Source organism: Shimazuella sp. NTD248 (assembly GCF_059510395.1).
Map to the genome: position 1 here is coordinate 115,344 of NZ_JCAJZT010000001.1, position 230,686 is coordinate 346,029.

Annotated in this window: 231 protein-coding genes, 7 pseudogenes and 1 other annotated feature (1 of these 239 running past the window's edge); of the genes and pseudogenes, 91 read left to right on the forward strand and 147 right to left on the reverse strand. The window is 39.1% G+C overall.

What is annotated here, in order from left to right; genetic code table 11:
• The 5 genes from glpK to AC5WOE_RS00650 all read left to right on the forward strand — a co-directional run.
• Nucleotides 1–1,215: the 3' portion of a glycerol kinase GlpK gene (glpK, locus tag AC5WOE_RS00630; protein ID WP_496051635.1), read on the forward strand. 279 nt of this gene lie to the left of the window's left edge; the window shows 1,215 of its 1,494 coding nt (coding positions 280–1,494); its start codon lies off the left edge, out of view; the stop codon is at nucleotides 1,213–1,215.
• 103 nt (nucleotides 1,216–1,318) lie between these two features.
• A complete protein-coding gene (locus AC5WOE_RS00635) occupies nucleotides 1,319–2,941 on the forward strand; it encodes a glycerol-3-phosphate dehydrogenase/oxidase (protein ID WP_496051636.1) in 1,623 nt (540 codons plus the stop codon).
• 70 nt (nucleotides 2,942–3,011) lie between these two features.
• Entirely contained in the window at nucleotides 3,012–3,938 is a 927-nt protein-coding gene (locus AC5WOE_RS00640) for an SMP-30/gluconolactonase/LRE family protein (RefSeq protein ID WP_496051637.1), read from the forward strand.
• Nucleotides 3,939–4,046: 108 nt separating this feature from the next.
• Nucleotides 4,047–4,277 carry a type II toxin-antitoxin system Phd/YefM family antitoxin gene (locus AC5WOE_RS00645; protein ID WP_496048079.1) on the forward strand — a complete coding sequence of 77 codons (231 nt, stop codon included), beginning with the start codon at nucleotides 4,047–4,049 and terminating at the stop codon, nucleotides 4,275–4,277.
• Entirely contained in the window at nucleotides 4,261–4,677 is a 417-nt protein-coding gene (locus AC5WOE_RS00650; RefSeq protein WP_496048080.1) for a PIN domain-containing protein, read from the forward strand. Before AC5WOE_RS00645 ends, AC5WOE_RS00650 begins: the two co-directional genes overlap by 17 nt.
• Nucleotides 4,678–4,711: 34 nt before the next feature.
• Here the strand turns inward: AC5WOE_RS00650 and leuS are convergent, their stop codons facing one another.
• Nucleotides 4,712–7,168 carry a leucine--tRNA ligase gene (gene leuS / locus AC5WOE_RS00655; RefSeq protein WP_496051638.1) on the reverse strand — a complete coding sequence of 819 codons (2,457 nt, stop codon included), beginning with the start codon at nucleotides 7,166–7,168 and terminating at the stop codon, nucleotides 4,712–4,714.
• A 55-nt stretch (nucleotides 7,169–7,223) separates the two neighbouring features.
• Nucleotides 7,224–7,443, reverse strand: a binding site (T-box leader).
• A 445-nt stretch (nucleotides 7,444–7,888) separates the two neighbouring features.
• On the opposite strand from leuS, the gene AC5WOE_RS00660 reads away from it, so the two are divergent.
• The 4 genes from AC5WOE_RS00660 to AC5WOE_RS00675 all read left to right on the forward strand — a co-directional run bounded on the left by AC5WOE_RS00660 (nucleotide 7,889) and on the right by AC5WOE_RS00675 (nucleotide 13,226).
• Nucleotides 7,889–8,719: a PRD domain-containing protein gene (locus tag AC5WOE_RS00660; protein WP_496048082.1), complete on the forward strand. Its 831-nt coding sequence runs from the start codon at nucleotides 7,889–7,891 to the stop codon at nucleotides 8,717–8,719.
• Between the two features lie 107 nt (nucleotides 8,720–8,826).
• On the forward strand, nucleotides 8,827–10,683 hold the full coding sequence (locus tag AC5WOE_RS00665) for a beta-glucoside-specific PTS transporter subunit IIABC (protein WP_496051639.1): 1,857 nt from the start codon (nucleotides 8,827–8,829) through the stop codon (nucleotides 10,681–10,683).
• A 19-nt stretch (nucleotides 10,684–10,702) separates the two neighbouring features.
• Nucleotides 10,703–12,157, forward strand: coding sequence for a glycoside hydrolase family 1 protein (locus AC5WOE_RS00670; RefSeq protein WP_496048807.1), 1,455 nt, complete (start codon nucleotides 10,703–10,705; stop codon nucleotides 12,155–12,157).
• A gap of 133 nt (nucleotides 12,158–12,290) precedes the next feature.
• Entirely contained in the window at nucleotides 12,291–13,226 is a 936-nt protein-coding gene (locus AC5WOE_RS00675) for a 2-keto-3-deoxygluconate permease (RefSeq protein ID WP_496051640.1), read from the forward strand.
• A 67-nt stretch (nucleotides 13,227–13,293) separates the two neighbouring features.
• Here the strand turns inward: AC5WOE_RS00675 and AC5WOE_RS00680 are convergent, their stop codons facing one another.
• The 10 genes from AC5WOE_RS00680 to AC5WOE_RS00725 all read right to left on the reverse strand — a co-directional run bounded on the left by AC5WOE_RS00680 (nucleotide 13,294) and on the right by AC5WOE_RS00725 (nucleotide 23,569).
• The gene (locus tag AC5WOE_RS00680; protein WP_496051641.1) at nucleotides 13,294–14,241 is read right to left on the reverse strand and encodes an aminopeptidase; all 948 of its coding nucleotides are present in this window, start codon (nucleotides 14,239–14,241) and stop codon (nucleotides 13,294–13,296) included.
• Between the two features lie 19 nt (nucleotides 14,242–14,260).
• Nucleotides 14,261–14,935, reverse strand: coding sequence for an AroM family protein (locus tag AC5WOE_RS00685; RefSeq protein ID WP_496051642.1), 675 nt, complete (start codon nucleotides 14,933–14,935; stop codon nucleotides 14,261–14,263).
• Between the two features lie 12 nt (nucleotides 14,936–14,947).
• Nucleotides 14,948–15,895 (reverse strand): DUF1177 domain-containing protein, encoded by a 948-nt coding sequence (locus AC5WOE_RS00690; RefSeq protein WP_496051643.1) that lies wholly within the window; start codon nucleotides 15,893–15,895, stop codon nucleotides 14,948–14,950.
• Nucleotides 15,896–15,919: 24 nt separating this feature from the next.
• On the reverse strand, nucleotides 15,920–16,885 hold the full coding sequence (locus tag AC5WOE_RS00695) for an ABC transporter ATP-binding protein (protein ID WP_496051644.1): 966 nt from the start codon (nucleotides 16,883–16,885) through the stop codon (nucleotides 15,920–15,922).
• A complete protein-coding gene (locus AC5WOE_RS00700; RefSeq protein WP_496051645.1) occupies nucleotides 16,882–17,865 on the reverse strand; it encodes an ABC transporter ATP-binding protein in 984 nt (327 codons plus the stop codon). Before AC5WOE_RS00700 ends, AC5WOE_RS00695 begins: the two co-directional genes overlap by 4 nt.
• Before the next feature lie 14 nt (nucleotides 17,866–17,879).
• Nucleotides 17,880–19,136, reverse strand: a complete 1,257-nt coding sequence (locus AC5WOE_RS00705; RefSeq protein ID WP_496052033.1) for a M20 family metallopeptidase — start codon at nucleotides 19,134–19,136, stop codon at nucleotides 17,880–17,882.
• A 54-nt stretch (nucleotides 19,137–19,190) separates the two neighbouring features.
• Nucleotides 19,191–20,759 carry an ABC transporter substrate-binding protein gene (locus AC5WOE_RS00710; protein ID WP_496051646.1) on the reverse strand — a complete coding sequence of 523 codons (1,569 nt, stop codon included), beginning with the start codon at nucleotides 20,757–20,759 and terminating at the stop codon, nucleotides 19,191–19,193.
• A 39-nt stretch (nucleotides 20,760–20,798) separates the two neighbouring features.
• A complete protein-coding gene (locus AC5WOE_RS00715; RefSeq protein ID WP_496051647.1) occupies nucleotides 20,799–21,692 on the reverse strand; it encodes an ABC transporter permease in 894 nt (297 codons plus the stop codon).
• Between the two features lie 18 nt (nucleotides 21,693–21,710).
• Complete coding sequence (locus AC5WOE_RS00720) at nucleotides 21,711–22,721, reverse strand: ABC transporter permease (RefSeq protein ID WP_496048092.1); 1,011 nt, start codon at nucleotides 22,719–22,721, stop codon at nucleotides 21,711–21,713.
• Between the two features lie 83 nt (nucleotides 22,722–22,804).
• Nucleotides 22,805–23,569, reverse strand: coding sequence for an IclR family transcriptional regulator (locus AC5WOE_RS00725; RefSeq protein ID WP_496051648.1), 765 nt, complete (start codon nucleotides 23,567–23,569; stop codon nucleotides 22,805–22,807).
• Between the two features lie 371 nt (nucleotides 23,570–23,940).
• Here AC5WOE_RS00725 and AC5WOE_RS00730 point away from each other — a divergent pair, with 371 nt between their 5' ends.
• The 5 genes from AC5WOE_RS00730 to AC5WOE_RS00750 all read left to right on the forward strand — a co-directional run bounded on the left by AC5WOE_RS00730 (nucleotide 23,941) and on the right by AC5WOE_RS00750 (nucleotide 27,500).
• Nucleotides 23,941–24,213: a hypothetical protein gene (locus AC5WOE_RS00730; RefSeq protein ID WP_496051649.1), complete on the forward strand. Its 273-nt coding sequence runs from the start codon at nucleotides 23,941–23,943 to the stop codon at nucleotides 24,211–24,213.
• A gap of 36 nt (nucleotides 24,214–24,249) precedes the next feature.
• Nucleotides 24,250–25,092: a polyamine aminopropyltransferase gene (gene speE, locus AC5WOE_RS00735; protein WP_496051650.1), complete on the forward strand. Its 843-nt coding sequence runs from the start codon at nucleotides 24,250–24,252 to the stop codon at nucleotides 25,090–25,092.
• A gap of 279 nt (nucleotides 25,093–25,371) precedes the next feature.
• On the forward strand, nucleotides 25,372–26,130 hold the full coding sequence (locus AC5WOE_RS00740; RefSeq protein WP_496051651.1) for an HAD family hydrolase: 759 nt from the start codon (nucleotides 25,372–25,374) through the stop codon (nucleotides 26,128–26,130).
• Between the two features lie 279 nt (nucleotides 26,131–26,409).
• Nucleotides 26,410–26,577, forward strand: a complete 168-nt coding sequence (locus AC5WOE_RS00745; protein WP_496051652.1) for a hypothetical protein — start codon at nucleotides 26,410–26,412, stop codon at nucleotides 26,575–26,577.
• Between the two features lie 152 nt (nucleotides 26,578–26,729).
• Entirely contained in the window at nucleotides 26,730–27,500 is a 771-nt protein-coding gene (locus AC5WOE_RS00750) for an NUDIX hydrolase (RefSeq protein WP_496051653.1), read from the forward strand.
• A gap of 352 nt (nucleotides 27,501–27,852) precedes the next feature.
• On the opposite strand, the gene AC5WOE_RS00755 is transcribed toward AC5WOE_RS00750, so the two are convergent.
• From AC5WOE_RS00755 to AC5WOE_RS00770, 4 genes are all read right to left on the reverse strand, one after another.
• Nucleotides 27,853–28,314 (reverse strand): DUF2690 domain-containing protein, encoded by a 462-nt coding sequence (locus AC5WOE_RS00755; protein WP_496048098.1) that lies wholly within the window; start codon nucleotides 28,312–28,314, stop codon nucleotides 27,853–27,855.
• A gap of 324 nt (nucleotides 28,315–28,638) precedes the next feature.
• Complete coding sequence (locus AC5WOE_RS00760) at nucleotides 28,639–28,791, reverse strand: hypothetical protein (RefSeq protein ID WP_496048099.1); 153 nt, start codon at nucleotides 28,789–28,791, stop codon at nucleotides 28,639–28,641.
• 67 nt (nucleotides 28,792–28,858) lie between these two features.
• The gene (locus tag AC5WOE_RS00765; RefSeq protein WP_496051654.1) at nucleotides 28,859–29,209 is read right to left on the reverse strand and encodes a hypothetical protein; all 351 of its coding nucleotides are present in this window, start codon (nucleotides 29,207–29,209) and stop codon (nucleotides 28,859–28,861) included.
• A 13-nt stretch (nucleotides 29,210–29,222) separates the two neighbouring features.
• Nucleotides 29,223–29,606, reverse strand: a complete 384-nt coding sequence (locus AC5WOE_RS00770) for a hypothetical protein (protein ID WP_496051655.1) — start codon at nucleotides 29,604–29,606, stop codon at nucleotides 29,223–29,225.
• Between the two features lie 285 nt (nucleotides 29,607–29,891).
• Here AC5WOE_RS00770 and AC5WOE_RS00775 point away from each other — a divergent pair, with 285 nt between their 5' ends.
• The 4 genes from AC5WOE_RS00775 (at nucleotide 29,892) to AC5WOE_RS00790 (ending at nucleotide 32,685) form a co-directional block, all read left to right on the forward strand.
• Nucleotides 29,892–31,232 carry a tetratricopeptide repeat protein gene (locus tag AC5WOE_RS00775; protein ID WP_496051656.1) on the forward strand — a complete coding sequence of 447 codons (1,341 nt, stop codon included), beginning with the start codon at nucleotides 29,892–29,894 and terminating at the stop codon, nucleotides 31,230–31,232.
• A gap of 208 nt (nucleotides 31,233–31,440) precedes the next feature.
• Nucleotides 31,441–31,728, forward strand: coding sequence for a nucleotidyltransferase family protein (locus AC5WOE_RS00780; RefSeq protein ID WP_496048103.1), 288 nt, complete (start codon nucleotides 31,441–31,443; stop codon nucleotides 31,726–31,728).
• The gene (locus tag AC5WOE_RS00785; protein ID WP_496048104.1) at nucleotides 31,725–32,054 is read left to right on the forward strand and encodes a HepT-like ribonuclease domain-containing protein; all 330 of its coding nucleotides are present in this window, start codon (nucleotides 31,725–31,727) and stop codon (nucleotides 32,052–32,054) included. Before AC5WOE_RS00780 ends, AC5WOE_RS00785 begins: the two co-directional genes overlap by 4 nt.
• Before the next feature lie 442 nt (nucleotides 32,055–32,496).
• Entirely contained in the window at nucleotides 32,497–32,685 is a 189-nt protein-coding gene (locus AC5WOE_RS00790; protein ID WP_496048105.1) for a hypothetical protein, read from the forward strand.
• Between the two features lie 114 nt (nucleotides 32,686–32,799).
• Here the strand turns inward: AC5WOE_RS00790 and AC5WOE_RS00795 are convergent, their stop codons facing one another.
• Entirely contained in the window at nucleotides 32,800–34,011 is a 1,212-nt protein-coding gene (locus AC5WOE_RS00795) for an MFS transporter (RefSeq protein WP_496051657.1), read from the reverse strand.
• 86 nt (nucleotides 34,012–34,097) lie between these two features.
• Nucleotides 34,098–34,676, reverse strand: coding sequence for a TetR/AcrR family transcriptional regulator (locus AC5WOE_RS00800; RefSeq protein ID WP_496048107.1), 579 nt, complete (start codon nucleotides 34,674–34,676; stop codon nucleotides 34,098–34,100).
• 250 nt (nucleotides 34,677–34,926) lie between these two features.
• On the opposite strand from AC5WOE_RS00800, the gene AC5WOE_RS00805 reads away from it, so the two are divergent.
• On the forward strand, nucleotides 34,927–36,690 hold the full coding sequence (locus tag AC5WOE_RS00805; protein ID WP_496051658.1) for an MFS transporter: 1,764 nt from the start codon (nucleotides 34,927–34,929) through the stop codon (nucleotides 36,688–36,690).
• A gap of 183 nt (nucleotides 36,691–36,873) precedes the next feature.
• On the opposite strand, the gene AC5WOE_RS00810 is transcribed toward AC5WOE_RS00805, so the two are convergent.
• On the reverse strand, nucleotides 36,874–37,380 hold the full coding sequence (locus AC5WOE_RS00810) for a GNAT family N-acetyltransferase (RefSeq protein WP_496051659.1): 507 nt from the start codon (nucleotides 37,378–37,380) through the stop codon (nucleotides 36,874–36,876).
• 325 nt (nucleotides 37,381–37,705) lie between these two features.
• On the opposite strand from AC5WOE_RS00810, the gene AC5WOE_RS00815 reads away from it, so the two are divergent.
• From AC5WOE_RS00815 to AC5WOE_RS00830, 4 genes are all read left to right on the forward strand, one after another.
• A complete protein-coding gene (locus AC5WOE_RS00815) occupies nucleotides 37,706–37,975 on the forward strand; it encodes a hypothetical protein (protein ID WP_496051660.1) in 270 nt (89 codons plus the stop codon).
• Between the two features lie 452 nt (nucleotides 37,976–38,427).
• Nucleotides 38,428–39,222 carry a hypothetical protein gene (locus AC5WOE_RS00820; protein WP_496051661.1) on the forward strand — a complete coding sequence of 265 codons (795 nt, stop codon included), beginning with the start codon at nucleotides 38,428–38,430 and terminating at the stop codon, nucleotides 39,220–39,222.
• Nucleotides 39,223–39,585: 363 nt separating this feature from the next.
• On the forward strand, nucleotides 39,586–41,346 hold the full coding sequence (locus tag AC5WOE_RS00825) for an MFS transporter (protein ID WP_496051662.1): 1,761 nt from the start codon (nucleotides 39,586–39,588) through the stop codon (nucleotides 41,344–41,346).
• 174 nt (nucleotides 41,347–41,520) lie between these two features.
• Nucleotides 41,521–42,000 (forward strand): hypothetical protein, encoded by a 480-nt coding sequence (locus AC5WOE_RS00830; protein ID WP_496051663.1) that lies wholly within the window; start codon nucleotides 41,521–41,523, stop codon nucleotides 41,998–42,000.
• Between the two features lie 128 nt (nucleotides 42,001–42,128).
• Here AC5WOE_RS00830 and AC5WOE_RS00835 read toward each other — a convergent pair.
• Nucleotides 42,129–42,206 (reverse strand): annotated as a pseudogene (locus AC5WOE_RS00835) (short-chain dehydrogenase); the annotation flags it as partial.
• A 268-nt stretch (nucleotides 42,207–42,474) separates the two neighbouring features.
• On the opposite strand from AC5WOE_RS00835, the gene AC5WOE_RS00840 reads away from it, so the two are divergent.
• From AC5WOE_RS00840 to AC5WOE_RS00850, 3 genes are all read left to right on the forward strand, one after another.
• Nucleotides 42,475–42,852 (forward strand): hypothetical protein, encoded by a 378-nt coding sequence (locus tag AC5WOE_RS00840; RefSeq protein ID WP_496051664.1) that lies wholly within the window; start codon nucleotides 42,475–42,477, stop codon nucleotides 42,850–42,852.
• A 188-nt stretch (nucleotides 42,853–43,040) separates the two neighbouring features.
• Nucleotides 43,041–44,837, forward strand: coding sequence for an MFS transporter (locus AC5WOE_RS00845; RefSeq protein WP_496051665.1), 1,797 nt, complete (start codon nucleotides 43,041–43,043; stop codon nucleotides 44,835–44,837).
• 190 nt (nucleotides 44,838–45,027) lie between these two features.
• Nucleotides 45,028–46,734, forward strand: a complete 1,707-nt coding sequence (locus tag AC5WOE_RS00850) for an MFS transporter (protein ID WP_496051666.1) — start codon at nucleotides 45,028–45,030, stop codon at nucleotides 46,732–46,734.
• A 199-nt stretch (nucleotides 46,735–46,933) separates the two neighbouring features.
• Here AC5WOE_RS00850 and rsfS read toward each other — a convergent pair whose 3' ends face one another.
• Genes rsfS through AC5WOE_RS00880 form a run of 6 tightly spaced genes read right to left on the reverse strand, consistent with a single transcriptional unit; the run spans nucleotide 46,934 to nucleotide 50,908 of the window.
• Nucleotides 46,934–47,308: a ribosome silencing factor gene (gene rsfS / locus AC5WOE_RS00855; RefSeq protein ID WP_496048117.1), complete on the reverse strand. Its 375-nt coding sequence runs from the start codon at nucleotides 47,306–47,308 to the stop codon at nucleotides 46,934–46,936.
• Entirely contained in the window at nucleotides 47,292–47,861 is a 570-nt protein-coding gene (yqeK, locus tag AC5WOE_RS00860) for a bis(5'-nucleosyl)-tetraphosphatase (symmetrical) YqeK (RefSeq protein WP_496051667.1), read from the reverse strand. Before yqeK ends, rsfS begins: the two co-directional genes overlap by 17 nt.
• Nucleotides 47,839–48,435, reverse strand: a complete 597-nt coding sequence (locus AC5WOE_RS00865) for a nicotinate-nucleotide adenylyltransferase (RefSeq protein WP_496051668.1) — start codon at nucleotides 48,433–48,435, stop codon at nucleotides 47,839–47,841. The genes yqeK and AC5WOE_RS00865 overlap by 23 nt, the downstream gene beginning before the upstream one ends.
• Before the next feature lies 1 nt (nucleotide 48,436).
• Nucleotides 48,437–49,279, reverse strand: coding sequence for a shikimate dehydrogenase (locus AC5WOE_RS00870; RefSeq protein ID WP_496051669.1), 843 nt, complete (start codon nucleotides 49,277–49,279; stop codon nucleotides 48,437–48,439).
• Nucleotides 49,280–49,307: 28 nt separating this feature from the next.
• Nucleotides 49,308–50,381 carry a ribosome biogenesis GTPase YqeH gene (gene yqeH, locus AC5WOE_RS00875; protein WP_496052034.1) on the reverse strand — a complete coding sequence of 358 codons (1,074 nt, stop codon included), beginning with the start codon at nucleotides 50,379–50,381 and terminating at the stop codon, nucleotides 49,308–49,310.
• A gap of 5 nt (nucleotides 50,382–50,386) precedes the next feature.
• Nucleotides 50,387–50,908, reverse strand: a complete 522-nt coding sequence (locus AC5WOE_RS00880; RefSeq protein WP_496051670.1) for a YqeG family HAD IIIA-type phosphatase — start codon at nucleotides 50,906–50,908, stop codon at nucleotides 50,387–50,389.
• Nucleotides 50,909–50,993: 85 nt separating this feature from the next.
• Between AC5WOE_RS00880 and AC5WOE_RS00885 the strand changes: the two genes are divergently transcribed.
• The gene (locus AC5WOE_RS00885; protein WP_496051671.1) at nucleotides 50,994–51,515 is read left to right on the forward strand and encodes a DUF4352 domain-containing protein; all 522 of its coding nucleotides are present in this window, start codon (nucleotides 50,994–50,996) and stop codon (nucleotides 51,513–51,515) included.
• Nucleotides 51,516–51,533: 18 nt separating this feature from the next.
• On the opposite strand, the gene AC5WOE_RS00890 is transcribed toward AC5WOE_RS00885, so the two are convergent.
• The 3 genes from AC5WOE_RS00890 to AC5WOE_RS00900 are packed head-to-tail and all read right to left on the reverse strand — an operon-like array spanning nucleotide 51,534 to nucleotide 54,228.
• Nucleotides 51,534–52,139, reverse strand: coding sequence for a DedA family protein (locus AC5WOE_RS00890; RefSeq protein WP_496048124.1), 606 nt, complete (start codon nucleotides 52,137–52,139; stop codon nucleotides 51,534–51,536).
• 36 nt (nucleotides 52,140–52,175) lie between these two features.
• Nucleotides 52,176–53,099 (reverse strand): DMT family transporter, encoded by a 924-nt coding sequence (locus AC5WOE_RS00895; RefSeq protein WP_496048125.1) that lies wholly within the window; start codon nucleotides 53,097–53,099, stop codon nucleotides 52,176–52,178.
• A 22-nt stretch (nucleotides 53,100–53,121) separates the two neighbouring features.
• The gene (locus AC5WOE_RS00900) at nucleotides 53,122–54,228 is read right to left on the reverse strand and encodes a M24 family metallopeptidase (protein ID WP_496051672.1); all 1,107 of its coding nucleotides are present in this window, start codon (nucleotides 54,226–54,228) and stop codon (nucleotides 53,122–53,124) included.
• 85 nt (nucleotides 54,229–54,313) lie between these two features.
• Here AC5WOE_RS00900 and AC5WOE_RS00905 point away from each other — a divergent pair, with 85 nt between their 5' ends.
• Both AC5WOE_RS00905 and AC5WOE_RS00910 read left to right on the forward strand, forming a co-directional pair.
• Complete coding sequence (locus AC5WOE_RS00905) at nucleotides 54,314–54,625, forward strand: hypothetical protein (protein WP_496048127.1); 312 nt, start codon at nucleotides 54,314–54,316, stop codon at nucleotides 54,623–54,625.
• A gap of 134 nt (nucleotides 54,626–54,759) precedes the next feature.
• Entirely contained in the window at nucleotides 54,760–55,563 is an 804-nt protein-coding gene (locus AC5WOE_RS00910; RefSeq protein WP_496051673.1) for a hypothetical protein, read from the forward strand.
• Between the two features lie 117 nt (nucleotides 55,564–55,680).
• Here the strand turns inward: AC5WOE_RS00910 and AC5WOE_RS00915 are convergent, their stop codons facing one another.
• From AC5WOE_RS00915 to AC5WOE_RS00925, 3 genes are all read right to left on the reverse strand, one after another.
• Complete coding sequence (locus AC5WOE_RS00915) at nucleotides 55,681–56,373, reverse strand: AarF/UbiB family protein (RefSeq protein WP_496051674.1); 693 nt, start codon at nucleotides 56,371–56,373, stop codon at nucleotides 55,681–55,683.
• A gap of 219 nt (nucleotides 56,374–56,592) precedes the next feature.
• Nucleotides 56,593–57,192 (reverse strand): nitroreductase family protein, encoded by a 600-nt coding sequence (locus tag AC5WOE_RS00920; protein ID WP_496051675.1) that lies wholly within the window; start codon nucleotides 57,190–57,192, stop codon nucleotides 56,593–56,595.
• Between the two features lie 180 nt (nucleotides 57,193–57,372).
• A complete protein-coding gene (locus AC5WOE_RS00925) occupies nucleotides 57,373–58,731 on the reverse strand; it encodes an Nramp family divalent metal transporter (protein ID WP_496048131.1) in 1,359 nt (452 codons plus the stop codon).
• A 207-nt stretch (nucleotides 58,732–58,938) separates the two neighbouring features.
• Between AC5WOE_RS00925 and AC5WOE_RS00930 the strand changes: the two genes are divergently transcribed.
• The 3 genes from AC5WOE_RS00930 (at nucleotide 58,939) to AC5WOE_RS00940 (ending at nucleotide 61,239) form a co-directional block, all read left to right on the forward strand.
• Complete coding sequence (locus AC5WOE_RS00930) at nucleotides 58,939–59,523, forward strand: VanZ family protein (protein WP_496048132.1); 585 nt, start codon at nucleotides 58,939–58,941, stop codon at nucleotides 59,521–59,523.
• A gap of 107 nt (nucleotides 59,524–59,630) precedes the next feature.
• Nucleotides 59,631–60,251, forward strand: a complete 621-nt coding sequence (locus tag AC5WOE_RS00935) for a DUF47 domain-containing protein (protein WP_496048133.1) — start codon at nucleotides 59,631–59,633, stop codon at nucleotides 60,249–60,251.
• Nucleotides 60,244–61,239 carry an inorganic phosphate transporter gene (locus AC5WOE_RS00940; RefSeq protein WP_496051676.1) on the forward strand — a complete coding sequence of 332 codons (996 nt, stop codon included), beginning with the start codon at nucleotides 60,244–60,246 and terminating at the stop codon, nucleotides 61,237–61,239. Before AC5WOE_RS00935 ends, AC5WOE_RS00940 begins: the two co-directional genes overlap by 8 nt.
• A 56-nt stretch (nucleotides 61,240–61,295) precedes the next feature.
• On the opposite strand, the gene AC5WOE_RS00945 is transcribed toward AC5WOE_RS00940, so the two are convergent.
• The 4 genes from AC5WOE_RS00945 to AC5WOE_RS00960 form a co-directional block, all read right to left on the reverse strand.
• Entirely contained in the window at nucleotides 61,296–63,563 is a 2,268-nt protein-coding gene (locus tag AC5WOE_RS00945) for a putative type IV secretion/conjugal transfer ATPase (RefSeq protein WP_496048135.1), read from the reverse strand.
• Nucleotides 63,564–63,590: 27 nt separating this feature from the next.
• The gene (locus tag AC5WOE_RS00950; protein WP_496051677.1) at nucleotides 63,591–65,963 is read right to left on the reverse strand and encodes a helicase HerA domain-containing protein; all 2,373 of its coding nucleotides are present in this window, start codon (nucleotides 65,961–65,963) and stop codon (nucleotides 63,591–63,593) included.
• A gap of 217 nt (nucleotides 65,964–66,180) precedes the next feature.
• Nucleotides 66,181–67,659 (reverse strand): flotillin lipid rafts scaffold protein FloT, encoded by a 1,479-nt coding sequence (gene floT, locus AC5WOE_RS00955; RefSeq protein WP_496051678.1) that lies wholly within the window; start codon nucleotides 67,657–67,659, stop codon nucleotides 66,181–66,183.
• Between the two features lie 6 nt (nucleotides 67,660–67,665).
• Nucleotides 67,666–68,241, reverse strand: coding sequence for an NfeD family protein (locus AC5WOE_RS00960; RefSeq protein ID WP_496048809.1), 576 nt, complete (start codon nucleotides 68,239–68,241; stop codon nucleotides 67,666–67,668).
• Between the two features lie 256 nt (nucleotides 68,242–68,497).
• Here AC5WOE_RS00960 and AC5WOE_RS00965 point away from each other — a divergent pair, with 256 nt between their 5' ends.
• From AC5WOE_RS00965 to AC5WOE_RS00980, 4 genes are read left to right on the forward strand one after another with little or no spacing between them, the layout of a single operon-like run.
• Nucleotides 68,498–69,634 carry an ABC transporter ATP-binding protein gene (locus AC5WOE_RS00965; protein WP_496048138.1) on the forward strand — a complete coding sequence of 379 codons (1,137 nt, stop codon included), beginning with the start codon at nucleotides 68,498–68,500 and terminating at the stop codon, nucleotides 69,632–69,634.
• Nucleotides 69,635–70,288, forward strand: a complete 654-nt coding sequence (locus AC5WOE_RS00970; protein WP_496051679.1) for an ABC transporter permease — start codon at nucleotides 69,635–69,637, stop codon at nucleotides 70,286–70,288.
• Nucleotides 70,289–70,336: 48 nt separating this feature from the next.
• A complete protein-coding gene (locus AC5WOE_RS00975) occupies nucleotides 70,337–71,227 on the forward strand; it encodes a glycine betaine ABC transporter substrate-binding protein (protein WP_496051680.1) in 891 nt (296 codons plus the stop codon).
• A gap of 10 nt (nucleotides 71,228–71,237) precedes the next feature.
• Nucleotides 71,238–71,864, forward strand: coding sequence for an ABC transporter permease (locus tag AC5WOE_RS00980; RefSeq protein ID WP_496048141.1), 627 nt, complete (start codon nucleotides 71,238–71,240; stop codon nucleotides 71,862–71,864).
• A 553-nt stretch (nucleotides 71,865–72,417) separates the two neighbouring features.
• Here AC5WOE_RS00980 and AC5WOE_RS00985 read toward each other — a convergent pair.
• From AC5WOE_RS00985 to AC5WOE_RS00995, 3 genes are all read right to left on the reverse strand, one after another.
• A complete protein-coding gene (locus AC5WOE_RS00985; protein ID WP_496048143.1) occupies nucleotides 72,418–73,947 on the reverse strand; it encodes a solute symporter family protein in 1,530 nt (509 codons plus the stop codon).
• Entirely contained in the window at nucleotides 73,944–74,261 is a 318-nt protein-coding gene (locus AC5WOE_RS00990; RefSeq protein WP_496048144.1) for a DUF485 domain-containing protein, read from the reverse strand. Before AC5WOE_RS00990 ends, AC5WOE_RS00985 begins: the two co-directional genes overlap by 4 nt.
• 215 nt (nucleotides 74,262–74,476) lie before the next feature.
• Nucleotides 74,477–75,373: a mechanosensitive ion channel family protein gene (locus tag AC5WOE_RS00995; protein WP_496051681.1), complete on the reverse strand. Its 897-nt coding sequence runs from the start codon at nucleotides 75,371–75,373 to the stop codon at nucleotides 74,477–74,479.
• Between the two features lie 324 nt (nucleotides 75,374–75,697).
• On the opposite strand from AC5WOE_RS00995, the gene AC5WOE_RS01000 reads away from it, so the two are divergent.
• From AC5WOE_RS01000 to AC5WOE_RS01035, 8 genes are all read left to right on the forward strand, one after another.
• Complete coding sequence (locus AC5WOE_RS01000) at nucleotides 75,698–76,204, forward strand: PadR family transcriptional regulator (RefSeq protein ID WP_496048146.1); 507 nt, start codon at nucleotides 75,698–75,700, stop codon at nucleotides 76,202–76,204.
• A 185-nt stretch (nucleotides 76,205–76,389) separates the two neighbouring features.
• Nucleotides 76,390–77,487, forward strand: a complete 1,098-nt coding sequence (locus AC5WOE_RS01005; RefSeq protein ID WP_496051682.1) for a GerAB/ArcD/ProY family transporter — start codon at nucleotides 76,390–76,392, stop codon at nucleotides 77,485–77,487.
• Between the two features lie 355 nt (nucleotides 77,488–77,842).
• The gene (locus AC5WOE_RS01010) at nucleotides 77,843–78,049 is read left to right on the forward strand and encodes a DUF1657 domain-containing protein (RefSeq protein ID WP_496048148.1); all 207 of its coding nucleotides are present in this window, start codon (nucleotides 77,843–77,845) and stop codon (nucleotides 78,047–78,049) included.
• A gap of 19 nt (nucleotides 78,050–78,068) precedes the next feature.
• Nucleotides 78,069–78,923, forward strand: a complete 855-nt coding sequence (locus AC5WOE_RS01015) for a DUF421 domain-containing protein (RefSeq protein WP_496048149.1) — start codon at nucleotides 78,069–78,071, stop codon at nucleotides 78,921–78,923.
• Nucleotides 78,924–78,943: 20 nt separating this feature from the next.
• Nucleotides 78,944–79,426 carry a stage V sporulation protein AC gene (gene spoVAC / locus AC5WOE_RS01020; protein ID WP_496051683.1) on the forward strand — a complete coding sequence of 161 codons (483 nt, stop codon included), beginning with the start codon at nucleotides 78,944–78,946 and terminating at the stop codon, nucleotides 79,424–79,426.
• Nucleotides 79,427–80,446, forward strand: a complete 1,020-nt coding sequence (gene spoVAD, locus AC5WOE_RS01025) for a stage V sporulation protein AD (RefSeq protein WP_496051684.1) — start codon at nucleotides 79,427–79,429, stop codon at nucleotides 80,444–80,446.
• Nucleotides 80,443–80,793, forward strand: a complete 351-nt coding sequence (gene spoVAE, locus AC5WOE_RS01030; RefSeq protein WP_496048152.1) for a stage V sporulation protein AE — start codon at nucleotides 80,443–80,445, stop codon at nucleotides 80,791–80,793. The genes spoVAD and spoVAE overlap by 4 nt, the downstream gene beginning before the upstream one ends.
• An 8-nt stretch (nucleotides 80,794–80,801) precedes the next feature.
• Nucleotides 80,802–81,506 carry a DUF421 domain-containing protein gene (locus AC5WOE_RS01035; RefSeq protein WP_496051685.1) on the forward strand — a complete coding sequence of 235 codons (705 nt, stop codon included), beginning with the start codon at nucleotides 80,802–80,804 and terminating at the stop codon, nucleotides 81,504–81,506.
• Nucleotides 81,507–81,702: 196 nt separating this feature from the next.
• Here the strand turns inward: AC5WOE_RS01035 and AC5WOE_RS01040 are convergent, their stop codons facing one another.
• Both AC5WOE_RS01040 and AC5WOE_RS01045 read right to left on the reverse strand, forming a co-directional pair.
• Nucleotides 81,703–81,906: a DUF1657 domain-containing protein gene (locus AC5WOE_RS01040; protein WP_496048154.1), complete on the reverse strand. Its 204-nt coding sequence runs from the start codon at nucleotides 81,904–81,906 to the stop codon at nucleotides 81,703–81,705.
• Nucleotides 81,907–81,988: 82 nt separating this feature from the next.
• Nucleotides 81,989–82,684 carry a DUF421 domain-containing protein gene (locus tag AC5WOE_RS01045; RefSeq protein WP_496051686.1) on the reverse strand — a complete coding sequence of 232 codons (696 nt, stop codon included), beginning with the start codon at nucleotides 82,682–82,684 and terminating at the stop codon, nucleotides 81,989–81,991.
• A gap of 331 nt (nucleotides 82,685–83,015) precedes the next feature.
• Here AC5WOE_RS01045 and AC5WOE_RS01050 point away from each other — a divergent pair, with 331 nt between their 5' ends.
• The 5 genes from AC5WOE_RS01050 (at nucleotide 83,016) to argH (ending at nucleotide 87,771) form a co-directional block, all read left to right on the forward strand.
• On the forward strand, nucleotides 83,016–83,966 hold the full coding sequence (locus tag AC5WOE_RS01050) for a dimethylarginine dimethylaminohydrolase family protein (protein WP_496051687.1): 951 nt from the start codon (nucleotides 83,016–83,018) through the stop codon (nucleotides 83,964–83,966).
• 27 nt (nucleotides 83,967–83,993) lie between these two features.
• Nucleotides 83,994–84,815, forward strand: coding sequence for a transporter substrate-binding domain-containing protein (locus AC5WOE_RS01055; protein ID WP_496051688.1), 822 nt, complete (start codon nucleotides 83,994–83,996; stop codon nucleotides 84,813–84,815).
• A gap of 90 nt (nucleotides 84,816–84,905) precedes the next feature.
• Nucleotides 84,906–85,565, forward strand: a complete 660-nt coding sequence (locus tag AC5WOE_RS01060) for an amino acid ABC transporter permease (protein ID WP_496048158.1) — start codon at nucleotides 84,906–84,908, stop codon at nucleotides 85,563–85,565.
• A 14-nt stretch (nucleotides 85,566–85,579) separates the two neighbouring features.
• Nucleotides 85,580–86,308, forward strand: a complete 729-nt coding sequence (locus AC5WOE_RS01065; RefSeq protein ID WP_496051689.1) for an amino acid ABC transporter ATP-binding protein — start codon at nucleotides 85,580–85,582, stop codon at nucleotides 86,306–86,308.
• 17 nt (nucleotides 86,309–86,325) lie between these two features.
• Nucleotides 86,326–87,771, forward strand: a complete 1,446-nt coding sequence (gene argH / locus AC5WOE_RS01070) for an argininosuccinate lyase (protein WP_496051690.1) — start codon at nucleotides 86,326–86,328, stop codon at nucleotides 87,769–87,771.
• 29 nt (nucleotides 87,772–87,800) lie between these two features.
• Here argH and AC5WOE_RS01075 read toward each other — a convergent pair.
• Nucleotides 87,801–88,091: pseudogene (locus AC5WOE_RS01075) on the reverse strand (sigma-70 family RNA polymerase sigma factor); the annotation flags it as partial.
• Nucleotides 88,092–88,298: 207 nt separating this feature from the next.
• On the opposite strand from AC5WOE_RS01075, the gene AC5WOE_RS01080 reads away from it, so the two are divergent.
• The gene (locus AC5WOE_RS01080; RefSeq protein ID WP_496051691.1) at nucleotides 88,299–89,186 is read left to right on the forward strand and encodes a hypothetical protein; all 888 of its coding nucleotides are present in this window, start codon (nucleotides 88,299–88,301) and stop codon (nucleotides 89,184–89,186) included.
• Between the two features lie 231 nt (nucleotides 89,187–89,417).
• Here AC5WOE_RS01080 and AC5WOE_RS01085 read toward each other — a convergent pair whose 3' ends face one another.
• The 12 genes from AC5WOE_RS01085 to AC5WOE_RS01140 all read right to left on the reverse strand — a co-directional run bounded on the left by AC5WOE_RS01085 (nucleotide 89,418) and on the right by AC5WOE_RS01140 (nucleotide 99,173).
• Nucleotides 89,418–90,209 (reverse strand): SDR family oxidoreductase, encoded by a 792-nt coding sequence (locus AC5WOE_RS01085; RefSeq protein WP_496051692.1) that lies wholly within the window; start codon nucleotides 90,207–90,209, stop codon nucleotides 89,418–89,420.
• Between the two features lie 42 nt (nucleotides 90,210–90,251).
• Nucleotides 90,252–91,091 (reverse strand): carbon-nitrogen hydrolase family protein, encoded by an 840-nt coding sequence (locus AC5WOE_RS01090; protein WP_496051693.1) that lies wholly within the window; start codon nucleotides 91,089–91,091, stop codon nucleotides 90,252–90,254.
• A gap of 8 nt (nucleotides 91,092–91,099) precedes the next feature.
• A complete protein-coding gene (locus AC5WOE_RS01095) occupies nucleotides 91,100–92,158 on the reverse strand; it encodes a 2,5-dihydroxypyridine 5,6-dioxygenase NicX family protein (RefSeq protein ID WP_496051694.1) in 1,059 nt (352 codons plus the stop codon).
• Between the two features lie 47 nt (nucleotides 92,159–92,205).
• Nucleotides 92,206–93,009, reverse strand: a complete 804-nt coding sequence (locus AC5WOE_RS01100) for an SDR family NAD(P)-dependent oxidoreductase (RefSeq protein ID WP_496051695.1) — start codon at nucleotides 93,007–93,009, stop codon at nucleotides 92,206–92,208.
• Nucleotide 93,010: 1 nt separating this feature from the next.
• The gene (locus AC5WOE_RS01105) at nucleotides 93,011–93,913 is read right to left on the reverse strand and encodes a VOC family protein (RefSeq protein WP_496051696.1); all 903 of its coding nucleotides are present in this window, start codon (nucleotides 93,911–93,913) and stop codon (nucleotides 93,011–93,013) included.
• Between the two features lie 7 nt (nucleotides 93,914–93,920).
• Entirely contained in the window at nucleotides 93,921–94,172 is a 252-nt protein-coding gene (locus tag AC5WOE_RS01110; protein WP_496051697.1) for a dihydrodiol dehydrogenase, read from the reverse strand.
• A 54-nt stretch (nucleotides 94,173–94,226) separates the two neighbouring features.
• The gene (locus tag AC5WOE_RS01115) at nucleotides 94,227–94,733 is read right to left on the reverse strand and encodes an aromatic-ring-hydroxylating dioxygenase subunit beta (RefSeq protein ID WP_496051698.1); all 507 of its coding nucleotides are present in this window, start codon (nucleotides 94,731–94,733) and stop codon (nucleotides 94,227–94,229) included.
• Between the two features lie 38 nt (nucleotides 94,734–94,771).
• Nucleotides 94,772–96,124 carry an aromatic ring-hydroxylating oxygenase subunit alpha gene (locus tag AC5WOE_RS01120; protein WP_496051699.1) on the reverse strand — a complete coding sequence of 451 codons (1,353 nt, stop codon included), beginning with the start codon at nucleotides 96,122–96,124 and terminating at the stop codon, nucleotides 94,772–94,774.
• Nucleotides 96,125–96,155: 31 nt separating this feature from the next.
• On the reverse strand, nucleotides 96,156–96,899 hold the full coding sequence (locus tag AC5WOE_RS01125) for a maleate cis-trans isomerase family protein (protein WP_496051700.1): 744 nt from the start codon (nucleotides 96,897–96,899) through the stop codon (nucleotides 96,156–96,158).
• A 5-nt stretch (nucleotides 96,900–96,904) separates the two neighbouring features.
• Nucleotides 96,905–97,630 (reverse strand): isochorismatase family protein, encoded by a 726-nt coding sequence (locus AC5WOE_RS01130; RefSeq protein WP_496051701.1) that lies wholly within the window; start codon nucleotides 97,628–97,630, stop codon nucleotides 96,905–96,907.
• Nucleotides 97,631–97,643: 13 nt separating this feature from the next.
• The gene (locus tag AC5WOE_RS01135; RefSeq protein ID WP_496051702.1) at nucleotides 97,644–98,303 is read right to left on the reverse strand and encodes a GntR family transcriptional regulator; all 660 of its coding nucleotides are present in this window, start codon (nucleotides 98,301–98,303) and stop codon (nucleotides 97,644–97,646) included.
• Between the two features lie 708 nt (nucleotides 98,304–99,011).
• Nucleotides 99,012–99,173 (reverse strand): hypothetical protein, encoded by a 162-nt coding sequence (locus tag AC5WOE_RS01140; RefSeq protein ID WP_496051703.1) that lies wholly within the window; start codon nucleotides 99,171–99,173, stop codon nucleotides 99,012–99,014.
• Nucleotides 99,174–99,603: 430 nt separating this feature from the next.
• On the opposite strand from AC5WOE_RS01140, the gene AC5WOE_RS01145 reads away from it, so the two are divergent.
• Nucleotides 99,604–101,145 carry a recombinase family protein gene (locus AC5WOE_RS01145; RefSeq protein WP_496051704.1) on the forward strand — a complete coding sequence of 514 codons (1,542 nt, stop codon included), beginning with the start codon at nucleotides 99,604–99,606 and terminating at the stop codon, nucleotides 101,143–101,145.
• Between the two features lie 105 nt (nucleotides 101,146–101,250).
• Here AC5WOE_RS01145 and AC5WOE_RS01150 read toward each other — a convergent pair.
• A pseudogene (locus AC5WOE_RS01150) lies at nucleotides 101,251–101,379 on the reverse strand (flagellar biosynthesis protein FliA); the annotation flags it as partial.
• Nucleotides 101,380–101,705: 326 nt separating this feature from the next.
• On the opposite strand from AC5WOE_RS01150, the gene AC5WOE_RS01155 reads away from it, so the two are divergent.
• Nucleotides 101,706–102,875, forward strand: coding sequence for a glycosyl hydrolase family 18 protein (locus AC5WOE_RS01155; RefSeq protein WP_496051705.1), 1,170 nt, complete (start codon nucleotides 101,706–101,708; stop codon nucleotides 102,873–102,875).
• A gap of 55 nt (nucleotides 102,876–102,930) precedes the next feature.
• Here the strand turns inward: AC5WOE_RS01155 and AC5WOE_RS01160 are convergent, their stop codons facing one another.
• From AC5WOE_RS01160 to AC5WOE_RS01170, 3 genes are all read right to left on the reverse strand, one after another.
• Nucleotides 102,931–104,454, reverse strand: coding sequence for a recombinase family protein (locus AC5WOE_RS01160; RefSeq protein WP_496051706.1), 1,524 nt, complete (start codon nucleotides 104,452–104,454; stop codon nucleotides 102,931–102,933).
• Nucleotides 104,455–106,037: 1,583 nt separating this feature from the next.
• Nucleotides 106,038–106,238: a hypothetical protein gene (locus AC5WOE_RS01165; RefSeq protein WP_496048163.1), complete on the reverse strand. Its 201-nt coding sequence runs from the start codon at nucleotides 106,236–106,238 to the stop codon at nucleotides 106,038–106,040.
• 177 nt (nucleotides 106,239–106,415) lie between these two features.
• Nucleotides 106,416–106,676 (reverse strand): phage holin, encoded by a 261-nt coding sequence (locus AC5WOE_RS01170; RefSeq protein ID WP_496051707.1) that lies wholly within the window; start codon nucleotides 106,674–106,676, stop codon nucleotides 106,416–106,418.
• A gap of 854 nt (nucleotides 106,677–107,530) precedes the next feature.
• Between AC5WOE_RS01170 and AC5WOE_RS01175 the strand changes: the two genes are divergently transcribed.
• Nucleotides 107,531–107,842 (forward strand): hypothetical protein, encoded by a 312-nt coding sequence (locus AC5WOE_RS01175; RefSeq protein WP_496048165.1) that lies wholly within the window; start codon nucleotides 107,531–107,533, stop codon nucleotides 107,840–107,842.
• Between the two features lie 60 nt (nucleotides 107,843–107,902).
• Here AC5WOE_RS01175 and AC5WOE_RS01180 read toward each other — a convergent pair.
• Nucleotides 107,903–108,004: pseudogene (locus AC5WOE_RS01180) on the reverse strand (IS3 family transposase); the annotation flags it as partial.
• A gap of 520 nt (nucleotides 108,005–108,524) precedes the next feature.
• On the opposite strand from AC5WOE_RS01180, the gene AC5WOE_RS01185 reads away from it, so the two are divergent.
• A complete protein-coding gene (locus AC5WOE_RS01185) occupies nucleotides 108,525–109,055 on the forward strand; it encodes a hypothetical protein (RefSeq protein WP_496048166.1) in 531 nt (176 codons plus the stop codon).
• Nucleotides 109,056–109,085: 30 nt separating this feature from the next.
• Nucleotides 109,086–109,718, forward strand: a complete 633-nt coding sequence (locus tag AC5WOE_RS01190; protein WP_496051708.1) for a hypothetical protein — start codon at nucleotides 109,086–109,088, stop codon at nucleotides 109,716–109,718.
• A 708-nt stretch (nucleotides 109,719–110,426) separates the two neighbouring features.
• Here AC5WOE_RS01190 and AC5WOE_RS01195 read toward each other — a convergent pair.
• The gene (locus tag AC5WOE_RS01195; RefSeq protein WP_496051709.1) at nucleotides 110,427–110,618 is read right to left on the reverse strand and encodes a hypothetical protein; all 192 of its coding nucleotides are present in this window, start codon (nucleotides 110,616–110,618) and stop codon (nucleotides 110,427–110,429) included.
• Nucleotides 110,619–110,752: 134 nt separating this feature from the next.
• On the opposite strand from AC5WOE_RS01195, the gene AC5WOE_RS01200 reads away from it, so the two are divergent.
• Nucleotides 110,753–111,265 (forward strand): acyl-CoA thioesterase, encoded by a 513-nt coding sequence (locus AC5WOE_RS01200; RefSeq protein ID WP_496048169.1) that lies wholly within the window; start codon nucleotides 110,753–110,755, stop codon nucleotides 111,263–111,265.
• 122 nt (nucleotides 111,266–111,387) lie between these two features.
• Here AC5WOE_RS01200 and AC5WOE_RS01205 read toward each other — a convergent pair.
• The 3 genes and pseudogenes from AC5WOE_RS01205 to AC5WOE_RS01215 all read right to left on the reverse strand — a co-directional run.
• Nucleotides 111,388–111,567 (reverse strand): annotated as a pseudogene (locus tag AC5WOE_RS01205) (sigma factor); the annotation flags it as partial.
• A complete protein-coding gene (locus AC5WOE_RS01210) occupies nucleotides 111,554–113,173 on the reverse strand; it encodes a recombinase family protein (protein WP_496051710.1) in 1,620 nt (539 codons plus the stop codon). The pseudogene AC5WOE_RS01205 and the gene AC5WOE_RS01210, both read right to left, overlap by 14 nt.
• A gap of 31 nt (nucleotides 113,174–113,204) precedes the next feature.
• The gene (locus AC5WOE_RS01215) at nucleotides 113,205–113,372 is read right to left on the reverse strand and encodes a hypothetical protein (protein WP_496048171.1); all 168 of its coding nucleotides are present in this window, start codon (nucleotides 113,370–113,372) and stop codon (nucleotides 113,205–113,207) included.
• A 735-nt stretch (nucleotides 113,373–114,107) separates the two neighbouring features.
• Between AC5WOE_RS01215 and AC5WOE_RS01220 the strand changes: the two genes are divergently transcribed.
• Both AC5WOE_RS01220 and AC5WOE_RS01225 read left to right on the forward strand, forming a co-directional pair.
• Complete coding sequence (locus AC5WOE_RS01220) at nucleotides 114,108–114,326, forward strand: hypothetical protein (RefSeq protein ID WP_496048172.1); 219 nt, start codon at nucleotides 114,108–114,110, stop codon at nucleotides 114,324–114,326.
• A gap of 69 nt (nucleotides 114,327–114,395) precedes the next feature.
• Nucleotides 114,396–114,833: a beta/gamma crystallin family protein gene (locus tag AC5WOE_RS01225; protein ID WP_496048173.1), complete on the forward strand. Its 438-nt coding sequence runs from the start codon at nucleotides 114,396–114,398 to the stop codon at nucleotides 114,831–114,833.
• Nucleotides 114,834–115,031: 198 nt separating this feature from the next.
• On the opposite strand, the gene AC5WOE_RS01230 is transcribed toward AC5WOE_RS01225, so the two are convergent.
• The 6 genes from AC5WOE_RS01230 to AC5WOE_RS01255 all read right to left on the reverse strand — a co-directional run bounded on the left by AC5WOE_RS01230 (nucleotide 115,032) and on the right by AC5WOE_RS01255 (nucleotide 118,591).
• The gene (locus tag AC5WOE_RS01230) at nucleotides 115,032–115,754 is read right to left on the reverse strand and encodes a methyltransferase domain-containing protein (RefSeq protein ID WP_496051711.1); all 723 of its coding nucleotides are present in this window, start codon (nucleotides 115,752–115,754) and stop codon (nucleotides 115,032–115,034) included.
• Between the two features lie 278 nt (nucleotides 115,755–116,032).
• Nucleotides 116,033–116,320 (reverse strand): hypothetical protein, encoded by a 288-nt coding sequence (locus tag AC5WOE_RS01235; protein ID WP_496051712.1) that lies wholly within the window; start codon nucleotides 116,318–116,320, stop codon nucleotides 116,033–116,035.
• 993 nt (nucleotides 116,321–117,313) lie between these two features.
• Entirely contained in the window at nucleotides 117,314–117,523 is a 210-nt protein-coding gene (locus AC5WOE_RS01240) for a hypothetical protein (protein WP_496048176.1), read from the reverse strand.
• A gap of 41 nt (nucleotides 117,524–117,564) precedes the next feature.
• Nucleotides 117,565–117,717, reverse strand: a complete 153-nt coding sequence (locus AC5WOE_RS01245; RefSeq protein ID WP_496048177.1) for a hypothetical protein — start codon at nucleotides 117,715–117,717, stop codon at nucleotides 117,565–117,567.
• Between the two features lie 138 nt (nucleotides 117,718–117,855).
• Complete coding sequence (locus AC5WOE_RS01250; RefSeq protein ID WP_496051713.1) at nucleotides 117,856–118,131, reverse strand: hypothetical protein; 276 nt, start codon at nucleotides 118,129–118,131, stop codon at nucleotides 117,856–117,858.
• A gap of 223 nt (nucleotides 118,132–118,354) precedes the next feature.
• On the reverse strand, nucleotides 118,355–118,591 hold the full coding sequence (locus tag AC5WOE_RS01255) for a topoisomerase DNA-binding C4 zinc finger domain-containing protein (protein ID WP_496051714.1): 237 nt from the start codon (nucleotides 118,589–118,591) through the stop codon (nucleotides 118,355–118,357).
• A 490-nt stretch (nucleotides 118,592–119,081) separates the two neighbouring features.
• On the opposite strand from AC5WOE_RS01255, the gene AC5WOE_RS01260 reads away from it, so the two are divergent.
• Together AC5WOE_RS01260 and AC5WOE_RS01265 are read left to right on the forward strand one after the other, a co-directional pair.
• Entirely contained in the window at nucleotides 119,082–119,444 is a 363-nt protein-coding gene (locus tag AC5WOE_RS01260) for a hypothetical protein (protein ID WP_496051715.1), read from the forward strand.
• A 150-nt stretch (nucleotides 119,445–119,594) separates the two neighbouring features.
• Complete coding sequence (locus tag AC5WOE_RS01265) at nucleotides 119,595–120,125, forward strand: DUF4352 domain-containing protein (protein ID WP_496051716.1); 531 nt, start codon at nucleotides 119,595–119,597, stop codon at nucleotides 120,123–120,125.
• Between the two features lie 484 nt (nucleotides 120,126–120,609).
• Here the strand turns inward: AC5WOE_RS01265 and AC5WOE_RS01270 are convergent, their stop codons facing one another.
• The 7 genes and pseudogenes from AC5WOE_RS01270 to AC5WOE_RS01300 form a co-directional block, all read right to left on the reverse strand.
• Nucleotides 120,610–120,798, reverse strand: coding sequence for a hypothetical protein (locus tag AC5WOE_RS01270; protein ID WP_496048182.1), 189 nt, complete (start codon nucleotides 120,796–120,798; stop codon nucleotides 120,610–120,612).
• A gap of 300 nt (nucleotides 120,799–121,098) precedes the next feature.
• Entirely contained in the window at nucleotides 121,099–121,422 is a 324-nt protein-coding gene (locus tag AC5WOE_RS01275) for a GNAT family N-acetyltransferase (protein ID WP_496051717.1), read from the reverse strand.
• Between the two features lie 420 nt (nucleotides 121,423–121,842).
• The gene (locus tag AC5WOE_RS01280; RefSeq protein WP_496048184.1) at nucleotides 121,843–122,022 is read right to left on the reverse strand and encodes a hypothetical protein; all 180 of its coding nucleotides are present in this window, start codon (nucleotides 122,020–122,022) and stop codon (nucleotides 121,843–121,845) included.
• A gap of 199 nt (nucleotides 122,023–122,221) precedes the next feature.
• The gene (locus tag AC5WOE_RS01285) at nucleotides 122,222–122,758 is read right to left on the reverse strand and encodes an AAA family ATPase (RefSeq protein ID WP_496048185.1); all 537 of its coding nucleotides are present in this window, start codon (nucleotides 122,756–122,758) and stop codon (nucleotides 122,222–122,224) included.
• Nucleotides 122,759–122,818: 60 nt separating this feature from the next.
• Nucleotides 122,819–123,430 (reverse strand): AAA family ATPase, encoded by a 612-nt coding sequence (locus AC5WOE_RS01290; RefSeq protein WP_496048186.1) that lies wholly within the window; start codon nucleotides 123,428–123,430, stop codon nucleotides 122,819–122,821.
• A 280-nt stretch (nucleotides 123,431–123,710) separates the two neighbouring features.
• A complete protein-coding gene (locus AC5WOE_RS01295; protein WP_496051718.1) occupies nucleotides 123,711–124,010 on the reverse strand; it encodes a hypothetical protein in 300 nt (99 codons plus the stop codon).
• A 235-nt stretch (nucleotides 124,011–124,245) separates the two neighbouring features.
• A pseudogene (locus AC5WOE_RS01300) lies at nucleotides 124,246–124,449 on the reverse strand (RNA polymerase subunit sigma-70); the annotation flags it as partial.
• Nucleotides 124,450–124,891: 442 nt separating this feature from the next.
• Here AC5WOE_RS01300 and AC5WOE_RS01305 point away from each other — a divergent pair.
• From AC5WOE_RS01305 to AC5WOE_RS01315, 3 genes are all read left to right on the forward strand, one after another.
• Complete coding sequence (locus tag AC5WOE_RS01305) at nucleotides 124,892–125,488, forward strand: class I SAM-dependent methyltransferase (RefSeq protein WP_496048188.1); 597 nt, start codon at nucleotides 124,892–124,894, stop codon at nucleotides 125,486–125,488.
• Between the two features lie 541 nt (nucleotides 125,489–126,029).
• Complete coding sequence (locus AC5WOE_RS01310) at nucleotides 126,030–126,566, forward strand: hypothetical protein (protein ID WP_496048189.1); 537 nt, start codon at nucleotides 126,030–126,032, stop codon at nucleotides 126,564–126,566.
• A 292-nt stretch (nucleotides 126,567–126,858) separates the two neighbouring features.
• Nucleotides 126,859–127,179 (forward strand): YnfA family protein, encoded by a 321-nt coding sequence (locus AC5WOE_RS01315; RefSeq protein WP_496048190.1) that lies wholly within the window; start codon nucleotides 126,859–126,861, stop codon nucleotides 127,177–127,179.
• Between the two features lie 276 nt (nucleotides 127,180–127,455).
• Here AC5WOE_RS01315 and AC5WOE_RS01320 read toward each other — a convergent pair whose 3' ends face one another.
• Both AC5WOE_RS01320 and AC5WOE_RS01325 read right to left on the reverse strand, forming a co-directional pair.
• Nucleotides 127,456–128,184, reverse strand: a complete 729-nt coding sequence (locus tag AC5WOE_RS01320; protein ID WP_496048191.1) for a type 1 glutamine amidotransferase — start codon at nucleotides 128,182–128,184, stop codon at nucleotides 127,456–127,458.
• Between the two features lie 90 nt (nucleotides 128,185–128,274).
• Nucleotides 128,275–129,237: a helix-turn-helix transcriptional regulator gene (locus AC5WOE_RS01325; RefSeq protein ID WP_496048192.1), complete on the reverse strand. Its 963-nt coding sequence runs from the start codon at nucleotides 129,235–129,237 to the stop codon at nucleotides 128,275–128,277.
• Nucleotides 129,238–129,332: 95 nt separating this feature from the next.
• On the opposite strand from AC5WOE_RS01325, the gene AC5WOE_RS01330 reads away from it, so the two are divergent.
• Both AC5WOE_RS01330 and AC5WOE_RS01335 read left to right on the forward strand, forming a co-directional pair.
• On the forward strand, nucleotides 129,333–129,812 hold the full coding sequence (locus tag AC5WOE_RS01330) for a GyrI-like domain-containing protein (protein WP_496048193.1): 480 nt from the start codon (nucleotides 129,333–129,335) through the stop codon (nucleotides 129,810–129,812).
• A gap of 20 nt (nucleotides 129,813–129,832) precedes the next feature.
• Nucleotides 129,833–130,297, forward strand: a complete 465-nt coding sequence (locus AC5WOE_RS01335) for a DUF8821 family protein (protein WP_496048194.1) — start codon at nucleotides 129,833–129,835, stop codon at nucleotides 130,295–130,297.
• Between the two features lie 274 nt (nucleotides 130,298–130,571).
• Here AC5WOE_RS01335 and AC5WOE_RS01340 read toward each other — a convergent pair whose 3' ends face one another.
• The gene (locus AC5WOE_RS01340; RefSeq protein ID WP_496051719.1) at nucleotides 130,572–131,981 is read right to left on the reverse strand and encodes a CsxC family protein; all 1,410 of its coding nucleotides are present in this window, start codon (nucleotides 131,979–131,981) and stop codon (nucleotides 130,572–130,574) included.
• Nucleotides 131,982–132,250: 269 nt separating this feature from the next.
• Here AC5WOE_RS01340 and AC5WOE_RS01345 point away from each other — a divergent pair, with 269 nt between their 5' ends.
• Entirely contained in the window at nucleotides 132,251–133,120 is an 870-nt protein-coding gene (locus tag AC5WOE_RS01345) for a DUF6612 family protein (RefSeq protein WP_496051720.1), read from the forward strand.
• 60 nt (nucleotides 133,121–133,180) lie between these two features.
• Here the strand turns inward: AC5WOE_RS01345 and AC5WOE_RS01350 are convergent, their stop codons facing one another.
• Together AC5WOE_RS01350 and AC5WOE_RS01355 are read right to left on the reverse strand one after the other, a co-directional pair.
• Nucleotides 133,181–133,597: a YndA family protein gene (locus AC5WOE_RS01350; protein WP_496048197.1), complete on the reverse strand. Its 417-nt coding sequence runs from the start codon at nucleotides 133,595–133,597 to the stop codon at nucleotides 133,181–133,183.
• A gap of 211 nt (nucleotides 133,598–133,808) precedes the next feature.
• Nucleotides 133,809–134,219, reverse strand: a complete 411-nt coding sequence (locus AC5WOE_RS01355; RefSeq protein WP_496051721.1) for a YndA family protein — start codon at nucleotides 134,217–134,219, stop codon at nucleotides 133,809–133,811.
• Nucleotides 134,220–134,926: 707 nt separating this feature from the next.
• Between AC5WOE_RS01355 and AC5WOE_RS01360 the strand changes: the two genes are divergently transcribed.
• Nucleotides 134,927–135,331: a YndA family protein gene (locus tag AC5WOE_RS01360; protein WP_496051722.1), complete on the forward strand. Its 405-nt coding sequence runs from the start codon at nucleotides 134,927–134,929 to the stop codon at nucleotides 135,329–135,331.
• Between the two features lie 109 nt (nucleotides 135,332–135,440).
• Here the strand turns inward: AC5WOE_RS01360 and AC5WOE_RS01365 are convergent.
• A pseudogene (locus AC5WOE_RS01365) lies at nucleotides 135,441–135,745 on the reverse strand (IS3 family transposase); the annotation flags it as partial.
• 72 nt (nucleotides 135,746–135,817) lie between these two features.
• Nucleotides 135,818–136,159, reverse strand: a complete 342-nt coding sequence (locus tag AC5WOE_RS01370) for an EthD domain-containing protein (RefSeq protein ID WP_496051723.1) — start codon at nucleotides 136,157–136,159, stop codon at nucleotides 135,818–135,820.
• Between the two features lie 790 nt (nucleotides 136,160–136,949).
• Between AC5WOE_RS01370 and AC5WOE_RS01375 the strand changes: the two genes are divergently transcribed.
• Together AC5WOE_RS01375 and AC5WOE_RS01380 are read left to right on the forward strand one after the other, a co-directional pair.
• Nucleotides 136,950–137,288, forward strand: coding sequence for a hypothetical protein (locus tag AC5WOE_RS01375; RefSeq protein WP_496051724.1), 339 nt, complete (start codon nucleotides 136,950–136,952; stop codon nucleotides 137,286–137,288).
• 281 nt (nucleotides 137,289–137,569) lie between these two features.
• Nucleotides 137,570–138,703: a cation:proton antiporter gene (locus AC5WOE_RS01380; RefSeq protein WP_496051725.1), complete on the forward strand. Its 1,134-nt coding sequence runs from the start codon at nucleotides 137,570–137,572 to the stop codon at nucleotides 138,701–138,703.
• Nucleotides 138,704–138,741: 38 nt separating this feature from the next.
• Here AC5WOE_RS01380 and AC5WOE_RS01385 read toward each other — a convergent pair whose 3' ends face one another.
• From AC5WOE_RS01385 to AC5WOE_RS01425, 9 genes are all read right to left on the reverse strand, one after another.
• Nucleotides 138,742–139,941, reverse strand: a complete 1,200-nt coding sequence (locus AC5WOE_RS01385; RefSeq protein ID WP_496051726.1) for an MFS transporter — start codon at nucleotides 139,939–139,941, stop codon at nucleotides 138,742–138,744.
• 173 nt (nucleotides 139,942–140,114) lie between these two features.
• A complete protein-coding gene (locus AC5WOE_RS01390; protein ID WP_496051727.1) occupies nucleotides 140,115–141,128 on the reverse strand; it encodes a FecCD family ABC transporter permease in 1,014 nt (337 codons plus the stop codon).
• Nucleotides 141,125–142,159: a FecCD family ABC transporter permease gene (locus AC5WOE_RS01395; RefSeq protein ID WP_496051728.1), complete on the reverse strand. Its 1,035-nt coding sequence runs from the start codon at nucleotides 142,157–142,159 to the stop codon at nucleotides 141,125–141,127. The genes AC5WOE_RS01390 and AC5WOE_RS01395 overlap by 4 nt, the downstream gene beginning before the upstream one ends.
• A 30-nt stretch (nucleotides 142,160–142,189) precedes the next feature.
• The gene (locus tag AC5WOE_RS01400; RefSeq protein WP_496051729.1) at nucleotides 142,190–143,119 is read right to left on the reverse strand and encodes an iron-hydroxamate ABC transporter substrate-binding protein; all 930 of its coding nucleotides are present in this window, start codon (nucleotides 143,117–143,119) and stop codon (nucleotides 142,190–142,192) included.
• 77 nt (nucleotides 143,120–143,196) lie between these two features.
• On the reverse strand, nucleotides 143,197–144,018 hold the full coding sequence (locus AC5WOE_RS01405; RefSeq protein WP_496051730.1) for an ABC transporter ATP-binding protein: 822 nt from the start codon (nucleotides 144,016–144,018) through the stop codon (nucleotides 143,197–143,199).
• A gap of 394 nt (nucleotides 144,019–144,412) precedes the next feature.
• Nucleotides 144,413–145,777 (reverse strand): glycosyltransferase, encoded by a 1,365-nt coding sequence (locus AC5WOE_RS01410; RefSeq protein ID WP_496051731.1) that lies wholly within the window; start codon nucleotides 145,775–145,777, stop codon nucleotides 144,413–144,415.
• 300 nt (nucleotides 145,778–146,077) lie between these two features.
• A complete protein-coding gene (locus AC5WOE_RS01415; protein WP_496051732.1) occupies nucleotides 146,078–147,445 on the reverse strand; it encodes a glycosyltransferase in 1,368 nt (455 codons plus the stop codon).
• A 305-nt stretch (nucleotides 147,446–147,750) separates the two neighbouring features.
• On the reverse strand, nucleotides 147,751–149,121 hold the full coding sequence (locus AC5WOE_RS01420; protein WP_496051733.1) for a glycosyltransferase: 1,371 nt from the start codon (nucleotides 149,119–149,121) through the stop codon (nucleotides 147,751–147,753).
• Nucleotides 149,122–149,431: 310 nt separating this feature from the next.
• Nucleotides 149,432–150,799, reverse strand: a complete 1,368-nt coding sequence (locus tag AC5WOE_RS01425) for a glycosyltransferase (RefSeq protein ID WP_496051734.1) — start codon at nucleotides 150,797–150,799, stop codon at nucleotides 149,432–149,434.
• A 194-nt stretch (nucleotides 150,800–150,993) separates the two neighbouring features.
• On the opposite strand from AC5WOE_RS01425, the gene AC5WOE_RS01430 reads away from it, so the two are divergent.
• Both AC5WOE_RS01430 and AC5WOE_RS01435 read left to right on the forward strand, forming a co-directional pair.
• The gene (locus tag AC5WOE_RS01430; RefSeq protein ID WP_496051735.1) at nucleotides 150,994–151,374 is read left to right on the forward strand and encodes a hypothetical protein; all 381 of its coding nucleotides are present in this window, start codon (nucleotides 150,994–150,996) and stop codon (nucleotides 151,372–151,374) included.
• Between the two features lie 66 nt (nucleotides 151,375–151,440).
• Nucleotides 151,441–152,034: an HD domain-containing protein gene (locus AC5WOE_RS01435; protein WP_496051736.1), complete on the forward strand. Its 594-nt coding sequence runs from the start codon at nucleotides 151,441–151,443 to the stop codon at nucleotides 152,032–152,034.
• A 30-nt stretch (nucleotides 152,035–152,064) separates the two neighbouring features.
• On the opposite strand, the gene AC5WOE_RS01440 is transcribed toward AC5WOE_RS01435, so the two are convergent.
• Nucleotides 152,065–152,784, reverse strand: coding sequence for a lysophospholipid acyltransferase family protein (locus tag AC5WOE_RS01440; protein WP_496048214.1), 720 nt, complete (start codon nucleotides 152,782–152,784; stop codon nucleotides 152,065–152,067).
• Between the two features lie 160 nt (nucleotides 152,785–152,944).
• On the opposite strand from AC5WOE_RS01440, the gene ade reads away from it, so the two are divergent.
• Together ade and AC5WOE_RS01450 are read left to right on the forward strand one after the other, a co-directional pair.
• The gene (gene ade, locus AC5WOE_RS01445; RefSeq protein WP_496051737.1) at nucleotides 152,945–154,684 is read left to right on the forward strand and encodes an adenine deaminase; all 1,740 of its coding nucleotides are present in this window, start codon (nucleotides 152,945–152,947) and stop codon (nucleotides 154,682–154,684) included.
• Nucleotides 154,685–154,814: 130 nt separating this feature from the next.
• On the forward strand, nucleotides 154,815–156,935 hold the full coding sequence (locus AC5WOE_RS01450; RefSeq protein WP_496048216.1) for an NHL repeat-containing protein: 2,121 nt from the start codon (nucleotides 154,815–154,817) through the stop codon (nucleotides 156,933–156,935).
• Between the two features lie 49 nt (nucleotides 156,936–156,984).
• Here AC5WOE_RS01450 and AC5WOE_RS01455 read toward each other — a convergent pair whose 3' ends face one another.
• The 4 genes from AC5WOE_RS01455 to AC5WOE_RS01470 are packed head-to-tail and all read right to left on the reverse strand — an operon-like array spanning nucleotide 156,985 to nucleotide 160,407.
• A complete protein-coding gene (locus AC5WOE_RS01455; protein WP_496048217.1) occupies nucleotides 156,985–157,485 on the reverse strand; it encodes an NUDIX domain-containing protein in 501 nt (166 codons plus the stop codon).
• A gap of 56 nt (nucleotides 157,486–157,541) precedes the next feature.
• Nucleotides 157,542–158,444, reverse strand: coding sequence for an aldo/keto reductase (locus AC5WOE_RS01460; protein ID WP_496051738.1), 903 nt, complete (start codon nucleotides 158,442–158,444; stop codon nucleotides 157,542–157,544).
• A gap of 51 nt (nucleotides 158,445–158,495) precedes the next feature.
• Nucleotides 158,496–159,443, reverse strand: coding sequence for a mannose-6-phosphate isomerase, class I (gene manA, locus AC5WOE_RS01465; protein WP_496048219.1), 948 nt, complete (start codon nucleotides 159,441–159,443; stop codon nucleotides 158,496–158,498).
• Between the two features lie 34 nt (nucleotides 159,444–159,477).
• Nucleotides 159,478–160,407, reverse strand: a complete 930-nt coding sequence (locus tag AC5WOE_RS01470) for an ROK family protein (RefSeq protein WP_496051739.1) — start codon at nucleotides 160,405–160,407, stop codon at nucleotides 159,478–159,480.
• 164 nt (nucleotides 160,408–160,571) lie between these two features.
• Between AC5WOE_RS01470 and AC5WOE_RS01475 the strand changes: the two genes are divergently transcribed.
• From AC5WOE_RS01475 to AC5WOE_RS01495, 5 genes are read left to right on the forward strand one after another with little or no spacing between them, the layout of a single operon-like run.
• Nucleotides 160,572–160,880, forward strand: a complete 309-nt coding sequence (locus tag AC5WOE_RS01475; RefSeq protein ID WP_496048221.1) for a PTS sugar transporter subunit IIB — start codon at nucleotides 160,572–160,574, stop codon at nucleotides 160,878–160,880.
• A 3-nt stretch (nucleotides 160,881–160,883) separates the two neighbouring features.
• Nucleotides 160,884–161,207, forward strand: coding sequence for a PTS sugar transporter subunit IIA (locus tag AC5WOE_RS01480; protein ID WP_496048222.1), 324 nt, complete (start codon nucleotides 160,884–160,886; stop codon nucleotides 161,205–161,207).
• 12 nt (nucleotides 161,208–161,219) lie between these two features.
• Nucleotides 161,220–162,542 (forward strand): PTS cellobiose transporter subunit IIC, encoded by a 1,323-nt coding sequence (celB, locus tag AC5WOE_RS01485; RefSeq protein WP_496048223.1) that lies wholly within the window; start codon nucleotides 161,220–161,222, stop codon nucleotides 162,540–162,542.
• Nucleotides 162,543–162,599: 57 nt separating this feature from the next.
• Nucleotides 162,600–163,991, forward strand: a complete 1,392-nt coding sequence (locus AC5WOE_RS01490; protein WP_496048224.1) for a glycoside hydrolase family 1 protein — start codon at nucleotides 162,600–162,602, stop codon at nucleotides 163,989–163,991.
• A gap of 52 nt (nucleotides 163,992–164,043) precedes the next feature.
• Nucleotides 164,044–164,757, forward strand: coding sequence for a GntR family transcriptional regulator (locus tag AC5WOE_RS01495; RefSeq protein WP_496048225.1), 714 nt, complete (start codon nucleotides 164,044–164,046; stop codon nucleotides 164,755–164,757).
• 162 nt (nucleotides 164,758–164,919) lie between these two features.
• On the opposite strand, the gene thrB is transcribed toward AC5WOE_RS01495, so the two are convergent.
• From thrB to AC5WOE_RS01510, 3 genes are read right to left on the reverse strand one after another with little or no spacing between them, the layout of a single operon-like run.
• Complete coding sequence (gene thrB / locus AC5WOE_RS01500) at nucleotides 164,920–165,834, reverse strand: homoserine kinase (RefSeq protein ID WP_496051740.1); 915 nt, start codon at nucleotides 165,832–165,834, stop codon at nucleotides 164,920–164,922.
• A gap of 15 nt (nucleotides 165,835–165,849) precedes the next feature.
• Nucleotides 165,850–166,923: a threonine synthase gene (gene thrC, locus AC5WOE_RS01505; protein ID WP_496051741.1), complete on the reverse strand. Its 1,074-nt coding sequence runs from the start codon at nucleotides 166,921–166,923 to the stop codon at nucleotides 165,850–165,852.
• Nucleotides 166,920–168,221, reverse strand: a complete 1,302-nt coding sequence (locus tag AC5WOE_RS01510; protein ID WP_496048228.1) for a homoserine dehydrogenase — start codon at nucleotides 168,219–168,221, stop codon at nucleotides 166,920–166,922. Before AC5WOE_RS01510 ends, thrC begins: the two co-directional genes overlap by 4 nt.
• A 769-nt stretch (nucleotides 168,222–168,990) precedes the next feature.
• Between AC5WOE_RS01510 and AC5WOE_RS01515 the strand changes: the two genes are divergently transcribed.
• Nucleotides 168,991–169,659, forward strand: a complete 669-nt coding sequence (locus tag AC5WOE_RS01515; RefSeq protein WP_496051742.1) for a hypothetical protein — start codon at nucleotides 168,991–168,993, stop codon at nucleotides 169,657–169,659.
• A 426-nt stretch (nucleotides 169,660–170,085) separates the two neighbouring features.
• Here the strand turns inward: AC5WOE_RS01515 and qoxD are convergent, their stop codons facing one another.
• From qoxD to AC5WOE_RS01550, 7 genes are all read right to left on the reverse strand, one after another.
• Nucleotides 170,086–170,382: a cytochrome aa3 quinol oxidase subunit IV gene (qoxD, locus tag AC5WOE_RS01520; protein WP_496048230.1), complete on the reverse strand. Its 297-nt coding sequence runs from the start codon at nucleotides 170,380–170,382 to the stop codon at nucleotides 170,086–170,088.
• A complete protein-coding gene (gene qoxC / locus AC5WOE_RS01525) occupies nucleotides 170,383–170,991 on the reverse strand; it encodes a cytochrome aa3 quinol oxidase subunit III (RefSeq protein ID WP_496048231.1) in 609 nt (202 codons plus the stop codon).
• 1 nt (nucleotide 170,992) lies between these two features.
• Nucleotides 170,993–172,942, reverse strand: a complete 1,950-nt coding sequence (gene qoxB / locus AC5WOE_RS01530) for a cytochrome aa3 quinol oxidase subunit I (RefSeq protein WP_496048811.1) — start codon at nucleotides 172,940–172,942, stop codon at nucleotides 170,993–170,995.
• A 43-nt stretch (nucleotides 172,943–172,985) separates the two neighbouring features.
• Complete coding sequence (gene qoxA, locus AC5WOE_RS01535) at nucleotides 172,986–173,930, reverse strand: cytochrome aa3 quinol oxidase subunit II (protein ID WP_496051743.1); 945 nt, start codon at nucleotides 173,928–173,930, stop codon at nucleotides 172,986–172,988.
• A gap of 489 nt (nucleotides 173,931–174,419) precedes the next feature.
• Nucleotides 174,420–175,076, reverse strand: a complete 657-nt coding sequence (locus AC5WOE_RS01540) for a hypothetical protein (protein WP_496051744.1) — start codon at nucleotides 175,074–175,076, stop codon at nucleotides 174,420–174,422.
• Nucleotides 175,077–175,137: 61 nt separating this feature from the next.
• On the reverse strand, nucleotides 175,138–175,626 hold the full coding sequence (locus AC5WOE_RS01545) for a hypothetical protein (protein WP_496051745.1): 489 nt from the start codon (nucleotides 175,624–175,626) through the stop codon (nucleotides 175,138–175,140).
• A 293-nt stretch (nucleotides 175,627–175,919) separates the two neighbouring features.
• Nucleotides 175,920–176,210, reverse strand: coding sequence for a hypothetical protein (locus AC5WOE_RS01550; protein WP_496048236.1), 291 nt, complete (start codon nucleotides 176,208–176,210; stop codon nucleotides 175,920–175,922).
• A gap of 551 nt (nucleotides 176,211–176,761) precedes the next feature.
• Here AC5WOE_RS01550 and AC5WOE_RS01555 point away from each other — a divergent pair.
• Nucleotides 176,762–177,991 carry a helix-turn-helix domain-containing protein gene (locus tag AC5WOE_RS01555; protein ID WP_496051746.1) on the forward strand — a complete coding sequence of 410 codons (1,230 nt, stop codon included), beginning with the start codon at nucleotides 176,762–176,764 and terminating at the stop codon, nucleotides 177,989–177,991.
• Nucleotides 177,992–178,395: 404 nt separating this feature from the next.
• Here the strand turns inward: AC5WOE_RS01555 and AC5WOE_RS01560 are convergent, their stop codons facing one another.
• Complete coding sequence (locus tag AC5WOE_RS01560) at nucleotides 178,396–179,097, reverse strand: DUF6155 family protein (RefSeq protein ID WP_496051747.1); 702 nt, start codon at nucleotides 179,095–179,097, stop codon at nucleotides 178,396–178,398.
• Nucleotides 179,098–179,159: 62 nt separating this feature from the next.
• Nucleotides 179,160–179,444 carry a DUF4183 domain-containing protein gene (locus AC5WOE_RS01565; protein WP_496048239.1) on the reverse strand — a complete coding sequence of 95 codons (285 nt, stop codon included), beginning with the start codon at nucleotides 179,442–179,444 and terminating at the stop codon, nucleotides 179,160–179,162.
• Nucleotides 179,445–179,711: 267 nt separating this feature from the next.
• Here AC5WOE_RS01565 and AC5WOE_RS01570 point away from each other — a divergent pair, with 267 nt between their 5' ends.
• Nucleotides 179,712–180,524, forward strand: coding sequence for a DUF4183 domain-containing protein (locus tag AC5WOE_RS01570; RefSeq protein ID WP_496051748.1), 813 nt, complete (start codon nucleotides 179,712–179,714; stop codon nucleotides 180,522–180,524).
• A 107-nt stretch (nucleotides 180,525–180,631) separates the two neighbouring features.
• Entirely contained in the window at nucleotides 180,632–181,144 is a 513-nt protein-coding gene (locus tag AC5WOE_RS01575; RefSeq protein WP_496048241.1) for a DUF3189 family protein, read from the forward strand.
• A 37-nt stretch (nucleotides 181,145–181,181) separates the two neighbouring features.
• Here the strand turns inward: AC5WOE_RS01575 and AC5WOE_RS01580 are convergent, their stop codons facing one another.
• The 4 genes from AC5WOE_RS01580 to AC5WOE_RS01595 all read right to left on the reverse strand — a co-directional run bounded on the left by AC5WOE_RS01580 (nucleotide 181,182) and on the right by AC5WOE_RS01595 (nucleotide 185,668).
• Complete coding sequence (locus AC5WOE_RS01580; protein WP_496048242.1) at nucleotides 181,182–182,297, reverse strand: Ger(x)C family spore germination protein; 1,116 nt, start codon at nucleotides 182,295–182,297, stop codon at nucleotides 181,182–181,184.
• On the reverse strand, nucleotides 182,294–183,388 hold the full coding sequence (locus tag AC5WOE_RS01585; protein WP_496048243.1) for a GerAB/ArcD/ProY family transporter: 1,095 nt from the start codon (nucleotides 183,386–183,388) through the stop codon (nucleotides 182,294–182,296). The genes AC5WOE_RS01580 and AC5WOE_RS01585 overlap by 4 nt, the downstream gene beginning before the upstream one ends.
• Nucleotides 183,369–184,886 (reverse strand): spore germination protein, encoded by a 1,518-nt coding sequence (locus tag AC5WOE_RS01590; RefSeq protein WP_496048244.1) that lies wholly within the window; start codon nucleotides 184,884–184,886, stop codon nucleotides 183,369–183,371. Before AC5WOE_RS01590 ends, AC5WOE_RS01585 begins: the two co-directional genes overlap by 20 nt.
• Before the next feature lie 599 nt (nucleotides 184,887–185,485).
• Nucleotides 185,486–185,668 (reverse strand): hypothetical protein, encoded by a 183-nt coding sequence (locus AC5WOE_RS01595; protein ID WP_496048245.1) that lies wholly within the window; start codon nucleotides 185,666–185,668, stop codon nucleotides 185,486–185,488.
• A 217-nt stretch (nucleotides 185,669–185,885) separates the two neighbouring features.
• Here AC5WOE_RS01595 and AC5WOE_RS01600 point away from each other — a divergent pair, with 217 nt between their 5' ends.
• Nucleotides 185,886–186,371, forward strand: coding sequence for a DUF2690 domain-containing protein (locus tag AC5WOE_RS01600; RefSeq protein ID WP_496048246.1), 486 nt, complete (start codon nucleotides 185,886–185,888; stop codon nucleotides 186,369–186,371).
• Nucleotides 186,372–186,829: 458 nt separating this feature from the next.
• On the opposite strand, the gene AC5WOE_RS01605 is transcribed toward AC5WOE_RS01600, so the two are convergent.
• The 17 genes from AC5WOE_RS01605 to AC5WOE_RS01685 form a co-directional block, all read right to left on the reverse strand.
• On the reverse strand, nucleotides 186,830–187,744 hold the full coding sequence (locus AC5WOE_RS01605; protein WP_496051749.1) for an ADP-ribosylglycohydrolase family protein: 915 nt from the start codon (nucleotides 187,742–187,744) through the stop codon (nucleotides 186,830–186,832).
• A 687-nt stretch (nucleotides 187,745–188,431) separates the two neighbouring features.
• On the reverse strand, nucleotides 188,432–190,063 hold the full coding sequence (locus AC5WOE_RS01610) for an MptA/MptB family glycosyltransferase (RefSeq protein WP_496048248.1): 1,632 nt from the start codon (nucleotides 190,061–190,063) through the stop codon (nucleotides 188,432–188,434).
• Between the two features lie 20 nt (nucleotides 190,064–190,083).
• Nucleotides 190,084–191,805, reverse strand: a complete 1,722-nt coding sequence (locus tag AC5WOE_RS01615; RefSeq protein WP_496051750.1) for a phospho-sugar mutase — start codon at nucleotides 191,803–191,805, stop codon at nucleotides 190,084–190,086.
• Between the two features lie 14 nt (nucleotides 191,806–191,819).
• Nucleotides 191,820–192,827 carry a UDP-glucose 4-epimerase GalE gene (gene galE / locus AC5WOE_RS01620; RefSeq protein ID WP_496048250.1) on the reverse strand — a complete coding sequence of 336 codons (1,008 nt, stop codon included), beginning with the start codon at nucleotides 192,825–192,827 and terminating at the stop codon, nucleotides 191,820–191,822.
• Nucleotides 192,827–193,714 carry a UTP--glucose-1-phosphate uridylyltransferase GalU gene (galU, locus tag AC5WOE_RS01625; RefSeq protein WP_496048251.1) on the reverse strand — a complete coding sequence of 296 codons (888 nt, stop codon included), beginning with the start codon at nucleotides 193,712–193,714 and terminating at the stop codon, nucleotides 192,827–192,829. The genes galE and galU overlap by 1 nt, the downstream gene beginning before the upstream one ends.
• Nucleotides 193,614–194,126, reverse strand: coding sequence for a GtrA family protein (locus AC5WOE_RS01630; protein WP_496048252.1), 513 nt, complete (start codon nucleotides 194,124–194,126; stop codon nucleotides 193,614–193,616). Before AC5WOE_RS01630 ends, galU begins: the two co-directional genes overlap by 101 nt.
• Nucleotides 194,113–195,090, reverse strand: a complete 978-nt coding sequence (locus AC5WOE_RS01635) for a glycosyltransferase family 2 protein (protein WP_496051751.1) — start codon at nucleotides 195,088–195,090, stop codon at nucleotides 194,113–194,115. Before AC5WOE_RS01635 ends, AC5WOE_RS01630 begins: the two co-directional genes overlap by 14 nt.
• Nucleotides 195,091–195,107: 17 nt before the next feature.
• Entirely contained in the window at nucleotides 195,108–197,372 is a 2,265-nt protein-coding gene (locus tag AC5WOE_RS01640; RefSeq protein ID WP_496051752.1) for an ArnT family glycosyltransferase, read from the reverse strand.
• A 305-nt stretch (nucleotides 197,373–197,677) separates the two neighbouring features.
• A complete protein-coding gene (locus AC5WOE_RS01645; RefSeq protein ID WP_496051753.1) occupies nucleotides 197,678–199,888 on the reverse strand; it encodes an ArnT family glycosyltransferase in 2,211 nt (736 codons plus the stop codon).
• A 206-nt stretch (nucleotides 199,889–200,094) separates the two neighbouring features.
• Nucleotides 200,095–201,552 (reverse strand): sensor histidine kinase, encoded by a 1,458-nt coding sequence (locus AC5WOE_RS01650; RefSeq protein WP_496048256.1) that lies wholly within the window; start codon nucleotides 201,550–201,552, stop codon nucleotides 200,095–200,097.
• On the reverse strand, nucleotides 201,549–202,232 hold the full coding sequence (locus AC5WOE_RS01655) for a response regulator transcription factor (RefSeq protein WP_496048257.1): 684 nt from the start codon (nucleotides 202,230–202,232) through the stop codon (nucleotides 201,549–201,551). Before AC5WOE_RS01655 ends, AC5WOE_RS01650 begins: the two co-directional genes overlap by 4 nt.
• Nucleotides 202,233–202,300: 68 nt before the next feature.
• The gene (locus AC5WOE_RS01660) at nucleotides 202,301–202,861 is read right to left on the reverse strand and encodes a PepSY-associated TM helix domain-containing protein (protein ID WP_496051754.1); all 561 of its coding nucleotides are present in this window, start codon (nucleotides 202,859–202,861) and stop codon (nucleotides 202,301–202,303) included.
• Between the two features lie 96 nt (nucleotides 202,862–202,957).
• Nucleotides 202,958–204,226 (reverse strand): sensor histidine kinase, encoded by a 1,269-nt coding sequence (locus AC5WOE_RS01665; protein WP_496048259.1) that lies wholly within the window; start codon nucleotides 204,224–204,226, stop codon nucleotides 202,958–202,960.
• 1 nt (nucleotide 204,227) lies between these two features.
• Nucleotides 204,228–204,902, reverse strand: a complete 675-nt coding sequence (locus AC5WOE_RS01670; protein WP_496048260.1) for a response regulator transcription factor — start codon at nucleotides 204,900–204,902, stop codon at nucleotides 204,228–204,230.
• 163 nt (nucleotides 204,903–205,065) lie between these two features.
• Nucleotides 205,066–205,584 carry a PepSY domain-containing protein gene (locus tag AC5WOE_RS01675; RefSeq protein ID WP_496051755.1) on the reverse strand — a complete coding sequence of 173 codons (519 nt, stop codon included), beginning with the start codon at nucleotides 205,582–205,584 and terminating at the stop codon, nucleotides 205,066–205,068.
• Between the two features lie 282 nt (nucleotides 205,585–205,866).
• Nucleotides 205,867–206,304 carry a PepSY domain-containing protein gene (locus AC5WOE_RS01680; protein ID WP_496048262.1) on the reverse strand — a complete coding sequence of 146 codons (438 nt, stop codon included), beginning with the start codon at nucleotides 206,302–206,304 and terminating at the stop codon, nucleotides 205,867–205,869.
• Nucleotides 206,305–206,488: 184 nt separating this feature from the next.
• Entirely contained in the window at nucleotides 206,489–208,108 is a 1,620-nt protein-coding gene (locus tag AC5WOE_RS01685; protein ID WP_496048263.1) for a glutamate synthase-related protein, read from the reverse strand.
• A gap of 235 nt (nucleotides 208,109–208,343) precedes the next feature.
• Between AC5WOE_RS01685 and AC5WOE_RS01690 the strand changes: the two genes are divergently transcribed.
• The gene (locus AC5WOE_RS01690; RefSeq protein ID WP_496048264.1) at nucleotides 208,344–208,685 is read left to right on the forward strand and encodes a hypothetical protein; all 342 of its coding nucleotides are present in this window, start codon (nucleotides 208,344–208,346) and stop codon (nucleotides 208,683–208,685) included.
• Nucleotides 208,686–208,731: 46 nt separating this feature from the next.
• On the opposite strand, the gene AC5WOE_RS01695 is transcribed toward AC5WOE_RS01690, so the two are convergent.
• The 4 genes from AC5WOE_RS01695 to AC5WOE_RS01710 form a co-directional block, all read right to left on the reverse strand.
• On the reverse strand, nucleotides 208,732–209,064 hold the full coding sequence (locus AC5WOE_RS01695) for a hypothetical protein (protein WP_496048265.1): 333 nt from the start codon (nucleotides 209,062–209,064) through the stop codon (nucleotides 208,732–208,734).
• A 108-nt stretch (nucleotides 209,065–209,172) separates the two neighbouring features.
• The gene (locus tag AC5WOE_RS01700; RefSeq protein ID WP_496048266.1) at nucleotides 209,173–210,045 is read right to left on the reverse strand and encodes a diacylglycerol/lipid kinase family protein; all 873 of its coding nucleotides are present in this window, start codon (nucleotides 210,043–210,045) and stop codon (nucleotides 209,173–209,175) included.
• A 28-nt stretch (nucleotides 210,046–210,073) separates the two neighbouring features.
• Nucleotides 210,074–210,625 carry a class IV adenylate cyclase gene (locus AC5WOE_RS01705; protein WP_496051756.1) on the reverse strand — a complete coding sequence of 184 codons (552 nt, stop codon included), beginning with the start codon at nucleotides 210,623–210,625 and terminating at the stop codon, nucleotides 210,074–210,076.
• 260 nt (nucleotides 210,626–210,885) lie between these two features.
• A complete protein-coding gene (locus AC5WOE_RS01710) occupies nucleotides 210,886–211,311 on the reverse strand; it encodes a DUF4395 domain-containing protein (protein WP_496048268.1) in 426 nt (141 codons plus the stop codon).
• Nucleotides 211,312–211,627: 316 nt separating this feature from the next.
• Between AC5WOE_RS01710 and AC5WOE_RS01715 the strand changes: the two genes are divergently transcribed.
• The 3 genes from AC5WOE_RS01715 to AC5WOE_RS01725 all read left to right on the forward strand — a co-directional run bounded on the left by AC5WOE_RS01715 (nucleotide 211,628) and on the right by AC5WOE_RS01725 (nucleotide 213,210).
• A complete protein-coding gene (locus tag AC5WOE_RS01715) occupies nucleotides 211,628–212,137 on the forward strand; it encodes a hypothetical protein (RefSeq protein WP_496048269.1) in 510 nt (169 codons plus the stop codon).
• A gap of 285 nt (nucleotides 212,138–212,422) precedes the next feature.
• On the forward strand, nucleotides 212,423–212,686 hold the full coding sequence (locus tag AC5WOE_RS01720; protein ID WP_496051757.1) for a hypothetical protein: 264 nt from the start codon (nucleotides 212,423–212,425) through the stop codon (nucleotides 212,684–212,686).
• 203 nt (nucleotides 212,687–212,889) lie between these two features.
• Nucleotides 212,890–213,210 carry a hypothetical protein gene (locus tag AC5WOE_RS01725; protein ID WP_496051758.1) on the forward strand — a complete coding sequence of 107 codons (321 nt, stop codon included), beginning with the start codon at nucleotides 212,890–212,892 and terminating at the stop codon, nucleotides 213,208–213,210.
• Between the two features lie 106 nt (nucleotides 213,211–213,316).
• Here AC5WOE_RS01725 and AC5WOE_RS01730 read toward each other — a convergent pair whose 3' ends face one another.
• The 3 genes from AC5WOE_RS01730 to AC5WOE_RS01740 form a co-directional block, all read right to left on the reverse strand.
• Nucleotides 213,317–214,252 (reverse strand): hypothetical protein, encoded by a 936-nt coding sequence (locus AC5WOE_RS01730; protein WP_496051759.1) that lies wholly within the window; start codon nucleotides 214,250–214,252, stop codon nucleotides 213,317–213,319.
• Nucleotides 214,253–214,292: 40 nt separating this feature from the next.
• Complete coding sequence (locus AC5WOE_RS01735) at nucleotides 214,293–215,168, reverse strand: hypothetical protein (RefSeq protein WP_496048273.1); 876 nt, start codon at nucleotides 215,166–215,168, stop codon at nucleotides 214,293–214,295.
• Nucleotides 215,169–215,368: 200 nt separating this feature from the next.
• Nucleotides 215,369–215,650 carry a hypothetical protein gene (locus tag AC5WOE_RS01740; protein ID WP_496048274.1) on the reverse strand — a complete coding sequence of 94 codons (282 nt, stop codon included), beginning with the start codon at nucleotides 215,648–215,650 and terminating at the stop codon, nucleotides 215,369–215,371.
• Between the two features lie 247 nt (nucleotides 215,651–215,897).
• Here AC5WOE_RS01740 and AC5WOE_RS01745 point away from each other — a divergent pair, with 247 nt between their 5' ends.
• Both AC5WOE_RS01745 and AC5WOE_RS01750 read left to right on the forward strand, forming a co-directional pair.
• Nucleotides 215,898–217,229: a vWA domain-containing protein gene (locus AC5WOE_RS01745; RefSeq protein ID WP_496051760.1), complete on the forward strand. Its 1,332-nt coding sequence runs from the start codon at nucleotides 215,898–215,900 to the stop codon at nucleotides 217,227–217,229.
• Nucleotides 217,230–217,359: 130 nt separating this feature from the next.
• Nucleotides 217,360–218,649 carry a BaiN/RdsA family NAD(P)/FAD-dependent oxidoreductase gene (locus tag AC5WOE_RS01750; protein ID WP_496051761.1) on the forward strand — a complete coding sequence of 430 codons (1,290 nt, stop codon included), beginning with the start codon at nucleotides 217,360–217,362 and terminating at the stop codon, nucleotides 218,647–218,649.
• Nucleotides 218,650–218,941: 292 nt separating this feature from the next.
• Here the strand turns inward: AC5WOE_RS01750 and AC5WOE_RS01755 are convergent, their stop codons facing one another.
• Nucleotides 218,942–219,487 (reverse strand): NUDIX hydrolase, encoded by a 546-nt coding sequence (locus AC5WOE_RS01755; protein ID WP_496051762.1) that lies wholly within the window; start codon nucleotides 219,485–219,487, stop codon nucleotides 218,942–218,944.
• A gap of 2 nt (nucleotides 219,488–219,489) precedes the next feature.
• Nucleotides 219,490–220,272, reverse strand: a complete 783-nt coding sequence (locus AC5WOE_RS01760) for a helix-turn-helix domain-containing protein (RefSeq protein WP_496051763.1) — start codon at nucleotides 220,270–220,272, stop codon at nucleotides 219,490–219,492.
• A 389-nt stretch (nucleotides 220,273–220,661) separates the two neighbouring features.
• Here AC5WOE_RS01760 and AC5WOE_RS01765 point away from each other — a divergent pair, with 389 nt between their 5' ends.
• Together AC5WOE_RS01765 and AC5WOE_RS01770 are read left to right on the forward strand one after the other, a co-directional pair.
• Nucleotides 220,662–221,018 (forward strand): TFIIB-type zinc ribbon-containing protein, encoded by a 357-nt coding sequence (locus AC5WOE_RS01765; protein WP_496051764.1) that lies wholly within the window; start codon nucleotides 220,662–220,664, stop codon nucleotides 221,016–221,018.
• An 82-nt stretch (nucleotides 221,019–221,100) separates the two neighbouring features.
• Complete coding sequence (locus tag AC5WOE_RS01770) at nucleotides 221,101–221,640, forward strand: hypothetical protein (RefSeq protein ID WP_496051765.1); 540 nt, start codon at nucleotides 221,101–221,103, stop codon at nucleotides 221,638–221,640.
• Nucleotides 221,641–222,053: 413 nt separating this feature from the next.
• Here the strand turns inward: AC5WOE_RS01770 and AC5WOE_RS01775 are convergent, their stop codons facing one another.
• The 9 genes from AC5WOE_RS01775 to alaS all read right to left on the reverse strand — a co-directional run bounded on the left by AC5WOE_RS01775 (nucleotide 222,054) and on the right by alaS (nucleotide 230,268).
• The gene (locus tag AC5WOE_RS01775) at nucleotides 222,054–222,284 is read right to left on the reverse strand and encodes a hypothetical protein (RefSeq protein WP_496051766.1); all 231 of its coding nucleotides are present in this window, start codon (nucleotides 222,282–222,284) and stop codon (nucleotides 222,054–222,056) included.
• Nucleotides 222,285–222,577: 293 nt separating this feature from the next.
• A complete protein-coding gene (locus tag AC5WOE_RS01780) occupies nucleotides 222,578–222,814 on the reverse strand; it encodes a hypothetical protein (protein WP_496048281.1) in 237 nt (78 codons plus the stop codon).
• A 132-nt stretch (nucleotides 222,815–222,946) separates the two neighbouring features.
• Nucleotides 222,947–224,713: a peptidoglycan D,D-transpeptidase FtsI family protein gene (locus AC5WOE_RS01785; RefSeq protein WP_496048282.1), complete on the reverse strand. Its 1,767-nt coding sequence runs from the start codon at nucleotides 224,711–224,713 to the stop codon at nucleotides 222,947–222,949.
• A gap of 193 nt (nucleotides 224,714–224,906) precedes the next feature.
• Nucleotides 224,907–225,959, reverse strand: coding sequence for an endolytic transglycosylase MltG (gene mltG, locus AC5WOE_RS01790; protein ID WP_496048283.1), 1,053 nt, complete (start codon nucleotides 225,957–225,959; stop codon nucleotides 224,907–224,909).
• Nucleotides 225,960–226,097: 138 nt separating this feature from the next.
• The gene (locus AC5WOE_RS01795; RefSeq protein ID WP_496048284.1) at nucleotides 226,098–226,370 is read right to left on the reverse strand and encodes a DUF1292 domain-containing protein; all 273 of its coding nucleotides are present in this window, start codon (nucleotides 226,368–226,370) and stop codon (nucleotides 226,098–226,100) included.
• A gap of 13 nt (nucleotides 226,371–226,383) precedes the next feature.
• The gene (locus AC5WOE_RS01800; RefSeq protein WP_240873432.1) at nucleotides 226,384–226,659 is read right to left on the reverse strand and encodes a DUF1292 domain-containing protein; all 276 of its coding nucleotides are present in this window, start codon (nucleotides 226,657–226,659) and stop codon (nucleotides 226,384–226,386) included.
• A complete protein-coding gene (ruvX, locus tag AC5WOE_RS01805; RefSeq protein WP_496048285.1) occupies nucleotides 226,656–227,081 on the reverse strand; it encodes a Holliday junction resolvase RuvX in 426 nt (141 codons plus the stop codon). Before ruvX ends, AC5WOE_RS01800 begins: the two co-directional genes overlap by 4 nt.
• Nucleotides 227,082–227,328: 247 nt before the next feature.
• Entirely contained in the window at nucleotides 227,329–227,577 is a 249-nt protein-coding gene (locus tag AC5WOE_RS01810; protein ID WP_240873430.1) for an IreB family regulatory phosphoprotein, read from the reverse strand.
• Between the two features lie 57 nt (nucleotides 227,578–227,634).
• The gene (gene alaS / locus AC5WOE_RS01815) at nucleotides 227,635–230,268 is read right to left on the reverse strand and encodes an alanine--tRNA ligase (RefSeq protein WP_496051767.1); all 2,634 of its coding nucleotides are present in this window, start codon (nucleotides 230,266–230,268) and stop codon (nucleotides 227,635–227,637) included.
• Between the last annotated feature and the right edge of the window lie 418 nt (nucleotides 230,269–230,686).

Genomic DNA, 230,686 nt, shown 5'->3' on the forward strand with positions numbered 1-230,686 from the left:
GGTATCCCTGTTTATAATGCGATTGTCTGGCAATCGAGACAAACAGCAGATATATGCGAAGAATTAAAAGCAAATGGTCATGAAGAAACCGTTCGAAATAAAACAGGGCTATTGATCGATGCCTACTTCTCTGGTACAAAAGTCAAATGGATTCTCGATCATGTAGAAGGAGCTCGCCAGAAAGCGGAAAATGGGGACTTGCTTTTTGGTACTATCGATTCTTGGCTCGTATGGAAATTATCAGGCGGCAAAACCCATGTAACCGATTATACCAATGCGTCTCGTACCTTGATGTACAACATCTACGATTTAAAATGGGATGAAGAACTGCTGGAAATACTGACTGTCCCAAAATCGATGCTCCCTGAGGTTCGTTCCTCTTCTGAGGTGTACACGGTTTCATCTCCAAACCTGTTCTTTGGAGAAGAGGTTCCAATCTCTGGAATGGCAGGTGACCAACAAGCTGCACTCTTTGGTCAAGCTTGTTTTGAACCTGGGATGGCTAAGAACACATATGGAACCGGATGCTTCCTGCTCATGAATACAGGAGCAGAAGCAGTACGTTCCCAAAATGGATTGCTCACCACTATAGCTTGGGGTGTCAATGGTAAAGTCGAATATGCTTTAGAAGGAAGTATTTTTGTAGCAGGTTCTGCTATCCAATGGCTTCGAGATGGTCTAGGTATTATTCAGACCGCAGCGGATTCCGAAGGCTTGGCTACAAGCGTTGATTCCACAGACGGTGTATATGTTGTTCCTGCATTTGTCGGCCTTGGTACACCATATTGGGATAGTGAAGCGAGAGGTTCTGTATTTGGTATCACCCGAGGTACTACCAAAGCACATCTGACACGAGCAACCATTGAATCACTGGCTTATCAAACAAAAGATGTTTTCTCTTCGATGGAATCCGATTCGGGTATCCAACTGAAAAAACTACGTGTAGATGGAGGAGCAACCTCTAATAACTTCCTCATGCAATTTCAAAGTGATATGTTAGATGTACCAGTTGAAAAACCTGTTGTCTTAGAAACAACTGCACTAGGAGCTGCATACTTGGCAGGACTAGCTGTTGGCTTCTGGCAAGATAAACAGGAGATCGCGGAAAATTGGGATATCAATCAAACCTTTAATCCTCGAATGGATGACAAAAACCGAAAAATGCACTATGATGGATGGATAAAAGCAGTAGAAGCAACACGTGTTTTTAAATAACAAGTTAATTGACCGGAGACGAGGAGAAGGCCGCATATCCCAACTACTTAAAAAGTGTTGGGATTGTGGTCTTTCCTTTTTTACTTCCCAAGGAGGAATAGAAATGAACCGAACAACATCTCTCACTAAGCTAACTGAAACAGAACTAGATGTGTTGGTCATTGGAGGAGGAATCACTGGCGCAGGTATCGCTTTAGATGCCCAGAGTAGAGGACTTCAAACTGCGGTAATCGAGATGCAAGATTTTGCAGCAGGTACTTCCAGCCGATCCACAAAATTAGTCCATGGTGGACTTCGTTATTTGAAACAACTAGAAATATCCATCGTTGCTGAAGTTGGGAAAGAAAGAGCCATTGTATATGAAAATGCGCCTCATGTCACAACTCCAGAATGGATGCTGCTGCCAATTGTAAAAGGTGGTACATTTGGCCAACTCGCTACTTCATTCGGTATTCGCCTTTACGATTATTTAGCAGGTGTTAAGAAAATAGAAAGACGAAAAATGCTCAATCGAGAGGAAACTTTAAATAAAGAGCCTCTGCTTCGCAAAGAAGGTTTAAAAGGCTCTGGATATTATGTAGAATACCGTACAGACGACGCTCGACTCACCATAGAAGTGTTAAAAAAGGCCGTTGAATACGGCGCACTCGCTTTCAACTACGTCAAAGTAGTAGATTTCATTTATGAAAATAGAAAAATAACGGGTGTTATAGCGGAAGATGTCTTGACTGGAGAACAAATCAAAGTTTTTTCCAAACAAATTGTAAACGCTACTGGTCCATGGGTAGATGACCTACGGGAGAAAGATGGCTCCAAACAAGGAAAAACTCTCCACTGGACAAAAGGAGTCCATTTAGTAATGGATCAATCCAGATTCCCACTTCATCAATCGATTTATTTTGATACACCAGATAAACGAATGGTATTTGCTATTCCACGTGATGGAAAAACGTATATCGGCACGACCGATACAGATTATCACGCTGATTTGGTTCATCCAAGAACTACCCATGAAGACCAGCAATACTTGATCGCAGCAGCAAACCATATGTTTCCTTCCCTACAGTTGACAGAAGACGATATCGAGTCCAGTTGGGCTGGGGTTCGTCCGCTTATTCATGAAGAAGGAAAAGCGCCATCGGAAATTTCCCGCCATGATGAAATCTTCCATTCCAAATCCGGACTCATTACCATTGCGGGTGGAAAATTGACAGGATATCGGAAGATGGCAGAACGTGTAGTAGATATCGTAGCCAAAAATTTAGCAGTCAATAAACCAAGTAAAACCAAACATATCATCTTATCTGGTGGAAATGTAGGAGGATCGAAAAACCTTTCTTCTTTCCTAAAAGAAAAGAATAAACAAGGTATCACCATCGGTTTAGAAGCTGCTGAAGCGGATCGATTGGCAAAACTTTATGGCAGCAATGTAGATGAAGTTTATGCAATTATAACCGAAAAGCAGCAAGAAGCTGCAAAAAACAACTTGCCTCCTGCTGTTTATGCTTCCTTGGTTTACGGTTTAGAGAAAGAAATGGTGCTAAACCCTGTGGATTTCTTTGCTCGTCGAACAGGTGCGATGTTTTTCCATATTGACTGGGTGAAAAAATGGAAAGAACCTGTCTTGGAGTATATGAGAAACTACTTTGGTTGGAATGAGGAACATACTGCTTATTTTAGGGAGCTGCTAGAGGAAGAAATAAAATATGCTACTACTGCTGCATAACATAAAAACAACAAAATGCCACTTGCAACCTTACATTGCTGTGGCATTTTTCTTTTTTTGTTGACCCTTCATGATCAACGATTACCTACATAAATATACTTTTAAGATAGGAGGGAGTAATATCCATACCGTAAAATTGGTTTTAGACGCTAAAGCTGAACTGGGTGAAGGGCCAAGTTGGGATGCCCATAAAAATATTTTATATTGGGTAGATATAACAAGGTTTAAGTTACATGCTTATCATCCATATACGAAAGAACATACCGTTTTTAACACTGGGCAGTATATAAGTGCTGTAGTGCCAAGGAAATCTGGTGGAGTTGTCATGGCATTGCAACATGGTTTCTATACCTTTGACTTCGAAACAAAGAAACTGACATTAATAGGTACAGTGGAATTAGATAAACCAAACAATCGATTTAACGATGGAAAATGTGATGCAGCAGGACGTTTTTGGGCTGGTACGATGAGCCATGACTACACTCCACAAGCGGGAGCATTATATGTACTCGATACCGATTGGACCATAAAAAAAGTCCTTGACCATGTGACTATATCAAACGGAATCACTTGGAGTCCTGACAATTCCATCATGTATTTTATTGATTCCTTAACTAGAAAAGTGATGGCATTTGATTATCAGTTAGCAACTGCACAGATAAGCAATCCAAGAGTTGCAGTTAGATTCAAAGATGATAATAGTATGCCTGATGGCATGACATCAGATGAAGAAGGAATGCTGTGGATCGCTGTCTGGAATGGTCACAGCTTAACACGATGGAATCCAAAAACACATAAACTGCTAGAAAAGATAAACGTCCCTGCTACCCGACCTACTTCCTGTGTATTCGGCGGTAAAAGTTTAAAAAATCTCTACATCACTTCAGCGCGAATTGGACTTGAAGAAAGTATTTTAGCAAATGAACCGCATGCAGGCGGGATATTTGTTATGAAAACAGATGTAATAGGAGCACCAACTTACTACTTTGGAGGGTAATAAAAGGGAAATAAAAAAATGTTTCTGACCTCTAAAAAATCGAACGATTTATAGTCGACAATTTCGACCGAAATGAATATAATAAAATCAGGAAAAGGAGGCGATCTGATGATCATTTCTGCAACTGAGTTTAAGACAAATCTCAGCAAATATCTAGAACTTGCAAACATCGAGGATATTATCATCACCAAAAATGGAAAAAACATCGCAAAACTTACAAATATAAATGAAGATAAAGTTACCATTGCTAAATCACTCTTTGGGATTTTACCTCAAGATGCCTCATTGGAAAACGCAAAAGAAGAAAGGTTACTAAATCGACATGAAAGTATTAATTGATACCAATGTAATCCTTGATGCCCTTATTAGCCGTGTTCCTTACAATTTATCAGCAGAAAAGCTTTTTCTGCTTGCCGCTGAAAACAAGCTAACCGCAATGATAACTGCAAACTCTATAACTGACGTTTACTATTTGCTTCGTAAGCACCTGCATGACACTGAGAAAGCAAAACAAGCACTTCTTAACCTTTTTAGTCTGTTTAAAATCCTTGATGTTACAGAAAATGACTGCAAAAGTGCACTTATCTTGCCAGTGGTTGATTATGAGGACGCATTACTGGTAGCTTGTGCCAAACGAAATAAGATAGATAGTATCATCACTCGGAATCTGAAAGACTTCACTGAATCACCCATTCAAGCAGTTGCTCCTGATGATTTCTTAACAAGTTTTTCAAAATGAAAGGGCCTCTCCCTAACGGAGAAGCCCTATTTCTTTAGCCTACCACTACATTTACTAGTTTCTTTGGAACAACAATCACTTTTCGTACGGTTTTCTCTGCAATTAAACTTTTGATCTTATCATTTGCTAAAGCAATCGCTTCGATCTCTTCTCTACTGGCAAGGCTAGCAACCACTAGTTTTTCTCTGTTTTTCCCATTGATTTGCACCATAATCTCCACTTCATCTTGAACCAGAGCCGCAGGGTCAAAGGTTGGCCAAGAAGCGAGCGTGATGCTCTTCTGATGTCCCATCACTTGCCACAATTCTTCTGCTAGATGCGGAACAAATGGAGCAAGCAATAGTACTGCATTTTCTAATGCATCTCGTAATACTTCGCTGTCCTCACTCGCTCGATAAGTCGAAATTCCATTGACAAGCTCCATCACCGCGCTAACAGCGGTATTAAAGTGATTGCGCTCTCCGATCTCCACTGTCACCTTCTGTATCGTTTGATGCGTAAGACGGCGTAATTCTTTCGCAGCCTGAGACAGATCCGAACTACTTGCTTTGTTTTCGAATAAGGATTGGTTTTCATGGACCAAACGCCAAACACGTTTTATAAAGCGGTAACTTCCCTCTACTCCCGCATCACTCCATTCCAGATCACGCTCTGGAGGAGCAGCAAAAAGGATAAAGAGACGAGCTGTATCCGCACCGTATTTTTCAATAATCTCGAGAGGACTAACCACATTTCCTTTTGATTTGGACATCTTGGCTCCATCTCGTAATACCATACCTTGAGCCAATAAACTTTCAAAAGGCTCTTCTACCGAAACTAACCCTGCATCGTGCAGTACTTTTGTAAAGAAGCGAGAATATAGCAAATGCAATACTGCGTGCTCGATTCCTCCGATATATTCTTTTACAGGTAACCATTCATCTGCTTTATCTTTCGCAAAAGGAATTTCCTCATTTTTGGCATCTACATACCGGAAGTAATACCAAGAAGAGTCGATAAATGTATCCATCGTATCGGTTTCCCGGCGTGCTTTTGCCCCACATGAAGGACAAGTGGTATGAACAAAACTCTCTGATGTTGCCAAAGGGTTGCTCTTTCCATCAAAGACAACATCTTCTGGAAGCACTACTGGCAGTTGGTCTTTTGGTACCGGAACTACCCCACAATCATCGCAATAAATAATCGGAATCGGTGTGCCCCAATAACGTTGACGAGAAATCAACCAATCGCGAAGACGATAGTTGGTTACACTTCCACCTTTGTTTTGCTGCTCCAAATGATCGGCAATTGCCGTAATCGCTTCCCGGTTGTTTACTCCATCAAAAGAACTAGATGAAACTAACTTCCCTTCTCCTGTAAATGCTTCCGCTAGGGGTTCTGCTAATTTCTCTCCATCTGGTTGAACAACTACTTTGATTGGTAGATTATATTTGTTCGCAAAGACAAAATCACGTTCATCATGGGCTGGAACCCCCATCACTGCACCTGTTCCATAATCAAATAAGACATAATTGGCAATCCAAATCGGAATTTCTTCCCCTGTCAATGGATGGACAGCTTTAGAACCCGTATCATACCCAATTTTCTCAACATCGGTAGCAGTCCGCTCTAGTTCAGTCGATTTACGCATCGTTTGGATAAAGTCAAGAATCTCCTGCTCTTGTTTATTTCCTTGAATCAATTGAGGAACAAGCGGATGTTCAGGTGCTAAAACCATATAAGTGACACCATATAATGTATCTGGTCGTGTTGTGAACACACTTACTTCTTCCTCCACTGATGGTAGGGAGAAAGTGACATTTGCACCTTTGCTTTTCCCAATCCAATTTCGCTGCATTGTTTTAATTTTATCAGGCCATCTTGGCAGTGTGTCCAATCCATCTAGCAAGCGCTCTGCATAGTCTGTAATCCGTAAAAACCATTGTTCTAACTCTTTTTTGATCACTTCAGAACCACAACGCCAGCATTTTCCATCTTCTACTTGCTCATTGGCAAGAACAGTCGCACAGCTTGGGCACCAGTTGACAGATGCCTCTTTGCGGTAAGCCAATCCTCGCTCATAAAAAAGCAAGAACAACCACTGGGTAAACTGATAATAATCAGGCAAGCAGGTACCTACATAACGATCCCAATCATAGGAACCACCTAACAATGCCTGCTCTTTGCGAATCCGCTCCATGTTATTTAATGTCCATTCACGTGGATTGACCCCACGCTGAATAGCAGCATTTTCTGCTGGCAGACCAAATGCATCCGCACCCATTGGGTGAAGCACGCGATGACCGTTCATCTTACGAAAACGAGCGATCACATCTCCTATCGAATAAACACGAACATGCCCCATGTGAAGCCCGTCTCCTGATGGATAGGGAAACTGTTCCAATGCATAATAGGTTGGTTTTGTTTTATCTTCATCTGTTTTATGCAGCGCATTTTCTTCCCAGTATGCTTGCCACTTTGTTTCAATCTCCCGATGCGCATACTCTTTCATGCCAATCAACCTTTCTTCATCTAAAAAATAAAAACCTCAAGCCACTAGCTATTTTGCTAGGGACGAGAGGTTGTCTTCCCGCGGTACCACCCTAAATTAGCGTCTTGTTCGGACGCTCGGCTCGAACCTGTAACGTAGGTATACGCCAAAGGCTACTTGTTATTCCCCTCTGGAGCGATGAAGCGAGTTCACATATCCCTCAGGTTGACTTGCACCAGTACGTCAACTCTCTAAACTGAGGGAAACAAGCTACTACTCTCCATCCTAGCTTCACTCATGATATTGCCACCATTATGCCCTGCTTTGAAGACAATGTCAAGAAGATTGCGGATTGGTTGTGCTTTTTCCTGTCGAAATAAAAATGTAACATACACTGTTGTTTCTAGTTAAGATCATAAATCTTGAACGATGTCATTATCAAAACAAACTACCTATATGTGACACATTGTTATTGTCAATTGGATTATCATATAAATGAAAAATGATAATCTGTAGCCTCCTATCATTTAGCAATTGACAAACCTCTTGATCGACAACTATAATACGAAATAGATAGTGGAAGCGTATACATTTCATTTTGTTGTTTGGAAGTGCTTGAAATGAAATTTTGTATTTTATGATCAAAATAAAATAAATGGACTGTTACTGACTCGATCAGGCATGACCAAGATAAGTGTTTACTCACTTGTTTTGGTCATTTCTTGTTTAGGAGGTGAACAAATGAAGGTAATAAAAAAGATTAATAATAATGTCGCCCTGGCAATCAACGATAAGAAGGAAGAAGTATTGGTTGTTGGCAAAGGATTAGGTTTTAAAAAAACCCCTTATGAAATAACCGATGCCGATATTGTTGAAAAAATATATGTCTCTCCTAAAAATATTAAAATGTTTGATTTGCTTAATGATATTCCTATTGAAGATATTTATTTAGCTGAAGAAATCATTAAAGCTGGTAAACAGATATTATCAACTGAACTTAATCCCAACTTAATTCTTACATTATCAGACCATATCAGCTTTGCACTTCAAAGGAGTAAAGAAAATGTCCAAGTCAAGAGCCCCTTAGAATGGGAAGTAAAAACCTTATATCCCGAAGAAACAAGAGTCGGTAAAAAGGCTCTAGAAATTATCAAAGAGCAAACAAATATCCTTTTGCCACCATCAGAGATTACCTTTATCGCCCTTCATTTTATAAATGCTCAAATCGGCTCTGGTGAAATGAGTGAAACAACAAAAATAACAAAGATTACAGGCGAAATTTTATCCATTATCAAATACTACTATAAAATGGATTTTGATGAAAATGCACTCCACTTTACAAGGTTTGCTACCCATATTCGGTATTTTATCATCAGACACATGACTGCAAATTCTTTAAAAGGTGAAAATGAAGCTCTTTTTCAGATGGTAAAGGAAAAATACCCTACTGATATAAAATGTGTAGAAAAAATCGAGACATTTTTACAGACTCACTATCAGTGGGAATGTTCCAATGATGAAAAATTATATTTGGTTTTACACATTCATCGATTAGCACAATCAAATAAATAATGGACTGTTACTGACTCGATCAGGCATGACCAAGATAAGTGTACACTCACTTGTTTTGGTCATTTTTTTTCTCACAAACGATATAAACCAAAAAGGAGAGGTTGACAATGGCTCAGGTAGGGTTAGCATCCAAAATCTTAGAATTGATTGGCGGGAAAAACAACATTTCACAATTCACTCATTGTGCAACTCGTCTAAGATTTGTTTTAAAGGATGATACAAAAGCCGATGTGCATGCATTAGATGCACTTGAAGGCGTCTTAAAATCGCAAAATAAAGGGGGACAATTACAAGTAGTAGTAGGTGAAAAAGTAGAATCCCTTTATGAACAAATAAGAGAAATAGCCCATATTACAAATCACGATGAGGCAGTAAAAAGAAAAAAAGGCTTTTCGATTAATCAAATCTTTGAAACGATTGCTAGTATTTTCACTCCTTTGTTACCAGCTTTAGTAGGTTGTGGCATGGTCAAATGTCTATCTACTATTATCACAGCAATGAAATGGATCGATCCAAAGTCAGGTTTTATTGCCATATTCGATATGATCGGTGATAGTATTTTCTATTTCTTACCGTTCTTCTTAGCCGTGAGTGCAGCAAGGAAATTTAAAACAAATGAGTACCTAGCAATAGGTTTAGCCGCCGCATTGTTACATCCTACCATTTTAGATGCTGCACAGAATATAGCTAAGACAGGAGTTACAACGATTGACTTTTTAGGCCTGCCAATCCTATTAGTTAAATACTCTTCATCTGTTATCCCCATCATATTGTCCGTTTGGCTATTGAGTTATGTTTACAAGATGGTAGATAAAGTGATTCCGGAATTTTTAAGAGTAATTCTCACACCAATGATCGTACTGCTGATCATGATCCCACTCGAATTAATCGTCATTGCCCCTTTTGGTTCCTATGTAGGAAATTGGTTAACTATAGGAATAAATGCTTTGTTTGCAACATTTGGAGTAGTGGCAGGGGCTTTGTTAGGTTTCTTTAAACCGATAATGGTTATGTTTGGTATGCATTATGCTATTATGCCTATGCAAATTCAACAAATTGCGGAAGTAGGATATACGGTTTTGATGCCAAGTGCATTAGGCGCAAATCTGGCACAAGCTGGAGCTGCTTTGGCAGTATTCTTTTTAACAAAGAGCAAAGCAATGAAATCTGCTGCTGGAACAAGTGCCATTACAGCTGCTTTTGGAATTACAGAACCAGCTATATATGGGGTAAACCTAAAATATAGAAGACCTTTCTTTGCAGGATGCGCAGCAGCAGGTATAACGGGAGGATTTTATAGTTTTGTTCATGCTAAATCAACAGCGATCGCATTACCAGGACTGCTGAGCCTCTCCTCTTATGAAGCAGATAAATACATGTATATCATTATCGGGTGTATCATGGCAGCTCTATTAGGATTCTTATTCACTTTAGCTGTTGGTATTAAAGAAGATGACACATCAAAGATAGAAAAAGAAAAAAAGAAGACGGATATTCCACTAACCCGCGAATTTTCCATTATGAGTCCTTTAGCTGGCGAAGTAAAAGACTTGGCAGAAGTGGATGATAAAACATTTTCACAAGAGTTAATGGGAAAAGGAATTGCTATTATCCCTTCTAATGGCAAGGTATATGCTCCGTTTGAAGGTACTGTCGATGCCATTTTTAAAACAAAACATGCCATCGGGCTAAAATCAAATACTGGAGTAGAGGTTTTGATTCACATTGGAATCGATACCGTAAATCTGGATGGTAAACATTTCACTGCCCATATTGAACAATCACAGAAGGTGAAGTTAGGAGATTTATTAATCGAATTTGATGTAGATGCTATTAAAAAAGAAGGCTATGACATCATCACACCGATCATCGTGACAAATAGTGATGACTACTTAGCTGTCCTCCCTGCAACAACAGGATGGATAAAAGAAAAAGAGGAACTGCTCAAAGTAATAAAAGCATAGAAAGGAACCGGTGAAAGAAATGACAACAGGATTTCCAGCAGACTTCTTATGGGGCGGAGCTTTATCCGCATGTCAGGCGGAAGGGGCATATAACGAAGATGGTAAATCAATGACCATCCCAGAAGTAATGAAATTTAATCCCAAAAATGACCGTAAGATTACAAAGCAAATGCAGATTACGATGGAGATGATCCAAGAAGCGAAAAATGATCCAGATATAATCAAATACCCTAAACGAAGAGGAATCAATTTTTATCACACTTACAAAGAAGATATTGCCTTATTTGCAGAAATGGGATTTAAAGTATTCCGCTACTCCATATCTTGGGCTCGTGTATTTCCAAATGGTGAAGATGCAGCACCTAACGAAAAAGCATTGAAATTTTATGATTCATTAATCGATGAATGCTTAAAACACAACATGGAACCACTGATAACCATTTCCCATTTTGATATGCCAATTGTACTAATCGAAAAATTCGGTGGTTGGTATAACGAAAAATTGATAGATTTGTATGCCAAATACTGTAGAGTACTCTTTGAAAGATATAAAGGAAAAGTAAGATATTGGGTAACATTTAATGAAATCAATATGAGCGTAAAAGCAGGCCCCAAAACCTTAGGAATTATAAATGAAGGGCAGGAAAACTATGAGGAGATGTTATTTCAAGGGCTCCATCATCAGTTTGTTGCCGCTGCAAAGGCGACAAAGCTAGCTCATGCAATAGATGCAGAAAATAAAATAGGCAGTATGGTCGCCTATTTCACTACTTATGCTTATACCTGCAAACCAGAAGATGCGCTGCAAATGCAACGAGATGATCAAATGAAAAACCTATTTTATCTAGATATTTTGAATAAGGGTAAATATCCATACTATGCAAAAACGTACTTCAAAAAACATCATATTCATCTGAGCATAAAAGAGGAAGATTTAGCAATCCTAGCAGAAAATACAGCAGATTTTGTTGGAATGTCTTATTATAACTCCATGATTTCAAGCAGTGATACAAAACAATTGAAATTGACATCAGGAAATGTTCACAGCGTCTATAAAAATCCACATTTAGCTGAAAATGAATGGGGATGGCAGATTGATCCTATTGGATTACGTTATACTTTGAATTCAATATATGACCGCTTTGAATTACCCATATTTATCTTAGAAAATAGTTCTGGATTTCTCGATACATGGAATGAAGATGGCACCATCCATGATCCATATCGAATTGAATTTTTACAACAACATATCTTACAAATGAAATTGGCATTGGAAGATGGTGTGGAAGTGATTGGTTATACAATGTGGGGACCTATAGATATGATTAGCTCTTCCACCTCAGAAATGACAAAGCGTTATGGATTCATCTATGTAGATCAAGATGACTATGGGAATGGTTCCATGAAAAGAGTGAGAAAGGATTCTTTTTATTGGTATAAAAATGTTATTTCTACGAACGGTGAAGAAATATAACAATTTGGGCTCATCTCTAGCGAAATTCAAGTGGCAATCCTGATTTTGCCACTTGAAGCTTTTCGCTGTTTTCTTTATGCCTTCCTATTTTGTTGTTCTATCATCGAATTCTATTTCTAATAAGGAGCAGAAAATGGATATTTTAAACAGAATAAAGAAAATACCCGGTGGATTACTGATTATTCCCATGCTGATCACAGCAGTTATCCATACTGTTTTTCCACGTGTATTAGAAATAGGTGATCTTACAAGTGCTGTTTTCACCACCAAAGGAACAATGACCTTGATTGCATTGATGTTATTTATTTCAGGCAGTCAATTTAAGCTATCACAAGTTGGTATTACCCTGAAAAGAGCAGGAATTTTATCTGTATCGAAAATCGTTTTGAGTTGGGTATTTGGTTGGTTATTTATCACCTATTTTGGTATAGATGGCTTTTTGGGAATCTCCGCAGTGAGTTTTATTGCAACGATTACAAGCTGTAATCCGGGGTTATATCTGGCATTAATGAATACTTATGGAGACGATATTGACTCTGCTGCTTTTGGTATCTTAAATTTAATAGCTGTTCCCATTATACCTGTTATGATTTTAAACACCGCGAATGGAACAGGAATCGATTACTTGAGTATTTTAACTACCTTACTGCCATTCTTATTAGGTATCCTACTTGGAAATTTAGATGCCAATATCCAAAAAATGTTTTCCCCTGGTACAGTGATTCTTTTACCTTTTTTAGGTGTAAGTTTTGGATCTTATATTGATTTAAAGGTAGCATTCCAATCCGGTTTCTCCGGGATCATATTGACATTTATTTATTTGGTTATCTGTATGCTGCCATTGATATATATCGATAGATTCTTATTAAAAAGACCAGGATATGCAGCCGCAGCTACCTGTTCAGTGGCGGGAATTTCGCTCGTTGTTCCTACTCTTGCAGTTAGCATAAATGCCGTATATAAACCATATATAGAAATTGCAATTGCACAGATTGCCTTTGCTGTAATCCTTACTTCGATCCTCTCTCCTTATATTACAAAAGCAATTGCCCATAAATACAAAAAATAATGGTAAGAATCAAAAAAAGTGCTTATCGGTTCACAAAACTACTCCGATAAGCACTTTTTTCTAACATTCAATCCACTATAGGAATTCCTTTATCGAGAAACTTATTTCCATCCAAGTATACATCAGGCTCTTTAATCACCAAATCAATGTGAACGCCAGCCTCAATTTGTCCACCGAACGTCGCATTGCTTCCAAATGCAAGATGGATGGTACCATATACTTTTTCATCTTCTAACACAACACCAGTTATTCTCGCCTTATCATTGGTTCCGATTCCAAATTCGGCAAGTTGTCTGCTCTTTTCAGAGTGAAGCAGTGTCAAGAGTTGTTCTGCTGCTTCACCTTGTACATCTACTAACTCACCCTCTTCCAGCGTAAGCCATAAGGGAGAAGCTAATATTCCGATGTCCGCAATCGAACCATCTACTTTAATTTTACCAGTGGCAGTCCCTTCTACTGGTGCTATGTATGCCTCGCCTGATGGGAGATTGCCAGAATCACCTCGACCCGTAAGCACTCCGGTACTAGGAATACCATGACGATCTGCGATGGAGAACATCAATGTTTCCCCATCTTTTTCAATTCTCACTTCTCTACTGTTCTCTAGATAGTCTGTGACTTTTTCCGTTAAAGCTTTTACTTTTTGGTAATCAGCGGTGATTGCTCCGTGGTAAAACATATCTTCCGTGATACCTGGCATGGTGGCAACTCTAGTACCCATTTCAACAGCTTCTTTGCGAGCAGTCGTATGAGTAAGAGAATGTTCCGTAATACAGACCACTGCATCTGCTCGTTTCATCGCTTCTGCTACAGGCAGCGGTGGTTCTTGTCCTGATTTCTGTCTTTCTTCCATTAAGAATAGCATGGACTCAGCACCGATACGCTGTCCCGCTTGATGCAATTGCTGTGCTAATTGTATTTTTTGGCTATCTGTTACTACCAAAAAAAGTTCATTTTCCTTTAGCCCAAGGCAATCTTTTAACAGTTTTACACTTACTTCTATGGAATCTGACATTTCTTCTCAAATCCCTTCCTCAAACTAACTCTGACATCAATTTTACAACTAATGCATTCGATAATATCACAGGGAGACTCGAGATTTCCATTACTTCTGCTTTCATCTGCTCATCATATCCCATACAATCCATCAACAATATTTCTGCACCTTGCCTTTGAAGTTCTTGTACTGCTCGCTTAAAATCAGCTCGCTCACCGGTGTAAGGAGAAGCAGCAGCGATAAAAGGAAAAAACCCTACTTCTGCCCACTTTTCTTCTATCGAACCAATCTGTTCTAAAAGAGGAACAATCACACCTAGCCTTCGATCTTTGATCAAGGCAGCAACAACAGGAGGAATGAGACGATCAGGCTCTAGAAGTACACTTTTTTTGGTCGTTAAGTTCTCGAAAACACCTGTACACAATACGAGAATAGGGTCACATTGATTCTCTTCCAGCTGGTAAATCTTTTGCTGTAACAAAGACTCAATCTTATGCCTTGCTACCACAACAGAGTCACCAGTCGCCAAACGGGTGGTCAAAACATAATCCCCTTCTAAAGGAGATAAAGTTTGATCAATCACCGCTTTATGCAAACCATCCAGTGCACCAGCTTGGATCACTTCTACACCCGAGAGGTGTTTCTGTAAAATAGGTTGCACGTCTGTACGAGGTGCTTGTCCTATCGTTACAATGCCTACTTTTCTTGCCACCCTGCATCCACCTCATCCGTTTACGGTCTGGTTTCCTGCTGTTTGAAGAACTTTCATCGAGCCATATAATTTTTCCAATCGATCAAAATCTCCCTGATCATAAAACACGCAGGTACCATTGGTGTACTCTTTCGCTACTTCTACTGCATAGCGAACAGCTTGAGCAATATCTACTTCATGACTAGCACCTGTTCCACATCCAGGAACCATCGATAGTGCTGTTACTGCCACGCCAACTACTGGAGCATCTGTGGCAACAGCTGGCTGCAAAATACTATTTACATGATAGACATCATTGCCATAAGGAGTGATATCTTGCATCGTTATCGGAAAAGTAACCGGATACTGCCCTGTTGTCATCTCCATAATTCGCAGTAAATCCTCACTCACACGCAAAATATATCCTTCTTTCACCGTTGGAGAAATGGCGATTCCTTTGTGGTTGATGACACGATTTCCTTTTGTAGTATCAATTGATAAAATAGCATCCATCTCATCAGACACTTCATATTGATTCATCGTCAAAATATCCACCGGAGAATCCATAAAATCTACCGGATCATGTGGAAGCGTAGGTGCATCTGGGCAAATGTGCGTAGCGATCAAGACATCACCTGTCAATCGATCACCCTTCTGCGCCATATCGGCTAGTTTCAGAGCACTAGCTACAGCTGCAATCGCACCATCACCATCTGATACGAGTCCAATACGGTTTGGACGTGCACCAATTCCACCTAATCTACCGACTACCCCTAATGTAGGTGCAGTTCCACCACTTGCTTTTCCATCTGTTCCTTTGATTCGGATTTGAATAAAATCAGTAGAACCGCCTTCTCCTTTTACTGTTTGCACCTTTACTTCTACTTGTTCATTTTCAGCAAAAAGAGATTTCACTTTCTCTCCTGTTACATTGGCATCATCTAATGTTTCAAAAGCTATAATTGTATGTTTTAAAGACATTTCTTTATACCTCCTCTTTGCAGTTTATTCATATAAGTGACATGCAACTTGTCGCCCTTCTGAAACTTCTTGCCATTTGGGAACAATGGATTTACACACATCCATCGCAACAGGACATCTGGTATGAAAAGCACAACCTTTTGGAGGGTTCAACGCACTAGGAACATCGCCAGACAACACGATTTGCTCCCTTTTTGCTTCTGGATCAGGTACAGGGACCGCAGACATCAGAGCTGTGGTATAAGGATGCAGTGGTTCTGCAAATATCTCTTCTGTCGGGGCTAGTTCCACCAATTTTCCAAGGTACATCACCCCTACCCGATTACTGATAAATTTCACTACAGAAAGATCATGGGAAATAAACAGATAAGTGAGAGAAAACTTTTCTTGTAAGTCTTTCATCAGATTTAATACTTGTGCTTGAATCGAAACATCTAAAGCGGATACTGGTTCATCACAGACAATAAATTTTGGATTTAACGCCAATGCACGAGCAATTCCGATCCGCTGCCGTTGACCACCGGAAAATTCATGGGGAAAACGCCCTGCTTGTTGCGGCGATAGACCAACGAGCTCCATCAGCTCCGTAACTCTTTGTTTGATTTCTGTTTTTGACTTTTTGCCATGCGTAAGCAAAGGCTCTTCCAGCACCTGTTGAACCGTCCATCTCGGATCTAATGATGCGTAAGGATCTTGAAAAATCATCTGCATATTTGTTCGAAAAGAACGCAGTTCATCTTTCGCTAATTTACGGATATCCACCCCATCAAAGACAACTTCCCCTTCTGTCGGCTCCAAAATGCGAAGGAGTGCCCTGCCAGTTGTCGATTTCCCGCAACCAGATTCACCCACTATTCCTAGTGTCTCTCCTGCTTGCATCTCAAAGGAAACTCCATCAACAGACTTTACTTCTCCAACCTGTCTTTGAAAAAATCCTTTTGTGACCGGAAAATGTTTTTTTAAGTTTCTCACTTGCAGCAAAGCACTCATGATGGAATCCCCTCCTTTTCGTATAGATGGCAGCGACAGTTATGCCCATCTGTGATATCAAGCAAATCTGGATTACTTGTCTCACACTTATTCATACGAAACTCGCAGCGTGGTGCAAAACGACAACCGACAGGCATTTCATCAAGAGCTGGCACTTGTCCTGGAATCGAGTTCAGCCTGTCTCCTTCACTGGTAAGTTGGGGCAAAGAAGCTAATAAACCTTTGGTATAGGGGTGTTTTGGGTTTTTAAACAACGATTTCACATCTGTTTCCTCTACCACTTGACCAGCATACATCACCACAACTCGATCACACATTTCAGCAACAACCCCTAGGTCGTGGGTAATCAGCATGATCGATGTACCTTTCTCTCGTTGCAGCTGACGCATCAAGTTTAATATTTGCGCTTGAATGGTCACATCCAAAGCTGTAGTTGGTTCATCAGCTATCAAAATTTTTGGCTCACAAGCCATCGCGATTGCAATCATCACCCGTTGACGCATTCCACCTGAAAGCTGATGTGGATACTCATCTACTACTGATTCAGGACGAGAGATACCCACCTTTGTCAGCATTTCAACCGCATATGCCTTGGCTTCTTTTTTGGAGAGGTTCGTATGAAAACGAATTGCTTCCATTATTTGATCCCCTACTTTAAAGACCGGATTTAAAGAAGTCATCGGTTCTTGAAATATCATCGATATTTCACTTCCCCGCATTTTTCGTAACTCTGATTTGGACATCGCTAAAACATCTTTTCCTTTCAGCGAAATACTGCCAGAGGATACTTTACCGATCCCTTTGGGCAAAAGCTGCATAATAGAAAGCGATGTCACGCTTTTTCCACAACCAGATTCCCCAACAATCCCAAGAATTTCACCCTTTTTTAATTCCAAGTTGACGCCATCTACGACATGCACTAGACCCGCATCCGTATGAAACTGTGTTCGTAAATCTTCTACCCGAAGTAGAGTCTCCATGCGTGCCCCTCCTTTTATTTCACTCCTAAATACTTCAAAGAGGTAAGTGCATATACTTTTGCTGCTTGAATGACTTGCTCTATCGGCGCACGTTCGTTATAAGAATGGATCGTCGGCAAGTCCGCTGGTCCATATTGCAAGACAGGAATATGATGGGACCGGAAATGTCTCGCATCACTAGAAGCCCATTGCAAAACACCGTATGCATCCTTTTGACTTACCACTTTGATACTCTCTACAAAAGTGGAGACGATTTCATCCGTTGGAGGGGTCCAGTTTGCTGTACTTTGAAATCCAATAGGTCGAACTTCCGCCTCAACCCCAGCATCTGCAAGCAATTTCCTCACCCTTGGGAGCATTTCTTCGTTTTGAACCCCAAATGGTAAACGCGTATCCACTTGAATCACAACGTGATCTGCGATGACATTTGCTTTGGTTCCACCATGAATGGTTCCGATGTTTACCGTAATATGATCCAAAACATCACTGGTATCTGTCTCTTCCCGCTCACGAATATAAGCTTTCGTAATTTCGATGATTTCTTTCATTTCATCTGGAATTGTCACTTCAAAATTCCAGATATTTTGCAGTACTTCAATTGCTTTAACCGCTTTTAAAATCGCACTATCACCAATCACTGGGGATAGACTGCCATGTCCTGGAGTTCCTTCCATCTCTACCTCAAACCAACAGCTGCCTTTTTGTCCGATCGTCGGATGTTGAGGATGAGATGGTTCTGCAATGATGGCAGATGTTCCATGGATTAAGTTACGATCTAACACCCAAGGAACCCCGTACTCTCCACCGGTTTCTTCATCTGGCACCACAAGCAAAGAGAGTTTACCTGCAAGCGGTATATCAAGCTGCTTGAACAATCCCATTGTAAAAATCAGTCCTGCAAGGCCGCATTTCATATCGCTTGCCCCACGGCCGTGGATATATCCATTTTCGATGTGACCAGAAAACGGATCAAAATCCCACTTCTCGATGTCCCCAACTGGTACGACATCGGTATGTCCGCATAAAATCAAGTGCTTATCTTCGTTATCATCTCCAATGGAAGAGATCAGATTGAACATGTTGGGGTTCGATTCATGTACTTCTGTTTCAATCCCAAAAGCAGCTAAGTATTTCCTAATAAAGCCACTGATCTCACTTGTATCTCCTGGTGGATTTTCGGTATTCATCTGCAATAAAGTGGAGCAAAGGGTAAGTAAGTCATCTTTTTGCCGTTCGATTTCATCTACTACTTTTTGTTGAAGATCCACGATTTCACACTCCTATGGAAAAGGTCCCCCCAAGCTAAACTTGAGGGGAATCATTATTTATTTGGATAGCGGGAAGAAACGGATACATTCATCTGGATACAAGGTATAACCTTTGACTTCTTTCTTTAATCCGACAACGCGGTTATATTCATACAGATAAGCCCAAGGTGCATCTGCATTGATTAGTACTTGCATTTGTTTATACAATTCTTCGCGTTTTTGCTTATCTTTCTCTAGTTCAGCTTGATCCCAGAGCTTGTCTACCTGTGGATTGTTATAGCCAAAGGCATTGGAAGAGCCTTTGCTATATAACAACAGTCCAAGATGATAGCCAGGATCATTCACAAAGGAAGTCCATTTGGAAATATAAGAAGTCAGCGTTTTTTGGTTCAATGCAGTTAAAAATTCAGGGCGAGCCATTGGTTTGATGTTCATTTTTACCCCAATTTTTTGCAACTCTGCTTGGATGAGAACAGCGTCATCTTTCCAGTCATCAAAACCAGAACCTAATGTGAAATCAAACGAAAAGCCATTTGGAAGACCTGCTTCTTTAAGCAGCTGTTTTGCTTTGTTTAAATCATGTTTATAGACAAATCCTTCTTCCGTATACCCAGGCATACTGCTAGGGATGGAGCTCTTCAATTGTTTTGCTTGGTCATACATCACGTCGTGTACCAATTGATCATATGGGATTGCGTAATTGATCGCTTGACGCACTTTTGGATTATCAAAAGGTTTCACTTTTTCATTAAAAGCAAAATACAAAATACGGTTACTTGGTGTAGAAGTTACATTTAGTTTTGTGTTTTGCTTAATGCTATCCACATCTTTAGGAGGGATCTCGATAGCTAGATCGACATCACCTTTATTTAGCATCATGACACGGTTAGAAGGCTCTTTGATAAACTTCATCGTTACTTTGCTAATTTTTGGAGAACCTTGCCAGTAGTTCGTATTGGCAGTAAGGACTGCTTGGGAAGCTGGGTCCCAAGATTCTACTTTGTATGGACCAGAACCAGCAGTATTGGTTTTTAAGTAATCTTTGCCTTTTTCTTTCACTTCTTTGCCATCGATGATAGAAAAGGTATACATCGCAACCATTTGAAGGAATAGATGATTAGGACGATTTAGTTCGAAAACAACTGTTTTATCGTCTTTTGCTGTTACCTTTTTAATAGAAGCCATTTGGTACATAAAGCTGCCATTTTGGGAGTTTTTCACATGATCCATGGAGTAAACAATGGATTCTGCATCTACTGGATTCCCACTTTGGAACTTGGTATCACGCAATGTAAAGGTATAGGTTTTGCCATCAGCAGAAACATTCCATTCTTTCGCGAGCATTGGCTTGATATCTTCTGTATTTGCTTTTTGATTGCCATTTTCTGTTTTGACCCCATATGTCACCAATTGATCATAGGCGTTCATGGTCATCGTGTCAGAAGTAAGATCACTCGCTTCCGCTGGATCAAGTGTTTGTCCACCATCCGAATAAGCGATGGTCATGGTCTTTCCTGTATTTTGATTTCCTTGATTGGAGTTTGCATTTGATGCACAACCAGTTACAACCAATGCCCCTGTCAGCAGTAGGGCTAATGAGGACATCCATTTTTTCTTGCCCAGCATTGAATACACTCCTTTATCAGATAGGTAATTTTATATATTTCATTTACTTGAGCGAAGTCGAGGATCTAAGACATCTCGTAAACCATCACCAAGTAGATTGAAACCAAGGATAGAAGTTGCAATTGCTAGACCGGGAAAGGTAACGAGCCACCACTGACCTGTGATGATATACTCCCTGCCTTCCGAGATCATCGCTCCCCACTCTGCAGTAGGTGGTTGGACGCCTAAACCTAAAAAGCTCAAACTAGAAGCAACTAGGATGGCAAAACCCATACCAAGTGTGGCATGTACCAAAATAGGACCCAAAGCGTTAGGGAAAATATGCCGAAACATAATCGTAGAATCTTTCACTCCAATGGCTTTACTCGCTTCTACAAATTCTTTCTCCTTTAATGTGATCGTCTGTCCAAACATCAATCGGGCAAACTCTGGTATTCCAACAATACCAACAGCGATCATAGCACTGATTAATCCGGGACCGAGAGAAGCGGCGATTGCCATCGCTAAAATCAAAGACGGAAATGCGAGCAAAACATCCATGCAGCGCATAATGAAATTTCCCCGCTTTCCTCCATAGAAAGCGGCAATCGCTCCAAGAGGAACCCCGATGATAAAAGATATCCCTACCCCAATTAACCCAGTCCAAATGGATATTCGCGAACCATAGAGAATCCGGCTTAAAATATCGCGACCATAATTATCTGTTCCAAGCCAATGTGCAGCAGTAGGGCCCTGCAATTTAGATAACGTATCCGTGTCAGTCGGGGAATGAGGCGAGAGGAACGGTGCTACAATCGCAAGTAATGTCCAACCGACGATAAAAAACAAACCAATTACTGCTAAGCGATTACGGATCAAAAGGGTTAAAAACGTTTTCTTTTTTTGCTTTTTCTTCACCGAAACAGTTGTGAAGGCTGCATCTGCTGCGGGCATCTTTTTCCTCCTTCCTATTTACTCGTATCGAATACGCGGATCGAGCACTCCATATAAGACATCTACCAATAGATTTACGACGCTAAATACAATCGCACTGATTAGCGTAAATGCTTGGATAGGTGCATAATCGGTAGCCAAGATGGAATCCGTTATATATCCACCGACTCCAGGCCAACTGAATATGGTCTCCGTTATGACCGCACCGCCGATCAAAAACCCAAACTGCAAACCGAGTAATGTTAAAGTTGGAATAAACGCATTGCTCAAAGCATGTTTCATAATCACTTTGGACTCGCGCATCCCTTTTGCTCTAGCTGTTCGAATGTAATCTTGGCCGATAACTTCCAACATACTCGAACGCATCATTCTGGCGACAATTGCCATCGTGCCGGTACTTAAACAAATAGCTGGCAAAATCAAATGCAAGAGTGAATCTTTCAGCGCAACCATGTCTCCTGAAAACAAACTATCGAGCACATAAAGTCCTGTGATATGCGTTGGGGCATTAATCCCATCGCTGATCCTCCCCATCGGTGCCGGAAAGATACTCCATTTGGAATAGAAAAGAAAAATAAGCATCAATCCTAACCAAAAAATAGGAACACACGCCCCGATCAAAGAAAATATCCGCGAAATATGATCCAAAATGGACTCTTTTTTCACTGCCGCAATAATCCCTACTGGAATCGCTATCAAAATCGCAATAAAAATACTAGCTAAGGTAAGCTCCAATGTTGCTGGCAGCCGGGAAGCAAAATCTTGTAAAACGGTGTGACCAGTATGCCAAGCTGTACCGAAATCTCCTTGAAACAGCTTCTTCACATAATTCACGAATTGAATAGTAAAAGGTTGATCTAGACCTTGCTCCACTCTTATCTTGGCAATGACATCAGGTGGAGCTTGTTCACCAGCAATCATGACGGCTGGATCACCCGGAAGGACACGTGACAATACAAATGTGATGAGAATGATTCCGATGAAACCAGGAATCATGTACAAAATCCGTCTGAGGATATATCCAAACAACGAACTTACCTCCTTCTTATGTAGAATTTTATATATTTTGCAGCTAAAAAAATTCCACTTGCAACCTTATAATTTTGTCATTCTTAAATCTTGGCAATTCTCAGACGATGAAAATAATCTTGTATCTTCATTCCATCTTCTTTTAACAGCCTCAACAAAGACTCGATCTGATCTTCTTTCGCCCGATATGCAGGACCAGAAATTGTCAGCGAAGAAAAAACTTCGTTGCGGTAATTAAAGAGAGGAATCGCGATGCCAAAGACCGATTCCGTATACTCTCCAACGGAATAACACCAGCCTTTTTGGCGAATATCAATCAAATCCCGCCTTAATTTCTCTTCATCGACAATGGTGTTAGGTGTCACTGGCTTTAATCCTTTATCGATGATCTGTTTTTGTTGTTCTTCGGACAAAAATGCCATGATCACTTTATTGGAAGCACCCGCGTATAACTGTGTTCTACTTCCGATCGAGACGGCATATTTTATGATCTGCTGACTTTCTGCAATATCCATACATACTCCCTCTTGTCCATCCAAAACGGTAAAAAAAACAGATTCCCCGCCTTTTTTAGAGATACGCTCGAGAATAGGATGAATGAGATCATTCAGATGAATCTTTTCCTGTACCATCTGCCCATACTCCCAAAACCCAATTCCAAGCTCATACTTTTGCGTCTGTGGGTCCTTCATCAAAAAACCCTTTTTTTCAAAGGTTGACAAAATTCGTTGGACAACAGAATGACTCATCTCACATTCTTTTGCTAACTCCCGAACTCCCCACGAAGGAGTTTCTCTCGTGAAAAATTCCAATAAAAACAATGAATTATCCAAAGTTTTTAAGCTCATATCATCACCTGTACCTATATTAGAACCATTGTTTCTATTTTGGTTAAAATGATTATATTAAAAACTAAAAATAATATCTATAAAATTTTTCTAGAATAAATATCCAACTCGTTTTCTAAAATGCCTAAAAAGCCTCTGGAGAGATCCAAAGATTTAGAACCAATTTCATTTTTATACAAATAAAAATCAAACATGAATTTATAACAATTTTCCGATAAAGTTTAGTCCTTAAAGCAATACTTATTTACTTGATTCTGTGTTTATTTATATAATGAAATTCACAACTTCTGGGAAAACAGGTGGATTCCATGACATTCTTCGATCCCGACAACCAAATTTTTAGACCCTCTGCAATCGGAGGCAAACTGATAATGGATCGTGAAAAAGGAAAATTATCTTACTTTCACTTCGATATCACCATGCCTGCTGGAGTCAGAGTAAATGCTGCTGTAAGTCGTACGATTTATTTAGTCGGTGCAGGAATCACAGGTACCATAACATTTACTGTCGATGGAGGTGGAATCATAAAGTACTGGGGAAGCTACAACGGGGAAAAGGTGAATCATGCCTTCTCTTTCTACAAAGGAAAAGCACTCAAAGATGTATACATCGGATGGTCCATTCGTAGTAGAAAAAACTTCTAACCTTTGCTGACCACACTACAGAAAAGGGGCGTTATCATGACTGCTTATACCCACCAAATAAACGGCGAAAATTGGCTCGTTGAAGACGATCGAGATAACTTAAAAATCAGTTATCGACTAAAAGAGATTGTTGTGGAAGAACAATCTGAATTTCAACATGTAATGATTGTCGATTCCTACGATTTTGGGCGTACCTTGGTACTAGATGGTGTCGTCCAAACAACTACTGCTGATGGACATATTTATAATGAAATGATCACACATGTACCATTGGCTATTCATCCCAATGCAAAAAAGATATTGCTCATCGGCGGAGGAGATTGTGGAGCGGCTCGTGAAGTTGCCAAATACGAACAGGTTGAAACCATTGATCAAGTGGAGATCGATCAAACTGTCGTAAAGCTGTGCCTTGAATATCTTCCTGAAATATCTGGAAGATTATCTGATCCAAGAGTCCATTTTCACTTTACAGATGGCATGAAATATGTAAAAGAACATCAGGATGAATATGATGTCATCATCATAGACTCCTCTGATCCAGTCGGTCCAGGAGAAGCACTTTTCACCAAAACGTTTTACCAAGACGTCTATCAAGCGTTAAAAGCAGATGGTTTAATGGTCTGCCAAAGCATGTCTCCTTTTTTGAATAGAGAAATCACTGCTCAGACCTATGAGCGAATCGGAGAAATCTTTGCGCATCGTAAATTGTATATAGCCACTGTCCCTACATATCCAGGAGCATTATGGAGCTTTACGATAGGTTCTAAAAAACACCACCATATCAACATTGATACATTTGATAAGCAAACCAAATATGTGAACTGCAATATTTTACATAATTGTTTTCAGTTACCCGCATTTCTTCATGAATTTGAATGATTCAGACAAAAAACGCACTTATTCAAGAATCCAAGGTGGTACTCACCCCTTGGATTTTTTATGTTATCTTGCTAATTTGCTATGTTTTTTATTTTAGCAATAATCTCCTCTGCTTTATCCCTCATAGGAGCTTGTATAGGAGAACAAGGCACCTCTTTATCAATTTTAACGACACCGTTCTTTTTTTGTGTAAACCAATTCCACTTTTTGAAATTTTCATTTTCATTTGTTAAAATAACATTAAAAGAAGCCTCTTTGATCCTAAGGAGCATAATGTCTTTGTTTGAAGCATTCGATCGGTATACCGACCCATCGAAGAAAACCATGCAAGCGATGATAGATCGCGCAGAGGGCATCCTTTTCGACATGGATGGAGTACTTGTTCGGCTCTTTGGATCGTACCCAGCGTTCGAAATAGCTCATGACCTGAAACGAGAACTTCGAAGATATGGGCTTTTGCCAGAAGAGGCGTTGCTGGTAGATGATTCATTTGAGATCCTTCGATCAGTAGTTCGTACTTGGCCTGAATGCCATATTCCTAGATGGGTAAACTGGCTGACTGGAAAGGAAATTTCGGCAGCATGTGATGCTCCACCCATTGCTTTTGTGGACCAATTGCTCCAAGAGTTTAAACTAGAAAACAAAGCCTTGGCAATAACAACCAACAACCACTTCGATGCTGCTTACACGGTTATTAACAAAAATGGATGGCAGGATTACTTTGAAAGGAATGTCTTCGGTAGGGTTGATTCAGAATTGCGATCCCTTAAGCCTGACCCTAAAATCCTCCGAGATGCGATGCGCCAGTTGCGGCTAAAACCTACGCAATGTTTGATGATTGGTGATTCGCCAACCGACTATCAAGCAGCAGAGGCAGCTGAAGTTCCCTTTCTCGGCTATGCAGATACTTTTCAGGGAGCTATGCGGCTCTATGATGCAGGAGCCGAGACAGTTATTCCAGACTACACTCCATTGTTGAAGTTGTATGTGGAATACATCGAAAATGATTATGGGTTTATGTACCCAAAAAATAAATAAACGGTTCGCCCATTATCACACTCTTCTAGCTTTCCACATGGAAGCAAGAGAATTTTCGTCGTATCTACTTGACGTACCCTGATGTTGCTCAGATCGTCCTGAAAAAGAAACAGAGAATAGATTATTTAATCCCTTAATGGGAACGCACGACCGGCTGATTACTTTGTATCAGCCGGTCAGTCCATTTTAGACACCCAAAATTAATTCCTGTCGTTAGCAATGAGATAAAATACAGTAAATTTTGTATAATAAGTATACATAGATATGTGGAGGGGTTGGATGACTTTAACAGGTGTATTTGAAAATGTAGTTGCAAATCTTATTGCTGCTGCCCTTGTCGGAGGGGTCGCTTACTTGCTTTTGTATTTGCGAATGTCAGGCGTATTCCAAATAATCCGCCGTCTGATCCATCCAGATGAGCGTGTATTTTTTCTTGAGAGCCACTAAAAAAAACAAAAGTGTCCCCTTTCCACTCCCCTATCACAAAGCTGGAACGGGATTATCTTGTCGAGTTTTACGCAAAAAGAAACGGCTCAAATCCACATAATGGGGCTTGTGTTCGCTTAGATAGAATTGGAAACACAGATACAGGATTAGAAATGCAAATTTCATTGGTCGATTTTTTTGATTTTATCGCTACCAACTTAACTGTTTACCCAGCAAATTCACCTATTCGATCTTTTCGAAACCAAATAGCTACCGTAATTCGTTCTTTTCGTCTATTTACTGTCATGGATCAAGTAATTGGGGAAGTAAAAAAGTACAATTCTCCACGAAAAGTAGAGGATGTTTTACTCAATAAATCCTTAGCTAACATTGTTGCCGTAAGTGTGTTGATTGTGGATAAGGAAGGAAAAATTGGGATTGTAAAACGCACAAAAAACATAGCCATCTCTTCTGGCAGTTTTGGAATGGCATGTGCAGGAACTGTAAATGAAGTTGATTTTACGGAAGATGATCCCTTTTTCTCCTGTGTGATGAGAGAACTAGAGGAAGAGTGTAATCTCAAAATAGATCGAGCTCATTTCGACGGAATCGTGGTGCCAACTCAAAAAATGCAGCCTATCTTCCTCTACCATGTGAATTTGGAAAAGACTTGGGAAGAGCACTATCCAGAGATGATAAAAGCAAAAGATTATGCATTTGAAACAGAGTCTCTCTATGCAGTTCCAGTGGAACATAGTATTCCATTTGCAGCCCAAGCGAGAATGACAGATACGGCTGCTTATCAGATCAAGAAATATGCAGAGAGTAAAGGCTATACTTCTAATTGGTATCTGGATATGATCAAACCAATGAAGAAGAGAAAATTTTTATGCACACAGCCCACCACAATCATTCAAACATATGGAATGGATAAAACAATATGATTTGTTATCGAACACCAGTCCACTCAGGCTGGTGTTTCCTCATCTCTATTTTTTTTCATTCAAAAAAGATTTTATATAAAAATAGACTATAGCCTCTCACATCTACTCTCTATCTTTCATAGTATAAAGAAGAGCCAGAGAGGAGGAAAAGGAGAAAACATAGATTGATGTTGTTCGATGGAGATATTGTTCGTTGTGTAGAAAACCGCACTCATATTTATTTATTAGGAATTTGCACTCATACCCAAAGAATCCAATGGAGTCGCACCATTGGATTCTTTTATTCTACCTTTTACTAGTTAAGTTTCTTCACCAAGGTCACCCAAGATATCCTCTGCAAAAGGAAACGAAATTAAAACCTATCTGTGTTAGCACGATTACCATTTATGACTCCAAAAGCCCAAGATTTATACGGATCTTTATCCCATAATTGTCCAGTGAAGCAAGAATGTTGCCCATAATCAACATTTCCGTTTCCACCTGAGTTATCACAACCTAATGATTTACCATCTTTTCTATAGATCCTTGCATTGCCATAGTCATTATAAGGAGCAGCTTTGTATAAATACACTTTAGCCCAAGCAGTATGACAGTAAGAACTTCCCCATAATTGTACATACCCAATCGTCGTCCCATTACTATTCTTAATGTACTTGGTTTGATATACAAAAGAGCTTTTGGAAGCACAACCAGTTGTATATGGATTGGTACCGTCATATGACAAAGCATCAACCGCTTTTATTGGGACAAAAAAACTAGAAACGACGAGAGCGAATATGAATATCACCGTAATGCCTGTATAATGCATTTTCATGCTAACATCCCCCCTTTAAATTTTTTGAAATCACCATTATAGACTCGACTTAAGAAAAAATTGATACAAATAATCCCAGCGAATTAATATAAGGCACAAGTCTCGCTTTGCTTGACTGGAGCGTCCTTTATGGCTTTTATAATCGACGCAGAAGACACGCGTAACGAGCGAATTTGGTGAAAAATGTTATTATATTTATATCTGAAATATTTGTTATTATCTTCATAATACAATAAGCAAAAATACCGTGTAAATAGAGGGTGATCCGCTTTCGATTAGGTAATATTTTGTATTTTTTCTTTATACATCCATTTCGATATTCCATTAATAAATACAAACTTCCCACGGTTCTACAACATACAAATACGCATAGCACTCTTCATTACGAAATCTACTTCGATACTCATACCGCTTTAACCCGTCCTTTATCGGATCGTAAAATGGAGCAGGAGTAAAACTTAGAAAAATAGTCTTCATCATAACATCTCCCAAAAGAATCTTTATTGTTTATTCTAGTATCATCTTGTAGAATCCCTCCTACCATTCAAGTAAGCAACTCCAGCAAATAACGTTCTTGCTGGCGCATATTCTCTAACTCAAAGGTAGAAATATAGGTTATAAGAGACGAATGAAATCGGCTGACTTCTGCTTTTTTTCCATTGCGAATAAACCGATAAAGCTCATCCATTTTCTTTTGCGTTATCCCCTCTAGTCCTTGTTTTAAGTGCAATCTTCCATATCGCAAAAGGATACAGATCGATGTCACGACTTCGGAACGAGTGTTAGCTTCTCGCAGATGGTCAACGAGCGGAACATAGTGTTCTGCCTCACTGCAATAATAAACAAAATATTCCGCTAATTTTTTGCCTATTTTCAATGCATCGTTCAACTCCATTGTTCCCACCCTCTTATTCTCGAATTGGATCAGCGAAGATGTCATAGGATTTTCCATGAATATATGTCATTCCCTCTGACATTTCTATCATTTGGGCATCCAATAAGACAAATTCAAGCTTCTTGCCATCTACTGTTTCGATTTGAACCGTACATTCTTTCTTCTGCTGAGACAAATTTTCTTCTAGCTGCATGACGACATGTGTATTTTGCTGATGATCCAAAACATCAAAACCCTTACTTGCGTTTGGCATCAATCGATATGCTGTGGAATTCACGATAAGCTCCCAAAACCGTTTCACTTTAGCCGTTTTTCCAGATACCATGATTTGAATGATATTTCCACCCAGCAATGAGGGCAGCTGTGTATTTACACTTTTGTTTTTTGATTTTTCCATTCCAGACCTCCACTATAAATTTAGGCTGATTCCTGTTCGTTCTCTCTTACCACGAATTATAGCGAAAGATATAATTTCCCATCAATAACCAAATTTTAAATGCTTTTTTCTCGGCTAATTGAAGGTTCTCTCTAATCCATCCTCTTCTCTCTTTAAAAAGCTAGATAATCGACCTTTGCTTCAATATAATTCTGAATGATAATTTAAAAACCAATATTTGATAAATATAAAACATTCAACCATAATATTTATACAAACTATAATTAAAAAAAGTGAGGGAAACACATGGACTTTTCAAAAGATTTACCCATGCTCGCATATATGGCTAGAAAATTTCGCTTGGAGCGTGGACTTTCTTTGGAAAATTTAAGTGATAAAAATATTTCTACTGGGACGATTTCTCATATTGAAAATTTGGAAAGAAACCCTTCTAAGAGTAAAGTGCTGCATCTTTTTCAAAATTTGAATATTAGTGAGGAAGAACTTGAGGAGCTAAAACAAAAGGAGTTAGAGGAAATAGAGACATTAAGATGTAAACTAGAATGCGTAGAGGATTTAATCGATGATGAAGAGTTAGATCAAGCTCAACAACTGCTCACCCGTTATCAACCAACGGAATACCATGCTTTGTTTCCCTATTCACAATATCTACAAGGGTTATACTATTATGGCCTCCAGAATTGGGGAAAAGCAAAAAAAATCTGGAAAGAAACACTTCCTCTTTGTAAAAAACAAACTTTGATTGCCAAACCAAATTTATTGGCAAAGTGCTATAACGAATTGAGCACTTGTTCCTACGAACAAAACAACCTTCAAGAAGCAATTTATTACGCAGATGAAGGGCTGAAACAATTTTCGGAAGAGGAACAAACCGAAATAAAATACGCGTTAATTGGTAATAAAATCTTATACTTACGAAAATCAGATCGTAGAAAAGAAGCAGTTAGACTAGTCAAACAAATATGGTCTTCAATCGATCAAATCAAAAGTGTAAGAGTAAGGTTATTGCTCTATAAGTCTTACTGTATCTTGCACATTGAGAATAATGAACTAGAAGAAGCATTCAATTATTGCAGAGAAAGCATCGAAATTATACATCGAAACGTTTCCCAAAAAAGCTATTTACTTGATTTTGTTAATATATTAGGAAGCATTTATCTTCAACAAAAAAAATATGAGCAAGCGTTGGAATATTTTTATCTTGTTCTAGATTTAGCTCAGAACAAACAGTCATCACGAAGACATGCAGATACCTACACTTATTTAACCAGTTTATATACAACAAAAAATGACTGGGAAAGTGCCCAAACATGTTTGGAAAAAGCCCTTAGAATTGGAAGGGAAATTAATGATGACTACCGATTATCAAAAATTCTTATGATTGCCGGCATTTGCAACAAAAAACAGGAACAATATGATAAAGCAATTCCATTCTTTAAAGAAGCAGTTAGCCTTTGTGAAAAACATGAATATTCTAAACGGACATGTAGCGCTGTATATGAATTAGCTGCATGTTATGATAAAATCGGCAACAGAAAAGAATTTTCTCGGTGGGCAGAGGAGTTTTATCTACTTCAGAGGAAGATCGGTTGGAAAATGGAGGAGGGTTCTTATGTTTTATTTTAAAAGATCGATCGTAGAATCTCCAAATAACTATATGTACGGAGACGGTGAAACAGAAAAATAAACGAATATTATGATTTAATCGAACACCAGTCCACTCGGGCTGGTGTTTCATTACTACATAGATGGCATAAAAAGTAATTGTTATTCGATTACTCATATGAAATAGTGGGTTTGTTACAAATCTCTATGGGAAGGTTGTGAAAGTACTATGGTACTACCTAACATAGATCAGCGACTCCAGATGATTAAACCTGTGTTACAAGAAAAATATAAGGTCAAAAAGTTAGGTTATTTCGGCTCTTATGCTAGGGGCGAACAAACAACAGAAAGTGATATTGATATACTTGTCGAGTTTTCTGCCCCAATCGTTCTGGCATTTGTAGAGCTTAAGCAATACTTAGAAGAAGTAATAGGTATAAATGTGGATTTAGTTACAATGAATGCTTTAAAGCCACAGTTGAAGGAAACGATCCTTAATGAGGTTATTTATCAATGAAAAAAACATTATTTTATTTAGAAGATATATTAGAATGCATGAATAAGATAGAAAAATATATATACGGATTAAATTTTGAACAATTTGACGAAAACCAATTAATTATAGAAGCCGTTGTTCGTAATCTAGAATTAATCGGAGAAGCATCAAAATATGTTCCAGAAGAGATACGTTTAAAATACCCTGAAATTCCGTGGAAAAGCATGATCGAACTAAGAAATATTTTCTTTGAAACTGATGAACAGATTATTTGGGAAATTGTTTCTAAAGACTTTAAAAAAACAAAACCAGCAATTGAAAATATTTTGTCCAGATTTAAAGCATAGTCAAATCATTTAGTATAATAATGAGTTGTTCTTTTCCATCAAAAAACCTTTGAGATTCTTCCCAAGGCTTTCCTCTTCGAAGCTCTATCACTTTCAGGTCTACTGCATAACTGTCCACGTTTAATCTGTATTGTTACCAACACAGTTCAAGGCACCCGGAAGGAGATTCCAAGCCTTGGCGAATACCAACTTGTAGGACACCGTCCGATTATCCCTCGGTGAAGGCTGATACTCTCGGCCTAACTTTACCACTCAAACTTAAGGGAAGCATCCTTCCAACCTCATCACTCCTATTCTGCTATGATTGCCTTTGTTACAGGAATCTCACCTTGTTCAGATCATAAAATTTAGTTAAAATTGTAATTGACAAAAAAGAAAAACCCCTAAAGGGAGAGCTGAGCGAATAAATGCTAGATTTTTTCACAAAATTCAAACTGACCTTTTGACTCTACTCCAGCAAATGATGAGTCTCTGTCAACTTCAAGAGGAAGATCCGATTAATGACCAATTTCACAATCGTTTCTTAACCATTAATGAGCAAGTAGATGCTCAAATACTGATGGAACTCCGACTCAATCTCCCCGACAGAGATTTAAAAGCAATGATGAAATCTGATTTACCAAATACATAGGCTGGTTGGATTTTGTTCTTCCAGCCTATTACATACTATTTATCGACAAACCCCATTGATTGCAAACAACCCTCGATTGTTTGGTTCATCTCCCCTTACAGCTTTATAGAAAAGTCAGTCTTTGTTTTTAGGGATTCGATGAACAAGCCAGCAAAGCAATGCCGCTAATCCCATACTTCCTCCAACTGCACAAACACCATTCCACCCCCAAAGACTCCACGCATAGCTGCTAAGGGCAGATCCAAATGATCCGCCAATAAAACAACTAACCATATACACGGTATTTAAGCGGCTGCGCGCCTCTGGCAGCAGCCTAAAAATCCGAGCTTGATTGGCTACCTGAGTTCCCTGCACACCCAAATCGAGCAAAATAACTCCAATAATTAGCCCTACAATCATTTTACCTGTTAACCAAAATGAACCAAACGCTAATAATACTGCAACAATCATCATGCTAACCAAGAAATAAGGTTTCACTCGATCGACCAGACGGCCAATTACAGAAGCAGCTGTTGCCCCCACTACTCCTACTAATCCGAACAACCCAACGACACTGCTGCCATAACCATAATCTGGCCCTTCTAATAAGAATGCAAGTGATGTCCAGAAGACACTAAAGCTGCCAAATATGAGCGCTCCGATCAGTGCTGCCTCTCTTAGTGTTCTCTGCTGCACAATCAATTCCACGAGGGACCGGAGCACTTGACCATAGGTCATGTTATTGCTCGTATTGGTCTTTGGCAGCCGCCACCACAACATACAAGCAAGTAAGAACATGATTGCTGCTGCAATAAGATACATAACTCTCCAACCCAGTATTTCGCCGATAATACCAGATATCGTCCGGGCAAGCAAAATACCGATAAGAAGACCGCTCATTACAGTACCAATCACTTTCCCTCGTTCTTTTGACGGTGCCAGTTGTGCTGCCAACGGAATAATGATCTGTGGTACCACAGTCGTGAAACCAACTGCCAAACAAGCTGCATACATCCAACTTAAGTTTTGCGCCGATGCTACGCCAATCAAGGATATCCCAACCGCCAGTGACAAAACTACGATAAGATTACGTTTTTCCTTCATGTCACCAAGAGGAATAAAAAGAAACATACCAAATGCATAACCTATTTGTGTAAGCATGGGAATAAAACCTATTTTGTCGGCAGAAACATGAATGGATCTGCCAATTTCGCCTAACAACGGTTGATTATAATACAAGTTTGCGACCGCCAGTCCACAAGCTACCGACATCAACAAGATAAGTCCAGGAAACAACGGTTTTTCTTCTGGCAAATCGATAGTCGAATCTATTTGTGTCTGACTCATGTTTTCCTCTCCTTATGTGTTTATTACCTGCAAATAAATCACTTTTTTATCGGACTAATCGTTCCGAAAACAATAAAAAAAATTGTTCATAGCATCTTGATCACGGATTCCATCATTTCATAGACCACTTTCTTATCACTCTTTATTTTGGACATTACATTTATACTATGATTAAGATTAAGCAATAAGTGTGCAAGAACTTTTATATCTTTTTCGGGGTCAATTTCTCCAGTTTGCTGTCCTTTCCTTAACAGTTCATAAAAAGACTGTTCCAAATCCTCGAGACTTGTCTTTATTAATTTACGAAATTGATCATCCGGTGAATCTAAAGAAATAATGGCATTTGTAATCATGCACCCTCTTGGTAAGAATCCATTAAAGGCATCTGTAATATGCTGGTCAAAATACTGTTTGATGCTCATTTTCACAGTTGAGTTACCAGCCAACAGGCTTCTTTTTTTCTGTCCGATTTTTTTATAGTGGTTAAGTGCATCCATATAAAGTGTTTGTTTATCAACAAAAGTTTCGTACAAACTCGATCTGCTTATGTTCATTGATTCCAACAAATCTGGTATACTTGTCGCTTCATAACCTTTTTTCCAAAAAACTAACATTGCCTGATGAAGCACGTACTCTTTGTCAAACTCTTTTATACGTCCGATCATCATCGCCCCCTTTTCATACTAACTAGTATACATTTTAAGGAACGATCAGTCCAATAATTTACGATGGAGGGGTGAAATCATTTATATTTAGCTTTATGAATTCTGGTATTCATACTTTAGGATCGACATCGAAACAAGAGAAATATATGGATCTCATTACGGGGATCTTAAATAGAAGGTTAACTTGTTATCATCCAGAAAATTAAGTAAAATTAAGGGAAAGGTTCGCTCTTCACGCAAAGGAGTTATCGTGAGAAGGATCGCCAAGTGGCGCACACTTCAGCTGGAATATCTCCAACTAGCTGGGGTGATGCTGTCCCAGATTCTTGTGGTTGCTGCGATTCCAACGTTCATCACTCAACCCCTGCATTTGATTGTGTATGAACAGGGATTGCCGACAGGTATGATTGTCATCTCGTATACCATGACAGCCCTTCTGTTTAACTTGTTTGTTGGAAACATCACAGAGCGATATGGCCCTCAGCGACTATTGCTCCTCTTCTTGCCCTGCTTGGCTGGAGTATATGGATTGTATCCCTTTGCTCATAGTCTTCAGGCATACGTAGCCATCCGGGTACTAAATGGTGTGCTGTTTGCCCAAGTATTGAATGCCATTTTGGTATTTGTTCGTATGAGAGTCTTGTCCGCTAGTGAAAGTTTTCGAGCACAGATTCATGGTCTGATCAATGGGCTGAACTTTCTAGGTGCAGGAGTTGCCACTGCCTATGGATTGAAGCTCGTTCATCACGTCCATCTGCTCTGGCTTCTCGCAGTGTGTTTCGGCGGACTGGCTGCCGTGGTCGTCTCTTGGGTAATCCTAGCTGATCGCTATAACCGTCGAGAAAAAAGATATTGGCGGTGGAAGCTCAAGAAGTCCGTACTCACACTGATTCGCTGGCCACAGAAAGCCTTTAACAAGGAGGCTTTGATTGCAGCCCTTCCCGATGTGGGAATCAGTTCAGCGTACTGGGCTTTTCTCAGCTACTTTACCCCCTATGTCGGCGATCGATCTGGAATGGTTTTCTTCGTTTCCGAGGTAGTAAATGGTGCCTTGTCGATTACGATTATGCACAAACTGGTAGTCCGCTGGAATAAGGTCGTGATCACAAGTGGGATCACATTCTTGATCCTGAGCTTTACCTTGATCCACAAGGATGATCCTTTCTGGCTTCTTCTGTTGATTGGGATGCTCATTGGAATGTCCATGTCCGGTACTGGGCTCGCCATCTTGGAGAAGGTCAACCAGACAGCAAAACGACTGGGAACAGCTAACGCTACTGCTACTACCTTGAAGCAGCTGGGCAGTGTCATTGGTCCCGTGTATGCAGGTCTGATGTGGGGACTATTGGGAGCTGACCGTATGTGGCTCGCCATTGTCCCTCTGCTAATGGCTTCCTTGGGATTCCTTTACTTCGTCAAGCCTAAGCCAAAACAAAAACGAAGTCGAGGGACAAGGATTACCAAGTTCTCTTCTCGATGGCTCTTGTTGAAAATGTGGCTCGATGAAGAGTATTACATGCGATCGCAAAAACACATGGCACATGTAGTTTATGGGGTAAAGCTCGTTGCCTTTGAGAAGTACCAGAGAGAACTCGGGTTGGATCTTCACGTCGCCATCCATCATTTTCAAAAGTATATGCTTCTTCTCTTGAAGATGTTGGAAAGAAACGGTAAGCATTCACGATTCAACGATTGCAATCGTATGTTGTATACATCGCATGAATGGTTGAATGAAAGTGCGGAAGAGTACTGTGAAAAGCTTATCCGTCACTTTCGTGCTAACCAATCGAGGATCATGAGTTCAGAAACAGCATACCATGCGTATCATGATCTTAAACTACTGAAGGAGTTCGACTTTTCTCCAGAAATAGAGCATCTGGAACAGGTTTATAAAAAAGAGATTGAACCTGATCCTGTTCACGATGAATACAGTGAAAGCAGATACCAAACTTGGCTGGAGGGACATAAAAATGGAGTCCGCGTAGATTGGGACCCTCCCAGCGCAGAATTTTGACAGAACCTCCTCTAATTTGAACCCGAGGGTTCATCTGGCTAGACAGTAACATGTTGTCTAGCCACTTCATTTTATCTCATATGCTACAAGGGACGGTTCTTTTGTCGTATTGCTACAAATAAATAATAAATTCTTTACTCATGCCCAAATACTTATTACTCATAAAATCATTTTTAATTAGCATTATGAATTCTGGTATTCATGCTTGAGGATCGACATCGAAACAAGAGAAATATAACTATCTCCCTCTTTGCGGCATTCCCTCGCGATACCTTCTACAGCAAAACCTTCCCTTTCATAAAGTTGCTGAGCTCGCTCGTTAAAATCCTTTACATCCAAGTATAGCCGATGAGCCTGTAATTGGTTAAAGCACCAGCTCTTTAATAGTCTTAGTGCCTCTCTTCCGAAACCTTGCCTCTTTTCATTGATCACGATACGTTTTAAATAGAATGATCCATGAATATTATGAAGATCGTTCATGATAATATATCCAACCTTATTCCCCGTTGAAACACTCTGTATGATCATGTGTTCCATCTCTGGACTCTCCATAGCTTGAGTGTGTTGATCGATTACCCAACAATCAATAAAAGGGGTATTTTCTTTTTCTACTCGAAGAACAAACTCTAAATCACTACTGTTTGTTTTTCTAAATATCAATTTATCTGATTGAATAATTACCTGATTCATTCATTCACCTCTATTTTCATGTTGCATTTTTCTTTAATTTCATAATTTTACCTATTTTCATTTTATTACTTCACGATAAATGAAGCCTTTCTATACTTTTAGGGGAACATCCCAAAGCCAAGGTCAAAAAATAGTCATCGAATCGATGGCTTTTTTGATTTAACGTAAAGAAGTTTCCAAAGCTCCGTTCAAAAAAGGTGATACCATTCAATTGAAAAATAGCGCAAAGATAAGTGATTACTGCGTTTGACAGCTCAAATAGATTGCTATAAGATCGAAATAAGTGGACTTAGTGTGAACACCAATCCTTTAAGGGAGTCGTGACGTGAAGATCATCGATATGATCGATTCCGGGTTCGTCGTCGACCGTGATGGAGCTGCCACCGAGAGGATGGAGCCATTCCCGTGCAACGAGGGAACCATGGCACCGACCTTGGCCATCCGTACCGTGTTGGTCATCCGTACCGGGATGGTCATCCGTACCGTGTTCGTCAGCCGAACCAGGTTGGTCATCCGTACCCAGTTCGTCAGCCGTACCGGGTTCGTCGTCTTCCCAAGTGGAGTGGTCGAGGAGGTCATCTCCCAGCGGGGCTGATCTCTGTCTCGGCGGTTGGCTACTTTCCTGACATCAGTCATGGAGCGTAGTCAGCCGCCGCATCATTTTTATAAAGCAAATCATTATCCGAATAGCACCAGCAATCCCCAGTTCTCACCCTGCCCCCAGATAATTTTACCCCACCCCAAGGAGCTACTGTATCAAAATTGGATCAACTACTTTTATCTTTTTTGCTCCTACTGAATAAACAAACTCTTCCCATAAGCACATCTACTGTCTGCGTTTTGCAATAGGTTCATTTCACACTCCCTTTCAAACTTTACATTTATCCCCTATATATTATCATATAAATCTATTTTTTCTTAAAATATTGGTGCTATCCTTCATTTTTTCTAATAAATAAAGCTAAAAAATTAACTTTCGTTAAATGCTATATATAAATAATTTTATGCTATTATTCGGATATATAATCGCGTTCGAAGGAGAATTCTATGAGAAAGATATTAGGTTCAATTTGCATTTTTTTAATCCTTTACTTTATTATTATTTCTATATTTTCAGATGACCCAGACAGCACGGCCACTTTTTCAAACAAAAATCTGGTAAAAAAAACAGAGATGTCTACTTTTTACACCGATACTGATAAGTTGAAGGATCGTTCGATCGTGATCTATGGACAAATCTCCAATATCTCGGATGGAAAACTTCAGATCTACACTGACCCGGATTTAAACAACGACGTTTTCATCAAAGGAAAAACGGATCAATGGAAAGGAAATGATTTTGTAAAAGTAAGTGGTGTCGTTGCAGGAGACTACGAGTACACAAATACGTTAAACCAAACTCGCCATTCTCCCATGATTATTGCTACAAAAATAGAAAAATCTGATTATGTAACATCTTATTATCCTGCTACTCATGTAATCTCAGTGAATCAGGAGAAAAATCAGTTTGGAAACAAGATCAAAATAGAAAGAGTAGAGTTAGCAGAGAAACAAACACGAGTCTATCTAAAAATCACCAATGATTCCAAGTACAAATTCAATTTCTATATCGCTCAAATGCACTTGATTCAAAATGGGAAGCAATATGAATTGGACAGTTCCTACTCAGGAACTTATAAAGAAGTACCAACTCAAATTCTCCCTGGTACCGTTTCTGATGGTGTGGTCACATTTCCTGCTATCCATTTTAACCAGCCATTCACGATTTACATGGAAGGGTTTAGTTATAACACGGATATAGACCTGCAACCATTTGTAGTAAATGTGAAAAATGACAAATGAACCTCAAGCAGATAGAGAATAATTTGTAGATAGTTTTGTACTTTCACGCTGAGCAGTCAAGGATCACGATGTGTTCAAAAACAGCATACCATGCGTATCGGAATCTGAAACGAATGGATGAGCTCGACTCAAATAATGCAAAGCCTTTGAATAACCCAAAGGCTTTTTTCTATCCATTAACCTGTGATACTAACAGATTGTGCATCTGCCAGACAATCCAAATCATAAAAATCCACGTTCCGTCTCACCAGAACACATGTAATACTAAACAGGTACAGGACCTTAAATAGAACAAACTTGTTATCATCCAGAAAATTAAGTAAAATTAAGGGAAAGGTTCTCTCTTCACTCAAAGGAGTTTTGGTGAAAAGGATTGCCAAATGGCACACACTTAAGCTGTCATATCTCCAACTAGCCGGGGTGATGCTGTCCCAGATTCTTGTAGTGGCTGCGATTCCATCGTTCATCACTCAACCCCTGCATTTGATTGTGTATGAACAGGGATTGCCGACAGGTATGATTGTCATCTCGTATACCATGACAGCCCTTCTGTTTAACTTGTTTGTCGGAAACATCACAGAGCGATACGGCCCTCAGCGACTATTGCTCCTCTTCTTGCCTTGCTTGGCTGGAGTGTATGGATTGTATCCCTTTGCTCATAGTCTGAAAGCTTATGTGGCAATTAGGGTACTAAATGGCGTTCTGTTTTCCCAAGTATTGAATGCCATTTTGGTTCTTGTCCGTATGAGGGTCTTGTCCGCTAGTGAAGGCTTTCGAGCAAGGATTCATGGTCTGATCAATGGGCTGAACTTTCTAGGTGCAGGAGTTGCCACGGTCTATGGACTGAAGCTCGTTCATCACGTCCATCTACTCTGGCTGCTCGCGGTGTGTTTCGGCGGACTGGCTACCGTGGTCGTCTCTTGGGTAATCCTAGCTGATCGTAAGAACCGTCGAGAAAAAAGATATTGGCGGTGGAAGCTCAAGAAATCCGTACTCACGCTGATTCACTGGCCACAGAAAACCTTTAACAAAGAGGCTTTGATTGCTGCCCTTCCCGATGTAGGGATCAGTTCAGCGTACTGGGCTTTTCTCAGCTACTTTACCCCCTATGTCGGCGATCGTTCTGGCATGGTTTTCTTCGTCTCCGAGGTGGTAAATGGTGCCTTGTCGATTACGATTATGCCCAAACTGGTAGTCCGCTGGAATAAGGTCGTAATCACCAGTGGGATCACGTTCTTGATCCTGAGTTTTACCTTGATCCACAAGCATGATCCTTTTTGGCTTCTTCTGTTGATTGGGATGCTCATCGGACTGTCCATGTCCGGTACAGGACTTGCTATCTTGGAGAAGGTCAATCAGACAGCAAAACGACTGGGAACAGCAAACGCAGCTGCTACTACCATGAAGCAGCTTGGCAGCGTTATTGGTCCCGCGTATGCGGGTCTGATGTGGGGACTGCTGGGAGCGGACCGTATGTGGCTCGCCATTGTCCCTCTGCTGATGGCTTCCTTGGGATTCCTTTACTTCGTCAAGCCTAAGCCTCAGCAAAAACGAAGTCGAGGGACGAGGATTACCAAGTACTCTTCTCGATGGCTCTTGTTGAAAATGTGGCTGGATGAAGAGTATTACATGCAAAGAAATAAACTTCACACCCCGCATTACGTATATGGGAGACAACTCGTTGCCTTTGAGCAGTACCAGAAGGAACTCGGGTTGGATTTCCACGTCACCATCCATCATTTTCAAAAGTGTTTGCTTCTTCTCTTGAAGATGGTGGAAAGAAACGGTAAGCAATCACAATTCAACTTTTGTAATGAGCTGTATGCGCCGCGATGGTTGGATGAAAGTGCGGAAGAGTACTGTGACAAGCTCCTTCGTGCTGAGCAGTCAAGATTCACGTGGCGTTCAGAAACAGCATACTATGCGTATCATGATCTTAAACTACTGAAGGGGTTCGACTTTTCTCCAGAAATTGCATACCTAGAAAAGGTTTATACAAAAGAAATCAAACCTGGTCTTCCTGATGGCCATGAACAAGATAGAAGAAGAAAAGAACTTTGGCCGGAGGGAAGTAAAGAGGGATTCTCCTTCACACTTCCCGATATAAGACATTTCCGGATGTGAGTTCTCATTGCCACTGAGGTAAGAAACGAACTCCATCCATCGTACAAAGCTCCCCGTACTGACTTCGGTCGGTACGGGGAGTGCACATTTTAGGGAATGAAGGTTAACTTGTTATCATCCAGAATATTAAGTAAAATAAAGCGAAAGGTAAGCTCTTCACACAAAGGAGTTTTGGTGAAAAGGATCGCCAAATGGCGCACACTTCAGCTGGAATATCTCCAACTAGCTGGGGTGATGCTGTCCCAGATTCTTGTTGTTGCTGCGATTCCATCGTTCATCACTCAACCTCTGCATTTGGTTGTGTATGAACAGGGATTGCCGACAGGTATGATCGTCATCTCGTATACCATGACAACCCTGCTGTGTACCTTGTTCGTCGGAAACATGACAGAGCGATACGGCCCTCAGCGACTGTTGCTCCTCTTCTTGCCTTGCTTGGCTGGGGTATATGGATTGTATCTTTTTGCTCATAGTCTTCAGGCATACGTGGCCATCCGGGTACTAAATGGTGTTCTGTTTTCCCAAGTATTGAATGCCATTTTGGTTCTTGTCCGTATGAAGGTCTTATCCGCTAGTGAAGGTTTTCGAGCAAGGATTCATGGTCTGATCAATGGGCTGAACTTTCTAGGTGCAGGAGTTGCCACGGTCTTTTGAATATTCTTAAAATAATATCTAGTTTGATTATGAATCAGTATTTTGATGAATTTCTTTTACACATGAGACGTTAAAAAAAGTCAGACCACACATTTTTTCGTATTTATTACATTATCTAGATTATTATAAGAAACAATCCAAACACGATCACCTTTTACAAAAGCATCACCTAAACCCTTACTTGCCCCAAGTATAAGAAACCTCATGTTTTCTCCACTCTTCCCTTAGCTTATTGAAATTTATTTTTCCCCTAGGAAACAGGAACAAGACCATCAACGATATCAATCAGCATTCCATGAACTCTTGCTAACACCTCCTAACTTGAGAAACAACATTTATCTATTTACGATTGATTAACGATTTCTTAACACTAATCATCTTGAATGTCTGTTACCGTGCAATAAATAATATTACTAGCAAGATCAACAATCACGCGAGTTGGATGTCTATGACGTCCAGAAAAGAGAAACGAAGATGAGTGGTGCAACCACTCCCAGCTCCCAAAAAACCGAAAACGAGCCCAAACACGTCATCAGCCCCGACGAGATGGAGAGGCGGCTTCGACTCCACATCCCCACTGAGTTCCCAGGAGGGAATTGGAGGACAGAAATTGAAACGGCGAGGTTCATCAACACCCTTCTCGAAACCAATCTATCCGAGTCGGTCATCACCGTCCCAAACCAGCTAACCCAGCTCATTTGGGATCAACCCCGTCGAGTACAAGAGAAGCACAGCGTACATGACATTAGTGGCCTCGGGTTTGGAAGGGGGGATGCAATCCGCCTCCAAGACAACCGGTGGCTGGTTATCTATCAGAACATGTTCCAACAGTACTACTGCATCGTCATCTAACCATCTCTGGACGTGAGTTCTCATTGCCTAAGGTAATAATCGAACTCCATCTATCGTGCAAAGCTCCCCGTACTGACTTCGGTCGGTGCGGGGAGTACGCATTTTAGAGAAAGATGGTGAACTTGTTATCATCCAGAAAATTAAGTAAAATTAAGGGAAAGGTAAGCTCTTCACGCAAAGGAGTTATCGTGAGAAGGATCGCCAAGTGGCGCACACTTCAGCTGGAATATCTCCAACTAGCTGGGGTGATCCTGTCCCAGATTCTTGTGGTTGCTGCGATTCCATCGTTCATCACTCAACCCCTGCACTTGGTTGTGTATGAACAGGGATTGCCAACAGGTATGATTGTCATCTCGTATACCATGACAGCCCTTCTGTTTAACTTGTTTGTCGGGAACATCACAGAGCGATACGGCCCTCAGCGACTATTGCTCCTCTTCTTGCCTTGCTTGGCTGGGGTATATGGATTGTATCCCTTCGCTCATAGTCTGAAGGCATATGTGGCAATCCGGGTACTAAATGGTGTGCTGTTTGCCCAAGTATTGAATGCCATTTTGGTATTTGTCCGTATGAGGGTCTTGTCCACTAGTGAAAGTTTTCGAGCAAAGATTCATGGTCTGATCAATGGGCTGAACTTTCTAGGTGCAGGAGTTGCCACTGCCTATGGATTGAAGCTCGTTCATCACGTCCATCTGCTCTGGCTGCTCGCAGTGTGTTTCGGCGGACTGGCTGCCGTGGTCGTCTCTTGGGTAATCCTAGCTGATCGCTATAGCCGTCGAGTCAACCGTCGAGAAAAAAGATATTGGCGGTGGAAGCTCAAGAAGTCCGTACTCACACTGATTCGCTGGCCACAGAAAGCTTTTAACAAAGAGGCTTTGATTGCAGCCCTTCCCGATGTGGGAATCAGTTCGGCGTACTGGGCTTTTCTCAGCTACTTTACCCCCTATGTCGGCGATCGTTCTGGCATGGTTTTCTTCGTTTCAGAGGTAGTAAATGGTGCCTTGTCGATTACGATTATGCCCAAACTGGTAGTCCGCTGGAATAAAATCGTAATCACAAGTGGGATCCTGTTCTTGATCCTGAGCTTTACCTTGATCCACAAGCATGATCCTTTTTGGCTTCTTCTGTTGATTGGGATGCTCATCGGAATGTCCATGTCCGGTACAGGACTTGCCGTCTTGGAGAAGGTCAACCAGACAGCAAAACGACTGGGAACAGCTAACGCTACTGCTACTACCTTGAAGCAGCTCGGCAGCGTCATTGGTCCCGTGTATGCGGGTCTCATGTGGGGACAGTTGGGAGCTGACATTATGTGGCTCGCCATCGTCCCTCTGCTGATGTCTTCCCTGCTATTCCTTTACTTCGTCAAGCCTAAGCCAAAACAAAAACGAAGTCGAGGGACGAGGATTACCAAGTTCTCTTCTCGATGGCTCTTGTTGAAAATATGGCTGGATGAAGAGTATTACATGCATGGAAAGAAACTTCACATCCCGTATGCAGTATATGGGAGAGAATTCGTTTCCTTTGAGGAGTACCAGAAAGAACTTGGGTTGGATCTTCACGCCGCCATCCATCATTTTCAAAAGTGTATGCTTCTTCTCTTGAAGATGGTGGAAAGAAACGGTAAGCAATCACAATTCACCTTTTGCAATGAGCGGCTTGTACCACGATGGTCAAATGAAAGTGCGGAAGAGTACTGTGAAAAGCTTGTCAGTCGCATTCGTGAAGATGAAGATCGGTCAAGGTTCCCGTGGCGTTCAGAAACAACAGCATGCAAAGCGTATCGAGTTCTTAAAATTCTGAAGGAGTTCGACTTTTCTCCAGAAATTGCGTACCTAGAAAAGGTTTATGCAGAAGAGCTCGAACCTGGTCCTCCTAATGGCTATGAACAAGATAAAGGAAGAAAAGAATTTTGGCCGGAGGAAAGTAAAGAGCGATTCCCCTGGGAGAACCTTTACGATATAAGTTCGGATTCATCCGACTAAACATCTATGGATGTGAGTTCTCATTGCCAATGAGGTAAAAAACGAACTCCATCCATCGTACAAAGCTCCCCGTATTGACTTCGGTTGGTACGGGGAGTGCGCATTTTAGAGAATGAAGGTTAACTTGTTATCATCCAGAAAATTAAGTAAGATTAAGGGAAAGGTAAGCTCTTTACGCAAAGGAGTTATGGTGAGAGGGATCGCCAAATGGCGTACACTTAAGCTGGAATATCTCCAACTGGCTGGGGTGATGCTATCCCAGATTCTTGTTGTTGCTGCGATTCCATCGTTCATCACGCAACCCCTGCATTTGGTTGTGTATGAACAGGGACTGCCGACAGGTATGATCGTCACCTCGTATACTATGACAACCCTGCTGTGTACCTTGTTCGTCGGAAACATGACAGAACGGTATGGCCCTCAACGACTGTTGCTCCTCTTCTTGCCTTGCTTGGCTGGAGTATATGGATTGTATCCCTTTGCCCATAGTCTTCAGGCATATGTGGCAATTAGAGTACTGAATGGTGTTCTGTTTTCCCAAGTATTGAATGCCATTTTGGTTTATGTCCGTATGAGGGTCTTGTCCGCTAGTGAAGGTTTTCGAGCAAAGATTCATGGGCTGATCAGTGGGCTGAACTATCTAGGTGCAGGAGTGGCCACGGTCTATGGATTGAAGCTCGTTCATCACGTCCATCTGCTCTGGCTTCTGGCGGTGTGTTTCGGTGGACTGGCTACCTTGGTTGTCTCTTGGGTAATCCTAGCGGATCGCTATGGCCATCGAAATGTCCGTCGAGAAAAAAGATATTGGCGGAGGAAGCTCAAGAAGTCCGTACTAACGCTGATTCGCTGGCCACAGAAAACCTTTAATAAGAAGGCTTTGATTGCTGCCCTTCCCGATGTGGGGATCAGTTCAGCGTACTGGGCTTTTCTCGCCTACTTTACCCCCTATGTCGGCGATCGTTCTGGAATGGTTTTCTTCGTTTCAGAGGTGGTAAATGGTGCCTTGTCGATTACAATTATGCCCAAACTGGTAGTCCGCTGGAATAAGATCGTAATCACAAGCGGGATCCTGTTCCTGATCCTGAGTTTTACCTTGATCCACAAGCATGATCCTTTTTGGCTTCTTCTGTTGATTGGGATGCTCATCGGAATGTCCATGTCTGGTACAGGACTTGCCATCTTGGAGAAGGTCAACCAAACAGCACAACGGCTGGGAACAGCAAACGCTACTCATACGACAATGAGGCAGCTCGGCGGCGTCATTGGTCCCGTGTATGCGGGTCTGATGTGGGGACTGCTGGGAGCTGACCGTATGTGGCTCGCGATTGTCCCTCTGCTGATGACTTCCTTGGGATTCCTTTACTTCATCAAGCCAAAGCAAAAGAAAAAACGAAGTCAAGGAAAGAGGATTACCAAGCACTCTTCTCGATGGCTCTTGTTGAAAACTTGGCTGAATGAAGAGTATTATATGCGATCGGATGAACTTCCCATCGCGTGTGGTTTGTATGGGAGACAACTCATTGCTTTTGAACGTTACCAGAGGGAATTTGGGTTGGATCTTCAAGTCGCCATCCATCATTTTCAAAAGTGTTTGCTTCTTCTGTTGCAGATGGTGGAGAGAAACGGTAAGAAACCACAATTCAACCGTTGGTTTCGATTGTGCTGGACGGATGAAAGTGCGGAAGAATTCTATGACAAGTTTGTCAGTTCCCTTCGTACTGAGACAATCGTGGAACCAGTAGCATGCAGAGCATATCAAGATCTTAAAAAACTCATGTTCTTTGGAATTCCTGGAACGGTAAGATTCAACTTTTCTCCAGAAATAGAGTATCTGGAACAGGTTTATAGAAAAGAGATTGAAAATAATAGAAAATACTTCGTATATCCTAATCTATGAATCCAAGGGTTCATCTGCCTAACCATCTATGGACGTGAGTTCTCATTGCCTAAGAGGTAAGAGACGAACTTCATCCATCGTACAAAGCTCCCCGTACTGACTTCGGTCAGTGCGGGGAGTGCGCATATAGAGGAACGTTGGAACTATTCATTTTCTAAGCAAAAAGCCCCTCATAGGAAGGGCTTTTCTTTCTATCCTATTAACCTGTGATACTAACGGGCTGTGCATCTCCCCAGAGACGCTCCAAATCGTAAAAATCCCGTTCATCTCGGTGGAAAACATGAACGACCACATCACCGATATCAATCAGCACCCAACGAGCCTCTTGTAGTCCTTGAATTCCTTTAATGCGAATTTTTTTCTCCTCGCATTTTTTCTTAATTGCTGTAGCTATGGCTTCTACTTGTGTACGAGAACCTCCGTGACAAATCACAAAGTAATCAGCAAAAGAAGAAACGTCACGAATATCCAACACAGATACGTCTTGCGCTTTTTTTTCCTCGGCAGCGGTAGCCGCAAGCGTTGCGATCTCCACTAGATTCAACCGGATTCCTCCCTCAGATGTCAACTTCATGCTCGGTCAAACTTTTGAGTGTATCATAAGTCAGCGGATACACGCGCTGATCACATGAAATGAGAAATTGAATCGTTTGCTTCAATGCAAGGACTATGGCTTCATCCAAACTTTTTTGGGCGAGTTGTCTTGCAGCGTCAACCCCAGGAAACTTTCTTGCCGGTTCAATGTAATCTGCAAGAAAGACGATTTTTTCTACTAGGCTCATGTCTGGCCTGCCAGTAGTGTGATAAAAAATCGCATTGGTGATGTTGATGTCCTGAATCCCGAATTCCTTGGCTGCGACTACAGAAGCAACTGGTCCATGCCATAGCTCTTGATTATATAATAATAGATCTTGGGGTAGTTTGTACTGTTTTATTGCAAAAATTAATTCTTCTGCCGTCCAAAATTTGCAGTAGTCATGAAGAATTGCTGCGGTATCCACTTTTTCTTTATCTGCCTCATATCGCTCCGCCAATCCGGCTGCTGTTTCAACTACCCGCAGTGTATGTTCCCATCTAGATAGAGGCAATTGCTCACAGGTACGATCAAGATAATCTTGTCGGTTCATACAATTGATGCTCCTCTATATAGCGGCAAACTCCACTTGGGACAGCATAACGAAAAGAACGGCCACCTATGATATTGTTTCGAAGCTGAGACGCCGATAAGAAAATTTCCACCGCATCTTCCACCCAACGTACTTTCTCCTGAATAAATTCAGGGAGTGACTCTGCTGTAAAGCCTGGACGGTGCATGGCGATAATCGATACATGCTCAACCAATTTGTCTATTTGGTACCAGCTGGGCAGATTATCCACCATGTCTGTACCAACGATTAAAGAAAACTGATAAGTGGGATAAGCTTTCACCGCCCAGTTCACTGTATCGATGGTATAAGATAGTTTTTCCCTTTTTATCTCCCAATCTAACACCTCAAAAGCGGAATTTTCTTCCGTAGCAATTTGTACCATTGCTAACCGATGTTTTGCAGGGGTGATAGGATGTCCTTGTTTGTGTGGAGGTTGTCCAGTTGGGATAAACCACACTTTGTCCAATTCCATCCGATCCCTTGCTTGTTCGGCAATTAATAAATGCCCCATATGAACCGGGTCAAAAGTTCCACCAATGATACCTATTTTCATATTATGCCTCATTTTCCAAAATTGCTCGCATCTGAGCAACCGGAGCAGTTTCACCAAACCAATGCTCTACTGCCACTGCTGCTTGGTATAAAAGCATCCCTAAACCACCATGCGTCTGTGCACCTATTTGTTTTGCTGATGTCAATAATTTGGTATCTTTTGGGCGATAAATCAAATCACTCACCAAAAGCCCGGCATGTAAGCAATCGGCTGAAACAGAGATCTGATCGGTATGTGGTGACATACCAATTGAAGTCGTATTTACTAACAGATCAGACTCAGCAATGGTTTCCTGTGCTTCCGACAACGATACAGCCTGTGTTCTTGTAAAAGTACGAAGGCTCTCTGCCAGCTCCTCCGCTTTTTGCTGTGTTCGATTGGCGATAAACATCTCTTTTATTCCAGCTTTTGCCAAGGTAATACTTACTGCTCTCGCAGCTCCGCCTGCTCCTAAAATAGTGACCGTTTTACCTTGCAGCGAAAAAGCAGTCTCCTCTTGAAGCGAACGCAAGTATCCTACTCCATCTGTATTATAGCCGATCAGTTTGCCCTCATTGTTCACTACTGTATTGACAGCACCTATCTCTTTTGCCGTATCATCCAGTTCATCGAGAAAAGGGATAATGGCTACTTTGTGGGGAATCGTCACATTGAAACCAATAAAATTCAATGCTCTCATCCCCTTGACTGCTTCTTCTAAATCATCCGGATTAACCGAATAAGCCAAATACACTGCTGGTATCCCTAAGATACGGCAAACTTCGTTTAACATCTCGGGAGATTTGGAATGCGTTACAGGATAACCGATTAATCCAAGCGGACGTGTATAAGCTGTTATTTTCATCGTTTCTCCTCTATCTCTTTCTAAAAATTTAAATAATGGATGTACGCAGTGTTACCTCTATCCCTTTGGGAGCATAAACATCAACTACTCCACGCTCTTTTCCACAAGCGATCCAGCCCAATCCAGAAATCACGATATCTTGTTTTGATCCACCGGTTAATACAATTCGATGTTTTTGAAGAGCTGGCAAGTCCGCAGGATCATGGGGAGGTTGCAGCATTTCCCCTAGATGTTTTTCATAAAATGCATTCGCTTGTTCTTGTTTGGTACGATGGAGATACAATTGATTTGAGAAATAACAGGTAAACGCCTGCCGCTGACCTTCTACATAATCAAAACGAGCCAAACCTGCAAAAAAGATCGTTTGATCACTGTTTAGTTGATACACTTTTGGATTTAAACGACTATTGGGGATCACTTTACCCAGTTCTTTTGGGGAAACCCACTCACTAATTCTATTCTTCTTTACGATTCCAGGTGTATCTACAATGTTTCGTCCATCATCGAGGGGGATGTGGATCACATCCAATGTGGTGCCTGGGTATGGAGAAGTAGTTATGATCGGCTCCTCTAATAAATAATTGAGAAAAGTTGATTTTCCAACGTTGGTAACTCCAACGATATAGACATCTCGACCTTGACGATACTTCTCAATCGCATTTCGCACTTCTTGCATTTTATCTTGTTTGGCTGCACTTCCCACTACAACATCGACAGGCCCCACACCCATCTCTTTTGCGTACATATATATCCATTCTTTTAGCTTTCCTGCCTTCACAGACTGCGGAAACAAATCCATTTTATTGCCAAACAAAAGCAAGGGATTGTTGCCAATATGACGGTGAATTCCCGGAATCCAACTGCCAGCGATATCAAATAAATCTACAATCTGTACAACCAAACTGTTGGTATCCGCTATTTGTCCAAGTATTTGTAAATAAATATCGGGATCATGTTCCACTGCGGATAACTCATTATAATGACGGATGCGATAACACCTTTTGCAGTATTGATGCTCCCTTTCCAAAGCAGCTGTTGGAACATATCCTGGCTTTTTCTCATCTTCGGTCTGAAGCTGTATGCCACAACCTTCACAAAACATCACGATTAATTATTCCCTTCTCTAGCAAGTAATCCACGCTTTTCCATCCAGCGAAATACCAAACGCTCTATTCGTCTATTTATTTTCGTAGAAAAACCTTCTGTTTTGGAAATCGGCACTACTAATATGGTGTACAATCCCATCCGATTTCCTCCTAAGACGTCTGTCAACAATTGATCTCCTACCATCACCGTTCGGCTGACATCTGTATCTAACTGTGACATTGCCTTGCGAAAACAAGATGACAGAGGCTTTCTAGCTTTATGGATAAATGGTATTTGCAGTGGAATTGCAAATTGCGATACCCTTGTTTTACTATTATTTGATACAATCATAACTTGAAATCCTAACTGTTGGAGACGTTCTAACCATTCGATCAAAAGAGGGGTAGCATCTTTGCGGTCAGATTCTACCAAAGTATTGTCTAAGTCAACAATGATGGATTTCATCCCTTTTTCTTTCAGCTCTTCTAGGTTAATCTTATAAATGGATGGTACATATTGATTTGGCACAAATGATGAAAACATCTCAATCCCTCCATGAAAACACGCTCGTGCCTACTATAACATAGTTAGAAAATAGCTTGCAAAACAAGGTATAGGAGGATTCACTTTGAAATTAGGCTTTTTCACAGCGTTATTATTGGTAGTATTGACCGCTTGTCAGCCAGTCGATACAACTTTACCAAAAGCAAATATGAAAGAAAATTATATGAGACCCGATAGTCCTGATCCTATAGCAGGAGATTATGTGAAAGCACGACCTTTTTCTATTGTGATGACAGATATACAGCAAAAAAAACAGTTAACACTAAATGGTATTAACCACAAAGCGAAAATAGCCTATCTAATGGTGAATATCGGTATTATCAATCAAAGCAGTGAACCAATCATGATTGAGCCAAGTATGTTTCGCTTGGTTGATGATCATGGAAAGATCTATCATCCCGACGTCACCCTTGATTTGTTAGTAAACGGAAATGGAGAAGGTTTCTTTCACCAAAAGTTAGAATCAATGGAACGAAAAAATGTCACCCTCTTATTTGATACTTCTTTAAACATAAACCAAGGTTATCTAGAAATCACTGGTGGTCCGCACTCCATCAAAAAAGCGCATATTCGTTTACTTAAGTAATCCAACTTGAAAAAGCGGCTAGAGGCCGCTTTTTTCATTTGCTTTCTTTTGACTTTTTCTTCGATTCCACCAAACAATCCCCCACACTGATGCGATGATCACCAATACAATGATCGTAACTGTACCAAATTTGCCTAGTGTCGTGAGAAACTTTTGAATTCCTGCAATACTGCTCGAACGCCCAATAAATAACAACACGGTATTCCATGGGAAAGATCCGAGAAAAGTAAAAAAGAAAAACCGTATTGGTTTGATCTTACTCAAACCTGCTATATAAGATACATAGTTTCCAACACTTAACGGACGTGATAAAGTAATACTCCACTCTCCATACTTACGAAACCACTTTTGTGCTTTTTTCACTTTCTCCGCATCCATTTTTTTGGATGAAAAGCTTTCCAATTGATAGCCGATGGCATACGGAATCAGGGTAAATAAACTAAAAATCAAACTATTGACCAAACCGATTAACACTAACTGCCAACTGCTGACTTCCATGATATGACCATATAGCAGGACAAACAGTGCTCCTGGAAATGGTAAAGAGGTAGCTTCTATCGCCGTAGCACCAAAAAGACCCCATATCCCACAACGCTCTAAAAAGGTAAACGCAAACTCCAGCATATCTCTCTCCCCAAACGTATTACCTTTCGATATTCCTTATTTCAACATTCCCTTATTCCTCGCGATACTCTGAGGCAGATGGATAACTCCTATTCCCATTACAATGAGTATAAATGCTACAAACACATTGTTTTGCAACTGTTCATTTAATACAGCTGAGGAAATAAAGACTCCAAATACAGGGATAAAGAGTAAAAACAGAGACACTTGCCCAACTGGAAAACGTTGCATCAACGAATTCCATAAAAACAGAGCTGTTGCTGTCATGACTCCCAAATAAAACAAGAGGATAGTGGATCGAAGGGAAAAGGAAAAAGGATAGGTCCCTACTATTCCCATTCCAACCGCAAACAAGCCAACTCCACTAAATAGTACAGCATAGGCTGTCATCCGCAAGGTACTGATGGATGTAACAAGATTTTTTGCTAACAAGTTTCCCCATGCACCTGTTAATACACTAAAAAAGAGGAAAAGATCTCCCCATCCAATATGCCACTGAAAAGAACTTGTTACATTAAGCATAATAAGGCCTACAAGACCGATTAGCAAACCAACATTCTTTGTCCAAGTGAGCTGTTCTTGTTTCCACAGGAAATGAGCAAACAAAATTTGAAAAAAAGAAGTCGTCCCAGCCATGATCGCACCAATTGTTCCCGTACTGAGACTAACGCCGATAAAAAAGAATAGATAGTTGAGAAAAACTTGAAAGAGAGCAACTTTGGTCACTGGCCAAAAATGCACGAGAGACAAGCTGAGCTGCTGTTTATTGGTTAGAAGAAAGACAAACAACACGAATGCTGCCAGTAATGTGATATGTCCAGCAAATACAAGCTGCGAGCCGATCTGATGAGCTTCTATACCTAGTGACTGATAGCCGAGTTTAATGGCTGGAGCTACACTTCCCCATAAGAAAGTTACCAACAATGCTGTCAGTACCATGCCAAATGTACGAGAAAACATACGCATAGCTCCACCCTTTCTTTTAGAGCGAAATTATTTGTAAATCTTTTGGAAAAGAAGTCAGCACTTCACAACCATCATCCGTAATCAGAACCATATCCTCGATTCGAACTCCACCTACCTCTGGAACGTACACACCTGGTTCTACGGTAAATAGGATTCCAGATGCCAGAGGAAGCAAATTATCACCTGATACAGAAGGATATTCATGTGCTTCAACTCCCAAACCATGACCTAAACGATGGGTAAAATATTTCCCATATCCTGCGTGCTCAATATGCTGACGGGCAACGCTGTCTATTTGCCCAAATGCAGCTGCTTCTCTTGTTAAAACTGACTGAATCGCCTGTTCATTTGCCTCTCGAACTACTTGATAAATTCGCCGTTGTTCCCCTGAAACTTTTCCAAATGCAACTGTTCTAGTGATATCCGAACGATAACCATCGACTACCACCCCAAGATCAAATAAAACCAAATCCCCTTTTTGAAGGGCACGTTTACCTGCTTCTCCATGAGGAAGTGCCGTTCTTTCCCCAAACAACACCATCGTTGAAAATGCCATCTGCGTGATCCCTTGTTCCAAAAGCTTAGCTTCGATCTGATTTTTCACTTCTAATTCCGTACAACCCAGCTTGAGAGCATCTATACCATATTGTATGGCCTTGTCTGCAAATTTAGCAGCTTCGCGCAAGATTTTCATCTCATTAGCGGTTTTATGCATACGCATCTTGCGGATTTGCTCATCGATCGATACAAATGCTTCAATGCCAAGCACCTCTTTCATATTCAATGCTCGTCCATATGTCAAATGATCCGTTTCAATAGCAAGTTTCAAGTTGTTTTTTGTATGAGAAAAAGCATGGTCTTTGAGCCATTTCCAAGGGTTTTCTCCATCTTGATGAGCATATATTTCTCCAGTCCAACCGGATGCTTTCACTCGATCTATTTCCAAAAGTGGACAAACCAAAAGAGGTTCTCTATCTGGGAAAATTAAGATACCTAGCAGCCTCTCATGAGGTTCACAAGCAAAATGAGTGAGATAAAATACATTAGCACTTGAGGTGAGGAAAGCAGCATCTAAATTCTCCTTTTGTAACCATTTGGCAATTTGCTCAATTCGATTATTCATATTTTCCCATCCTTTTTTCAAAATTGTTAGCGCAAACACTTTCCTTTTGTTATACTTTTTATACTGTGATGAAAAGGAGTTGCCATTGATGGAACCAAATCAAAACCCAAATGAAAACAAAACTCCAAACCCGCTGAAAAACATAACACCGACCAACCTAGCATTCGCTTCGTTAATACTCGGAATTTTAACCTTTATCTTGGTCTTTATCCCAAGTATCCAAATATTGACCAATATCCTCGGAATTATAGCACTTATCGTCAGTATTTACAGCTACTACGCCACCAACGGAAGTCTTTTGACCGTGATCGGTATAATCTTAAGCGCCATCCCGCTGCTGTTCTTCCTATATCTAGAACTATACTTGATCTATATCAATCAGCCCATGGATTTTTAAACGCAATCGTAACTCTAGCCCTGTTGCCTAGCAATTGGGGCTTTTTTCTATTATCAAAATTTCCATTATGCAGTATAATAAAAATACGTAAAAGTCAACTCCCTAATATTTTAGGGACTGTCCGAGGAGCAATTTTGAGCGACAACAATTTCGACAACGGTAACGACAACACCAAGCTTCTCGCTGGCATGAAGGACGTCAACGAGGACGATCAGCGTGACCACACGCCGAGGCCTCAGCGGAAGCTGTTCCGGCTGATCGCTGCCGTCGTCATCGGTGGTATGGCCTTCGCGGGCACAGCCTTCGCACTCGACAGCCAGAAGGACACGGTGGACTTCACCACGTCGCCGCGACCCGGGTACTCCGTCAACATCCCGATCACCGGCAACTCGCCGAGTGCCTCGCCGGAGCCGTCTCAGGCACCCAGCTCGAAGGCGCCCGAGGCGCCGGTCACGCAGGAACCCACGGAGAAGCCGGTGGCGACCACCACCCCGACTCCCGAGGCAGAGAAGTGTGAGATGCAGATCGTCCAGCCCCACAAGGGCGATCGATCCATCTACGACGGCAAGAACGCTGTCAAGGCTCTGATCAACGGATGGGAGTGGGGTGTGATCGACACCAACACCCTGTTCTACAAGGTCGATCACTACGGTCCGACCAAGTCCGGGCACGAGCTCCTGCTCCAGATCAGGAACAACTGGCCTGCTCTCAAGGGAAACATGCAGCAGAAGCTGGGCGGTATCTGTGGCAAGGTGGCCGTTGTCGACCAGTACTACGCTCAGATGATGATCGACGAAGCACAGCAGGGTGGTGACATGCGATCCATGAACCAGATTGCTGTCGTCTGGATCGCTGCTCACAACGAGTCGCTGACCGGCTCGTGGATCAACCGTGACTACTTGGCTCTGAAGCGAGCACTGGCGGGACAGACTCTCTGATCCATCGCTCCTCGGGCACCGGCACTGCATCCAAAGCAACATCGGATGCAGTGCCGGACCCATTTTATAGACAAAAAAATACCCCAGAGCGTATGCCCTGAGGTAACTCCTCCTCTCTTAAGAAAAGGAGAAGGAGAAAGAAGAACGGGAATGATGGTGGTGACGATGTGGTCTGTGATGACGATGGTGATGTCGATGTGACGACGATGTATAGTGATGATGTGGACGGCTGCTGGTATAGTGATGACGGCGACGTCTTCTTCTCGAAGAAGAGAACAGACTAAATATTCCACAATGGTACTTAATCTTTTCTAAATCCTCATGAATTTTCTCCATGTAATCTTCTTTGTGATCGCTGTAAAAAAAGCGACCTACATCAATGATTTTCACATTACCATTTTCATCTAGCATTATATTGTTCAAGTGAATGTCATGGGGAATGATTCCGGAAGCATAACATTCTTCAATTGTTTGCTCTAATTGGCGGAACTGCGCATCTTTTAGTTTATAACCTGCATCACGCAATTGCGCTAAGGTATAACCTTTTACTTGATCTACAACCATAAACTTTTCATTTTGAAAATGCAGTTTTGGAAACATAGGATGAGCATCAAGACTGGCTAACATCTTATAATCTTCATTTTCACTGAAATCTTCTTTGTACACTTTCACTGCAAAATTTTCAAAGGAGAATACTTGTCCACTCAAACCCTCACCTAGTAGGTTGTGATGTTTTTCCACATTCCCTTTCACTACTAGTGATGATAGATAATCAACAGATGCTTGGTCTATCGAACGAGACCCTTCCATTATTTCTCCTCCTAATGAGTTTTAGTACTTGCTTGAATTATATTCTACATGTTAACCAACATCTTGGAAATACTTTTTTCCTAACTATTCCGTGGATGTCGTCTTACTTTTTCCAATGATGAAGATAATCACAATCCTTTGCCAACTTCATTTTAAAGGAAAGCATATAAAAAAAGAAGGGACAACATCTGTACGGTTGTCCCTTCTTCTATAAGACTATTATCCAAAAATCTTCACTCGATCTTCTAATGGGTGAAAATCTTTTGCACCCGGCTGTGCAGTTGGTTTTCCAAATGGCATTTGGGCAATGAGTTTCCATTCTTTTGGAAGGTTCCAAGTTGCATGCACTTCTTCGTCAATCAGTGGGTTGTAGTGCTGCAAAGAAGCTCCTAATCCTTCTTGTTCCAAAGCTGTCCATACCACAAATTGCAATATACCAGAAGATTGGTTGGACCAGATTGGGAAGTTATCTGCATAGAGTGCAAATTGTTCTTGTAAATTTTCTACTACAGTTTGGTCTTCAAAAAACAATACCGTTCCATATCCAGCAGCAAATCCATTGATGCGTTCTTCTGTCGCTGCAAAGTTTTCAGCTGGTACAATTTTTCGTAGTTCTTCTTTGGTAATATCCCAAACTTTATCGGATTCTTTTCCAAACAGTACAACAGCTCGTGAACTTTGTGAGTTAAAAGCAGTAGGGCTATGTTTTACAGCTTCGTTTACGATTTCTTTTACACGTTCAGGATTCACTACTTCCTCTTTACTCAATCCATAATAAGTACGTCTAGCTTCAACTGCTTCTAAAAATGTATTTGCCATGATGATACCTCCATGTTATGAACTAAATATTATTCAATCACTTACTTAAAGTAATTACATAACTTATTATGTATAAAAGATCATCGACTGTCAATCCTTAATTTTAAAATGTTCACCTGTTGAATAATCTAGTATTTTCTGCCATCAAATATAAAAAAACCAGGAAATACACTCCTGGTTTTACTTGAAAAAGGTAATAGCTGTGTTGTATAGCAAATATATATTTAATCCCGCAATGACTACTGCTACGGTCCAAGCTAAGATTTTTAACCACAATGGATTTGCAAACTCGCCCATTTTTTTCTTATCACTTGTAAATTGCACAAGAGGAAAAACGGCAAATGAGAGTTGCAGAGATAAGATTACTTGGCTAAAAACAAGTAGTTGTACCGTGCCAGATGAGCCGTATAGCGCAGTGACAATTACCGCTGGAATAATGGCAATCATTCTGGTAATCAATCGGCGCAGCCAAGGTTTGAGTCGAATATTGAGAAAACCTTCCATTACAATCTGACCTGCTAATGTTCCAGTAAGAGTTGAGTTTTGGCCAGATGCTAATAATGCTACCCCAAATAAAATACTAGCAATCGATGTTCCAAGGAGAGGAGTCAGCAGCTCATACGCTTGACTGATGTCATCTACTGGTTTTCCTGTTCCATGGAAGGTTGCAGCAGATAAGATCAAGATCGCTGCATTGATAAAGAGTGCAAACATCAAAGCAGTCGAAGAATCCCATGTTGCAAATTTGATGGCACTTCGCTTTCCTTCTGGTGTTTCCTCATAAGCTCTCGTCTGTACAATACTAGAGTGAAGATATAGATTGTGCGGCATGACGGTAGCACCTAAAATACCAATCGCAATATAGAGCATTGCTGGATTTGTAACAATCTCTGTACTCGGAACAAAACCCTGAACTACTTTGGACATATCTGGTGAAGCTAATACAAGTTCAACTGCAAAACACAAACCGATGATAGCAATCAAAGATATCACAAGTGCCTCGATATGACGAAATCCTTTATTTTGCAAGAGCAATACAAGTAAGATATCGAGCGCAGTAATGATTACCCCATATAAGAGGGGAATCCCAAATAAGAGATTAAGTGCAATCGCAGAGCCTATGACTTCTGCAAGATCACATGCCGCGATAGCCAACTCACAAAGTATCCATAAAACAAAAGAAACAGGTTTACTGTAATGATCACGACACGCTTGGGCTAAGTCCCTGCCAGTAACAATTCCTAATTTACCTGATAGAGCTTGCAATAAGATAGCCATTAAATTAGATAGTAAGATGACGGAAAGCAAAGTGTACATAAAGGTCGATCCGCCAGCAAGATCAGTTGCCCAGTTACCAGGGTCCATGTAGCCGACTGCAACTAAATAACCAGGACCGACAAATGCTAAAAATTTACGAAATCCTGAACCTTTTTTAGGTACTGGCATGGTGCGATAAACCTCGCGCAAAGATGGATTTACTCTTTCTCTTCTCCAGCCAGATGAAGATGGTACTTTTTCTTTCACTGTTATTGACTCCATTTTTTATTCCCTCCCCTTGTCTACCATTTCTTTGTCTATAACAATTTTATTTGACAGAACTAAAAAAGTTGCCCTTGGCTAAATTATAATCCAAACCATTCATTTTGTGTAGAGGAAAAATCAATTGTAGTAAAAAATTATTCTAAATCAAAGGAATTTGTTCATTATTTTTAGTAAGATATAGGCTAGTTGGGAGGGAAGGATGATTTGAGGGTTCGCTTTTATACTTTGGCATTCTTGGGAAGTTTATCATGCAGCACTTTGCTCAGTTTTATGATCTTTCAATCGCTTACCGATACACGTGCACATCTCACACTCATCGGTACTACTCCTTTCTTTCTTGTAGTCTTGTTTGTCATAACGAAACGAACTTTTCCAAATGGTTATTACTTACTTGGTTCTATCTATTTAACTTGGATGAGTACACTACTGTTGTTCCGTTCCAAAACCTTTTCTGTTTCAGGGTGGAATTTTATCCCTTTTGTACATACGGTAGAACTTCTGCAAAATTTATCTTTAAAAAATAGGATTTGGTATGTGGGAGGAAATACATTATTGTTCATACCTATGGGGATATTCTTTGTCTATCTTACGAAGTCAGTACCCCGTTCTTCCTTATACGGTTTGATACTCATGTCTATCATTGAAATCATCCAAGGTATGACGGGACTTGGGGTCTTTGATGTCGATGACCTGATGATGAATACTTTTGGTATCCTCGTAGGAGGATGGATTGGAATAGGGCTGTCAGGAATAGGGAAAAATCAAAAAGCGCGCACTATTGACTGTTAAGGTATGGTTAAATTTTTATTTATTTTTAACCTATGGAGTTATCTTTCTATTACATTAGATTGGTAAGGTAAATAAATCCATGTATTCATATATCAGGAGGAATTAACTTGCTATTTAATCGTTCAAAAGATCGTTTCTTTTATCAAACATTAACAGATGCAACTTTAAACATAGTTGAAGCTGTTAAATTATTTCGCGAAGATGTGGAAACGCTTCAAGAGAAAGAAAAATATGCAGAAATTATAAAAGACTTAGAGTCCAAAGGAGATGAATACACTCACCTCATACTGAAAGAATTGGATCAAACTTTTGTACCTCCACTCGACCGTGAAGATATCATGGCTTTAGCTGGACACCTTGATGATGTCCTTGATGAAGTAGAAGCATGTACCGCAAGATTTGTTTACTATAAGATAGATCAAACCACTCCTTACCTCATTCAATTTGCAGATAACCTCGTCAAATGTGCCAATTTGTCGCATAAAGCATTTGTCGCTTTAGAAAAAAAGGACTTCCAAACCATTCGTAAGATTTCTATTGACATAAATGAATTAGAAAATGAAGGCGATCGCCTCATGAGAGAAAGTGTACATACGTTATTCGAAGAACCAGTAGATCTCTTAAACCTTATAAAAATGAAAGAGATATATGAAAGACTGGAAGATGTCAGTGATACATTTGAAGATTTGATGGATGTGATGGAAAGAGTGGTCATGAAGTATGCCTGAGCTTACTTTATTAGTCATCGTTGTCATCCTCTTAGCGCTAGCCTTCGACTTTACAAATGGATGGCATGACACCGCAAATGCAATCGCTACCGTTGTAGGAACAAGGACGCTCTCCCCAGCAAAAGCGATTATGATGGCAGCCGTGTTAAATTTAGTAGGAGCCCTCTTTTTTACCGAAGTAGCTAAAGCGATCGGAAAAGATATCGTCGATCCTAAAAATATCTCCCTAGTAGTGCTTATAGCAGCACTCCTTTCTGTGATTGTTTGGAATGTTGTCACCGTACTGATGGGACTGCCTACTAGTTCTTCTCATGCTCTTATCGGCAGTCTCATCGGTGCTGCTGTTGCCTTCAAAGGGCTTGGTATTCTTAAGATTCATGGAATTCTTATCATTCTTCTTGGTTTGGTTGTCTCTCCTATACTAGGTGCATTGATCAGTTTTATTATCATTAAGATCATTCGCGGTATCTTTCGCAATAAACAACCATCCAAAGTTAAGCGTACCTTTCGTCCTTTGCAGTTGATTTCTGCTGCGTTTATGGCTTTCAGCCACGGCGCATCTGATGCCCAAAAAGCGATGGGTATCATCGGAATGGCACTTGTTGCTGGAAATTACCATAAAGAATTCAGTGTACCTTTTTGGGTGATGATCTCTTGCGGTCTTGCCATGGCACTAGGAACTGCAATTGGAGGAGCAAAAGTCATACAAACTGTAGGTTCTAGGCTTAGTCGATTGGAAACACCACAAGGATTTGCTGCGGAGACCGGGGCAGCGATATTACTCACTACCATTGCCAAAATCGGTGTACCCGTCAGCACCACCCATACGATCACAGGCGCAATTATCGGAGTAGGAATAGCAGATCGTATTCGAAGTGTTCGCTGGAGTATTGCCACTAAAATCGTGTATGCTTGGATTCTTACCCTGCCGATAACTGCAATTATTGCTTTTCTTTTGTTTCATTTGCTTACCCTTTTCGGATTGTAATCTTCTACACGTAAAAAGAACTTGTCCAATCGGACAAGTTCTTTTTACTATACACCTTAAACAATAGGTGTATGTTTTCTTGGCTTGTTTTCTCTTCTCTCTAACTCATATGCCATTGCTCTGTCATAAGACTGATCCAACAACTGCTGAATCTTTTTTTCATCTGGTATAATCTCGAGTTCTGGTGTTTTATTGACAAAGATCGCATCTTTTTTGGGAACCAATTTCATATAAGCATGATGAGGCAAAATCCATTCATAATCTTTTGGTGTTACTTGTCCAGCTCGATCTTTCATCCCCCTTGCGATCACTTCTGCATCAGTGGGAGAAACTTGGAACGAAACGACATTGCCAACTTGACGAAATAAACTATCTAAAACTTGGGGACTTAAATAATCCTTTACACCTGATGCAGTCAATACTAACGGGGTTCGATTATGCGTAAAATCTTTTAGAAATCCGTATAGATTGGGCATTACATCATTAATATAGTAGGAACCTTCGTCTAGAATGATCGGATGAAGCGGTAAATATTGACCTCTCATCCGTTTCATTTCTCTAGGATAAGAAAATATTTCAAAGAACATAAAGACTTTCGATACGATTAATTTTTTCTGATCATAGGTAAGGCCTGCTAGATCTAAAATTTGAATATGTCCTTCGTTAATCGCTTTCAGCCATCTGAAACCATCTGTCCGTTGGTTTAAAATTCGCCCCATCGGACCTGAATTCCATAACCGCAAACGAGTCAGAGAAGGACTTCGAATCAACTCTTTTGGCCAATTGACGACTCCTGTTTCCGCATGAATATATTTTCTCAATTGTTCCCGCAATGATCGATTTCGATCGCTATCTTCCGGAACCCCATCGTATATCGCCTTAGCGTATTCTGGATCTTCGAATACACGCTGCATATTCCAATAAGATCCCTGATCCAATAAATCCAGAGCTGAGGCAGTCATCATAAAGCTATCTGGTACATGAGGACCCCAAAATTCTGCATCCAAGCGGCGTAAAATCTCTCCGACATAGCCATACTCTGCTTGAGGAAAATCAATATCAAAAGGATTAAAGGGAAACTTCCAATCTCGAAAGCGGGCAGTGGTCACATATGGATGTAACTTCTCTGGAAGTCTCGTTAATAAACGATCAGCTAACGTACCGTCCATATCCAGCACGGTGCACCCATATCGATTCTCATCTGTTCGCTTTTCTAAAAAATCCAGCAACCAATGAAGCAAAAATGTCGTTTTTCCCATTCCATCCCGACCAAAAATAACCATATTTTCAGCGAGATGATCAATCGGGAGGTGGATCTTATTTTCGATGGGACCGCGAGCATTTATACCTAAATATACCGTCTCGGGTTTTCCTGCATTTTTTTGTATTTCTTTTGGAGCTAAGGGAAGTTGCATATTTTGATTATGAATAAAGGCTGTCCGTGGCATCGCCGGAACCCTGGCCAATCCAGCTAATTCCTGATCACCCAGTACAACCACATTTTTTTTCAACCGAAATGGAAAAATGCGATTGGAGAATTCAAAGCGAAATAATGGTTTAATCGTCTGCCACCATTCCCGTACATGGAAACGATTAAAATGGGAATGTTCCATCCAACTAAAAGCTTTGCTGCATTGATCTGCAAGTTGGTCAGCATCTTCTCTCGTTTGATCAAATGCTAAAATTCGGATAACCACTTCGGCTTTCATCCGACTCTTCTTTGCTTGCAATGCTTGCAGATACAACTGATTTTCCCCGCTAGGTGCACGTTTATCTCTTTTTATATCCCGGATGGCTCGAGAGAATGCACCCTCTACTTGACGATCATACATAGGACGAATGAGAAATTGACAGATCACAGACTGATTTTCTTTTAGCTGACTGATCAATTCCAATAAATTCGCATGTGTTTCTAGATCATCAGGATAGGCAACATTTAAGGGCAGGGAATAATCATATTGCAACATCAGACGAGCTCCTGAATGGGGACGAGTATAATCAATTGCTGGTGGCTTTTCTGATGGATTTACTTGAATATCTGGATACGCTGATTGCAGGGAATCAACCATTCTATCTCCATAAAGTTTGTTTGACGCCCAACAACCATATTGTGTAATTCCAGCATGACCATGAATTTCCCAAGCAACCCAAGGTTCCTGGATCAGAAAAGGTAAACGTTCATACCAACGTCGTTTCATAAATCGAATCATTTGATTCCATACTTGCGCCATTGGTTTGTACTTTGGTTTATCGCCAGCTTGAATGGTTAACTTGTAGTATACTCCTTTCGGAATCGCAAAAGGCATAAGATGAAATCGTTTCATTCCGGTACCTCCACATGTATTTCATGGTTAAAAGGGTTTGATTGAATTTGCACCTAAAGAGTTGCCATATAGTATCTGTATATATTCATCGATTCCATCTAACCCCACGGCCTTTTGATTCACTTTTTCTGCCGGCTCACTTTCAGGCTTCCAAGGAGCCATTTCCCACTCTTGCTCCCTTTTATTGATTTCGCCTAAGTAAGCCATCTCGAGCTCATCTATTTCCGCTTGGGTAGAAACAGGAGCTTCAGGTAGATATCCTCGATTTGTAAACGCATAAGTTCGTTGACCTGCATTATTGATTGCCATCTGTAAATAACCATAGAAGGGGTCAAGCGTCTGGAAATCAAGGGAATCCAAACCTAAAGTATGCATATGTTCATAAATAAAATCTGCATCTGCTGCGTTAGCTACCCGATAACTAAGTATCGTCTCTACATTTCGGAAGATAGATTCTGTTACTGATTGATTGATATAATTTGTAATCCCCGGCAACCCCATCCAAAGCGGCATCCGATACTTTTTCGCCTCATGCAGAAAGTACTCTAAATCCCCAAATGCTTGATTTAAGTAAATACTGGCATCATCGAGCACAAAAGGATGCAATGGAATATACTCTCCATTTGTTCGTTGTTTTTCCCGGAGAAGCATGGCACAATGGAACATCGTAATGACGGATACACCCATTCTTGGACGGTCCCCCGAATTCAACCCAGAAAGATCAAAAATTTGAAAGTGTCCTTCATTTAGTGCCTCTGTCCATCGAATTCCATTGGAGTAATGATTGAGTGTATTACTCATTCCAGACATATTGATTTCTCTTAAACGAGTAATCATCGAATTATTGAAAAATTCCTCTTTCCAGTTACTCTCTTCTGGATTTTGCAAATAGCGCTGCAAAAATTTTGCCATAGATGCTTCTATGGGATGTGCTGGATTGAGTTCGCGGATCACTTTTTGACAAAAATCATTATCTTCAATTAATAATTGCAAATTGAACAACGTCGCTCGATTCAGTTTCAACAAGGCCTGTGCACCATATAATAAATGATCGGAAACAAATGGCGTCCAATAATCTTTTCCAAGCCGCCGGAAAATCTCCAAAACAATCCTAGCTTTTTCATAATCTGTTTTTGCATAATCGATATCAAAATAGTTAAACGGATACTGTCCTCTTTTAAAGCGAATGACCTTCACTAAGTGATGCAATGATTTAGGAATTCTCGCTAACAACTGATTAGCTAACTTGCCTTGTATATCCATCACCGTGAAACCTAGCCGATTTTCATCTGTTCTCTCCTTTATATAATCAACCAGCACATTGAGCAAAGTAGTGGTTTTTCCTGTGCCAGCTTCGCCAAAAACCGCAAAATGACTCTCTAAATTTCGGATAGATAACCGATTGGAACGAATATTTAAGTTTTTTTCCATCGTTCCAATCTTAATACCTTTGTCTTGATTTTGTTGGTTTCTTACATCTAGTGGTTCTGCTATTCGCTTACCACCTAACCAAGTCATTTTCGATGACGGTGTATAACTGGGCGGATGAATTAACTTAGCAAGCTCACTTGACCCCATGATCAAAGCATTTTGTTTTTTTCGAAAGGGAAACAATTTATGTTCAAATTCATATCGAAATAGCGGCCGGATCATTCTCCACCATTCTCGCCAGTTTAAATAATTGCTTTCAGCAGAATCCGATACGGATAAGATTTGGGCACAAGGCTCTAAAATTTGCTTGCTTTCCTCAAGTGTCTCTGCAAAACTGAGTAAACGAATAACTACTTCTGCTTTTGGCTGTTGCTGCTTCTGAAATATCGCTGCATGGAGGCGGTTTTTTTCGTCTGTATCTCCTCCTCCTCGTTCTAGGGAGTGCAATGATTTGGTAAAAGAACGAGTGACTTGGTAATCATATACAGGTCTCACGAGAAATTGACAAACAATGCGTTGTTTCTCTTTTAATTTACTTAAATATTCATGTAATGCTTGTTCGAGCGAAGCGTCCCACCCAGCAGGCAAGCAAAAATTCTTTTCAAATTGCATTTTGTACCCGTAGTGTGCTTGTTTAAAATTTAAAGGCTCTGGAGCTTCGGATTGCGTAACTTCTAGCGTTGGATCGATGACAGCAAGCCGCTGAGCAATTTCATAACCATGTGTGGCATCAGGAGCCCAATAGTAATAATTTAACTCTGATCCATTTGCATGTAATTCCCAAGAAATCCAAGGTTCTTTGAAACGAAACGGAAAGCGTCGAAACCATTTTTTTAAAGTGAGATATTCAATCACTCCATCCCAAGCTAATTTTTGTTGGGAAGATGGCTGACTTGGGCTTGGCGTTCGTTTCAGTTGGTAGTATTTTCCCTTAGGACGCAATTGTGGAAACAAATAAAACCTGTTCACCGTCATCCTCCTTTTCCTGTAAATTATTTATACTCATTTATTCATTTTTCACGTTCAAAAGTTAATATATCTTAAAATTATCATTGATTTGTTACTAGATCAATTGCAACCTATTGACAAAAGGTATAAAGTAACATATTTAGATTATAAACGAAAAATCAACTGTTAAATGAGACAAAGAAGGGCAGCTATCCATTAGATAACCACCCTAAACTACCTACTCGCTTTCTTCATCCTCTTCTTGGGGAGCCTTTGGAGTAGAATTCCAATTTGTCAGCATTTTTTCGACATCAATTCCGGATACTTGCTTTACCATTTCCGGAGTTTGAGCCATTAACTGAGTAACATAATTGCTAACTTTTGTAGCTCCTTCGCCACCACCAGAATCAATTACTGTCAGCTTATCAATATTTTGAAGGGGGCTAGCGATTTGTTTTGCTAGTTCTGGAATCATTTTTACAATCAAGTCCAAGACAGCTGCCTGCCCATACCTGTTAAAGGCTTCTGCAAGTTTCTGTTTGGCCTCTGCTTCGGCTAACCCTTTTGCCCGAATGACTTCGGCTTCTGCTGTACCTTCCATCTTTTCTACTTCTGCTTTAGCAAAACCTTTTGCTTTTTCCGCTTCTGCCAGAGCATGCCCTTTTGCTTTTATCGCAGCAGCCTCTGCTTTTGCTTGTGCTTCTTGTTGGAAACCATTTGCTATCGCTTCTTGCTCTTTCGCATAACGATCTGCGTCCGCTTTTTTGCGTACTTCTGCATCATATTGCTTTTCTCGACGCGAAATCTCTTTCTCTTCTAACTCAATTTGTTTTTGCTTCCGGACTAATTCAATCTTCATTTCTTCTTCGACAACTTGCTGTTTATTTTTGTTTCCTTGGAGGGAATATGCTTGGTCCGCTTCTGCTTTTTTCTTATCTTGTTCAATCTTAAATGCAGCTATTTTTAATTCCTTATCTTTTTTGAATTCTTCGATATTGGTCTCCGTTATCAAAGTAGCTTTTGTTCCCTCTTCTCTTGCTTTTGCAGTTTGAATTTCTGTATCACGGATCGCATTTGCTTCCGCAATATCTGCATCTCGTTTAACTACGGCAATCCGAGGACGTCCAAGGGCATCCAAATACCCATTTTTGTCTTTTACGTCTTTGATGGTAAAAGAAACAATACTCAGACCCATTTTTTTCAAATCACGCGCAGCCACTGTTTGCACCTGTTGAGCAAATTTCTCACGATTTTTGTACACTTCTTCTACTGTCATCGTTCCTAAAATTGCACGAAGGTGACCTTCTAATACTTCACGGGCTTCATCATTTAATATTTCATTTGATTTTCCCATAAATTGTTCGGCAGCAGTTGCCACATCTTCCAAAGAACTACCAATTTTGATGATTGCCACACCATTTACCATAATGGGAACACCTTGTTCCGTATAGACTTCTGGTGTGTGAACCGTCAATTTATGAGACAGCAAACTTAATTTTTCTGCTCGCTGGAAAATCGGAACAACAAAAGCTCCGCCACCGCGAATAATCTTTAGCTTCCGACCAGAGTCATCTGCAAGTACATTTTTCTTTCCTAAGATGTTACCAGTTACAATCATTGCTTCATCAGCACCAACTGTTTTGTATCTAGCCCAAAAGGCAATGGAAAAAATAATAATAACTCCAACAACGATTCCCGCAGTTTGTAAAATTAACAAATAGATTCATCCTTCCACATTCTCTACATAAATAATCGAATCTTTCACTTCTCGTACAATCACTTTGGCACCTTCGGGAATCAGATTACCATCCATACTTGCTGCGATATGATTTGTATTGCCACCTGCCATGGTAATCAGCACTTCGCCAAATCCATCATCGGGTATCCCAATCCAGACTTCACCTTGTTTCCCTATTAAATCTTGTACACTAAATCCTGTAGAGCTTTCTGTTCGTTCAGCTGGACGGATTACCAAATAATAATAAAATGCAACTCCACACAGAGCACAACTAGCGGAGTAAAGGAGTATTTGCTCTAAATTTAGAAATGTCCAATTAGTAAGAATAAATCCTGCACCACCAAAGATGGTTATCCCTACAAATAAGGATATGGGCTGTAAAAATGGGATGTGGATATGAAATACATCACCAAAAAAATCCCCCACAAAGAAACTGAATAAGCAAAAAACAATCCCAATTAAAAAACATACTCCAAATAAAATATCAATATTTTTCTCATTCCTCTCTCTGTCTTTATTATATAGAAAAACAAAATATTTTTCTTCGTACTTCCATACAATGTTAACTGTTTGTAAATTTCTTAATAATAGTTAATTGTCATTGATTTGCATAATAATATAAAAACATTTACCATTAGTTTAAAAGATTTTTCTTCGTTCAGCGAAATATCACCTCTACTTATGTAAATCTTTCAAATCAATGCCTCATCTTTTTATCCTCTTCTGGACACAATAACAGCATGATGAAAATCGGGAAATCATTTTATTTTATAACTGACAGAAACTTTTACGAGAGTAAAGGATGGGTTGAAAACGAATGATCACATTTGAAAATGTTTACAAGCAATATCATAATGGCCATACTGTGTTGAAAAATTTAAATTTACATTGCAAAGAAGGAGAAATAACTGTATTCATTGGTCCAAGTGGGTGTGGAAAGACCACCACTATGAAGCTGATCAATCGCTTGATTGATCCAACAAAAGGACGAATACTCGTCAATGATGCAGATATCTCTACCATCAGTCCCGTTAAATTGCGGAGAAGCATTGGATATGTAATTCAACATGTTGGATTGTTCCCTCACATGACAATCGCAGACAATGTAGCAGTAGTTCCTCGTCTTTTAGAATGGGATGAAGAGCGCACTCAAAAACGAGTAGATGAACTTTTAGAGATGGTTAAACTTGCACCAAATACATTTCGAAGTCGCTACCCTTCGGAGCTAAGCGGTGGACAGCAGCAACGTATAGGGGTTATCCGTGCTTTTGCTGCCGAACAATCCATTATTTTAATGGATGAACCTTTTAGTGCACTTGATCCAATCAGTCGAGAACAATTACAGGATGAATTGATACACCTGCAAAAAGATATCAAGAAAACCATTATTTTTGTTACACATGACATGGATGAAGCGCTTCGAATTGCGGATAAAATCGTTCTAATGCGGAGCGGAAAAATTTTGCAAGAAGGAACACCAGAAGAAATATTGCGCCGTCCAGCCAATGAATTTGTGAAAAACTTTATCGGCAAAAAAAGACTGGCACAATTTGAGGCAATTCCTGAATCGGAAGAAGTCATGACTCGTAAACCTGTTACCATCCTTCCCTCTAAAGGGCTTGCAGAGTCTATCAAAATCATGGAACGCAAACAAGTGGATTCTTTAATCGTCGTAGATGCTAATGATCGGCTTCAAGGTTACATCACGATTTATGATGTTATTCAACAATTTCGAGATGAAAGCAAACGTGTAGGGGATATTATGCACACTTTTGAACATGTCATTTCTCCTGACACACTGCTCAACCAGACGATCGATCTGATGGATGAACACAAACTGCCTTATGTACCAGTCGTCAAAAAGGATCAAACCTTAATTGGATTGGTCACGAGAGGTTCCATCGTCGGTCATCTATCCGATATTTATTCTACGAATGGAAATGAAGGGTCTTAAATGGAATATATAAAAATATTTGCTACTCGTGGAAGTGATTTGTGGAACGCTATGATCCAGCATCTCATTATCTCTGGAACTGCTTTATTGCTTGGAATTATCGTTGCTGTACCTCTTGGAATTTACTTAGTGAAAACAAAACACACATGGCTAAGATCTATCGCCTTTTCCATCACAAACGTTTTTCAAACGATACCAAGCTTAGCGTTATTAGCAATATTGATTCCCCTCATAGGAATCGGAAAGTTTCCAGCTATCGTTGCACTTTTCTTGTACTCTTTGCTTCCTATTTTACGTAATACCTACTCAGGGTTTGAATCCATCGATGAGAGTATCATCGAAGCTGCAAGAGGAATGGGTTACGATGGAAAGCAACGATTATTCCGGATCGAACTGCCACTAGCTATTCCCTACCTGATGTCGGGAATTCGCTTAACCACCATCTATATTATCAGTTGGGCAACTTTAGCCACATTGATCGGTGCAGGTGGACTTGGTGAATTAATTTATGGAGGTTTGAGTGTTTATGATAAACCTCTCATCTTTGCTTCCTCTATTACTACCATGATTTTAGCAATTGTAATCGACTTTCTCCTTGGAGTCTTGGAGAAGTTTCTAACCAAACAAACTACAAGCCGGGAACAATCCGCATAGGTTCTCAGCAGAACAGGAGGTAGTCCAACAGGATTCTGTTGTATACATATGAAACTACAAAAAGCATTACTTCCTATTGCACTATCATTCATGATCTTGCTAGCTGGATGCTCTTCAAAAGACACCATCACCGTAGGAACACAAACCTTTACCGAGACAAAAATATTAGGATATATGTACAAATACTTAATTGAACAAAATTCCAATGTAAATGTCGATGTAAAGACGGACCTTTCTTCCAGCCCTTTTATCGTCAATGCTCTGCGAGAAAATGAAATTCAATTAGGCACCCTCTATACAGGTGAGATCTTTAATAATTGGTTTCCTATCCAGCAGACAAAAGATAAACAAAAAGTACTGTCCCAAGCTCAACGCGGATTTTCCAAATATTATCATTTTAAATGGTTCAATCCCCTCGGATTTGAAAACACATACGCTTTTACCGTAACGAAAGAAGTAGCAGACAAATATCACTTGAAAAAGATTTCTGATCTTAAAAAAGTATCCAAAAATATGCGTCTTGGTGTAGACACTTCTTGGATGGAACGGGACAATGACGGATACAAACCATTTGTCAAAACATACGGTTTATCTTTTAAAAATGTGTTTCCAATGGAAATTAACTTAGTTTACAAAGCAGTTGCAAGTAAGCAAATGGATATCGTCTTGGCCTATTCCTCTGATGCGCGGATTAAACAATATCATCTTGTGACTTTAGAGGACGATCGACACTTTTTTCCACCTTATGATGCATCCACCGTCGTCTCAGAGGACACGTTGAAAAAATATCCAAACGTAGACAAAGCTCTTCAAAAATTAAGTGGGAAAATAAATATCGATACGATTCGTACCTTAAATGCAAAAGTAGACATTGATATGCAAGAACCGGAACAAGTGGCAAAAGATTTTTTGCAGCTACAAGGACTTCTCAAGAAGTGAGGTGAGAAAAATGGACACAGTAATCCGCTATTTTCAATACAACTGGGACAACTTGCTCGTGCTTATTGGTCAACATATCGTCATGGTGGCATGTGGTTTGCTGTTAGCATTGATCGTCGGCATACCACTTGGGATTTTGTCTGCTAGAAATGAAAGAGTGGGAAAATATATTTTAGCCGTTGCAAACTTAATCCAAGTATTTCCCAGCCTTGCACTACTGGCCATGTTAATGGTTATATTCGGGATCGGATTTTATTCGGTAGTGATTGCACTATTCTTGTACTCTCTTTTGCCGATCATTCGCAATACATATGTTGGGCTTAAGGAAGTAGATCAAAGTATTTTAGAGGCAGGTAAAGGTGTAGGAATGACCAAGTTTCAAATTTTGCGCAAGGTACAAATTCCACTTTCTCTCTCCTTTATTTTTTCCGGCATCCGGCTTGCAGCCGTTATCGCCATTGGAGTAGCTACCCTTGCTCCATTCATCGGCGGAGAAGGATTAGGAAAAGAAATTTATTCCGGGATAAACTTGCGTGACCCGGTTAAAATTTACAGCAGTGCGATCATCACGGCAATCCTAGCGATACTAGCAGATTATTTGCTGGGAAAAGCAGAAAAGAAAACGCGAGTAGAATAGAAAAGCACAGTTAGCTAAGAGGAATTTAAATGGTAATCAAAGAGCCACTATCAAATATAAGATAGAGGCTCTTTTTACTGTATATGGAATTCCTCTGGACATTATCCTTCAAAGAGTCGCATGAAGATCGTAAAAAATTGGAGTTTGTGCGGCTCGTTCGAGCTGAGCCACACAAACCATGTACCGCACCAATCAAGGATGGAGCGACTGACTACTGCTGCTGGGAGTCCAGCTTCTTGATTCCATCATCCAGTCCATCCCCGGATACGGGTGTCTGCCCCATGTCACCCATTCGGGCCTGGGAAGTCTGGGAAGTGTCCTGTTCATCGCTCTCATTCGACGGGGTGGTCACATTGCCTCCTCGAGACATGTTGGGTAGAAGCATCGATTAATGCTCCATTATTAATTTTAATAAAAATAACTTATAAGTCAATGTGATCACATTCTTAATGATCACACTATAAAAGAGGAGGCTATCTCCTAACCTCCTTGTTACATTCAATATTAAAACGATATCTATCCCAAACCAAATGTAGTACAAAACATTATTCTACTATTCCTTTAACCCTATTTGTGACTGTACCAAGATTTGATCAAAATTGTCTTCTTCCTTGTTAGAAGAAAAAATCGTTCCAAGATATGCTGCCAAAAAACCTAGCGGTATGGAGATAATTCCCGGATTGGTTAAGTTGATCAGCGGATCTCCTACCAATATCGCCTTTCCTACTTCTGGACTCCATACATTTGGACTGATCGCCACCAAAATGATAGAACTGCACAAACCAACTAACATGCTTGCTATAGCGCCAGTCGTATTAAAGCGGCGCCAGAACATCGTAAACAGAATAACGGGTAAGTTCGCACTAGCGGCAACGGCAAATGCTAACCCAACTAAGAAAGCTACATTTAGTTTTTGCGCAAATAACGCTAATAGGATTGAAATTACCGATACCCCGACAGATGCCCATTTTGCTGCTTTCATCTGTTCCTTTTCACTCACATCACCTTTTCGAATGATATGGCTGTAAAAATCATGAGCAAAAGACGAAGCAGCTGACAATACTAAACCTGCAACTACTGCTAAAATGGTGGCAAAAGCAACGGCAGAAATAAAGGCAAATAAAAAGTCTCCACCCAACGCTTTTGCCAGTAATGGAGCTGCCATATTCCCTGCCTTATTAGCTTTTTCAATGACATTTGTACCCACAAAAGCAGCTGCACCGAATCCCAAAAAGATAGTCATAATATAAAAAATTCCGATAATCCAAGTGGCATTTACCACTGATTTACGAGCAGTAGGTGCATCTTTCACGGTAAAAAATCGAATTAAAATATGAGGCAATCCTGCTGTTCCGAGGACAAGTCCCAAGTTAAGCGAAATATTATCCAAGCCATCTTTAAATTTGTTACCGGGGTTTAAAAAAGCATCTCCCAATGGAGTAGCTTCTTTCATATGCTGGAACATGTTCGTGATACTAAAATCAAACTTTGCAAAAACCATAATAGAAATAATCAATGTACCGACTAATAACAGCACAGCTTTAATAATTTGAACCCAACTGGTTGCCATCATACCGCCAAAAACAACATAAACCGTCATTAAGACTCCGACAATTAATACTGCTGTAGCATAGTCCAGATTTAATAATAATTTAATTAATGCACCAGCTCCGACTAACTGAGCGATCATATAAAAGATAGAAATTGCAATCGAATTCAAAGCGACAACACCGCGAATATTTTTATTTTTAAATCTGGATGCAATGACATCTGCCATTGTATATTTTCCAAGGTTGCGCAGTGGTTCTGCGACCAGATAGAGCACGACAAGATATGCTACCAAAAAGCCAATGCTATAAAAAAATCCATCAAATCCAGTAAGCGCAATCATTCCAGCTATCCCTAAAAAAGATGCTGCTGACATATAATCTCCTGCAATCGCCAATCCATTTTGCCAACTTGATAAACCGCCACCAGCAGTATAAAATTCATTGGTCGTATTCGTTTTTTTGGCTGCGAAAAAAGTGATGACAAGTGTAATAGCGACAATCAGTAAAAATAGCCAAAACGCAGTATAATTCACTTATTTTCGCCTCCAACTTTTTTAATCTTTTCCACCATAGAATCAAATGATTTGGCCTTTTTTGAATATAAGATACATAATCCCCATGTCATAATAAATTGAGCCAGCGCAAATATCCAAGCCCAAGAAATAGGACCTATAGCAGAACGATTTAAAACAGTACTGTAAGATGTAAGGATCGGAAGGGCAAAATAAAATACAAAAAAGAAAATGGTAGTAGGGATGATAAATCTCTTCTTCTTGCTCATCAATTCTTGAAAGAGCGGAGATTGGACAATCTTTTTGTAATCGCTTTCAACACTATTTTTCAACAAACATCAGCCTCCTTTTTAATAGAGTATCTAATAATGAATATGATGTCTATCTTTAATTTATTATTATGATTATTAACTCTGTTAAGTATTTTCAAATGAGTTTCAATGCTTTCCGAATTCAAAAACACTAGGAAAAACAGCAGTCATTACCATACTGCTGTCTTTCATTAATTTATAAAAGCATTATTCTTAAACAGAATTAAATTAGAATGATACTATGTGTTGTGAACCGACTGAGCAGGTTGCAGGATCAAGTGACTTGGATAACTGATTTCCACCCCATTGCGCTGAAAAGCCAAAATTACTTCTATCCGCATCTGCCGCTCCACTTTGATATATTCATCAGGTACACATAAGGCAGTGACCGTAACATGAACACCAGATTGATCTATGTTCGTAATCCCCGTTACTTCTGGCTTTTCTAAAATCCACAAAGCATATTTTTCATAGATATCATCACAAACATCAGATAAAATTTTCTCCATTCTTATCATATTTATCTCAAATGGCACAGTTACAGTAACAATTGCCCTCATTTTCTCACGATTATAATTCGTAACTTGCATGATTTCTCCGTTCGGTAAATAATGAAGCCTTTGATTGTATTCACGAATCTTGATGATACGAAGTCCGACTTCTTCCACTGTACCGATAATATCATTATTTATTTGAACTACATCTCCAACTTCTAATTGACCTTCAAAAATAAGAAAAAGCCCTGATATTATATCCCGTACTAAATTTTGGGCACCGATACCGATGGCTAAACCGAAAATTCCCGCACTAGCGAAAACAGGAACCGGATTAAATCCCATATTTATTAAAATGGTAATAAAAGAGATGAAATAGATCACATACCTGCTTATTGATTTCATCAATTTATGAAAGGTATTTGCTTGGCTTCCTTTTACTCTACTATGTTGAAACAACCAATCCATCAATCGATCCGTAAACCTTGCAGCTATAACAGTAAGCAAAATGATAAAAATTGTCTTCACTATCGGAATAAGAAGAAAGGACACAGGATCATTTATCATACTGCTCCAGATTGATTTTGTTTGGTTTATCAAAGACTCTGTATGTATTTCTAACTTTGTTTGCTTTTCAAACACGGAAAAATAGACCTCCGATTTTATGGAATAAAACTAACATCATTATATAGAATTCCCAAAGAAACGAACAGACTAACAAATACTTTTTTAATAAAATAGGAGAAATCCACTATGATGCGGCATCCTGGAAAATGGGAAAAAAGAGAAAATAAAGCATCGATCGGATTCTAGTCAAAATTACAAAAGTAGCGGAATGATCATTTTTAGAATACTGCAAACACAAATTTAAAATTATCGTTAAAAACACATTCATTGATCCCATTCACCCAACTTGTTATGATAAAAACAGTTCACCCAAAAGTACAAGTAAAGAGAAGGATAAATATGTATATTGATTTATTAGTATTATATCAAATCGAACTTTCACCTAAGTATGGCTATGAAATCAAAAAAAACATCCAGCATCAACTTGGCGATTTAGTGGATGTTAATCATAATTTGTTATACCCTGCTTTACGTCGTTTTGAAGAAAAAGGAGCAATCTTAAAAAAAACCGATGAACAGACTGGAAAACCCAATCGACATGTCTATTATATAACAGACATAGGCAGAGTATTGCTCTGTCAGATCATCAAAGACTTCCACCCTAAAAATGCCAAGAATGACATTGAGTTCTTAATAAGAGTTGCTTTATTTGATCATATTGAAAAAGCGGATCGCTTTCATATTTTAAACATGAGAAAATCATACCTAACAAACCTATTAGCCAAAAGATTCCCTGCTGATTATCCAATAGAAAATAGCATTTTTACACATGAAGTAATCCAGTTTTCTACAATAAGAATACAACAAGAAATAAAATGGATTGATCATTTACTATCAAAAATATAAGCTATCATGAACGCTTAAAACAGAGGGTATACTATGTTATTCCCTCTGTTTGTTCTTTTTTTATTTCCTCTTTAAAAATATCCTCTTCCAACTACAATCGGTTTCCCACATATTAAACCTTATGTAAGGAAAAACTGAATACTAACGTTAACCGTCTAAAACTCCTAGAACAAAGAGGTAGGACAATGTTCAATCGGAATGACCAGATCACCACTCCACAGGCTGCTGTCGTTATTATCTCCTATACTTTAGCTCTTGGCATTCTGCAATTGCCAAGAAGCCTTGCAGAAGCTACGGGAAATGCTGATGGTTGGATATCGATACTGATCTCAGAACTGATTCATATCTTATTTGGCATCATGATCGTAAAACTTTGTCAACGATTTCCACAAAAAACATTTTATCAGTTTAGTCAAGAGATTATTGGGAAGTGGCTTGGAAAACTACTTAGCATCTGTTTTATTGCGTATTTTTTATTATGGTGTGGGTTTGAGGTTCGTGGAATGTCCGAACTAATGAAACTTTACTTACTTCCTACAACACCTTCGATGGCAGTTGCCATACCCTTTATCTGTCTAGGAGTCTATGTAGTAGTTGGAGGGATCAACCCTATTGTACGTCTTCTTGAGGTTTTATTACCGCCCACGATCCTCGTTTTTGTCTTGGTTTTTCTTCTTAGTTTAAAAACCTTTGAAATTAATAACTTACGCCCTGTAATGGAATCTGGAATTATACCCGTAATGAAAGGATTGAAAGTTACTCTATTCCCTTTAACAGGAATGGAATCCATGCTTGTCCTTTTTGCCTTTATGAAAGAACCACAAAAAGCCATCAAAGTATCTATTATAGGTATTGTCGTACCTTTAGTTTTTTATGTGACAACCTTTCTTTTGACTATTGGAAGTCTCGGAATAGAAGGAGCCTCTATTAAAACATGGCCAGTTATTGAATTGTTTCGTCAGTTTGAATTTACTGGTATTTTATTTGAACGATTTGAAACCTTCATGCTTGCCATTTGGATTTTGAAAATCTTCACTTCCTTTGTCGCTTGTTATTATTTTGCAGTGATTGGTTTTAGTCAATTAACAAACATAGAGACGATTCGTATTATTTATGTTACTGCACCGATTATTTATCTTATTACTATGTCTCCAAGAAACATAAATGATTTATTTCATTTTGGCAATCTGCTTGGTTATACTGGTGCATGTTTCATCATGCTGGTTTCAACTGCATTGTTCTTAATCACAATTTGGAGGAAGAAAAGTTCTATGAATCATTAATGATAATCCATTATTTTTCCCGCAAAAAAAATCTTCTTCAACAACTTTCCCACTCCTTTACTCGTAAACACAAAATACCAAGCTGTTTTTGATATCTCACTTTGTACCCGTCCCCTCAAACACAATCATCTCCCATCACTTCTGTATCCCATCTTTTCATTTATGAGATTGCCCTCAATTTATTTGTTTTATTATCATGTACAAACTCTGCTTTTCTATCTCTACTTAGAGATTTGCAAAAAAGATAATCCAGTAACGACTTGTTGTTTTCTAGAACAATCTAGCACCAGTTTGTTTAAAACCTATTTCTATAGGAAATAAATGACAAAAATGAGGTTTGGGTAAGGAGAGACAAATGACTACATATGCAAAGGTTAAGCAGACATTGGTCTGTTTAGAAGGAGCGCAGTCGACTATGCAAATACTGGAACAAATCACGCAAAAGGAAGAAGCTGCGCAATCTCTACGTTTTAATGCACAAAAATTGGATGTTGTGATCACTCGATTAAAGAAACGTGTTCAAAAAATGGAATTCGAAGAACCAAATTACAAGGGATTTTAGCTAGGAAGGAGAAACGAAAGTGCCAGATTGGCTTCAGATTATTATTCGTTCTATCGTCTTTCTTTTGCTTGTCCTTGCTCTAACAAGAGTACTTGGGAGAAAAGTTGCCTCAAGGATGACCTACTTTGATATTGTGTTTGCGATGACAATAGGAGTTATTGCAGCTGCAATTTCCTTAAATCTTGTTCCTGTCGTGTTGGGTTCTATTGCTTTGCTTACTTGGGGTTTACTAGGAACTGGTCTCAGTTTTCTCTCCTTAAAAAGCAAATGGGTACGAGATTTCATTCACGGAAGAGAAGCAGTTGTCATGAAAGATGGAAAGATAATGGAAGATCAATTAATGAAACTCCGATATTCACCTGAAGATTTATTACAACAATTGAGAAGTAAGCAAATATTTAACGTATCAGATGTAGAATTTGCGGTTATGGAATCAGATGGAGAAATAAATGCCTTATTAAAATCAAATCGTCAACCTATAACCCCTAAAGATGTAGGTGTAGAAGTATCTCCTAGTACAGGGGTTCAAACCGTGATTTTAGATGGAACCATTATGGATGAACCTTTGACAGTCATGGGATTAAATCGAGGTTGGCTCCATACCGAATTAGATAAAATCGGAGTATCTGTTGACAATGTATTCATTGCTCAAATTGATACATTAGGTGACTTGTACCTTGATTTATTTGATGATGTAATTCAAATTCCACAAGCATCTACACGACAATTATTGTTAGCAACTTTAGAAAAAGCAAAAGCAGATTGTGAAAGCTTTTTGTTAGAAACGAATGATACAAAAGCAAAACAAATGTATCAGCAATGTGCAGAAGATTTAACCTTGATTATTTACGACCTTAAACCAATGTTGAAATAAATAAAAATGGAGGAAACAACATGTCAGATAAAAAGAAAAAGAAATTGACACCAGTACAACAAGAATACCAAGATTTTGCGACACAAAGAGAACCAAAACGACCAATCGTTAAAAACTGTGTTCGTGCATTTTTTTATGGAGGTGGAATATGCCTCCTTGGACAATTGATTTCAACCTTTTATATGCACTATTTGGGCTTTACGAAAGAAACAGCAGGAGACCCAACAGTAGCTACTCTCATCTTCCTCTCTGTATTATTAACAGCTTTAGGAGTTTATGATCATATCGCCCAAAAAGCAGGTGCTGGTACTGCTATTCCTGTAACAGGCTTTGCAAATGCAATGGCATCTGCGGCAATCGAGCACCGCTCAGAAGGATATGTACTCGGAGTTGGAGGAAACATGTTTAAATTAGCGGGTTCTGTCATTGTTTTTGGTGTATTTGCTGCATTTGTAATCGGAATCATAAAAGTGGTTATTTCGCAGTTTTTAGGAGGATTTTAAGTGTTACAAGGCAGAACTTGGGTATTTCCCAATACTCCTTATATTTCCGCTTCAGCAGCCGTTGGAGGACCTTTTGAAGCTCAGGGACCTCTAGCCGATGATTTTGATATTCTGCATGGTGACTTATGGCTTGGAGAAGATAGTTTTGAAAAAGCCGAAAAAAAACTATTGGAACAAGCTTGCGAAAAAGCAATTGATAAAGCTGGATATAAAAAAGATGACATGCAATTTTATTTAGCTGGAGACCTTATGAACCAAGTTATTTCCAGCAATTTTTCGGCTCGTACTTTAACGATACCCTATCTGGGACTGTTTGGGGCATGTTCTACTTCGATGGAAAGTCTTGCCTTAGGGTCACTATTAGTAGATGGTGGTTATGCAAAACGTGTATTAGTAGGAACATCTAGTCATAATGCTTCTGTCGAAAAGCAATTTCGCTATCCCACTGAATACGGTTCACAAAAACCACCTACTGCTCAATGGACAGTAACAGGTGCTGGAGCAGCAGTGGTCACTTCAGAAAAAACGGGCATAAAGGTAACTTCTGCTACAGTTGGACGCGTTGTCGATATGGGAATTCAAGATCCCTTTAACATGGGAGTCGCAATGGCACCGGCAGCTGTCGATACGATAGAAGCACACTTTCGGGATTTGAATGTAAATGCTTCCACTTACGATTTGATTTTAACAGGTGATCTAGGGAAGGTAGGACACCATATAGCTGCTGATTTATTAAAAAAACATGGCTTAAAAATCGCAGAAGATAGGTTTGGAGACTGTGGGTTATTAATTTATAGAAAAGATCAACCAGTGTTAGCCGGTGCAAGTGGTTGTGCTTGTGCAGCTTGTGTTGTATTTGGACATATTCTCAATCGTATGCGAAGAGGTGAACTTCGTAAGATTTTGGTAGTAGCAACAGGAGCTTTACTGTCTCCGATTAGTTATCAGCAAAAAGAAAGTATCCCTTGCATCGCACATGCAGTAGCCTTTGAAGCAGAAGGAGGCGAAAAAACAGAATGATTTTTTTATGGTCATTTGTTATTGGAGGACTGATCTGTGTTATTGGTCAGATTATGATGGATGGATTTAAACTAACGCCTGCACATACCACCAGTACTTTAGTAGTAGTCGGTGCCATTTTAGGCGGGTTGGGCTGGTACAAACCTCTGATTGATTTTGCAGGTGCAGGTGCCACCGTTCCCATTACAAGTTTTGGAAATGCATTGGTACATGGTGCACTAGCAGAGGCTTCAAAAGATGGTTTTGTTGGGGTTATAACAGGTATCTTTGAAGTGACAAGTGCTGGAATATCTTCAGCTATCGTATTTTCTTTCTTAGCTTCACTACTATTCAAATCAAAAGGATAAGATGGTGTATGGACTTGCTATATATTGTTAAGGTTATTGTCTTATTTACCATTGCAATAGCAGCAATCCGGTTAATGGGAAAAGCAACATTAAGCCAACTTGCTCCCCACGATTTAATGGCGATTGTAATTATTGCTGCATTAGCAACACAACCTATTATCGTCGATGATTTTTTAAGCACCGTACTCGCTATTGCTTTGATCGTTATTATACATGTGATATTTAGAAAGTTGACACTCTATCAGTGGACAAATCAATTCATTCTTGGAGAACCAACCATTCTGATCAAGCATGGAAAAATCGTGAAAGAGAATCTTCAGCGTTGCCAATTTTCTTTATCTGAACTGTTGTCTACTATTCGCTCAAAAGGATACTCAGATATACGCTCCATTCAATATGCCATTTTGGAACCTACTGGTGCAGTGAGTGTGTTTCCATGGGAAAAATACTACCCTGTTACACGTAACGATTTAAAGATAAAAGCAACTTATCATGGATTAGCGCTTTCTTTGGTTATAGACGGAAAAATACAGCATCATAATTTGTTATTAATCGAAAAAGATGTGGACTGGCTTAAACAAGAATTACAGAAAAAAGGATTTCTCGATATAAACCAAGTTACATATGCATCCATAATGGACTATGAATCAAGTATTTATGTGGACAGCGGAAAAGGTCACCGCTCCAAATCCAAAAATAATTACTCCAGATGAACAAATTCACTAACATTTCGTTCCAAATTCCGCTTGATATGCACGTCTTCCGCGTCTGTTGTAAAGAGCAACAAAAGACGCTACAGCCGTATATATCTTCGCTTAGGATTTTTTGTATCTATTTTTGCTCAAGTAGAGTAATTATATGAATAAAAGATAAAAGTCGCCTATCCTCTGAAAGACGACTTTTAGAAAATTATTGGTTATACTGTGGCTCTTCACTCATAATTTGTTGTTCACGTGTTTTTAACTGCTGAACTACTGTCTCCATTTGCAGACTTAGCTGTTGATAGGTTTGCTTTGCTTGTTGATTGTCTGTATCTAATGCAAATCCTTTTAAACTCGCAGCAATAGACTCCGCACTTGCTATGGTTTGTTGAATTTTTGTCCCTACTGTCATGACGCTCACCCTTTAATTAAAATTTAATTTCTGCCATTATTTTTTACAAAGATGAGAAAAGTATTCCATGAAATCGCATGTTTTAGTGAAGCTGATCATGATAGCGGTCTATAAACACTTTTCCATCCCCGGTAATCTCCATATAACTTACCTCTTTTATGTCTTTGATCTTGTGCTGTTTCAATATATTTTGTACATCCTTTTTTGTTAACTTTGCTTCTTTTAATTTCTGTTCATCAAATACTCCATCAATAATTATTTCCATTCCGGGCTTTTCCTGTTTTGTTTTCAAACCTAAGTCTTTTCGAGTCGGAGTACCTTGTGCTGCTTTTTTCATCACCGATAGACATCCATCTGTTTCCATCACTGCAAATTCAACATCTGCAACGGAAAATACATCTTTCTTTCGTAATAACATACGAAGATTATCGATATCTAAACGGATTTTTTCTATATTCTTTTCGAGAATTTTTCCATTTTTAATAATCGTCACAGGTTCTCCTTCTGCTAAGAGACGAACATTCCGAAATTTCGTACCTAAGTAAGAAGCCAAAATAGAAAGGCCTCCAAATAATGCTAATGACAGCAAGGCTCTAGTCACTGGAACACTCTCATCCACTAAAGGAACGGCTGCAATATCTCCTAAAATAATCCCAGTGATATAATCAAAATAAGTAAGTTGTGAGATTGCCTTTTTCCCTTGGAGTCTTGTTAAAAGCAATAAAGCGATAAAGATAATGGGTACTTCCCAAAACAATTGCATCATGTATTTGTCCATATCATCACCTGAGCTTAGTGTTACTTAAATTACTAAAAATATTCTTCCGTGTAAATCGAGATATACTACTCTATAAAATATTTCATTTATAATTTTTTATAATTATATGTGAATATTTATACATTCAATCCAACTTTATTTCATCGATCCACAAAGAAAGATTTATATTTATTCCCTTCCGAACGATACAACCCAATGAATTCTCCAATGTTTTTTTGGTAAAATTATGTATAAATATTTATTATTCTTGACAAAAAGCACATACTCCTATGATAATTATATGTAAATCTTTAAATATAAAATTCTAAAAATGGTTTTAGGAGGAGAACATTTGGCAAAATTTCATGTTCAAGGCGAGCGATGGTTTCCACCTGAAAATTCTTTCTTTGATGAAAAAGAAGAATTATGGGGAGATTGGTATTGTGACTCGGAAGTAGGGCGTCTGCGTTCTATATTGCTTAGGCGACCTGGCAGCGAAATTGAGATTGTAACAAACAAGAACTACCAAGATTTTCGCTGGAAAGCTTCTATGAACCCGGAGAATGCGCGGAAAGAACAAGATACTTTAGCTCAAATATATCGAGATCATGGCATTGAAGTTAATTATGTGGAAGATATGAGAAATGATCGACCAAATGCATTATATATGCGTGATTTGGTTATTATGACACCAGAAGGGGCAATTGTTTGTCGACCAGGAATCAAAGCTCGACGCGGAGAAGAACGATATGCTGCCGGGGCATTGAGTCAACTAGGTGTTCCCATAATTAAAACGATAAATGGTGATGGTATTTTTGATGGAGCTTGTTTGATGTGGGTGGATCGTCATACAGTCATTATTGGAACGGGAGCTCGTGCTAATGAGTCAGGAGCAAAACAAGTAGAAAGTGAATTGAGAAACATTGGTGTAACCGATTTCATTCACTTCCCGATCCCATATGGCCATGCACATATAGACGGGTTATTAAATATCGCAGATAAAAAAACAGCCATATTATTTCCTTGGCAAGTTCCCTATGATGTCGTGAAAGCGCTATTAGATCGAGATTTTACGATTGTGGAAGCTACCAATATAGAAGAAGTAAAATCAAATTTTTCCGTAAACTTCGTAGCCATAGAACCGGGTAAAGTAGTTATGCCCGCAGGCAGTCCTGAAACGAAAGCAAAAATGGAAAAATCGGGAATACAGGTAATCGAAGTCAAAATGGATGAGATTATGAAAGGCTGGGGAGCTATTCACTGTATGACAGCTCCTTTAAAAAGGGACCCCCTATCCACCTAGTAAACAAAAGAGAGGATTGTGTAAAATATGAAAAAGTATCTCGTACTTATTATTTCTCTTTTTCTAGTTTTGCTTACAGCTTGTAGCGGAGGAAATAGCAGCGGCTCCAATGAAACATCCACAGTTGATAATATAGTGAAGAAAAAGACACTAGTCATCGGTACTGCACCTGGATACTTGCCATTTGATATGAAAGATAAAAAAGGTAACTACATCGGTTACGATATGGATTTAGCTAGAGCAATTGGTAAGGCACTAAATGTAAAAGTGGAGTTTAAACAATATGAATTTAGTGGATTGATTCCAGCATTACAAACTGGCGATATTGATATGATTCTCGCTGGTATGACCATTCGTGGAGATCGTGCGTTAAGTGTTAGTTTTTCGAATCCCTACTATGCAACTGGTCAAGCGTTGATGGTACCAAAAGGTGATTCGACCACAACAAACTATCAACAACTGGATCAAGCAGGAAAAACGATTGCTGTGTCCCAAGGTACAACAGGCGCATTACTGGCAAAACAAGTTTTCAAAAAAGCAAAAGTAGTTGACTATCCTGATTTCCCTTCTGCTGGTATGGCGATGACACAAGGTCAAGCAGATGGAATTATATATGATGAACCTGCCGTTAAATTGTTTGTCAATATGAATCCTACAAAAGTAAAACAAGTAAGCGGGTTAATATCCTCCGAGAATTTAGGAATTGCGGTTAAATTGAACGATTTAAAAACAACACAATGGTTAAATTCTTTCCTTGAATCTTATCGTAATAGTCCTGACGATATAGCATCCATTAACAAATGGTTTAAATCTACTAATTGGATGAATCAAGTAGAAACCAAGAAATAATGCTACTTTCAACCTCGTTAATAGGAAGAGTCTAGGAAACTATACTCTTCCTATTCTATGAATCAACTTATATTAGGAGGACCTGAAGTTATGGAATATAACTTGGATTGGAGCGTTATTCCCCAAAATATGGATGCCATACTAGAGGGACTTTGGTTAACACTTCAAATTTCCGCATTAGCTCTATTAATTAGTATCCCCATCGGCATCCTTGCCGGTTTGCTGCGTATATCTCGTAATCGTTTTGTTTCTTTTCTAGCTTCTTGTTATATTGAATTTATTCGCGGAGTACCTCTTTTGGTCTTACTTCTTTGGATATATTTTGTACTCAATCAATTTTTGCATTTAGGTGCTTATTGGTCCGCCATTATCGGCCTCGCTTTCTTTTCTGGTTCTTTTATCGCTGAAATTGTTCGTGCTGGGATTGAATCTGTTCCACGTGGACAAATGGAGGCTGCAAGATCATCAGGAATGAATTATATATCCGCAATGAGACTGATCATCCTCCCACAAGCATTTCGAAAAGTCTTACCGCCAATGGCTTCACAGTTTATCATCTTGATTAAAGATTCCTCTTTGGTTTCCGTCATATCGGTAGCTGATTTGACTTTAGCTGGTAAAAACATTGTAGGTACCACGTTTCGTTCCTTGGAAGTTTGGACATTTATCGCACTGCTCTATTTTGCCATGACATTTATCATTTCCCAAGTGATTCGATTTTTAGAGAAAAAATACAAGGTAGCGGAATAAATGGAGGACATGCAATGATCAACATACAAAAAGTCAATAAATACTATGGCAATCATCAAGTACTCCAAAATATAGACTTAGAAATACCTAAGTCACAAATTTTTGCATTAATCGGACCAAGTGGCGCTGGAAAAAGTACATTGATCCGAACGATAAATGCATTGGAAGAAATTCAGGAAGGACAAATCCAAGTCGATGGTATTTCTGTACATGATAAAAAAACAGATATCAACACATTACGATCTGAAATAGGGTTTGTTTTTCAAAATTTTAATTTATATCCGCATCTCACTGCACTTCAAAATGTATCCTACTCTCCCATCTATGTAAAAAAGATCTCTAAAAAAGAAGCAGAAACTCGTGCTAAAGAATTGTTGTCATCATTAGGACTTGGAAACAAAGTAGATTCCTTTCCTGGACAGTTATCAGGAGGACAGCAACAGCGGGTAGCCATTGCTAGGGCATTAGCTATGGACCCAAAAATTATGTTATTTGATGAACCTACTTCTGCACTTGATCCAGAAATGATTAAAGAAGTATTAGATGCAATTCGAAAGTTAGCGACAACAGGAATGACAATGGTAGTCGTTACACATGAGATGGGATTTGCCCGTGAGATCTGTAATCAAATCGTGTTTATGGCTGATGGAAAAATCGTAGAAGTAGCCCCACCTGAGCAATTCTTCACCCAACCGCAAAGTGATCGCGGCAAAGACTTTTTAAATAAAGTCCTTAATCATTAATAGGAGGATCAAGGTAAATGAAACTCTGGGGAGGACGCTTTACCAAACAAACCGATGCATTAGTAGAAGAGTATACTGCTTCTATCCCTTTTGATTATCAGCTATGGAAAGAAGATATTGTAGGCAGTTTAGCCCATATCCAAATGTTAGGGAAATGCAAAATCATTGATTCCAAAGAAGTTGAGCAAATCAAAGAAGGATTACACCACGTCTTCCAAGGCATCCAAGAGGAGAAATACAATTTCACCATTGAAAACGAAGATATTCATATGAATATCGAGAAAATGTTAAGAGAAGAAATCGGTCCCCTAGCTGGAAAATTGCACACTGGGCGCAGTAGAAATGACCAAGTAGCATTAGATTTACATTTATATTTACGAAGAAAAACACTTGAACTCGCAGAGCAGACTCTTCTGCTTCAAACTGCACTTCTAAACCAAGCACAAAAGCATCTGGATACCGTTATGCCAGGTTATACTCATATGCAACGAGCGCAGCCTGTTCTCCTAAGTCATCATTTGCTAGCGTATGTAAGTATGCTACAAAGAGATTTTGAACGAATCCAAGATAATTGGAAACGAATCAATGTACTCCCACTTGGAGCAGGCGCACTAGCAGGTACCACCTTTCCAATTGATCGAGAATACGTTGCCGAGATACTTCATTTTGATGACGTTTACCGTAACAGTATGGATGCAGTGAGTGATAGAGACTTCCTTGCAGAATTTTTATTTCAGGCTTCCTTACAATCCATGCATCTTTCTCGTCTTTGTGAAGAGCTCGTTATTTGGAGTAGTCAAGAATTCTCCTTTATTGAACTGGATGATGCTTATTGTACAGGTTCCAGCATTATGCCACAAAAAAAGAATCCAGATGTAGCTGAATTAATTCGTGGTAAAACGGGACGAGTCTATGGACATCTCATGGGTATGCTGACAATTTTAAAAGGGTTACCGCTCACGTATAACAAAGATATGCAGGATGATAAAGAAGGTATGTTTGATACACTCTCCACTTTAAAGGGAGCACTTACAATACTTGCACCGATGATAGAGACCATGCATGTTCATCGAGAGAGAATGAAAAAAGCAGTTACACATGATTTTGCCAATGCAACTGATTTAGCTGATTATCTTGTACGAATCAATATTCCCTTTCGTGAAGCTCACGAGATTGTAGGGAAAGCAGTTCTCTATTGCATCACAAAAAACAAATTCTTACAGGATTTATCTTTAGAGGAGTTCAAACAATTTTCCCCGTTGATCGAATCAGATGTATATCACGCCCTTGAAGTAGAAACCGTAGTAAACGCACGAAATGTCTTAGGTGGAACTGCCCGGAATCAAGTGGAATCACAATTAGATGCCCATCAGAAATGGATAGAATCCAGCAAAGAATGGGTCCATCAACATAAACAAAAAACTGAATTAAGCAATTGGTTATTAAGACATTCCGGCGTTTGAGGTTATGCGATAAAAACAGCAGTGTCCCATCACTGCTGTTTTTTCCATGGCTTCCGATAAAATTCATGAAATAACTTAATCAACGCCCGCTTTTCAATTCGTGATACATAGGACCGAGATATCCCTAATTCCTTTGCTATCTCCCTTTGCGTTCTTTCTTCTAAACCATCCAATCCAAACCGATTTCGAATCACCTCTTGCTCCCGATCATCCAAAATGTGCAGATGGTTCATGATTCGTTTCTTTTCAATTTTCATTTGAACCAAATCCACAATCTCATCTCTGTCTGTTCCCAAAATGTCCAACAAGGTTATTTCATTAACACTAGGTATTTATCTGTATTTTTCACCGGGAAGGAGAGGGGGATGTTTGTGTAGTTTTCCGTATGTCACTGTGATACCTTTTAAAATAGAGGTGGTTTTAGAAACCAATCTATCCTAATATAGGAAGTAAAGTGGGTCAGTGGATATGGAACAAAGATTTACTCATCAGGAGTTGGTAATTTAGATTATTTTAATGAGGTGCATATGAGTAAGAGAAAAAGACAAATGAAAAAAAATAAGCCGCTAACATCAAAATCAACTGATAGTCAAGAGAATGACCAAAGTAAAGCCTTTTTAGCGACTTTTATTCAGCCTGAAATATTGATAACATTTGGGGTTGTTGGACTCTATGTTTTTACATATGCTTTTTATTCAGGATACTATCATCTTTTTCATATCCCTATTATGTATTTGGATCTAGATTTTAATAAATTAACAGCACCCAGTTTATTATATATAATCATCATTTTACTATTTTTTCTTCCAAACTATATATTTTTCAGAATAAATACAATAAACAATATGAAAGTGAAAAAGAAGGGTGCTAAAGCACTGTTTGCAATATTTTTCCTTATAGCGTTATCCATCACGATGTATCCCATTTCAGGCTTTCTCGGTTTATTCTATAATTTGAATTTTAATGACACAGAAGTATTTTCATTAATGTTGTGGTATTTTTCAAGTTTAGGACTCACGCTTTATTTTGTGAGTTCGTTCGCAGATGAAAAGAAATCGACCACACTAAACATTCTTTACTCAGTCAGTATATTTGTTCTTCTTTTTTTTAGTTCTTATCTCATGGGTTCTTATTCGACAAAAAAGATTACTTACCCTATTTTTATTGAAAATGGTAAGCCACAACAAAAGATTATATTAGATACGTATAAAGATTTTTACATCACATCAACTTACAAGAAAGTAAAAAACAGCTACCAACTGACTGGTGTAATTGAATTAGTAGAAATGAAAAATGACCAACCTATTAATCCAGTTGAAGTCGTACTAACTCATAATAAATACAAATTAAATTATGAGCAAAACGCAATTCAAATTAAGGAAGTACCAATCAAAAATCTCATTCTACCTAATTGATTCTAATCATGCATAGCACGACCGGCACACTTGGTGTGCCGGAAGCAGACAGGACAAGCTGAAACTCATACGATTTGGATACAGCCCAAAACCCCTACTTACCAAAATATTTTGGAGGTAGGGGTTTTGGGCTGTATCTTTAGCTCCTAACCGAACTAATTCCACAACTGCTTGGGAACGACCTTTGACTGTAACTCTTGATGACATTAGATTACCAGTGTGCCAGACCGTTCATATAGTTGCTTTGATTTGGCCGCCATCAACTTGAATAGAGGTTCCTGTCACAAATGAGGATTTATCAGATGCCAGAAACGTTACTACATCCGCAATTTCCTCTGCTAGTCCATACCGGCCTAAGGGGATTTCTTCTTTTATTTCATCTTTGATTACTTCAACTGGAACACCACGCTTTTCTGCTAACCGGCTGGTGATCTGTCTCGACCGATCGGTCCATGTAGGTCCAGGCATTATTTGATTAACCAAGATATTATGCGGAGCTAGCTCATTGGATAGGTGTTTGGATAAGCCTGAAATTGCACTTCTGAACATGGTTGAGATAACACCGCTTTGTCTCGGTTGTTTGACCCAAGTAGAGGTCATAAACAGGATTCGTCCCCCTCTGTTTTCAATCATAGAAGGAATCGCTCTTTTGGTCATCTGCAAGACAGGGTACAGGATCATATTAAGTCCCATATCCCAATCTTCCCGCGAAGTATGAACAAAGTCAGCAGTGGGTGGTCCACCCGTGTTGTTTACTAATACATCGACACGACCATAATGCGAAAGAACCTGATCCATTAGTCTGTCTACTTCATCAGACTTACATAAATCTGCTGCATAAGAAAACACTTCGTATTTTCCATTTTGAGATAACTCAGTCGCTGCTTGCTTTATTGCTTCTTCATTTCGTGAGCTAATTGCCACTTTAGCGCCTTCCGCTAACATAGACTTCGCTACCGCGTAACCTAATCCTTTACTAGCTGCGGTAACCAAGACCACTTTATCCTCTAAACCTATGTTCATCTTGATCCCCCTGCTTTTAAAATCATGTTGTGTCCTGGTTTATTAAACCCCATCAACCTCATCCCATCGATATGCTTGCGGCTTCCGTTGTGCTAAGGCAGGTACTTTTTCTCTTACTGTCCTCACCAAATTCAAGTCCAAATCGACAGTAACGGTTGTTTCGATGTCTGGAGCTTGTGCAATAACTAATCCCCATGGATCAATGCATAAACTGCGTCCATAACTCCAATTTTGGCTTGGAGGGAAAGGTCCATAAACAGCTGGTGCCACGATAAAAAGCTGATTTTCAATCGCTCTTGCTCTCAATAAAGTTTCCCAATGATCTTTCCCAGTGTGTAACATAAAGATCGCCGGAACCAGAATAACTTGCGCTCCTTTTAAAGCCATGATCCGAAACATTTCTGGAAACCGCATATCAAAGCAAACACTCAGCCCTACTGGTATGCCAAAAATATTGGTCACTACAATGTCCTCACCAGCACTCTCTACTTCACTGCCCTGATAATGAGTTCCACCAACATTGGCATGAAAGGTATGAATCTTCTGATACATATCTTGGATTTCCCCATCGGGATTGATCACACATGTGACATTGCGAAGTTTCTCTTCATCTTCAAATCTCAGCTTCATCGTCCCGGCAACAATGTATACCTTTTTCTCTTTGGCAACCGCTCTCAATTTTTGCAAAGTAGGACCATCGATCGTTTCTGCTTGTTGAAAAAATTGTTCCTTTGTTCCCATCAGATGAAAGTTTTCTGGGAGAACGATCACATGCGGGTTACTCTCAACCGCTTGATAGATCAGCTCTATCGCCTTTGCTACATTTTTATCTCGATCATCAGTTACACTCATTTGCACCATGGAAACTCTTAGCTTTTCCATTGTCTTCCCTATTCCTTTTCCAATTTCAGTGAAGGTTCTACAATGTTTCCTGCTTCAATGATGACTTGATTATCGAGATAGATGGTACAGTTTTGCATCGTAATATCGTAGTGACAAGGGGTATGGCGTCCCACAAATGCATTCGGTCCAGTTGACCACATGAAATTTCCAGCATAGGCACGCGCATCCATCCCATAGGTCTGATTCCCATAAAATCCCAAAGCATCCCAGAGTGCGGTCTCGTCTAGTCCAAATCCAAAGTGTGATGTGGCATATACTTCACGATCATCCCACGCTTGGAAAAACTTTTTAAATATCAGCGTATCTAGACCTTCACCTGTAATCTCGGTAATATAACCGTCTTTGATATCAATGCTGATTGGACTTTGCACATAGCGATTTAATGGAAGAATAATATCGCCTACATCAAGGACAATCCGTCCATTCGAAGTTCTATCGATTGGATAGAAGGCAACAAATCCGCCGGCAAAATGATCCCATCTGCCAGATTGATCAGTATACCCATATTGCATAATTTTTGGTTCTTTTTTCCCGATTTGAACCGATACATCTGTTCCTGCTTCTGTCACTACCCGCATCGTTTTGGAATGAACAATCATTTCATGAGCTCTTTCCACTCTTGTTCGCAGCGACTTGCGAGGAAACATTCTTTCTAAAATTTCTTGGGGCTCCCATACCATCAACATCCGGGCTCCATGTTGTAATGTGATGGAACGAGCTTGGGTATGCACCAATCCTTCTGCTGTAACATCAATAACCATATCTGCTTTCTTTAACGACTCCATAGCAAAAGGATATTGTTTAATATATTGATCAACATCAAGAGAAGGCCGTCCACGGAAAGGAAGTTCCGCATGTCTGATCCCGGGAAATTCAAGAGATAATCCGTGTGCTCCAAATGACTCAATCGCTGCTAAAAACGCCTCTTTATAGCCTGGTCTGGATTCTGGCTGGCTTATGACGACCACATTTTCGTTTTTTTGAACTTGACAAAGCTCTAATTCATCTATAAACAATTTCGTTAGCTGACCTATGTTTGCACCCATCTCTCCAATTCCTCCTTATAAAAAATTTATCTATTGACTAGATCTATTTATATTTCGTTCGATATTCCACCAGATACTTTCGTCAGACCACGAATACTAATTCCACAATCGGCTTGGATAATCGTTCCTGTGATTGTTTTCGCATCTTCTTCCGAAGCGAGTAACACATATGGGCCTGTGTAATCATTTCCCTCTGGGATAAATGGCAATGGTAACGCATCTTCTACCCCAGAGATAATCGAGGGAACTTGTTTACCCATTGAGACAGGCATGGACATTTCGGTAGCCACTACACCTGGGGCTACGCCATTTACCCTGATCTTCGGTGCTAATTCAAAAGCTAATTCTTTCACTAGACCGGCAATTGCATGTTTAGAAGCGGTATATAACGGCCCTCCTCCAGCTGAATAGAAGCTGGCGTGCGAAGCGGACATGACAATACAGCCATTGGTCTTGAGCAGCTCAGGTAAGGCAGCCTTTACAATCAACAGATATCCCTTGACATTAATGCTAAACAGTTCATCAAATGCTTGACTAATTCGGTCTTCAGGAATATCTATCAAAGGAGTATTGCCATCATATATGCCTGCATTAGGAACCAAAATATCTAACTTGCCGTATGCTTGTACTGTTTTGGCAACCGCTAATTTATTATCTTCGAGCAGACTCATATCTCCCGCAATCGTGAGCATTTGGTCACCAAATAAGTCTTTAATCTTTGTTAACTTATCATCCGAGCGGCCTGTTACGGCAACTTTTGCTCCCTCTTGGATAAATCTTTTCGCAACTGCCAAACCAAGCCCAGAGGAACCTCCGGTGATCAGCGCAACTTTTTGTTCTAATCTTTCCACTTTACGTCCCCCTATGAAAAGATTCTGGTGCAGGACTATCGGACCAAACGTTTAAAGTGTCTTTCATACTCCGCCAATAATTAGGAGGTGTACTTGGGTCAATGATGGCTGCTTCACTAGAAAGCTCAAATCGATTGCCGCCCGGTTCCCAAAAATAGATGAATAGGTTAGGGCCAATCGGGTGTCTTCCTGGTCCAATCTCTAAGGTAATATTAAATTGTGCCAGCAAATCTGCTGCCACTTTCATATGTTCAAAGCCTGTCATTGCCCAAGCAAAATGATGCAGTGTTTCTTGACGATTATTTGCTTTGGTAATGCCAATGTCGTGATGATAATCTCTAGAACGCGTCCAAGCCATCGTCCAATCACCTGAACTTGTTTTTGGCTCCACGATATCCGAAAAGCGAAAATCTAAAATTTGCTTTAGGAAGTCTGCTTCTTTTTTTACATCCGCAGCCATCAGATTGATATGATCAGCATTGAGTGGAGCAAAACCTCTTGTTCTATGAAAAGCAGGATTGGCTGGATTTAAATAGCGATTATCTTTTACGATCACCAATTCCATCTGATTACCACTTGGGAGTGAAAAGCGAATTCCTTTCTCTTGACCTGGTTCATGACCAGCTACTTGGAGTACTTTTACTCCATGCTCACGTAAACGTTTGCTGTAAAAAGCTAATTCGTCTTCCGTTTCCATCCGAATCGCAAAATGAGCAACACCAGAGCCTCCCTCTTTGATGGCGAGATCATAGTTTTCATCCAGCCCGCATCCAAGATATACGATGCCATCCCCACGCGCGATTTCGACTAATCCAACCACCTCTGTATAAAAGGCAAGTGCTTTTGCTAGATCATTTACTTTTAATTCTGCATGCTCAAATCGTTGTGCTTTGGGTTGACCCATATCGATTTTATCCCCCATCATTTATTTGATCTGATTCATCATCTTCTTGGTGAACACCATAATATTTTTCAAACAATCGGGTAAAAAGCTCCGGTTGTTGGAATGAGATACTTTCTAATTGCATCGCATCCAGCATAATCGTGGTTCCTGATTTCATCGACGTGATCTGAAGCCTCTCCCCATTACGCGTGTACACCTTACGTACATGTACGACTGAAAATTCATTTCCTATTTGAATAACATCCGATAGTTTATCCATGTAAACTTTATCACCTCTCTTTATAAATATTTGTAATCGTTTTCAAATTCTCTATCAAAAGAAGACAGCCATATTATTCATCGGTACGATGGTGTGATCCAGATATACCAATCGCTTTGCCAGCTTCCACTCATCGCCTAGCTTTCTCAATGTGTCGTGCCGTTCTCCTGAAATCAAGCTGTAAGAGGTTTCGTCAAATTTGCTGCGATAGAGCAAAAAGTTGATTTTACACAAAACCTCATTCCCCTGCTCTCCCGCTTTGAACCGAAAATTAGTCAGAAAACGACGGGTTCTCGATGGAGGATCTTCCGCCCAGTCATAATCGCCAAAGGTACGGCTCACCCTCATTTCTAGGGAAGTTTTTGTTTCATTCATCAACCAATTTTGTGCACTAAAATGCGATTCCGCTGCTTTTTCCCGTGTTAAACGTATCGGCACTTGGTAAATCAAATCATCTGTCATTAACGCTAGCCACTCCGTAAATTGTCTATTATCCAGCAGTTCCGCTTCATGAAGGAAAAATTCAACCCCTTCAGCATAAGCCGTATTGTGCATATCCATTTATATCCTCCTAAGCTAAATTTATTAAACTGAGGATTCTATTCTTTGTTGCCAAGCATATCTTTCATATACCTCACATACATGGTTCGTAAGTTACCTTCTTCAAAACGAGGATAGTAAGCAATGCCCGGAAATGGCCAATCTTCCACGATCTCCGCACTACTCATGCCTTCCATACCCATCTGATAATTGAGCAACAAGTTCTTTTTGGCAAATTGTCCTTTTGCATTTTTAGCAATGGACTCCCAAGGAATAGCGTCATCCATCTCGAATGTACCAGCGATCCCAAATGAAGAAATACCAGCTTTCAGTGAATTTAGTTTAAATTCTTCCGGAGTGTTTTTATACATCATAAACCAGTCCCATACTTCGATCTCATCCACAGACCGTGGTCTCCATACCCGCCATGTAAACAATGGGGTCGGGGGAATATTATCGGGATCTGGACTAAGCGGTAACATGAGAAAAGATGTATTTGGGAAGATATTGCCCACACATACGCGGGAACCCCGAGCCAGTTCAAATTGTTTTTGGGTTAAGTTATTAAAATTAAAAGTATTGACAACCTCTTCGGGAAAAGCCCAAAATTTCGGACCTGGGTTATTTGGGTCTAAATCTATGGAAAAACTGATCCCATTTCCATTACCAGTTTGGATATGGTACCCCTTCATATTTTCAACTAATGGAACAGGCATCACTCCAATGTCGTAGGTGGATTTATGCAAATAGAGCAGATGATAATCATCCCCGCTAAAGTTCTCAGCTGCTTGCTTCCAATTGGCTTTAATCACCCAGCGTTGTGGTTCTCCCAATACTTCCATGCCTTCATCTTGCAAGGAAAAGATCATATCTAAATACCATTTCATTCCACCTAAAGATTCTTCAAAAGAAGGACCATCTTCTTCCAGGCTCACAAAAATTAGCCCATGAAACACTTCAATCCGTGGTGGTGATAATAATCCCCAATCCTCTCGAGCTAAACCTTTATAAGCATCTCGAAAGGCAGGAGTTCCTACCAAAGATCCACGGTTATTATAGGTCCAGCCATGATAGGGACAACGAAAGTGAGATGAATTTCCCTTTTCTGCTCTGCATACAGCCACTCCACGATGACGACAAGCATCTAGAAAAACCTTAATTTCTCCTTGTTCCGTTCTAACCACAATAAAGGCATCGTCTACGATATAGCGCAATACATAATCTCCGGGTTCAGGTATTTCCGATTCGTGTGCTAAAAAATTCCAATTCCGAGCAAAGATACGTTCTTGTTCCGTTTGATACAGCTCAGCATCACTAAAGAGATTAACTGGAAGTACTCCCTCTTCCAATCCTTCACTCATTTCTTCGAGTAAATTTTTTATTCTAGGCGAAATTTTGTTTTTTTCTTCCACATGATTCACCTCTTATGAAGTAGTAGTATCGTTACTTGGACAAAAGAGCTCCTGCCTTAGGAACTAGGGTCTCCAGTTGAAGATTCTTTAATATCTGATAAACAGTAGCCGTTGCCGCGGAAAGCACAGGTAAACCTAAGCGATCTTGAACGATTTGAATAGCGGGCAGGGAAGGCATCTGTACACAGGCCGATAACACCACAGCATCTGCATCACGTATGTTCAAATTATCTGAAAGCGCTACCAAATTCATCGGATCTAATTTCCCAACTTCCAGATTATCGGCAACTTCTAAACTGATGGAATCGACTACCTCAACACCACTTGCTTGTAAATATTCGATAACTGTGTTTGTAAGGGTTTTCATATATGGCGTAATAATCGCAACCTTCTTAGCTTTGAGCACGGAGAGTCCTTCCACCAAGGCACCGGCACTACTAATCACGGGTGCAGATGCTCCATTTTCTTTGGTGATATTGGACAGCCTCATTTCGGAAATACAGTGATAGCCAGGTCCTTGAGCCATGATCGCTATCAAACAAGCATATGCGATAATATCACACCTGGCATCTGACAGCTCTATGGCACAACGGTCACTATCTCCATCCATTTTGGTCAGTTCTTCTTTGGTTACATGCTGCATTCGCATCCGACTGGAATGAAAGGTAAAGCTTTCACTTGGATACAACTGAGCTCTCTGTTGTAACATCGCAGGAATTTCTGTTTCCATCGTTGTATTGGAGCTGGGAACAACTAGTCCAACTCGAGAATTCAAAATACTCACCCTCTCATTGCATCTCTTCTGTTATTGCGTGAGATTTCTTTTAATTGCCTTACCACTTCCTCCATCGGCATAACATCCGCATATTTTTGCTGCATATCATACAAGTTGACTGCATGTGAGGTAATACCTCGATCAAATACACATTCTTCCGGGACAATCACTCGATAATTTAGCGAAAAAGCATCAACCACAGAAGCTCGAACACACCCACTCGTCGTGCACCCAGCGATAATCACCGTATCTACTAGGTGTGCTGTTAAATAGGAAGCAAGTGGAGTCCCAAAAAAAGCACTAGGTTTCTTTTTGGAAATAACCAATTCGCCTTTCTCCGGTTTTAATGCATCGACAATCTGTGTACCTCTTTCTCCTCGGAGATTATCAGGGTGATCAAAAAAGTTACCTTTGATCCCTACATTGTCATTTACTAGGTCTTTCTCGCCCTCAATTTTTGTATAAAACACAGGAATAGGAAGAGCTCGTCCTACTTGTAACAGCTGCTCGATATGTTCAATCGCTTCCCAGCTTTTCTCCCCACAACTCAGTGGGTGTTTTTGGATCGATTCTTGAATTGGCTCTGATTTTTCCCCAGTAAAACCGTAAGTTACATCAATAATGACCAGTGCAGGATTTTTCCCAATCCCTGAAGAATGACCAAAACCTGCATTGGTGTAAACAACTTTGTCCTCCTGCTCCAAGTACTTTTCCCAAATTTTTTTGCCCATATTATCCCTCGAATTATTCTTTTTCTCCTATTTCTTTTTGCAAAGCTTCTAAGTCATTTAGGATATGTTCTTGCATTCGCGATGCTGCCAACTCTGCATCTCTAGAAACAATCGCTTGGAGTATCGCTTGGTGTTCTTTCAAAAAATCATCATTACCATAGTAATACTTGTGGAAAAACGTATTTCGGTAGAGCAGAATCAGCGCTTCGATTTTTTGAAGCATTTCCTTCAAACGTTCATTTTTACTAGACAGAACAATATGCTCATGAAACAAAGTGTTTAGCTGTACAACATCTTCGATTTTTCGTTCTGTTAATGCTACACTTGCTTGATCTAAAATTTTTTCCAACTCTTCTATTTGCTTGCTGTTCATCCATTTAGCTGCCCAATAAGCAGCTACACCCTCTAAACCACTGCGAACCTGAAACAGTTCCAAAACATCTGTTACATTTGGAGAATAAACCGTTGTATTCCCATCATGATTTACAAGCAGCCCTTCTTGTTCCAACTTCCGAAATGCTTCCCTCACAGGACTCCTGCTGACTTTTAATTCTTTTGCTATTTGAGAATCCACCAACCTTTCACCTGGTTGATACTTTCCTGTCACGATCAACGCTCTTAAATTCGTATAAATTTGTTCGTAAAGCGGAGGATTCTTTCTCACCTCAATCATGAATAATTCTCCCTTACTTATTTTATTCATGTATCTTTAAATCAGTCGACAGTATATTGTCGACAGTATTTAGTATAGAGCTTCCTTTGGAAACTGTCAACCTCACCTTGACCATATGATCACAATCGGTGTGTTTGCCAATCCCTTCGAAAAGGTCCACTATCAAATTTTCATAAATAGTAGAAGACTTTATCGGAATAGAACCAGCATCTAAACTACAAAACATAATTTGTCCTATTTTCCGTTTTCGAAATAAACAGCAGTGACGAAAAAGGTAATTTGATCAAATACGAACTGTATCCTTTCCAGAACTAGAAAAAATCATAATCAAGTGTCTAGAAACAAATTCCTATGATTGTTACTAAAATTCCGAAAAGATAATCCAAGTAATTTAATAAGTATCATCATGCCTCTAAAAGTATAATCCAATAAGCCTCTGTACAAATGTTCCAGAGGCTTTATTTTTCTCTTATTTAATCGTCAGAGAGAGCATCATTCAATTGTAACACCTGTATATCTGCATTACGCTCTGCAATGATGCTAAAGTTTACATTAGCTTACGTATCATTTATATAATATGCGAAGAAACATTCTCGCTTTGTTGTTAGTTAAATTGAGCGACCTGCCAACATCAGAAGACATCAGCAGGTCAAAGCGAAATCCTCAAAGGAGCAGCAATAACTCGTCTTCCTTAGAGTAGAACTATCACTATCTACAGCTCAATCTTTTGAGGTCTTGCTCCGCCCCATTCTTTTCAGTAGGGCTTTCACTGTTGAGCCTTCGGTGGGTTGCATTGTCCACATCAGCATGAACCTGCCTCCCTACTTTAGCTTCCTCCTCAAGTTGCTCTTTTGTTTTTCCAGGAGCCATAGGATATCCTCCAATCAGGCATCCCTATCTACAGTAACGTCATAATAATATAAATAAAACAACAAACATCCTATTCGCTGTCCAAATGACGTAAAACTTGACAACTTGAAAATAAAAGTAAATGACGGCAGTTTTAGTCAAAAATGTTGTAAAGTATATGGAGTGAAAGAAATAGAATGACAATAAGCAATCTAGTTCAAAAGATCGCTTTTAGATTCATATTCATCCATATCTGACGCTTTATTCCTTCTAATCTTTCCATTCTCTCTTCTTCCGTTATGTGCGGAGCAACAATACATATAGTTGTACGATTGATCTGATATACTTAGCTATATTGATGATCTTGCATATGGATCACCTCTGTAAATCCTATGCAAATCCATCACTAGGACAACCATAAAACTTCGTTTAAAAGGTGTGAATTTTCACAATGGAAAGGGTTGCAATGTACCTTCGTAAATCCAGAAGTGATATTGAGGCAGAAGCACGAGGTGAAGGGGAAACACTAGCAAAGCATAAAAAGGCTCTCCTACAAGTAGCGAAACAACAAAATCTAAACATTATTAAAATTAGACAGGAAATTGTTTCAGGAGAAAGTCTTATCCATCGCCCAGAGATGATGGAGCTGCTAAAAGAAGTAGAAGCGAAAATGTATGATGCTGTTTTAGTGATGGACATGGATCGGCTTGGTCGTGGAAACATGAGGGAACAAGGTCTAATTCTTGAAACCTTCCAAAGCTCGAACACAAAAATCATTACTCCTCGAAAAACATATGATCTTCATGATGAGTGGGATGAAGAGTATTCAGAATTTGAAGCATTCATGGCTCGCAAAGAATTAAAGATTATCAATCGGCGGTTACAAGGCGGACGCGTTCGTTCTGTAGAGGAAGGTAATTATATAGGAACAAGACCACCCTATGGTTATGATATTAAAGAAGATTCGTCAGGACGTTATTTAATTCCAAATGAAGAAACTGCACCTATTGTTAAAATAATTTTTGAGCTTTACACACATGGTGATCACAATCAGCGTTTAGGCTCTAACAAGATTGCTAATCATCTTAACTCACAAGGCTTACGTACATATACAGACAAGCTTTGGACGGGATCTAGTGTAATGAACATCTTAAAAAATGCTGTATATGCTGGTCGGATACAATGGAAGAAAAAAAGCTATAAGAAGTCAACTGATCCCACAAAAGTTAGAGAAAGTAAAACAAGACCTATTTCAGAGTGGATAGATGTTAAAGGAAAACATAAACCAATCATCTCTATGGAAACGTATCAAAAAGCCCAAAATATATTAAAAACGAGATACCATGTTCCTTATAACTTAGTAAATGGAATATCCAATCCCTTAGCTGGATTAATTAAATGTGATATGTGTGATACCTCTATGGTTCTAAGACCATATACAAAACAACCTGCTCATCTTATGTGTTACAACAAAAACTGTAAAAACAAAAGCTCCCGTTTTTCTTTCGTAGAGGAAAGACTTATTTCTGTTTTGCACCAATGGCTAGAACAATACAAGCTCCAATGGAAAGTAGATGACCGACCTAATCACGACCATCACAATATAGCAATAAAAGAAGTAACAATCCGCAACTTGCAACAAGAGCTGAAAAACTTAGAATCCCAAAGAGGTCGCTTGTATGATTTATTAGAGCGAGGCATTTATGCTGAGGATACATATATAGAACGATCACAACATATCGCAAATCGAATGAAAGAAATTCATGGAACAATCGAAAAATCTATCACTGAATTAGCCATTGAAAAAGATCGTGCAAGAGCAAAAATGGGTATCATCCCTCGTGTAGAAAATGTTTTAGGTTTATACTCCCAGATCAACGATCCAAAACAAAAAAACACCCTTTTAAAGAGTGTATTGGATAAATGTACATATCGAAAAGAAAAGAACCAAAGAAATGACGAGTTTACATTAGTTATTTACCCAAAAATATAAATTGTGTCTCTCCCCATCTGTTGTCGGATAGATAGAGACAGCCAAAACGAGACGGATGCTCGACGGGATCAGCCTTCGACTTCGGTTGCTTTTTTTAGTCATATTTTCAATATACAGATAAACCACGAGAGTGAATTCATTTCCTTCTTTATCTGTTCCGATGGGATCATGTAAGGATACATCTTTCCGTGCTTTTTTTAGCGAACGTAAGTGCATTAAAATTTCTAACCTAATGTCTATAGTGGTGCGTAAGATATATTTAAAACGTGTAGATTTCTACACAGTCATTGAACGACACATTTCCCTCGCCAACATTTGGATTTTATCCCTCCTTTTCCTTTTTTTACTCAAATCGATTGTTTCATCTCCTCTTTTGCAATCTTCTGATTACTGGCAAAGCCATCCGCTTCCAATAATTTTTTTCAATTCTTGTTTCAATCTCTTCATTTCCCAGTTCAAATGCAGTTTTAAGCTCCACTCACTAACTTGGTTTTACCAAGTGAATAAAAAAACAAAATAAGAGAAGCACTAAGTTTAACAACCATAAAAAGGGGATAAAAATGCGAAAAATTTCTCTTATCTTCATTTTATTTATCATGCTATTGCAAGGATGCAATACAAATCCACAAAGCAGGAAGGAAAATACTCCAAGTAATCAATCAACCCAATCAAAATTAGAACGAATGACGAGTAGAGGCAGAGTGCTTCCTGGAAAAAGGGGGGATAATACACTTCCAACAAATAGAGTCAGACCACACATTGAGTCCATTGGTTTTTTGGAACCAATAATTCCAACGCAAGCTGTTAATGATGTTAAGGAAACAGCTCGAAATTTGACTTATGTTGCTTTTTTTAGTTACCGTGCTCAAAGCAATGGAGATTTAATTTCGATCAATGATGCATTCCCCTTGGCAACTACAAAACAGAAAAATGCAGTTCCAATGTTAGTGATTACTAACTTCGCTAAAGGAAATTTCCAACCAGATATCGCACATCAGATCTTTACGAATCCAACATCATCTAAACGGTTGATTTATAATGTGATTCGTGTCATGAAGGAAAAAGGATATCGAGCTTTAAACGTAGACTTTGAGCATATCTACGTAAAAGATCGTCAGTTGTATAACGGATTTTTGGCAACTCTATTGCCAATGGTTAAGAAGGAAGGCTATCTTGTATCCACCGCTTTAGCTCCAAAATCTAGTGACAAACAGGATGGTCCTTGGCATGGAGCACATGATTATGCTTTTCATGGGAAAATAGCAGATTTTGTAATCCTCATGACCTATGAATGGGGTTGGACTGGTGGGCCACCAATGGCAGTCTCTCCGATCCCTCAAGTTCGTAAAGTTATAGATTATGCCATTTCAAAGATCCCCAGAGAAAAGATCATTATGGGGGCACCTCTATATGGTTATGACTGGACACTGCCATATCAAAAAGGTGGTCCGAAAGCAAAACGAGTGTCCCCTCAAGAAGCTGAGACATTCGCTCAAATAAAGTCGCTAAGAACGCAATACAGTAATCGAGATCAGGCTCCATATTATTTCTATACAGATAATCAGGACAAAAAACACGTAATCTGGTACGAAAACACACAAAGTGCCCAAGCTAAATTTAACTTAATTAAGGAGTATGGACTTCGAGGTATCGCTTATTGGGTACTCGGTGAAGATTTCTCTAAGAACTGGTCCCTACTCCAAGAAAACTTCAAAATACGTAAGTATTAAAACAAAAAGGTTCTGGCAAATGTCAGGACCTATTAATTTATTTTGAAGACTCTTTTTAAAACGTGTAGATTTCTACACGATCATCATGCAGCACTATCTCTCTAACCACTTGGCGGATTAAATGTTGTTTATCCTCAAAGGTTAACTCTTGTTCCCCTTTTTTGCTCAAATAATACTCAGCTGCTTCTCTTAGTACTTCCACAGTATAATAATGATCCTTATCTTGTTTCACTTTCTGCCGTAAACTCATTAATTTTTGATCCAACTCATCCTCTTTATCCTTTAATTCTCGAATAGATTGCTTTATTTCCTCTTCTGTCATATCCTCATCATCTGCAAACGCAAAGAGCTTTAATACCTTTTTCCTTGCCTTCCTTGTTTTTTCAATTTCCTTTTCTAATCTCTCCATCTCAACTTGTTCAAATGTTGCAATTTCATCTTCTGGAGTGAGCTCATCAGCAATAGTAGCTGTAATCTCTTCTGGTTGATCCAACCACTCTAATAACTGGTTCCAAACATGAGTATCCAGTTCCTCACACTTCATACGAAAACCACAACCTGGATGTTTTGCACCTGAATAATTTTTTTTATCCGTATACTCAAATTCATATTTACCCCAATTTCTAGCCCTTCTTCCAGTAAGGGTATTACCGCACTTCCCACAGCGTAATAACCCGCTTAATAAATAAGAATACAAACTCTCTTTAGTAAAACGTCTTCTAGAATCTTTTATTAATTTTTGTGCATGATGATAGGTAGCTTCATCAACTATAGGAGGACAAGGAATTTTAATCCATTCATCTTTTGATCGTAGTTTCATGGAAACCTTTTCTTCCTTAGAGCGAAATTGGTTGCCCAGCATTCCTTCTGTATTCCACTTGTTCTGATAAAACTCGCCCATAAAAACAGGATTTAATATGATTTGTCGTACCACTTGTCGATGCCAAACTTTAGCACCTCTTTTGGTTGGTATGCCTTGAGCTGTGAGAAGTTTTGCAATCCCATTAATTCCTTTTACCTGATCATTAGGCTTAGTAAAAAGATCGAAAATTAGTTTTACTACTTTCGCTTCTTCCTCCTTGATTTCTAATTGTTCTGTCTGCTTGTTGTATGTATAGCCATATATGATAAAATCCCGTAATACTTTTCCTTGCTTTGCTTTCTCTTTACGACCTCGACTTGTACGCTCCTTTATTTTTGCTTTCTCAAACTCGGATATTGCACCACGAAGGCTATAAAACAAATTCCCTTCTGGTGTCTTAGCATATTCACCGTTTACAAATTCCAACTTGATTTCTTTTTTGTCTAGTTCATCCGTAATAATTAGCTGGTTCATTAGTTTTCTTGATAAGCGGTCTGGATCGAGACAAATAACTTTGTTTATCAACCCTTTACGTGCATCGTCTCTCAATTGGGTGAGAGCAGGACGATCTATAAACTCACCGGAGAAACCATCATCTATATATTCAATTATCTCTGCACTGTTTGCTTTCTTCCGACATTCCTTTATCTGATCCTGGAGACTGAACCCCTTCTTCGCTTGTTCTTCTGTACTCACACGTGCGTAAACTCCAATCAACGTTTAACTTCTCCCTTCTATACTTATCAATAAGAAAGTTATAACAATTCCGGCGAAGTTTGTCCGCTAATTCACCTTGTACAATAACAACAAGCATCTCAATCACCACCTAATATATAGGTATGCAAGAGATGCTTGTACTACAGCGACATATGCTATTTTTTGTCTTCTTCGACAAGTCTTTTGATGGCTTTTTCTAAAACCTCTTGAGTCTGTAGCATAAATAGTTTTGAATAAACGAAAAAACCCAATCTTCTGGTAAGATGTAGTTTGCAGACCAACATCACCAAGAAGACGGATTTCTCTAGATCTTAGCAAAAAACATCTTAGAAGAACATCCCCTCATTCCTTTGGTTCACACAATTAGAAAGGCTTTTGGACGAAGCAAATATAGAACAACGGACTGGACCTGGGAGACGACCTGTTTTTAGTCATTTGCAAATTCTGAAATGCGTTGTGTATCAAGTATCTTATCGAATTATTGGTTTTCGAGAATTGGTATTAATGATAATAGGAAATGCGAGGATGTGGGACTTTCATTATGCCTACAGCAATTACAATTGCAATGTCTTTGGGTAATCATGGTACCAGTTGCTTATGTGTTATCTAAACCTTATGCATTACTAGGCATTTGATCAGCATATCCGATTTGTGATACCTGTATGCTTGTCTAACTATATGTATTTTATCAATTTGTGTGGAAGAAAAAGCAACATCATAGTTTGTTTGCGGAATAAAACAACAAAAACAGGGAGGTAAGCTACCTTCCTGTTTTTTTCTATGGGTATTCCATTATTAGCACCGGGAACTGCTCAGACGGGCTAGGGAATCGCTTATGGACGAAACACTAAAGCCGAATCTAAGTCAGTCCCCCCACGACCACTGGTTTGTGGTCATGAGTGTTCATCTAATTTCCTTGTCGCCGTGGCCTTTGGCGATCCCAGAAATAGAAGAACCCCGGAGGCGCGTGGTACTATCCCCCTGGAGGCTTGCGCTACTCTCAGCTAATACTAGGGAGAGTTTTCTCTACCTGGTTGTGTACTAGATCGAGTTTAGAGGCCTCGCTTCTCGCGCACCCGCTAAGCGGGTCAGGGGCGGAGTTTCAGCTTTCGTAGCATGGGTACCTCTCTCGAGCGCATTAAGATCATGGGAGGTATCCACCCCCGACCCATTCCTACACTAGGGCTCATCCCTCATTCGGTTACGGGTGGGGGCAAACTTCGAGCTTCAACGCTCCTCCGGTTGTCGAGTTTTTTGGAGCGGCCTTCGGTGGGCCTGCCCGAGCCTAACGCGGTTTTTGCAAACCGATGGCTCTGCACGTGGTTTCAGCGTGCACTATATAATTAGTATAATATAATCAAAAGATAATCACAATATCCTTAATGGTAATATTCTAAGTAGGCAATTATTTCAATAATTATGTTAGGATATCTACTTGCGGTGCGCTTATGGTTGAAGAGGTTGTTGCATTAATCGACCTTGAATCAGTTGGGAAAGACGCTTGATGTGTATGTTTTTAAGCGTCTGTTGCCCAAAAACACAAAGGACGCTTCACTCACTTACATCTGCGCTTTTGGTAGTAATTATGCAACAACCTCCTCTTGCATAGTAGAATCATGATCGACAACATCATATTGCAATTTTTTGTGAGTCTCCTTATCTATTTGACGTTTTAACGGTATAACAATTTCTTGTGGATCATCTTTTATCACAGGAGTAGTTGCAATAACAAATCTCTTGTGCTGGCTCGAGTTCGATTCGAAAAAACTCAGGAAGCGCATCACTTTTTTGCCTTTTATCAGCCACGATTGATAACTTCATCCTCGGAGGGAATCACTTTAACTTCTGCTACAAGTGTACTCCATGTAACTAAATAAACCGGATCGCTCTGCGTTGGAGGCGATTCCGGTTTATTTGATTGTGATAGTTCTGGATTCGGTTTCTGTGGTTGGGTTTTGTGTCTATAGATTTTGATTTTGATTTTGGTTTGTGCTATTGGTTTCGTCTGTCGGTGGTCTTTGTGGGGGGTCTGAGAGTATTCCCAAGATTGCTAATGCGTTTACTATTGTTGTTAATATGTTGGTCACTGAGTCTATTGTTGGATCTGGTATTGGATAGCCAAATAGGTTTGCGATTTGTTTGATCACGGATAATGATACTCCAATCACAAGGATCCACATTCCCCGATTCCGCCATTTGTTTTTGCTGCTTATTGATACCATTCCCTTCGTTATTTTGGTAATTTGCGCATAGTATTACGCTTCTTGTTATGACTACTATTGAGATTAGGTGGGTCTAGTCCTTCACGATCACCATCGCCACCATCACGGATAATGTCATGTGAGTTATTTTCAATATTTTCAGTATGTTTTGTGGTCACATTTACATGCTTCACAATGATTTTCTTCGTTCTTGCGCTTTTTGTAATTAATGTAAATTTTGATATATTCTTTCTTATAGTAATAGTTTACCAAAAGGCAATCAAAAGTACTACAGGCAAGCCAAAAAGAAACTTCTCATTAAATTGTAGATACCTGTACTAAATCCATAATTGAATATAAAACAACGGACGCTCGGTGTCCGCTAATAATACTACGAACACCGAGCGTCACTGTGCCGAGGGTTAGGTCAGCTCTCCTGATCCTTCTCTTGCTGCTCCCCCGCCGCCCTCCGGGCTGCGTCCGCGATCTCGCCCATGGAGATGGTTCCTCTCGTCACTAATGCATACAGGGAATCTATATGACTGACAACTAAATTATACAGAATCATCGTGATCTTTCAAAGCCTGATAACAGAATATTATATAGGTTAATGCAGAAAGATGTTTTCAATCTGCTATAGATTTGGAAGGAAGTTAGCAGCTCAAAATGAGTATGATCAGTATAAACACATATTAAACGAACATTTAAATCGTTGTAGTGATGATGGAACGGAGTCATTCTGATGGGAGAGTCACATGAGGGTTAACGACTGCGTTCTAAGTAACTAGATCGCCTTCTTTATTTCCATGAATAGTAAGAAGAAAAATGCACATCCTATATTTCGTAACTAATACTATTCTCTAGGAGAGATGTACATGTATCATCAGCAACAAATCAACCAGATAACCAGCCAGTTATCTCACATCCAATCTATGGCTCGACAATTACAACAAGCGGAGGCTCGTCGCCAACAAACCGAACAACAACATATCGCCGATGCCGCACATTGCAGACAACTTGCTCAACAAGTAGATCAAGCTGTTTCTCAATGTATTCAAGTTAGTAATCAAATTGCTCAAGCTCCTATACAACAATTCCAACAACCTGCTGGTGCATCTTATGCAATGACTCAACCACAAGCTCATTGGCAAACACAAGCTCCAAATCCTTCTGTACCTTTGGTATAAACACACAAAGTGACCGTTTGCACATAGCCCTGTCAAGTTAGACAATGAAAATAGAGTAAGTTAAACTGCGGCTTTTTCTCGATATTCAATCGGGGAAAGGCCGTTAAACTTTTCTTGAAAACGACTGTAATTGTAAAAATGAATATATGCTAGGATCGCTTTCGGATGAAATATAGTTTTTCTGTCTTCAATGGGGGTAGAACCACATGACCATCCAGTTAAGAAACATGAATATCCCTAAAACGAAAAAAGTCTTTCCTTTGAGAGTATCCTCAGAAAAAATCCTTATTTAGTTAGTGATTTGCCAATCCAATCGCTTAGCTTGATGGCTATGGGGTAGTGCCTCCAATATTCCGTAAATTATGTATTATTCAAACTAATACCAAAATCAATAAATTATATTTCAGTATCAGAGGTCAATCTATTGATATATAAGGTGTTGCGCTACTTTATAGACCGGATGCGAAGTATCGTGAGTGATCAACTGTCTATGTGATCCACAATATCATGGTAACACCATATTAGGAACTAAAAGTACAAAAATAGAGGGAATATTTATAATATAGTTAAATAACTGAATAGTATGTTATAATTTTAATATAGTTTCATTTTATAAAACAAACCTATATTTACATTTGATGGTTGTTTAGAAAAAATCATTCAACGAAAGTAGGGTTAAATTTTGTCCAAGAAATTTCCTACATCTAACAATGCTTTTATCGTTAACGCTAAGCCTTTCACAACTACAGAATCTGATAAAATCTTACCTTTAAGTCATAATATCGTTATAAATGGATCAGACATTTCTCATTCACCTGATTCAAAAGACATCCTACTAGCTCCTACCTACACTTATTCAGTAGAATATAACGTCCTTTTAGAACGAGGGAAAAATTTTGCTGCTGAAACTGTACTTGTACTGAATGGAAAAAATATCCTTGGTTCAGGAGTTTGGGTACCAGATACTTCTGATGGCACGTATGTTAGTCTTTCAGGAGGAGCCATTTTCAATGTCGAAGGAAATACACATGCCATCTTACAACTAAAGATTGATGATGAAGACTCCAATCTACGTAACAATGCTAACTTGACTTTTCCAAATGTTAGTATTCGGATTGTTCAATTAGGTAAAACGGATGGAATGGAAGATGATGGAGTTAATATAACTAAAAGTCAAAAAGTACAAGGTCCAGATGCTACAATCTTCAAGTAGTCCATAGTGGTAAGAATCTGGATGTACATGGTGACTCAAAAGAGACACAACAAGCTGAATGGATTGAACGAAGTCGTAGAATGGTGTAAGAAGTACAACGAGTTGGAAGATTATAGTTCAAGCGGGATTTTTTCGTATTTTATTACTGATATTGACGGTCAATTGATTTCTTGTAGAGATGAACCGCTTGAGATAGTGCAGCAAACTCTTTTTGTGACGACAAAAGATGATCTGCCTCCACGAGACTGGTACACAATGGAGGAATTTGCACCATTAGTGGGCGAAACGGTCGAAGCTGTAGAACAAAAGTGGCAAAATCACGGGTTTCTGTATCCTGAAATAGAAGGGTTAGTGCAACGATCAGGTAATGCGATTTTGTTCCACAGAGACGCGATCAATAAAGTTTATAACAACGCTCTCAATACAGTTTTGGGTGACAATACAGTTGATGGCAATTCTCCCAATTCCGTTTTGGGTGACAATACAGTTGATGACGATGCTCCCAATTCCGTTTTGGATGACAATACAGTTGATAGCAATTCTCCCAATTCCGTTTTGGGTGACAATACAGTTGATGACGATGCTCCCAATTCCGTTTTGGGTGACAATACAGTTGATGACGACGATAACAATGATGACATGGGTTACGGTTTGTTTGACTAATTTTTCTTTGTCGTCGCTGTCTGTCTTTGTCTCATTGCTCCCAATTCAGTTTTTGACGACGCTCCCAAGAATAGAAATCAAAAACATCACAAAAGAAAGTAATTACGTTATCGAATTTTCCCACTATTATAAGCATGACGAATATACCGGTGATCGTAACAAAGGGGAATTTCTCTATGATGAAATGAGGGGTGTCTAGGGATTGATCTATGTTTCAGTATCAGAGGTCAAATCCATTGATATATAAGGGTGTTGCGCTACTTTGCGGTTAATAATAGCACCCTGTCACTACGCCTAGTGTAAGAAATCATATGAAAATAAAAAAATCGGTTTTCCCATATCCTGCAAGTTAAAACAAAATAGTCCTCCAAAACAGAAAAAAACGCCATTCTTTCTTTTTTCAATCCTTAAAGAGAGAATAGCATTTTTTCCACTAGTGTGCCTATATTGTTTTAGCTTGAATGGTCACGTACAGTGATCCCAGATTCAAAAAAACCAAGACCAATTAATTGTTCTTGGTTTTAGTTACATTCCACTCTAGAGTAATCTCAAGAGTGGTGCCTCACCGGTCTCTTTTCGAAGTATCTATCCTCAGTTTCCTGAGGCAGGAGTGACCTTTATCCAAGGTGTCCGGTGGGGATCAGGGAGCATTCTTTGGACGCTCCTAAAATTATACTATTCTATTTTTAGGGAAAATTCAAGTTTGTTTCAGCAAAGGGTATTCGTTTTCTTAGCTTGATGGGCATGTGGTTCTACCCCAAATAAGAAAAAACATTTGATACAAGCATTGTCATAGAAATTCCCCCGTCTGGAACGACTTCCTTGAAGTTTAAGGTTTTCCAGCTTTTTCTCATACTCACTCGTCATATATTGAAATTCTTGATGGAAAAGTGCATCCAACCTTCTTCCACCTTTAAACAAACTACTTCTTGTTTGGTTTCTTCTGCTATAATATTTGAAAAAAGCAAGACATCAATACCAAAGTAGCCACTTATAGAATTAATAATGAATATATTATTGAAAGGAAAATGGAAATGGAAAAACGATTTTCAAGAGAATCTCGAAGCTACAAAACATCAAGGATTTTTCCCACTGATGTCAATAATCACAATACCTTATTTGGCGGAAAATTAATGGCATATATTGATGATATTGCATCCATAGCCGCAACTAGACACTGTCGTCAAACAGTAGTCACTGCTTCCACTGATTCTGTGGACTTTTTACATCCAATTAGACCATCTGATTCGGTTAGTTTAGAAGCTTATGTTACCTGGACTGGAAATACTTCTATGGAAGTGTTCGTGAAAGTTATTAAAGAAGATTTATATAATGGAGAGAGAAAAATAGCAGCTACGTCATTTCTAACTTTTGTTGCTTTTAGCAAAGATAACAGACCTATCTCTGTTCCTGCCGTGATTCCAGAAACAGAAGAAGAAGTTAAGTTACATGAAACAGCACCTGCTAGAGCAGAAATCCGTAAATTAAGAAGAGAAGAAAGCAAAGTATTGGCTAGTTTTCTAACACTAAAAAACCCTTGGGAATAATAAAAAGACTTCTGTTACTATAAAGATCAGTGTTTATCTTTGAATATAAAAATTATGATACACAGCAGGATTCTCGGTTTCGTGTGAGTGCCTCCAACACTCACACGAAACCATCCATTTATTCTTGCCCTCCTACGCCACACTATAGACATTAGAATATCATTCTCAATGCACCTAGCAGCATAGGTTGCCAACTTGGTTCCTTTGTTGGGTTGAAATGATTCAATTGCTTTAATTAAACCAATCGTCCCAATCGATATAAGATCTTCTGCGTCTTCTCCTGTATTCTCAAACTTTTTCATGTTGTGAACGTGAAACGATGTCAATTCGACCGAGTAATGTGTCCAGGTGCCCGACACAGGTCACTTCACAATTCGTCTGATCGTTGCTAAAGGTGAGGATAATCTCATCGATTAAAGATTGAATGATATACCTTTTCTTTTCAAAAGGAATATCTGTCTCCTTTTCCACTAATCTTCCTAAGAAATCAATCACCATTTTTATGCGTTCTTTTTCTTCCTCATTTTGTTGCTGTGCTTCTAGATTATGCTGGAGCTTTTGAAGCTCTGTCTGCAAGCTATTGATATCTTTGTTTATTTTACTCAAATCACGAAACATTTCGTCTTCGGAGATCACTTCACGAGTAAACATGATCTTTACTTTATCCCGCTCTTTCTCCCTTTCGGTCATCCGTTTTTTCATTGCCCCTATCGTATCAAATAATCGCTGATTGTGCTGAGTTGATGCTTCTTTTAACTGATTTACAATCTCATCTTTATCAACAATGGAACGAATAATGAGGTTCCATATATATTCTTCTATCACTTCTGCACGAAGCGTTTTTGTTGGGCATTTTTCCACACCCTCGCCAAATTTCCGAGGATTTTTATTGGGACAGCGGTAACAGCGATACCGCTCTTTTTTCCCTGATTGTTCATTTATTCTACCAGAGTAAGTCGTACCACTCCACATTCGTCCGCAATGACCGCAGCGGATCATACCTTTGAGCAGATACGAAAAGCGATTATTTCCTTTATTGGTCGTATTCTTTTCCTTCTGTCGTTGTGCTGATTCAAACAGTTTTTTATCGATAATGGCTGGAACTTCGGTGGTGATCCACTGAGAAGCATCCCGGTATTCATATGTTTTTTTGGGATTTCCATTGCTTGTTTTTTCGCCTTTTAGTTTCTTCACTTTACGGCGATTATAGTGATAGATTCCTATATACACCTCACTCGATAAAATGCGATAAATCGATGATCGATTCCAGTTTTTACTTTCTTTTCTCTTTGGTAATACACCCAATTGACCTAATTTGCGGCCAATCTCTCGATACGAAAGATGCTGATACACATACCACTCATATATTTGCTGTACAACCTTTGATTCTGTATCATTGACCACCAGCTGCGCATTAACCAAATCGTAACCAAAAGGAGCAGAACGCATCGGCATAATCTTCTTTTTCTTTTCGACAGCCTTTAATCTCCCTCTACTGGTTCGCTTTCGTATCATGGATAACTCATACTGAGCAATAGCAGACTGCATATTGAAAAATAACTGTCCTTCCGGTGTATTTTGATACTCTGCATCACAAAAAATAAGTTCTACTTCGTGACGCTCCATCTCTCCACATACGATCAATTTATCCACTAAATTACGACTTAAGCGGTCAGGATGAACGCAAATCACTTTATTTATCTTCCCTTGCGCCATATCTTGCCGAAGCCGATCCATCTCTGGACGCTCGATGTCCTCTCCTGATGCACCAGATTCTCTGTAAACTTCCAAATGATAAAGCCCTTGTACATGCGCCTTGTCCGTACACATCTCCACCTGTGTATCTAAACTCGTCCCTTCTACTGCTTGCAATCCTGTAGATACACGAGCGTAGATGGCTGTTTTCACTCCCCTTCCCTCCTCTTCATTAAGTATCTTTTCATCCAAGCAGATGAACTGGCTTTTCCTGCTGTTCTGTTAGTGCCATTTCCATCAAGACTTGAATCACCCGTTTCTTTGCTTCTAAGGATTCTTCTAACTCTGTTGAATGACTCTCAGGTTGGTTTTGAACCCATACAAATTGGACGGGATCTGTTTTTCGTTTCATCCAAACACCGCCTTTACTTGATATATACCAATTTATGAAATAGAGACTTTGTCCCATGCAATAGAAAATGACCTATCCATCACTGAATAAGTCACTTTAATTTATACTCAAGTTCATTTATTGAATTTTACGGTGGTGGCCACTCAAAGCAATATAGCAGAAAAAATGATCTTTTTCATAGATTTCGACTGCATAAATTAGATGTTTTTGTAGCGCAAGACAATGTTAATATTTAGATCCAACTATGTGTTTGAACAAAATAGGCACTTTGGGAAAGGAATTGTTCTTTGTTTACGAATCTTGAGAGCTAAACAACAACTCTGTCACTGAATCTAAGAACAAATGCAAATGGGAGTACATAACGATCTACCTAGCCACTACGCTGAGTCGATAAGATGTCTGGCTATGACCTTTCGATCATAACAAAGACATTATACCGCTCATTCGTAGTGGTTCGGTCAATCATGCAAGATACCTGTTGAAAGTATCTTACATGATCTTCGCTCACCTCATATACACCTTATGAAGATATATATGGTTGGGCTTAATCGTTATGTACTCTTGACTATATGATGTCCTAAATAGGAGCTATCATGCATACTTTGGAATATAGGATTATTTTCCAGTGTTGCCCCTCCATGTACGCTTCGTTCACGTACAGGTGATATAGTATATTGTGTCAAAGAAATGCCTAACGTACAATTTATTTTTCGATACGACTAGCGATGTGATCAAATGGAACTTCTGCAATTGAATGATATCTGGTACGGCAAAGATCAAACACCATATGCAGGTGTTACCACTCAGATCGATGCCATCACATCTCGCAATGTACAAGTGATGTTTGATCAAACTGTGAGTGTTGATGGCATACATACAAATGGCACCGTAATAACGCATAAACAGTTTCGGCTTAACTTTGATCCTAATCAGAAATTGTATTTGTTCGGTTGATAATTTAAAATTTTTCGCATATAATATAAAAGTGTGAATTTCCATAATATTTAAATAGGAGTTGTTTTGATGAAAAAAAGTATTGCTGTGTTGTCTTCTTTGGCTCTCGCTTGTGCATTAGCTGTACCAGCTACGTCATTGGCCGCACCTAACAATCATGACCATGATCGTGATCATCACCATCACGGGAATCATCACAACCACCACAAATCATGTGTAACACTGTATGAACATGTAAACTTCAAGGGTCGTTCCATCCAATTCTGTTCCAATGATAGTACCCTCGTAGACAATAAAGATAACAAATTGCAATTTGGCAAAAAGAATTGGAATGATGTTGCTTCATCTGCTAAAGTGTCTGGTGGCAATGGAGTTGTATTATATGAACACATCAACTACGGAGGACAGAAATTGAAACTGAAACCAGGGAAATACTCTGATTTTACCAAGATAAAGCTTGGTAACGGAACATGGAACGATGTTGTTTCCTCGCTTCGTATAAAATAAATAGAAATATCAAACCACATGACCTCTATGCTCTTAGAGATCGTGTGGTTTTCTAATGACAGGATTCGTGTTCTAATCCACAGGATTATTTCCATCTGTTGGTCAAATTACGGTTCGTCGTTCAGATGCTGGTTCTGAGCCTTGGCGTAGGATTTTTACAAAATGTTGGCGAGACCCCTTGTAAGGAAACTCGTCAATTTATTTCTTGGCGCTAATAATCTTTGTAGGTACCCACGGGCCAGACCACCATCCTTGCCACCCGGCATCTTTCATTTGAACATTTTTCATCCCCATCGAATTTAAAACTTCCACATATTCTTTTGATTTTCTTAAATCAGCTATGATAAGGGTTCCGCCTTTTTTTAATACACGATAGGCTTCTATTAAAGCTTTTTTTCTTCCTGCTTGATCTTTAATATTGTGAACGGCAACATTGCTCGTCACATAATCAAAACGCTCATCTTCAAAAGGCAAATCCATCATATTGGCGGTCTTCAACTCAATCTTATCTTCGACACCCTCCAATACTGAATTATGTTTTGTAACGTTTATATTATTACCAGACTGATCTATGCTTCTCCATAAATCAACACCCACTACTTTCCCTTTACTCCCAAGCCGTTTAGCAGCTATCAACAAAACAGCTCCTCTGCCACACCCTAAATCCAATATTTCTGAATCTGGATGAATGGATAGATGATCAAAGATCTTTTCCCAAATATTAAACTTTCCCCGAAAAGTCGAATGTAAATAAATAGACCCACATATTAAATAGAAAACTCCCACTATGAAGAGCCAATAAACCCATGAATATCTTTGACTAATGAAAACTAAACCAAATGAAACGAACACCAAACCTAAAGCAAAAAACATCAACGGGACATAGGGAGCATCTATCCCGTATTTTCCTTTTTTCTTCATCTCATCATTCCCTTAACTGAGTCATTTTTCTAATTTACTATACTTTTCTTGAACATGAACTATAAACCCTTGCCATTACTAATGTTTACATTTTTCTATCTATCGTGCCGGATTTGGAGTTATCTCGGACTTACCCCCATGAGGCGGTTCGTATTCTCGTCAGTCAGATAGATTCCATTTATTGTAATTCTTATTTACCCTTTTCAGGGGGATGGGCAAAAATGCGGGATTTAGCGGGATTTAGCTAGATTTCATTATTTGATTAGATCACAACAGCCTCAAGGTTGATATTTAAATTCCTTCCAACCATTACTTTTCAATCGGCTAACAAACTTATCATACTGGTCTGTGTTCAGTGCACGAATGTCTTCAAAAACAATCGTAAAACGCTTTTGTTTCACATCATAAATAACTCGCTCTATGTCATGATCAAAATCATCTCCATCCAAGCTGAGCGACATACCTATATGTGGGATAAAATCCAAATCTACTGATCTTCGAAGATGAAGAAACTTATCCCTTATCACTCTAGTATTAATAACATATTGGCTCATTGTAAATTCCATGATCACTCTTCTTCCATTATATGGTTGTGTTATCCCTCAGTCGCCGGATGCTGGTATACTTAGATGGTTCATACCATCGATGCTTACCAGATACATTTCTACCTCTTATATCAACGCATGATTCATAACCAGCTCTACAATCCGCCTTTTTACACACATGATTTGTTACAAATAAGCCTCAACCTAATCAGCACCTTGGGATTCCATACGTGTTTCACAATATTTACACTTCACATTCCTCTGTGTCCTTATCATGATAGAGGACGGAATGATGACGAACTTCATAAACTGAACCACAATTTGAGCATGTATGGATTTCCATTTATATCACCCTCCTGTTATCAGACTTTTCAATTATATCATCCTGTCTATTTTAAAATGAAATAATTTTTCTGATAATCAGAGTTGTGATGAACACCATCGAATCGATCCGAGAAAAGAAAACGAATTTTACACTTTTGAGTTTACTATTCAAAATCAACAAATTTCATTTTCAACACCCTTGTCTTGTTTTATCCTCCTTTTATTGCACCAAAAAGGGTGAATATTAGATATAGTTACAATTAATTTTGTTATACATTTTTGTTACAAAAAGAACCTTTATAAATCAAGTTTTTCAAAACTTATCTTGTTACGTACCAAAAACGGTCGTTTTTGATACATGGTAAAAACGACTAAAATATTATTCGAATACTTCCCTATAGATCTTGACGACCTTTTCTCACATCTATCTTGGATGGAACTTGTATTTTTTTATGATAAAATGAGTCGAAACCACCACTTCACCTTCGAGAGAGAAAATGATGGATCACACTTCCACCATCAGCAAACTCAAGGAATACGTCGAAAACAACCGGAACGAGTTCTGGTTCGTGGAGATCAAAAGTGATCAGATCACTCTCGTCACCAAAGATCCTAATGAGCAGTTCCTGAGCTTCGGTTACTATGAGAGCGGAGCATTCGCAAGTTCGTTCGGCATGACCAAGTCAAGCTTCATTCGAGACTCAAGGCGAGTGCCACGACGAGCGAAGAGGAAGTGGAACAAGCAGGTTCGGAATGGCATTCATCCCTGCCAAGTTCGATAAACTCTTCTCGAAGGCCATCTTGTCTCTGACAACTTCTAGTTGTACGGAGAAACCGGACAGTTTGTTGAGATTCTCGCTTCCAGCGATGAGACTCCACAACTGCCCGGACTGTATACAATTGTAAATTCATATAGATGAAGAAGTGTCGTCAGTTCTACATTAATGGAAGACGACCTTTTCCGCATCCTCAAACGGCACGAGCTCCCCTTGTTTCTTGCTGTACATCACCTGATAACACTTGGTAATCCTTTTGATATCGACGACGGTCTCCATTCGATCTCTGATTTTAATTTTGGCCCTAGTTTTGAGCATTGGAAAACACCCCTTATGCAAACTAAAGAAGCCATCCACTGGATGACTCTCATTTATATATTTTCCTTATATTCAGGTGTCTGGACAGCAAGGTACACTGCCCAGACATGTCCCGCTAATCAGTAATACGAATTGAGATCACTGCTTTGCTTGATTGACGAAGGTTACCCCATGAATCGGGTTCGAAGTCTTACCAGATCCAACAATCTGATAGAAGGACCAAACTTCAGACTCTTCCCCTGCCTCATCAGTCTCTTTTTCCTTGAGGTGGATTTCGATTCCCTTTCCATACATCGCATAGTCAGCCCAATAATACTTAATCTCGATTCCATCTGTACCTGTAATGATATTATCCTGAACCTTTGTCGTGAAGTCCTCGTCCTTGATCTCAACACGAGTACTGGTTACCTGCATGATGCGAGTCCTCTCATTAACGGAAAGCTGTATATCAGCCTTAGATCCAGTATATAATAAAAATTCATAATATTCACTAATATAATATCCACACATACAATTCTTACTGTTCGATATAATCATATTATCCTAACTGATAGTTTCTAGGCCACTATGATTGTGAACGAAGAAAACGAGATCAAATGATTTCGCTTTTATCAAACCTTCCTTACTGATAGATTTTTTATACTTTAACTGGGTCTTTCTCGTTTATATTTCTTGTATTTTTACACAAATCATAATTACTGCAACCTAAAAACTCCCCATACTTTCCTTGTTTTTTTATCAAAAATCCACCACAAGATTTACATTTCCGATCTTCGCTTAGTACATCTATATCGTTTAATGAATAATCACACATCGGGTAATTCGTACATCCTACAAAACCCTTGTTGTCAATTTCTGTTTTCCAAGGATCCATGAATTTGCAATTGATAACCGATAACTTTAATAGGATCTTAGGCTGTTTTTTGGGAAGTCAATTTCTTTTTGAATTGACTTGGATTTTTCATAACAAAATCTCCAGCTATATGTATCAGTTCTTGCGAGTTACGATATGTTTTTTCGATTTTTAAAAGCTCATGGGTACCAAAAAACTTATCAAATTTATTAAATAGCTGAATATCACTACCTGCGAAACGATAGATGGATTGCTAATCATCCCCGACAAATCCTGTTACTGACCAATACAGTTCCTTAAATAAAAACACACTCTCATGTGGCAATTAGGAGTGCGTTGTATTGGTATTAATTTTTTGTTCATCCAATATAGGGGTATCTACCCCTTGATAATTTCCAATAGCACTCAACACAATATCTTCCATTCTCATCATTATGTTTTAAATAGTAAAAGGGAAATCGTTTGATGAATCCGAATAATTGTATAATAGACTCATCAGGTGGTGAAGCGAATGAATGAAAATGATAATTTAATGCAGATGATGCGGTTAGTATTGGAACAAGTACAGAATATGAATATGCGCATGGATCAGATGGATCAAAATATAAAGCAACTACCAACAAGGGAAGAATTGTTAGCTGTTCAGCAGACTGCTGTGAGCGTGGAAGATCGATCCGAAACTGGATATGTATTGTTGAACTCTCAGCATAATCGATTTGAGAGCCAACTCAATGAAATGTCAGAAATTATGGCAGAAGGATTTCTAACAACAGCTAACACCCTACAAGAAATTTTCATACTCAATAAGTCGCTCGTCGATAAAGTAAATGACTTGGATGAAGATGTAAAAGACCTACAAAAGAAACTAGGTTAAATAAACCGCCTCTTAGTAACAATCAGGGGCGGTTTATTATTTCACCCTTTAAGGGAATATTTTCTGTAAATATGATCTATTCCGTCAAAAGAGTGATATGATATAGCTCTGATATCAGAAAATACATAATATTAATTCGAGGTGCGAAGTATGAGAAAAATCGGTAAAATTGTACTTTGGAGTTTTGTTAGTATTATAGCTCTGATTATTATCGTTGCTATTTTTGCTCCTAACGATCAACCAGTTTCAAAGGTAAATAGCGACAGTCCAAAACAAGAAACGAAGCAAGAGACTACAAGAGAACGAGGGTATAAAGTTGGCGACACCGTCAAAATTTCAGATACAGAAGTAACCATCTCAGCAGCTACAATTGGAAATCCAGACGAATATTCTCAGACCAAAAGCGGGAAAGTTCTCACTCTAGAAATCAAAGGCGCAAATAATGGAACAACCTCATGGTTTCTCTCTAACACTGATTTCAATCTTTATGATAATAATGGCAATAAAGTAGAGGAATACTTCGGTGAAATGAACTATACTCCACTTTCAGGAGAAGTAAATCAAGGAAAGAAGATATCTGGACAAGTAAAATATGATGCAAAACCAGGTACATATGACCTAGTGTATAAACCTAATTTCTTGCTAGATCAGGAAATACACTTTACGATAGAAGCGAAATAAGCCCATCATTGGGCTTTTTTTATTGAAGGAGAAACACTACTTTTATCTGACTATACTTGCATGACACTAAATGATATTGATGCCTTTTTTAATGGGTACAAACCAGCGTTTTCATACAATCCAAACAGTGATATCTCAAGTTATACCGCCAATGAAATCTTACGTTTACGAAAATATCCACGGTTAAGAGTGTTGGTTCATAAGATGAATCAGCGCCTATATTTCCAGTGAATTTCATTTCAAATTAGGTCAAATACTTGGATTCCCTCCAAAGGCAGCTACGTTTTATTCTGAATGGATGAGTCTAAAGAAACACGTGTACCAAAATCAAAGCTACTGAACAAAATTATAGGGGATTTATCCGATTCAAACAAGAACTCAATTTACTTTGGATAATATTCCTTGGCATGTCCTATTTTTACACATATCTCCAAGTACCCCTTATAGAAATACACACCAATATATCAACTGTGTCCACCACTACTTAACTATTTAAATATGGATCATTCTCCATCTCTTCAATTCCTCTAAGCACGTTTCTAAGCGCACTTACATGACCATCACAATAATCATACAATTCTCTACAAGGAGCGGCCCTCCTTTGTCGTTCTGCCTCTTTCAACATCCCATTAATAAAAGTTCGCATTGCATTGAATACCTTTTTATTTGACATGTTTTTCATCTCCTTGTAAAATCATGTACTCTCTAATTTTACCACTTATAAATATTTTAACATTATTTTACATGATTCTGATAACCTACATAAAGAAAAAACATCAGCTATCCATTCGGACGGCTGATGTCTCTTATTTTGGTGATGCTATCCGATCTGATAAACAAGACTCTTTAGTCCACTTGCGTCTTGCCTCTCCCCTGACAACACTCCTCCTATCTTTTCCATAGCCCGTTGTGAACGAAAATTGTTCGCTCCAACCAAAAAAATGACGGTGTTGACAAACTTGAACGCATGCCCTTACATAAGTCGTTTCAGTTCTCGGTTATATGTGCCTCCCCAGTGAGATCTGGCAAGGAAAGTCCACCCTATCTCGATCTCATCTCGCTCTTCTTTGTAGCCATGATAGCGGGACGACCCAATCAAACAATTTTTCTTATTGTCAATCACCACCAACGCTCCTTTAGAGTTCAAAGCATCACGAAAAAAGATCCTAAACTCATCTTCTTTGTATCGACTCTTTTGAGGGTGCTGTTTCCAAATGAGTGGATCCGATGCCACGGTATAGAGCTCTGTGAAATCTTCTTCCTTTAAAGGCCTGACCTCGATGAGTTCGCTCTTCAAGTGTGGTTGGAAATCGAAGGTTTTTTCAGCATTATCGGAGTCTTACACGAAATCGTTTAATTGTCTTATCATTATTATCCAAATTTTATCGTCTCCTTTAGAGTTCACCACGACGGATACAAATAATTTCGGTTCTATATCAGCAAAGATTTCGTTACCCGCAAAGTAGATTACCATTACTAGGAGGTGATCATATGGAACCTTTTTACAAGAGGATATCTGGTATGGCGAAGGTGGTACATCCTGCGAAGGTCCTATCGTATGGATCAATACCACCACAAGACGAAACGTACAAATTGTGTTTGATAAAACTTGAGTGTTGATGGAGTGCGGTTAGCCGATAAAATATTTACCAGTAAACAATTTCGCCAAAGTTTTGATCCTAGTGAGCAGTTGAGTTTACGAGTAACAGATATTTAATTATTCTACTTCCTCTCCATCCTCATCTACTTGCTTTGTTACTCCTCCATACAACCAGTTATTTTTCTCCACAAACTCAATAAATTTATCTAAAAACTCATCTTGGTTAATGTTTGTATGTCCATCCTCTGCATAGATAGTGCCACTAATTTCTATACCTAACTGTTTGTATTGTTTCATGTAATAACCTCCTTTAATTATAATAAGGATGGTAAAAATACAGGTATAAAGTATTTTGAATGGATAAATTCTTCCACTGTTCTCTCATCCTCTAATCTTTTATTGAGGGAGTAGGACCAGCTTTGGTAATCGCAGGGAATAAGGAACTTACGGCGGTCTGAGAAGTTTAGAGGGATGATACGGTTCATCCCTCTTTTTATTATGAATAGTTTTGGATCACTTGGGTGAGATCAACAAGTGGGACAAGGGTTTGCCAAGATTGATCCAACCATTGATGTGAATCGATGATATGTTCAGGATCTGTAAACTTCTCACGCTGTGCATTTCGCTGTAAGCATAGCTCTAATGGCACTTTTAGACGCACAAGCCCAACAGAGAAGCCATGGCGCTTGGCATCAGCAATTGTTGTTTTCATATAATCAATGTCTTTTCCTGTGTAGGATAATAAAAATGATTGACGCAGCAAGATGCTTTCCGTCACATCAATTTTGGCTTGCTGCTTCGCCAGCGAAGAGATCGCTTTAAGCGAAACGGTAGATGGGTCAAGCGACAAAGGAATTTGTTGCAGCTTGCTCATCCGAATTAACTTGGAATCAATCACTCGAATCTGATCACGATATTTTTTTGAAAAAGTCGTCTTGCCACTGCCAGCTACTCCAGTGACAAAAATAGCTGCTGGTTGCTTAGGGATAAGAATGTCCACAATGGTTTTTGATCTAGTTGCGACTTGCTCCATTTTTTGTTTCCGCCTCTCTATCTAAGTTGAATGACATTCTTTATTGGTTGGATATCTTTATTATTTGTACATCGAAATTACTTGGCTCAGATCGGCGAGAGGGGCGAGTTGTTCCCAAGAATGCTCCATTTTATGGTGGACTTCGATGATTCGCTCGGGAAACACGAAGTGCTTACGATTTGCATTCCGTTGTAAACATAACTCAAGCGGGGTTTTAATATGTATCAGACCTATAGTGAATCCATAGTTTCTTGCCCGTAAAATGGTTTCCTGTATATATGCGATATCTTCCCCTTCAATCTCCAACAAAAAAGAAGTTCTACTTTGGATATATTCACTCACTTGATCAAGTGCTTGTTCTCTTGATGATGGAGTGAAGAGAGCCACCATCGCTGGCTGTAGCAATTGTTCTGATGGCAGCGTATTTGCTGTGATTGCATCTTGATTAATGACAGGAAAATGATTACGGTATTGTTCAGCAAAGGTTGTTTTGCCACTCCCCGGTGTCCCCGTTACAAAGATTGCTACTTTTTCTTGTTGTATTAAAATATCCACGATATTTGCTTCCACATAATCCACTGTATTTGCTCTACCTTTCTCCCAATTACTTCTAGTGATGTTTGATTTTCTACGTATTTCTCGTGAGCAGGCAATGCGCATTCTCTTTAACATAGGTCAAGTGGGTCTCATTGTAAAGACATATTTATCTCATTTCAGCGAATTTATCGAATGAATAGACTTAAATCAGCTTTGAACAACTAACCGTAATTTGACCAACAAATTGGAAATAATCCTGCGGATTAAAACAGGAACCCTCATAACTCCTAAAAATAGAAAAAGTGATCCAAGAACTTTGAATCACTTTCATTTTTATATATCGAATTCCATTAGATTTGCTGCGGGCTGTGCCTGCACGAATCACTTCGCACAAACCCAGCCCGACCCACAGGTGTCAAGCTTCACGATGACGATGATCGATGAAGGCGCTGATCAGAGTGCCGAACGCACCTTTGAACGCCTCCAGGAAGGGCTCATCGAGTTCCTCATCCGATGCGCCAGGATTCTCGGTCTTGACCTGCTCCAGAACGGTCCGTACGAACGAATTATACTCCAGATATCCCGGGTAGTTGTCAGACAGGAAGTTCCGGAAGCCCCGTTCGTAGGAAGCATGTTTCAAGATCGCGTGATGCACAGAACGAATGATATCGTCATCGGCAAAACGCTTGGAGACCGTGATGTTCGCACCGCTCATCACCATGAGTTCTCCCATGAATCGATGGATGTTAGATATCTATTATATCAAAATACATCTTGCTTAGACCATTCAACAAATATGTGGCTTGTCCCACATTCACTCAAGACGAATCCTCGGTTCCCTCTCCTCCACAATCTCCTTCTCCACACCACATTGTTCATCGAAGCAGGTACAAGTCCTAGCTCAAACCTCGCATTCATCACAATTTTTTTACATCGGTTCATGTTCCCAATCTCTTTACAATGTGAGCCACTAAGCGTAAATTGTGTTCAATCAAAAGATTTCGAGCAAAGCTGTCTCCCTCTGCCATCCTTTTCAAATTTAGTTCTTCTTCTTGCTCGGACAATGGTTGTGGAAAAGCATTGCTTTTAATAAACGAAACAAAAACCATCATCTCTTTGATGAGAAGAGATAAAGCAGTTATGATCCCTGACATAGTTACCTCCCTGCTTCTTATACATGTATTCATTTACAATTGACATTTTTATTTTTATGCAAGAAGGTATCAGAATATGGGTATAAAACCGTTATGCTTACATTTCAAAGAAAACCATGTTACGAGCTGTATCTATAAGTTCTGATCAAAGGATTTTGATTAAGTTTCTCTACGAAGAGTTGCAAATGTTTCTTTGTATGATCTTTCTTACTCTTATCCGATTGATGAGAGTGCAGCTCTATAATATAGCCTAATGGTAGAATAGAATTTTAGAGGCATTTCTATATCCATATATAGACATTAGAAATTTCAAATTAATCAACTGCAAAAAAGTTTGCAGAAACCTTATATGAGGATGACTTTCTACTCCCACCAAGGTCTATACGAAAAGGTTTGAGGGTAAAATTTGATTACTATGCAGCTATCAATTGGAGAGTGAAACATGGAAAATAACGTTTTTGAACAGATGGCAAAAAAATATGATACAGAAGAAAGAATGGAATTAGCTAAAGTGATAGTGAAGGAAGTGAGATCAGAATTACGTAATGGTAAATCAAAATCTTTAATAGACTATGGGAGTGGTACTGGTCTCATAAGTTTAGAATTATCAGATTTAGTAGATTCTATTTTGTTGGTTGATTCATCAAACCAAATGTTGGAGGTTGCGAAGGCTAAAATTTCTCTCCAAGGTATTACCAATTCAAAAGTATTGTATTCAGATTTTACTCAACATACTCCTGAACTCAAGGCAGACATAATTTTAATGTCACTAGTCCTTCTTCATATTCCAGATACAAAAAGAATTTTACAAGAATTGTTCAACATTTTAAATGATGGCGGCAAGCTAATTATTATTGATTTTGACAAAAACGACAAAATAAATCATCCGAAAGTTCATAATGGTTTTTCGCATGAAGAATTGAAAAAAAGATTATCCGAGGTTGGATTTAAATCCATTGAAATTACAACATTTTATCATGGTAATCGTATTTTTATGAGTCAAGATGCCTCCATGTTTATATCTAGTAGTATAAAGTAATTTCTTGCTTTTTTATTTCTTAATGGGAAGAAAGTGTAAAAAACAAAGGACTATCTCCATTCCTATGGAACAATCCAACGTTAAACAGTCATCATGTATCAAAAAATGACTCAATGATGGCACTAAAATAGTTATACCTATCCCAAAACAGAAGAACTGAGTTGTCGATAAAAAATACAAAAAAAGCCAGCTAACATGATTATTTACAGTGATAGCTTGCCTTTTATCTATGCTAGAATGACACATACGTTCTGAGGATAGACATAAATACTTGAAACATTTGTTGTGCAGAGAGCTGCCATTTGGCAGCTCTTTTGCTTTCTATTTGAGGGCAAAATCATAGAAAGTCATCCACTTCAAATCACAAATTGAAAACACGATCAAATAATTGCATTTTTGATATTAGAAAATCTCAGCGAGCTGTACAGAAAAATGACAAAAATTGTCAATGAACTCTCCATTGACAAAATAATTATTTACATTTTATTCCGATTTGATAAAATATTAGTAGATGGTAAATATTATATAAGGTGGTATGAATTTGAAAAAATATTTTTCTATTCTACTTGCTTTTGTCTTTAGTTTCTCTTTATTACTTGTAACTCCATCGACCAGCACAGTCCATGCAGAAGCAGTAAACATTGATACTAATAAAGATTACTATATCGTTCCAGCACACAATCAAAAACGAGCTTTAACTTATGAATTATATGGTTGGAGCAATTGGGATTATGTTCGTCTATCGGGTAGAGATGGATCTAGCGAAAAATATCCATATGGTACACCAGTCCATTTAATCGAAAGTGGTACAAGCGGTCAATATATTATTCAAATGAAGGCATCAACACATGGAGGATATAATTCTTTTACGATTAATCACAGCAATAGTGCTTGGTACAATTTTATCTATCTGGATAGAGCTTCTAGTGCTCACAAATGGAGTTTTAAACCATATCAGGATGGTTACGTTATTGAACATGAGAATAATGCTTGGTATCTAAACTTAACCAGCGATCAAAAAGAATGGTTAGTTGTTTCACAGGAACCTGAAAAATTCTTCCTAGTACCTGCTCAGTGATTTTTAAAGTTACAAATAGATATTAGTTCAGTCTATGTGTTATTATCCACACATCAGATGTGTGAAGAGCTGCCCTCAGGGTGGCTTTTTTATATTTATTTCGTAGAAGGAGGTATCAGAATATAGATATTGTTATATTTAATTTCTGCATACATCAAAAAACTTCCGTTGTGTTGACATGAAATCCATGTTGATAAGCTGCTTTTTTTGTATTAGGGTTAGTCGTAATGTAAATGAAAAATAGTTTTCAATCGCCTTTATATTGATAAAGGGAGAGAAAGAAGGTTGTTTGATGATGGTAGTAGTATTGTTTTTACTTGCTGGATTAGCGGAAATCGGCGGGGGATACTTAATTTGGCTTTGGCTACGGGAAGGAAAACCTTTTTATTGGGGATTAGCAGGAGGGATTATATTAGCGTTGTATGGGGTTATCGCTACTTTTCAAAGCTTCCCTTCATTTGGTCGTGTTTATGCAGCATATGGAGGTGTTTTTATTGTTCTCTCCATTCTCTGGGGTTGGGGAATCGACAAAAAAACTCCAGATTTATATGACTGGATTGGAGCTGGTATTTGTGTAATTGGAGTTGTAGTCATGTTGATGCCTAGAAACTAAACATTACAGCCTAAGCTTCCCTTTATTTATATGTTTTTTCTGGTTTGACATTCGGTTATACCATTGCTTAGAAGGAGGAAACTATATTTCAAATCTCTGGAAAATATGCTGATTTCTCCAAAAAAATTTAGTATCACTCTGGATGAAATAAATAACAGTAGAAAACAAATGACCACTATGCACTTGGAGATCATTTATTGTTAGGCAATAGATGAGGCATGGAGCCAAACGCCATTAGCGCATCAACTCCCCCTACCTCGGCCGAATCCCATCACGTTACTCAGATGTAATTTTTTTATAGTCCATTACGAGTTTATCCAAAAATATAAATAAATTCTCATTCATTACTTTATAATCATTTTTTCGAAGTTGTTCTGGCTGCTGAACGAATCTTTGGTCACTGAATTTGGATAGTTCAGCTGCTGAATTTTCAATCAGGAGCTCCACCAAATCATGATTGAACTCCAAATGACATTGGAAGCCATAGACTAAGTTTTGGTATTCAATAATCTGCCTCGGACAAGCTTCACTATAGGCAATTACTTTACAATCTTCGGTTAACCCCGGCATATCATTGTGCCAGTGCCCGACAACAATGGTATTGCCAAAATGGGGAAATTTACGATTTTGTTTCCCTTCTTCTGTAAAGGTTATGGGAAAACAACCTATTTCTTTTTCTGGACTATGTTCGTACTTTGCACCCAAGGACTCCCCAATGAGCTGTGCGCCCAAGCAAACACCTAGTACAGCCTTACCAGCTTTTATACATTTATTTATCAATGTTATTTCTAAAGCTGCATCAAAGTGAGGACACTCTTCCATCGTTGTACTCGGACTTTGAGGACCACCCAGTACAATTAATAGATCAATTCCCTCTATGGATAATGGTAGTTTTTCACCAGCATAAACCCTTGAAAATCCAAAACTGTATCCTCTGGTCTCAGCCCATGTCTGAAATGCTCCCGGCCCCTCAAACAACTCATGAACAATAAAGTGAATGTGCATTTTTTACTCCTTTCAAGACATATTAGCAGTGTTTCGATCATAAAGAGAAATTGGCCAAGCTCCATATTATTTAGGTTTTAACTACAACTGTTATGGACAGTATAAGCTTAATCTCTCTTGTAAAACTACTAAGATTTCTTCTGCCACTTCCCTGACCTTGATATCCTCACCTAGAAAAAGTAACCAATTTGTTATTTCCGACAATTCTTCGGGCTTATAAACATTGATAAAAGTTTTTAGAATGGCTGTAGTTTGGTAAGGATTTGTATAGGAAAGGGAAACTTTTAATGGATGATATTTTTTGAACTGGGCAATCGCTTTTGGACCAAGTTCAAGGACAAGGTTGATACCTTCTTCCTGTTTACTTAGTTTTTCTAATATCTTTTTCTTACTTATTCTATTTTTTGTCGGGTAGGGCTTGATCTCGATGAGATGATCAACAGGAAAAATCTTTTTCTTTTCTTGCTTTAAGTCAACACCTTCAATCAGCCAAAGGCTTTTTTCACGATAGAGGTGCAAGAGATAAATGGGATAAGACTTTATTACCTTCTCTTCTTTGATGGTAATCCATAAATAGCTATCCAAAAGAAGGAGTTGGATGAGTTTTTCTAACATGGGGTGTGGGAGATCTGAAAGCTCAAGTAAATCGGGGTTATGGGGGTTGGTTCCTTCAAAAAGCAAAATCTGATTTAAAAGAACGAGATCATCCTGTTGGTTTTCTGAGATCAGTCCCAGTAATTTTTCTGCTAAAGACTGACGGCTCTTTAAATAGGGGAGTTGTTGATTTCTTGTGGCCATAAAGGCAATAAAAAGAGCTTTGACCTCATTATCGGTAAAGCGAACAACGGGCAGGACAGAGTTGTGCATGACAAAATAACCCCCGTCCCTTCCAACTTCAGAGACGAGTGGCATTCCCATGTCTTCAATTTCTCTGATATCTCGAATAGCTGTCGAACGAGAGATGTTAAATTCACGCATGATTTCAGAAATAGTAAAGTGGGAGCGGTTGTTGATATATCTCATGATAATATTAATCCGTTCAACTTTTTTCATCGGGACTCCTAAATAGTATCATTTTTTGACATGATTTAAGATTATCATATATCTATCAAGTGCAGGAAACAAGTCAAAAGAGGAAGGTGTAGAATATGGCAGATTATACCCTAGAAGAAAAAGACAGCTTTACTGTTTTAGGTTTTGGAACGGAGCTTACAGACTTTACAGGCTTAGATAAGGAGAAGTCAGACTTTTGGCAGACTGTCAAACGAGATGGAACACTGGAAACTTTAAAAACCGTAGCCACAAATGACTACATTTTTGCTGTGAACGAAGCAGTGAATAACAAAATGATGCATTATGCCGGCGTCATGACAGAGGCATCCATATCGGTATCAGCACCGGAAGAAACCAGAGTTATCCAATTTCCTAAGGGGGAATACCTAGTTGTAAAAGGGGAAGGGAAAACCGCTGATGAATTGAATGAAAAACTTACTGGCATTGCCTTCGGTCAAGTCTTGCCAGAAGCAAAGCATTTTGCCTATGTTGGTGGCCCAAATGCAACGGTTGAGATGGGTCAGCGGAACGGTCTCGTTTTTGGTGAGATGTGGATTCCTGTTGTTAGAAAATAAAGAGAGAAAAGGGGATGGAAATGTCCTATATTGTTGATTTTAAAAAGGTGTCTACGGTTGGTTTAGAGACTTCACCTGTAGTCGAAGCTCTTGCTGGTTTACGTGCGAATGAAGCTCGTTACTTTATGAACAAATATAAACATGAATTTACAGTTTTACCAGCTAGCGAAAGCCAGGAATCCCTTGATTATATGAACCGAATTTTGAAAGAAGAACGCGATATTGAGTTTGCAGCTAAGCCATTGGAAACGTCGCGTTTTCAAGTGGAAAATATCCAATTTACCTACGTCTTTTATGAAGACGGCCTTGCAGTCAATGTTATGTATACCGTTGATAACTCTAAGAAACGAGCCGTTGGTTTTAAGCTTTCTGAGGGGATGGAGGTACCGAAGGAGTTAGAAGGGAAGTTTAAGTTTGCTAGGCAAAAGTCTAAACTAGCAGGAACCATTCGGGGCTCGTTTTTTGTCATCAAAGGAGAATATTAAAGCCAACAAAAGCGCAAGTTGAGAAATCCAGCCATTTTCTGTATTTGGTCATTCTTTTACTTTAGTGAAGTGAGTGAAAGCTATTTTCGCTCTAGGTAAAAAATAGCTTTCACTCGTTAAGAAAACAACGGATACTTTTCCATACATGCTGCTGGAGATGCTCTTAAATTGGCAAACTTAACAAGACTAGACCTTAAACTGTCATCGATGCTGGAGACATTTTATCGTACATGTTTCTTAAAATGAAAAGACTCTTGAGAAAACCTCAACAGTCTTATCTGCGTTTTTTTCTATTTTTCTTTATACTCTTTCCTACCCACTGTTTTTTACCTTTTATTTTATGCCTATGATCACATCTATTCTCGTATTTCTCTACATGATTACGCTTATTTATGTTGCGTTTCTTTCTACACTTTTTTTGATGACCACGATCATGACACTTCTCTTCTTCATGCTCATGCTTCTCATCCTTCTTACACTTTATTTCATGCCCATGATCATAATATTCCTCATCATCTTCTTCATGCTCATACTCACATTCCTCTTCTTCATCGTTGTCATGCTCGCACTTCTTCTTGCGCTTCTTTTTACATTTTTTTTCATGACCATGGTCACAACATTCCTCTTCTTCTTCATGGTCATGCTCACATTCCCATCTATCCTCATATTCTTCTTCATAGTCATGCTTACACTTCTTCTTATGCTTCTTTTTACACTTTTTTTCATGACCGTGGTCACAACATTCCTCTTCTTCTTCATGGTCGTGCTCACATTCCCAACTGTCCTCATTTTCCTCTTCTTCATAGTCATGCTTACATTTCTTCTTATGCTTCTTTTTACACTTTTTCCCATGACCATGGTCTTCTTCATGGTCATGTTCACATTCCTCTTCATGACCATGCTTACAAGGTATAGGGATTTGCTGGCGTTGTAGTATTTTCACTAGTAGATCCAATACAATCTTTTCTTGCACAGTGATAAAAATACGCTCATTTGGGATTTTAGCTAGAGGAACAGATGAATCGAATTTAGCAAGATCGAATTCATTAATTTCAAAGGCTTCCAGCTCACAGTATGGCTGCTCATTATAATGAACGGAATTGCCAAATAATTTTTGATCAAGCTTAGACCTTCTGCTACTTTGATCTAAAAATCTAGCTTCCGTATCACTTGATGCAAAAAAATCAGGGGAAAGTTTTCCCTCAAATGTAACTTCCGTACAACAACTGAAAGGAACATGAGCAGTAGTATGGAGAATACTGCCACAAATTGCATTGGCATTTGTGGTACCTGGTCTGGCAGTTGCATATTCAATGTTCTTGCGGATAAAACCTGATATAAAAAGTTTAAAGTGATTCTTACGTGAAGTAGGAACTAATTTACATTCATCCAAAGAAACATCTTTTTCTACTCTTTTAATCTCCAATGCTGGCTGCTCTAAAGTAATATCTACATCAATACACATTTGCAGGGATAACTCAGCAAGAACTACTGGAACTTTTAGTGTTTTAGGAAAAGATACAACATTAGGGCAACCCATTTCTACACGATTTTGAACCACTTTACATCCCTGTGGTGGTGGAGGTGGAGGTGGTATCGGCGGTGGTGGAGGTTTCTTTGCAGGGTGAACTGGGTTGCACACTTCAAACTGAACGATATGACATTTTGGAACAAATCTTCTCATCCTTATTCCCTCTCTCTATTTGATTGAGACTACAAGATTTTAAGATAGTATATTCTTGGTATAAAAAAGAGAGAGGGCTGATATCTCCATTATATAAAGCAAATTTCAATACTCTTCTGTTCCATTTTCTTGTGTTGTCATGTTGGATTTCTTTTTACATCTAAGCTGATTCAAACTTCTAATCTAAACGAAATGACGGAATGATCATATACGAATAACCCTGGCTATGCCTATAATAGGTTATCCCTAAATAAGGAGTAACTGTCACAATGAAAAAATGGATTGTACCTTGCATCGCAACTTTATTCCTGTTAAGCGCTTGTTCTTCTCATGCCAAATCTTCAGTTATTCCTAAAAAGAATCCACCCAAATCGATCACTTCCGTGTCAGAGGCAATCGATAAGTCAACAGCAGCCATGGAAAAGATGAAAAGTTTTCAAGTGGAATACACGAAGAAATATACTTCTGACGAAGAAAATAAAAATTCCGATTATCGCAATCATATCGTAAAGGCTGATCAGATATCTTTTACTTTTATTGATCGCAATCAGTATCATCTCTATGAACGTATTCATGAAGAGCGCACCACTGATAAAGAAAAAGATCCTGACACCCAAACAGAAATATATGTAAAAAACGGCATTCTTTATAAACGGTATTTCGATTGGGACACAGATGGTACTGATCGTTGGGAAAAAGGAAAGCCCACAAATTCAACGCTTTCCGAAACGTTGTATGAAAGTCCCAATTTCCTTGACCCTACCTATTTGTTAGCAGACTTAAAATCCAAGCAAAAACAAGTAAAACTCACACAGACACCAAATGCATATGTACTTGAACTTACTTTGACCGATCAAGAAGAAAAAACAAGTATCATGGGCTCTGGTAAAGGTGGAAAAGGCTTTGTGGATGTCAGTGTCATAAGAAAAATACCTCTGTATACCGTAAAAGTTACGATAGATAAGGAAACACTTCTCACTCAGAGAGTAGAGCAACATGAGGTCTCTTCAATCGATGCAAAAGAAAAAACTGGAGATATGATCAAAACAGATGAGTACCAAACGCATAATTTTAAGTTTGGTGCAAAATCGATAACGGTTCCAAATGAAGCACTGACAACACAGAATCAACTTAATTGAACATCTTATATAAAAAGAAACAAAACGACCTCAGATTTTTTGTCAAAGGTCGTTTTGTTATCAATCAAAAATAGAGAATACAGCATTCTTATTCGTTGTTTGTACATAAATTTCGGCTTGATTATTAGTTCCATCTTGATATGAGCTTATATCTATCATTGCACAATGTGACGAATCGGTGTATGAAGTAGGGGTAAGATACTTATAAGATACATAATCATCTGCATTATCTGGATCATATTCCTTTACATAAAAGTAAGTTCCGCCACCAGCGAGAAGGCATATTAATACATTTCCTGAAACAGGTGCACCATCTACATCTGTAATATAATAATTAAGAGTGGAATTCCAATGTACTCCCTTACTCCAAACACTCGTTGCCTGCCATCCAGCAGAATCTGCAAATGCTGATGAAAACGGTAACACTAGTGCGAAAATGGAAATAAAAAATGAGAATACGGACTTTTTTAAATTCATTCTGTCTTCCTCCCTGTTGTGATGTTAACGCTTATGAAAGCTAGGTAAATATAAATGGAAGTGATACGAATAAGAGAATCACTCTCTTGAAAATTCATAATATATAAAGATAGAATAGAATCCGACATTAAATAAAAAATTATATTATAATTCAATTTTTTAAAAAATAAATAAAGCACAACCTCTGATTTTTCCAGAGGTTGTTTTGTTATCAGTCATAAATAGCGAATACGGCATTCTTATTCGTTGTTTGAACATAAATTTCTGCTTGATTATTAGATCCATCTTGCCAAGCACTAATATCATATGATACACAATGTGACGAATCGGTGTATGAAGTAGGGGTAGTATACTTATAGGTTATATTATCATCTGCATTATCTGGGTCATATTCCTTAATATAAAAATAAGTTTCCCCACCAGAGCGAAGGCATATTAATACATTTCCTGAAGCATGTGCATTATCTACACCTGTGATGTAATAACTTAGAGTAGAGTTCCAATGTACCTGTTCCTTAGTCAATAACTGCCATCCAGCAGAATCTGCAAATGCTGATGAAAGCGGTAACAATAGCGCGAAAAGTGAACCAAAAAATGTCACTACGGTCTTTTTTAAATTCATTCTGTCTTCCCCCTGGTGTTTGTAATGTAAGCGGTAACAAAAACTAGGCAAATAGAAACGAATTATGGATTAGAGATAACTCTCTTGGAAATTAATTATATACGAAAATAAAATAAAAAGCCAATACTAAATCAATGAAATTATATTATAATTCAATGTAAAAATCCCAAAATAAGATAATTATAGATAGCCTCTGAGTCTCTCTTGATACACTTCTACTCCTAAAGTTCCGATTCTTATTCCTCCATAGCTAAGTTCCCCACAAACTTAGGAAGAGATTTTTGATATTACCGACTGTCATCCTCTCATATAGAGGATGACTTTCCTCTGTACACAACTGGCTAAAGCCACAAAAACAAAAAAGACCTCTTGATAAGCTCTAATGTCCCTTGTACCACAAGACCCGGCTTCTAGATAATTAGAAGTTACATACATCTTTATTTGTTTCTGGATTATATTCCTCGATATAAAAGTATCTTTACCCACTGGTAAGTTGCATAGAGATCTAGGTATATTTTCGCAAAATGGATATTAATCTAATTAATTACCATATATTATAATATATTTCTATTGATTTAATATTAGATTTTTATTCTATTTTCATATATAATGATCCCCAAGAGGATTAAACCTCTAGCGAATGTCACCTGTTTTTATTTTACTTAATTGTTTGTAAACGATTATATGACAACAGGGAGGAAGGCATCATGAGCTTCAAAAAGATCTCAATTCCATTTCTTTCTTTGCTTTTCGCGCTAGTGTCACCGTTTTCATTAGTATTTGCAGATTCTGGTAATTGGCAACCATTATGGTCTGGGAAGGTACATTACAGTGGTTCTCATTATATTACACCTGTAGATAGTGCACATGCCACAGATTATATCAAAGTATGCAATACATCAAGTAAGTCAGAAAATTTTTATATCATGGATTATGATCCAGATGATCCAGATGATTATTTAACTAATAGTTACTATCATCTTACCGCAGGGTCTTGTGGTACCTATTGGATTCAATTTTTAGAAGATGGGACTAATGGGAAAGCTGAAATTTATATCATGACACTTGATAATTCATCAGGTTATGATGACTCATACGCAATTTATGATTGATAACAAAAAAACGACCTCTGATTTTTTTCTGAGGTCGTTTTTTGACTGAAGAAAAGTCACTTCTGAGAAATTGTAAATGTACCCTATGTAAAGGACACTAAAAAAAAGCCTAAGAAACCTTAAGAAGATGATCTTTGTATTGAACAGAGGTCATCTTTTTTTGATTCCATTGGTATCTTAATGGTTACAGTAGGTCATCTATTGCTTAATTTCTTTTCTTAAATCATCTAAGTTGAACATACTTTAATAGAAGCTTCATCCTTAAGAGGGCCAAAGAAAGATTTCTGAGTAGCATTATCCCCAACAGTTTCCTCTTCTTGACATGGACTGACGAAATCCCATTTTCTTGACTAACTTTTGAAAGTCAGGTTGTGTGTAATGAGTTCCTTGATCTGAGTGGATCATTGCATCTTTCGCTTTCTTAAATGTTCTGTTCTACCTGTTGGGGATAATACCAATGTGGGTCACTTTTCATCCATTTCTCAATTATTTTTCAAATGTTTCTTCAAATGCGGTGTAAAAGCTGACATAATCGATAGCATCTTTTGTAAGAAAGGAAGCAACGATTTGACCTGCGTCACTATTACGAAATGACTCCATATATAGATGTATATCGGTTACATACAGTTCTCCCATAACATGATACTTAGATTTAACCGAATCACCAGATTCCTCTTTGCCTAAAGACTCATAAAAGAGTCTATTTACATTAATTTTCAATACACCTTCTAAGCTCAATATTTTGGGGACCATAGTATTGCGATAGAAATGATAAAAACTCTCGGGGTCTTCCATATTCCCATACATGGTAACTATTTTGTAGAACATAGTCTTCCTCCTATTCTTCTGCATTTATTATTTTTAACAAGAAAAGAATGAATATTAAAATTAAAGAAATTGTCTTTCTATATTTTACTAAAAATAGAACAATATTTCGCCTTGCGTAACAAATGAATTTTGTCTATTTTTTGGATTACATATTGGATTTCTGGATAATTTCCTATATCCAAGCATAAATAGGAGTGAATTTCTATGATTCGTCTTAATCATAAGGCTCATATGTGTATATTCAAAAAAATTAGATATCATAGAAGTAAGTTTAAGTTATATTCAAATAATTACTGAGGATAAAACTTGAGTCATTGCAGCTTCTTCATTTTCAAACGGTAGGCTACCTACTAGGAGTGTTTGACGTTTCGACATGAGAATAAAATCCCACAATATCTTTTCTTCTGTTTGATAGACACTACTTGTACTAATTTATTCTTTTACATGCAGGGTTCATCCAGAATACTTTGTCACCTGTCGTTTAGTTACCTCGTTTCCTATAAAATTTCTTAGTTTTATAAACATCTTCTTTTGGCTTGTTCTTTGTCATTTTCTAGATAGTATTTTTATTCAAATATATCATCCATTTACCTTTTCACACTCTAGAAGGAAATAAAAGGAATGCAAGTAATTAGGAAATTCACTATAATGTTAAGGTAAAATCCATGATTCAAAATTTTGAACTTAATAGTATCGAAATGGCAGACAGAAATTTCTTTACGCACCCCGATGGGATAGTGTTCCTACAGATGAGACATAAAATGGATGAGTTCGTTTTAAGGAGGATATTATGATTAAAACAATGACATTTTTTCGTTGTATTGACGATCCAGATAAATTTCAGGCATTTTACGATAGTATCTTTCCAGATATACATGCATTACCCGGAATCATTGAAACAAAGGTTACTCGAATTTACGAAGACAACGAAGACAGTATACAGCTCATGCTGGACACCATTTTTGAATCTGAGAGTGCCATGCAGAGCGTTTTGGCTTCCCCTCGAGCAGCGGAACTGATGAATATGGTCAACAACAGTACTGTTGCAGATTTTTATTGGTATATCGCCCAAGAGCAATACATAGATCTAAAAAAATGGAGACAAATGGAAGACAATTGCAAAGAATAATCTATCTTTTTCTAATTTTATGTATGCGTATTCATTTCAAATTATTTATGTAGAAAGTGACTTATTAGAAAATAATAGGTCACTTTTTGTTTTTTCTATACAATGAAAGTAGTGCATAAACAATTTGAATAAACGATATCTAATTCAAATTCTGATAAAATAAAATGCGAGTGTAATTTGATTTAAAATAAAGCACTAGAAAGAATTAATGATCCAACTTAATAATTCCTCTTTTTGACTTCTAAACCATTTAAGAATCAACCCACCGAAGGAGGCTAATTTTGGATTATATTATCGTATTGCTCATCATTTTAGCTTCAGCAGCATGTGGCGGGGAAATCAGTGCTCGTTTGGGACAAACCACTATTTTTGGAAAAATAATTGCTGGTATCATAGTTGGACCAGCAATACTGGGCTGGGTATCCACTACAGAAACTATCCATGATATGAGTGAAATTGGAATACTTTTCTTAATGTTTATTGCCGGGTTAGAAACCGATGCAACTGATTTATACAATAATCGAAAATCATCGATCGCAGTCGCTCTAGGCGGGCTTCTTTTCCCTCTGGCTGGAGGATTTGCAACAGGGCTTTTATTTGGTTTCCATCCAATTCCATCTGTCTTTCTCGGCTTATTATTAGCTGCCACTTCTGTTAGTATTTCTATTCTGACATTGAGAGAGTTAGGTCAATTAAACAGTCGAGAAAGTACCACGATTCTCGGTGCTGCGTTAGTTGATGATATCACCGTTATGCTTATCCTTGCGGTCTCAATGGGTGTATGGACTGGAACAGAAGTAAACATCGGGGTTTTATTAGGAAAAGCAATGCTGTTTTTCCTTTTAATCGGATTGCTTGGTTGGAAAGTTACTCCTTGGTTTATGAAAATCAGCACTTCCTTCAAAGCTACGGAAAACATAGTAAGTGCAGTGATCCTTTGCTTCGTTTTTGCAGCTCTGGCCCAAGTACTTGGCGTATCTAGTATAATCGGAGCTTTCGCTGCCGGCTTAGCCATCTCCCGCACAGATCGTCAAAAGGAAATAAAAAGTAAAATTGTTCCTATCGCCTACACAATCTTTATCCCGGTATTTTTTGTACAGATTGGATTATCTGTTACCTTTGTAGGAATACAAAATCACATTTGGTTTATTATCATCGGTTCTCTAGTCGCTGTCTTTACCAAATGGTTTGGTGCTTTTTCAGGAGCAAAATTAACATCATTTTCTACCAAATCAGCCATTCGTATTGGTGCTGCTATGCTGTCACGAGGCGAAGTCGCCCTTATCTTATTAACGATTGGATTGGAAAAGAAGCTGATCGATCCCGCTTATGCTTCCTCTATCCTCATTATCGTTATGATAACAACACTTATAACTCCTGTTTTATTAAAAATTTCCTATCGCACACCAACCTAGATTCTTTTAAAAAACAAGAGGGACAGCCCTCTTGTTTTTTACTTTGTTATTACTTTGCGTGTTGCGACATCTAGACTGTGAGCAAATACTATCATTACCGCATTGATAAGCAAAAATGCGATTGTAAAGTAAAAAACGTCTTGTATTTGCAGAGTAGTAGCGACAAAACTTCCGACCAATGGTCCAATTAAATTTCCCAAAAACCGCGCTGAAGAATTAATACCAAAAGCTGTACCTTGCAATTCTTTTGGCGTCATTTTTTTCACCAATACACTCAACGCTGGCAACATCCCTCCAATAAATAACCCCAAAAAGAAACGACCGATCAGCAACTCTGTAATATTTGTAGCAAATACTTGAGGGATAAATGCTAGTGCGGACATCACAAGTGAGAAAATCAGAATCTTACGCTCTCCAATCTTATCCCCGATTCTTCCCAGCGTAGGCGACCCGATAAGATTGGCGATTCCTGTTATCGCACTGACAAGACCCACCATCAATGCCAAATGAGAACCATCGTAAATCGTTTTGGTATAGATGGGCAAAATGGGTTGAACACTCATCATAGCCAATTGGGTGATAGTGGATGCAATAAATACTGGCAATAGCATCCGCAGGGATCTCCAATTTGATTCTGGCTTTTCTACCACTACTTTTTCTATTCGTTTTTTTGGTACTGTCTCTTTGATATACACCATAACCACAACGCCAGCTAGTAAAATCAAAATCCCAGTGAGCAGAAATACACCATCATATCCAACCAGTTCTGAAAGTGCACCACCGAACAAAGGACCAACCAAAGTTCCTACAATCTGACCAGTTTGCAGTGTACCTAGTACTTTCCCTGAATTTTCGTCTGGCGTCACCGCAGCTTGCATCAAAATAGACATCGAAATAAAACCGGAAAACAATCCATTGATCAGCCTTAGGATCAATAATTGCAGAGGGGAAGTAACAAAAGCCATTAAAATAGTTACAACACCCATACCAATAGCTGAGCGAAGTAACATCGATTTTTGTCCATATTTATCTGCAAGTGTTCCCCATAATGGCTGAAATAAAAAAGAGGTCAAAAATTGAGCCGAAAATATCCATCCTGACCAATGTTCTACACTTTGCAAATTGTGTACACCTAATTTTTCAATATACAAAGCTAGAAATGGTACCACCATACTCATCCCGGCAGATATTAAAAAATTAGCTGGCCACAATATCCATAAAACTCGTTTCCAATACATTCTCCTTCACCTTCTATAATGTAAATACAAAATACCCTTTCGCAAAGGGTCTCTATATACTATTTAAATACTTCTTTTCGAGATATGCAATTTTACATTTTATTCAAACTTTTAAAAACATCCAAATGCTAAAAGCAACTTACCTTTTGAATAAGTTGCTTTTAGCATGAACACTATTTTTTTACCATCAGATACAGAAAATATGGTGCTCCGATCATTGTGACAATGATTCCCGCTGGGATGCCGCTTGGATCTAATAAACTTCTGCCGATTGTATCGGAGACTAGAAGAAGAATAGCTCCTAAAATAGCTGCGACAGGGAGAAACGCTTGATGGCGAGGACCTACAAGACTCCTAGCTATATGAGGAGCCATGAGACCAATAAAAGCAATACCGCCGCTAACTGAAGCAGATGCAGCTGCAAGTGCTACCGCAATAAGCAACAGCATACTTCGTTCTCTTTCCACTTTTACCCCTAATCCGATAGATGTATTTTCATTAAGCTGCAACACATTTAAAATATGTGACTTAGAAAAAACAATCGGTAAAAGAATGAGAATCCAAGGCAGAAGCGCGATCACAAATGTCCAGTCATCTCCCCATATTCTTCCTGCAATCCAGTTGGCGATAAATGCATTCTTTTCCTCTTCTAACCTTGCAGTGAGCGTAAATATGACACCGTTGATCGCAGCTGCCATTCCTACTCCGATAAGAATAAGACGTGTCGGCTCGATTCCCTCTCCCCGCTTATAGGATAAAAAGTAGATCATGATCATTGTTAAGGTTCCCCCGATGAAAGCAAACAAAGGGAGAATATAAATAAAACTCGTGGACTCACTAGAAAAATACATCACATAAATAACTACCATCAAACCCGCACCTGCGTTAATACCTAAAATACCTGGATCAGATAGAGGATTTTTTGTGATGCTCTGCAAGATAGCTCCAGAAACCGCAAGACCGATGCCCGCTAAAATCGTTACTATTATTCTCGGTAAACGAAAACCATACAAAATAAGGTTTTCTTGACTTGTTCCATATCCCAATATCGTCTTACCTAATTGGATTGGATTTAGCGAAATGTACCCAGTTGCTATACTCACAATGAACGCTGCAAGGAGAAGAATCACAGAAATGATCAAAGTGAGTCGGACTTTACGTTGATATGCTGCATCCACTATATTCATCGTTTCCCTTCCCTCCTAGCTAGATAGAGAAAGAAAGGAACCCCAAGTATAGCCACAATCGCACCGATCGGGGTTTCAAATGGAGCATTGATCATTCTCGCAGCAGTATCAGATAAAACTAATAATATACTTCCGAACACAGCAGAACAGGGAATAACCCAACGATAGTCAGTTCCTACAAGAAACCTCACTATATGGGGAACCATTAGTCCAACAAAAGCGAGAGCCCCCACCAAAGAAACAGAAATACCTGCTAGTATCAAGACGACGAGCATCAAAACTATTTTCACTAAAATCGTACGCTGTCCCAATCCTTTAGCAATATCATCACCAAAACTGAGAATCGTCAACTTTTTAGAGAAAAAAACAGCTACAGCAAGGGCAAGAAAAACGATAGGGACGGAAATTTTCAGTTGTAACCAAGTCGTTCCAGATGTACTTCCTATTTTCCATATACTCAAGTCTTGGGTAAGTTTGAAAACAAGGGAAATACCATCTGCAAGTGCATTTAGGAAAAAGGTAATAGCTGATCCAGCTAAGATTATCCGTAAAGGAGACACGCCACCCCTACTCGCCGAACCAATTCCAAACACCAATCCCGCACCTAATGCTGCACCCACAAAGGTAGCTGTCATCACAAACACATAGGAAGAATGAGGCTGCAAAACTAGTAGACAAGTCAATGCCAATCCTGCACCCGCATTAATCCCTAATAATCCCGGTTCTGCCAATGGATTTTTGGTTATCCCCTGCATAATCGCACCACTCACCGCTAGGGCAGCACCAACAATAACCACGCCAAGTTCCCTTGGTAAGCGAATGCCCGCGATAATTTGATCAGCTTTTCCTTGTGGATCATAAGCAAAGATAGATTTCCACACTGTCATAAAATCAATATTCGCAGCTCCAACGGAAATTGCCAAAACCATACTGACAGCTAACACCAACAGACCTAGTATGAGGATGAAAGCACCGATAACCGGTCTAGAAACTATTTGATTTTCTTCAGTTTGTATGTTTTTGATAGACATAGATCCATATCCTTTGTGTTAAAGCTGTTTCTATTTCCCTTTTGTCAATGCTTGTACGATAAATGCTAATTCTTTTTCAAGTGATATTGGATCATTGAAGTAAAACGATGCCGAATCAAAAAAGAAGACATTTCCTTTTTGAACAGCGGGGATTTGTTTCCACACTGATGTTTGCAGGTAGGAATTATTTGCTGTTGCATCTCCTTTTCCTACAAATAAATAGTCTCCTGCATACTGTGGTATCACTTCGGTAGAGATCGCTTTATACCCAGGACCAAATACATCTTTTTCTACTTGTTTTGGAGCTTTGATACCAAGAGCTTGATAAATAATCTCTGTTCCTCGACCCCAGTTGTTTCCATAAACATATAATTCTTTTCCAAATGTTTCAAATACAGTTGCAGTGGCATTATCTCCAATAGCTGCTTTTACTTTTGTCTTGGCTTCTGCTGTTTGCTTATTCCATTGATCCACCCATGCTTGTGCTTCTTTTTCTTTTCCAAGCAATTTACCAATTTGAAGATGTGCTTCTAAATACGTATATTTTTCATAAGTGAATGCGACGGTCGGAGCTATTTCTTGATATTTTTTGAGATTTTTATCATTGGTAAAGGCAATGATAAGGTCTGGTTTTAAAGCTAAAAGTTTTTCCAATGAATCAGTGGTTATCACTTGCACATTTTTTAATTTACCATTGTAAAATTTATTATCTTTTGCCCATTGATCTACTCCTACCGGGGTAATACCAAGGGACAAAACATTACCAGTATAAGAGGAAGCTAGAACTGCAACACGCTTCGGATTAGCTGGAACTTGAATGGGTCCTTTTTCCGATTGGAACGTTACCATTTTGGGCGTATTGCTTTCATCAGATGTTGTTCCTTGACTGCACCCAGCTAGTAAAGCTGCTACGAAAACAGCAATGAAAAGAAAACTCCGTATGCTTTTACACTTTTTCATCTATGTTCAACCTCATCTCAATATTCTCTTGTGATAATCATTCTCATTTGAGATTAAAAAAATATCCCATTATTGCATTAAATCGCTTGGTCTTCCACTTTCGACAAGATGGAGTCAATAAGGTCATATGTCAAACAGATCGGTTTCTGCGTTCTTGGATCTGTTACTATTTCAGCATCAATCTGAAAAACTTCATGTAAGGTGGCAGCGGTGATAACCTCTTCTGCACATCCTTCTTTGACAATCTTTCCTTGTTTCATCGCGATAATCCGATCAGCAAATCGGGCAGCGTGATTGAGATCATGCAGTACCATCACGATCGTCCGTTTTTCCTTTACATTTAACCATTTGAGAAGTTCTAATATTTCCAACTGATGGGATAAATCGAGGTAAGTAGTAGGTTCATCCAAGAGGATAATATCTGTCTCCTGTGCTAATGCCATAGCGATCCAAACCTTTTGTCTTTGTCCGCCTGAAAGCGAATCTACGACTTTATGCCGAAATGCATGTACACCTGTCACATTCAAGGCCCAGTTGATCACTTCGTGATCTTTGCTGCTCAATCGTACACGATTTTGATAAGGAAATCTCCCATAAGACACTAATTCTGCTACGGTTAAGCCTTCTGGTGCATCTGGAGATTGCGGTAAAATTGCCAACTTCTGAGCTATTTTTTTGGTAGATTCTTTATGAATTTCTTTCCCGTCAAGAAAAACAGCGCCAGAGCGGGTTGGCTGAATACGTGCGATCGTCTTTAATAAGGTAGATTTCCCACAACCATTTGACCCAATAATAGTCGTGATCATCCCATCTGCTATGTCTAAACTGACATCTTTCACAATCTCTTGATCGCCATAAGAAATATGTAAGTTTTCTGTTATTAACCTCGGTTTTGACATCTTTTCACCTCCTGATGGTTTGTTACTTTTTTTACTTATTTCTCATTTATAATGAGAATGATTATCAAACTCATATGTATTTTATAATTAGGACAAGATGATGTCAACGGATATGGAATATATCATTTTTTTACAAATAAATATTTTTAAAACGCATTGTATTCTACTTTGAGATAGTGGGTCAACTCTTACCATTCTCTCATATCCATTTCTCAATCAAAGATAGCTACTCTTATCTCTTCTTATGTCTTTCCCCTTGATCTTTCATTGTATATGGAATAAATCAGCTTCTCCCCCTATTGGATGTTCTGCTACCTCTTCGGTGGCACAGTGTCCGTGATTCTATATATTTTCACAGTCACCGTGCCACCTGCAAGGTAGGTGTAAGATAGTGTCACCAGCCATCATTCAACCACCAAAGCGCACAGAGAAATCGTTGCAGATCGACATGTTTCTGTGCAGCGATACGCATGTGATGTTCCTCACGCGCCCATTGCTGAATGCGTGTTCGATCCAGCTTCAAGGAGGCTTTAATCGCCTCGACGAAACCGGTTTCATTTCCTTCTTCGATATCAAATCCCCATTCCCCTCGATGTGGTCGTACGAGTCCTGGAACCGACCCGCGAGCATACGCTACCACTGGAGCTCCAGCAGCCCATGCTTCAATAAAAACCAAACCTTGGGGTTCATCCCAGTGGATGGGTCCGACAAATGCACGAATACCTGAGAAGAAATCGAGTTTCGGCTGTCCACCAAGTTCACCAACAAAGATACAAACTGGTGATCCACTACTTAGCAGACTTGTATCAGATCCGTTTAGTAGAGCAGCGACACGCTCTGGATTATCTGAAATGTCTACATCTGTCTGTGGTTTTAGTTGATCATGGAAGTACGTAAAATTATCGATATTCCCCGCGACAATGATCGATTGCCCTGCTGCCTTAGCCAAACGGATGGCATCCGCCTGCCCTTTGTCAGGAGTGATTCTTCCGAGGATACCAACAGCATCTAGCAGCGGAGCACGACGGGAGACAAAGCTCTCATCTGTGAGTCCACTTGGGATGGAATGAACCACCCATACTTTCCAGTTTTCAGCCAGCTCCCTTTCGCTCAAGACCACCAACGGAAGCTCTTTCCAATAATGGTGAAAATAGGACATATCGGTTGGACCCACTGGTGGATTAAAGGTCAACCGCTCCCCCCGATCTGTGTCGTAAAACCGATCCAAGTGAAGGGGGGAATGTTTGAGCACGACGGGCATGACTCCACCGTAATCTTGAAACTGGAAAAGAAGCTCACACACTGGTGGATCGTAGAGAGATCCGAGGTGTCCAGTCACCGTATCCCAGTTTAGAGGACGCTGCTTTCTTGTCTCCTGGCGTATCCATCGCGAGATGAGATCATGGTGGAGATCGAAGGCCCCTTGAAATTTCCAAGAATCAGCAGGTTCCTCAATAGTCGGGATAAGCCCTTCGATCTTGGATGTAGCTGGAGCAAATACACCAAACCTATGACCCATATCTTTCAATTCATGAGCGAGATTGGCAAGAACGGTTTCTAGTCCCCCATACGCGTCAGGTGGAGTATTGTACCTTGCTCCGGAAATATGCAACATTCTTAATGGATGATTTGGATCGGTGACATGAAGAAGCCATTCATCGCTTCTTGGGCCCATGTTCTGCTTTTTCTTCGCCTTACACCGAGCAATTTCAATGTGTACTTGAGCGGATTGTTCCTCATATTTGATGTAGCTACTCACTGGAAATTCCTATCTGGCAGTTGAAGGGAGATCATGGATGACACTATCCTATTTTATTATAGTATCTTTCCTAATATTTTTGAATATCGGAGTTCATCGTATAAATAACCATTTGAGGAGTTCTCATATTTCCAATGGATGGGGTAAATCGAGGCAAGAAGCAGGTTCAGCCAAAAGGAAAACAGCACCGGAGCAGGAATGCAGCTTCTTCCATTTTGCTACCTATTCGGTGGCACAGTGTCCGTGATTCTATATTTTTCACAGTCACCGTGCCACCTGTAAGGTAGGTGTAAGATAGTGTCACCAGCCACCATTCAACCACCAAAGCGCACAGAGAAATCGTTGCAGATCGACATGTTTCTGTGCAGCGATACGCATGTGATATTCCTCACGCGCCCATTGCTGAATTCGTGTTCGATCCAGCTTCAAGGAGGCCTTAATCGCCTCCATGAAGCCTCGTTCATCCCCTTCCTCGATATCAAAACCCCATTCCCCTCGATGTGGTTGTATGAGTTTTGGTACCGATCCACGAGCATACGCTACCACTGGTGTTCCGGCAGCCCATGCCTCACGAAAAGCCAATCCTTGGTGTTCAACCCTGTGAATGGGTGCAACAAATGCACGAATACCTGAGAAGAAATCGAGTTTTTGCTGTCCAAAAATATTACCAACATAGATACAAATTGGTGATTCACTACTCAGCAGGCTTGTATCAGAGCCATTCAGCAGAGCAGTGGCTTTCTCCTCGTTCCAAAGTTGTCCTATATGGACATCGATCTGTGGGAAAACTTCCGAATGAAAGTACTCCCTATTTTCTATCTTCCCAGCCAAAATGATCGATTGCCCTGCCGCCTTAGCCAGACGAATGGCATCCGCTTGTCCATTGTCAGGACTGATATCACCGAGGATACCAACAGCATCAAGCAATGGAATCGGACGGGAGACAAAGTTCTCCTCTGTGAGTCCACTTGGGATGGCATGCACCCCCCATGCTTTCCCGTTCTCAGCCAGTCCCCATCCGTCCAAGACCAACGGTAGCTTTCTCCAATAATGTTGGAAATAAGCCATATCGATTGGACCCACTGATGGATAAGATATCAACAGCTCCCCCCAACCTGTGTTGTAAAGCCAATCCAAGTCATGAAGGGGGGAATGTTTGAACACGACGGGCACGACTCCACCGTAATCTTGAAACTGGAAAAGAAGCTCACTCGCTGGTGGATCGTAGAGAGATCCGAGGTGTCCAGTTATCGTATCCCAGCTTAGAGGATGCTGCTTTCTTGTTTCCTGGCGCAGCCATCGTGAGATGTAATCATGGTGGAGAGCAAAGGCCCCATGAAAATCCCAAGACCCAGCAGGTTCATCAATAGTAGGGATAAGGCCTTCGATCTTGGATGTAGCTGGAGCAAATACACCAAATCCATGACCCGAATTTCTCCATTCATGAGCGAGATTGTCAACTGTGGATTCTAGTCCTCCACGCGCACTAGGAGGAGTATTGTACATTGCTCCGGAAATATGCAGCATCCTTAGCGGACGATTCGGATCGGTGACATGAAGAAGCCATTCATCGCTTCTTGGACCCTTGTTCTGATTTTTCTTTGCCTTCCACCGAGCAATTTCAATGTGTATTTGAGCGGATTGTTCATCATATCGGGTGGAATTCACTCGAAACTCCTATCTTGCAGTTGGAATGGGATCATTGATGACACTATCCTATTTTATTATAGTATCTTTCCTAATATTTTTAAACATCGGAGTACATTGTGCAGATAACCATTTGAGGAGTTCTAACATTTCCAATGGAAGGGGTAAATCGAGGTAAGCAGCAGATTCAGCAAATACGCCACTGGAGCGGGAATGCAGCTTCTTCCCTTATTTGGATGTTCTGCTACCTATTCGGTGGCACAGTGTCCGTGATTCTATATTTTTCACAGTCACCGTGCCACCTGTAAGGTAGATGTAAGACAGTATCACCAGCCACCATTCAACCACCAAAGCGCACAGAGAAATCGTTGCAGATCGACATGTTTCTGTGCAGCAGTGCGCATGTGATGTTCCTCACGCGCCCATTGCTGAATGCGTGTTCGATCCAGCTTCAAGGAGGCCTTAATCGCCTCCACGAAACCTCGTTCATCCCCTTCCTCGATATCAAAACCCCATTCCCCTCGGTGTGGTTGTATGAGTTTCGGTACCGATCCGCGAGCATACGCGACCACTGGTGTTCCGGCAGCCCATGCCTCAAGAAAAACCAAACCGCGAGGTTTATCCCAGTGAATGGGTGCGACAAATGCACGAATACCTGAGAAGAAATCGAGCTTTTGCTGTCCAACAAGTTGACCAACATAGATACAAATTGGTGATCCACTACTTAGGAGACTTGTATCAGAGCCATTCAGCAGAGCAGCGACTTTCTCCGCATAACTCTTATATGGTAGATAAACATCGATCTGTGGGAGACATTCTAGTTCAAAGTAGTTACCATTTTCAATAATCCCCGCCAAAATTATCGATTGCCCTGCTGCCTTAGCCATACGAATAGCATTCGCCTGCCCATTTTCAGGACAAATTCTGCCGAGGATACCAACAGCATCAAGCAGTGGAGTGCGACGGGAGACAAAGTTCTCCTCAGTGAGTCCGTTTGAGATGGAATGCACCATCCATACTTTCTTGCCGTTTTCAGCCCGCTCCCGTTCGCCGACCACCAACGGTATCTTCTTCCAATAATGATGAAAATAGGCCATATCTTTTGGTCCCTCTGGTGGATTAAAGGTCAACAAATCTCCCCAATCCATGTCAAAAACCCGATTCAAGTGAAGGGGGGAATGCTTGAGCAACACGGGCACGACTCCACCGTAATCTTGAAACTGGAAAAGAAGCTCACTAATTGGTGAATCATAGAGAGATCCGAGGTGTCCAGTTACCGTATCCCAGTTTAGAGGATGCTGCTTTCTTGTCTCATGGCGCAGCCATCGGGAGATGAAATCATGGTGGAGAGCGAAGGCCCCATGAAAATCCCAAGACCCAGCAGGTTTCTCAATAGTTGGGATAAGCCCTTCGATCTTGGATGTAGCTGGAGCAAATACACCTAGATTATGACCCAAATCTCTCCATTCACGAACAAGATTGGCAATAGCGTTTTCTAGTCCGCCATACGCGTCAGGTGGAGTATTGTACCTTGCTCCGGAAATATGCAGCATCCTTAGCGGACGATTCGGATCGGTGACATGAAGAAGCCATTCATCGCTCCTTGGACCCTTGTTCTGCTTTTTCTTTGCCATCCACCGAGCAATTTCAATGTGTACTTGAGCGGATTGTTCATCATATTTGATATAACTACTCACTGGAAATTCCTATCTGACAGTTGAAGAGGGGACATGGATGACACTATCCTATTTTATTATAGTATCTTTCCTAATATTTTTAAATATCGGAGTCCATTGTGCAGATAACCATTTGAGGAGTTCTAACAATTCCAATGGATGGGGTAAATCGAGGTAAGCAGAAGGTTCAGACAAAAGAAAAATGCCACTGGAGCGGAATGCAGATTCTTCTCCTATTGGATGTTTTGCTACCTATTCGGTGGCACAGTGTCCGTGATTCTATATTTTTTCACAGTCACCGTGCCACCTGTAAGGTAGGTGTAAGACAGTGTCACCAGCCACCATTCAACCACCAAAGCGCACAGAGAAATCGTTGCAGTTCGACATGTTTCTGTGCAGCAGTACGCATGTGATGTTCCTCACGCGCCCATTGCTGAATGCGTGTCCGATCCAGCTTCGTGGAGGCCTTAATCGCCTCCACGAAGCCTCGTTCATCCCCTTCCTCGATATCAAAACCCCATTCCCCTCGGTGTGGTTGTATGAGTTTCGGTACCGATCCGCGAGCATACGCGACCACTGGAGTTCCAGCAGCCCATGCCTTAAGAAACTCCAAACCTTGGGGTTCATCCCAGTGAACGGGTGCAACAAATGCACGAATACCTGAGAAAAAATCAAGTGCTTGCTGATCATCAAGTCGATCAATATAGATACAAACTGGCGATCCACTTTGAAGCAAGCTTGTGTCAGAACCATTCAGCAGAGCATTGACTCGCCCCTCATTCCACGGATAAAACCCTAGATCAACATCGATCAACGGGCTAACTTCCCGATTAAAATAAGTTGACGAATCACCTAGTCCTACGACAATGATCGATTGTCCTGTTGCCTTAGCCAGACGAATGGCATCCACCTGCCCTTTTTCTGGAGCGATATCACCGAGGATACCAACAGCATCAAGCAGCGGACCACGGCGGGAAACAAAGTTCTCCTCTGGGAGTGTACTTGGGATAGTATGCACCACCCATACTTTCCAGTTCTCAGTCCGCTCCGGTTCGCTGACCACAAACGGTATCTTCTTCCAATAATGTTCGAAATAGGTCCTATCGGTTGGACCCACTGGTGGATTAAATGTCAACAGCTCCCCCCGGCTAATGTCAAACATCCATTCCAAGAAATGTTTGAGCACAATGGGCACGACTCCACCGTAATCTTGAAACTGGAAAAGAAGCTCACTCACTGGTGGATCGTAGAAATACCCGAGGTGTCCAGTTACCGTATCCCAGCTTAGTGGACGCTGCTTTCTTGTCTCTTGGCGCAGCCATCGAGAGATGAAATCATGGTGGAGAGCGGAGGCTCCATGAAAATCCCAAGACTCAGGATGTTTCCAAATAGTTGGGATAAGCCCTTCGATCTTGGATGTAGCTGGAGCAAAAATACTAAGACTATGACCCAAAAATCTCAATTCTTGAGCGAGATTATAAACGGCGGTTTCTAGTACCCCACGTTTCCCATACCCATCAGGTTCAATATTGTACCTTGCTCCGGAAATATGCAGCATCCTTAGCGGATGATTCGGATCGGTGACATGAAGAAGCCATTCATCGCTCCTTAGACCCTTGTTCTGCTTTCTCTTTGCCTTCCACCGAGCCATTTCAATGTATTCTTGAGCGGATTGTTCATCATATCGGATGTGATTCACTGAAAACTCCTATCTTGCAGTTGAAGGGGGTGATGACACCATCCTATTTTATTATAATATTCTTCGAAATATTTTTAAATATCGTGCTAGGTGATTACCTTTGTTTTTACAAAAACTATTGAATAACACGTAGATTTGTATCATTATTAAAGGTAGGAGACTGGAAAAAGTGTCGTTTGAAGGAGATAGAAAATATGGCTGTAAAATTAAACGGACTGAGGGTCAATCGTACAGAGTTTATGATTTGGCAATACCAAAATAGTATTACCAAGCGAAAAATCTTACAGACTTGGAGAAGAGACAAGCAAAAATTTCTTCGATCATTGATCTTGGATAAAAACACGAATAACCATACTCCCTCCTATGCCATTCAATTTTACAAAGATTTCAAATCCCTTCTCTACCAATCTTATTCCGAAGAATTTCCAAAAAAAGAACCAAATCTAATCGAATTGTGTGACTGGTTTTCCGATAATGCTAGTATCTGTAAATATATCGGTAATGAAAAAGACGAAAAAACATGGTTAGACATCCGAAAATGCGCAAGAATACTAATAGATGGCCAATTACCATAAATTTGCTTTGAAAAAGAAAATTTCTATTAAGTAGGCTGCCATTCTGCTGGAGAGGAGTTTTCTCTTATGCATTTATTTGAACAAGCAAGTATACAAGTTCCTGATCTGAATGAGACAAAATTAGCTGACTATATTGACCCTTCTATCCCCCGATTTCATCATATTCTCGGCGTTGTTCGGAATATGAAATCTCTGCTCACCAAATTAAATATTTTGGAAGAATGGAAGCCGTTACTGATTCAAGCCTGCTATCTACACGATATTGGCTATAGCCCCAAACTTGATCACTATCACTATCATCAGTTGGATGGTGCTATATTTGCTGCAAGACAAGGATATCCAAAATATATGATAGCGACGATTCTCTTTCATAGTTGTGCGTACGAAGGTGTTCTTTATTCACGGCCTGATATCAGAGAAATTTACGAGGATCATCTTTCCTTACTGGATGGTAAGGATCAGATGTTTATTGACCTCGTCAGTTATTGTGACCTTCACACATCAGCTAATGGAGAAAATACCAATTTAACACAGAGAGTAAGAAATGTGGTTGAGCGATATGGTGATACACATGAAGTCAGCAAGATTATGTTATCCAATGTTCCTCCTTTCCGACAGATTATCGATCGAGTAACAAAGTTGATTAAAGATAACAAATAACACTTTTTCCATTCAGATAGTGAGCGAATCTTACTTTATCAGAGATTCGGGTTTTAGTTCATCCCACAGTGCTTCGTAGATCATCTGTAATCGTTTGGTATCCCGCTTGATACCATCTTGTTGTGGGTGTTGTTGGATAGGCTTAATAGGGGAACCAAAATGTACATGCCGACGCGGACGACGAAACCATGCTGTCGCTGCCCCAAGAAAACTTTTTACCTTTCCCCCGCTCATGACTTGCCGAGATCCGAGCTGGATCACCGGAATAATCACTGCACTTGTCTGGTTTTGCAGACGAGCTGGACCAGTCTTCCAACTCTTTGGTTTCCTATCCTCGACTCCATCCCATTCCGGTATTCCCCCTTCAAAGTAAATTGCAATGGCACCTCCACTTTTTAAATGATCACAAGCATTTTGCAGCGCATCTTTTGCTTGCGGACTGTCTCTACGAACAGGAATATAGTTACCATAGCGAAAAATCCACCATAAGAGTGGATGTGTCCATAAGCTTGCCTTTGCCATAAATTTTGGGTATAAACCAAGACACATGCTGGCAAATTTTACGGTAGGTGGATCAAAATAACTAGAGTGATTAATAATAAGGATCACTCCCTCTTTTTTGTGACGCATCTCTAAATATGTTTCCAACTCTTCTGAAATCGTAATAACTAGATTTCCACCCATCAAAAAATGGACAATCCAAATAGGCAATTGTTTGATTCCCTTGAACGACTGCTTTATTTCTTTCATGGGAACATCTTCACTCTCTATTTATATTTTATAAGCATCTATCAATACATATTATTACAATGATACGATTTCATATCAAATTTAGAATATACATTTCTAAATGCGTTCGCCCTTTTTCTTCACGATTGAGTTAAAATGACTTAGAAAGGATGGAAGTAAGTTGAAATTATCTCCAGAAAAACTGCAAAGAAGAATAGCTGTCGCCAGCAAACGCGAACCGGCAGATTTGGTGATTACAAACGGAAAGATTATCGATGTTTTTAACTTGGATATTATCCATGCCAATATCGCAATCGCAGATGGCTATATTGTTGGTATCGGTAATTACCGAGGAAAGAAAGTCCTTGATGCAAAACAAAAATACATTTGTCCTACTTTTATCGATGCTCATGTACATATTGAGTCTTCTTTAGTTACTCCTCAAGAATTTGCAAAAGTTGTGTTGCCGCATGGAGTTACAACTGTCATTACAGACCCGCATGAGATTGCGAATGTAGTTGGAAACGATGGAATCTCTTTTATGCTCGAAGACTCAGAAGATCTACCCTTGGATATTTACTTGATGCTGCCTTCCAGCGTCCCTGCCACTCCGTTTGAAAATGCTGGTGCCCGCCTAAAAGCAAATGACCTTGAGCCATTTTTTACTCACCCAAGAGTGCTCGGACTTGCCGAAGTCATGGACTTCCCCGCTGTTTTGCATGGGGAAAATCACATGATCAAAAAAATTTCTACTACCTTAAAATATCGAAATCACATCGATGGGCATGCCGCTGGATTGGATCGAGATGCTATCAATGTTTATCGAAGTGCGGGAATTTCAACCGATCACGAGTGTATCTCAGCCGAAGAAGCATTGGAACGAATACAAAGAGGGATGTATGTTTGGATTCGAGAGGGATCAAGTGCAAAAGACCTCACTTCACTCATCCGTATCGTGAATGAAAAAAACTCGAGAAGATTTGCGTTTTGTACCGACGACAAGCATTTAGATGAGTTAATCACAGAAGGCAGTATCGATCACTCTGTTCGCTTAGCTATTCAACATGGGCTAGATCCACTTTTGGCAATACAGCTGGCTACTCTAAACGCTGCTGAGTGTTATGGATTACAGCAAAAAGGAGCGATTGCTCCTGGATATGCAGCAGACTTTTTACTGTTTGATGACCTTATGAACTTGGAAGTACAACAAGTTTTTAAAGCAGGGAAATTGGTAGCAGAAAATGGAAAGATGAACCTATCGATCGATAAACAAAATTCGAGGTCCTCTGTCATTACGAATACGATACATGTTGTAAAAGCTGACAAGCATGATCTACAAATACCTATTAACGGTACAAAAGCAAACATCATTGAACTTCAGCCCAATAGTATTGTTACCAAACACCAAGTGGCAGATGTGACTGTTTCAAATGGCTTTTTTGTACCTTCTGTAAAAATGGATCAATTAAAGATTGCAGTACTCGAACGTCATCATCAAACTGGTAATATTGGATTAGGAATTGTATCTGGACTTGGGATATCAAGTGGAGCGATTGCTTCAACGGTAGCTCATGATTCTCATAACCTCGTCGTAGCGGGTACGAATGATGATGATATGCTGACTGCAATTGAAGAAATCACTCGTCTTCAAGGTGGACTAGTCGCAGTGAAAAACGGTAAAACACTCGCCTCTCTTCCATTGGAAATTGCAGGATTGATGAGTTCTCGTAATTTTACAGATGTGAATAAAAATCTAAAAGAACTTCATCATGCTTTAGATGAGTTACAAGCTCCATCCCATCTAAATCCCTTTTCTATCCTCGCATTTCTCTGTTTACCTGTCATACCAGAGATTAAACTCACTGATATCGGTCTATTTGACGTCATAACTTTTCAACACATTCCAGTGTCTATCACCTAGAAAGAACAGCCAAACCGCTTTTGTAAAAGCGGTTTTTTTCTGTCTAATTATGAAATATTTGCAAAATAAGGGACAGGCTTTGTCCAATTATTGTAAAATAGGGACAATTCCATTAAAAAGAGAGGCTAAAATGAAAAAACAGAAATTACTATCCTTCCTGTTCCTATTTTGCATTTTTTGTTACAGCGTCTTCCCACTTCCTACTTCTCATGCAGCTAACCATACAGGCTTTACGAATTTAGGTGGACAGATCAAAGGTATTACGATTTATGAAGCCGCATTTGGCAAAGACAAAAAAGGAAATGATGTCGTATTTGCTGTGGTAACTGGTGAACCTGCCCAATTTGCCGTAGTTGATCTCAAAACAAGAAAACTTCTCAAACTTCTCCCATTGGAATCAGCAACTGGCGCTTGGGCTATAACGGTAGCAACAGATGGGAAAGTTTGGGTTGGAAGTTATCGCAATGGACATGTCTATTGTTATGATCCAAAAACGGAGGAACTAAAAGATCTTGGTCGTTCACCAGCAGACAGTGATGTGTTATTTGGACTAAGCAATGGACCGGATGGTTCAGTCTATGGCGGTTCTTATGGAAAAGCAAAGATTTTTGGATATACCAAAGATGGCAAGCCCTTGTCGTTCGATTCGGTATCGCCAGGAGATACATATGCCCAAGATACGGTATATAATCCAGACAAAAAAGTTCTTTATATTGGAATTGGATCATCCAAAGCAAAAGTGATTCAGCTGGATATAAATACAAAAGTTACGAAACAAATCTTACCGAGCAAATATCAAACACAATCGGAAGCATATGATCTGAACTATATCTCAGGTAAGTTGTTCGTGAAGTTACATTCGGCATTCCAAACCATCGTTTTAAATCCAGAAACAGAAGAAGTAGATACCTTAACAGACCTTACCACCAAGCAAAAAACCGATTCTTTTCCCAGTGATTCTCGCGGAGTCTCTCCACTAGCACCTGATGGACGTTCTGTTTACTATACCAATAAAGGGTTCTTACTACGGTATGATATGAAGAGTAAATCATATGCTCCTGTAGTCGATAATAAGAAAAAACCGATTGACCTCCAAAAAAATCCGGTAATTGGCTGGACGTGGGTGGAATTTAAAGAAAAAAATTATCCAGGAAAAACATTGGTAGGTCTAGCTGGAAATTATGAGGGAAAAGCATTTCGTTACAACCCCCAGACTCATGCTTACGAATATTTTCAGCTACCCTTTCCACCTCAGCCGATTGATTTGTTTAATGTGATTGCAGATTCAAAAGATAAAATCTATACAAATGCTTACCTAAATGGACGAATCAGCACGTATCAGACAAAAAATAATATCGTGAAAGAAATAGGACGATTGGGACAAGTAGAAGGATGGACATGGTATAACGGTAAACTATATGCTGGAACTTATCCAGATGGCAAACTCCTTGTCTATGATCCTAATAAACCTTGGAAAGACGAAGAAAATCCAAAACTGCTGTTTAAGTTGAGACAAGGGTATGAACAAAATCGCCCGCTGGCAGTAATCGCGGATAAAACGAATATTTATATGGGAACTACACCGGACTACGGAAAATATGGCGGTGCCCTAACGGTCGTAAACCCAAAAAAACCTGAAACTCCAGTAGTGTACCGAAATATTGTAACGGATCAATCGATCGCATCCCTAACCACTTATAAAGGAATAATTTGGGGAGGATCAAGCATTGAAGGCGGTGGTGGTACCACGCCAAAAGCGACAGAAGCCAAATTATTTTGTTTTGATCCTAAAACGAAGAAGAAAACAGGAGAATACTCCCCACTGCTTCTTAAAACCGTAAAAAAAATCACTGCCCTGACCATAGGAGAAGATGGGAACATTTGGGGAATTGCTGACGGCTATATTTTTGCCTTCAACCCTTTATTAAAAATATCTATATTCCAGCAGCAAGTAGTTGAAAATGGAATTGGACAAGGTGCCGGCATCCAAATGCACCCAAATCATCACATGTATGCCGTTACTGATGGACTGTTATTCTCCATTAATCCTCTGTTAAGGTATGTCAGATATATACCATATTCAGCAGGATTATATCGATTGGCCATTCAAGGCAACAATCTCTACATGAAAGACGGAACTGCTGTCACTACAGGAAAAAACCTGATTCGTTATCTACCAGATGACTCAGATGCAATTAAGATGGAAAGTCCGATAAAATCAAAAGTCAAATATCGTTTTAATGACTTCTAAACAACTAATGAAACAGCCCTTCTATTTTCATTTTCAGAAGGGCTGTTCCTTATTTGTTCCAAACGCTCCATACATATTGAATAAATCCTATACGCGATTGAAGATTAGGTAAAGTTTTTATTTGTTCATAAGAAAAGAAATCTCTGCCTTTTGTTTCCTTATCACTGATAAAATTACATATTTCCTTAACTTCTGCATGATAGTGAACTTGATAACTCATCGGATATGGATACCTGTACCCTTCAGGTTTTGGGGCAAATATCTCCATCTGCTGATAACCGATAAGAGCAGGTTTCTCCACTATCACTTTTGTTTCTTCATATACTTCTCTCGCCAATGTCTCTTCTAGACTTTCCTCAGCTTCTATATGCCCACCTGGCAAATCCCATCCACGATACAAGTTAGCTAATAGAATTCGCTGCTTATAAGTGATGATCCCAAAAACAGTTGTTATCTCATTTTTAGGTGGTAAGTCGGAAGAAAGAATTTCGGATACCCTATTTGGTTGAGGTAACCATGACAGATTTGAATAATTCTGCAAAATTTTCATTTCCCACTTCCTTTCTTGTCGATTAGACAGTGAGATTGTTGACAACGTCTAACTATTTAAGGTACTTCGTGTCCCATGGAAGCCTGTAAGACGCTAAACCATTGATCACGGTTAAGTGATAACTGTGTGGCATGGATAGCTGTTTGAATTCTTTGCCGTTTCCCTGATCCAACAATGGGCATAATGTTTGCAGGATGAGCTAAAAGCCAAGCATAAAGCACTTCATCTATCCCTTGTGCCCCTATCTCCTCCTGAATGGAAATCAATGCATGTCGAAGTCGGACTGCTTTTTCTTCTTGAGAAGTAAAAATATCTCCGCCAGATAGAGGCGACCATGCCATTGGAGGGATTCTGTGTTGCATACACAGTTGTAAGGTTCCATCTTCTATATTTTCTAACTGATAAGCAGAAAGCTCCAATTGATTGGTGACAAGCGGTTGTTTCACATAAGAAGTAAGCAGCTCAAAATGATCTCGTTTAAAATTGGATACACCAAAATAAAGCACTTTTCCTTGTTCATGTAATATTTGAAACGCTTCAGCTACCTGCTCTGGGTCCATAAAAGGATCAGGACGATGAATGAGCAGAACATCGATATAATCCGTCCGTAGATTTTGCAGTGATTGTTCTACTGAGTAAATAATATGTTCCTTACTTGTATTATAATGGTGGGTTTTATTTTGTGGTCTTCGCTCAGAAGGCAATACAATCCCACATTTTGTGACCAATTGCATTTGTGAGCGCAGGTGAGGCTTTTGGGCTAAAGCATCACCGAATAACTTCTCACAAGTGTAACTGCCATATATATCTGCATGATCAAAGGTTGTAATTCCATTATCCAAGCAGTATTGGATCAAATCTAATGTTTCTTCTTTCGTTTGTTTCCAATCCGCTAAGCGCCATAAGCCGTATATAATTCGGGAAAAAGATAAATCTGTTGCCAATTTGACTCTTTGCATGAATCAAGCGCCTCAATTCTTGGAATGTCTCCATTTACAGTATAAACATTATTATTTATAAGAAACAATTATTTCTATCTTTCCATCTAGAGAAAAATTTCCTAAACCAGACGGCAGAAGAACAAAATCTCCCTTATGAAGAAAGTAGTTCTCCTCTCTCGTAATAAGTATCCCTTGTCCATCGATAACGGTAAGCAAAAGAAAATTTTTTTCTTGAACAAAAGAGGTGTATTTTTGGATACTCCATTTCTGTACAGAAAAAAAAGAAGTCTCTAAGTATGTTGTAATTGTGGTGTTGCCTTTTACTATGGTGCTTGGACGAATTTGTATCTGTTGGTGGGGAAAATGAGTGACTTCCATCGCTTGCTTTTGATGTAGTTCCCGTTTATTACCATTTTCATCCAATCGATCAAAGTCATATACGCGATAAGTAATATCTGAACTTTGTTGGGTTTCAAGAATCACACTCCCAGCCCCCAATGCATGAATGGTGCCACTTGGTACATAGAAAAAATCACCAGGATGAATTTTTCTTCTTTGTAGCAAAGAATCCCATTCCCCTGATTGCATCAAGATTTGAAATTCTTCTTTTGTTCTCGCTTGATGACCATAAATAATTTCTGCACCCATTCGGCAATCGATCACATACCAACATTCTGTTTTACCAAATCCCCCTTCTGATTTTTTCGCATAATCATCATCTGGATGCACTTGAACAGACAAATCCATTCGCGCATCTAAAATTTTTATCATCAACGGAAAGGAATCTTCCTCTACTTGACCAAACAACTCACGATACTCAGTCCATAACTCCCCTAATAATTTCCCTTGATAGATTCCATTTTTCACCATACTTTGTCCATGTGGATGTGCGGAAATCCCCCAACATTCTCCAAACTGATCTCCTTGTATCTCATATGAAAATGCATCTCTTAGAATAGTTCCACCCCAAATTCGCTCTTTGAACACTGGCTGAAAATATAGTGGATAGGCTTTCATGATGTTTCCTCCTAGTTGTTTCACCCTTACTGTTTTAAGTGTTTTGATTAAGGTCAGCAGAATTCAAGAAGTCGTAGATACCTGTCAACAAAGCTGCTCCAATCATTCCTGATTTTGATTCCAACTGTGCAAAAGTAATATCTGTTTTCTCCTTTAATTGTGGGTACACCAACTGATTCGTGCTCATAATAAGCTGTGATAAGTGTTTTTTGTAAGATTGCATTACTCCTCCACCTAAAATAATTTGATGAGGATTAATAAGGTGAATTATATTTGCAATGCCAATCGCTAAATATTTCATGTTATCTTGGATTATCATTAAAGCGGTTTCATTTCCTTGTTCAGCTAATTGAAAAATATGTCTCGCCCCTACATCTTTGCCCAGTAGCCTCTTTCCTTGTTTGACTATCGCTGTTCCACTAGCTAACAACTCAAAACTACCTGCATTTAATTGACCCGCTGCCTCCCCTCCTGAAGCAATGATCATGTTTCCTACTTCTCCAGCACAAGTCATTGCTCCATGAACCACTTGTCGATTTAATATATAGCCACCACCAATACCTGTACTAACAGTAAGATAAAATACAGAATCCACCCCACGTCCAGCCCCCAGATATGCTTCTGCTAATGCAGCGACATTTGCATCATTATCCAAGTAAACAGGAATACCGAAAGCTTGATAGATTCGATCAGAAAGGGCGATCTGATTCCACCCTGGCAGGTTTGGAGGAAGATGGACAATGCCATTATGCAGAGGTCCTGGGGAACCAATCCCTATACCAACAACAGATTTTGTTAATAATAAGTGGGAAATAAGTTTTACCATCTTGTTTATGACATGATCTGGACCCTTTTCGGCTTCCGTAGGAGCGGAAATTTCTTCTATGATATTTCCATTTTGATCAACAATAGCTCCTCTTAGTTGCGTTCCGCCTAGATCAATACCAATTGCATAATCGGACATAAGAAATACTCCTCCTTGCAATTAATTTTTTAAGATAATAAGCATCGCTTCTTCATTTCAATAACAATATAATATATTTTTATAACAAAAGTATATACTTTTAAATGTAAAGTATATATAATTAGATCAAATAATGAAAGCGCTTTAAAAAGGAGTGGTTACAAATGAAAAAGATATTACTTGCTTGTAGTTCTGGAATGTCCACTAGTATCTTGGTGGCAAAGATGCGGGAATATGCTAAATCAATTGGAATGGAAGCAGAAATTTGGGCAGTTGGACAAGATCAAGCAGAAGCAGAAATGGAAAAAGCTGATGTGGTATTAATTGGACCACAGATGCGATTCTTAAAAGATTCCCTTGGAGCTACAGCTGCTTCCCATGGTATTCCACTGGATGTGATCGACATGATGGCATATGGTTTAGCTGATGGAAAAGCAGCACTGGAACAAGCAATTCAATTAATGGAGGAATAAGCGATGGATACCTTTGCAGCAGCACAATCAATTGAAGTGACAGCCATGCAAATGATATTGCATAGCGGAAATGCAAGAAGCAACTTAATCATGGCACTTAGAGAATGCAAAGAACTTCATTATGAAAAAAGTAAAGAATTGCTTGCAGAAGCAGAACAAATGTTAGCTGAGGCAAATAAAACACATGGACACCTTATACAAAAAGAAGCAGCGGGAGAGGGAACCGACTTTTCTTTATTACTCATGCATGCAGAAGATCATTTGATGTCGACTGTTACGATGAAAGAAATGATCAAGGAGTTAATTCACATATTTGAGAGTAGATAAGGATGTGGGGAAATGAACGCAGTAATGAATTGGATGAATCGATTTTTATTGCCGATCGCAGGAAAATTAAATAACAACCGTTATCTTACTGTTCTTCGTAATGCCTTTTTGCTCAGTTTACCATTGACGATCTTTGGTTCTATTGCTGTCGTCATAGCAAATCTACCTTTCCTGAAAAATGTTATCGGTGATAAAGGAATAGCTGGACTGCAAAGCCTGCTTGGCCCAGCATCTCAGGCGACCATGAGCATCATGACGCTCTTTGTCGTATTTGGAATAGGGTATTATTTATCCAAATCATACAATGTAGAAGCAGTATTTGGAGCCGTTGTCGCAGTTGCTTCATTTTTAATTGTCACTCCTTTTACGACTACTTTGGAAAATAAGCAAGTCGTGGATAGTGTGATCCCACTCGATCGATTAGGGGCGAAGGGAATGTTTGTCGGTATGCTGGTAGGATTTCTGGCAACCGAAATTTACCGCAGGCTCGTCCAAAAAAATTGGGTGATTAAAATGCCGCAAGGCGTACCGGAAGCAGTATCCAAGTCTTTTGCATCCTTAATACCAGCAGTTGTCACATTAAGTGTTTTTCTGATTGTCAATATCATCTTTGAATTAACTCCTTATCACAACATTCATGACTTTATTTATACACTTGTTCAGGCGCCACTGGTAGGTTTAGGAGGCAGTTTACCTGCTACTTTGATCGCAATCTTCTTCATTCAGATTCTATGGTTCTTTGGGCTACACGGACAAATTATCGTTAACTCAGTGATGGACCCTATTTGGAATACACTTGCATTAGAAAATTTAGATAAATTTAGTCATGGTCAAGCAGCGTCCAATGTCATAACAAAATCTTTTATGGATATTTTTACCGTTGGAATGGGCGGAACAGGTATGACATTGGCTGTTATCGTCTCGATTCTAATTTTTGCCAAAAGTAAACAAATGCGACAAGTAGCAAAAGTTGGAGTTGGACCAGGTATTTTCAACGTAAATGAACCGATCATTTTCGGGTTGCCGATTGTCATGAATCCCTTGATTCTCGTACCATGGTTTCTTGCACCAATGGTAGTAGTGACAGTAACATATTTCGCTATGAGTACAGGCCTTGTCCCATTAACTACAGGTGTAACCGTTCCTTGGACAGTACCAATTGTCATTAGCGGTTACTTAGCTACTAACTCGATAGCAGGAAGTATTTTACAAATTATTAACTTTGCCATCGTAATGATCATTTGGATTCCATTCCTACTCTTTATCGACCGAATGAATAATAAAAAAGAAAAAGATGCTATCGAAAATGTAGTAGAGATAAATAACAAGAAATAAACAAGAAAGAGGAATCTATATTCCTCTTTCCTGCTTTACAGCTAGGGGGAGCAATGGATGTCAAAATTAACTTTTCCAAAAGACTTTTGGTGGGGATCAGCTGCGTCTGCCACACAAACTGAAGGAGCACAATATGAAGGTGGCAAAGGAAAAAACATCTGGGATCACTGGTATGAACAAGAACCTTGGCGTTTTTTTAACCACGTGGGACCTGATGTCACTTCCGACTTTTATCACCTTTATCAAGAAGATATCGCTTTAATGAAAGAACTAGGACATAATTCCTTTCGCCTTTCGATCTCTTGGTCCCGTTTATTTCCGAAAGGCATAGGTAAAATCAATCAAGAAGCCGTTTCTTTTTATAAAGATGTTATCGCAACACTCCATAAACATGATTTGGAACCCTTTGTTGGGCTCTTCCATTTCGATATGCCTTGGGAAATGCAAAAGATCGGAGGTTGGGAGAATCGGCAAGTAGTAGACGCCTATGTAGAATATGCCAAGACTTGTTTTAGGTTGTTTGGGGATCAAGTAAAAAAATGGTTCACGCATAATGAACCCATTGTTCCTGTGGAAGGAGGTTATTTGTACGACTTTCACTATCCAAACGTAGTGGACTTCAAACGGGCTGTACAAGTTGCCTATCATTCGATTTTATCTAATGCTTTAGCTATTCGCGCTTACCGTGAATCGAGGCAAAATGGGAAGATTGGGATTGTGTTAAATTTAACTCCATCTTATCCTCGTAGCCAACATCCTGCTGATCGAAGGGCGGCTCATCTTGCTGATCTGCTATTTAATCGCTCTTTCCTCGATCCAGCAGTAAAAGGTGAGTTTCCAGAGGACTTGGTACAATTGCTGACAGAGTACGATTTTTTGCCTGAAACAACGGTAGAAGACATCAACACGATAAAAAAATATACGATTGATTTATTAGGTGTCAACTACTACCAACCACGCCGAGTAAAAGCAAAAGAAACCCTATCTAACCCAAAAGCACCTTTCTTACCAGAACATCTATTTGATTACTATGTGATGCCAGGAAGAAAACTAAATGTGCATCGTGGTTGGGAGATTTATGAAAAAGGCATTTATGATATTTTGATTAATCTGCGTGATAACTATGGTAATATTGAATGTTTTATCTCCGAAAATGGAATGGGAGTAGAAAACGAAGAGAGATTCCTTCAGGACGGCATGATTCAAGATGATTATCGTATTTCTTTTATTAAAGATCATCTTACATGGGTGCACAAAGCATTAGAAGAAGGTTCCAATGTGAAAGGGTATCATTTGTGGACCTTTATGGATAATTGGTCTTGGGCAAACGCTTATAAAAACCGCTATGGGTTTGTATCTGTCGATCTAGATAATGGCAGAAAGCGTACGATCAAAAAGAGCGGGTATTGGTTTAAAAATGTCATTTTTGAAAATGGCTTTGAAAGATAATTAAGGATATACTTTTAAGTAATAAGCACGTCTGAAATATTGGTGATAACAAATGAAAAAGTTCCAACAAATAGCGGATGAATTACGCAATCGTATTCAACAAAAAGTGTACGATCCCATGCGACCGTTACCAGATGAAATGACTCTTTGCCAAGAATTTGATTGTAGTCGAATGACGATAAAAAAATCAATGGATGTCTTGGTTCGAGAAGGCCTTGTCTTTCGTAAACGAGGCCACGGCACATTTATTATTCAATCTTCTTTAAATAAGAGCCTTGCCATCATCAACAGCCAAAGCGTCAAAGGATTAACTCGATCTGTTGGCTCACAAAAAGTAGAAAGTCATCTGATCGAATTTAAAGTCGAAATGGCTAGTCCCCTTATCGCATCACGATTAAATATTGATAGTGTCAGTCCTATCTATAAGATCATTCGATTACGATCAGTTGAAGGGGAACCATATGTAATAGAAAAAACATATATGCCAACGTCTGTCATCACCAGTTTAGATGAATCAGTTCTGTATGCTTCTGTCTATCGTTATATCGAAGAGGAGCTATTACTTAAAATCAAAAGCGCTCATAAAATTATCCGTGCTACAAAGCCAAATGAGATGGATAAAAAGTATCTTCATTGCCAAGACAATGATCCTGTATTGGAAGTTGAACAAATTGCATTTCTGGATAATGGAACCATATTTGAGTACTCTTTTTCTCGACATCGCTATGATAAATTTGAATTTCACTCCTTCTCTGTACAGAAATAATTTCTCAACAACCCTTTCAAATGAGAGGGTTTCCTTTCTTTTTGTAAAAAATACAAAGTTTATCACATCTTCCATTATGCTCGTTGAAAACCCGTGGTCTAAAACTAAATTATTTTTACCAAGAACGCCATTATGAATAAAAAACCAACCTTTGGTTGGTTTTTAAGATACTTGCACACCATTTGTATCAGGAACAAGATCAAGCAACTGATAACTGACTTTATGTTCATTCATCACCTTCGCTAAAAAGCGTGACAGTGTCTCTCGCTGTTCATCGTTTTCATAAAAACAGAGACTGGTAGGTCCTGCGCCGCTGAGGGCTGCACCGAGCGCTCCATGGGAGACCGCATCAGTTAATATTTCTGATAAACCAGGGATAAGACTTGCTCGATAAGATTGATGGATTTTATCTTGCATCGCTTCTGCTAATAAATCCAAACGATTTTGCGCTAAAGCAGCAACGAGCAAGCTGCTGTGTCCAAGGGTAAAGACAACATCTTTTTTCTCATAACTGGCAGGTAATGCAGACCTCGCCTTATCTGTCGATAGCCAAAAATCAGGAATAACAGCCAAAACACGCAAGGAGTCTGGCACTGGCAAACAGACATAAGGTACTTCCCGTTCTTCTTTTGGCATGGAAGAAACAATAATTCCACCAAAGAAAGAGGCTCCTACATTGTCAGGATGCCCTTCTATTCGAGCTGACATCGAGAATAGTTGATCCATCGTGTATGGTTTACCTGCTAAAATATTAGCAGCAACTAGTGCTCCCACCACCGCTGCTGCACTGCTTCCCAAACCGCGGGTAAGTGGAATCTCAGAACTGACTTCGATTGAAAGTTCTGGCACTGCTCTATCTAAAGATTGAAAGAAATGTGCTGCAACTTGGTAGAGCAGATTGGATTTATCCTTTGGCAGTGCTGCTAAATGATCACCTAAAACTGTAATTACCGTCTCAGATGCAATTTCCATGCGAATCACTGTGTATAGTTGAAATGCCATGCCAATCGCATCAAATCCTGGCCCCAAATTTGCTGTACTCGCTGGAACCTTTACCGTTACTCCCTGTTGATTCATTCTTTGAAACCCTTTCTATTTTGAAATCAACGACATGACTGCTTCTCTTGTTGCTGGTACGGTTTCGGGTTGCTCATCGATGGTACTCAGCGCGATATTAGGATCTTTTAATCCATTACCAGTCAGCACACAAACAACAGTTGCACCTTCCGCTATGTTACCTGCTTTTCGCTGTTTGATCACTCCAGCGATCGATGCAGCAGAAGCAGGTTCACAGAATACCCCCTCTGTACGTGCTAATTTTTGATATGCTGCTAAAATCTCTTCGTCTGTTACCGCATCGATATGCCCATTGGATTCTGCTAGTGCACGGGTTGCCCCATCTTTGCTCGCTGGATTTCCAATACGAATCGCTGTAGCGACTGTTTCTGGATTTGGTACAGGTTTTCCATATACCAATGGAGCAGCTCCATCAGCTTGGAATCCAAACATGCGTGGCAACTGGTCACTTTTACCTGCTTGTTTGTACTCCTTAAACCCTTTCCAATAAGCAGTGATATTACCAGCATTTCCAACGGGAATTGCCAATATATCGGGAGCTGTACCTAATACATCGACGATCTCAAATGCAGAAGTCTTCTGCCCTTCGATCCGATAAGGATTGACGGAGTTGACCAACGTGATCGGTTCTTGTGCAGTGATTTCACGAACAATATCCAAGGCTTCGTCAAAGTTGCCATCAATCGCAATCACTTCTGCTCCATAGATGATCGCTTGCGCTAGTTTACCAAGTGCGATGTTCCCACTTGGGATCAAAACAATACAGCGGAGACCAGCACGTGCAGCATAAGCCGCAGCCGCAGCTGATGTATTTCCAGTTGAAGCACACATGATAGTTTTGCTGCCTTCTTCTATTGCTTTTGCGACAGCCATCACCATCCCACGATCTTTGAACGACCCAGTAGGATTTAATCCTTCATATTTTACATATAAGTTTATCCCTAATTCTGCTGACAATGCTGGAGCATGAATTAGTGGAGTATCTCCTTCATGCAAAGTAAGTTTTGGTGTATTTTCTGTTACAGGCAAAAATTCACGATAGCGCTCGATTATTCCAAATCGCTGTTTATTCGTAGTAGACGTACTCATTTTTTCGCTTCTCCCTCCAGACGGTAACAGCTTTTCACTTGATGAATCATTTTGGTAGAATCCATTTTCTCCATGACTTGATCCATATCTGCTTTGGATGAGCTATGAGTTACTAAAATAATCTCCGCTTGTCCACCATTATAAGGTTGTTGGATTATCTGCTTAAAGGAGATGTTATGATTGGAGAAAAGCTGAGTTATGTTTGCTAACACTCCACGTTGATCCTCTACTATCATCCGCAAGAAATATTTCGAATATTTGTCCTCATCCGATTTGAGCTGTTTCTCCACATAGGGTGCTACAACTCCTAAACCATTTGTCCCTAGTTTCATGTTTTTCACAACCGTGACAAGATCTGAAACAACAGAGGTAGCAGTTGGCAGTTCCCCTGCTCCAGGGCCATAGAACATCGTTTCTCCTACTGCATCACCATAAATATAGACAGCATTAAAAACATCGTTTACCGAAGCGAGTGGATGTGATTTGTGAATCATTGTCGGTTGTACACTTACTTCGATCTTATTGTTCGAGCGCTCTGCTATGCCTAGTAGTTTGAGCTCATAGCCAAGAGATTTACCATAGGAAATATCTTCTTTGGTCACACTGCTTATACCTCGAACATCCACTTCATCCAATTTCATCGCCACTCGAAAACCAAGTGTAGAAAGAATAGCCATCTTACGGGCTGCATCATGTCCTTCCACATCTGCTGTCGGATCTGACTCCGCATAACCAAGAGCTTGAGCCTCTGCGAGCACTTCGTCGTAGTCCATTCCTTCTTTACTCATTTTACTGAGCATATAGTTGGTTGTACCATTGACAATGCCCATCATCTTATAAATACGATCAGAAGAAAGCCCTTCTACCAGTGCCCTTAAGATTGGGATTCCACCTGCAACACTTGCTTCATAGAACACATCACAACCATTAACTTGAGCAGTTGACAGAATTTGGGCACCATGCAATGCCATCAAATCTTTGTTTGCTGTGATGACATGTTTTTTCTGATCTAAAGCCGTTAAAATATATGCCTTTGTTTGCTCAATGCCACCCATTACTTCCACTATTACATCAATTTCATTATCGTAAAGGATATCCTCAATTTTTGTTGTCAACATATTTGTAGGAGTAGAAATGTCTCTTTCCTTATGTATATCCTTAACAAATATACGATGAATCTCGATATGCAAGCCTGTTTGTTTCCAAAGGTCTTCTTGATGAGCTTGAATAATTCGATAAACACCCGTTCCAACAGTTCCAAAACCCAACAAGCCAACCTTTACTAATTTCTTTTCCATTTCTACCTCCTATAACAAATATAAAAAGACGCTCCTGAAAATTCTATCAAGGAGCGAATTTTATTCCTATTATTATAGCAGGATAGAGGGATTTCAACCATCTTTTTTCTTCTATAGGAAAAATGTGCTTTTTTTCGGAAGAAATCAACTCATCTCTTTCGTATAAACAATAAAAACAACGAAGTAACGCATTTTCATTATAAGATCAAATAATGAATTAGGATAGTTTTACAATTTATTTTTTATCACTTCACTTAGAAGAGTATACTACCTAAAACCGCTGAATATTGGCGGTTTTTGCTTTGTATATATTTTGAATACTATTGAAATCAGTATATTTCTATGATTAAATACATTTAGTTCCTGTTTTGGTTTGATTTTTGGTCGAGCGCTGCTCCCAAATAGGCTGAATCCTTTGGACTCCCACCAAATCAGGCTACAAGCAAACAGGCGCCTTGCGGATACGCTTGTAGCAATTGCTTCGATCGTGTGTTGGCTGCATATGTGCACCCGCGCGATCAGTCATCATCAAGCACCCTCGTTGGATGAGTGATGGCACTGGTAGTACAAGGTTAGTTGTTGAATTTGTTTTACGTTTTGTTTTACACTTTATGTTCACAATCTTGTGAACACTGCAACACCCTAATGATGTGGATAAGTGGGTACGACAATCGAATACGTGTGGGCGCATGAGAGATCCATTTTCTGTCAGGTGATGACACTGTCGCTTTGTTTTTGGGACAAAAAATCATCTGAGGAGAGATTTATAATGGATAATAAAAAACTTTCATGTGTGGAGCAATCTGTATTACCTCTGACAAAGAGCATCGATGCGGAGCAAGTGCAACAAGTCGTTGCTCGTGTAATACCGGAAACTGTCGATCAGCAGCAGGTCATCGTCCAAGTCATTATCCAGCAAGGAATGGATAATGAGACAGTGGCACAGCTGTTAGAGCAACAACGGCAGGAGATCAAACAGGACTTCCAAGAAATCGTAGGTCAAATCGAGGCGCGCGAAGTGAAACGAGATGAGCGGCTCCACAAACGAGTGGATTTTATTCGCTCTGCGGTGATGTTTCTCAAACGGCATATGGTCAAAATCTCGTTAAGCATAGCTGGTGTATCTACGAGTGCTTGGGTGATTTTTTCTCGTGATGTACTGTTAGATCTATCAAAAGAGGTAATCAAGATTGTTGTGGAGAAAAAACTCGCAGCAATTGCAACGGGAATACAGCTGGGTCTAAGCAGTATCATCGACCCAGCAGCACCTATAATGGTGCCCGTGTTGTCGGTGCTTTTGCCAGAGTTAGAACTCCATAGAAAAACAGCTACCGCATTGCTGCAAGTAGCTGCCTTTTTCCTAAACCGCACGGTATCGGATTGGACCCCCATCCGTCGTGGTTTAGCGTTTATCAGAAGCATATTTGCTTCAAAATAAACCTGACAGAGGATCGAAGCGTTCACACGTTTTCGATCACTGTCCACATCATTATAAAAAATCCAGATATTTCTGTCAAGAAATGCTGGTTCATTAGACGCAAACAAAGCCCACGTTTTTGGAAAGTGGGCTGTTTGTGCTTTAGTGAATTAACCATCATTCCTCACTCCGAATCATTTATATGAGCTATAGCTTACTAAAGTGAGGAATAATAACCAAACTATTCTTTTAATAATTGCAACTTAATATGATAAATAGGTTCAACCCCATTGGTATTCATAATATATCTTCGAGAGATTTTTGGCTTTTAAAGCCTCAAACTCAATAAAAAAGTAGGATGTACCACATTCTCTTCATTGCAACTCTAGTTCAGTCTAATAGAAGTAAAAAAAACAGGCTGTCCATTCAGACATGCCTGTCTTCGCTTTACATATGCATCGTATTGTAAATCATGATCCAAATAGAACCTGCCACAATGGTAATGGCGACAAAAATACCAAACGCGATACTGATAACTTGATAAGCCCGCTCTTTGCTTTCCCAGATATGCATAAAGTAGATAAGCTGAACTAAAAATTGTAACACTGCTAGGATGAGAAGCACAGTTATTTTCATCGACATCGGTAATCGAGTATACAACATGTCAACAAAGGCGAGTACTGTCAAGATCAGAGAAAAGATATAGCCGACAATATGAGGTTTTGCACTATGATGTTGTTCCATTTACGCCACCCCCAACAAGTAAATCGTGCTGAAGAGGAAGATCCAGACAACATCGAGGAAGTGCCAGTATAGTCCTGTCATAAAGATTTTTCTTGCTGTAACAGGAGTAAATCCGCGCTTGATCACTTGGATCATGACACTAGTCACCCAAATAATCCCGAGGCTTACGTGCAAACCGTGTGTTCCAACTAGAGTGAAGAATGCAGAGAGAAATGCACTATGTGTTGGCCCTGCACCCATCTCTACCAAGGTAGAAAACTCTTCTATCTCTAAAATTAGGAACCCTAAGCCTAATAATAGAGTGATGATTGTCCAGATCAGATATCCCTTCATCGAGTTTTTCCGCATGTACAAAATAGCCAAACCACATGTAAAACTACTCGTCAAAAGGAAGAAAGTCTCCATGGCAAAGATGTTGATCTCAAACAGATCTTTTCCAGCAGGGCCACCTGCGGTTTGATGAACCAATACAAAGTAAGTAGCGAAGAGTGTGGAGAACAACACAATCTCCGCACCGAGGAATACCCAAAAACCAAAAATCTTCAATCTGCCTTCTTCTGATTTATACTCCATTGGTTGATAACCTTTTGTTGCAGTTGTTGTCTCCATTTTACACCCTCCTTCCAGCTGCTAATTCCGTCTTTTGGACTTCTTCTACTGGAATATAGTAGTCACGGTCGTAATCGTTGAACGAACGCCAAATCATGGTGATTACCGATCCAAGCAAACCAAGAAATCCAATTTGCAGCCATTCAAAGACAAATCCAAATCCAGCAACAAACATAAATCCGGATATAATGACAGGAAATGCTTCCCGCTTAGGCATGTGGATTGGTTTTATTTCAGGCGCTTCTTCTTTCACGCCAGCAGCTCTCTCTTTTTTGATCAGATGGAAAGCATCCAAACCTTTTACTTGTGGAATAACGGCAAAGTTGTACTCTGCTGCTGGTGAGGAAGTCATCCATTCCAACGTACGGCCATTCCAAGGATCACCTGTTGTATCATTTTGACGATGTTTGAAACTATAGTACATATTCCAAACGAGGATGATAAAACCAATCCCCATCGCAAATGCACCAATCGTTGCAATGAGATTCCAAGTTTCCCATCCAAGACCTGCTGGGTAGGTGTACATCCGTCGAGTCATTCCTTTGAGACCAACGATATACATTGGGATAAAACACATATTAAATCCAATGGTGAACCACCAGAAAGCCCATTTTCCTAAACGTTCATTTAAGAGCCAGCCAACGATTTTCGGCCAGTAATAAACAAGACCAGCGATACATCCATAAACAGTTCCACCGATTAAGACATAGTGAAAGTGTGCAATCAAGAAATAACTATTGTGATATTGATAATCGGCAGGTGCAACAGCCAACATAACACCAGTTATTCCACCGACGAGAAATATGGGAATAAATCCAAGTGCCCATAACATAGGTGTTTTAAACTCAACTCGTCCCTTGTACAGGGTAAACAACCAGTTAAACACCTTCACACCAGTCGGTATCGCGATCAACATCGTACTGATCGAGAAAATGGAGTTGACCCATGGACCTGATCCCATTGTAAAGAAGTGGTGAACCCATACAAGGAAACTTAAGGCTGAGATAGCCAGCATAGAATACACCATTGCGCTATAGCCGAACAATTTCTTTCTAGCAAAGGTACTAAAGATTTCAGAGAACAACCCAAAAGCCGGCAAGATTACGATATACACCTCTGGGTGACCCCAAATCCAGAACAAGTTGGCCCACATCATCGGGCTTCCGCCACCAGCTAAAGTAAAGAAGTGGAAACCAAAAACACGATCCAAAGTAAGCAGTGCTAGGGCAATCGTCAATACTGGGAAAGCAAATATGATAATCACAGAAGTGATCAACGTCGACCAGGAAAAAAGCGGAAGCCTCCATAAGGTCATTCCTGGAGCACGCATTTTTAAAATAGTGACTAAGAAGTTAATCCCTGTAACCAATGTCCCAATACCAGCGATCTGCAATCCAAGCAAATAGTAGTTTTGACCCGGTCCTGGATCGAGTGCACTTCCTGCAAGTGGTGTATAACTCGTCCAACCCGCATCTGGAGATCCACCGATGACAAAAGAGATATTAAATAACATCGCTCCTGCGGCAAACATCCAAAAACTCACTGCATTAAGAGCTGGGAAAGCAACGTCTCTCGCTCCAATTTGCAATGGAACAGCCACGTTCATCAAACCTATCAAAAACGGCATAGCCATAAACAAAATCATAATCGTTCCATGAGTAGTAAAGATCTCATTATAGTGTTCGGCATCTAAAAAATGCAGATTAGGAGCAGTGAGCTGTATTCGCATGAGTAATGCATCTACTCCACCACGGAACAACATCAATAATGCAGCTACCAGATACATAATCCCGATTTTTTTATGATCGACAGTGGTCAACCACTCTCTCCAAAGCCAAACCCATTTTTTGTAGTACGTGAGTACGAATAATATTGCTAATGAGACCAAAATGATCGAGACATAAGCACCATAAATGAGTGGTTCTCCTGTTATAAAAAAGTGTTCCGGCATCTTAAAGTTAAATAAGAAATCTTTCATGGTTTACCCTCCTTTACTAGTGGTTCATCTGGTGGTTCGAGTTAGAATTCATATCCATGTTCATATCCATCTTCATTTCTGTATCATCACTCTTACCATGTTTGTGTGGGTTAGTTGATTCGACAATTGGATTTCCATTCTCATCCAGTCGGTTCACATCCACATTAGGATAGGAAGAGTAAGTTTGCTCTTTTACCACACCAGGTTTTAACAACTGTTTAAACATTTCTGTTGTTTGCTTTGGTGATGACTTTTTAACATTCGCTACCCATTCATCAAACTTTCCTTGTTCAAGTGAATGAACATTAAACTGCATATGAGTGAAATCTTTTCCGGAGAAATTTGCACTTCTTCCAATATAAGTACCAGCCTTATCTGCTTCCAACCAGAGGTACATCGTCATACCCGGCATGGTGTACTCTTGTCCACCAAGCTCAGGAACCCAGAATGAGTTCATTGGTCCGACCGCATTTAACTGAAACCGAACGGGTACATTTGCAGGTATATTCACATAGTTGACTGTTTCAATCCCTTGCTCTGGATACTTAAATATCCATTTCCAGTTAGCTGATGTGACTTGTATCGTGATTGGCTTTTGATTGGGGCTCGGTGATTTTTCCAGCTTAAACGTTGATTTTACTGTAGGAATGGCGAGTGCGATAATAATGACAACAGGTATCGCAGTCCACAAAACCTCTAACCATTTATTTTCTTTTTCTTCCGTTTCTACATAATCTTCATTCGATGACTTTGCTCGATATTTCACAAGCATATAAACAAAAAGAACAATGACAACAATAAAAACGATAGACATCAAAACAATCGACCAAATAATAAGATCATATTGTTCCCTAGCTACTGGTCCTTGTGGATTTAACACACCAGATTTCAAAGAGGAACATCCTGATAGCAATAAGGCCATTGTCAAAAAAATTGCTGCATATTTTGTTTTCAATCGCATTTTTTTGGTCACCTACTCCCTTTACCAAATACTTTTGACCATGATGTTTACTAAGTTAGACATACAACCTTCACTATTGAATTATAGAACCATTTCTTTTATAAAGTTGTCTAGTTGGTGACAGGTTTGTGAATAAACGAACTTAAATTATTGCCAACAAAAAGGGATCACATCGCTGTAATCCCTTACATAACCTAGATTATTTACTTTTTCACATTAATATAGGAAGGATAAGATTGTGACAGCAGAAATGTTGTCTTCCCAGTTGTCGACCTCGTCGACCTTCCCATTAAATGGTACTTCAAGTCTCCAGCATTTTCAGGTCTACTGCCTAACTGTCTACGCTTAATACAACTTATTACCCAAATCGTATCCAAGACTTGCTATTGATGAAGTCGTTAGTGCTTTTCAAGCAGGGATTCCACCTGCTAAATCCTATGACCTTGCTTGTCGCTCAACAAGAGAACAGTCACCTTGTCGCATTAATCATTACGTTATACTTAAAATTTTAGGATTCAACACGTTAACTAATATCTGATTTATTTTCTTTTTATAATTGTCATCTGCAAAAGTTATTTTGATTGTTAAATACTCAGTCAATCTAATGACCATTCTCTCATCGACGAGAAATAATAGTGGGAAACTTTTAAAACACATTTTTGCTAATACACATAGTTCCGAAAAATCATCAATATAACCTCCTCTATAATCTTCTCTAAAACTTGGACGAGAAGCCACAATTCCCGACATCTGTAACATTGTTTCAAAATCTTTTTGTTGTTTCTGTATCCAGTTTTCGTTATCGCTCCAATCTGGTAAAACAACAGTCCACTCTCGTTCAAAATATGGAGTAAATATTACATTACCTATTGGAAATAGAACTGTTTTTGCTAAGGACAACCATTTAATAAAATCATTTTCTAATTGATACCATTGATTAGGAGTCATTGACAATCTAGAATCATCATTATTTACTGAGTCAAAACCCCATGATTCATAAAAACGAGCCAATTTATATTTAGCTAATATTTCTTTTGGCATTCCATATACTACTGTATTTTCTGGCTGATCAATCTCGTCATCCCAATCAAAAAAATAATAATTTTGAATGGATCTAAACAAATTTTTTGTATTTAAGAACTGCAAAATAAACCCACCCTTTTGATTAAACGATCAATTTTGAAATGTTGTTATCATCACTCATGTTTTACTTAGATATGATTTTTCCTTTTCCATCAGTTGAAGCTTTTCTCTTTCCTTTTTCATCTTTTAGTTTCCATTTTTCCCCTGTGTGACCATCTGTATCTTTTTCTATATACCAACCTGTTTTTGGATTTCGATAAGCCAATTTACCTTTAATTTTTTCTGTAAATTTTCCTAAATCGATAATCCCTTTTCCACTCAACAAAGAACTTGGTATATCAAAAGTAAGCCTAACTCTGTGTGCATGTGATAGAAAGTAGTTAACTAGATATCGTAGACCAATATAATCCAACACTACAGCAACTGCGCCCACTGCTACTAGCCCTACTTCTGGAAGAGCCAACGCATATAAAACGACTGGATAGTTACCTGTTGGATCAATCATATTTACCGTATTGTTGTTAGTATAAATATACTTATTTAAAGTAAGAGGTGTCTTTTCCGAACCTTGGAATTTATCTTCATTTATAAAAACGACCAGTATTTTTTGCATCATAGTACCGTGCCTGTAAATAATAGAGCTTGGTCAACTGATCGAGTGCATCATACACATAGGTAGTTGTTCCGACATACGACGTAACCGAGGTGATACGCCTATTGTTGTTATACATAGTTGAACCTATCGAAGAATGGTAAAAACAGAAGACAGAAAAACTGATCTAAAAAAAGAATGATCCATCCAGACCACCCTTAAGAAAAAAATGATTCTCCATCAAGTAACCCTGTAGAGGAAATTTTGTCGATAGTAAGGAGTACAAACACTCCTTACCACTTTAAAGAAATCCCTTAAAAATAATAAATAAAAATTGCCATCCCCAAGTACAGAATCATTATTGGATTCTCTACATACTTCTTAAACAAAGTACCACTAAGTTTCTTTCTAACATGATATTTTATATTAGAAAACATATATAGCAAAAAAAATAGCACACTTACTATACAACCTAAAAGTTTATCTGCTACAATTGCTCCGAAAGCTCCGAGAAACATTCCTATATAAGCTATTAAAAGAATAATTACAACTTGCTTATAATTTTCCGGGAAAATCTGTTTAATTTGATTTAATATACTTTGCACTAAAATTTACACCTCACCAATTTCTGTAATAAAGGAACATCCAAAGATGATTGAATGTCCCTTTCGTTTCTTTACTTACCCCATCGAACAGCTCGTATACTTTGAATCCTAATTATTTTCTGTCTCTTTCTACCATAATTCAAATACCTAGCAGATCCGAAATAATTTCGGTAAGTGTATCTAATCGTGATTCTAATACCTCTACTTCCTATACCCCTATCTTTAAACTCATCTAAAATAAAACCTAAAATGGTAACAGTTGCAAAGCCCGCGATTCCATAGTATTTAAATCCTAGAATAGAGAGAATAGCTTTAGCAGCATTATCACCCTTACTGAATCCAATACCCCATCAATAAACAAATTTTCAATCCCCCCTCTTAAGCAGATTGAAGCTTTCTTTTCTTCAAACCCATAATTGCCCTATAAGTTGGTGCAAGATAGGAGATTTTCAATACTATTCATAATCATTACTGAAAATCCAATATTTGATAAAAAGAAAACACCCTATCATAATAGATATACATACCTTATGAAAAAGAGAGGGAAACAAATGGATTTTCAAAATGACCTGCCACTATTAGCATATCTTGCTAGAAAAATTAGATTGGATCGCGGACTTTCATTAGAAAACTTAAAAAATGAAAATATCTCAGTCGGCACGATTTCGCATATCGAAAATATGGAAGGGAATCCTTCTAAGAGTAAAGTACTACATTTATTTCAAAGTTTAAATATTAGTGAAAAAGAACTGGAGGAAATGAAACAGCAAGAACTACTAGAGATTGAGACGTTACGGACGAAACTGGAGTGTGTGGAGGACTTAATCAATGATGAAGAGTTAGAACAAGCTAAAAAGCTCCTTGATTGCTATCAACCAAAGGAACACCATGCTCTATATCCCTTTGCAAGATATTTACAAGGTCTCTATCACTATGAATTACAAGAGTGGAAAAAGGCACAGAAAATCTGGGAAAAGACGATTAATCTATGCAAGAAACAAACTTTTATTGCGAAAAACAATTTACTCGCCAAGTGCTATAACCGATTGAGCACTTGTTGGTATGCACAAAACAATCTACCAAATGCTCTTCATTATGTAGAAGAAGGATTAAAGCAATATACAGCAGAAAAACAAGACGACATCAAATATGCATCGCTTGGTAATAAAATTTTGTACTTACGAAAATCAGAACGCAGGGAAGAAGCGATTAGACTAGTCAAAGAAGTATGGCCTTCAATCAATCAGATCCAAAGCATAAGTGTAATGCTCCTCCTGTATAAATCTTACTGCATTCTCCTTCTTGAAAATCAAGAGTTAGATGAAGCTTTGCACCATTGCAAAGAAAGTATAGAAATCGCACATCGAAATATGTCTCAAAAAAATTATCTTCTCGATTTCCTTAATATATTAGGGAGCATTTACCTCAAACAAGGAAAGTTTAAGCAGGCTTTGGAACATTTTAATCTAGTCTTTGATCTAGACCCAAAAAAGAAATTCTCTCGAAGACATGCAGATACTTACACTCATTTAACAAGTTTATATACTACTCAAAATGATTGGATTCTTGCTCAAGAATGTATGGAAAAAGCGTTGTTATATGCAAGAGACATCCATGATGACTTCCGTTTATCCAAAATCCTTATGGTAGCTGGGATTTGTAACAAAACACAGAAACAATATGATAAAGCGATTCCCTTATTTGAAGAAGTTGTTTCTCTTTGCCAAAAGAATGAATATTCCAAACGAACATCAAGTGCAGTGTATGAATTAGCAGCATGATATGATAAAATCGGCAACAGTAAAGAATTTTCTCGGTGGACTGAGGAATTTTATCGCCTACAAAGAACCATTGGCTGGAAAATGGAGGAGAACTTTTATGTCATATTTTAAATCAACAGTGGTATTCCCCATTCGCTATATGGGTGGAGATGATGAAACCGAAGGCTGAATAAATGTAAAATAAATGCAACACCTGCTTGTTGATACAGGTGTTGCATTTATTTTAAACATTACCTACTCTCCAAACCTCTTACTTATAATCAAATTACCAAATCAAAATAGTATATCAAGTTCATAATAACTCTCAGCCAAGCTGTCATGAACCCCCCCCAACCGATCCCCTCTGTATTTTCCACAACGGCACGGTCACCAAATAAATCATGCCATTCCCTATTCTCTGCATCTTATAGCATTTGGATCACTGTTCGATACATGGATTCGATACTACTGTAAAACTGCTCATCTATGTCTCCGTAGGCATTGGTAAATTCCACACCCAACTCTACGTAATATAGTTTCAATTCGATACTAAATCTATCATTTTGTGTAACTTTTTCAAACTCCCGAATCGCTTTCTTTGCTTCACTCAATCGTAACTTCGGCTCACTGCGTTCAGGAAAAAATTCATTTTCCACTTTCTCTTGACATGCGTAAAATAACTCCTCTGTTACATTGTCACCTAGAAACTGAACGGTAAGGAAATCTTTTATGCCATTATTCAGCTTATAACACTCTGTCACTAATTGAATCAATTCATCCGTTGGCAGCGATTTTAAATGCTTCTTTAATTTGGGAATCGTTAACTTACTTTCGGTCTTTTTCTTCCCTGTCTTTTTCATTTTCACTACTTGCTTAGATCTTAATTTAGAATCAATTCGTTTCAGGTGTTGATTGATCTCTTCTTTATGAAATTTTTCCGGATCAAAATCACCCAGCCAAGCAGAGATATCCTCAAATTCCGAGTCTTTTGGGTTTGATAAAACAGATAACATATGTTCATACCCCGGAATTCCTCCACAATCCTCTGGAGGACAGTTTCTTTCTCCCTCTAAACAACTAGGCACTATTATTTCATTCGGTGCTCCTCTCAAATAAAAGTGGCTCACCGTTTTTATACGTGAACCACTTCCCTCAATAGAGTGATAACTAATTATTTGTTCAATAAATATTAAGTTACAACAATCTCAATGGTAATAGGAGTAGAACCATCGAGTACATTTCCTCCAGGAATTGTAATTGCAGTTGTAGTGATAGATGAAGTATCAGCTGTCTGAATGACCCCATTTATATAGAGATTATAATACGCAAATGATGCTGGAAATGCTGTAGCAGCCGCACCCGTATCGTCAGTAAAAGCAGTAGCAGCAATGGAAAAAGTAGCTCCTGTTCCTGTACCACTTCCAGCTGTACCAGTAAACCGGCGACCTGCTACAAAGGGTTTTACAATAGCCATAAGTTCACCACCTTTTATTATCTATAACTAGTAAATGCGAAAAATAAATAAATGGAAAGGCTAGTTGATTAATTCTTCAGACCAATTAATAGAATCAGTGATGCTAGTAAATAATTTACAAACAAAAGAAAATGGTGTAAAAGCAAAACAAGGCAAAGAGATATATGAATTATTCTAAATATATGAATGTTGTAACCATTGCTGAAATGAAGTGTATACATACCATATTAGATGGCCTACACAACTGATATAACAGGAGGAATCTTATTGCTGAACAAATTAATCAATAACTTGTTAAATATTACGAAAAATAAGGTTCCTGTCGTTGCAAATTCGAATGAAGCCCTAGAGATTATGCAACTTGCAGGACCAACGGGGGCTACGGGGGCTACAGGTACTACGGGGCCTACGGGATTTGGCGTTTCGGGACCTATCGGACCTACTGGGGCTACGGGGGCTAGAGGTACTACGGGTACTACGGGGCCTACGGGATTTGGCGTTTCGGGACCTATCGGACCTACTGGGGCTACCGGGGCTAGAGGTACTACGGGTACTACGGGGCCTACGGGATTTGGCGTTTCGGGACCTATCGGACCTACTGGGGCTACCGGGGCTAGAGGTACTACGGGTACTACGGGACCTACGGGATTTGGCGTTTCGGGACCTATCGGACCTACAGGAACTACCGGATATACTGGACCTATTGGGTACACTGGTGCTACAGGTACTGGGATTACTGGTACTACTGGACCCACTGGACCTACGGGGGAAGTCGCTATCCCAAATGTCAATATCTTGCCAACGGTTCAGAGATTTTTTTATATTGCAGACTTCGATATTGAGGCTATTGTCACTATTCCTGCTAATCAGTTCACTGATGACAACGGAAATCTAGTCACTACTTTTCCAGAGATGAATCAAAGCAGTTATAGCAATTTTTACATTAATGGGATATTGCAGCCTAGCAATCTATATAGTATAAATACTAGTTCCCTGACGATTAACCCTCAAGGTGAAATTATTTTATCCCATACACCAATTATTCTTGAAATAGTAAAATTCTCTGCTGAAATAGTATAGCGAAACAGGGGACGGTTCTCTTGTCGCATAAGTAAATAAAGCCAATGAATTGGAAATGGAATAAATGCCCATAATAGAAACAAATACATGATAAAAGGTTGATTCCTATGATTTATATTTATAACGATTATGGAGGAACACATACCACGTCTTTAGCTGCCGCATATCATTTAAAACAATTACCTCAATCAGAAAGAAAACTATCTTCAGAAGAAATATTAAATGTAAAATATTTCAATCAACTGACAAAAGACGATTTTGGAAAACTCATTTTTCATGGAAAAGACGAAGATGGCAACCTTGTGTATACCATTGGGCGGAAAAGGAATAAGCTCGTAGTTCCAGCTCTAAAAGAATTGATTTTACTACTGGAAGATAAATTTCATTTTGAGGAAAAAATAGTTTTCTCCAATACATCGCCAACTGTTCCCATTGTTATGTCATTTGGGGGATTCTTCTCAAGAGGATTGAAAATTGACTCTATCGGTGTGCCATTATTGGTAAAAGGTGCGAAACAATGCTGTGATAATGTTTATCGGTTAGTGGTAAATACGAAACAGGTTGGTAAAGATTCATTTAAAGAAAATGTGATCATATTAGAAAATGAAATATTTAAGTAATCAATGCGACAAGAGAACCTTTCCCTTGTCGCATTTTCTAATCGATTATTCCTGTATGAACAATTTCGACATGTACTTCTGGCTCGAATTTGATTTTTTGATAATGATTTTCCCAGTCTTTCTTTAACTTTTTCCATGTTTGAGGATGAAACGCGATCAATTTCCTGCCTATTCCGAATCCATCACAATGTGCCATTTGCATCTTTTTAATGGTTTGCTTTGCTAAATAAGTCATATCAGCAGATAATTTTTCTTCCAATTTTTTCAGTATATCACTATCCCCTAATTTATCACTTGGATACTCTGCTACATTCACTTGCCAAACTACGTTATACTTTACTCGAATTTGATCATTGGACTCGACAATTACTCGCATTTTTGGTTTTGATTTTTCTACATCAAATGTTAGATAACTATAACCAATTTCATTTTTTTGAGACTTCATTTTTCTAGTTATTCTAGCAGTTCTGCCTTGTTTTCCCTTCAAAAGTAAATACATCATAGATTCATTAGAATTTAGCAGCCCCGTAAGTTGATTATTATGGAACATAGCTACCTGTGAAGCATCAATACGTTCTTTTTTCTTAGTGAGATAAGGCAGTAGAAAATCTTCTCCTGGATCCAACATCACTGGACAAATCGATTGGATATCCACATTTGTAACAGCAGTACTCTGTTCGGAACTAGTCAATAGATTAGGGATCTCTTCGGTTATCAATATATTTCCTATTTTCTTCTCGGATAACAAATCATTTGCTCTTCCTTGTGCTATGGCAATCTTCGCATTTAAAGAGCTTTTCGGGTCCCGATAAAAAACATCTAAAATTGGATAAATATCTTGCTTAGCCCGCTCTTCTCCAATAAGTAAAACACGATTTTTATAGGCGCGCATAAAATTCGATAATTTGTTATCTACTTTATCCCGAATTTCTCTTGGTGTATTACCAATCGCAGTTAAAACATCGTCTTTGGGCTCAGCTTGTTCTCCCTTAGACTGATCGTGTATAACAAATGTCCCTAACAATTTTCCTTTTGAAATACGATCAAACCCGTCTACAGACAATAATCGAGCATTTTTTAACAAATCTTGATCCCAGCAACCCGAAAGGAATAGGAGAATAAGACTAATGAGGAGACAATAAATTTTCTTCATACCGCTCTCTCCTTTCTCTTCTTCATCAAAAAGGCCACAATGAACAAAAAGATAGGAAGGACGATAATAAACGTAGTAAAACCAGTAGAAGAAAGTTGACTATAGAGCATAAAGAAAGATGGTTTATCTGGGATAATTGCCATGATGAAGATGAGAAGCGCAGCATATGGAAGAGCTTTCTTATGCTGGCCTTTGTGAAATAAATACCCCAACCCAGACGCTCCTAAATAGAGATAAGAGGCCATCGTAGTGAATACCACTATTAGCCACATAGATAAAAATAGTAAGTCGATTCGATCAATGATATGAAAAGAATAAGCCTTTAACATATATAAAACCGGTTCAGGGACAAGCGGAAGTTCCGCTGGGCTAAAAATGATTAAACTGGTGAAAACCTCAAATGTATAAAAAACAGTAGTTATAAGATTACCTATTGAAACTGCTTTTAACTTCCCACTACTTAATCCTTCCACCATTGGATAAAGCACTAAAATTATTTCACATCCAGATATTGAAAATAAAGCTTCTTTGGATGCTTTTATGATATTGATCCATCCTGCTTCAGTAATCGGAAAAATATAGGTTACATCTATATTTGTATAACCAATTAAGGATACAATCACCATAACTATAATTACAAATGATGTAGTCACAAAAAAACGAGCAATAATCCGTACGTTTTCTTGTACGAGATATACGGCAGCTCCCATCATCAGGATTATCAATGCCCACCTTGGAGTTTCATGAAGCACCCATTTCCCTATAATTTCCGTAAATTTAACTAAGATAAAACTTGTTGAAAAAAGAAAGTATACGATATATCCAAAACTCAATAAATTCCCCAAGAATTTACCTACAATTTTTGGTAAGAAACTGTAGATGTTATCTGTGGGAAACAAACGACAGAGTGCACAGAGAATCAAGATGATCAATTGAGAGATTAACCCGGCAATCAATACCGAAATCCAAGCTCCACCTTTTGCTTGACTTTGTACATGATGGGCGAGAGATATAATTCCTATTCCTATTTGTGTTTGCACAAGAAATAGCATGAACTGTCCTTGGGTAATCTTATTTTCTATTTTGGTCATCATGTTCCCATCCTCTCGAATACTCCTCTTGAGTAGTTTTTTGAGGATGTGGATCACGAGGCCGTTGGTTCAACTGCCATATAGGGAAACGGACAAATGTATCCTTTAAATCCTTGATTCGAAGAGGAAAAAACGGTGCTAGATAGGGTGTACCAAAACTCTCCAACTTACTAAGGTGAATCAAAATAAATAACAAGCCAATCATGATGCCGAAGAAGCCAAAAAGCGATGCCAAAAGCATCAGAGGAAAGCGCAATAATCGAATAGCTGAACTCATTTCATGAGAGGGTACAACAAAAGAAGCAATAGCTGTTATCGCTACTACTATGATCATAGGAAAAGAGACCAGTCCAGCTCGAACTACAGATTCACCAATGACTAAACCTCCGACTATTCCAATGGTTTGACCAACTCGACTGGGCAATCGAAGTCCTGCTTCTCGTATCACTTCTAATGTTAACTCCATAAGTAAAGCTTCCAAAATAGGAGGGAAAGGAACTTTATCTACACTACTTTTAACCGTATATATCAATTCAATTGGTAGAATTTCAGGGTGAAAACCAACAATCGCAATATAGACTGCTGGCAATTGAAACGCAATGAATAAACTAGCTAGACGGATGATACGAATAAACGATCCGATCATCCATTTGCTGTTATAATCATCAGGGGTTTGATAAAACGCAAATAACGTGACAGGTAAAATCATCGCTGAAGGATCCCCTTCAGAAAAAATCACTACACGACCTTCCATGAGATTCACTACAGTCCGATCAGGTCTTTCTGTAAATAATATTTGGGGAAATGGAGAAAACGGATTACTTTCAATAAATTCACTAATAAAACCCGGTGATACTATTGTATCTGTCGAAATGGAAGAAATACGGTGATCCACTTCTTTAATCAAATCTGGATTCGCTATGTTTTGCATATAGACAACAGCTAGTTTTGTTTTCGTCACCTCTCCAATTTCATAATATCGAACCGTCAAGTTTGGATTTTCAATTCGATGTCTTACTAAATAAAGATTAGTAGTCAGGTTTTCAATAAAACCATCATGTGCTCCACGAACCACTTGCTCATTACTCGGTTCTTCGATTCCCCTGGTGTAACTCACCATCACGTGAATTACAATCGATTCCTGATTCCCTTCCAACAAAAGAATGCAATTTCCTGTAATTAATAATCTAGGAAGTTGGTCAAGCTGGGATACTCTTTGATATGGAGAAGGAATTATTTGCTCAATTATTCCTTCTGTATTCTTATGCAGGGGTTCTATGATTTCTTTTTGAATCTGTTTTTTATCTGCGACTGATTCCAAATAGATGAGAAGCCCGTTCTTTTTATTAAATTTAATTTCTTCCCATTTTAGATCACTCGAATGAAATAATTGGTCTTGAATATATTGTAAATTTTCTTCTAGAGAACGAGAGACTCTCACAGAAGTCATAGACTGCTTCTTATGATGATTTTGGAAAAAATTTTTAAATAAATCCATGGTATATTTCCTCTCACAAAGTCTTCAAGAGTAATATAACCATCTATTAAAAACAATATTTGCGGCAAAAATGACACGAGCGGCATTTGTCATGCTCGTTTGAATGGAGGAGGAACGCAGCATCCTTTGGTGAGAACTGGCTTCCTGTTGTATTTTCTACTCTTCCAAAATGGAACCGATTATGTATTACTGGGCATGTGAGTGGCTCAAAAAATAGGATAATATAATAGGAGAGCAAACCCCATTTCCTCATACCGAAAAATGGGCGGGCTGGAGTAAATTCACTCCAGCCCGGTCAGATGCAGGAGAAGTGCAGGACGGTTGTCCGCTACCTACATCCTACAGTCAGCCTTTTTGCAGACTACTCCACTTCCGTCGGGGCTGATCGGAGAACCTCCACAATCCTCGGAGTCATCTCGCTGCTCGCCATTTGAATCGCGAAGTGAGCAATCACCGAGGCGCTTCGCCAGGAAGATGCGCGTGTTAACCGTGCGTGCCCCATCCAGTTCAGAGTGAGTCATGCCGCTCCTTTCATCAGGGAACAAGGCTTGTTATTGATTGTATTTGATTTTACGCCAATTAGCCACACTTCTCCTTAACTATGCTTCTCTGATCTCAATTCCTCGCCCCTTTATATACTGTTTTACTTCATTGAGATGACGTGCAGGTACAGGAAGTCTTAAGATCAATTTCCCTTGACCATTGTAAAAGAGAACCAGTTGTACTCCTCTTATCTTTATAAATCCTGCTAAAATGACTTCTTCCCATTTGTAAATCTGCATGCATTTCCTGCGAAATCATTTCCGATTCATTCATCGGTTCAATAAAGTAGTCATGTCCACCATTGGAGTCCGTTCCTGACATATTGAAATCACCAAATGGATATTATCTATTATTTTATATAAAAATTATTTACATTTAACATAAATAGTTTATGATATATTTTATATACAATCTATTTCGGATTGTATATAAAATATATCAAAGGTGGGATGAAGTATGGTACTGTTAAAAAAGTTTCGTGCATTTGGTATTGTTAGCGTTTTCTTATTGAGCTTTTTCTTCGTAATCCCAACATCTTTTGCTTATTCTTATGATGGCCAAAATCCAAGTTCAACAGGTTGTGCAAATGATGCCACTACAGTAAAATCAGCTGAGTTAAGAGATCCAAACCTGCCTTCAAATGCTATTCCTGGTGGAACAATTGAAATCCGTTATAGTTTATCTTGCCATACAGCATGGGCGAGAATGACGTTTAATTCCAACTATCCAAACACTGATACTAATAATACGAATAAAGCAACAATTCACCGAAACAATGATAGCAGGGAATATTATTGTACTGTCCCACTTGGTTCAAACTCTTGTTATACAGCAATGGTATATGATAAAGGTTTAACTTCATATGCAAAAGGTACCTACAATAACTACTATCGAGCCGCAGAGCACATGTTCCATTTCAGCGGAAAAACTGCTTCTTACTAAAATAAAAACAATCATGACCGTTTCTCGGTCACAGGCTATGATGAAAATGAATCATGGCCTTTTTTCTTGTCAACGAATCCTGCATATTTGAAAAAGAGCCAGCATGTTCGTGGGTTTTTGCGGTGGTACGACCCCGTAATAAAACGGAACGGACAACCTTGAAGCACAAGGATATAGGACCAAGAGTCCAGATAGAAAAATTTCGTTTTTTCGGGTTGTCTTTCTGGTTCAACTCTCTCTATGAGGTGATCTCCTATGTTGGAAGCAATACTAGAGCGTTGTGCTGGTCTAGATGTTCATCAGGAAACGGTAGTAGTTTATGTATTAACAGGACCTTTGGATCGCATTCCTAAGAAAGAAATTCAGACATTTGGTACCATGACCCACGAGTTACTCGAATTGGGTCAATGGCTGGTAGATCAAGGTTGTACCCATGTAGCAATGGAGAGTACAGGCGTCTACCCTGTGAGCAGTTCCTCCACTGCACTTTTAGCACGTAAAAGATCAAGCCATCTCTTAGGAATTCCCTCTAATCCAACTTTCACTCCATACAAGCCACCTGCAATGGCTGCATTGGTATCAGTATCTTCTCCAAGTGATATCGCTTTTTTGACTACATTTTCATAATTTGCTTCCTGCACTGCGATCCGAACGCTCTGAATTGTTTCGACAACATATCCGCTCCCTCTGCTCACCGGTTCTTTATCAGGTCTGATGGTATGTTCGAGTTCATCACGTTCTTTGCTATTTGCACCATATATTTCTCGTAAGTGATCGACCGCTTTACGATATGCTGTTTCTATCTCTGATCCTTTGGAAACTTCTCTCACCCATAAACTATACAGAGCACAAGCTACTTGATTGGTCAGATGTCCATGAGTTACTAATGATTGCTTGTGGCTATCAATTACCAATTGCTCATCGCTTCCTCGATGCCATAGTGCAAGCGGAAGTACTCGCATGAGTGAACCATTTCCCTTTCCCTCTGGATTTACAAATCCGGATTTTTCCGGCGGGACACCTTGGCGATAGGCTTGCAAGGAAGCACTTGTTTGAATCCCAACATCAAATACATGATGATCGACCGCCCATAATCCCTTGTCATACCAAGCCCATAATTTATCTGCAAAATTTGGGAGATCCAGCTCTCCACACTCTACAAGTGAATCCAGTAAGCATAAGGCTTGAGCACCATCATCTGACCATGTTCCTATCGGGACTCCTCGATGGGCACGGTTAAATCCAGCAGGAGGAGTCATATCGATATCTTCTATTAGTGGTAATTGATCTGCTGCATGAAATTCATAAGGAACTCCAACTGCATCACCTATTAATAACCCATACATTCCTCCAAGGATTTGACTTTTCTCCAATTGTGTATTCTCCCTTTCTTTTTCCTCTTATTAAAATTGCGAAATGGAGAACCTCCCCCTGTCGCGCTACTTCGTTGAAAGCAAGAGGGGCCACTCCTCCAAAAGGTGCAGCCCCTCTAAATTTTCTATATTTTAAACAGCTGTATATGTTGTTAAATGTTATTTGCCTTTTTATTATTCTGAAAATAATCTCTCTGCTGACCGACTGGATTTTACTCCAGTCGGTCATGGCTTTTGGGCCTTAAGGGAGTCACTGGTCATCCTTCTTTTCGTACTCCGAACCTTCAAGGTCCTTGTCCAATCGCCTCGCTGCCTTGCGACGTGCACCAGCCGAGGATCTCCTTTCGTTACCAGTGGGATTCTTCCCCACTGTATCACGCGGGTCCTTAGCACTTTCGCCGTCACTTCCTGAGCTGCGCTTGAATATAGCCATATAAGGATTTACTCCTTACGTAAGAGATGAACCTTTGTCCATCTATATCCATCTTTATTTTATTAAATTCTTTTCTTACGATCAATAATTTTCGTTAAATTTCATAAAAATATTTCACTCACGAAATAATAAAAAATAAATAACTTCATTCCAAATTGTAAAAACCGACAAATTCTAAGAAAAAACTAGAAAAACAAAGAAATATTTTCACCCTGAAATAAAAAAAGACCACTAAAAGTGATCATACAATATTATTATTCTAATACTTTTCCTTTACGACTTCTCACTTTATCCAGAATGATTTTTACAAGAAAAGCAAAGAGCACAACATTTAACATGGATGTAGCGAGCATCGTAAAACTAGTAGAATCGTTTCCTTGAACAGCACCATACAAAATGGCAAAAGTATTGAGAAAGATACTTGTACTAAAACCTACAGATAACCAGAGTAGCTTCTTATCTTTAAAGTAAATACAAGCAAGCAGAGATAATGCAGCTGCTGGAAATAAATATCTTTCATGCATACCAGTTGAAAATGTAAATACTCCTGCAATAATCAAAAGGGCAGCAAGGGCGGTATATGATGGATTTTGTCCCTTCATAATCACATATCCAACTAGTAATGTAATACAGACGATAAAGATCATTCCCCATGTGTGGTAGCTGAAAAGGAATAAATCAGTGGTGTCTTGTTTATAATTTGCACCGATTAAGCTAAAAAAGTTATAAGCATTTACTGATGCATAAGGATATTCGCTAATCGTACGAGAATAGAGGGTGATGATCCAATTCCAAGATTGACCAAAGGAAAACGGCAAAATGACCACTAGTGCGGTACCGAAGGCTGTAACTACACTCATTATGATTTGTTTTATATTTTTCAATTGAACCAGCGCAAAGAATAACACTGGTAAATAAATGATTCCTTGTGGTTTCATCAATACAGCGAGGGTAAGAAACATAGTAGACAGATAGACTTTTCGTTCTACTAGAAAATATACAGCCAGTACCACGATCATCGTAAAGAAGGAATCTACTTGACCCCAAAAAGTAGAATTGATCAATACCGCTGGATTGAAAAGGTAAAATGCTGAAAGCAAAGCACTTTTTTCGAAAGACAACTTTCGAGCAGCTAGACGGTAGATCAGGTATGCTGTCACACTATCTGCTAATATCGATGGTATTTTTATCAATAGTTCAAAATAATTATTCCACCAAGAAGCTACTTTTCCAACTACATACAACACATAGATATAAAAAGGCGGGTAATCACTGGAGCCATGAAGATAAAATCCACTTAATTGATTCGCCGCCGACGTCGCCCAGTTTTTAAACAGATTTATATCGGATGAATACCCATCAACCCAAGGAGCTACAGCGATTTTAAGAAAAAAACCAACTCCTAGTAGTGTCCACAGCAGCATCTTTTGGTTTTCCTTTTGAATATGCAGCTTCTTTTTGGATAACAAGGAAATTCCAGCTACAAATAAACCTAAAAACAATACAGCATAGATGCACACATAAATCTTATCAGAGGAGCTTTGATTGCTCATTCCATGAAACATGCTGCCATTATTGAAAGTCTGATTAGCCCCTGCTGTTCCTTGCTGGAAACGCGGCATACTATTAGGTTTAGTGCTGTTGGAATTTGGATTCCGATTACCACTTTGCAATCCTTTCTGTTGCGAGGTATCTTTAGAAGAAGATCCTCCAGGAGGAGACTGCATATTTCCTCCTGACTGATGCATTTGGCCAGGTTGCTGATTTGCATTATCCATTGATTGGGAATTACCGGAAATACTCCATAGTGAATAGACACTAATCGCAATGGCTGACAGGAAGAGGAGTAACAAACCAATACGAAACTTATTTTTTAGCTTGGTCATAAAATATCACACCACAATCACTATTTTTGTAAATATTTCAAATTATCTTTCATTATTAGATGTATAAATCTTTCTGTCTCGGTCTTTAGTCGTTCTAATTTTTGTTTTGCCTCTGATAAACGGGAACCTTTTACACCGTAATAAAACTTAATTTTAGGTTCTGTTCCTGATGGGCGTGATACAAACCAAGAATCATCTTCGAGTATAAATTTCAGCACATTGGCTTTAGGTAATTGATCAATCCCTCGCATGTAATCTTTCTTCTGTACAATAGCTATGCCATCGATCATAGGGAAAGTTTTGGTTCTTAGTTGACTCATAATGTGTTCCATTTTTTGCAATCCACTCTTCCCTGACAGCGTCATAGATACCACATCTTCTTGGAAGTAGCCGATTTTTTTATATACTTCTTGCAAAACCTCATATAACGTAAGTCCTTGTCGCTTGTAATAAGCACCCATTTCTGCTATGAGCATACTTGCTTGGATGGCGTCTTTGTCTCGACAAAAATCACCGACGAGAAAACCCGAACTTTCTTCATAGCCAAATAAAAATTGTTTTTCTCTCGTATCTGTCCACTCTTTGATCTTCTCAGCTATATATTTGAATCCAGTTAATGTATCATATGTTTCGATACCATATTGACTCGCAACTGCTCTTCCCATCTCTGAAGTTACGATTGTTTTGACTACAATCCCATTTACAGGCAGGTTTCCTTGTTCTTTTCGAAGTGTCAGCATGTAATCCAATAAAAGTGCTCCGATTTGATTACCTGTTAAAACACCCCAATGGCCATGTTTATTTTGCACCGCCACCCCCACTCGATCTGCATCCGGGTCTGTACCGATGACTAAATCTGCTCCATTTCGCTGTGCCAACTGAATCGCCATTTGGAGTGCTGCTGGCTCTTCTGGATTCGGCGAGAGCACAGTAGGGAAATCGGGATCGGGAACATCTTGTTTAGGCACGGTATAGACTTTGTCAAAACCGCGATCTCTCAAAATTTTCTGCACCGGTTTGCTCCCGGTTCCATGTAAAGGAGTATAGACGACTTTGAAACCTTGATTGTTTTCTTTTGGCTGTAAGGCGATTGAATGCAATCTGTTTTGATACGCTTCCGTTACATCATTGCCAATCCAAACAAATAGTTCCTGCTCCTGTGCCCTGCTCCATTCCGCTACTCTCACCTTTAGTTCATCGGCAACTTTATCGATTTCTTGGGTGATTGGCTCTGCTAAACTTGCAGTTATTTGGGCACCATCTGATCCATAAAGCTTATATCCATTATAAACAGAGGGATTATGGCTCGCTGTAATGACAATTCCCGCAGTTGCATGTAGATAGCGAACGGCGAACGAAAGCTCAGGAGTGGAACGTATACAAGGAAACACAAATGCCTTAACTCCATTTGCTGCAAGGACAAGACCTGCTTCTTTAGCAAATTCAAACGATTGATGCCGAGAATCATAGGCAATAACGACACCTTTTTGCTGGTACTCTCTGCCTTGTTTACTAATATATTGAGCTAAACCCTGCGTGGCTTTGCGAACCATATATTTGTTCATCCTATTTGTACCTACACCAAGCATCCCACGCATACCAGCAGTTCCAAATGAAAGAGAAGTATAAAAGCAATCTTCAATCTCTTTTTCATGACCATTTAGTTGGTATAATTGCTTTTTTAACCCTTGATCGAGATATTCATGATTTAACCAGCGTTTATAAGCTTTTTTGTAGTCCATGGAACTTCTCCCCCTTAGACTTGAATGGTTTGTTTTTTATAGCCATTAGGATGTGTTTCATACCAACGCCAAGCAGTTTCGATAATGGTCTGTAGGTCGCTATAATACGGCTTCCAACCGAGATGTTCTTGTAAACTGGAGCTATCTGCAATCAAAACAGGAGGATCACCAAGTCTTCTCTCTTCTATTTTCATTTTTATCTTTTTTCCTGTAACTCGTTCTGTAGTGCGAATAATCTCTCTTACTGAATGACCAAAGCCAGTGCCAACATTATAGATGTTCTGTTTTAGCGGTTGATCACTCTGCATTGCTTGAAGTGCTAAAATATGAGCATGTGCCAAATCCAAAACATGAATATAATCACGGATACAAGTTCCATCGTTGGTAGGATAATCATCTCCAAAGACGGAAATAACTTCTCTTTTTCCCAATACCGTCTGCAAAACAAGTGGGATAAGGTGGCTTTCTGGTTGATGATCTTCTCCTAATATTCCATCGAAGGAAGCTCCTGCCGCATTAAAATAACGCAACGCAATCCATTTGATCGGATAAACTCTACCTAATAAATGTAAATAGTTTTCAATTTTGGCTTTTGAATCCCCATATGGGTTGATCGGATTTGTCTTCTCATCTTCTCGAATCGGTTTGTCATGTGCATTTCCATAAACGGCAGCAGTCGAAGAGAAAACGATCCGCTTTACACCTTCGCCTACAACTGTTTCAAAAAAGGCACAAGATTTAACAGTATTTTCATGATAGTAGAGCGATGGATGTTGAATGGATTCTGATACGATACTCTTTGCAGCAAAATGAATCACCGAATCGATTTGATGTTTTTGAATGATCTCACGAACCAATTCATCATCTTCAATATCCCCTTGATAAAAATACGGTGTCTGCACAGCCTGATGATGTCCAGTTGTCAAATTATCCAATACTACTACTTTGCTATTTTGGGCAATTAACGCTTGAACGGTATGACTTCCTATATATCCAGCCCCTCCTGTAACCAATACGTTCATCAACAAACACTCCTATTCAACTCTTTTTTTAAGATATTTTCTAGGTAAGCGAGTAGAGGTTCACGCATTTCTTCTCTCCGCAATCCCATTTCCGTACTCGCTTGTAAATAGCCTAATTTATCTCCGATATCATAACGATTGCCTTCTAGTTCTGAAGCATGAATGGGAACATCCTTTGCCAACACCCGCAGAGCATCTGTCAATTGGATTTCGTTCCCAGCTCCTCGATCGATTGTCTGTAAGATAGGGAAAATAGAAGGTTCTAAAATATAGCGGCCCATAATCGCAATCTGAGAAGGGGCAGTTTCCTGTGACGGTTTTTCTACTAGGTCATGAACTTGATAAACGTTTCCATTCTGCCCATATGGATCGATGATTCCATATTTACTTACTTCTGACTGTTGTACTGTTTTTACACCGATCACAGGATTGTGATGTTGTTCATATATATCGATTAATTGTTGCAGTGCAGGCTTTTGCGACACCATGATGTCATCGCCCAATAAAACAGCAAATGGCTCATTGTCGATAAATTGCTCCGCGCACAAAATGGCATGTCCCAAACCTAATGGATTTTTTTGCCGGATATAATGGATCGAAGCCATATTGGTTATCCCTTGTATCTCTTGCAGAACATCTGATTTCCCCTTCTCTTGAAGGGTTTGTTCCAATTCGATGGATCGATCGAAGTGATCCTCGATAGAACGTTTATTTCTCCCTGTTACGATAATGATGCTTTCAATCCCAGCTTGTACTGCTTCTTCGACGATATATTGAATGGCAGGTTTATCGACGATCGGTAACATTTCTTTCGGCAGAGCTTTGGTAGCAGGAAGAAATCTGGTTCCTAGTCCCGCTGCTGGAATAACTGCTTTTCTGATTTTCATTTCGATCACTCCTCATGGTTTGATTTTCTGGAAACACCCACAGACGACTGCCAAGAAAGCTCACACTAATACTGATCACAGAAGCAATGGCCTTACTCCAAAGTAGTGGAAAATGATATTTATCATAAAAGAGAGTAAGCAGACCAAGCGACAAGAGAAACGCACATCCATTGACAACCAAAAACTTCATCATTTCCCGCAGATTGGTATGACCCTTCTTCCGAAACGTCCATGTCCGATTAAATACAAAACTATTTAACACACCTGCTGCAAAGGAGAGGAATTGAGCACTTATATAAGGCAACCCTCCTTGAATCAACAGATAGAAAACAATAAAATCAATAGCTGTATTTCCTATACCCACCATACAAAATTGGAAAAACTGAATGACTTTCCTTTTATTGGTGAGCACTCCACTTCACCTCTTCTGTTACGAGCTGCTCCACTTTTTGTCTGTCTCGCAATATATATAGTGGACGATTTTTTGTCTCATCGTAGATTCTGCCTACATACTCTCCCAAAACACCTAGTAACATCAGTGTCATTCCATTTAGTAACAAGACACAAGCTATCAAAGAAGCCCATCCTGAAACGGTACTTGTAGTGAGAAGCTTTTGCAGCAGAGAGACGATCAAATAGATAAAACTGATAAATGAAACAGAAAAACCAAGATAAGTCGCTAATTTCAATGGTTTATGGGAGAACGAAGTAATCCCATCTATCGAAAAGCGAAGCATTTTTTTAAGTGGATATTTCGTCTCTCCAGCAAAACGTTCCTCACGAACATATTCAATTGCTGTTTGTCGATATCCAATCCAACTGACTAATCCACGGACAAAGCGATTTTTCTCACGGATAGTAGACATTGCCTGCACTACTTGGCGATCCATCAAGCGAAAATCACCCGTATCAAGGGGGATATTGATCTCTGTTAGTGCAGCTAATGTGCGATAAAACAAGGTCGCTGTCCATTTCTTAAACAACGTCTCCCCTTTTCGTTTGGCACGTTTGGCATAGACAACTTCATATCCCTCTTTCCATTTCTCTATCATTTCGGGTATGAGTTCTGGTGGATCTTGCAAATCTGCATCAATAATGATGATGGCATTACCGCGGGCATGATCCATGCCCGCAGTAATTGCAATTTGGTGACCAAAATTTCGAGAAAAATCTAGTAATCTAACATTTGGATCTGTTAGCGATAAAGTGTTTACAATTTCCGCTGTACGGTCTTTGCTGCCATCATTTACAAAGAGAAGTTCATAAGGTTCTTCTACTGATTTCATCACTTGAGTAAGCCGATAATAGGTTTCTTGTATGACTGCTTCCTCGTTAAACATCGGAATGATCACCGAGTAACGAATGGATGATTTCATTTTTCTTCCCTCCCGCGTTATTGTTTGATCTCATAAAGTGCTTGATCTGATCCTCCGACCTGTGCACCATTGATGACAATTTTCATTCCATTACTGGTTCCTTGACTAGACTTCCATTCTGAGTCTGCCACTTTCGTACTGTGGGAACGAATCCAGTTTAAAACCTCACTACTTCCTCTCTCTCCCCCACGGAAGCCTGACCCAGAGCCTGAAGGGATTAAGAAAAACTTCACTTGTTTGTTTTTTACCATTTCTTCTAGTTTTGCAACGGTCAAGATGGGATCGGAACCAGAGAATCCACCCATTGCCATAACTGCCTTGCCGGTTTTAATAATGTAAGGAGCAGCATCTTGCGAACTAGTTGTGGCAAATAAGAACTTCTCGCCGGTGTTATGTTTGGTTACATAATTAAATAGTTTGGTATTAATTTGAGCAGCACCGAATCCACCTCTGCCCTGTTGTCGATTAGACATGTTATTTCCTTGTGAAGCATTGGCACTGTTTTCACCTGCTCCCATCTGTGGAGCATTGCCATTCATTTGAGAATTATTTCCGTTTTGCATATTCATCCCATTTGGCATGTTCATTCCCATACCAGGCCCTGATCGTTCTGTATTTGTTGTCATATTTGGCATACCACCGCCGCCAAATCCTTGACTCCCACTTGGTCCTGCCGCTGGCATAACACTGTTCACTCCACTGATAAATCCTGTCGATGCCCAGTAAAGCGGAGCTACTAGTAAGATAAGCAGACCTGCAAGTGCAGAAAAAGCAGACAGTTGCTCTTGTTTACTAGCAAAGAATAAGAGCAGTGACAAAACAATTCCAACTAACCCGATGACAATGGACCAACCGATTCCAATTTGGTCTTGATATGGGTAAAGAATATATATTTCAAAAAGCGTCGTGATCAATATTCCAATTGGCAATAGCCATTTTTTCCATCCTTCTGAATTTCGGTAGTGATTCCAGAGTTCAACCCAACCTGCTCCAGCAATAGCTGCAATCGGCGGGGCAAGCATAATCAAGTAATACTGATGGAAGAACCCTGCTATGCTGAAAAATACACATCCGGGAATCAGCCATGCTAACCAAAATACAGTTTCTTTCTGTTTATCTGTCCAAGGTTTACGACGACGAATACCTGCTAATAATCCAATGCTGGCAATAATCACAAATGGTAGAAGCCAACTTATTTGACCGGAAAGTTCGGTTTGGAATAAACGAAGCGGTCCAGCTTGACCGGTGTTAAACATTCCTCCACCTTGACCACCAGCTCCTCCTCCACCAGCTCCAAACATTTTTCCTTGCTCTCCGCCATTTGAAGGCATTCCTTGAAAATTGCCATTTGGCTGGTTGTTCGTATTATTATTTTGTTGATTGTTGTTTTGCGTTGTACTACTTGTTTGATTCGATTGTTGATTTTGTGATGCTTGACTTTGCTCCATCTTTTGTTGATTTGGTGCTCCACCCGTTCCACCGCCTTGGTTTCCTGTTAGTCGGGACACACCGTTATAACCAAAGGCAAGCTCTAATACAGAGTTTGTCTGGCTGCTGCCCATGTATGGGCGATCTTTTGCCGGGATCGAGTCTACTATCACTGCCCAAGAGAGCGAAATCACGACCATGATCACAGTGGATGCAGCTAATACAGTCCATTTCTTCTTAGCTTTTTCTTTAAATGCCATGATGTAAAAGAGATAAAACGCTGGAACCACAAAATATGCTTGTAACATTTTCTCGTTGAAACCGACGCCAATCATGGCAAAAGCTCCGAGTATCCATCCTACCTTTTTACTGCGGATACCTTTTACTAACATCCAAGTTCCTAATAACAAGGTAAACACGAGCATACTATCGATGTTATTGGTTCGGCTTACCGCAACTGCAATCGGTGTAACTGCCATAATCAAACTGGCAAAGCGAGCAGCTGTTTTCCCAAAAGTGGGTTTTACAAGAAAGTAGAGTAAGAGTACAGAACCTACTTGAGCTAGTGCTTGGGGTAAAATAACACTCCAGTTATGTACACCAAACACAGAGGCAAAAGCAGTCTGTATCCAAAACACAACTGGCGGCTTATCGACAGTTACATATCCTCCTGGATCAAATGATGCGAAAAAGAAGTTATGAAAACTCTGTAACATACTTGTAACCGCTGATGTGTAATACTGATTGTCACTATTTTGATTCCAAATATTAAAGTAGTTCAAAAACCCTGATAATACCGCGATGATGACTAAAATCCAATCCACGCGCTTCCTTTGCTTTATTTCCTCTGTCATTTTTTTCTTCCTTTCCATTCCTTCTTGAAAACAATGTTTGATTGCTTTCGCTTTACTTTCACTAGGATAACTGCCTTACCTGAATTGTTCCTGAACGTACCTTGAGTATTGGCTGAAACTATGGAAGAAGACACAAAACGAACAAAAAGCACTTATTCACATGCAAATGTGATCAAGTGCTTTTATTATGGAATATTCAAAGTAGCTCATTAAAAACGCTTTTGTCTTTTGTATTTCTAACAAACAATGTCAATTCAATACAGATTGTAATAATAAGATTTCAAGAAACACTTACAACAATCAACTCATTTACTAATTTTTATTTGATATAAATCGTTTATCTCCAATTGATTAGAGCCAGTTGATTGCCGATTTTTACTATCAATCTTTGTGCTGTGTGTACGGATCCAATTTAATACATCATTATTCACACCACTTGAAGGAATCAAGAAAAATTTCACTTCTTTGTTCTTCACCATCTCTTCTAATTTTGCAACAGTTAGAATAGGATCAGAACCTGTAAATCCACCCATTGCCATTACAGCTTTACCTGTTTGTATGATATATGGAGAGGCTAATCCAGTATCTGGTGTTGCAAAAAGATACTTTTCACCATTATTGTGTTTCGTTAGATAGGCAAGCAATTTTGTATTGACCTCGGCAACATTTATTGTATTTTTCATTCTACTACCGCCTATATTAGTACCAGGTCCGTGCATAGAATTACTTGGTCCGCTCATTCCCGTATTTTGACCTGATCCTTGTCCTCCATTATTATTCATAGTTGGACCATTATTCACTAAACCTTGACCTGATCCCTGTCCTCCATTATTACTCATAGTTGGACCATTATTCACTAAACCTTGGCTTGATCCCTGTCCTCCATTATTACTCATAGTTGGACCGTTATTCACTAAACCTTGGCCTGATCCCTGTCCTCCATTGTTGTTTTTGTTGAGATCAAGATTACTATCAGGTCCAGCCTGTGGCAAGGAACCATTCACTCCACTGGTTAGCCCTGTTGACGACCAATATAAAGGAGCCACTAATAGAATCAATATTCCCGCTAATGTAACATAAGGTTTCCATCCCTGTTTCTTACTATCCAAAAACAACACGAGAGATGAAGTGATACCTACTATCCCAATCAAGCATGACCAACCAATACCTATTTGCTGTTGAAAGGGAAAAAGCACATATAATTCAAAACCCGTTGTAACTAGTATTGCTGATGGCAGCAACCACATTTTCCATCCTTCTCGATTGAAGTATTTATTTCGCAGCTCTACCCATCCTGTTCCCGCTAGTGCTGCTATTGGCGGAGAAAGCATAATCAAATAGTAGTGGTGGAAGAATCCTGCTACGCTGAAAAACACCATCCCAGGAATCAACCAAGCCAGCCAAAACAAGGTTTCTTTTTGTTTGTCCGTTAATGGCTGTCTATAACGAACACCTGATAATAAACCTATACAAGCAAACAAAACAAATGGTAATAGCCAACTAATTTGACCAGATAGCTCTTTCTGGAAAAGTCGGAATAATCCCGGTTCACCAGTACCAAAATTACCATTTCCGCCTCCTGTTACCAAAATAGGTTTTTTCCCCTGCTGTCCATTTCCGTTTTGAATTATCGTCTGAGGACTCTGACCTTGTTGTTCATTTCCATTTTGGATATTCCCCTGAGGAACTTGATTCATTTGACCACCAGATTGGTTACCTTTATTCCCTGTGAGTCGAGATACTCCATTGTAACCAAAGGCAAGTTCCAAGACCGAATTGGTTTTACTACTTCCAATATAAGGTCGATTTTTCGCTGGGATGGAATCGACGACAACCGCCCAAGAAAGAGACACTGCAACCATGAGTACTGTCGCTGTTAAAAGTACAGTCAACCTCTTCTTCCATCCACTTTTAAATCCGATAAGATAAAAGACATAAAATGCTGGGACGACCATATACGCTTGAAGCATTTTCATGTTGAACCCTACACCAATCAAAGCAAACGCACCTAAAACCCAAGAAACCTTTTTTTTACGGATTCCTTTAAACAACATCCAAGTTGCTAGTAAGAGGGTAAATACCAGCATACTGTCAATATTGTTGGTACGACTGATCACAACAGCAATAGGTGAGCATGCCATGATCAAACTAGCAAATCTAGATGCTGTTTTTCCAAACGTTGGCTTAACGAGGAAATATACGAGTAAAACGGAACCTACACCGGCTAAAGCCTGTGGAAGAACCACACTCCAAACATGAACGCCAAAAACAAAAGCAAAGGCTGTTTGTATCCAAAAAACTACAGGAGGTTTATCCACTGTTACAAATCCGCCTGGATCATAGGATGCAAAAAAGAAATTATGGAAACTCTGCAACATACTAGTGACAGCAGCAGTGTAATAGTCATTATCACTATTTTGATTCCAAATATTGAAAAAGTTTAGAACCCCAGATAGTAATAGAATAAGAACCAGAATCCAATCGATCCGTTTTCCTTGTTTTAATTCTGATGTCATTTTGTTCTCCCTTTCGCTTCCTTAAGAATATAATTTTAGTTGTAAGCTGAGACTTTATTAGACTAATTCCTACAACTGAATTTATCCTGAATGTTCCTTGAGTATTAACTGAAAATAATCGATATGCATAAAAAAATAAAAAAAGCACTCATTCACGATGTAATACCAACGTAAGAGTGCTTTTATTTATTAAACCTTAAAGAAAACTAACATGGGAACCAAATATAAAAGGTACTTCCTTTTCCTTCTGTGCTCACAACACGAATTGTCCCGCCATGAGCATCTATAATAGACTTGGTAATAGATAATCCTAATCCTGCGCCCCCATACTTACGTGTGCGGGAAGAATCACTCCGATAAAACCGGTCAAAAATATGAGGGAGGTGAGTTTTGTTGATGCCAATCCCATTATCTTGGATCGATAATTGGACTCCTTTATAGTAAGAAATAAGTTTTATCTGGATAACACCTTTTTTCGGATCTGTGTATTGTACAGCATTATGAATAAGGTTTAATATAACTTGCTTGAGTTTATCTGAATCAAACAAACACCTCAGATTTGGCTCCAACTCTAAAATAAGTTGTCTTTCCCCAAGAAGAATTTGTATTTGAGCTTCCATTTCGCGAATCAGCTCAGCTAAATAACCCTCTGTTAAAACAATCTGTGGAGATTGATCCAACTTTGTTAAAAGCAACAAATCTTTTATCAATTTATGGAGGCGATTTGATTCACTATACATGCTTTGCAGAGCTTTGTTTAGCTGTTCTGGTTTATTTGCTGCACCTCGCAGCAATACCTCTAAAAACCCATGGATGGATGTCAAAGGAGTACGTAATTCATGCGATGCATCTGCTACAAATCGTCGCATAATTTCTTGTGTTTCTTTTTCGGCTTCAAAGGAAGCTTCTAGTCTTTCTAACATACCATTAAACGAATCCGCCAATCGGTCGATCTCTATCTGTCCTTGCTTGGTCGGGAAACGTCGATCTAGATTTCCAACGTCTATTTGTTCTGTTGTTGCTACCATATTCGACAACGGAACAAGTATTTTTCGCAAAATAGGCAAATAACCAAACAAACCGATAATCATAGCCAATAAGGAAAGGACAAAAAACGTGAGCAGTTGTCTCATTAATAATTCTTTTAATGGAGCTGTTGGCGTGCTGATCTGAACTAGATTAATGGTATCTCCTTTATCAAAGGAAATTTTCACAAAAATAACTAATTGCTCATTCCCTTTGCTATCATCTGCAACGATTTGGTTTATTTTTTGATGTTCCATACGCTGTTCATTGAGGTACACATTATTTTCGAGTTTTGGTGGATCCGCACCATCTCTACCCTTTGAAAGTACTGTATAGTTTCCATTTTTATCAATAAAAGCTAAACTAGTATCTGGTATAAAGAAAGAGTTGCTTTGGTGTTTCTCTCCTTGATCGTTGGAGTAAACACCAAGTCCTGCCCAAGCAAATGGGGGGATTGCCTTCACTTGCGATTCGAGGCTTGTCGCTTTGCTATCGTAAACAACACTCCGCATAATTAAATATTGCAATAGTCCAATAAGAACTAGTACGAGAGCGAGGATCAACAATGTTCGGGATAATAATTGGATTTGAAGGGAATGTGGTAAAAAAAGAGAACGGATACGTGATTTTAATTTCATGGTAAATCCACTCGATAACCCGACCCCCGTAAAGTTCGAATCAAACGATGATTTTTATCGTTCAATTTCCCACGTAACAAACGAATATACACCTCCACAATATTTTCATCTCCTCCAAAATCATAATTCCAAACCTTGTCCAATATCATGGTTTTGCTCAATACAAGTCCATGATTGATTACCAAAAACTTCAGTAATTCATATTCCGTAGGGGATAGCTCCAATATTTTATCTTCGAATTTTATTTCTTTCCGGCGGTCATCGATGTGAAATGGTCCGATGACAACTTTTCCAAATAAATCGGGAAATTGATTGCGCAATCTCGCCTGTATTCGCGCTAAAAGTTCTTCAAAGCTGAATGGTTTGACCATATAGTCATCTGCTCCAAGGGTTAACCCTTTCACACGATCATCCACTTCATCTTTTGCTGTCAACATGATCACTGCTACATTATCCATCTTTTTTAGCATTTTACATACTTCAAAGCCATCGATTCCTGGCATCATCACATCCAAAACAACAACAGACGGCTGAAATTGTTTCATAAGTGTCAGGGCTTCCATTCCATCTTGGGCTGTTTTCACATCAAAGCCTTCATTTATCAATCCAAGTTCCAAAAATTGAACGATATTTGGCTCATCATCGACTACCAATATTTTAATGCCTTTTAGAGATTGCATAGTGTTACCTGCTTTCTAAAACGTGATGCGAGAGCGTATGCTCCATCGGAAACAACTATACCTTATCATCATTCGAGATTGGAAGCCATCTTTAGCTTTTTATTTCTTTTCGCTTGTGCATTCAATACCTTGAAAGATAAAACAATCCCAGTCGCCGTAAGAATCATCAGACAAATGGCTAATATATCAATATAAATTTTCAAATTGACGCTGCCAATCCGTCCCTCATGCAACCCTTTGATAAAGCCCATAACCCCGCTTTGTTCTCCACCTCTGCCACTTAAACCACCTTGTCCGTTTTGACCTCCGAATCCATTTGGGGGCTGAAAATTACCATTTTGATTCTGCGAGTTTTGTCCATTCGTGTTACTGCTTGAGTTAGTGGTAGAACTATTACTACTAGCAGTATTTGAGGTATTTGCGTTCTGGGTGTTGGAATTGTTGTTTGTACCACTATTTGTGTCGGTACTGCTCGGAAGATTTTGACCGTTTTGCATGATCCCTCGCTCATTTTCAGACTGACCCACAATCCATGGCTCTGACATAATTAACCCCGTAGCAGCTTGAATAAAGATAAAAAACGAACTAACTAGTCCAATCCATAAATGCCATTGTCTTGTACGTTTCACTATTGCTTCCCCTTTTTCATTTGGATTTAGCATACATATTAATCGGATTACCTGAATCCAATATGAATCCAACCTGAAAAAAAGCTGAAAATGAATTCAGCCCTTACTTTTTTGTGAGAATGTCACATACGTACTTGTACCTACTCCCAATGTACTCAACATATTTATTTTTCCTTGATGCACCGTAACAATCCATTTTGCGATGGACAATCCCAACCCTGTACCACCTTCTGCGCGGGATCGTACTTTATCTCCTCGGTAAAAACGATCAAAAACATATGGCAAATCTTTTTTCGAAATACCAATTCCTGTATCTGTAATCACTAATTCAATGTTATTTTGACGCTTATTGCAGCTTACCGATATCTTTCCGTCTTCTGGTGTATACTTGATCGCATTATCCAATAATATGACGAGCAACTGGCGAATCCTCTCTTCATCACCAATAAACGGAATATCATTGTCGATCGAAGCATGAAGCGTAATATGCTTCATCTGGGCAAATAACCGAAAATGTTCCACCATTTCTTTTACTGTTTTATCGAAAGCAAATCTCTCGTGTTTGATTTGCAATTGACTGGTATCTGATCTAGCTAATGTGAGCAGATGTGATACCAAATTACTCATTCTTCTCAATTCCTTCAAAATAGCAGAAATGGTCTCACTCTCTTCTTCAATCGTATGTTTTGGATAACGCAACATTAGCTCTGTATTCATTTGCATGACTGCTAGTGGTGTTCGAAGCTCATGAGAAGCATCGGTTACAAATCGCTGTTGCTTTTCCCATGCAGTTCGTATAGGAACCAAAGCTTTTCCTGCCAAGAAAAATCCAGCAAGGATCGCAATAATCGAACCTATAATGCTGACGATGGGCATCACTTCGCTGAGATGTCCCAATAGCGTTTGTTCTGGATAAAGACTACGGATAATCTGAATCGATACAATCTTCCCTTTGATCACTTGCCCATCTGTTTGCATATTCACTGGTATGTTTAAGATGCGATATTGACGAGGACCTTTTTGAAAACTCGTTATCGTTTGTTTGCTTGGGGACCCTGGCTGTATGTTTTTGGGTAAAATATCTTCTGGACTCACATCTGGAGGATATTGATAAATATTCCCCTTATCATCTGTCAACAAGAAGAAAATCAATTGATCTCCTCTACGCTCATCTTCCCAATTCCGTTCAAACTCTTGAAAGCTTTTATGTTTTACACTTTCACCTATTTGTTCCAACGTAATATCGATATGATGGAACAGATTATATTTGGCATAAAAATACAATAAAGCGCCACATAAGTTAAATATAATGATAAAGACAATTGCATTAATCAAAACCAATCGCATTCGGGTATGTTGGAACAACTCACTCCCCTCCTAGCATATATCCGATCCCACGCACAGTACGAATATAGGAATCACACCCATGTTCAGCTAGTTTTTTCCGGAGGTAATGCACATATAAATCAACAATAGAAACATTTGATTCGGAATGAAAACCCCAGATGCGGTTAAAAATTTGCTCACGAGTGAATATTTGCTCTGGACTAGTTAAAAAGAGTTCCAATAACTCGTATTCTTTTACAGTAAGATTTAACTTAGTCTCTCCAATAAAGCCATCGTATTTACTTTTGACTAATGTAATCGGACCATACTCTAATTCATTTTTTACTGGTGAGATTCCATGCCTGCGCAAAACAACCCTGATTCTAGCTAGCAATTCGTCCATAGCAAATGGTTTTACTAAGTAATCATCTGCCCCTAAATCAAGCCCTTTTACCCGGTCTTCAATTGAATCCCTAGCTGTTAGAAATAATACTGGTGTCATGATCGACTTTGCGCGAAGAGCTCTGATAATCGATAATCCATCTGTTTCCGGCAGCATAATATCCAATAACAGCAAATCGTATTCCCCTTGCTCCGCAAGAATCAGTCCTTCTTGCCCATCCCCAGTTTGATCTATTTTGTAGTTATCTGCTTTTAATATCCTGACAATCGCATCTCGTAAGGAATTATCATCTTCCACCACTAAAATTTTCATCTTTGGCCTCCTTTTGAAAATTTACTGTTATTCTGCCCTGTGGTTTGTACATTATTTTTGAAACAAGCAAACTCCCTTTACCTTTTATGTAATAGGGAGTTTATCGAATAATGGAAACCAAACCTCTTATGTATACCGGAGTACACATTTTTGCTTATATTTGTTATAGCACACTCAGTACTACACCTGTTTTTGCATCTACTTTGACTGTATGGGTCTGTCCATCACTTTTACTGACAATTTCTACTGCATATACATCTTTACCAGAAACTTTACTTAGATTAACGGATTTTACGCTGCCAGGTACTTTTTGCAATGCAATTTGTTTTACTTTTGACTCTGAAATGATATATAAAACCTTTTGTGCTTGTGCATAAACTATTTTTCCTGTTTTTGCATCCACTTTTACCAAATATGTTTTATGATCTCTCTTTCCTTCAATATAAATGGAATATACCTTCTTATCTGATTCCGTTTTTAATTGAATACTTTTCACTGTACCATTATATTTCTTCAAAGCAATCTTTTTGGCTTGTGCTTGTGTGATAATACTCGCTTGCTGAGATTGAACATGTTTGACAACGACAGGTGCAGATTTTGGGGCTTCCGCCGCAAACACTGAGGTAATCGCTCCAAATGCAAGTGCTGTGCCTACGGTTGAACTGAATAATAATTTTTTCATGCTATTATTCCTCCTAATGTTTGTTTGGTTTGTCTTACAATGGTTATTATGACTTCCAATCTTTTGAATCACATTGGATAGAGATTTGAATTTGATTGGATAAAGATTTGATTTTTATTAGAACACTCCTGACAGAAATACAAAAACACCCCTTTTACTAATGTAAAAAGGATGTTTTTGTGAGGTGTAGTGGATTCCCGTACCAAGAGAATATATTTTTTAGACTGTAACCTAGAAAGTTGTTACCTATGTACAACTTCCCTATACTTGTTCCAATATCGATTATTTTTTTACTGGTGCTTTTGCTGGAGCTTGTACTGGTGCTTTAGCTGGCGCTTTTTTAGCAGGTGCTTTGGCATGTGCTGGTTTTTGTTCTGTATCGCTAACAATTTTTCCTGATTTCGCATCGATTTTCACAAGATAATTTTTATGATTGAGTGCTTGGACAAGAACAACATAGAGGTCTTTCCCTTCTTCTTTCTTCAATTGAATATCTTTAACGGTTCCATGATGTGCTTTTAAAGCAATTGCTTTTGCTTGATCTTGAGTGATCGATTTTACTTTTTTCGGCGCATGTTTTACAGGTTGCACTACTTTTGTTGGAGTAGGAGCTTTTGGTGTTGGACTTTTAGGTGCCTCCGCTGCAAATGCTGATGTGATAGCTCCAAATGCGATCGCTGCTCCTAGAGATGAACTGAACAATACTTTTTTGAAATTCATAATGAATTCCTCCTTGGAAATGTTTTTTTGTTTGTTTGTCTTACAATGCTTATTATGCCAGACAAAAATTTGATTCTCTTTGGATAAGGATTTGATTTCCCTTAGATATAAATTTGATTTTAATTAGAAAACAAAAAAAGGATTACTCGCTAAAAACCTTGGAGTAATCCTTTTTGAAAATGAGCTAGGAAACATTTTCTCCTTGTGGTACAACCGTTTTTACCGGCTCAACCTTTGGGATAGGAAATAGTTCACTCAATGTCACCGTACGCCCTGATTCATGTTTAAAAACGATGTGATCTCTCGTAAACCGCTTTGGACTATCCAAGCCACTTGCAGCAGCGAGTGCAAATAAGCCGAAGCGCATACTGATGATGTAATTCATCACCCGCCATTTTTTCTCTTCTGGAACAAGTGCATCTTGAAATCTTGGATCAGTAGTCGCTACACCTGCTGGGCAATGACCTGTATGACATTGCAGTGCCATGATACAGCCATTGGCCATCATAAAGCCGCGAGCAGAGTTTACTGCATCTGCTCCGATCGCCAAAGCAATCGCTACTTTATCAGGTGAAATCAGTTTTCCAGAAGCAAATATCTTAAATTGATCCCGTACCCCAAAGCGGTAAGCAGTGTCCACAAAAGTGATCAGAGCTGGGATAAGAGGTAAACCCATGGAATCTGCCATTGCTTTATACGTTGCCCCTGATCCACCTTCTCCACCATCTATCGTAAAGAAATCGGGGTAAATGTTCAGTCGGATCATCGTCTCAAAAAATTGGTTTAAAATAGGCTGTTGTCCAATTACGAGCTTTAATCCTACTGGTTTACCGCCCTTTTCCTGCAACTCCTTGACAAACAGGAGTGCTTCTTCGGGGTTCCTTAGAAAAGGAAAACGGTTAGGGGAATTGATCGTTTTCCCTACCGGAACATGTCGTACTTCTGCGATCTTTTCGGTTACTTTTTTACCTTCGAGGTGACCTCCACGAATTTTTGCTCCTTGGGCAAATTTTAATTCAAACGCTTTGATATTGGGCTCTGCTGCTTTTTTTTCAAACACTTCCCATGAAAATTTTCCTGTTTCATCCCGATATCCAAAAAGTCCAGGACCTATCTGAGCTACTACATCTGCACCTGTTTGCAAATGTTCATGAATAACCCCGCCTTCTCCTGTGTTTATCCATGAGCCACCTGCCATTGCAGCACCATATCCAGTTGATAAGATGTAATTTTCCCCGATCGAACCATAAGATGTTGCCGACGCGCCAAACATACCACTGAGTTTCCATGGACGTTTGCGGTTTGGACCGACTATCGTACGATCTTCTTCTGGATACTCCCATGTATAAGTCTTATCGTCGATCATCTTCTCTTTACGAGTAAAGACACCTTCTTTTTCTATTTGATATTTCTTTGCATCGACCAGTTCGGCATTATTTACTTTTAACTCATCCTGTAACAAAGGAAACATCGAGTTTGCTATATAATAGCCAGGCTCTTGAAAATCTTGTTTGGAACCAAACCCGAGAATGTCCGTGCGATACTTTGCAGAGAAGATAAGTCCAATAAATTCATATCGAGAAAAAGGTTTGCCAGATCGATCGTCGTCAAACCAGTACTGCCGAAACTCTGGACCTAATTTCTCTAGAAAATAGCGAAGCCAACCCAAAAATGGATGAGAACGAATAATAGAATGCTGTGGTTTTCGAGAAATAAAGTGCATCAATACAAATAAACCAATTGCCAAGAAAACAAGTACTAACAAGGCAAAGAGGAAATAAACCATCACAAGCCCTCCATTCATAAAAGAAAAGAAATACGGATTTTACTCATAATATTAACATGAAATTAAAGATTGCACTTTTATTTCTGTCTGATTACAATTCAGAATCGACTGAAGCAGCTTAAAGTGCCAGCGTCCCAAGTAAACATTCCTAGATTCTACAATCATTTAATATGTTTTTCCTAAAGAGAAATCTTGTACATAAAACAGAAGTGTGATTACATATAAAAGAAAATTGTACACAAAGGAGATAACTATGGCTTACCCCTTATTAGCTGACGAACTAATCCAACCAGTCATCAAAATATTTTCAAAAATCCCTGTATTAAATGTCATCACAGCAATCATTGTTTTCTTATTTTTGTTTGTGCTAGGTTTCCAATATTTAAATATCGCCCTATCTACAAGAAGTGTTAGAGATGTATATGCACGGCGTTATAGCATCTTTACCCGTTGGGCTATTCACAAATCACTGCCAGAAAGTGATAAGCATTATGGATCATATCGTTTTGGAATTGCGATCGTTGGCATTGCTTTCATCATTACTCCGATTGTTGTTTGTGTAGTAGAAATCAAGCGAGCATTAGGCTCTATGTGAAAGAAAAGCTCCCTTTCGCACTCATTGACGCAAAAAGGGAGCTCTTTTATTGTACCAATTTAATAATCGTTAAAACGATAGCTAATATCACATAAATAAATGCCCAATATTCAATCGGTATAAAAAATAAAGCATGTCTTCCACCTTTTGAATATCCTTGTTGCCCTGTTGCTTTATCTGTATATACTTTTGGTTTATTCAAATATTTCCCTACAAACCAAATAACAACAGCAGCAGGCAAAAATAGGAGATAACCGATAATTTGTGCATCCCCTTCTAGTGGACCATAACCCAAGCCAGAAATAATCGCATAGCCTAACCATTGAAATAATGCCGCAATCAATAATACCAAGATACCCCAGCCACGCCAAATAATCACGTTCGTTCCCCCCTCCTTTATAACGAGATTTTTCTAATCTAAGAATATATGTTTTAATCAAATTAACATAATAATTATTTTTTGTAAAATAATTATCTATTAATGAAACTATAATAGAAAAAGCTCTTGGGGAATGATAGATACATGCAAAGTATGATTTCCAATTTCTTCACCATCTGCAAAAGCCCACATATTAGGTGTTGTCCGCACAACTGCTTGTTTCCCTTGTAAAAAAGTCACCGCAGAATGTCCAACATGTTTTCCTGCGTATACTTTAGGGAAAATTTTCAAAAAGGATAGTTTCTTTAATTTATGAACAATACAGATATCCATTTGCCCATCCCCTGCATCTGCATGCGGGGTAATCATCATACCCCCTCCAAGGCTTTTACCATTGGACAGAGTCACCAGCCAGACATCTTCAAAATCGTAATCGGTTTCATCTAAGCGAAGCTTTAACGTAAACGGTTTAAACCTTCTGAGCGCCAGCAATGCACCAACAAAATAACTCGCTTTCCCTAAAAATTTCTTCCAACTGGAAGCATCCACTCTTCGAGATACATAACCATCAAAGCCCGCACTGATGTAACAGAGCATCACTCTATTTTGCTCCAAGAGGACATCGGTCTTTTTTACCTCATGTTGAACGATTCGATTCCAAGCAAGTAAAGGATCAAAAGGAATGTGCCATTCACGGGCGAAATCATTTCCAGTACCTGCTGGGATATAACCCAGTGGGATATCTGTGCCATGTAAACCATTGGCTACTTCATGCACTGTCCCATCTCCCCCAACAGCGATAACAGCAGTCCAATTTCCTTTTAAACTTGCCTCTTTCGCTAATTGGACTGCTTCTCCTTTGTGCTGTGTAAACAACACTTGGTATTCTACTTTTGTCTGCTCCAGATGCAGCTCAATCTGCTTCCAAGCTGCAAGGCCTTTTCCTCTACCAGCATGTGGATTTACAATGAATAAATGCATCACTTACCTCCTTCTTAGGAGCTTCTCTTCAAGTATAGCTTGAAAATGAAACAAACCGCAGATCTTTTATCTCTTTTAAGTTTATTCCATAATGAGCATATATTTTCAGTGTATTTTCTCCGATCAATTGATCTTTTGAATAACCAAGCAATGTTGCGATTCGAATCACCTCTTCGTATGAATCGGCTTCTATTTCTAGATAAGGAGGTATCTTCGGCCAACGATCGATTTCCAATCTAGCGCCTTCCAATTGAAAACTGCTCCGATAGTTTTCTTGGTACCATTTCTCTTGATATCCCAACCGGCTTAAAAACTCATCTGTTTTATCAAAATCATCGACAATGAGCTCTGTTTCATCTGTTCCATCGATTCCATCGTGCTTGATCTCTTTATAAGTAAGTGTCACTTCAAATCCAGTATCACGAAGACGAATAAATTGGCTTAAGTCTTGCTTTTTGACAGAGTACACATATCTCCGCATCAATGATTGACGGATTTCCGCTCCTCCACAAGCAATAATTTTCTGTTTGATCTGCTTAGGATCCATATCCAAAACCCTTGCTTCATATTCAATCGCCAAAAATAACCCTCCAAATCTTTTCTTTCCACAAAACAATGGTAGGTTTCATTTCTTTAAACCTACCATTTTTGTACATATACTTCTGACTTTTTATTAAACCACTCTACCGCAAAATCTACCATTTCCTTTTTGAAAGACCAAACGCACTTCTTCATTCCCTGCTTTTCCCTATATCACACCATGTCTACTGCTCCCACTTGAGGACATAGCTCTGTGATATCAATAAACAAAACATATCTTAAAAAATAAATCAATCCTAATTACATATAAGTACCTTTTTGATTCTGTCTGTGTTTCCATTTTAGATATTGGAAACGAATGAAACAACCAATGCAAAATCCTAAAATAGCCACCAATGAGGCAACCGCAACCATAATAGCAAAAATATATCCGGTAATAGGAGAACCAGCAATAAATCCAAGCAGACTGAGAGCTAAGCAAATAACAGAAATCCATTGATTGAATTGTTGTTGATCGCGATCCTCTTGCAAATACGAAGTAAGCGGCTTTTTCAAAAACGGAGCAACAATATAGAAAATGGGGTTTTTCTTAAAAAGAATGCTGAAAAGACCTACAAATAGTGGAATTGATAACAGGTAGTACTCTCTTATAACTAAGGATAAAACAACTGTAACGAAAATGAACCACTGATTCGCACGTACAAATGGAATAGGAATCCCTTTCATGAGATCATCTCCTTTCATCAATTACAATCATTATAACCTAGTTTATCAATCGGATTATAATTGTTTTTGGGTACAACTTGTTCGAGATGTAACTGCTGATAAACTCACATCTCCCCATTTTTCACGAAATAGAATGACAACAATAAAAGGGAAATTATTTATATGCTTGATTCCTAAAAGACTAAAGAGCAAACGGCTCATGTACATTCACAACATTTTCCACTATGATAATGATAAGCAATGGTAACCGCTAATTGCGCACCACTAAGGAGTGAGCAATGGTAACCGCTAATTGCGCACCACTAAGGAGTGAGCAATGGTCGACGGGTTCAGCCTGATCTTTGCGGAGCCTCTCTACGTCTTCAGCCACCAGGAAATCGACGAGTACAAGGTCTTCGTCAAAGTGGCGAACGGCCGTATCCAGTACTGCATCGCCAACGTCAAGGACTGGGGCGACGTTCCAGACACCGAGAACGCCAAGGTGGTCTTCGATGAGAACTTCCCCATGGTGGAGTTCTCGAAGGACTCGAACAAGGAGAGCATCCAGCTCTCACAGCTGCTGGGAGAGCACATCGGCACCTTCTTGGAGATTCGCTACCGCTTCGGCATCAGTGCACCCCATGGGCGTAAGATCGACGCCAGGGTGGCGAACAGTCGTATCCAGCACCGCTGTCCCACCATCATGGAGAAGTGGGAAGACGTTCCAGGTACCGAGAACGCCAAGGTGGTCTTCAACGGAAGCGGCGACTCCCCTATGGTGGAGTTCCCGGAGGGCCTGAATCGTGGGATCACCCCGCTCTCGAAGATCCTGGAGGAAATCTACTAGACCAGCTGACACCCCTTGGGGGATGGCGACCAACTGACGTGTGTCAGATGGTCGCCGGTCAAATTTTTATCACATTCCTATAGATGCAAATAAGGGGCTTTATGTAACCATAAGGCTTCTTTTATTTATTTAAAATTTCATAAAATTAAATGTTTATCTCTACAATAGCTATACGTATTTACAAATTAAAATTTTAAAATTATTATCGAAAATAACAACGAAAGTTGTGTTTTATACACCACTGAGGAGAATAGAGCTAAGATGGCTAGGAGCACGGACCATTACATGGAATTTCAGCGTCGGGAGGAAGACGGAACATACATGTTTCTCCTCAACGATCTCAAGCAGTTCGTCTTCCTCGTCAAGGAGATGGGCAACGAGTTGGGCTTCCGAATCAAGCAAACGATGACGGAGTTCCGAGCACTCCCGGGAACCTCTGGTGCGGTCATTCAGTTCGATGGGAACAATCCTCCCACGGTGATCTTCCCCAATTCCATAGAGGAGCCCCTCTCCCAGGTGCTCAATAGGCGTAACGAGCTTCGCGGCTGACGCTTCTTCCCCTTAGCGGTGGCGGCCAGCTGATGCACCAGTTGGCCGCCGGTCGAATGGTAATTTTATTGATATACATGTAACAGAGAGCCATAAATGGCTCTCTGTTCTTTTGCTTATAAAAATGACAATTATTCTTTTCTTGTATAGAAGAATGAAACATAATAGAATGAAAATTAGGTAAATACCGGATGGAGGTTGAGATGTCGAACGGTAAGACCCCGATCAAGCTGGAAGACACGGTCAACGAGACGGTGAAGGAGTTCGTCCAGCAGAACCTGACCCAGGTTCCTCTTCTCCAGACCAACCCGAACACCGGGCTGCCGGAGCTGAGCTCGACGGTGTACACCTCGATACGGCAGTCTGTCATCAGCAGGATGCTCACTGCCGCAAGAAGGCAACACCCGCAGATGACTGCAATGGAGGTCCCCACAGAGTTCGATCGGCGACTCCCCGTGCTTGTACTTCCCGCGCTTCTCAAGGAGATCTCGGAAGCGTCCAAGCGTACTCTCCCCCTGTCCTGAAATCCATCTCTGATTCAATCAAGAGAATGGATGAAAATCAGACCGCTGTTCACAAATGTGATCAGTGGTCTGACGGCTTTTTAGCCTTATCCAATTTATGTGTTTTCTATTTGGCATCAGGCGGCGGGGTTATTGTACCAGTGAATTCCTTTGTTGTTTCCGCCGACCATTGTTCCTCTATATAAAACGGAGGAAACTCTTTTATTTTCCCATCTTTCCCTCTCTCAGTAGATATGGTGGGAATACGAATAGATGATACAACGGAAAACTTTTTGATCATAAAGTTGTTTTGATCTACCCATATCTCAATGATCGGATTTTTAAATTGAGCCTGATCATACAAAATGGTTTGTCCAGAATCTTTCTTTAGTTTGCCTTCCAAAAATTCCGTAGCATGATAGTAGGGGTAATTTTTCTTATAAAAATCAAAGAGCTGTTTATTTTCATTAAAATACGCTTTGTCGAAGATAAGTTTATACAAACCATTCTCTTGGGTTACTTTTATATTTTTATCATTATTGATTTTAAGCAACTCATCTAAAAATTTCGCTCGAAAAGGTGCAGATACCTTACCTAGAGGAGAAACACTCCACTGTTTGTCTTCCTTTGTTTTGTAATATATTTTGCCATTTACATCGTATTCCTCTTGTTGGAAGACGTTTGTATCCCCTCCATCATCTTTATATCCTTTTAAATTCACCTTAAAGCTCGATTCGTATTGTCCAGTGATATGACTGGCATAGGGGGTAAATATACGATCATGTTCAAATTTGCCTATTCGAACATTTGTAAAATTAATCGGCATTCCATCTTCTGCTTCTGATTGAAACGTATGTTCCAATTTGTACTGTTCGGTGAAAGATTCCCCTTTCATTGTATTCCATTTTTCTTTCGCTTTTTTTATTATTTCCATTGCACTTTTTAAATTGGTAGTGTTGTCTTCTTTTGATTGAGTGGCAGTAGTGTTCGTTTTGGAAGAACATGCAACTACAAACATACTAAGTATTGTTATGATTCCTAAAAGGAGTACTTTTCTCGGCATATTTTTTTCATACCTCTTTCCGTTCGAAATATCGGTCTGTTTAGTGATATTCTGCTTCGCTCTTCTCTTCTGCTGTTACTTTATCTTTTGGCTTGGCAATTGTATTCGATGCTGGTGAAAATGTTAAAGTTTCCTTTACTACAACAGGCTCACCCTTTTGGTCTTCCACATATCCATCTTTTTCTTTCAGAATAACCATGATTTCTGCATTCGTTGTGCTCTCTACCTTTGTGATGCGATTGGTTTTCTTATCTATCCACATCTTGAACTGATAAGAATCCAGCTGAATACCATTCGTCGATAATTTCGTATCTAGTTGGATATCAAATATAACTAGACGTTTTTCACGTTTTAATAACTTTTCTAACTCTGTATCTTCATTCTCTTTTTGACTTCTTTCCTTTAATTCACCAGAAAGTACGATAGAGTTCCCTTCGTCTTTTACGACAACTTGATCCCCCATTGCTTTCGCCCGCTCAATGAAATATGTTTTTGTAATTGCAGGATAATTATCTTCATTCAATTCCGCCTTAGCAGCATTTTCTTCTTTACCTTGTGGGATAACCTCATCGAGAATATCATCATATACCCATTCGGTACCGTTTATGTAAACAATCGGATCTTCGTCCTTATATTCACCTTTTACTTTTTGGATTTGGAGATTATTATCGTCAACATAATGAATTTTATATTCTTCATCTGTATTCCTTTTGGTTTTAGCAGTGGAAGTTACACTAAATTTGTAATCAATATTGGATGAAGCCTTTTGCATCACTGGTTCAACTTTTTTTAGCACCTCATCTACTTTTTGCGCATCACCTGGTGCAGGCAAAATAGATTCGACAGCAGAACAAGCAGTTAAAAAACTTAAGATCGCCATAAGAAAAATAATGTTTCTTATTCTTTTCATTTTCACTCTCTACACCTCTTATAAGATTACTTATCCAATATAAAACTTAAACAAATATAAAACTATAATATTTTGTTTAAACATAATTTAGGAATAGATAGATTGTCAAGATAAGCGCAAGGATTGCTTATTAGAGAAAATTCATAAAAAACTACCTAAAAAGGACAAAAAGGGCCAAATCCTCCAAATGGATTCAGCCCTTTTCATTAAAACTCGCCTAAATCAATGATCTCCTCTAACTCAGAAAACTGCTCATCCATGATCTTCTTCAAGCTTGGATTCCAGTTTGTTTGAATTACTTCAACAACTTCATCTATCTTTCTCATCACTTTTCGTTCTCCATCGACATAAACAACCCAACTCTGTTTTTTTCCTGTGAATACTCGGTCTATCTCTACAAAATGATCTGGCTTATTTGTCGGAAAGCGAACTGCTTCTCCTACTCTCATTTTCATCAAGGTTGATCTGATTTCCATTACTTTGGACATAGTTGGAGGTACCCCTTTTACCAATTCTCCGAACGTATTATGCTCACTGTCCTTATTGTATGTATAAATCGAAGAAAACTCAACTTAAACAAACAGATATCCATTTTATTGTAATAATCCTGTTTCTGTTATTCCTTCATTTTTTTGATACGCTTCATTATGTCTTTGTGAATCTTCCAATTTCTTTGTGTATCTCATTCTTTTTACTTGATATAAAATAAATTTTATTCATACAATACCTACTGAGGTGATCAAACTGATACGAAAATTTTCTTACACGATCTTGATAGCAATGTTAGCTCTTACCGGAGCTTGTTCTTCAAAGTCGGATACTACAAATGAAAAAAACACGCAAATCCAAAACCAAACAGAAAGTCATCAAGCAGCAACGGATATTTCTGGAATGCTGAAAGAAGGTCCAGGGCCTTATGCGGGCAACAATTATGATAAAGAAAAATTGGAGCAAGAAGTATTGAACAAGTTTACAAAAAATACTTCTGCCCAAGACATATATAATCAACTTGTCTACAACTTGGCTGAAAATTATGAAGACGGTATACAAAAAATTAATACCATCAGCCCTATTTACACTTATGATACAAATCGCCCTGGGGAATCTGCCCAATCCCAAGGAGAGACAACGAAGAAGGTTCATGTGCAAATTCTTCTTGATGCTAGTGGCAGTATGAATGGAAAAATCGGTGGGAAAACCAAGATGGAATTAGCGAAAGCAGCCGTGACCCAATTTGCTTCTTCCCTTCAAAAAGGAGCGGATATTTCCTTGCGTCTGTATGGAAACAAAGGAAGCGGGAGCAATAGCGACAAGCAGTTGTCCTGCTCTCAAACAGAAGTGGTCTATCCCTCTTCTGCCTATGATGCCAATGCCTTTTCCACTGCTTTGCAACAAGCCAAACCTGCTGGCTGGACTCCCATTGCCAAAGCGATTGAAGATGCAAAAACACAGATCAATCAAACAAAAGAAACCGATGCAGAAAACATCCTTTACATTGTGAGTGATGGAGTGGAAACTTGTGGTGGAAATCCAGTCCAAGCAGCACAATCGATTCATCAATCCAATATCAAAGCAGTTGTCAATATTATCGGATTCGACATCCCTTCTAAAGACAGACAAGCCTTAGAGAAGATCTCACAAGCTGGCGGTGGAACATATGTAGATGTGAAAACAGAGGAAGAATTACAGAGAGAAATGCAGAAGGCTCAATTTGACCTTTGGCTAAAGTGGACACGATGGGGGGATAACAACTGGGTCAGCATTGAAAAACAGTGGTCGAAAAAATGGATGGATCGAACAAACGAAAAAACAGCATTGATCAAAAAAATTCTCCAAGAAAATAAACGTTATGCCGAAGCAATGATCTACTTGCAAAACAAAGGGATACTAGATGGAAATAGATATAGTCAACTATATAACCTCACCCAAAAGAGATATAACATGATTTCCGATGAAATCGATCGAGTAGCAAAAGACAAAGAAGACCAATTGGAACACGCGAGACAAGAAATAGAGGCAAAAATTAAGATTGAAAAAGACCAGATGACAAACAAATATAAACAATAAGTGTCATGACCAGCTTGTAATAATGCTGGTTTTCTTTTTGTTTCACATCAATCATGGTAAAGTAGTGAAATGATAATAACAAAGGAAACCTTTTCACATATAAGAAACAAGCTCGTTTGGGAGGAAAAATATGTTTGATGTGATCGTAATAGGTGGAGGTCCCGCTGGTTTAATGGCAAGTGCTTCTGCTGGGATGCATGGAGCAAAAGTTCTATTATTAGACAAAGGAGAAAAGCTAGGAAAAAAACTTGCGATTTCTGGCGGTGGTCGCTGCAATGTTACAAATATCAAAGAAATTGATGAATTGATCAAAAATATTCCTGGTAATGGTCGCTTTTTATACAGTGTTTTCCCCGTATTCAATAACCGTGACCTCATGCACTTTTTTGAAGATTTAGGTGTGGAATTAAAGGAAGAAGACAATGGACGGATGTTTCCAGTTACGGATAGCGCAAAAACGGTTGTTCAAGCACTTATTAAAAAAGTGCAATCCGTAGGAACAGAAATTCGTGTTAATACTCCTGTTAAACGGGTTTTATATGAAAACGGCCAAGTAAAAGGAGTAGAAACCCATACGGGGGAATCTTTTTTCGCTCCCTCTGTAGTAATAGCAACAGGTGGCATCGCCGCCTCCCATACTGGTTCTAGTGGTGACGGGTACATTTGGGCTAAAGAAGCCAGACATACCATAACGGAACTATTTCCAACCGAGGTTCCCCTTACTTCAAATGAATCTTTCATCCAACAGAAAACATTGCAAGGATTGGCTTTACGAGATATAGCGATAACTGTATTAAATCCGAAGGGTAAGAAATTAATTACTCATCGTGGCGATCTCTTATTTACCCATTTTGGCTTATCAGGCCCGACTGCCTTACGTTGCAGCCAATTCGTTGTAAAGAGTATTAAAAAAACCGGAACTCCCTCCATTATGATTCAAATAGATTTATTCCCTGATCGAAATAGAAATGATTTGGAACAATCTTGGTCGAAACAAAGTAGAGAACAAAGCAAAAAAACAGTACGAAATGTTTTCAAACAGTGGCTGCCAGAACGACTTATACCTTTGTTGCTCGAGCGATCGAAAATGGATCAAGACTTAACTTGTTCCCATTTGTCAATGGAACAACTATCCTCACTTGTTTCATTATGTAAAGCATTTTCAGTTGAAATAAACGGAACCTTACCTATAGAGAAAGCATTTGTTACTGGTGGAGGAGTCCATATAAAAGAGATCGATCCAAAAACCATGCAATCAAAACTCATGCAAGGACTATACTTTTGTGGGGAGATTTTAGATATTCATGGTTATACGGGCGGCTATAACATCACTGCTGCATCTTGTACTGGTTATGTTGCTGGTAAAAGCGCGGCAACAAAAAACGTAAAAACAAATTTGGAATACCATCCCCATTCCTAAGCACAGTTAAAACATAATGAAGACTTTTGGGAGACGGTGGGGAAGGGATTTAATAATAAATAAAAGGATAGCCTCTTAATTTGTCCCGAGTCTCCCAAAACTTCTTCCCTTACCAACTCATAAAGTTTAAATTGATTTTCTTGATTGTTAGGTACATGTGCTTATCGAAAAAAAGAAACAACTTTGTTGTTTGACTTGTAACTGATTTTATTCGTTTTATCTAATTCTAAGATTAGTTTTTTCATTCCATTCTCCAATTCTTCTGGTTTAATTTCATCACTTATTTATTCACTCAGCTTCTCTTTAAATATGAAAGTAATACATTTCTTGTCGAAGGAAATGCAAGTGAATCCCAAGGAATAAGATCAAAATCGAAAAAATTCCCCCTTTGACTTTCTATGTTAACCATCACATTTTCACTATCTGCAATCGCTTCATAAGTGAGTTGGATAAGCCCATCTTTAACAGAAGAAAAGGTATGAATAATTTCATGTACCTCTACAGAAAGACCCGTTTCTTCTTTTACTTCATTTTTTATGGTCTCAAAAAGATCATTCCCACGCTCTACATGCCCCCCAGGAAATGCCCATAATCCTTTCCCAGGTTCCTCGTTTCGTTGAAGCAGCAATACTTTATTCTTTTCTTTATTTAATACGAATGCTACTACTGCAAGTTTTGGGTCTAAGTAAAAAATGAACTGACAATGATGGCAAATTAATTGAGGTTGATTGGGTATATGTACATCTTCCAGAGAAATGGAATGACCACAACGAGGACAAAATTTAAAATCTTCCTTTTTATACTTCCATTGATAGGTGAAATAAACATCGCTGCTCATTGTTATATCTCCTTGCTGATAGATTCATTATGCCAAAGGGAATAAAACTTCATCTTGACTTGTTCAAATAATGTGTGTTTGCCTTTGATTTTGTGTAATGTAAATCGTGGTCTATTTTTTTCGGGAATATAATCTGTAATTTCAACCACTATCTTCCCTGTTTCTCCATTATCAAATCCAGTAATGATATATGGAAAAATGGTACTGTATGTCTTTATTTTCAAACGAGACATAAGCTCCATTGGTAATGATGTTCGAAGTTGTTTTAGTTTCCGAATGGAATTGCGGATTTCATAGTGAAAACTTCTTCTGTCATCCTCATCTTCTAAAAATGTAATGATAGAGAAATTTGCAGTGATCCAATCAGGATCTAAAATAAGTAAACATACTTCACCAAACCTTAACTTTTCTTTTAGAATATCACTGGAATCTTCTGCCAAGTGAATCATAGATGTTCCAGAAATAAAACAATTTCCATCTGCTTCTAAGAGGCAATTTTTATAATCTAAAATCCGATCATTCGATTCATCTGTAAGTTTCATTACACCAATGTGATTAAATTCACTGTAACTGGAGTTTGTTGATCTGAATGGATCATACTCAGAAAGACCTACCCTCCAGAGAGGAATTTGTAACATCTTACATAGTTTTCGAACCGTTTGTAAATCAGAAATCTTTTTTATTCCCCTCTCCACATCGGACACATAATTTGCACTTACCCCCCACTTTTCAGCCAACTGAGCCTGTGTCATTTTTAAATTCTCTCTTCCTTCACGAATAGTCAATCCATAATGGTAATCTATTGCCCTTCACCTCTTAGTCATACCAGTTGGTGTAAATATTCTTTTTCCATCTGTTATGAATTTAGTAAAAAAACATAAATATACGACTACCAGAATTAATATACAGTCAAATATCTGTTTCATCTAATTTTTCACACTTAACATCGAATAAAAATACCATAAAATACAAATAAAGGTTTTCTTACATATTCCGACTACCTAGTTTATTCTTATTCTTCCAATTATAAACCATAATAAAACTAGGCATTCCGACTTATTGTGCTAATTATATAATTCATACTCCACCAGTCAAGATATCCAAGCGATTAGCAAGAACATTAAATTGAGATGCAAGAGTATGGAGGTCGCTTCTGGAAGGAATGATCAATTGCATGTTATATGGAATACTTAGAATCCCTATCTACAAGAATTTTAGAGATAAAAAATTTAGTAATAAAGTACATTGTGCAAAGCCTACAATCCGAAAAAAGAACACAGTTAATATCCTCAGTAAAGATGGCAAAGAAATTCACCTGGATATTTTCGATTTAAATTACTTAGATATGCAGAATGGACACAAATTTATTACAGGAAAAGTACGAGAAGAGAGAGGAGGTGATCCAGTGAGTAAACCAAAATGCCCAAACTGTAATACCTCTAGTACAGTGGTAAAAACAGATGATGGTAACTATGGATGTCAAGAGTGCGGAGATTTCTTCGATTCTAAGGGTAACAAACTTAAAAAATAAAGATAGAGGTAAATCGGTTATAATAGAGGAACTATCTCATATGGGTGGTTCCTTTCTCTTTACAATATAAAGGAGTGCTATTATGGCTAGAATGGTAGATCTTGACGCTTTTCTGCTGGGGATAAAACCAGCCTACTATGAGCATGAATCTTCTCCAACAATGGTGAAAAACAGGGATAAACTAGTTGGTTATCCTTATATCACAGAAAGTATTGATATTGTCGAAGGTGAAAAATACTTCTTATTCTTTCAAGACAATGAGTTAAAAATTGATTTTACAAAGAAACTTCATAATGTTACACCCCATTCTCCTGAATTTCATGAGCTGTTAGGGATAACTCTTGGATATCCTCCAGCAGCCGCTCGCTTCTTTGCCACCTGTAAAACTGATTCAAACATGAAAGTTCACAGATTAGCTATTCGCTATGCTGGTATTCGTTGTGTTAGTCACGTAGATGAACTAATAGACAATGCAAAATGGTTATGGGATCGTTATTTAGAGGAAGAAGATATGAAAATACTCATAGGCACACGTTTTTATCCCGTACAGCGGTATGATGCAAAAGAATTAGAAGGTATTATCCAAATACATTATCAACAGCAAACAGCATCTTCAGTGTAATCAAGGCGGGATATCCCGCCTTTTATTTGTCCTCCGAATCTAATTTCAACGTCTTCCACAAAATTTCTATTTCAACCTCGTGTTTGGTAAGAAGGATAAAATTAGCGTTAACCTGTATATCTTTCACAACTTCTTCGCTGATCTCTTCAGTATTCTTACTACTACAAAACCCAGTGTAATTTTAGCAGTATAGTAATGTAGTTCTGACCTTGTAATAGTCAGGTCATTACCGTCATCTTGAAACAATCAAATCTTATTTTTTGATCATATTTGCATCATCATCATTGATAAATCCATCCCAACCCATTACTATTCCGGCCTAATGTTATTCAGTTCTAAATCTTGACCAATACCATTAGGCGGGTGGACTGTTATCCAGTCCGCCCTAGAAACCCTATGGGTTCCAATGCCCATCAGCTATTGAGCAGGCAGTCCAGAGCCTTGCTCCTGATTTGGAGTCGCTGCGACTTGGTGAGGTCCGACATCATTTCGTTCAAGCCGAAGGCGAACGATTCCGTCACGCCGCGGAGGTGATGCATTCGCTCGATGTATTCGAGGATCTTACGGACAAGCTCCTCTTGTTGTGCGGATATCTGCTCATCCGTGACAGACGGCTGTTCGGACTGTTTGTCGAGAGAGCTCATAGTCTTCCCTTTTCCGCATGATGGTTGGACTTTAAATATACCATAAATTCCGAACTCAGCATGCTGTATTCAAAAAGTTGAGTTTCATTTCCCCGCCAAACAGAAGATCTGATTACTTCTAATGAAACCTTCATTCGCGTTAAAACATTGCAAGGATTGTCGTTACAAGATGCAGAGAAGTGGGAGTATATAGGAGGTTACAACATTACAGCTGCCTTATGTACGGGCTATGCAGCTGGAAAAAATGCAGCAGATTAAATAGAAAATCCCCGGCACATTAGCGGGGATTTTATCTATCTTGGATTGGAGAATGGGTACTGTTTGGGATTTGATAAATCGGGCTTAGTATCTTGTTGATCTATTTCCAGTTCCTCTACCCCAAATTCTTCTAGAACGCGTCGGCATAAACTGATCTCTTGACCAACCAAAGGATCATTATGATCAGATTTTAACAATAAGTTTTGATATTGCAATAAAGCTTCTTCAATCAGGTCTAGTTCTGCTTTACTAAGATGGACTGTTATCTTCATCTATCCCTGCTGTTACCCGTTGCCAATGGGAACTTTTGTAAACCGATGTGGCTGTGGGACAGCCTGCACCTCCTTCATGTATTCCTACTCATCTTAACACAAACGAGAAAGCGTACCCATCGGCAACTTCGATCATTTCATCGGAGTTAGGGTACGTAAAACATCCATCACTTCCTGATAAATCTTCTTCGCTCGGTTATCCCCCGAATCTTTGACATTTTTTATAACAACGGAAACGGCATACTGAGGCTTGGAATAAGGTGCAAATCCAATCATCCATTTGTTGTATAGCAATTTATCCACACCTACTTGAGCTGTCCCCGTTTTTCCAGACAATTGCCAGTTATCTCGTGATAGGGAACGAGCTGTCCCTTTTGTAACAACCATCCGCATCATATTTTTTACTGCATTTATCGTACTCGGTTTTAGGGCTTTTGCATTTGGTATATATTTATTGGTAAATTTCCAGATACTTTTATTGTTCTCATCCTTAATTTCTGTGACCAATCTTGGTTGGATCGGCATACCTCGATGAAACAATGCTGTGATCATATTTACTGCTTGAAGGGGAGTAACTTTAACATCCCGCTGTCCAATCCCAGTCTGTACTGCTGCTCCTTGATCATGTAAAGAAGTGCTTTTCGCATAAATCAAACCAGTACTCTCTTCCGGTAATTGACTAAAGTTATCGTCACCTGGAATTTTACCACTCCACCCTATTTTTTGGGCTAGTCCTAACCTCTTGGCGTATGCTTGTAACTTTGCACCACCTAATTTTTCTGCAACAGAACCTAGAACAATATTACAAGAATTTGCATATGCCTCTGAAAAAGTCTGTTTGCCATGCACTTCTCCATCTGCATCTCGCAGATGATACTTACCATCGAGTGATCCTTTGCATACATATGGTGTTTTTGGTGAAGCGATACCTTCTTCAAGAGCAGCTACGGCAACGACCGTTTTAAAAATAGAACCAGGTGTTGTTTCAACCAATGCTTCATTGATCCATGGAGCTAGGGATTCATCTTTCGCAGCCGAAACTCCTGCCATCGCAAGTATATTTCCTGTGGATATTTCTTGTACAACTACTGCGCCTTCTTCGACTTTTGCTGCTTTTATTATTTCTTCCACTTTGGTTTGCAATGTCAAATCTAACGTAGTCACAATCGTTTTCGGATCGCTGGCTTGTTTGGACTTTGAACCTGTTACTTTTACCTGAACACCATTTAGCGCTTTCCCTCGGCCATCCGTTACAAAGCGAACAAGGCTCTCGCCCTCACCATGGAGAAAACGCTCAAAAGCGTATTCCAAACCAGTCATACCAAACCTAGATTGGAGCGAAAATTTGCCTGACTCTACTTCTTTTGGGTAACGATCTTTTAACACATATGCATTTCGAATCAGCCTGCCGATTACTTGTTTTGCTACTTCTCCCTCTGTCATTCGATTATCCGATTGTACTGCAATTATTCCAGGAATATGAAGCGATTCTATCATATTAACTTGATCTATTGTTAGTTTATAAGGAGAAAATACAGATGGTTTTTTTAACGAAACCAACTGTTGTTGAAAAGTTTGAAAAGCAACACCCAAAAGAGAGCTCAGTCTTGATAGCTGTTCTCTTCTCAAGTCAATCTGATCCCGAGTTTGAGGAAAGACAAACAATCTCCACTGCAATTCACCGACGAATGGCTTTCCATTTCGATCTAATATTTTACCTCGCTTACTATCCAAAATGATCTCCCTAGATTGGACTTTTTCCGCAAGAGCTACTAAATCTTTTTGGGCAACAGAGAAAGAGTGGGTGGAACTCACTTGAATCTGGTAAAGTCGATAAATCAAGCCTGAGAGTAAGCCTACCAACAAAAAAAGCACTATCCATATACGCCAAATTTTCATCTGCTTTCCACTCCTCCACCTTACCAGCTTAGGCAATATAGAGCAGGGATAAACGAATAAAAATAAGACCAAAAATAGATAGTTAATTTGCTCATTTCTAGACAATTTTTAGTTATGAAACAAACAAGCGCGTTAAGTCTATCTCATCAATAAAAACCAACAGAACAGGCAAAAAATCACCCGTTCTGTATATCTACTTTGCTGATTTTTCATTTTTGTTACTCTGTGCTATTTTTACTAATTGTTCTTTATAGGTTTTACTGAAGAAGTGAGTATTGGTACCATCTTGTTTTGTGACATAATACAGATAGGAATGTTGATCAGGGTCTAATGCAGCTTGCAGTGCCTCTATACCAGGATTGGATATCGGCCCTGGAGGTAAGCCTTTATTCAAATAAGTATTATAGGGACTACTCAGTTTCGTGTCATTATGGCCTAATTTTTTCTTTATGATCCCATTTAAACTATAGGCATATATGATCGATGCATCCACTTGAAGTGGCATATGAATTTTTAAACGATTGTAGATAACCCCAGAAATGATCGGTAACTCTGACCGTACTCGACCTTCCCTTTCAATCAGAGAAGCGATCGTAACCCATTGATCAATATTGTACTTCGAATTCGAATTGATCAATTTATTCCTAGCATCCAACTCATTCATTCGTTTTGCAAATTGACGCACCATTTCACTAACGATTTCTTCACCAGACTCTCCTCGATGGAACTCATATGTACTTGGGAAAAGATATCCTTCCAACTTATATTTTCGAGCTGGCGTTTTCTTAATTTCCTGCTCAAAAGTAAATAGATCTTTATTATTCGGACGATTAACTGCCTTTAAAAAATCTTCTTTGGAAAAACCTTTCACTTGTAAAATATTTGCAATTTCATTCACGTTTTTTCCTTCAGGGATGGTTACTTTAATAAGGTCTTGCTTTCCGATAGCAATCTTATTTAAAATTTCATCTAAATTTTCATTAGACTTAATCTCATATGACCCTGCGAGGAGATTTGTTCTCTGCCGATAAACGGCATAATAACGAAAAAACCAATCTTCTCGAATTAAGTTTTTACTTTTTAAGATGCTCCCTATCTGTTTTAACGAAGAATCTGGCTCGATATCAATTTCCACTGCTTTTGATCGAGACGGGGATTCAAGTGTCCAATCAATAAAGTAGTAGCCTGTAATGATCCAACCAGCAAGTAAAACAAACGTTAGAATAATGCGAAGAAACCACTTCATCAAGAACTTCCTCTCATACAACCTTTCCCACATGAAAAACTGACATGCAAGACCCTAGGATGGGAGTTGATTAAAGTGCTAGTTTCTATGTTAACATACTTAAAAATAAAAATAACGAGGAATATTCCTCGTTATTTGTCAATCATAGTAAGTATTCAGATGGTAATGAACAGCATCCAGTACATTTTCCCATTCATCTGCCGTCTCAATTTCACCAATTTGTCCATCTGCTAACACTTCATATAAATATGCTTCCCCAACACCGTGCTGAGTTCCTTGCATAAAGGCATAGTGTACCCCATTTACTTCTACTTCGTGAAGAACCCGCAAGATCTCCTCTCCCGCAGACCTGGTATGTACATAGGACATACCATCTTCTAACTTATCCCGTAAATGAGTCACTTCTTTCATATCCACTTACTCCTTAGATTTCTTCAGCATCAAGTAAGGTTTGCAATACTTCTTCTAACATTTCCCATTCAGCATCATCTTCTACAGGAGATAGTACGAGATCGTCTCCATTTTCGGAGTATCGGAAAGGATACACATCTTGTTCTTCTTCTTCCGAAGCACTTGTTGGTACGAGAAAAACATACTTGATACCTGTAGATGGATTTTCAAAATAAGTAACTACCTCAAAATCCTCTTCTCCGCCATCTTCTTGTGAGATTGTGATGATATCTACTTCATGTTCTGTCATTGGTATTTCCCCCTATTTGCATCTAAATAGCCTTGTAATATCCATTGTGCGGCTACTTGATCTACTACTTGTTTTCTTTTTTTCCTGCTCACATCAGCCTTGATCAAAGACCTTTGCGCAGCCGCAGTGGATAGACGCTCGTCCCATAAGTCTACAGGAAGAGCATAACGTTCTTTCAGCATATCTGCAACCTGTTTGCTAGCTTCACCTTTTGATCCAATGGTGCCATCCATGTTTCGCGGAAAACCGACAACGATTCTTCCTACTTCATATTCTTGGATAAGGGTATCTAGACGATGCAGCCAATCAGGGGTTTGTTTCTTGTCAATAACTTCCAGTCCTTGTGCTGTTAACCCTAAGAGATCGCTCACTGCAATCCCAATACGTCTTTCACCCAAATCTAAAGCTAAAATTCTCACCATTACAAACGGTCCTTCTTTACTAAAACTACCAAACAACCCTCTCCATTGAAAACTCCATCTATTTAGATGACTAAAATGAGCAATGTTCCCTGTCGAGCTCTATGTAGGATTTTTCCATCATATTTATTGAGTTTACCAACAGAATATATGTTTGTAAAGTTATTATTAGGAGCGATGGCCGGACTATAACCCTAACCATCGCTATCCTCCCAAAAGGGAATTTACTTTCACTACAAAAACAAACGTTTTACTGGTCTGGATTTAGATATGATTTTACCAACTCTTCAATGATATCATCTCTATCTACACTCTTAATCAACGACCTTGCTTGATTATGGCGGGGAATATAAGCAGGGTCTCCAGAAATCAAGTAACCAACAATTTGGTTGATAGGATTGTATCCTTTTTCCTCTAAAGAATGGTAAACAAGTGTCAATATTTGTTTTACACTCGACTTATTTCCCAGTTGAAACTGAAACTTTCTCGTTTCATCCACGGATCATCTCAGCCCCTTTTTTCTGTGTGGATCAGCAGCTATTTACCTTTTTCGGTTTTAAGCTCGAATGTCCTTTTTTTCCGTGACCCAAACTTTAACTTGTTGTAATGCTTCTTGCAATTTTTCTGGTTGCTTTCCGCCAGCTTGCGCCATGTTTGGTCGGCCACCGCCACCGCCACCACAAATAGAAGCAACCTCTTTTATTAATTTACCCGCATGGAACCCTTTTTGAACATAATTTGATGCAACAGAAGCAACAAAATTTACTTTATTATCATGAACGGCTCCAAGTACAATAATACCATCTCTTTTTTCTTTTAGATCATCCATTATTTTACGAAGGCTATCCATATCTGGAGCATCTACCCTAGCCGCAAGAACTGGCACTCCATCGATTTCCATCCACTGGTTCTGTAGTTCTACAGCAGCAGATTGACTTTGCTTCGCTAACAAAGATTCATTGGTACGTGTCACATCTTTGACTGATTCTTGAAGCTGAGCAATACGTGCAGGAACATCATGAAGGTTTGTTTTCAAAAGCTGAGCACTGGATTTGAGAATAGTAAATTGTTGTTCCAAATATTCAAAGGCACGTTTCGCCGTTGCAGCCTCTATTCTCCTTACTCCAGACCCAATTCCACTTTCACTTAAAATTTTAAACAAACCGATTTCACTTGTGTTTTGCACATGTGTGCCACCACAAAGCTCCAGACTATAGTCCCCAACTTGTACGACACGAACTTCCGCTTTATATTTTTCTCCAAACAGTGCCATAGCTCCCATTGCTTTTGCTTCGTCCAATGGTTTTATGCTTGTCGTCACAGGTATGTTCAACCAAATTTGTTCATTTACTTTTTGTTCTACTAACTGAATTTCTTCTTCTGTCATTGCCCCAATATGAGAAAAATCAAATCGCAGACGATCAGGTGCGACCAATGATCCTGCTTGGTTGACATGATTTCCTAATACTTCTTTTAAAGCTTTGTGCAGCAAATGTGTAGCAGTATGATTCTTCACTGTTGCTTGGCGAAGATTTTTCGCTATTTCTGCGATTACCTCTTGATTTTTTTGCAAAATACCATCTTTGACTACGACAGATATCAAATGTTCTTCATGAGGTCCCTTTTGCACATCGGTAACTTCAGCCAAAGCTTCTTTTGTCCTTATACTGCCTAAATCAGCTACTTGCCCCCCACTTTCTGCATAGAAAGGAGATTCTTTCAGCACGAGAATTCCCTTATCCCCCTCTTGTAAGCTGTCTACTTCTTCCCCATCTCTGATAATGGCAGCAATCAAAGTAAGACTCGTATCTTGTTCATAACCAACAAATACAGTGTCTACTTCCAGACTTGCAATCGCACCACCTTGAACTTGCATACTATTGCCTTCTGATCTAGCAGCACGCGCGCGATCTCGCTGACCTTGCATCTCTTCTTCAAAAGCATCTCGATCTACTTTAAGCTCGTGTTCCCTTGCAAAGTCTTCTGTTAAATCAATTGGAAATCCATACGTATCATATAACTTAAATGCTTCCAACCCAGTTAAACTATCTCGATTTTCCGCTTTTGCCTTGTCGACCCATTCACCCAATATACGTAAACCATCTGTCAGTGTTTCTAAAAATCTTTCTTCTTCATTACGAATTACTTTCTCGATAAACTCTTGCCCAGCATATGGTTCTGGATAATAATCTTTCATAATCTCTGCGACTACACCCGTTAATTCATATAAGAATGGTCTTTTTAGTCCCAGCTTGCGACCATATCGGACAGCCCGGCGCAAGAGACGGCGGAGGACATAACCACGGCCTTCATTTGATGGTAAAACGCCGTCAGCAATGGCAAATACAACCGTTCTCGCATGTTCCGCAATGACTTTTAGGGCAATGTCCACTTCTTCTGCTACTCCGTAAGTTACACCAGCTTGTTTACATATGGTCTGGATCGTCGGCTGGAAGAGCTCTGTATCATAGTTAGTTGGCACATCTTGCATCACAGAAGCCATTCGTTCTAAGCCCATTCCTGTATCGATGTTCTTATTTGGAAGTGGTGTATATGAACCGTCTGGATTATGATTAAACTGGGAGAAAACGAGGTTCCAAATCTCTAGATAACGTTCATTCTCTCCACCTGGATAACACTCTGGATCACTGAGGTCCCCATACTTATCTCCACGATCATAAAAAATCTCCGAATTTGGACCACTCGGTCCTTCTCCGATATCCCAAAAGTTTTCCTTCAGCTTCACAATATGATCTGCTGGAAATCCAATGTCTTCATGCCAGTGCTGGTAAGCTTCATCGTCTTCTGGATGAATCGTAACATACAATTTATCAGGAGAGAGCCCCATCCATTTTGGGCTAGTGAGAAATTCCCAAGCCCACGCGATGGCTTCTTTTTTAAAGTAGTCTCCGATAGAAAAATTACCTAGCATTTCAAAAAATGTATGGTGTCTTGCTGTATAACCAACGTTTTCAATATCATTGGTACGGATTGATTTCTGTGCATTAACAATACGGGGGTTTTCTGGTACTAAACGTCCATCAAAATATTTTTTTAACGTTGCTACACCAGAATTAATCCATAATAAGCTAGGATCATCTACAGGAACCAATGATACACTTGGCTCAATCTGATGACCTTTTTCCACGAAAAAATCCAAAAATTTACGACGAATTTCATCTGCTTTCATGCTTTACACCCTTTCCTATTAAGCGAAATCGATACAAAAAAGCCCACTCATCCCTAAACAAGGGACGAGCAGGCCCGTGGTACCACCCTAATTACTACTTACGTAGTCACTTCATGTATCGATAACGGCTTTTTGCCGGCAGTTATTAACTGCTAACTCATAGAACTGGCTACCTCCATAATCTCACTGAGAAAACCTCACAGCCAAGGGTTCTCCTCTCTTGCAGTTGTTTATAGAGCTTGGTTCCATCTTTGTATGCAAATATAGAATTATCGTTTCTATTATACACAAAAAGCACAAAAATACTATCATTTATTAGTGATGTTTTTTCCCTTGATAAAAATGTTCTTTTATCTCACTGTCTGGTATGAATTTGAGTCTCTCTATTATCTCTTGTATTGTATTATTAGCAGATCTA

Excerpts from the sequence above, each read along its gene's own strand:
- AC5WOE_RS00635 (WP_496051636.1), top strand. The coding sequence starts at position 1,319 with ATGAACCGAACAACATCTCTCACTAAGCTAACTGAAACAGAACTAGAT.
- AC5WOE_RS00640 (WP_496051637.1), top strand. The coding sequence starts at position 3,012 with ATGATCAACGATTACCTACATAAATATACTTTTAAGATAGGAGGGAGT.
- AC5WOE_RS00645 (WP_496048079.1), top strand. The coding sequence starts at position 4,047 with ATGATCATTTCTGCAACTGAGTTTAAGACAAATCTCAGCAAATATCTA.
- AC5WOE_RS00650 (WP_496048080.1), top strand. The coding sequence starts at position 4,261 with ATGAAAGTATTAATTGATACCAATGTAATCCTTGATGCCCTTATTAGC.
- leuS (WP_496051638.1), bottom strand. The coding sequence starts at position 7,168 with ATGAAAGAGTATGCGCATCGGGAGATTGAAACAAAGTGGCAAGCATAC.
- AC5WOE_RS00660 (WP_496048082.1), top strand. The coding sequence starts at position 7,889 with ATGAAGGTAATAAAAAAGATTAATAATAATGTCGCCCTGGCAATCAAC.
- AC5WOE_RS00665 (WP_496051639.1), top strand. The coding sequence starts at position 8,827 with ATGGCTCAGGTAGGGTTAGCATCCAAAATCTTAGAATTGATTGGCGGG.
- AC5WOE_RS00670 (WP_496048807.1), top strand. The coding sequence starts at position 10,703 with ATGACAACAGGATTTCCAGCAGACTTCTTATGGGGCGGAGCTTTATCC.
- AC5WOE_RS00675 (WP_496051640.1), top strand. The coding sequence starts at position 12,291 with ATGGATATTTTAAACAGAATAAAGAAAATACCCGGTGGATTACTGATT.
- AC5WOE_RS00680 (WP_496051641.1), bottom strand. The coding sequence starts at position 14,241 with ATGTCAGATTCCATAGAAGTAAGTGTAAAACTGTTAAAAGATTGCCTT.
- AC5WOE_RS00690 (WP_496051643.1), bottom strand. The coding sequence starts at position 15,895 with ATGTCTTTAAAACATACAATTATAGCTTTTGAAACATTAGATGATGCC.
- AC5WOE_RS00695 (WP_496051644.1), bottom strand. The coding sequence starts at position 16,885 with ATGAGTGCTTTGCTGCAAGTGAGAAACTTAAAAAAACATTTTCCGGTC.
- AC5WOE_RS00700 (WP_496051645.1), bottom strand. The coding sequence starts at position 17,865 with ATGGAGACTCTACTTCGGGTAGAAGATTTACGAACACAGTTTCATACG.
- AC5WOE_RS00710 (WP_496051646.1), bottom strand. The coding sequence starts at position 20,759 with ATGCTGGGCAAGAAAAAATGGATGTCCTCATTAGCCCTACTGCTGACA.
- AC5WOE_RS00715 (WP_496051647.1), bottom strand. The coding sequence starts at position 21,692 with ATGCCCGCAGCAGATGCAGCCTTCACAACTGTTTCGGTGAAGAAAAAG.
- AC5WOE_RS00725 (WP_496051648.1), bottom strand. The coding sequence starts at position 23,569 with ATGAGCTTAAAAACTTTGGATAATTCATTGTTTTTATTGGAATTTTTC.
- AC5WOE_RS00730 (WP_496051649.1), top strand. The coding sequence starts at position 23,941 with ATGGATCGTGAAAAAGGAAAATTATCTTACTTTCACTTCGATATCACC.
- speE (WP_496051650.1), top strand. The coding sequence starts at position 24,250 with ATGACTGCTTATACCCACCAAATAAACGGCGAAAATTGGCTCGTTGAA.
- AC5WOE_RS00745 (WP_496051652.1), top strand. The coding sequence starts at position 26,410 with ATGACTTTAACAGGTGTATTTGAAAATGTAGTTGCAAATCTTATTGCT.
- AC5WOE_RS00750 (WP_496051653.1), top strand. The coding sequence starts at position 26,730 with ATGCAAATTTCATTGGTCGATTTTTTTGATTTTATCGCTACCAACTTA.
- AC5WOE_RS00755 (WP_496048098.1), bottom strand. The coding sequence starts at position 28,314 with ATGAAAATGCATTATACAGGCATTACGGTGATATTCATATTCGCTCTC.
- AC5WOE_RS00760 (WP_496048099.1), bottom strand. The coding sequence starts at position 28,791 with ATGAAGACTATTTTTCTAAGTTTTACTCCTGCTCCATTTTACGATCCG.
- AC5WOE_RS00765 (WP_496051654.1), bottom strand. The coding sequence starts at position 29,209 with ATGGAGTTGAACGATGCATTGAAAATAGGCAAAAAATTAGCGGAATAT.
- AC5WOE_RS00770 (WP_496051655.1), bottom strand. The coding sequence starts at position 29,606 with ATGGAAAAATCAAAAAACAAAAGTGTAAATACACAGCTGCCCTCATTG.
- AC5WOE_RS00775 (WP_496051656.1), top strand. The coding sequence starts at position 29,892 with ATGGACTTTTCAAAAGATTTACCCATGCTCGCATATATGGCTAGAAAA.
- AC5WOE_RS00780 (WP_496048103.1), top strand. The coding sequence starts at position 31,441 with ATGGTACTACCTAACATAGATCAGCGACTCCAGATGATTAAACCTGTG.
- AC5WOE_RS00785 (WP_496048104.1), top strand. The coding sequence starts at position 31,725 with ATGAAAAAAACATTATTTTATTTAGAAGATATATTAGAATGCATGAAT.
- AC5WOE_RS00795 (WP_496051657.1), bottom strand. The coding sequence starts at position 34,011 with ATGAGTCAGACACAAATAGATTCGACTATCGATTTGCCAGAAGAAAAA.
- AC5WOE_RS00800 (WP_496048107.1), bottom strand. The coding sequence starts at position 34,676 with ATGATCGGACGTATAAAAGAGTTTGACAAAGAGTACGTGCTTCATCAG.
- AC5WOE_RS00810 (WP_496051659.1), bottom strand. The coding sequence starts at position 37,380 with ATGAATCAGGTAATTATTCAATCAGATAAATTGATATTTAGAAAAACA.
- AC5WOE_RS00820 (WP_496051661.1), top strand. The coding sequence starts at position 38,428 with ATGAGAAAGATATTAGGTTCAATTTGCATTTTTTTAATCCTTTACTTT.
- AC5WOE_RS00840 (WP_496051664.1), top strand. The coding sequence starts at position 42,475 with ATGAGTGGTGCAACCACTCCCAGCTCCCAAAAAACCGAAAACGAGCCC.
- rsfS (WP_496048117.1), bottom strand. The coding sequence starts at position 47,308 with ATGAAGTTGACATCTGAGGGAGGAATCCGGTTGAATCTAGTGGAGATC.
- yqeK (WP_496051667.1), bottom strand. The coding sequence starts at position 47,861 with ATGAACCGACAAGATTATCTTGATCGTACCTGTGAGCAATTGCCTCTA.
- AC5WOE_RS00865 (WP_496051668.1), bottom strand. The coding sequence starts at position 48,435 with ATGAAAATAGGTATCATTGGTGGAACTTTTGACCCGGTTCATATGGGG.
- AC5WOE_RS00870 (WP_496051669.1), bottom strand. The coding sequence starts at position 49,279 with ATGAAAATAACAGCTTATACACGTCCGCTTGGATTAATCGGTTATCCT.
- yqeH (WP_496052034.1), bottom strand. The coding sequence starts at position 50,381 with ATGTTTTGTGAAGGTTGTGGCATACAGCTTCAGACCGAAGATGAGAAA.
- AC5WOE_RS00880 (WP_496051670.1), bottom strand. The coding sequence starts at position 50,908 with ATGTTTTCATCATTTGTGCCAAATCAATATGTACCATCCATTTATAAG.
- AC5WOE_RS00890 (WP_496048124.1), bottom strand. The coding sequence starts at position 52,139 with ATGCTGGAGTTTGCGTTTACCTTTTTAGAGCGTTGTGGGATATGGGGT.
- AC5WOE_RS00895 (WP_496048125.1), bottom strand. The coding sequence starts at position 53,099 with ATGTTTTCTCGTACATTTGGCATGGTACTGACAGCATTGTTGGTAACT.
- AC5WOE_RS00900 (WP_496051672.1), bottom strand. The coding sequence starts at position 54,228 with ATGAATAATCGAATTGAGCAAATTGCCAAATGGTTACAAAAGGAGAAT.
- AC5WOE_RS00915 (WP_496051674.1), bottom strand. The coding sequence starts at position 56,373 with ATGGAAGGGTCTCGTTCGATAGACCAAGCATCTGTTGATTATCTATCA.
- AC5WOE_RS00920 (WP_496051675.1), bottom strand. The coding sequence starts at position 57,192 with ATGGCAAATACATTTTTAGAAGCAGTTGAAGCTAGACGTACTTATTAT.
- AC5WOE_RS00925 (WP_496048131.1), bottom strand. The coding sequence starts at position 58,731 with ATGGAGTCAATAACAGTGAAAGAAAAAGTACCATCTTCATCTGGCTGG.
- AC5WOE_RS00940 (WP_496051676.1), top strand. The coding sequence starts at position 60,244 with ATGCCTGAGCTTACTTTATTAGTCATCGTTGTCATCCTCTTAGCGCTA.
- AC5WOE_RS00945 (WP_496048135.1), bottom strand. The coding sequence starts at position 63,563 with ATGAAACGATTTCATCTTATGCCTTTTGCGATTCCGAAAGGAGTATAC.
- AC5WOE_RS00965 (WP_496048138.1), top strand. The coding sequence starts at position 68,498 with ATGATCACATTTGAAAATGTTTACAAGCAATATCATAATGGCCATACT.
- AC5WOE_RS00970 (WP_496051679.1), top strand. The coding sequence starts at position 69,635 with ATGGAATATATAAAAATATTTGCTACTCGTGGAAGTGATTTGTGGAAC.
- AC5WOE_RS00975 (WP_496051680.1), top strand. The coding sequence starts at position 70,337 with ATGAAACTACAAAAAGCATTACTTCCTATTGCACTATCATTCATGATC.
- AC5WOE_RS00980 (WP_496048141.1), top strand. The coding sequence starts at position 71,238 with ATGGACACAGTAATCCGCTATTTTCAATACAACTGGGACAACTTGCTC.
- AC5WOE_RS01000 (WP_496048146.1), top strand. The coding sequence starts at position 75,698 with ATGTATATTGATTTATTAGTATTATATCAAATCGAACTTTCACCTAAG.
- AC5WOE_RS01005 (WP_496051682.1), top strand. The coding sequence starts at position 76,390 with ATGTTCAATCGGAATGACCAGATCACCACTCCACAGGCTGCTGTCGTT.
- AC5WOE_RS01010 (WP_496048148.1), top strand. The coding sequence starts at position 77,843 with ATGACTACATATGCAAAGGTTAAGCAGACATTGGTCTGTTTAGAAGGA.
- spoVAC (WP_496051683.1), top strand. The coding sequence starts at position 78,944 with ATGTCAGATAAAAAGAAAAAGAAATTGACACCAGTACAACAAGAATAC.
- spoVAE (WP_496048152.1), top strand. The coding sequence starts at position 80,443 with ATGATTTTTTTATGGTCATTTGTTATTGGAGGACTGATCTGTGTTATT.
- AC5WOE_RS01035 (WP_496051685.1), top strand. The coding sequence starts at position 80,802 with ATGGACTTGCTATATATTGTTAAGGTTATTGTCTTATTTACCATTGCA.
- AC5WOE_RS01040 (WP_496048154.1), bottom strand. The coding sequence starts at position 81,906 with ATGACAGTAGGGACAAAAATTCAACAAACCATAGCAAGTGCGGAGTCT.
- AC5WOE_RS01045 (WP_496051686.1), bottom strand. The coding sequence starts at position 82,684 with ATGGACAAATACATGATGCAATTGTTTTGGGAAGTACCCATTATCTTT.
- AC5WOE_RS01055 (WP_496051688.1), top strand. The coding sequence starts at position 83,994 with ATGAAAAAGTATCTCGTACTTATTATTTCTCTTTTTCTAGTTTTGCTT.
- AC5WOE_RS01060 (WP_496048158.1), top strand. The coding sequence starts at position 84,906 with ATGGAATATAACTTGGATTGGAGCGTTATTCCCCAAAATATGGATGCC.
- AC5WOE_RS01065 (WP_496051689.1), top strand. The coding sequence starts at position 85,580 with ATGATCAACATACAAAAAGTCAATAAATACTATGGCAATCATCAAGTA.
- argH (WP_496051690.1), top strand. The coding sequence starts at position 86,326 with ATGAAACTCTGGGGAGGACGCTTTACCAAACAAACCGATGCATTAGTA.
- AC5WOE_RS01080 (WP_496051691.1), top strand. The coding sequence starts at position 88,299 with ATGAGTAAGAGAAAAAGACAAATGAAAAAAAATAAGCCGCTAACATCA.
- AC5WOE_RS01085 (WP_496051692.1), bottom strand. The coding sequence starts at position 90,209 with ATGAACATAGGTTTAGAGGATAAAGTGGTCTTGGTTACCGCAGCTAGT.
- AC5WOE_RS01090 (WP_496051693.1), bottom strand. The coding sequence starts at position 91,091 with ATGGAAAAGCTAAGAGTTTCCATGGTGCAAATGAGTGTAACTGATGAT.
- AC5WOE_RS01095 (WP_496051694.1), bottom strand. The coding sequence starts at position 92,158 with ATGGGTGCAAACATAGGTCAGCTAACGAAATTGTTTATAGATGAATTA.
- AC5WOE_RS01105 (WP_496051696.1), bottom strand. The coding sequence starts at position 93,913 with ATGGGTCAACCCAAAGCACAACGATTTGAGCATGCAGAATTAAAAGTA.
- AC5WOE_RS01110 (WP_496051697.1), bottom strand. The coding sequence starts at position 94,172 with ATGGATAAACTATCGGATGTTATTCAAATAGGAAATGAATTTTCAGTC.
- AC5WOE_RS01115 (WP_496051698.1), bottom strand. The coding sequence starts at position 94,733 with ATGGATATGCACAATACGGCTTATGCTGAAGGGGTTGAATTTTTCCTT.
- AC5WOE_RS01130 (WP_496051701.1), bottom strand. The coding sequence starts at position 97,630 with ATGGGCAAAAAAATTTGGGAAAAGTACTTGGAGCAGGAGGACAAAGTT.
- AC5WOE_RS01135 (WP_496051702.1), bottom strand. The coding sequence starts at position 98,303 with ATGATTGAGGTGAGAAAGAATCCTCCGCTTTACGAACAAATTTATACG.
- AC5WOE_RS01140 (WP_496051703.1), bottom strand. The coding sequence starts at position 99,173 with ATGGCTCCTGGAAAAACAAAAGAGCAACTTGAGGAGGAAGCTAAAGTA.
- AC5WOE_RS01145 (WP_496051704.1), top strand. The coding sequence starts at position 99,604 with ATGGAAAGGGTTGCAATGTACCTTCGTAAATCCAGAAGTGATATTGAG.
- AC5WOE_RS01155 (WP_496051705.1), top strand. The coding sequence starts at position 101,706 with ATGCGAAAAATTTCTCTTATCTTCATTTTATTTATCATGCTATTGCAA.
- AC5WOE_RS01170 (WP_496051707.1), bottom strand. The coding sequence starts at position 106,676 with ATGGTATCAATAAGCAGCAAAAACAAATGGCGGAATCGGGGAATGTGG.
- AC5WOE_RS01175 (WP_496048165.1), top strand. The coding sequence starts at position 107,531 with ATGTATCATCAGCAACAAATCAACCAGATAACCAGCCAGTTATCTCAC.
- AC5WOE_RS01200 (WP_496048169.1), top strand. The coding sequence starts at position 110,753 with ATGGAAAAACGATTTTCAAGAGAATCTCGAAGCTACAAAACATCAAGG.
- AC5WOE_RS01215 (WP_496048171.1), bottom strand. The coding sequence starts at position 113,372 with ATGAAACGAAAAACAGATCCCGTCCAATTTGTATGGGTTCAAAACCAA.
- AC5WOE_RS01220 (WP_496048172.1), top strand. The coding sequence starts at position 114,108 with ATGGAACTTCTGCAATTGAATGATATCTGGTACGGCAAAGATCAAACA.
- AC5WOE_RS01225 (WP_496048173.1), top strand. The coding sequence starts at position 114,396 with ATGAAAAAAAGTATTGCTGTGTTGTCTTCTTTGGCTCTCGCTTGTGCA.
- AC5WOE_RS01230 (WP_496051711.1), bottom strand. The coding sequence starts at position 115,754 with ATGAAGAAAAAAGGAAAATACGGGATAGATGCTCCCTATGTCCCGTTG.
- AC5WOE_RS01235 (WP_496051712.1), bottom strand. The coding sequence starts at position 116,320 with ATGGAATTTACAATGAGCCAATATGTTATTAATACTAGAGTGATAAGG.
- AC5WOE_RS01245 (WP_496048177.1), bottom strand. The coding sequence starts at position 117,717 with ATGCTCAAAACTAGGGCCAAAATTAAAATCAGAGATCGAATGGAGACC.
- AC5WOE_RS01250 (WP_496051713.1), bottom strand. The coding sequence starts at position 118,131 with ATGCAGGTAACCAGTACTCGTGTTGAGATCAAGGACGAGGACTTCACG.
- AC5WOE_RS01255 (WP_496051714.1), bottom strand. The coding sequence starts at position 118,591 with ATGGATCCTTGGAAAACAGAAATTGACAACAAGGGTTTTGTAGGATGT.
- AC5WOE_RS01260 (WP_496051715.1), top strand. The coding sequence starts at position 119,082 with ATGAATGAAAATGATAATTTAATGCAGATGATGCGGTTAGTATTGGAA.
- AC5WOE_RS01265 (WP_496051716.1), top strand. The coding sequence starts at position 119,595 with ATGAGAAAAATCGGTAAAATTGTACTTTGGAGTTTTGTTAGTATTATA.
- AC5WOE_RS01270 (WP_496048182.1), bottom strand. The coding sequence starts at position 120,798 with ATGTCAAATAAAAAGGTATTCAATGCAATGCGAACTTTTATTAATGGG.
- AC5WOE_RS01280 (WP_496048184.1), bottom strand. The coding sequence starts at position 122,022 with ATGAAACAATACAAACAGTTAGGTATAGAAATTAGTGGCACTATCTAT.
- AC5WOE_RS01285 (WP_496048185.1), bottom strand. The coding sequence starts at position 122,758 with ATGGAGCAAGTCGCAACTAGATCAAAAACCATTGTGGACATTCTTATC.
- AC5WOE_RS01290 (WP_496048186.1), bottom strand. The coding sequence starts at position 123,430 with ATGTTAAAGAGAATGCGCATTGCCTGCTCACGAGAAATACGTAGAAAA.
- AC5WOE_RS01295 (WP_496051718.1), bottom strand. The coding sequence starts at position 124,010 with ATGAGCGGTGCGAACATCACGGTCTCCAAGCGTTTTGCCGATGACGAT.
- AC5WOE_RS01305 (WP_496048188.1), top strand. The coding sequence starts at position 124,892 with ATGGAAAATAACGTTTTTGAACAGATGGCAAAAAAATATGATACAGAA.
- AC5WOE_RS01315 (WP_496048190.1), top strand. The coding sequence starts at position 126,859 with ATGATGGTAGTAGTATTGTTTTTACTTGCTGGATTAGCGGAAATCGGC.
- AC5WOE_RS01320 (WP_496048191.1), bottom strand. The coding sequence starts at position 128,184 with ATGCACATTCACTTTATTGTTCATGAGTTGTTTGAGGGGCCGGGAGCA.
- AC5WOE_RS01325 (WP_496048192.1), bottom strand. The coding sequence starts at position 129,237 with ATGAAAAAAGTTGAACGGATTAATATTATCATGAGATATATCAACAAC.
- AC5WOE_RS01330 (WP_496048193.1), top strand. The coding sequence starts at position 129,333 with ATGGCAGATTATACCCTAGAAGAAAAAGACAGCTTTACTGTTTTAGGT.
- AC5WOE_RS01335 (WP_496048194.1), top strand. The coding sequence starts at position 129,833 with ATGTCCTATATTGTTGATTTTAAAAAGGTGTCTACGGTTGGTTTAGAG.
- AC5WOE_RS01340 (WP_496051719.1), bottom strand. The coding sequence starts at position 131,981 with ATGAGAAGATTTGTTCCAAAATGTCATATCGTTCAGTTTGAAGTGTGC.
- AC5WOE_RS01345 (WP_496051720.1), top strand. The coding sequence starts at position 132,251 with ATGAAAAAATGGATTGTACCTTGCATCGCAACTTTATTCCTGTTAAGC.
- AC5WOE_RS01350 (WP_496048197.1), bottom strand. The coding sequence starts at position 133,597 with ATGAATTTAAAAAAGTCCGTATTCTCATTTTTTATTTCCATTTTCGCA.
- AC5WOE_RS01355 (WP_496051721.1), bottom strand. The coding sequence starts at position 134,219 with ATGAATTTAAAAAAGACCGTAGTGACATTTTTTGGTTCACTTTTCGCG.
- AC5WOE_RS01360 (WP_496051722.1), top strand. The coding sequence starts at position 134,927 with ATGAGCTTCAAAAAGATCTCAATTCCATTTCTTTCTTTGCTTTTCGCG.
- AC5WOE_RS01370 (WP_496051723.1), bottom strand. The coding sequence starts at position 136,159 with ATGTTCTACAAAATAGTTACCATGTATGGGAATATGGAAGACCCCGAG.
- AC5WOE_RS01375 (WP_496051724.1), top strand. The coding sequence starts at position 136,950 with ATGATTAAAACAATGACATTTTTTCGTTGTATTGACGATCCAGATAAA.
- AC5WOE_RS01385 (WP_496051726.1), bottom strand. The coding sequence starts at position 139,941 with ATGTATTGGAAACGAGTTTTATGGATATTGTGGCCAGCTAATTTTTTA.
- AC5WOE_RS01390 (WP_496051727.1), bottom strand. The coding sequence starts at position 141,128 with ATGAATATAGTGGATGCAGCATATCAACGTAAAGTCCGACTCACTTTG.
- AC5WOE_RS01395 (WP_496051728.1), bottom strand. The coding sequence starts at position 142,159 with ATGTCTATCAAAAACATACAAACTGAAGAAAATCAAATAGTTTCTAGA.
- AC5WOE_RS01400 (WP_496051729.1), bottom strand. The coding sequence starts at position 143,119 with ATGAAAAAGTGTAAAAGCATACGGAGTTTTCTTTTCATTGCTGTTTTC.
- AC5WOE_RS01405 (WP_496051730.1), bottom strand. The coding sequence starts at position 144,018 with ATGTCAAAACCGAGGTTAATAACAGAAAACTTACATATTTCTTATGGC.
- AC5WOE_RS01430 (WP_496051735.1), top strand. The coding sequence starts at position 150,994 with ATGGCTGTAAAATTAAACGGACTGAGGGTCAATCGTACAGAGTTTATG.
- AC5WOE_RS01435 (WP_496051736.1), top strand. The coding sequence starts at position 151,441 with ATGCATTTATTTGAACAAGCAAGTATACAAGTTCCTGATCTGAATGAG.
- AC5WOE_RS01440 (WP_496048214.1), bottom strand. The coding sequence starts at position 152,784 with ATGAAAGAAATAAAGCAGTCGTTCAAGGGAATCAAACAATTGCCTATT.
- AC5WOE_RS01450 (WP_496048216.1), top strand. The coding sequence starts at position 154,815 with ATGAAAAAACAGAAATTACTATCCTTCCTGTTCCTATTTTGCATTTTT.
- AC5WOE_RS01455 (WP_496048217.1), bottom strand. The coding sequence starts at position 157,485 with ATGAAAATTTTGCAGAATTATTCAAATCTGTCATGGTTACCTCAACCA.
- AC5WOE_RS01460 (WP_496051738.1), bottom strand. The coding sequence starts at position 158,444 with ATGCAAAGAGTCAAATTGGCAACAGATTTATCTTTTTCCCGAATTATA.
- manA (WP_496048219.1), bottom strand. The coding sequence starts at position 159,443 with ATGAAAGCCTATCCACTATATTTTCAGCCAGTGTTCAAAGAGCGAATT.
- AC5WOE_RS01470 (WP_496051739.1), bottom strand. The coding sequence starts at position 160,407 with ATGTCCGATTATGCAATTGGTATTGATCTAGGCGGAACGCAACTAAGA.
- AC5WOE_RS01475 (WP_496048221.1), top strand. The coding sequence starts at position 160,572 with ATGAAAAAGATATTACTTGCTTGTAGTTCTGGAATGTCCACTAGTATC.
- AC5WOE_RS01480 (WP_496048222.1), top strand. The coding sequence starts at position 160,884 with ATGGATACCTTTGCAGCAGCACAATCAATTGAAGTGACAGCCATGCAA.
- celB (WP_496048223.1), top strand. The coding sequence starts at position 161,220 with ATGAACGCAGTAATGAATTGGATGAATCGATTTTTATTGCCGATCGCA.
- AC5WOE_RS01490 (WP_496048224.1), top strand. The coding sequence starts at position 162,600 with ATGTCAAAATTAACTTTTCCAAAAGACTTTTGGTGGGGATCAGCTGCG.
- AC5WOE_RS01495 (WP_496048225.1), top strand. The coding sequence starts at position 164,044 with ATGAAAAAGTTCCAACAAATAGCGGATGAATTACGCAATCGTATTCAA.
- thrB (WP_496051740.1), bottom strand. The coding sequence starts at position 165,834 with ATGAATCAACAGGGAGTAACGGTAAAGGTTCCAGCGAGTACAGCAAAT.
- thrC (WP_496051741.1), bottom strand. The coding sequence starts at position 166,923 with ATGAGTACGTCTACTACGAATAAACAGCGATTTGGAATAATCGAGCGC.
- AC5WOE_RS01510 (WP_496048228.1), bottom strand. The coding sequence starts at position 168,221 with ATGGAAAAGAAATTAGTAAAGGTTGGCTTGTTGGGTTTTGGAACTGTT.
- AC5WOE_RS01515 (WP_496051742.1), top strand. The coding sequence starts at position 168,991 with ATGGATAATAAAAAACTTTCATGTGTGGAGCAATCTGTATTACCTCTG.
- qoxD (WP_496048230.1), bottom strand. The coding sequence starts at position 170,382 with ATGGAACAACATCATAGTGCAAAACCTCATATTGTCGGCTATATCTTT.
- qoxC (WP_496048231.1), bottom strand. The coding sequence starts at position 170,991 with ATGGAGACAACAACTGCAACAAAAGGTTATCAACCAATGGAGTATAAA.
- qoxB (WP_496048811.1), bottom strand. The coding sequence starts at position 172,942 with ATGCCGGAACACTTTTTTATAACAGGAGAACCACTCATTTATGGTGCT.
- qoxA (WP_496051743.1), bottom strand. The coding sequence starts at position 173,930 with ATGCGATTGAAAACAAAATATGCAGCAATTTTTTTGACAATGGCCTTA.
- AC5WOE_RS01545 (WP_496051745.1), bottom strand. The coding sequence starts at position 175,626 with ATGCAAAAAATACTGGTCGTTTTTATAAATGAAGATAAATTCCAAGGT.
- AC5WOE_RS01555 (WP_496051746.1), top strand. The coding sequence starts at position 176,762 with ATGGATTTTCAAAATGACCTGCCACTATTAGCATATCTTGCTAGAAAA.
- AC5WOE_RS01565 (WP_496048239.1), bottom strand. The coding sequence starts at position 179,444 with ATGGCTATTGTAAAACCCTTTGTAGCAGGTCGCCGGTTTACTGGTACA.
- AC5WOE_RS01575 (WP_496048241.1), top strand. The coding sequence starts at position 180,632 with ATGATTTATATTTATAACGATTATGGAGGAACACATACCACGTCTTTA.
- AC5WOE_RS01580 (WP_496048242.1), bottom strand. The coding sequence starts at position 182,297 with ATGAAGAAAATTTATTGTCTCCTCATTAGTCTTATTCTCCTATTCCTT.
- AC5WOE_RS01585 (WP_496048243.1), bottom strand. The coding sequence starts at position 183,388 with ATGACCAAAATAGAAAATAAGATTACCCAAGGACAGTTCATGCTATTT.
- AC5WOE_RS01590 (WP_496048244.1), bottom strand. The coding sequence starts at position 184,886 with ATGGATTTATTTAAAAATTTTTTCCAAAATCATCATAAGAAGCAGTCT.
- AC5WOE_RS01595 (WP_496048245.1), bottom strand. The coding sequence starts at position 185,668 with ATGCAGATTTACAAATGGGAAGAAGTCATTTTAGCAGGATTTATAAAG.
- AC5WOE_RS01600 (WP_496048246.1), top strand. The coding sequence starts at position 185,886 with ATGGTACTGTTAAAAAAGTTTCGTGCATTTGGTATTGTTAGCGTTTTC.
- AC5WOE_RS01610 (WP_496048248.1), bottom strand. The coding sequence starts at position 190,063 with ATGACCAAGCTAAAAAATAAGTTTCGTATTGGTTTGTTACTCCTCTTC.
- AC5WOE_RS01615 (WP_496051750.1), bottom strand. The coding sequence starts at position 191,805 with ATGGACTACAAAAAAGCTTATAAACGCTGGTTAAATCATGAATATCTC.
- galE (WP_496048250.1), bottom strand. The coding sequence starts at position 192,827 with ATGAACGTATTGGTTACAGGAGGGGCTGGATATATAGGAAGTCATACC.
- galU (WP_496048251.1), bottom strand. The coding sequence starts at position 193,714 with ATGAAAATCAGAAAAGCAGTTATTCCAGCAGCGGGACTAGGAACCAGA.
- AC5WOE_RS01635 (WP_496051751.1), bottom strand. The coding sequence starts at position 195,090 with ATGAAATCATCCATTCGTTACTCGGTGATCATTCCGATGTTTAACGAG.
- AC5WOE_RS01640 (WP_496051752.1), bottom strand. The coding sequence starts at position 197,372 with ATGACAGAGGAAATAAAGCAAAGGAAGCGCGTGGATTGGATTTTAGTC.
- AC5WOE_RS01645 (WP_496051753.1), bottom strand. The coding sequence starts at position 199,888 with ATGACATCAGAATTAAAACAAGGAAAACGGATCGATTGGATTCTGGTT.
- AC5WOE_RS01650 (WP_496048256.1), bottom strand. The coding sequence starts at position 201,552 with ATGAAATTAAAATCACGTATCCGTTCTCTTTTTTTACCACATTCCCTT.
- AC5WOE_RS01655 (WP_496048257.1), bottom strand. The coding sequence starts at position 202,232 with ATGCAATCTCTAAAAGGCATTAAAATATTGGTAGTCGATGATGAGCCA.
- AC5WOE_RS01670 (WP_496048260.1), bottom strand. The coding sequence starts at position 204,902 with ATGAAAATTTTAGTGGTGGAAGATGATAATTCCTTACGAGATGCGATT.
- AC5WOE_RS01675 (WP_496051755.1), bottom strand. The coding sequence starts at position 205,584 with ATGAAAAAATTATTATTCAGTTCAACCGTAGGCACAGCACTTGCATTT.
- AC5WOE_RS01680 (WP_496048262.1), bottom strand. The coding sequence starts at position 206,304 with ATGAATTTCAAAAAAGTATTGTTCAGTTCATCTCTAGGAGCAGCGATC.
- AC5WOE_RS01685 (WP_496048263.1), bottom strand. The coding sequence starts at position 208,108 with ATGAATGGAGGGCTTGTGATGGTTTATTTCCTCTTTGCCTTGTTAGTA.
- AC5WOE_RS01690 (WP_496048264.1), top strand. The coding sequence starts at position 208,344 with ATGGCTTACCCCTTATTAGCTGACGAACTAATCCAACCAGTCATCAAA.
- AC5WOE_RS01700 (WP_496048266.1), bottom strand. The coding sequence starts at position 210,045 with ATGCATTTATTCATTGTAAATCCACATGCTGGTAGAGGAAAAGGCCTT.
- AC5WOE_RS01710 (WP_496048268.1), bottom strand. The coding sequence starts at position 211,311 with ATGAAAGGGATTCCTATTCCATTTGTACGTGCGAATCAGTGGTTCATT.
- AC5WOE_RS01715 (WP_496048269.1), top strand. The coding sequence starts at position 211,628 with ATGGTCGACGGGTTCAGCCTGATCTTTGCGGAGCCTCTCTACGTCTTC.
- AC5WOE_RS01720 (WP_496051757.1), top strand. The coding sequence starts at position 212,423 with ATGGAATTTCAGCGTCGGGAGGAAGACGGAACATACATGTTTCTCCTC.
- AC5WOE_RS01725 (WP_496051758.1), top strand. The coding sequence starts at position 212,890 with ATGTCGAACGGTAAGACCCCGATCAAGCTGGAAGACACGGTCAACGAG.
- AC5WOE_RS01730 (WP_496051759.1), bottom strand. The coding sequence starts at position 214,252 with ATGCCGAGAAAAGTACTCCTTTTAGGAATCATAACAATACTTAGTATG.
- AC5WOE_RS01740 (WP_496048274.1), bottom strand. The coding sequence starts at position 215,650 with ATGTCCAAAGTAATGGAAATCAGATCAACCTTGATGAAAATGAGAGTA.
- AC5WOE_RS01750 (WP_496051761.1), top strand. The coding sequence starts at position 217,360 with ATGTTTGATGTGATCGTAATAGGTGGAGGTCCCGCTGGTTTAATGGCA.
- AC5WOE_RS01755 (WP_496051762.1), bottom strand. The coding sequence starts at position 219,487 with ATGAGCAGCGATGTTTATTTCACCTATCAATGGAAGTATAAAAAGGAA.
- AC5WOE_RS01765 (WP_496051764.1), top strand. The coding sequence starts at position 220,662 with ATGTTATATGGAATACTTAGAATCCCTATCTACAAGAATTTTAGAGAT.
- AC5WOE_RS01770 (WP_496051765.1), top strand. The coding sequence starts at position 221,101 with ATGGCTAGAATGGTAGATCTTGACGCTTTTCTGCTGGGGATAAAACCA.
- AC5WOE_RS01775 (WP_496051766.1), bottom strand. The coding sequence starts at position 222,284 with ATGAGCTCTCTCGACAAACAGTCCGAACAGCCGTCTGTCACGGATGAG.
- AC5WOE_RS01780 (WP_496048281.1), bottom strand. The coding sequence starts at position 222,814 with ATGAAGATAACAGTCCATCTTAGTAAAGCAGAACTAGACCTGATTGAA.
- AC5WOE_RS01785 (WP_496048282.1), bottom strand. The coding sequence starts at position 224,713 with ATGAAAATTTGGCGTATATGGATAGTGCTTTTTTTGTTGGTAGGCTTA.
- mltG (WP_496048283.1), bottom strand. The coding sequence starts at position 225,959 with ATGAAGTGGTTTCTTCGCATTATTCTAACGTTTGTTTTACTTGCTGGT.
- AC5WOE_RS01795 (WP_496048284.1), bottom strand. The coding sequence starts at position 226,370 with ATGAAAGAAGTGACTCATTTACGGGATAAGTTAGAAGATGGTATGTCC.
- AC5WOE_RS01800 (WP_240873432.1), bottom strand. The coding sequence starts at position 226,659 with ATGACAGAACATGAAGTAGATATCATCACAATCTCACAAGAAGATGGC.
- ruvX (WP_496048285.1), bottom strand. The coding sequence starts at position 227,081 with ATGGTGAGAATTTTAGCTTTAGATTTGGGTGAAAGACGTATTGGGATT.
- alaS (WP_496051767.1), bottom strand. The coding sequence starts at position 230,268 with ATGAAAGCAGATGAAATTCGTCGTAAATTTTTGGATTTTTTCGTGGAA.